This is a genomic window from Myxococcus sp. CA051A (genome assembly GCF_013336705.1).
Taxonomy (GTDB): Bacteria; Myxococcota; Myxococcia; order Myxococcales; family Myxococcaceae; genus Myxococcus; species Myxococcus llanfairpwllgwyngyllgogerychwyrndrobwllllantysiliogogogochensis.
The window spans coordinates 229177-457115 of sequence record NZ_JABUMS010000009.1 but is presented as its reverse complement, the minus strand read 5'-3'; the positions used below and the strand labels follow the sequence as shown (position 1 = coordinate 457115).

Below are 227939 nucleotides of genomic sequence, written 5' to 3'. Positions count from 1 at the left end.
GTCGGTGCTGGCGGATGGGGAAGGGCGCTTCGCGGCGCAGGTGCCCACGCCGGGCCTGTATGAACTGCACGCGCACCATTCGGAGTGGGGCGGTGGTCAGGTGAAGGTGACGGCGCCGGCTTCCGGTGTGGAGCTTCCGCTGGAGCCCCATGCCGCGCTGGAGGTGACGGTGTCATCCGGCGGTCGGCGCGTGGAAGGCGCGGACGTGGTGCTGTGGGTGGATCAGGAGGGCATCTTCCGGAGTGACCGTCCCTCCGGCCCCGATGGCGTCGTGCCCATGCGCGGGCTTCCGGAAGGGTCCTACTCGATGGTGGCCTCGCATCCGGACTACCAGCCCTCCGAGCGGCGGCAGGTGACGGTGGTGGAGGGTCAGACGCTCAAGCTGGAGGCGGAGCTGAAGCCCGGTGCGCCCCTGACGGGCGACGTGGTGGACACGCAAGGCACGCCCGTGGCGGGTGCCTCGCTGTCGGTGGTGCCGCGGGGCGCGGAGCCTGTCATCAGCGACGCGCGGGGCCACTTCGAGTTCCGCTCACTGCGCCCGGACCGGGGCTACCGCCTGGAGGTGAAGCACTCCGGTTATGACCAGACGGAGCGCGCGGAAGGCAAGGCGGGCGGGCCGCCGGTGAAGGTGGTGCTCAAGAAGCGCGATGTCTTCCGGGGGCGCGTCGTTGGCGATGACGGCGCTCCGGTGCGTCGCTTCCGGATGGACGAGCATCAGGTGGACAGCCCGGATGGCCGCTTCGAACTGGCGCTGCCCACCGCGGGCGACCGTGTCATCGTCGCGGTGGATGCCTCCGGTTACGAGCCGCTCATGGTGGACCGCCCGGTGTCACCCGAACTGGGCGACCTGGTGCTGGAGAAGCTGCCGAGCATCAGTGGCCTGGTGAGGGACGCGAGCGGAGGGCCGGTGGCGGACGCGGTGGTTTCCTGCGAGGTGTGCGACGAGTCGGTGCTCTCGGGACCGGACGGCCGCTTCACGCTGGCGAGCCCCCCTTATGTCGCGCGCTACACCGTCTCCGCGCGCAAGGGCCGGCTGAGCGGAACGCAGGCGGTGGAGCGCGGGAATCGCGCCGCGCTGGAGCTGACGCTGAAGCAGGCCACGCGCCTGAGTGGTCGCGTGTTCCGTCCGGGAGGACAGCCGGCGGCGGGCATCGAAGTCGAGGCGGTGAATGGCGACCGAGGCGAGCCGCTCACCATCGTCACCGGTCCTGACGGGGGCTACTCCGTGGACGTGGCGCCGGGCAGCTACCGGTTCATGCTGGGCTCGGGACTCGAGTACTCGGGGGAGCCCGCGCTGGTGGTCCAGGTGGGCGGCGCGGAGATGCACCTGGACCTGGGCCCCTCGCCCGGGAGCGCTTCGCTCACGGTGCAGCTCAAGCCCGAGCGGGGCAAGGCGCTCTGGGTGGTGGCCGGAGAAGTCCCGGTGTCGAGCAACCCGCCCGCACAGGAGTTGATGCGCTCGCGGTGGGCGCACCTCGTCTATCAGCCTCGCACCGAGCAGGTCATCGTGTCGGGCCTGCCTCCCGGCCGCTACACGGTGGTGTGGGGCGCGTTCCATGTGGAGACGCCCGGTGGCCCGGAGGTGCGCGTGGTGGATGTGCCCTCGCGGGGCGAATTGACGCTGGGGCGTTGACGCGTCGGTGGCTTGGGCACTGCTTCGGTTGCGAGCCGACGGGCGGGCGCATTAGGAAGCCGCATGGACGTATCGGCACTGAAGGGCCGTCGCATCGTGGTGGGCGTGGCCGGTGGCATCGCCGCGTACAAGGCTTGCGAGCTGGTGCGCGAGCTGGGTCGGGCGGGCGCCGAGGTGCGGGTGGCCATGACGGAGTCCGCTCGCCAGTTCGTCACCCCGCTCACCTTCCAGGCGCTCAGCGGGCATCCGGTGCTCACCGACTACTTCGACCCCTCGCAGGAGGGGAACTTCGGGCACCTGGACCTGGCGCGCTGGGCGGAGGCCTTCGTGGTGGCTCCCGCGACGGCGGACCTGCTGGCGCGAGTGCGCGCGGGCATGGCCAACGACGCGGTGACGACGTCGCTGCTGGCCTTCCGCGGGCCGGTGGTGCTGGCCCCGGCGATGAACGTGGCCATGTGGGACAACGCGATGACGCAGGAGAACGTGGCGGCGCTGCTGGCACATGCGCGCTTCTCCTTCGTCGGCCCTGGCGCGGGCCTGCTGGCCTGTGGCGACGTGGGTGAGGGGAGGCTGGCGGAGGTGCCGGCCATCGTCGCGGGAGTGGCCGCGCGCTTCGCCCCGGGGCCGCTCGCGGGCAAGCGGGTGTTGCTGACGGCGGGCCCCACGCGCGAGTTCCTGGACCCGGTGCGGTTCATCTCCAACCCCTCCACGGGGAAGATGGGACTGGCGCTGGCGCATGCGGCGCGTGCGCTGGGCGCCTCGGTGACGGTGGTTCTGGGGCCCGTGGGCGCGGTGGACCGCGCGGGGCTGGAAGTCGTCGACGTCGTGTCCGCCGAGGACATGGCGCGCGAGGTCCTGGGGAGGGTTGGAGAGGCGGACGTATTCATCGCCACGGCGGCGGTGAGTGACTGGCGCCCGGAGACTCGGGCCGCGCAGAAGGTGAAGAAGGGCGCCGCCTCCGGGCCGGAGACGTTGAAGCTGGTGCGCACGCCGGATGTGCTGGCGGAGGCCTCGCGGAAGGTGGCGGGGCAGGCGCGGCGTCCGGTGCTGGTGGGCTTCGCCGCGGAGACAGAGCGGGTGTTGGAGCACGCACGCGAGAAGCTGGAGCGCAAGGGCCTGGACGCGATTGTCGCCAACGACGTGACGGCGCCCGGCGCGGGCTTCGGCACCGACACCAACCGGGTGACGGTGTTGACGCGCGCCGGCTCGCCACGAGAGCTCCAGGGCACCAAGGACGCGGTGGCCCGGGGAATCCTCGAACTGCTGCTGGTGGAACAACGCCCGGCGAACGGCTGAGCGGCGGGGCCTGGAATCGACGGACAGGGCTGAATGCCGCTCCAGGACGTCCGAGCGACAGGTCTGTGACGCGATGTGTGGGCCCAGCGAGGACTTGACCCGGTGGGTGCCGGTGGGCCCGCCGTGGCGAGAGGCGTACGGTCGCGAAGGATGACCGCTTCCTTGCGCTCGGTCCCGTCGTCCGATACCGATCCACCACCGTGAACGACGACTCGCCCGATGCCTCGCAGGAACTGAGCGCCGTGCTCGAGGACGTGCGCCGTCACCTGCTCTGGCAGGAGGACGGTGCTGGCCGGTTGCTGATGATCGACGCGAAGGCGGCGGCCGAGCTTCAGCGCCTCGCCCCCTCCATGCGTTCGCGATTTGCTCGGCCCGGTGGTGCGGCCGAGCCCACGGCTGCCGCGCCCGAGCGCCGACCTGGCCCCGTGCAGGGCTCGCCCGGTGCGACGCCCCCCGTCGATTCCCCCATGGCCGAGCGCCGTCCCGGCCCCGCGCAGGTGCTGCCCGGTGCGACGCCTCCGAGCGCGCCCTCGATGGCCGAGCGTCGACCTGGCCCTCCCGCGAGTCCCCCGGATTCGAGCCGCGCGGCGCCCGTGTCGCGTCCGCTCGTCGATGCGCCCCCGCCTCCTCGTGCGGAGGCGCCCGTGGCGGCACGCGCGCCGATGTCTCGTCCCTCCGCTCCCGCGAGCGCCGGAATGCTGCTCGACGTTCCCCGGTCGTCTCCGGGCGGAACCACCGTGCTGCCGGGGAGTGTCGACGGTGAGCGGCCGACGTTGGACCAGGTGCGTCGCGAGCTGGGGGACTGCCAGCGCTGCAAGCTGTGCTCGGGCCGCAAGAACATCGTGTTCGGTACGGGCAATCCTCGCGCGGAGCTGGTGTTCGTCGGCGAGGGGCCGGGCGAGAACGAGGACCTGCAGGGCGTTCCCTTCGTGGGCGCCGCGGGAGATCTCCTGACGAAGATGATCGAGGCGATGGGCTTCCGTCGCGACGACATCTACATCTGCAACGTGGTGAAGTGCCGGCCTCCAGGCAACCGCAATCCGGAGCCGGACGAGATCGCCGCGTGTGAGCCGTTCCTCCGGGCGCAGCTCGCTGCCATCCAGCCCAAGGTCGTCGTGGCCCTGGGCAAGTTCGCGGCGCAGACGTTGCTGCGCGATTCGACGCCCATCACCCGAATGCGTGGTGCCTGGCGCGTTTATGAGGGCATTCAGCTCATGCCCACCTTCCACCCCGCGTACCTGCTCCGCAATCCAGCGGAGAAGCGCAAGGCGTGGGAGGACCTGCAAGCCGTGATGAAGATCTTCGGCAAGAACCCGGGCTCGCGCGCATAGCGGGGCCTCGGGGGGGAGACTCAGATGAGGGGATTGTTGGAAACGCGCGAGGTGCAGTCGCCCGCGTTGGAGTCCAATCCGTTGGGCGACCCGGCTCGGCGGCGGCTCACCGTGTACCTGCCGCCAGGGTATGGCGAGGGAGACCGACGCTATCCGGCCGTGTACTTCCTGCACGCGTTTGGCAGTGGCGGCGGCAGCTGGACGAATGCCTCGGGCTTCGCGCCCAGCGTGCCCGAGCGGCTGGACGCGCTCATCGAGTCTGGCGCGGTGCCGCCGGTGGTGGGCGTGTTCCCGGATGGCTGGACGTCCCTGGGCGGCAGCCAGTGGATCAACAGCGACGCCATCGGCCGTTACCGGGACTACCTGGCCAAGGACATCGTCGGCTTCGTGGACCGCACCTTCCGCACGTTGCCCAAGGCGGCGTCGCGAGCCGTGCTGGGACACAGCTCGGGCGGGTATGGCGCGCTGGTGATGGGGCGCTACCACCCCGAGATTTTCTCGCACCTGGGCGCGCACTCCGCGGACTCGTATTTCGAGTACTGCTACCTGCCGGACCTGCCGAAGGCGGCGGGCGTGCTCCTCAAGGCCGGAGGCATCGAGGCCTGGCAGGGCGAGTTCCGCCAGCGCGTGCGCGAGACGAAGATGCGCGGCGATGACTTTCCGGTGGTGAACACGCTGGCGATGGCGGCGGCGTACTCGCCGAAGAAGGGAGAGCCGCTCAACCTGGAGCTGCCCTTCGACGCGCAGACGGGCCGGTTGAAGATCGACGTGTGGAACCGGTGGCTGGTGCATGACCCGGTGCGCTTCGTGCCCAAGTTCCTGGACGCCTACCGGAAGATGAAGACCGTCTTCCTGGACTGCGGCACCCGAGACGAGTTCAACATGCGCTGGGGCACGCGGATGCTGGCGGACGACCTCAAGAACGCCGGCGTGGAGCTGGTGCACGAGGAGTTCGAGGACGGCCACTCCGGCGTGAGCTATCGCTTCGAGCGGTCGCTGTCGGTCCTCCTGCCGAAGCTCGCGCGGGAGTAGCGGACCGGGCGCGGCGTCGGTCCTGGACGGGCCTCATGGGACGTGGGGCCCCGGGACTGATTGCCGCGTGACGTCATCCCTCGGAAGCGTGACGTTGCGCTGGCCATTGCCCCAGGGGAGCGGGTAGAGGCAGAGCGCCCGCGCGCCACGGTGGCTCGGTGGCAGGTGCGGGAAGACCTTCAGGGAGATGGGAACATGAGCAACGACCTCTACGGGCTGTCTCGCGTCGTCGGTGAGAAGGGTGTGCTGCCGCAGCGTGCGCGGAAGCTGGACCCCTCGCTGCCGTGCCGCGACTCGGAGGTGCTCATCGACGTGGAGAGCCTCAACATCGACGCGGCCTCCTTCAAGCAGATCAAGGGCGAGGTGGGCGGCGACCCCGCGCGCATCGGCGAGCGCATCCAGGAGATCGTCCGGGAGCGGGGGAAGATGCAGAACCCCGTCACGGGCTCGGGCGGCATGTTGATTGGCCGCGTGAAGGAGATTGGCGCCAAGCACCCGGCGAAGGGGCAGCTCCAGATTGGAGACCGCATCGCGACGCTGGTGAGCCTGACGCTGACTCCGCTGGTGATTGAAGAGGTGAAGGCCGTCCAGGTGGACATCGACCGGCTGGACATTCGAGGGCACGCGGTGCTCTTTGCCAGCGGTATCTACGCGAAGCTCCCGTCGGACATCCCGGACACGCTGGCGCTGGCGGCGCTGGACGTGTGCGGCGCGCCCGCGCTGGTGGCGCGCTACGTGCGGCCGGGCATGACGGTGGCGGTGCTGGGCGCGGGCAAGAGCGGGGCGCTGTGTCTGGCGCAGGCGCGGCGCAACCTGGAGAGCCGGGGCAAGCTCATCGCGCTGGACGTGTCCCAGGCGGCGCTCGACATGCTGTCGTCCATCGGCCTGTGTGACGTGGCGCTGAAGGTGGATGCCACCCAGGGCGTGGACGTGATGGAGGCGGTGAGCCAGGCCACGGATGGGCAGCTCTGTGACCTGGTGGTGAACTGCGCCAGCGTGGGCAACACGGAGATGGCCACCATTCTCTCGGTGAAGGATGGCGGCACGGCCATCTTCTTCTCCATGGCCACCAGCTTCACGACGGCGGCGCTCGGCGCCGAGGGCGTGGGCAAGGACGTCACCATGCTGGTGGGCAACGGCTACGTGCCCGGTCATGCCTCGCTGACGTTGGCGCTGCTGCGCACGGAGCCGGCGCTGCTCCAGCTCTTCGCCACGCGCTACGTCTGAGCGAGCCAGCGGGGCGCAAGCCCGTCCAGAGCGGCTTGCTCCCCGCGCGTCAGGCCCCTGTCGCCGCATCCTCCGCGAGGCCATCGGTCGCGACGTGAGCGTCGTGTCGCACTACCTCGCGGCGGAGGACGCGCCATCGGTCTCGGGCGCCACGGGTGCCTGGGGCTCGGTCTGCGTCCGCGCCCAGTCGCCGACACTCCGGCCACTGGCATCGCGAGCCTCGGGAGAGGCGCCCTTCTCGCGGAGCTGGTCCACGACTTCCCGCCGCCCGAAGAGGGAGGCGAACATCAGCGCCGTCTGGCCCAGGCTGTTGGCCTGGTCCACGGCGCACGGCTGTTGGTTCAGCAGCGCGACGACGTCGCCGTAGCCCTTGAAGGCCGCGCCCATCAGCGCCGTGTTGCCGCGCTTGTCGCCCGCGCATGCATCCGCACCCGCCGAGAGCAGCGCGCGCACGGTGTCCAGATGGCCGTGGTACGCCGCGAGGATGAGCGGCGAGAAGCCCCGCGAGTCGCGAGCCTCCACGGGGGTTCCGGCCTTCAGCAACCCCGTGACAATCTCCGTGTCACCGACGCGCGCGGCGGCGAGCAGGTAGTTCTCCGCCTCGCTCGTGGCCAGCATCCGCCCCTGGGGCGCGGGCTCCGCGCGCAGGGACCACCAGGCGGCCGTCAGCACCGCGCACACCAGCACCAGGAGACCGAGGGCTCCGAGCAGCACCTTGCGAAACATGGTCGTCCTCCAGACGAAGTCGGATGAGAAGGCCGGGGCGGGGGAGGCCACCTCGCGGGGAGCGCGCCTTCCCTGGACACTCCCCGGCCGTCTCTCAAGGGGGCCCGGCGACACCCTGGCGCCGGGACCCGTGTGAATCACCGCGAGCTTCAGCGCGTGGCGAGCGGGGCCACGGCGGCGCGAGCGTCATCCACCTTCACGCCCACCGCGTTGGCCAGCTTGGTGCCGTACTCCGCGTTGGCGACGTAGAAGTGGCCGACCATGCGCGCCTTCACGCGGGCGTCACGCACCTGACCCAGGTCCGCGGCCAGGTTCTTCACCAGCCGGTCCTTCGTGGCCGCGTCGAGCGCCGTGTAGAAGGCGCCCGCCTGCGAGAAGTTGTCCGTCTTCTCGATGGGCTGCTGCTGCGTGGTGCCGGACAGCGCGGCGCGCGAGAAGAGGTCGGCGGGGGACTCCTGCGACTCACGGGCGATGCTCGGCTCGTAGTTCACGTCCGACTTCGTGTTGGCGATGTTCATGCTGCCCGCCTGGTTGTTGCTGTTCACCGCGGCGCGCGAGCGGTTGACGGCGAGGGACTGGTAGTTGGCACCCACGCGGTAGCGCTGCGTGTCCGCGTAGGAGAAGAGCCGGCCCTGGAGGAGGCGGTCCTCGGACGGCTCGATTCCGGAGGGCTGCACGCCGGGGGAGAACGCGGCCTGCTCGGTCTCCTCGAAGAAGTTGTCCGGCATCTTGTTGAGGACGAACTTGCCCAGCTTGACGGAAGGCACCTTGTCCTCCGGCCAGATCTTCGTCGGGTCCAGCGGGTTGAAGCTGAAGCTGTCCAGGTCCTTGGGGTCCAACACCTGCGCGGAGAGCTCCCACGCGGGGAACTTGCCCGCGCCAATGGACGCATACAGGTCCGTCGTCGCGTGCTGGTGGTCCTCGCCCGCGGTGCGCGCGGCCTCCTCGGAGGTCAGGCTCTTGACGCCCTGCTGCGAGGCCCAGTTGAACTTGACGTAGCGGTACTCACCCTTGGCGTTGACGAACTTGAACGCGTGGACGCCATGCCCGTTCATCTGGCGGTAGTTCGCCGGGATTCCGATGTCCGAGTACACCTGCGTCAGCATGTGCGTGGACTCGGGGATGTGGGAGAAGAAGTCGAAGAAGCGGTTCGGGTCCTGCTTGTTGTTGATGGGCGACGGCTTGAGCGAGTGCACCATGTCCGGGAACTTGATGGCGTCGCGGATGAAGAAGATGGGCAGGTTGTTGCCCACCAGGTCCCAGTTGCCCTCGTCCGTGTAGAACTTGAGCGCGAAGCCGCGTGGGTCTCGCAGCGTCTCCGGCGAGCCGGACGGATGAATGACGGTGGAGAAGCGCACGAACAGGGGCGTCTTCTTCCCCTTGCTGGAGAAGACGGACGCGCGCGTCAGGTTGGAGAAGTTGCCGTAGCTCTCGAAGACGCCATAGGCACCCGTGCCACGCGCGTGGACGACGCGCTCCGGGATGCGCTCACGGTCGAACCGGGCCAGCTTCTCGATGAGGTGGAAGTCCTCCAGCAAGATGCCGCCGCGCGGGCCGGCCGTCTTGGAGCTTTGATTGGTGCCCACGGCGGCACCGGTGTCCGTGGTGAGGGGCGGCGGATTGGCTGCGAAGGCAGGACCACTGAGCAACACGGCCGACAGCAACAGGGAGCGGGTTTTCATTCGAAGTCTCCTCTCGGGGGATGAGGCGGACCGCTCCAGAGCACGCGCCGTGCCGATTCCTGGATTCCAATAAATCCAAAGGCTTGTCACGAAGCCAACAACGCCACTCACCGGCATGTCGGTGGAAACACCGCCTGCTCGGTGCAGGGGATCATCGCTTTTTCGGTGCGTTGGCTCCAGAACCGATAATGCGGTGCGGCAGCGCGTTCGGGGTCTGCTTCGGCGCTTCCTGTAGGCGTTTGGGCGGGTAAGGTGCGCGGATGCCTGGCCCGTTCATTGACGACGCGCAGATTGCGCACGCGCGCACTCTGGCGGAAGAGATCGTCAACCCGATCTTCGACCTCATCCGCCGTAACACCACTGTATCCATCGAGCGCACCGTGTTGCGCTTCTTCGGTATTTCCGGGGCCGGCGCGCGGGGGGTTCCGCTCGCCAACCTGATGGTCGACAAGCTCAAGGCCGCCGGGGTGCTCAACCGGGGCGCAGCCTATTGGTATGGCCGGGCGCTCCAGTTGGGCGCCAAGAGCCCGCTGGAGGCCGTGGAGCGGCTGACGGCGCTGCCGACGGACAAGTTGGGTCCCCTGTCTCCGGAAGTCGAACAGAACCTCCGCGCCGAGGTGCGCGCGGAAGCCCGCTCCGCCCTGGAGGACATGAAGTCCCGCCTCGCCGCGCGCGACGCGCTCCGCCAGCAGTTCCCCATGTCGCCGGCGCCGCACAAGTATGTCATCGTCGCCACGGGCAACATCTACGACGACGTGGACCAGGCTCGGGCCGCGGCCCAGGCGGGTGCGGACGTCATCGCCGTCATCCGCTCCACCGCGCAGTCCCTGCTGGACTACGTGCCTCACGGCGCGACGACGGAGGGCTACGGCGGCACGTACGCCACCCAGGAGAACTTCCGCATCATGCGCGAGGCCCTGGATGAGGAGAGCCGCAAGCTCAAGCGCTACATCCAGCTCACCAACTACTCGTCCGGCCTGTGCATGTCGGAGATCGCCTTCTGCGCGGCCTACGAGAAGCTGGACATGCTGCTCAACGACGCGATGTACGGAATCCTCTTCCGCGACATCAACATGCGTCGCACCTTCATCGACCAGTACTTCAGCCGCCGCATCTGCGCGCTCGCCGGCATCATCATCAACACCGGCGAGGACAACTACATCACCACGGCGGACGCGTACGACGCGGCCCACACCGTCATCGCCAGCCAGTTCATCAACGAGTGCTTCGCCAAGCGCGCGGGCCTCAAGGACTGGCAGCTGGGCATCGGCCACTCGTACGAGATCGACCCGTACCGGGACGACACGCTCCTGTTGGAGCTGTCGCAGGCGATGCTGGTGCGCCGCTGCTTCCCGGACGCGCCGCTGAAGTACATGCCGCCCACCAAGCACAAGGAGACGGACATCTTCTTCAGCCACGCGTACGACGTGATGGCGGACCTGGTGGCCATCTGGACGAAGCAGGGCATCCAGCTGCTCGGCATGATGACGGAGGCCATGCACACGCCGCTGCTCGCGGACCGGTTCGTGGCGCTCAAGTCCGCCAACTACATCCACCGCGCCGCGCGGGGCATCGACGAGGAGTTCACCGTTCGCGAGGACGGGAAGATCGCCAACCGGGCCCGCGAGGTGTTCGGCCAGGCGATGAAGCTGCTCCAGGAGTGCCGCGACGAGGGCATGGTGGCGGCCATTGGCAAGGGTCACTTCGGCGACGTGAAGCGCGAGGAGACCGGCGGCAAGGGGTTGGATGGCGTGATGGAGAAGGCTCCCGATTACTTCAACCCGTTCCTGGAAATCCTGGAGGCAACATGATGCTCGGTACCATCCTGACCGTGGTGATGGCCGCGGGCGGCTCGGCGGACTCGCTGGCGCAGTTCCAGGTGAAGAACGTGGGCGTGCAGGTTCCCGCCGCGTGGAACCGCTCCGTCGAGGACGGGACGACCAAGTTCACCGCGCCCAGCGGCGACGCGTACTTCCTGGTGGACGTGGGCTCGGTGCAGACCGCGGGCATGAAAGCCCAGGTCTGCGTGGACAAGATTGTCGCCGGCATCGGCGGGGCCAACTGGGAGCGCCTCAAGGTGGGCGGGCAGCCGGCGGCCAAGCGGCTGGACTCGGACAATTCGACGAACGGCGGGGTGGTGGACACGGTGACGTACGTCGGGTGCGATGGGCGCACGACGTGGTCCGTCGTCTTCCACCTGGAGCAGCGCAAGAAGGAGCGCTTCGCCGCGCTGGCCGACAAGGTGGGCACCAGCGTGAAGATTCAGCGGGCCGGGGGGAAATGATCCGATGGTGAAGCCCAGCAAGCAGATCATCCGTCCCTACGGAGACCGTCGGGACGACGGCGTGGTGCAGCTGTCGTTCACCCTGCCGGTGCCCCTGTCGGAGAAGGCCAAGGAGGCCGCCGCCGTCTTCACGAAGAAGATGGGGTTCTCCGACGTCAAGGTCGCCGCCGCCGAGCGCGCCGCCGACAACTACACGTTCTTCATCGTGTACGCCCGCTCGGGCATGTACCTGGACTACGCCGAAATCGACGTGCCGGAAGTCGTCGTGAAGAAGATGTCCTTCGACGACCTCAACGCCTTCATCAAGGAGAAGGTCGGCCGTCGCATCGTCGTGTTCGGCGCGTGCACGGGAACGGACACTCACACGGTGGGAATCGACGCCATCCTGAACATGAAGGGCTACGCGGGCGACTACGGCCTGGAGCGCTACCCCGGGTTCGAGGCGTTCAACCTGGGCAGCCAGGTGCCCAACGAGGACCTCATCAAGAAGGCGGTGGCGAAGAAGGCCGACGCCATCCTGGTGAGCCAGGTCGTCACGCAGCGCGACGTGCACAAGGACAACTCGCGGCAGTTCATCGACGCGGCGAAGGCGGCGGGCATCCACGGCAAGGTGCAGTTGCTCCTGGGCGGCCCGCGCGTGGACCACAAGCTGGCGCTGGAGCTGGGCTTCGACGCCGGCTTCGGGCCGGGCACCAAGCCGTCCGACGTGGCCAACTACATCGTCCATGCGCTCCTGAAGAAGGAAGGCAAGGAGCCCAAGGACGCGCACTACCAGGGAGAGCCGACGTGAGCACTGGGACGAAGGCCATCATCCGCCTACGCATGAGCAGCCACGACGCGCACTACGGCGGCAACCTGGTGGACGGCGCGCGCATGCTGGGCCTGTTCGGCGACGTGGCCACGGAGCTGTGCATCCGGGCGGACGGCGACGAGGGCCTGTTCCGCGCATACGACTCGGTGGAGTTCCTGGCGCCGGTGTACGCGGGAGACTTCATCGAGGCGGAGGGCGAAATCATCAGTGCGGGCAACACGTCGCGGAAGATGCGCTTCGAGGCCCGCAAGGTCATCCGGCCTCGCACGGATGTGAATGATTCGGCGGCGGACCTGTTGCCGGAGCCTGTCGTGGTGTGCCGTGCTTCGGGCACCTGCGTGGTTCCCAAGGACAAGCAGCGAGGCCAGCGATGAGCACTCCCATGGTCATCACCGCGGCGATGGTGGGCGCGGAGACGACGCGCGAGCAGACGCCGCACCTGCCCATCACCGCCGAGGAGATCGCCGAGGACGCCTTGCGCTGTCGCGAGGCCGGCGCGGCGATGGTGCACCTGCACGTGCGCACCGCGGACGGCAAACCGTCCCAGGACGCGGAGCTGTTCCGGGCCGCCATCCGGGCCATCCGCAAGCGCACCGACGTGCTCATCCAGACGTCCACCGGAGGCGCGGTGGGCATGACGGTGGACCAGCGCTGTGGCCCGCTGACGCTCACGGGAGAGGACAGGCCGGACATGGCCACGCTCACCACGGGCACGGTGAACTTCGGCGAAGAGGTGTTCTGGAACCCGCGCCCGCTGGTGCGGGACATCGCCAAGAGAATCAAGGCGCTGGGCCTCCGGCCGGAGCTGGAGTGCTTCGACGTGGGCATGCTCGACGAGGCCCGCTATCTGGCGAAGGAGGGCCTGGTGGACCTGCCGGCGCACTTCGACTTCGTGCTCGGCGTGCCGGGCACGCTGCAGGCGCGGCCGGAGGTGCTGGACTTCATGATTGCCTCGCTGCCGGAGGGGAGCACCTGGACGGTGGCCGCGGTGGGCCGTCACCAGCTTCCCTTCGTGGACGAGGCGGCGAAGCGAGGCGGCAACGCGCGGGTGGGCCTGGAGGACAACATCTACGTGTCCAAGGGCGTGCTCGCGAAGGGCAACTGGGAGCTGGTGGCCGAGGCCGCCAAACGCGCCCGGGCCCATGGCCGCGAGCCCGCGACGCCAGAGCAGGCGCGCAAGCTTCTGCGCCTGAGCTGATGAACTCCCGCCGACGCGCCTTCCTCGCGTCGGCGGTTTTCTTTTCCATGTCAGCAACCGCGGGCCTTTTGCGTCGGCAGCAGCCGGACGCCACCCGTCTGTCCGGATTCCGGCGCGACAGGGCCCCATGTCTTCCGAGGAGCCATCTGAATGGACACGGAGCTGAGGGGCAAAGGCGTCCTGGTGACGGGCGGCGCGGGCGGTATTGGCATCGCGCTGGTCCGAGCGTTCTCCGACGAAGGCGCGAAGGTGGCGGTGCACTACCGCTCTCGCGAGGCGCAGGCGCGAAAGCTCGCCAGTGAGGTGGGCGGCGCGGCGGTGGGCGCGGACCTGACGGTGGAGGCGGAGGTGGATGCCCTCGTGCCCGCGTCGGTGGCCGCGCTGGGCCGGCTGGACGTGCTGGTGTGCAACGCGGGTGTGTGGCCCGCCCCGGATGAGCCCGTCTGGGAGATGTCGTTGGCGCGCTGGCGCCGCACGCTGGCGGAGAACCTGGACAGCGTCTTCCTGTGCTGCCGCGCGTTCCTCCGGCACGTGTCCACCACGGGCGTGGGCAACATCGTCATCGTCAGCTCCACGGCGGGTCTGTTCGGCGAGGCCGGGCACGCCGACTACGCGGCGGCGAAGGGCGCGCTCGCGAGCGGCTTCGTGCGCAGCCTGAAGAACGAGCTGGGTCGCATCGCCCCGCTGGGGCGCGTCAACGTGGTCTGCCCCGGCTGGACGGAGGTGGACCGCAACCGCGCCAAGCTGGAGGCCGAGGGTTTCGTGAAGCGGGTGACGCGCACCATGCCGTTGCGCAAGGTGGGCCAGCCCGAGGATGTTGCGCGCGTTGTGGTGACGCTCGCATCGGATCGCATCTCCGGCCATGTGACGGGTGAGGTCATCACCGTGGCGGGAGGCATGGAAGGAAGGGTGCTGCATGACGACTGAGTCCGTGGACGTGCGGAAGTACAATCGCGAGGCGTGGGACCGGCAGGTGGCCGCGGGAGACCGGTGGACGGTACCGGTGACGCCAGAGGTCATCGCCGCGGCGAAGCGAGGGGAGTGGAGCATCGTCCTCACCCCGACAAAGCCCGTGCCGCGCGAGTGGTTCGGTGATGTCACCGGCAAGCGGGTGCTGTGTCTGGCGGGCGCGGGCGGACAACAAGCGCCAGTGCTCGCGGCGGCGGGCGCGCGGGTGACGGTGTTGGACAACTCGCCCGCGCAGCTCGGTCAGGACCGCAAGGTGGCGGAGCGGGAGGGCCTGGAGCTGCGGCTGGTGGAGGGGGACATGAAGGACCTGTCCGCATTCGAGGACGGAAGCTTCGACCTCATCTTCCACCCGTGCTCCAACGCCTTCGTGGACGACGTGCGGCCCGTCTGGCGCGAGGCCTTCCGTGTGCTGCGTCCGGGCGGCGCGCTCCTGTCGGGCTTCAGCAACCCGGTCATCTTCCTGTTCGACCCGGACCTCCAGGAGCAGGGGGTGATGCAACTCAAGTACAAGATGCCGTACTCGGACTTCACCAGCCTCACGGATGCCGAGCGCAGCAGGTACACCGACAAGGGTGAGCCCCTCTGCGTGGGGCACTCGCTCCAGGACCAGATGGGCGGACAGCTCGACGCGGGCTTCCTCCTCGCTGGCTTCTTCGAGGACCGGCACGTCGCGGGCGACAAACTCTCCGAATACTTCGAGGGTTTCATCGCCACCCGCGCGGTGAAACCCGGCGCGCCCTGAGCACCCGAGCCTTCGCGACACAAAAGTGGGTTGCGCTGAGGGTCTGAAAAGACTCCCATGCGGGTTGTCCTGGAATCCCCAGGACTTCCCGCAAGGAGCGCAAATGCGTACACCCTGGCGTATCTCCTCGTTCTGTTTCGTGAGCCTCGCGCTGCTGGGCGCGGGTTGTGAGCCGGCGCCGTCGCCGGTGTCGTCCGAGTCAGGCGCGGTGTTGGAGCAGAAGAAGGACCGCGCGGTGGGTGACGTGAAGTTGTTCTGCGAAATCCCGCAGGACGGCAGCTACTTCGAGCTGAAGCAGACGGCGACGGGCTACGAGGGCGTGGTGGCGACGCAGGTCTATGACCCGTGGGACTGCCGCTGCATCTACCTGAAGCGCGAGGTGGTGGGGCAGTACACGTCCTGCCAGTTCGCCCCGTCGGACCCGCGCATCGTGAGCTGCTGGCGCCGCGAGCCCAATGGGACGATTGGGAAGATGGGCATGTTCTCCACGAAGGTGACGCGGCAGTCGCTCGTCATCGGTGGACCCACCCAGGAGGTGTCGGACCAGCTCCTGGATATCGGCGTCGTCAACCAGGACCCGGGCCAGACGTCGCGGCGCGACTTCTCCTACGCGCTCGACGACTGCACGGCGGGCTAGCGAGCACGAAGGGGGAGGGGAGGTGCTCCAGCCCGGTGCCGGAGCGTGGATTTAACCTTCTCCTCCGCGCGGGGTTCTTCCAGGCAACGAGGACGCGAGCGGGAGTGCCGCTCGCGTCCAGTTCAACCGACTGGAGAGCCTCACCATGCGTCAGAGTTTCCTGCTGCGTTCCCTTGTCACGGCTTCGCTCCTGTTCTCCGTTCCGGTGCTCGCGGAGGACACTGCGCCCGCGCCGCAATGCAAGGAGGGCCACCACGGGCGGCATGGCCACAAGGGCATGAAGGGAGAGCGGAAGCTCGCCCGGATGGAGCACCGCTTGGACCGCGCGGTGTCCGAAGGTCGCCTCACCCAGTCGCAGGCGGACCAGTTCAAGACGGAGGCCCGCCAGTTGCGAGAGGAGCTGAAGGCCCAGCGTGACGCGGCCGGCGGTCAGCTCTCCGAGGACCAGCGCCTCCAGGCGCGTGAGCGCGTCCGTGCCTTGCGCGAGAAGGTGAAGTCCGCCGTGCAGGCCACCGCGCCCACGAAGACCTGAGTCAGAAAGGCAGCGGGTTCCCATGGAGCGTGAGGCCTTCCCAAGACAGGCCAGACGCTGACCCCGGCGGGCCGTGCCGCACCCGCCTCCCGCCGTCATCACGGAACCCGCGGTTCCAAGATGGAGATCGTGGTGGAGGCCGCCTGAAGATTCTCGACGAGCGCAGAGGGGCCCTGGAAGCAAGCGGCCTCGCCGACGACGCGCACGCGCGGCGTGACGGACCTTGGGGAATCGCGCAGACTCGTGGCACGAGGTCTCGCATGCGACTGGTGGTGTCCCTGGTGGTGTTCGTGTCGCTCGTCGGATGCGGTGCGCACTCGTCGCGCGCGTTCCTCGGCGACGCCGCGGCTCCTGCTCCCTCTCGAACTCCCGTGGACGACGCGGAGTTGCTCCGGGTCCAGGCCCGCGCCCGCTACATCGTCGAGGCGGAGCGTGCCGCCATTCGCGCCACGGACGTGCTGATGGAGAGCAAGGACGTGGACCTGAGTCCCGCCCGGATGCAGATGCACGTCACCCTGCCTCACGAGGGCGCGTGGTACGGCCTCTTCGGCCGGGTGGACGACGCGGGGACCTTCATCCCGGCCTACGCGTTGAAGGCGCCGCACGAGGAGCCCGAATGGATGGAACTCATCCCCGTGGACACGCTTCCCGTCGACTTCAGTCCCGTGGCTCGGGCCGTGAAGACGGCGAAGCAGATCACCGTGGAGACCTTCGGGCGAACCAGCGTCAACCCGGTGGTCGTCCGGGAGGCGTCGGGCGACATCACCGTGTACACGCTGCAGGGCACGCGAGATCCGAAGCGCTTCTTCTACGGGGGTGACTTCCGGTTCCGCTTCGCTCCGGATGGCAGGACGCTGCGCGAGCAGGTGAAGCTGCACCCGAGCGTCATCGCGGTCGACGTCGCGCCCATCACCGAGGATGCCTCGCGGATGGATGCCCACCTGCACCAGCACTTCAAGGGGCCGCTGGAGACGGAGCTGGCCCTGCTGATGCTCTATCCGGAGCTGACCTCGCTGGCGGTGGGCCACGTGGACACGGCGGTGACCTACGTCCTGTTCCCGGATGGCAGCATCAGCGTCGTCACCGAGGACAATCCCGCGACGAGGCGAGACCTGCTGTCGGATGGCACCTTCGCGCCCGCGCCCGATGCGGCGAAGCCTCCGGAGCCGGAGGCCTCCCACGAGCAGGCGCCGTGAGCCTCAGTCGCGCAGCCGCTCGGCCCACGTGAAGTACACGGTCCGCGCCTCCACGAAGGGGTCCCTGAACAAGGCGCGGACTTCCGCCTTCGCCAGGCGCCCCTCGTCGAACGCGCGGTAGAGCCTGTCTCCGAGCAGGTAGCCCAGTGCGTGGCTGACGCCATGGAACAGGCGGTCCTTGCGCAGGGGCAGCAGCTTCACCGCCTCCTCGGGCGCCTCCAGCTCCGCGGCCTTGTGCGCCAGCACGAAGGCGGAGACCTGCCGCTCGACGCCTCGGCTCTCGCCGAAACGCTTCGCCCACTCGGCCAGCCCCAGACACGTGCGTCGCGGGTTCACCAGTCGGGAGCCGAAGAACCCCAGCGCCTCTTCCATGCACCGCGCGTAGAACGCGTCGGACGCCGTGCGAGGCGCCTCCATCGCGCTGCCCACCGCGCAGTGCCGCACGAAGTGCGCGGCTTCTTCCGCCGCGTGGTTCAAGGACAGCGAGGCAAGATAGGCCGTCCGCGCTCGGGGGATATAGCTGCTCTCCCGAGACAGGATGTGGCGGCGCAACTGGGACAGCTCCGCCTGCGTGAAGCGCCCGCGCCGCTGGATGCGCGCCAGCACGTCTCCGTCCGCCACCGTGGCGACTTCCACCGACTCCAGCGCGCGCACCACCGGCACACCCGCGAGCCGGCCGATGAGCGCCGCCATCTCCCGGAAGCGCTCCGAGGCGCCCCGGTCCATCAACGGTGAGTCTCCGGCCTCTGCTTCCAGGTAATCCAGGAAGCTTTGCTGGCAGACGACAGGGGAGGCGTTGAGCAGGCACACGGTGTCGTCCGCCAGCTCCACCGCCTCGGCCACGCCCATGCGCCCGTCGCGGGCCAGCCGCCACCAGACGCCTTCCGCGTTCTGGTAGACGACGAGGCCTCGTCGCGTGTCGTCACCGAGCGCGCGCTCCACCTGCGTGGGCAGGTGACACGGCGCCACGTGGTACTGGCCCACCAGGACGAGGACGAGCGGACGGTCCTCGGCTCGGGCGACCCGCGCGATGCGCTCCGCGGCGTAGGCATCCCTCAGCGCGAGCGAGCGTTCACCCTGGGCGCGCCGGTCGATGCCCACGACTTCCAGGCGGTGGCGCCGGGCGAAGGCGAGCAGCGTGCGCAGCGTGGTGCCCGGGCCGAAGCCCGCACCCTCCGTTTCACCGCCCAGCCGCGCCAGGAGGGAGCGCTCCGAGAGACGTCCCGTGCGCCAGGCATCGAGCGAGGCCTGGTGTCGGCCCTCGATGCACTCGAGGGCCAGGACGACGCGGCGACCCGAGGTGAGCGCGCGTTCGACGAGCTCCAGGTAGGTCTGCTGCGCCAACGGCAGCGTGTGGTAGTCGCCCACGTACACCACGTCCGAGGCGCGCACGCGCTGGTGCACCTCGGTCAGCGGCAGGACGCGCCGATAGCTGGCGGTACGCCGCCGGTAGCGGGCCTCGTAGGAGCGGAAGGCATCTGTCTGCCCGTCCACCACGCGGGCGATTTGTGCCCGCTGACGACGGAAGAGGGCAAGGTGCAGGGCGAGCGAGTCGCGCATGGAGTGCGGCGATCCCTCGCACGGCCCTGAAGGCCCGGCAAAAAATCAGCGGCGAGTGGCCCGGGGGCTCCCTTCCTTGACTCGGGGATCGGGGCAATGGACCATCCCCCTCAGCTTGAAGAACACACTCGCGCGCGCGACCCTCCTCAGCTTCGTGCTCTTCCTGGCGGTACCTGTCCGTGCCGAGGAGCCTTCTCTTCTTCACTCCGCACCGACCCGCGCCGAGCCCAAGCTGCCTCTGCGGCTGGACGGCACGCTCGTGGAAGGCGGTCGCATCCTGGAGATGTACGTCCGCTACCGCGGCCCGGGCGAGCCGTTCGCCCGCGTGCTGATGGAGCGCCAGTACGGCGACCTCTATCGCGGCGTCATCCCCGCCGAGCACATGGTGCCGCCGGGCGTCGAGTACTACGTCGAGGGCCTCACCGCCGACGGTGAGCGCATCCCCATCTTCCAGACGGCCGCGCGGCCCGCGCGCGTGTTCGTGGCGGGCGACGTGTCCGCGACCGCGAGCCGGCCCGCGACGCCGGAGCCGGCGCCTTCCAACTCCGCCGACGAGCGACCGTCCACCCGGACGCCACCTCCCGAGCGCACCCGGACGCCGCCGCCCACGAGCAGCACCTCCGACGACGATTCGATGGCGGCCCTCACCGCGGACCTGCCCTCCGATGTTCCGCCGCCGAAGGCGTCGTCGCGGGACACCCGCACCCCCTCGACGTCGCGCGAGCCTCCGCCTCCGACGCGAGGAAGCGCGACCACCTCACGCGAGCCCACTCGAGGGACGCGAGAAGCGCCCCCGCGTGAGTCGGGGACCTCCCGCGACGCGACCGCCCGCGAGGCTGGAACCTCACGTGACGCGCCCACGCGAGAGGCTGGCACTTCACGCGACGCACCCATTCGTGAGCCCGTGGCCTCGCGTGACTCCTCCCGGGAGTCCTCGACGCGCGACACGTCATCCTCGCGAGAGTCCTCCTCGCCGCGCGAGAGCGCGGTCGTCGTGCCGCCGCGCTCGGAGCTGGAAGAGGACATGGCCCTCTACAGCGCCGAGGACACCCTGGCCCTGGCCACGCGCCACGAGGAGAAGGTCCGCAAGGTGCCCGCCATCGCCGCCTCGTTCGGCCGCGAGCAGATCAGCGCGCTGGGTGCCCGCACCGTCGCCGACGTGCTGGACGTGGTGCCCGGGCTCACCATCAGCCGCGACGTGCAGGGTTTCCATCGCACGGCGGTGCGCGGCCTGCGCAATGACGCCGAGGTGCTGTTCCTGCTCAACGGCCATCGCCTCAACAACTTCTTCGACGGCAAGGCGCTGATGAACCTGCCGGTGGAGAACCTGGAGCGCATCGAGGTCATCCGCGGTCCGGGCTCCGCCCTCTACGGCGCGGGAGCCTTCCTGGGCGTGGTGAACATCGTCACCGACACCTCGGATGGTGTGCGCACGGCCGTCTCCGCCGGAGGCTTCCCGGAGAAGGACGACCGCCTGGCCATCACCGTCAACGGGCATGCGTCGGCGGGAGAGACCTTCGGCGACCTGCGCCTCTTCGCGGACGCGGACGTGTGGAACCAGACGGGTGACTCGAACGTCATCGAGCACGACGGCCTGGATGACGAGTCCACCTCCCAGGGCCTTCGCGCGGTGGAAGACCCCGCGGGCAAGACGCGGGATGACCGCTTCCTTCTCAACCTGGGCGGTGGCGCCACCTACGCCATGGGAGACGCGGGGCGCCTGGGTGCCTCGGTGCGCTTCCTCACCGAGAACCGCACCGCCCTGATGGGCCTCTTCGACACCGTGGGCGAGGACTCCGAGCTGAAGTGGAACGTCCTCATGGCGGACCTCCAATGGGAGCGCGCCATCGGGTCCTCGGTGCTGCTGCGCGCGCGGGCCGGGTTCGACCAGCAGTCCACCGACCGCCTCTTCCAGATCACCCCCCTGAACTTCCGCACGGGCCCGGACGCCAACCAGCTCTTCGACAAGGGCCTGCGGGAGCGCACGCGCATCTCCGTGCGTTCGATCACCGGCGGAGTGGACGCGGACATCTCCCTGTCGGCCAACAACCGGCTGTCGCTGGGCGCGGTGGTTGAGCAGCAGTCGCTGGGCGACTACGACTACGAGACCAACTACACGCTGGACGCGCGCGTGCGCCCGGAAGGCTTCACCGCGCCCGAGGGGCTCACGGACCTGCTGGGCCTCGCGGATGGCGCCGCGTCACGCCGGCTCATCGTGGGCTTCTTCGCGCAGGACCAGTGGACCGTCATCACCCCCCTGACGCTCACGTTCGGCGTGCGAGTGGATGCCACGCAACTGCCCACCGTGGACGGCTCGGGCACCATCACCGGCACCAGCTTCGTGCCCAGCATCAATCCCCGCGTGGGCCTGGTGTTCTCCGCCACGGACGCCCTGGTGCTCAAGGCCCTGTACGGCCGAGCGTTCCGCGCGCCCACGCTCCAGGAACTCGTGGAGCGCATCCCGGACACGACCTACAACCAGGGCCGCTTCGAGGGAAACCCGCGCCTGCAGCCCTCCACGGTGGACACCTTCGAACTGGGCGCCGACCTCATCCAGTCCGCCGGAGAGGCCCGCGTGCGGCTGCGCGCCAACGCGTACCTGGAGCTCTTCGACTCGCCCATCATCCCGGTGGACACGTCCGGCAACATCGTCCCGCTGCGCAACCGCGAGCTGGGCGTGCGCGTGTACGGCATCGAGGGTGAGGCCCGCCTGGAGGCCTCCAAGCGCGCCAACGCCTGGTTCAACGCGAGCATCTCCCGCGCGCAGGACATGGAGCTGCCCTCACAGTCCCGCCTGCTCACGGATACGCCGCAGGCCCGCTTCAACGCGGGCGTGTCCATGCCCATTGGCGCGTGGGTGAACTTCGACGTGGTGGTGCGCACGGGCGCGGAGCGACGCAACAACAGCCGCTCCGTGCTGGAGCTGGTCCGCCGCTACAAGATTCCCGCCTACAGCCTCATCACCGCGCAGATTCGCAGCGAGCCCATCGCCGACATCTGGGAGGTGTCGCTGGTGGCGCACAACGTCTTCGACCATGACCTTCGCGACGATGTTCCCCGCCCGGACCGCGTCACCGGGAGCCTCCCGCGCGAGGGCATGTCCGGCTACCTCACCGTGAGGGCCCACTTCTGATGCCGCTCCCCAAGTCCATCATCGCCGCGCTCGCGTGCGCCCTGGCGTCGCCTCTCGCCGGGTGCATCTCCTACAACGACTCGTGCCAGCCGCTCGTCGCGGACCCGGATGCCGTCGTCGGCTACCTGGGCCAGGACGTCCAGCTCGACAAGCCCTTCACCCGACATGACAACAACGCGCTGGCGCAGTTGGTCGCCGACGCGTTCCTTCATGCCGAGGACGGCTCGGTGCGGCCCGCCGTGCTGGGCGTCGTCAACGGCGGCTCGCTGCGCGCGGAGGGCCTCTGCTACACGCGCATGGCGCTGCGCAAGGGACCGCTCACCGACGGCGTACTCCACGAGGTCATCCTCTTCGAGAACCTCATCGTCACCGTGGACCTCACCGAGCGCGAGGTCGTGGGGATGATGGAGAACAGCGTGGGCGCCCTGTACGTGGAGGGACAGCTCATCGCCTCGCCCTCCGGCGCCTTCCTCCACGTGTCCGCGGGGACGTCGGTGCGCGTGGACTGCTCACGCCCCAAGGGCGAGCGGGTGCGGGCGCTGACAGTGGGGGGGCAGCAGATTCCGCTGCCGCCTCGCGACGACGCGAGCATCCGCTATCGCGTGGCCATGCCCAGCTTCCTGCTCGAGGGGGGCGACGGCTACGGCACGGTGTTCGGCAATGCCGGTCAGGACCCTGACCGGAACCCGGTGCAGGCGCGAAAGCTGGGCGGCACCGACGCGAACATCGCCTCGGCGTACATGCGGGAGAAGTACCCCACGCCCGTCCAGGCGCTCTCCGAGGAGCCTCGCGTCGTCTTCGAGAACTGCGCGCTGCCCGCGAGGCCCGCCGGCGGGTGAGTGCCGGTGGGCCGCTCGCGGGGCCCTTCAGGACTTGGGCTCGTCCGGGTTCGGAGCGGCCGCCACCATGCTCGGTGGGGTCGCGGGCGCCGCCGCCGCCGGGCTCGCCACGACAGGGGCGGGACGCGGTGGAGGAGGCGAGCTGAGCACGTCGTTGACCGACGGCATTCTCCGAATCTCCGCACGCGCGACCTTCCACGCCTGCTGGACAATCCAGGAGAGCGAGCGGTCCTGCCTCGTCGCCTCGCGCTGGATTTCCTCCAGCATGTCCTCCGGGAAGTAGAGGCTTTGTTTGCGGTGGTCGGTGGTGGCCATGCCTGCGCTACTCCTCGCGCGGGTCCTGGCGCTCGTCGCCAGTCACGTCGTTGACGGCGGGGAACGACTTGATGCGCTCGCGGGCGATCTTCCACGCCTGCTGGACAACCCAGGAGAGGGAGCGGTCCTGTCGATTCGCTTCCTCCTGAATCTCCTTCAGCATCTCCTCGGGGAAGTACAGCGACTGCTTGCGCTTGTCGGTGCCTGCCATACTTGAGTCTCCGGGGCGGATTCGAGGTGACGACCTGAACACACCGGGGCCGTTATCCGACAGACGCCCAAGAGGGTCAACGGTTTCGGAGGACTCATTCCGCGCTCGCTGGGTCCTCGCCCGGGCACGTTCAGTCAAGCCTGACGTATCCAACTGTGCGCGAAAAAGGAAACGCCCCGGCCCTCGCGACAGGAGGACCGGGGCGTCTCGGAAAGAGGGACCGCCGGGAGTGGATCTCCCAGCGGACCCGTGGGCCCAGAGGGGGAGGGGGGGGACCCCTAGGCCCAACACCTTGAAAATTCGACCGTCCCCTCAACAACTCCGGGGGCCGCGCATATTTCCTCTTCCGAGTCCGCGCCCATCCGGTGTGACGATCATAAGAACCAGCCCCCCTGCCTTCAACCGCACGCGCCTCTGTAACCCTGTTACCCGACACTCCATTCCCCCTGTCAGATGTCACGCACTGGACCCACGACACGTTTGCTGACGACGACGCTGCTCGATGCGTACGCGCGCCTCGGGTTGGAGGGCCGCTCCGTGCTGTGCGCCGTCTCTGGAGGCGCGGATTCGGTGGCCCTGCTCGTCGGCACGGCGAGCGTGCGAGAGCGCCTGGGGCTGCGCGTGGAAGTCGCCACGGTGGACCATGGCCTGCGCCCCGAGTCCCGAGCGGAGACGCGGGCCGTGGCGTCGCTCGCCGCGAGGCTGGGGCTGGAGTGTCATGTCCGCGAACTGGCGCTGAAGTCTGGAGCGGGAGTGGAGGCGCGCGCGAGGCATGCGCGGTACGCGGCGCTGGAGGAGGTGCGGCTCGCGCGAGGGTTGTCGGTGGTGGCGACAGCCCACTCGGCCACCGACCAGGCGGAGACGCTGCTGATGCGGCTGGCCCGGGGGACGTCCTCGCGAGGCGCGGTGGGCATCCACGAAGCGCGTCCCGGGCTCGTCCGGCCGCTCTTGGAGCGCACGCGCGAGGAGCTGGTGAACTTTCTGGCCGAGCAGGGCGTCGAGTATTGGACAGATGCGATGAACGCCGACCCGGCCTTCTTCCGGGTGCGGGTCCGAACGGACGCCTTGCCCGCGCTCAGCCGGGCGGCCGGCTTCCGGGTGGACGCGCGGCTGGCCTCATTCGCGCGGCTGGCCGCGGAGGACGAAGCGCTGCTGAGCGAGTTGGCGGACGCGGCCTGGCACCGCGTGCGGCTGTCGGAGGGAGGATTGGATGCGGTGGCGGTGCGCGCGCTGGAACCTCCGCTGCGGCGCAGGGTGCTCGCCCGACTGCTGGCCGAGCATGACGTGGTGACGGATGCGGGGACGGTGGAGCGCGTGCTGCGCGCGGTGGAGCAGGGCGGCTCCGCGACGGTGGGGCGCGGCTCGAGGGTGCGAGCGACGGGAGGGCGGGTGCGCTGCGTGCCCCAGGTCGCCGGCGCGCGAGCCTCGCCGACGCTGTGTCTGGAGGGGGCGGGGGCCACGGGCGTGCTGGAGGGGACGGGGTGGGCGTTCCGCGTGGCGGACCACGCACCTCCCGAGGGAGTGCATGGGCTGGCGCTGGCGGGGGATGTGAACTGGCCGCTCACCGTGCGGACACGCAAGCCGGGGGACAAGGTCCGGATGAGCGCGGGACAACGCCGGCTTCAAGATGTGTTGGTGGATCTTCGAGTGCCCGCGGAGTCGAGAGATTCGCGGCCGGTGGTGCTGGACGCCTCGGGCACGGTGGTGTGGCTTCCGGGACTCTGGATGCCTCCGCCCGGCAGGGCGGATGTTTCCGGACACTACCTGTGGGCGACACCCCCGGGTCCGAGCATTCAGCGGACCCCTTCGTTATAGAGTGGAATGAGAGTTGTCGGGGGTTGGTCGCGGCCCCTAAATAGTTGAGGGCGTTTTGCTGTTGCTGATACGGTCCGACGACAGGGGAGCTCGCCTGGTGTCGGGCAAACGACTGAAAAGGCTGGGTTTCTCCCGGCGCGGCCCTCATCCCGCCGAGTACCGAAAGGGCAGCTGACACGTGCGTTCGACTTACAAGACCATCGGGCTCTGGGTCATCCTGATCGTCCTCTTCGTCGCCTTCTACAACTTCTTCTCCCAGGGCAACGACCAGGTCCAGGAGCCCTCCTTCACCCAGCTTCTGACGAAGGTGGAGGAGAAGAAGGTCAAGGAAGTGGCGGTCAAGGGCAACACCTACTCCGGCAAGTTCGTCGACACGAGCGAGAAGTTCCGCACGACGGGCCCCGCGCCGGACGCGGCCATGCTGAACCAGCTCCGCAACAACGGAGTGGACGTCAAGTATGAGCGGGAGGAGCAGAACAGCCTCTGGCTGACCATCCTTGGTCAGTGGATGCCTGTCGTCTTCCTGTTCCTCTTCTTCATCTTCTTCATGCGCCAGCTCCAGGGGGGCAGCGGCAAGGCGATGACCTTCGGGAAGTCGAAGGCCAAGCTCCTGAGCGAGAGCCACAACAAGGTCACCTTCGCGGATGTGGCCGGTGTGGACGAGTGCAAGGAAGAGCTGGAGGAGATCGTCGCCTTCCTGAAGGACCCCAAGAAGTTCACCAAGCTGGGCGGTCGCATCCCGAAGGGCGTGCTGATGATGGGCCCCCCGGGAACGGGCAAGACGCTGCTCGCGCGGGCCGTGGCCGGCGAGGCGGGCGTGCCGTTCTTCTCCATCTCCGGCTCGGACTTCGTGGAGATGTTCGTGGGCGTCGGCGCCAGCCGAGTCCGCGACTTGTTCGAGCAGGGCAAGAAGAACGCCCCCTGCATCATCTTCATCGACGAAATCGATGCCGTGGGTCGTCACCGTGGCGCCGGCCTGGGCGGTGGGCACGACGAGCGTGAGCAGACGCTCAACCAGCTCCTCGTGGAGATGGACGGCTTCGAGTCCAACGACGGCGTCATCCTGATTGCCGCGACGAACCGTCCGGACGTTTTGGATCCCGCGCTGCAGCGTCCGGGTCGCTTCGACCGCCGCATCGTGGTTCCGCGTCCCGACCTGAAGGGCCGCCTGGGCGTGCTGAAGGTGCACACCCGCCGCGTGCCGCTGGCTCCGGAAGTGGACCTGGAGGTCATCGCTCGCGGTACGCCGGGCATGACGGGCGCGGACCTGGAGAACCTGGTGAACGAGTCGGCGCTGATGGCCGCGCGGCAGAACAAGGAGCGCGTGGACCTGAGCGACTTCGAGGCCGCCAAGGACAAGGTCTTCATGGGCCCGGAGCGCCGGTCGATGATCATGACCGAGAAGGAGAAGAAGAACACCGCGGTGCATGAGGCGGGGCACGCGCTGCTCGCCAAGCTGCTGCCGGGATGCGACCCGCTCCACAAGGTCACCATCATCCCGCGCGGTCAGGCCCTCGGCGTCACCTGGAGCCTTCCCACCGAGGACAAGGTCAACGGGTACAAGAAGCAGATGCTGGACCAGATCGCCATGGCCATGGGTGGCCGCATCGCCGAGGAACTGCTCTTCAACGAGATGAGCAGCGGCGCGGCGAACGACATCGAGCGGGCGACCGAGACGGCGCGCGCCATGGTGTGCCGCTGGGGCATGAGCGAGAAGCTGGGGCCCCTGGCGTTCGGCAAGAGCGACGGCGAGGTGTTCCTGGGCCGCGACTTCAACTCGTCCAAGGACTACTCCGAGGACACCGCGCGGGAGATCGACTCCGAGGTTCGCGCCATCGTGGTGGGCTGCTACGAGCGCGGCAAGGGCCTGCTGACGGCGAACCTGGACGCGCTCCACCGCGTCTCCGACGCCCTGGTGGAGTACGAGACGCTGGACGCCGAGGACGTGAACATCCTCCTGCAGGGTGGTCAGCTCACCCGTGAGCGCCCGCCCCCGCGCGTGAATGCGCCCCCGAAGGCGACGGAGAAGAAGGACAAGCGGAAGATCCTCGACGCCCTGGATGGGCTGCCGAAGATGGAGCCGAACAAGGCGTAGTCTCGCCGCTGTCCGAAGTGACGAAGGCCCTTCCCGCTGTCGGGGAGGGCCTTCTGCTTTGCGGGCCGCGCGCTCTCGGGTTTGCTTCCAGCGGCCAGGCGCGTGGCTCACGGGGTAGGGTGGCGCGGTGCCCTGGAGTCACTTCCCATGATTCGTGCCCGCCCCATCAGCGCCGACCGTCCAGAGGACCTGACGCTGGCCTTCCGGCGCATGGGCCTGCCCACGCCCGCGCGCGAGTACCTGCTGGAGAAGCTGCCGCACGCTCAGCTCCTGCTCACCGGCCTGACGAAGGACGTGGGCGCCTTCCTCCACTCACTCCCCGAGCGGGCCCTCGTGCCTGGACGCGAGGAGCATCCTTCGTGGGTCTCCGGTGACGTGCGCTCACGCCCCGGCGTGGGGCTGCTGTCGGGCCGTCGCGAGCAGTTCGAGCGGCTCATGGCCCTGGCGCGCGGCGAGGGCGGCGTGCTCGAGGAGTTGGCGAGCGCGCTGGCGCGCGGCCTGGATGCTGGGAAGTCGCCCGGGTCGATGGTGCTGGGGGCGCGCACGTTCGAGTGGGGCTCGCGCACCTACGTCATGGGCGTGGTCAACGTGACGCCGGACAGCTTCTCGGACGGGGGCCGCTACCTGAGCGCGGAGGCGGCCATCGCGCATGGACTCGCCCTGGCGGAGGCGGGTGCGGACCTGCTGGACGTGGGCGGTGAGTCCACGCGCCCCGGCTCCCAGGCCGTCACCGCCGAGCAGGAGGTGGCCCGCGTGCTGCCGGTCATCGAGGGCCTTCGCGCTCGCACCTTCGTGCCCCTCTCGGTGGACACCACGAAGGCCGCGGTGGCGCGCGCGGCGCTGAAGGCAGGCGTGCATCTGGTCAACGACATCACCGGCTTTCGCTCGGACCCGGAGCTGGCCCGCGCCGTGGCCGAGTCCAACGCCGCCTGTTGCCTGATGCACATCCAGGGGACACCCGACACCATGCAGCAGGCTCCGCGCTACGAGGACCTGATGGACGAGGTGCTCGACTTCCTCGACGACTCGGTGCGGCTGGCGACCTCGGCGGGCGTCGCTCGCGAGCGCATCCTGCTGGACCCTGGCATTGGCTTCGGCAAGACGTTCGACCACAACCTCTACCTGCTGCGGCGGCTGGGGGAGCTGCGCGTGTCGGGCCTGCCCCTGCTGGTGGGCACCAGTCGCAAGGGCTTCCTGGGGGCGCTGACGGGCGGCAAGCCGGCGGGCGAGCGGCTCGCGGCGACACTGGGCTCCGTGGCGGCGATGGCAGTGTTGGGTGGCGCGGATGTCGTCCGCGTCCACGACGTGGCCGAGGCGCGTGATGCGCTCGTGGTCGCCGATGCCATCCGGTCCGCCCGTGACGGAGGCACCCTGCTCGGACGGTGAGCGTGCGTGGACGAGGGGCCACGCGGCGTGGCCCTCGTGGTGTGGGCCCCGCGAGTGGGTCCTGGTATCGTTTTCGCACCGTTGTTCAGGGGTGATAGAGCCTGCAAGGCCGGGCCGTTGCCAGGGAGGCGTTGGGGCCCTACCTTCGAGCCCCGGCGGTGGGCGGGGTATAAGCCCCGACGTCGAGCGACCGGCACAGGCCCGGCGTGGGAAAGGTGGAGCGGCACCATGGCGTACAGGATGAACATGCCTCCGAAGGAGGAGCGCACGACACAGAAGCTGTTCGGTACGGACGGGGTTCGCGGAAAGGCGAACGTCTACCCGATGACAGCGGAAGTGGCGATGCAGCTCGGGCGGGCACTCGCGTTCCTCATCCGCAACGGGCCGCACCGGCACCGCGTCATCGTGGGCAAGGACACGCGGTTGTCCGGTTACATGTTGGAGCAGGCGCTCGCCGCGGGCCTGACGTCCATGGGCGTCGACGTGGAGCTCGTCGGTCCGCTGCCGACGCCGGGCATCTCCAACCTCACCACGTCCATGCGCGCCGACGCCGGCGCCGTCATCTCCGCGTCCCACAATCCGTACGAGGACAACGGCATCAAGTTCTTCTGGCGCGACGGCTTCAAGCTGCCGGACGAGACGGAGGGCAAGATTGAAGAGCTGCTCTCCACGGGCGCCATCGACTCCATCCGCCCCACCGCGACGAAGATTGGCCGGGCGTTCCGCATGGAGGACGCGCGGGGCCGCTACATCGTGTTCCTCAAGGCGACCTTCCCCCGCGAGCTGACGCTGGAGGGGCTGACCATCGTCGTCGACTGCGCCAACGGCGCGGCCTACAAGACGGCGCCCGCGGTGCTGGAGGAGCTGGGCGCCAAGGTCATCACCCTGGGCGTGTCGCCGGACGGCAAGAACATCAACCACAAGTGTGGCGCGCTGTTCCCGGAGAACCTGGCGCGCTCGGTCATCAAGCACGGCGCCCACCTGGGCATCGCGCTGGACGGCGACGCCGACCGGCTCATCGTCGTGGATGAGAAGGGCAAGGTCGTGGATGGCGACGCCATCATGGCCATCTGCACCGGCGAGCTGATGGCTCGCAAGCAGCTCAAGAAGAAGGTCCTGGTCTCCACGGTGATGAGCAACATCGGCCTGGAGCGCGCGGTGGCGCGCTGGGGCGTGAAGGTGGCTCGCACGCGCGTGGGTGACCGCTACGTCGTCGAGGAGATGCGCCGCAACGGCTACAACCTGGGCGGCGAGCAGAGCGGCCACCTCATCTTCCTGGACCACACGACGACGGGTGACGGCACGCTGGCGGCGCTCCAGCTCCTCGCGGTGATGTGCCGCGCGGGCAAGCCCCTGAGCGAGCTGGCTTCCATCTTCGAGCCGGTGCCGCAGACACTGGTCAACGTGGTGGTGAAGCAGAAGAAGGAGCTGGGCGAGATGCCGGAGGTGATGAAAATCATCAAGTCCGTGGAGCAGAAGCTCGGCAACTCCGGCCGCGTGCTCGTCCGCTTCTCCGGCACCGAGCCCAAGGTCCGGGTCCTCATTGAAGGCGAGGACGCCACGCGCAACGAGGCCTACGCGAAGGACATCGCCGAGGCCCTGTCCAAGGCGTGCAATCGCTAGTCGTCGTTCACGACGGTTGACTTCCGGACGCTGGCCGCGATTAGAGGGGCCAGCGCGTGCCGGGGCCCCCGACAATCCCGGGACCGCGCATCAAGCGAGGTGCGGTCGATGGGACAGCGACTGGGTGTCAACGTGGACCATGTGGCGACGCTGCGGCAGGCGCGGCGCACCACCTATCCGGACCCCGTGACGGCCGCGGCCATGGCGGAGCTGGCCGGCGCGCAGCAAATCACCATCCATCTGCGTGAGGACCGGCGCCACATCCAGGACCGCGACTTGCGCATCCTGCGTGAGACGACGCAGACCCTGCTGAACCTCGAGATGGCGGCCACCACGGAGATGGTGAAGATCGCCTACGAGCACAAGCCGGACGTGGTGACGCTGGTGCCGGAGCGCCGCGAGGAGCTGACGACGGAGGGCGGCCTGGAGGTCGCCGGTCAGCGCGAGCACGTCGCGAAGATCATCAAGAACCTCAAGGACGGCGAAATCACTGTCTCGCTGTTCATCGACCCGGACCTGGACCAGGTGCGCGCGTCGCACAAGGTGAACGCGGACCGCATCGAGCTGCACACGGGACGCTACTGCGAGGCGCGCAACGAGAAGGAGCGCGCGCGGGAGCTGGCGCGCATCGTCGATGCGGCCAAGGCGGGCACGAAGCTGGGGATGGGCGTGGCCGCGGGCCACGGGCTCAACTACGACAACGTGCAGCCCATCGCCCGCATCACCGAAATCGACGAGCTGAACATCGGCCATGCCATCGTCGCGCGCGCCGTGCTGGTGGGCTTCGACCGCGCGGTGCGGGAGATGCTCGACCTGATGCGCAACCCGGGATAGCGCGCCATGGGAATCCGGGGCCTGGGCCTGGACATCTGCTCCATCTCTCGCATCCAGCGCATCATGGACGGGCCTCGCGCGGAGCCGTTCCTGAACCGCGTCTACACCGAGGCGGAGCGCGCCCTGTGTGGCCAGCGCCATGATGCCGCCAGTGCCTATGCCGCGCGCTTCGCGGCGAAGGAGGCGCTGGTGAAGGCGCTGGGCGCGCCTCCGGGCATCCGCTGGAAGGACATGGAAGTGCGCCGCGACGGAGGGGCGCCGTATTTCGCCCTCTCTGGCGTGGCGCTCGAAGTGATGGAGGCGCGGGGGTTGGAGGCGTTCCTCGCGCTCACCCACGATGCCGACGTGGCCGCCGCCACGGTGGTCCTCCAGTCGAAAGGGGATTGAACCCATGTTGCGCGTCCTCACCGCCGCCCAGATGCGTCAGGCCGAAGAGGCCGCCGAGCAGCGCCACGGCATGCCCTCCGCGCTGCTGATGGAGAACGCGGGGCGGGGGCTCGCGGAGGTGGCTCGCGAGCTGGCCGGGCCTGGTGGCCGCTTCGTGGTGGTGTGCGGGCCGGGCAACAACGGTGGGGATGGCCTGGTGGCGGCGCGCTTCCTGATGGAAGGGGGCGCGAAGGTGTCGGTGTCGCTGGTGGGAGACGCCGCGAAGCTGACGCCCGAGGCGAAGCGCAACCTGGAGGCGCTGCGAGGTTTCGGCGGTGTGTCGCGCGCCCTGGAGTCGCTGGAGCCGCCGGGCGCGGGGGACGTGGTGGTGGACGCGCTCTTCGGCACGGGACTGAGTCGGGCACCCGCGGGGGCGTTCGCGGAGGCCATCTCCGCCATCCAGCGCTGGCGGCGCGCGGGTGCCAGGGTCGTCGCGGCGGATGTGCCGTCCGGCCTCCAGAGCGACACGGGCGAGTCCTTCTCGCCCTGCGTGGAGGCGGACGCCACGGTGGCCTTCGGCTTCCTCAAGCCAGGGCAGGTGCTGGAGCCCGGCGCGACGCTGTGCGGACGCGTGCGGCGGGTGGACATCGGCATGGGCGGCGCGTCCGCTCGCGAGGTATCCGGCGCCGAGCTTTTCGTGGTCGAGGAGTCCGACGCGCGCGACACCCTGCCGGTGCGCAAGGCGGACACGCACAAGGGCACGTACGGCCATGTCCTGGTCGTCGCGGGCAGTCGGGGCAAGACGGGCGCCGCGGCCCTGGTGTCGAAGGCGGCGCTGCGCAGCGGCGCGGGACTCGTCACCGTGGCCACGCGGAGCGATGCGCTGGAGGCCGTGCAGTCGCACTCGGCTGAAATCATGGGCATCCCGCTGGAGGCCGCGGGGCCTCTGGGCATGGGGGACCTGGACGCGCTGCTCGCCGCCGCCGAGGGCAAGGACGCGCTCGTGATGGGGCCGGGCATTCCACGCGGGCCGGGGACGGGCGCGCTGATTGGCGAGCTCCTGTCGCGCCTGGAGATTCCGGCGGTCCTGGATGCGGACGCCTTGAACGCCGTGGCGGATGACCTGTCCGTGCTGCGCCGCGCGAAGGGGCCGGTGGTCCTCACGCCGCATCCGGGGGAGATGGCCCGGCTGACGGGCAAGTCGACCCGGGAGGTCCAGTCGCAGCGACTGGAGGTCGTGAGTCGACTCGCTTCGGGGCTCGGCGTGACGGTGGTGCTCAAGGGTGACCGGACGTTGACGGCGCACTCGGACGGACGCGTCTTCATCAACACCACGGGCAACCCGGGCATGGCCACGGGCGGCTCCGGTGACGTGCTGTCCGGTGTGTGTGGAGCCCTGCTGGCTCAGGCGATTGCTCTGCCCAACGCCATCTGGACGGCGGTGTACGCGCATGGGCTGGCGGGAGACCTGGCCGCGGCTCGACGTGGACAGCTAGGCCTGGTGGCCGGGGACCTCATCGAGCAGGGCCTCTGCGAGCTGTGGGTGAGGTGGGGTCGATGAGTGACGGAGAGTTGGTGACGCGAACCCTGACGCTGGCTTCACCCGAGGAGACGCATCGGCTCGGCGTGCGGCTCGGCGGGCTTCTGGAGCCGGGCGACTTCGTGGGGCTGATTGGTGACCTGGGCGCGGGCAAGACGCATCTGGTGCGCGGAGTCGCCGAGGGTGCGCATGTGCCTCGCTCCGAGGTGGCCAGCCCCACGTTCGCGATTGTGTATCCGTACTCGGGAAGGATTCCGCTCTACCACGCGGACCTGTACCGCCTGACGGGCTACGACGACCTCTACGCCACGGGCTTCATGGACCTGGTCGGAGGGGAGGGCGCGGTGCTGGTGGAGTGGTTGGATCGCGTGCCGGAGGCGGCGCCCACCGAGCACCTGCGTGTCACCCTGGCCCACGCGGGCGGGGACGCGCGCTCGCTCAAGGCGGAGGCTTACGGTGTCCGCTCGGTGGCGCTGCTGACGGCGTGGTTGCCCTGAGCCCTCGCCGGGCGACGCATCGACTTCAGGCTGGTGAGGGCCTCATGTTGGAGGAGTGAGAGCATGGCGCGCAGCTACTCGGCGATACGTGAACTCAATCGCGGCCGGGCCATCGCGCCCGGAGACAGGGTGCGAGTGTGGGACGTGCCCGAGGAGTGCTGGTTCTACGACAGCGAGAACCGGCTCCAGGTGTGGACTCGGGAGACCCTGCTCGAGTTCAACGCGATGCCCGCTCCGTCCGTGGCGCGCCAGCGGCACTTCCTCGTGTTGCGGCTCGAGGGACTCTTCGTGGAGGTCGCGCTCTACGAGGACGGAGCCATCTGTACGCGCGGAATGCTGGGCGGACGCGTGACTCAATCGCGCGTGCGCTTGTCCGACGTCGACGCCCTGGTGCTCCACTATGGCCGTCTCGGCTTCCACTCCGGCCTGGGATGGAACGTGTCCTCCATCAGGCTGGTGCGGCGCGAACTGCGCGTCACGCAGCCAGGACTGCTTCGCTCCGAGACGGTGAGCGTCGACGGGGTGGTGCTCCACACGGTCTCCGTGCGCGTCGCGGGGCTGGAGAAGACCTCTCAAGAGGAGCGCACTCCGTTCGCGACGCGCGAAGAGGCGCTCGTCGCGGCGGAGCAGCGGCTCTTCAACCTGGAGCAGGAGGGCCTGTCCGCCTTCACGTGCTCGACGCCCCCCGCGCGGGAAGAGAACCCCGCGCCCCCATCTCAATCGCCGTGGGTGGAGCTGTCGTCCGTGGCCCGTCCCACGACGGCGCACGAGGCCGTGGACGCCGCAGTGGCCCTCCTCACCGAACTGCACCACAAACTGCCGGTGGGCCACTTCGTCGTCGAGCTCATCGACCCAACCCAGGACCGGGCTCGGCTCGAGCGCATGGGGTACGGCAGCGAGTTCTTCCGCTCCATGCAGGAGAAGCGCTTCGGGCGATGGACGAAGCCCGAGGCCGTCGAAGCAGCGGGTTCCTCCTTCGACTACTTCACGCGCCGCTACGGCACCGCGACGTGGGTGGCGATGGCACCGAGCAACGTGACGACGCACCTGAGCGGCAACGTCAGCGGTGGTGGGTCGTGCGTGCTCGAAATCAACGCCAACGAGTACAACGTGAAGGAGCTGGCGGAGAACCTGGACGAGCCGGTGCCAGGCCTCGCGCAGTCCCTCGTCTTCCACGGAGGCTGGCACGACGGCGCGAGCTTCCTCTTCGACCGGCGCTCCCAGACGCCTGAAGGGGAGTACGGCATCCACCGCTTCAACGAGAACGAGCCCGAGCTACCCGAGGAGCCCACGGCGCCCGAGCAGATCCAGCCCTTCGGCTTCTGGCTGTTCGAGCGCGTCGTGGCCATCCGCGAGAAGCTGGTGCCCGCGCTGCGCGAGCTTCAGCCTCCCGTGGTGCCCTGACGTTCAGGCCGCGTGGCGCGTGGGGCCCGGCGTGGGGGGCTGAAAATCCCCCGCCAGCTCCGGCACGCTCCATCGATGGAAGACGAGGCCGGCGTCCACGCCGATGACGTCCTCCTCGCCCACGGGCGTCCAGTACGGCCCGCCGCACAGCGACTCGCTCGAGACGATGAGCTGCTCCAGCCGCGTGCCCACCTCGGGCAGGGCACCCGTGGTGCAGCGAGCCCCACCGGTGGACACGAAGAGCGTCCGGTTGCGCCGCGAAGCCACCATCACCTCGCCGTCGGTGACGAGGAAGTTCATCGCCGAGCGAGGCTGCACCTGCGGCTCGTCGGTGATGGCGGACACCAGGCTCATCGTCTCCGCGAGCGCCCGGGCGACGCCCTCCACGGGGACCGGATGGGCGATGGGATGCCGGGCGGCCAGTCGGGTCAGGAAGACGTAGAAGCAGCGCTCGCTGTCCGTGGTGCCCTGGATGCCCGCGCGCAACGTGGGACAGATGAGGGCTTCGATTTCGGCGCTGTGCTTCGCGAACTCCCGCACCGTGCCGTTGTGGACGAAGGTCCACCGGCCATGCTGGAAGGGGTGGGAGTTGCGCAGCTCCACCGCGCCCACCGACGCGAGCCGGATGTGTGCCACCACCGTGTGTGAGGACACACGGCTGCTCACCCGCTCGAAGTCAGGGTCACTGTGCGCGGGCCCCACACCGTGGGCCACAAGCGGTAGCGCCTCCGCACCGTACGCGGCGATTCCCCACCCATCCTTGTGCTCGCGCGACTGGATGAGCAGCGAGTTCTTCTCCGTCACCAACGAAGGGTGGACGGCGGAAGGCACTGAAGAACGAAATCCAAAAAGTCGGCACATGGCTGCAGTTGGTACTTATAACGGCCGGCCCCGACGGGAAGCTCTCTTGCCCTCCCGTGCGACGCACGTGTCACCAGACGACGTCGCTTCACCCGCAGGAATTCAGCTCCTGCCTCACCACGACGCGCCCGGCCTTCACGACCGTGCGCGCGTGCCCTACGCCTAAATGGTAGGGCAGATGGCGGAAAGACGCACAACTGAACAGCACCAGGTCGCCTGCATCACCCACGGCCAGCCGACCATGTCGTTGCAGTCCCAATGAGAGCGCCGCGCCGCGCGTGGCGGCCCAGTAGGCCTCCGCCGCGCTCAGCCCATTCTCCAGACACGCCAGTCCCAGCGCCAAGGCCGTGTTTTCACTCATGGCCGAGCCCGGATTCACGTTGGTGCCCAAAGCGATGTTGAGGCCCGCGTCGCGGAGTCGGCGTCCAGGCGCGTAGGGGCGCATGCGCAGGAAGAGGGTGGAGGTGGGCACGAGCACGGCGGTGACGTTGGCGTCGGCGAGGGCGCGCATGCCGGCGTCGGTGACCTGCTCCAGGTGGTCGGCGGTGGCGGCGCCCAGCTCCGCGGCGAGCTCGGAGGCGCCTCGGGCGGTGAGCTGGTCGGCGTGAAGACGCGGCACGAGTCCCAGCGCGCGGCCGGTGGTGAGGATGCGGCGGGCCTCGTCCACGGTGAAGGCGCTGTCCTCGACGAAGACGTCGCAGAAGCGCGCCAGGCCCTCGCGGGCGACGGCCGGGAGAATCTCCTCGATGCAGAGGCGGACGTAGTCCTCGCGGCGCTCGCGGTATTCCTGGGGAATGGCGTGCGCGCACAGCAGCGTGGGCACCAGCTCCACGGGCGTCAGCGCGCCGAGCCTGCGCACCGCGCGCAGCATCTTCAGCTCGTTCTCCACGTCGAGCCCGTAGCCGCTCTTCACCTCGGCCACCGTCACGCCCTGCTCCAGGAGTCGCTGGACGCGGGGCAGGGCCAGGCGAACCAGCTCGTCCTCGCTGGCGGCGCGTGTGGCGCGCACGGTGCTCACGATGCCGCCGCCGGCCTTGGCGATTTCCAGGTACGTGGCGCCCTGGTTGCGCAGGTCGAACTCGGCGGAGCGCTCTCCGGCGAAGACGAGGTGCGTGTGCGGGTCCACGAAGCCGGGGCCCACGAAGCCTCCCTCGGCATCCAGCACCACCGTGCTCGAGCTCACGGCCCCCGAGGGCAGCTCCGACTCCGGGCCCACGAAGGCGATGCGGCCTTCGCGCACGCCCACGCAGGCGCCGGGCTTCGGCGTGAGCGCTGCCTCCGCGCGCTCGCGGTGCGTGCCTTCCAGGGTGAGGACCTCGGACGTGTTGCGGACCAGCAGCTCCAGCGCATCCATTGCGTCAACGACCTCCGCGTACGCCCACGATGGGGACGTTCCAGCTCGCGCTGTTGCCAACCTTCGCCCGGCCGAAACCGCCGGACAGCTCCAGCGTGTCCAACCACCTCCAGGTGAAGCGGGCGGCGACCACTCCGCCGTAATACAAGGAGCCCTGGCTCGTGCCATGCGAAGCGAGCGTGTGCACCGCGACGAAGGGCACCAGTCCCACGGACACGCCCGGCTCCGGCGAGAAGCTGAAGGCACACGTCGCCTCCGCGCCGGCCATGCTGCCTGGCCCGCCCTTGCTGGAGGTGATGCCGAAGTCGGACGCCCCTCGCAGCGCGAACGAGGGCGCCACGCCCAGTTGCTCCGAGCCGAGGTAATACGACGCGCCCGCGTACACTCCGTAGCCCGGCACGGGCAGGGGCAGGAACATCTCGCCCTGGATGCCGGTGTGCAGGTGCAGCCGCTCCGTGAGGGGCCACGTCATCGCGGCATCGAACGCGAGTCCCCACTGCTGCGTGGAGAAGCTCGCGTCGTCTCCCCGGAAGCGCTCGTCGACGCTGACGACCCCTTGCGTGCCGGCGATGGGCGCGCTGAGCCGGGGGCCGCTGCGGATGCCTGCCTGGAGGATGCGCTGCTCCGCGGCCCCCGGACCCAGGCGCATGACCATGGGTCCGATGGCCGTCGGGGCACACCCCGCGAGCACTCCGAGAGCAAGGGCCAGGGGAAGGACGACGCTCAGGCGCGCGGGGTGGGGCATGGCGACTCCGGAGGCTACACGGTGATGCCCGGAATCTTCACGCCGCGCTCCTTGGCCACCTCGATGGCCTCCGGGTAGCCAGCGTCCGCGTGGCGCAGCACGCCCATGCCGGGGTCGCTGGTGAGCACGCGCTCGATGCGGCGCGCGGCCTCCGCCGTCCCGTCCGCGACGATGACCTGTCCGGCGTGCATCGAGTACCCCATGCCCACGCCGCCGCCGTGATGGAAGGACACCCACGACGCGCCATTCACCGCGTTCACCAGCGCGTTGAGGATGGGCCAGTCCGCCACCGCGTCCGTGCCGTCCTTCATCGCCTCCGTCTCGCGATTGGGCGACGCCACCGAGCCGCAGTCCAGGTGGTCTCTCCCGATGACGATGGGCCCCTTCACCTCGCCCTTGCGCACCAGTTCGTTGAACGCGAGGCCCGCCTTCGCGCGCTCTCCGTAGCCCAGCCAGCAGATGCGCGCCGGCAGGCCCTGGAACGCCACGCGCTCTTCCGCCATGGTCAGCCAGCGCTGGAGCGACGCCTTCTGTGGGAACAGCTCGCGCACCGCGCGGTCCGTGCGGCGGATGTCCTCCGGGTCTCCGGACAGCGCCACCCAGCGGAACGGGCCCATGCCCTCGCAGAACAGCGGGCGGATGTACGCGGGCACGAAGCCGGGGAACTCGAAGGCGTTCTCCATGCCGCCGAGCTGCGCCTGTCCGCGCAGGTTGTTGCCGTAGTCGAACACGTGGCTGCCGGCGCGCTGGAAGTCGTTCATCGCCTCCACGTGCTGAATCATCGACTCGCGCGCGCGGCGCACGTAGCCCTCGGGGTCCCGGGTGCGCAGCTCGGCGGCGGCCTCCAGGGACAGGTCCGTGGGGATGTAGCCGTGGAGCGGGTCGTGCGCGCTCGTCTGGTCCGTGACGAGGTCCGGCTTGATGCCCCGGCGATACAGCTCGCGGAACACCGAGGCCGCGTTGCCGATGATGCCGATGGAGCGGCCCACGCGCTTCTGCTGCGCGTCCTTCGCGAGGGCCAGCGCCTCGTCGATGTCCCTGGCCACCACGTCCAGGTAGCGCGTCTCCACGCGACGCTGGGCGCGCCACGGGTCGATCTCCACGCCGAGGAACACGGCGTTGTTCATGGTGGCGGCCAGCGGCTGCGCGCCGCCCATGCCTCCCAGTCCTCCGGAGAGGATGAGCCGGCCGGCCAGATCCTCGGTGCCGTAGTGGAAGCGGCCTGCTGCGGCGAACGTCTCGTAGGTGCCCTGGAGGATTCCCTGGGTGCCGATGTAGATCCACGAGCCGGCCGTCATCTGGCCGTACATCATCAGGCCCTTCTTCTCCAGCTCGTGGAAGTGCTCCCAGTTGGCCCAGCGGCCCACGAGATTGGAGTTGGCGATGAGCACGCGCGGCGCATCCGGGTGCGTGCGGAAGATGCCCACGGGCTTGCCGGACTGGACGAGCAGCGTCTCCTCATCGGAGAGGCTCTGCAGGCTGGAGACGATGCGGTCGAAGGACGGCCAGTCGCGGGCGGCCTTGCCGGTGCCGCCGTAGACGACGAGGTCCTCGGGGCGCTCGGCGACATCCGGGTCGAGGTTGTTCATCAACATCCGGAGCGCGGCCTCCTGGACCCAACCCTTGCACGAGAGGGTGGAACCACGGGGGGCGCGGATGACGCGGGACATGAACAGGCTCCTGAGGTGTGGCTGGCGGAAAGGCCCGGCACACTAGCCGAACCCGCGCGGCGCGGGGACAGCACCGTGAGGCCCGACGCCACAGTGTCCGATGGAGGCCTGGAAAATCCCGTCCCGGGTGGGACGGGGCCGGATTCATGACGCGCGGGGCCGAGACTCGACTCAGGAGTGCAACGAGCCGTCCTCCTCCGGGTCCTGCGCTGGTGCGTCGAGCGGCGCCCGTGACGCGGGTGGGTGCGACGCCCCCTCGCTTCGGTGGAGGCGCAGGTGGTTGAGGACCTCCTTCACGCCGAGTACCGCTTCGGCGACGTCCTCGATGGCGCGTTTCTCGTCGCGACCTCGCACGCGGCCAAGCAGGGTCACCACGCCGGCTTCCACCTGGACGTCCACGTCGGCGGAGTCCATCCATGCGCGCATCAGGTGGTCGCAGATGTCCGCGCGGATGCGGTCGTCGCCGCGCTGGTAGCCGCGCGGGCCGCGCCCCGTGGGGCGTGACGGGGCACGAGGTCGGTAGCCACCGCCGAGGAAGCCGCCGTGGCCCATGTCGTGGTCGTCTCCGCGCGACATGCTGGTGGAGAAGCCCTGCTGGGGCGGGGCCATGTTCTCGATGCCCGGCCCATGGCCCGAAGGCTGGGTGCCGCCCTGCCGCACGTCTGCTTCCGCCGGCCGGTCGCGAGGCCCCAGCTCCCGCAGTTCATCCATCCAGGCCTCGGGCTCGTCCCATGAATCGGAGCCGCGCAGGCCGTAGCGCGAATGTCCATGCCCAACGGCGCCCTGACGATGTGCTCCAGCGGGCGCGCCGCGCGGACCCTGTCGGCCCCCTTCCTCGGAGGGGCCCCTTCGTCGGAGGCGCTCGTCGCCCCGCCCGATGCGAGGGTCACCTTCACCAAGGTCGCGGAAGACGCCGCTGGGGCTGTACCCCGGCCGCCGGGCGATCCGCTCGGGGTCGAGAAGTCGGGCACGACGGTCCAGCTCGTGCTCGCGGTCATAATCCCGGCCGTACTCCCGGGCCTTGTCCAGCTCCCGCGCGGCGTCACCGAAGTCCCGGTCGATTTCGTAGTCGAGCGTGTCGCGGTCGCCCCGCATCGTGCGGTAGCTGCTGTCGCGAGCGAAGTCCCTCGACGGGTGCTCGTAGTCTCGGCGCGCATCCCAGTCCGAGCGGTGGGAGTCCCGGCCGGGTCTCGGGTGGTGCTCGTGGTGTTCGTGGCGGGGTGGGCCTCGTGGGTCGGCCCCTTCCGTGTGCCTCCCGTGCTCGTCCGGCCCCCTGCCCGAATGGCGCCTCCCCTCATGGTCCTCGTGGGAGGCCCCCCGACCGTGTCGCTCTCCGCCTCGCCTGCCGGAGTCCTCATGGCGCCTGCTCATGTCGTGCGTCTCCTTGCGTATCGGCTCGCCCGTGGGCCCTGTCTCCAGAGGGTTTTGACCGTGTGCATCGCTGGCAACGCAGCCTCGCCCTGTCGGCCGTCCAGGCACGGGCCGGGCGGGAATGAGGACAACGAGAGGGGACGCTTCGAGCAGACATACCCGCGAGGCCCGGGAGGGGTAGACTCGCGCGCGCCACGGTCGGGCAATCGTCCGCATGGCATCTGGAGGGCGGGGCATGGCCGAAGCACAGCGGGACGACGAGGAGACGCAGGGCGCACCCGCCTCGGCGCTGACGCCGCTGCTTCCTCCCGTTCAGCCGCCCGAGGAGCCGCGGGCTCCCCTGGTGGGCCCCTTGTCCGGGGTCGCGGGCGGTATTCCCGCCGTCATCTCCACGATGAAGCATGCGTGGGGCGAGATGGGGGTCGTGCGTGGCACGCGCCTGCTGCTCAAGGTCAATCAGAAGGACGGCTTCGACTGTCCGGGATGCGCGTGGCCGGACCCGGGACATCGCTCCGTGGCGGAGTTCTGTGAGAACGGCGCCAAGGCGGTGGCGGAAGAGGGCACGACGGAGCGCGTGACGCCCGACTTCTTCCGTCAGTGGAGCGTGGCGGAGCTGTGTGCCCAATCCGATTTCTGGCTGGGCAAGCAGGGACGACTCACGCACCCGATGGTGCTGCGCGAGGGGGCCACGCACTACACGCCCATCTCGTGGGAGGACGCCTTCGCGCTCGTCGCCGAGGAACTCCACGCGCTGGAGACGCCGGACGCCGCGTGTTTCTACACGTCGGGACGCACCAGCAACGAGGCCGCGTTCCTGTACCAGTTGTTCGTGAGGCAGTTCGGCACGAACAACCTGCCGGACTGCTCGAACATGTGTCACGAGTCCAGTGGCACGGCGCTCAGCGAGACGCTCGGCATTGGCAAGGGCACCGTCACGCTGGAGGACTTCGACCAGGCGCAGGCCATCTTCGTCATCGGGCAGAACCCGGGCACCAACCACCCGCGCATGCTCACCACGCTCCAGGCCGCCGCGCGCCGGGGCTGTGAAATCGTCAGCATCAACCCGCTGCCGGAGACGGGGCTCAATCGCTTCAAGCACCCGCAGGAGGTGTTCCAGCTCCTCGGTCCGGGTACGGCGCTCAACACCCAGTTCCTCCAGGTCCGCATCAACGGGGATGTGGCGCTGCTTCAGGGACTGGGCAAGGCGCTGTTGGATTTGGAGGCGCTGAAGCCCGGCACCGTGGTGGCGCGCTCGTTCATCGAGGACAAGACGCTCGGGTTCGAGGCGTACGCGGCCCACCTCGCTGAAGTGAGCTGGGACGACGTGGTGGAGCGCAGCGGTGTTCCGCGCGCGCGGATTCTCGAGGCGGCGGAGCTGCTCGCCCGCTCCGAGCGCATCATCTTCTGCTGGGCCATGGGGCTCACCCAGCACCGCAACGCGGTCGCCAACATCCAGGAGATCGTCAACCTCACGTTGCTGCGGGGCAGCATTGGCAAGCCCGGCGCGGGTGTCTGCCCGGTGCGCGGCCACAGCAACGTGCAGGGGGACCGCACCATGGGCATCTGGGAGCGGCCGAAGGCCGAGTTCCTGGACGCGCTGGCCCGGGAACTCGACTTCGAGCCTCCGCGCCACCATGGCCTGGACGTGGTGGACACCATCCACGGCATGCACGAGGGCCGGGTCCGGGTGTTCTTCGCGATGGGCGGCAACTTCCTGTCGGCCACGCCGGACACGGAGCTCACGGCGCGGGCCTTGCGGCGCACCCGGCTCACCGTGCATGTCTCCACCAAGCTCAACCGCGCGCATCTGGTGCATGGGCGCAGGGCGCTCATCCTCCCGTGCCTGGGGCGTACCGAGTGGGACGTGCAGGCGGGTGGGGCGCAGTTCGTCACGGTGGAGAACTCGATGGGCGTGGTGCATGCCACGCGCGGCGCGGTGGCTCCGGCGTCAGAGCACCTGCTCAGTGAGCCGGACATCGTCGCGCGGCTGGCCGAGGCGGTGCTGGGCTCGCGCTCGAAGGTGCCGTGGCGGTCGATGGTGGAGGACTATGACCGCGTCCGGGACATGATCGCTCGAGTCATCCCAGGCTTCGGTGACTTCAATCGTCGCGTGCGCGAGCCCGGAGGGTTCTTCCTGCCGAATGGGCCTCGCGAGGGGCGCTTCACCACCGCGAGCGGCAAGGCGCACTTCACGGTGCACTCCATGCCTCGCGAGGAGCTGGAGCCCGGGCAGTTGCTGATGATGACGCTGCGGACGCATGACCAGTTCAACACCACGGTGTATGGATTGGATGACCGGTACCGTGGCATTCGGGGAGGTCGGCGCGTGGTGCTGATGAACCCGAAGGATATCCAGGAGCGAAGCCTCTCCGAGGGACAGGTGGTGGACTTGACGAGCCACTTCCAGGGAGAGACTCGCGTGGCCCGGAGGTTCGTGGTGGTGCCGTACAACATCCCGCGTCGGTGCGCGGCGACGTACTTCCCCGAGACGAACGTGTTGGTGCCGGTGGACAGCTTCGCTGAGAAGAGTCGCACGCCTGCTTCGAAGTCCGTGGTCATCACCGTGGCGCCGTCCGTGGACGCGCCGGCCCTGGTCGAGGGTTCGACTTCATGAGGTCCGTGAGCGCGCATGCAGCCGTCCGGTGAGGCCGCGTGGCCGGAGTCGCTCCGGCCGCTTTATGAGGGAGTCTCGCGCACGCCTGATGCCGAGGCGGTGTCGGCGTCCGCGCAATGGACGGAGTCCTTCGCGCAGTGGGTGCGTGGAGCTTCGCTGGACGAGCGCAACCAGGCGCAGCTCGCCGCGTGGGAGCGCGTGGCCGCGGGCGCGCGGGGGCTCGCGGAGTTGTTGTTCCTGGTGGGCTCGTGCAGCGAACTGCTGTGGCCGTATGCGGCGCCGCCGCCGGGATTGCTGGAGCGCCTGCTGTCGCGACAGGCACAGATGCTGGAGGTGCTTGGAGCGGCGGGAGACGCGGAGGTCACCGGGCGGGTGCGACGGGAGACCGAAGCCTCCGTGTCGACGGTGCTGACGCGCTACCTCAAGCGGCACCCGGACTCGTTGGCGACCCTCGTGGGGGACGTCTCGTGCTCGTTCGATGGGCGGGCGTTGCGGTTCCAGGACAGCGTGGAGGTGGACCTCAAGCGGGTGATGGCCACGGGAGCGAAGGCCATCGGGATGTTGGAGCAGCTTCGCGCGCTCCTGCCGGCGACCGCCGAGGCGGGACGGGACAGGCTCGCGGACTTCATCCGGACTCGGGCCTCTCGCATTCCCTGGCAGGAGGCGTCGGAGGTCCTGGCGGAGCGGCTGTTCGCCCTGGCGACTTCGCCTGACGGCCGCGGTGCGATGCGCGGCTTCCTGGCGTGTTATCCGAATGGCCGCAAGGAGCCGGAGTGGTGTGCTCGCGCGGGCTTGTTGCTGGCGCGGACCTTGGAAGTCGGCGGCCCGACGTCCGTGGTGGAGAACCTGTGCGAGCTGCTCGCGCGCTTCGATGCGCCGCCGGTGGATGGGCTGCGCGGGGCGATGGGCGCGCTGGTGGGGAGCGACTTCGAGGTGGCCGCGAGCCTGGAGCCCGTGCGGTTCGTGCTGGACCACTGTCAGGCCACGCTGCGCAAGGGTGAGCCCGGGCTCGTGCTGGCCCTGGTGTGGTTGGAGGAACGGCTGTTCCGTGCGTCGGTCCGCAAGGGCCTGACGGATGCGTTCGAGCGGCGCAAGCGGACGCGGGCGAAGCTGGAACCGCTGGCTCCTGGCTTCGTGCAGTTGTGTTGGTTGGCGGAGGAGTGCGCGGACCTGTGGCCTCGCCTGGTGGCGGTGGACGCGCGACCGGGGATGGACGAACTGGCGGCGTGGCGCGAGGACGTGGCGGAGCGGGTGGGGCGCAAGCCCATGCTGCGCAAGGCGGCCATCGAGTTCTTCCTGTGGTGCGCGCCGGATGCGGCGTCGTCCGAGGCGGAGCTGACGGTGTTGTCGCTCCTGCGCACGGAGACGGACCGACGGCAGGTGCGAAAGCTGAAGGACCACCCGTCGTCGCGAGTGCGGTTGCGGGTGCGCACGTTGCAGCGGTGGCTTCAGGGCACGGGCAAGGAAGGGCCCGGCGTGAAGCCCACGGGCGCGGTCGCTCCGGCTTCGCTGACGGAGGCACTGCGGCACTTGCATGTGACTCGCGCGGTGCCGCTGGCTGGGCGGACGTGGCTGAGAGATCGCGACCTGGAGGAGTTGCTGCTGGGCGCGGTGACTCGGGTGGAGACGGACTTTGCCACGCGTTACCCGGAGCGGTTCCGTGAGGACACGGAGGAACTGGTTGCCTCGCTGCTGGAGGGCCTGAGTGGGGAGATGGGCCGTGTGAAGGCGGACCTGTTGACCTTGCTGGCGCAAGGGCAGCCGCCGCCGCTGGACTTCGAGCTGACGGTTCGCCGCGTGGCGGACATCATGCCCGAGGAACCGCTTCCTTCGACGGAGGGACAGGTTGGCGGTGAGGCCAGCGCGCTGACGAGTGCGGACGCGCAGGCCCCCACTGCCGAGGTTGAGGGAACCGTCACAGAGGTGGCGGTCGATGTCGCGAGCGACGAGGACGCTCATCGCGGGGACCTGGCAGGGACAGAGACCGTGCGACCGTTCGCGGATGGCGCTCTCGCCGGCGAAGGGCCGGAGGATTCGAGCGCGCTAGATGCGCCTCCGGATGTTGTTGTTCCCGACGAAGAGACGCTGGGCGCGAGCCCGGAGAGCAATGACCGCGCCGAACTTCTGACCGATGCGCCCGCGGATGTTTCTGAGGCTGATGGCAGACCGGGTGATGTGAGCGCCTTGGTTCTCCAGGCCGAAGTACCGCTGTCAGAGACGCTGGCTGACGTTGGTGGTTCTGACGAAGCCGGGCCAATCGAGCTCACGCCGACGGCTGAGGTCGAATCTCCTTTGGCGGACACGCAGGGCGACGGGGTTGCTTCCGACGAAGCCACTTCAGCTGGGCGTGCGTTGAGTGTCTTGGCTGAAGCGCCTTCGGCGGATACGCGTGACGATGTGGCTGCTTCGGACGAAGGGGCTCTGGGGGCTCGTTCTGTCGCAGGCCAGAACGCAGCGCTCGTGTCCGACGAGAGGCCGCACGGTGAGCACGAAGTCGATGGAATGGACGCAGCGCAGTGGGGAGAACAGCCCGCAGAGGCCACTGCTTCCGAGGCGGTGACTCCTGGCGAGCACTCCGGCGAACTTACGGAGGTCTCAGGAACCGACGATGCACAGGGACTCGTCTCGCCCGGACACGACGTTCCTCCGGAGTCCTCCGCACCCGCCGAGAATCCACCCGACGGCACGGAACCACTGCCCCCGTTGCTCGCTCCGGTGACGACCTCCGCCGCCGAGTCACGGTGGGTCGAGGAGGCAACGCCGACGGAGGCTCCCTCTCGTCCACGAGCGCCGAAGAGGAAGCGAGCCGCGAAGGGCGCCACCTCTCGGCCCACCTCCGGACCCGAGGTCGCCTTCGTCCTCGATGCGGACGTCGACGGCTTCGTGCGCACCGAACGCGCGGTGCTCGTGCAGGTGGTGAAGCTGGAGCAACGTGGTGAAGGGCAGTGGCTGCCTCACTTCAAGCTCGGACGTGAGCAACTCGATGGAATGCTCTCGCGGACCGACGCCGCCTTTTGTCTCTTCCTCGTTCCGCCCATCCCTCGCGCCGAGTGCTGGCTGCTGCCCGCTCGTCTCGTGCGCGAGCTGATGGAAGACCAGCGCTCGCTGTCCGAAGTGTCACGGGAGACGGTGGCTCGCGCCGCGCGCTCCCTGGCCCACTGGTGGATGGGCGACTTCGTGAGCCTCTGGACCGGTGACGCTCGGCCCGCTTTGCTGGCGCACGTATCCGGTCACGCCAAGGACGGACCGGCCTTCATCGTCCGCTGGTCGGTGCGGACAGGCGCCCGCACCGAGAAGTCCTAGCCGACGGCTCAGACCGCCAACTCCAGCTCCACCTTCTCCATGTACCCAGGCACGTAGGCGTTCCAGCTCTTGGCCTGCACACGCCGCCGGAGTGCCTCCAGTGCCTCCGGCTCACCGTGGACCAGCAGCGTCTGGCGCGGCGGAGAATCGAAGCCCTCCATCCAGCGCATCGTCTCCGTCCAGTCGGCATGCGCCGAGAAGCCGCTCACCGTGTGGATCTCCGCGGCCACCGGCACACGCTGCCCGTGGATGAGGGTCTCCTTCTCGCCATCGAGCAGCCGCCGACCTCGCGAACCCACGGACTGATAGCCCACGAAGAGCACCGTGTTGCGCGGGTCCGGCAGCCGGTGCTTCAGGTGGTGCAGCACCCGTCCACCCGTGGCCATGCCGGACGCGGAGATGATGACCGCGGGCCCCTGGTGCTGGTTCAGTTGCTTGCTCTCCTTCGCGGACGTGACGAACCGAGTCCTCCGAGTCGCCAGCGGAGACGCCCCGCGCTCCACTATCGACTTCATCACCAGGTCATGTTCCTCGGGATGCATCAGGTACAGCGGCGTCGCGTCACACGCCATGGGCGAGTCGACGAACACATCCACTTCTGGAATGCGCTTCGCCTCTTCCAGATTGCGCAGGTGGAAGAGTATCTCCTGCGTGCGTCCCACCGCGAACGCGGGAATCACCACCACTCCACCCCGCTCAAAGGCGCCCGTCACCGCTTCGCACAGCGCATCCACGGGCTTCGTGTCGCGGTGTTGCCTGTCTCCATAGGTGCTCTCGACCACCAGCGTCGTGGCCGAGTCCACGCTCTGCGGGTCTCTGAGAATGGGCGCGTTGTAGCGCCCCAGGTCCCCACTGAAGACCACGCGCTGACGCGTGCTCTTCAAATCGAACACGCACACCGCCGAGCCCAGGATGTGGCCCGCCCGGTAGAAGGTGAGGGTGATACCGGGGAGGATTTCCTTCGGCCGCTCGTAGCCGAAGGTCTCCATCATCTCCACCGCGCGCTCGGCGTCGGGCACCGTGTAGAGGGGCAGGGCGGGGCGGTGCTTGGAGTAGCCCTCCTTGTTCGCATAGCGGGCCTCCTCCTCGTGCAGGTGCGCGGAGTCCGGCAGCAACAGGGCCGTCAAATCGCGCGTGCCCGGCGTGGTGTAGATGGGGCCGTCGTAGCCCTCTCGAACCACCCGGGGGATCCCACCGGTGTGGTCGATGTGGGCATGCGTGAGGACAATGGCGTCGATCTCCCGCGCGGGCAGGGGCAGTGGCTCCCAGTTGCGTTGACGCAGTTCCTTCTGGCCTTGGAAGAGCCCGCAGTCGACGAGGACCTGCTTGCCATCATGCTCGAGGAGGAACTTCGAGCCCGTCACGGTTCCGGCGGCGCCGAGAAAATGGAGGGAGGCCATGGGCGCATCCTACCGTGCTAGCGTGGGGCGCCCATGAGCATCTCCGAGCGGCCCCCCGGGGCGGACCGCACCCCCTCGAAGGGCGAGGACGCCCAGCAGACTCGGCCCACCGGCTCCGGTCGCCCTGGTTTCACCGGTGCCGTCCGTCGCTTCCGCTTCACCGTCCTGGAGGGCCCGCAGCCCGGGCAGTCCAAGGACTCCAACGCCGACACCTTCTCCATCGGCTCGCACGCCCTCAATGACTTCGTCATCGAGGAGCCCACCGTCTCGCGCTTCCACTGCGAGGTGCGGGTCGACCGCGATGGCGCGCGCGTGAGGGACCTGGACAGTCTCAACGGCACGGTGCTCGACGGCGTCCACGTGCGCGAGGCGTACCTGCGCGGTGGCAGCGTACTTCGCCTGGGCCGCGTCAGCGTGCGCTTCGACTTCAGCCCGGAGAGCAATCGCCTCCAGATTTCCGAGCGCAGCTTCTTCGGCGAACTGGTGGGCACCTCCGTCGTCTCCCGCGCGAGCTTCGCGCTCATGGAGCGCGCCTCCGCCAGTGATGCGACGGTGCTGCTCGAAGGAGAGACAGGGACGGGGAAGAGCCGCGCGGCCCTGGCCATCCATCGCGCGGGAGCCCGTGCGTCCGGCCCGTTCCTCACCGTCGACTGCGGCGCCATCCCTGGCAACCTGCTGGAGAGCGAGCTGTTTGGCCACGAGAAGGGCTCCTTCACGGGCGCGCTCCAGCGGCGCATCGGCGCCTTCGAGGAGGCCGATGGCGGCACCATCTTCCTCGACGAAGTGGGCGAGCTGCCGCCCGAGCTTCAGCCGAAGCTGCTGCGCGTGCTGGAGCAGCGCGAGATTCGTCGGCTGGGCTCGAACACGTATCAGCCCGTCAACGTGCGGGTCATCGCGGCGACCCATCGAGACTTGCGCGCGGAGGTGAACGCGGGTCGCTTTCGTCCGGACCTGTTCTTCCGGCTCGCGGTGGTGCGCATCCTCATCCCTTCGCTGCGGGAACGTCCCGAGGACATCCCCCTCATCGCCGAGCGCATCCTGGCCGCGTTCGGCGCGGAGCCCGAGCATGTCGCGGCCCTGAGCACGCCCGAGTTCATCGACCAGCTCCAGCACGCCGCATGGCCCGGCAACGTGCGCGAGCTGCGAAACCACCTGGAGCGTTGCCTCGTGTTCCAGGACGCCATGCCTCCGACGACGGAGCAGATTGGTGCGCAGGGTGTCCTCGGAAGCATGGTGGACCCCAAGCAGCCCTATGCGGAGGCCCGTCGCCGGGCGCTCGAAATCTTCGAGCGTGAGTACCTGGATGCGCTGATGCAGCTCCACGGCGGCAAGGTGTCGCAGGCCGCCACCGCCGCGGACATGGACCGCGTGTACCTGTACCGCCTGCTTCGTCGACGCGGCCTGCGGACCTGAGCCGAATCAGTCGGCGTCTCGCTCCGTCACCTCGCCGGGTGCGCCCCCGGTGGCCCACCCCTCCAACCGGGACAGGGGGCCGCTCACGAGTCGCCCGCCCTGCGAGTTCGTTGAAAGCTCGCCAGGCGCGGCGTGGAGATAGAGCCGTGTCTCGAGCGCGTCGCCAGCGAGGGCCATCGCTCGCGTGAGGATCTGCTGTGCCAGCCTCCGACACGCGGTGCGCTCGACGGTCCGCGCCGGTGCCTCCGCGGGAAGCTCGCGCCAGGCGAGGAGGGCATTGCCTCCTTCCACGGCCAGCGTCCAACCCGCGGACTCCAGCAGCTCGCGGCTCGATTCCAAGGCCGTGTCCCTCGCGTCCAGCGCATCGTCCGTGGGGTCTTCGTGTGACGCCGGGAAACGAAGGTCCAGGTAGAGCCCGGCGGCCCAGGTCGCTTCGTCCACGGGGGCGAGCGCCGCGCGCAGCGCCGAGAGGAACGTCGTGACATCCGGCCAACGCTCGTCGGGGCGCTTCGCGAGACAGCGCCGGACCAGAGCCTCCAGGGCCGGAGGAACCCGCACGCTCTCACTCAGCCGAGGTGGAGGCGCGTGCAGGTGCTGCTCCTCGATTTCGACCGCGCTCTCTCCGGTGAAGGGGAGCTTCCCCGTGAGCAGTTGATAGAGCAGCACACCGAGCGCATACAGGTCCGCGCGCACGTCCACGGGCTGGCCGAGGATCTGCTCCGGAGCCATGGCCACCGGGGTTCCCAGCACCGCGCCCGCGCTCGTCAGGCCCGCGCTGCCTTCGGCGGGTGCCACCTTGGCGATGCCGAAGTCGACGAGCTTCACGGTGAAGCCCTCCGCGCGCGGCAGGAGCATGACGTTCTGGGCCTTCAGGTCGCGGTGCAGCACGTCCTGCCCGTGGGCATGTGCCAGCGCGCTCCCCAGTTCCTCCATCACCGTGTGGGCTTCCGCGAGCGAGAAGGGTCCACGGAGCGCGAGCCATCGGTCCAGGCTCTCGCCTTCCAGCCACTCCATGGCGAGCCAGGGGCGTCCGTCGCGCAGTTCCCCGTATTCGAGCACGCGCACGATGTGTGGATGCTGAAGTGTCTGGAGCGTGTCGGCTTCTTGCTTGAAGCGCTTGAGGACTTCGCTCACGTGGTTGAAATGGGCCCGCACGACCTTCACGGCGGCGGGAGCGCGAGTGTCCACATGGGTGGCGCGATAGAGCGACGCGGTGACACCCGAGTGGGCCCGGGACTCCACCACCCACGGACCGACGAGGGCTCCCGGCTCCAACTCGTCACCATACAGGGAGACCTGCGCGTGGCTCCCCGCGCCGTCTCGCTCGTTCATCTCGGCCATCCACGCTCCCCGATTCCTGCTAGCACGGGCCGGGCTGCTCCCGCCTCCTGTCCCTGCTTGTCACGAGCGACCGGCCGAGAGCCATCCGGCCAGTGGCCCGTGCCACCGCTGCGAGCGTGGGCCCATTCCGCGTGTCTCTGGACGTCATTTGTCACGCGCCAGGCTTCTCCCGGCCGCCGAGCCCATCCGTCACGAGTCCCCGGACGCGCTCCGTCCAGAGCGGCGCCTCGTGCGCGATGTCCTCGACCTCCGTGACTCGCGCGCGCAGTGCCTCATCATCGCCTGCCGCCCGCGCCGCGCGTGCCGCCCAGATGAGGACTTCCATCCGTTCGTCCGGTGTCATCCGCGTCCTGGCGGAGTCCACCCGCTCCTCCCAGAAGGCGCGGGTATAGGGCCGTTCACCCGACGACTCATCCACTACACGTCGCACCACGGAGCTCATGAGCTGGTCCGCCGGTGACATGCTCGCGAGCGAAGTCGACTCCTCCAGCCACGTCAGCTGTCGAGCCGCCTCCGCCAGGTCACTCAGCTCGCAGCACAGGCGCGCCACGAGCAGCGCATCCTGGGCCATGGAGCGCGGAAAGAACCGCTGACTGAGCACGCCCGCGCGTCGCGCCAGTGGCAGTGCTTCCGCCGCGCGCCCCTGGTACGCCAGGAGCAACGCGAGGTTGAACGCGGAGGTCCGCTCAATCTGCACGTTGCCCAGCTCGCGCCCCAGGCTCACCGCGCGCTCCAGGTCTCCTCGCGCGCCCGCCACGTCGCGCCGCTGGACGTGCAGCACCATCCGATTGTTGAGCGCGACGCCCAGGTGCAGCGTGTCGCCCGTGGACTCGCACAGGGCGATGGCCTCGTCGAAGCGTCGCGCGGAGTCCTCGAGCTGGCCGGTCCACCCCAGCATCGCGCCGAGCATCGCCAGCGCGATGGCCTCCGTCTCCTCGTCGCGCGTGGAACGGGCCAGGGCCACCGCTTCCTCCAACGGAGTGATGGCTCCCGCGATGTCCTCACGCCTCACGAAGACCCGCGCGCGAGCCAGGGCGTGACGTGCCGCCAGGTCCGAGGGCACGGGCTCGCCCAGCAACCGCAAGGCCTGCTCCTGCAATGCGATGGCGTCCTCCGTCTCGTCCCGCCAGTCCAGCGCGGTGGCTTCCTCCAAGAGCAGGTCCGCCTCTCGCACCACGGACCCACGGGCGACGGCCACACGTCGCGCCTCGCGCAGGTCTTCCAGCGCGTCGTCGATGCGCTGGAGTCGATAGCGCACGCGGCCTCGGCCCGAGAGCAGCTCCAGCCTGAGCACGTCGTACTCGCGAGGCAGCAGCGCCAGCGCGGCTGAGTAGTGACGCTCGGCTTCCAGCAGCCGGTAGCCTCGGCGACTGGACTCCGCCATCGCATGGTGGAGCTCCAACGCCAGGAGCGTCTCCCCGGCGGCCTCCGCCCAGCGGGCCCTGCGTGGCATGGGAGCTTCGGGAAGGGCGCTCAACGCGGAACCGCAGATGCGGCGCCGCAACGCTCCCGGGAGTTGCGCGGCGAAGGCCTCGCGCAGCGTGGTGTGCTCGAAGCGCCAACGCCGGGGCCCTCGTGACTCCAGCATCCCCATGCGCGCCAGCCGCTCCAGGCCCACGCCCGGGTCCAGCGAGAGGTCCAGCGCCGCGTCGTGCTCCAGCCGCGCGAGCGTGGCGGACAGTTCATCCCAGCGCACGTCGTCGCCCAGCACCGCCGCCACTTGAAGCAGCGAGCGCAGTCCCGACGGAAGCGCCGCGAGACCGCGCACAGCCATCCGTTCATCCGGACTCGGACTGTCCAGGGCTCGCGCGTCCAGGGCCTCCGCCGCCAGATAGCCGCCACCCCCGACGCGTGCCCGGATGGCACCCGCGGCCCTCAGCGTTCGAACCAGCTCCACCAGCCGCAGCGGCGAGCCGCCACACCGCTCCGCCAGCTCCCGCAACGTCGCCTCCGCGGGCACATCCACCAGATGAAGCAGCTCGCGCAGCACCTCCAGCGCCGCATCGTCCTCCAGCGGCTCCAGCTCCCTGCTCGCGGTGTCGGCGGAGCGCTCGCCCAGGTAGGGCCGCATCTCCAGCAGGCGATGGCGCCCCGCGAGGACGATGCACAGTGGCGCCTGGACTCCCGCGAGTGTGGCCAGCTCCAGCGCATCGAGCGCGGTGGGGTCCAACGTCTCCGCGTCGTCCACGAGCAGCACGAGGGGTTGTGCCTCGGAGAGCCGCCGCAGTCGCGACGCGAGGGCTCGGGCGATGTGCTGCCGCCGCGCCGCCGGGTGCAGGGTGGCGAATTCCAACGTGAGGCCCGCGCCTTGGAGCAGGAGCTTCACGGCCTCTTCGGAGGGCGTGTTGGGGGGAAGTCCCAGGATGGTGGTGAGCAGGTTGCCCAGGCCACTCTCGGTGGCGCTGGCCTCGTCACGGTGCGCTTCCACCAGCACGCTGGAAACCGCGCCGGTGCCCAGCAGCTCCCGATGGAACTCCGCCAGCAGTCGCGTCTTGCCGAGTCCCTCTTCTCCCAGCAGCGTCAAGAGCAGGGGCGCGCGGTGCTCGCGGACTCGCGCCACGCCTTCTCGCAGCCAGCCCAGGTCACCTTCTCGACCCCGCAGGGTGACGGCACGCGGAGGGGGCAGCTCGGGTGGTGGCGTGCGTCCGGACTCGGGCTCCCGGAGCCATTCCCTCGCCTCCGGAGTCAGCAGCAGGGCGTCGGATGGCGCGGCCGACGGCGGCCACCACCGCTCCACGTGTTCGAGCGCCGCGCCTCCCAGCACCCACCGCCCACCACGCTCCCGCACGCGCAGGGACGCCCGATGCACCACGCGCGTCGAGCCGGCGGGCAGCACACTCGCGAGCGCCTCCGCGGCCTTGTGCGCGGTGCGCAAGCCCACGTCCACGCCACTGGCATGGGGAAACGCGAAGAGCGCGAGCCCGACCTCCACGCGAGCCAGCTCCGCCCCGACGCCGGAGAGCTGCGCGCGCAGAGAGGGAACATCCAATGACGTCCTGACGCCCAGCAACGCGATGTCCCGTGGGCCCGGACTTGCCACGGACCGTGGCGCGGACGTCGTGCTGTCCTCGGGACTTCCAGCATGGAGAGGAGGCACCGCGCTGGAAGGGGAGGGCCGTGCTCCCCTCGGAAGACGTTCGAGTGCCTCGACGACCTCCGAGGCCGTGGACCACCGCTCCTCGGGAGCCTTCGCCAACAGGCGCGACACGAGCGCTTCCACCGCGTCCGGCACGGGCGACGGCGAAAGCCGTGCGAGCGATGGGGGACGGCGAGAGACATGGGCTTGAAGCACGGAGGCCGTCTCTCCAACGAAGGGCGGCCGGCCGCACAGCATTTCGAAGTACACGACACCCAGGCTGTAGAGGTCGGCGCGCGCGTCGATGATGCGAGCGTCGTGACACTGCTCGGGCGACATGTATTCGTGGGTGCCCAGCCGCTGGCCCGTCCTCGTCACGCTGGGCGCGGGCGCCTCATCCCGGGTGGCGCCGACGCGGGCGAGTCCGAAGTCGACGAGCACCAGCCGTTCGCCGGCGAGCATCACGTTCTCGGGCTTCAGGTCCCGGTGCACCACCGACGCGGCATGCACGCCCGAGAGGGCCCGGGCCAGCGCCACCATCACCCCTCGCGCTTCGTCCCACGGCAGGGCGCCTTGGCCGGGAAGCTCCGCGAGGCGGCGGGCCAGGGTGACGCCTTCGATGAGCTCCATCGCGACGACGTGCTCACCAGCGGAGGTGCGCGTTTCCCCCAGCAGCTCCGGTGTGACGGGCGGGCCGATGCGGCGCAGGGCCTCCAACTCGCGAGTCAGTCGCTCGGATGCGAGCGGCTCCAGCACCTTGAGGGCCACCTGCCTGCCGTCCGCGTCGCGGCGCGCGGCGTGGACCCGGCCAAAGCCTCCCCGGCCCAGGGCGGCGCCCAACTGGTAGCCGGGCACGTCGGGCGCAGGGGCGGGAGGCGCTCGGGGCGCAAGCGCGGAGGAGGGGTGGAGGGGACAACAATCCACCACACGGCGATGGCAGGTGGGACAGCGCATCGATGGCGGCGGCGAGGGGAGTTCAGTCCGAGGTGCGTGCGGGCCCCTCGAAGCATCGCCTCTCGGCGGCGCGGACGGAAGCCTCCCCCAGAGGGACGGCCACCGCTTCCGGGGACGTCGGTGGGGCCATCAGGCCTCCTCCCGGCGCGCTCCCGGAGCGAGGCTCAGTCGCTCATCTCGGGGAGGTCCGGCAGGGTGTCCGGGTCCAGCTTCAAGATGACGCACAACCGGGTCAGGGTGGAGATGGTCGGTACCATGACTCCACGCTCCACCCTGGCGAGGACCTCCACGGGCATTTCCAGGCGCTCGGCGACTTCTTCCATGCCGAGCCCCGCCTGCTGGCGGGCGGCCTTCAGTGCCGCCCCGAGCACCTCGGCCCTTTCCGCGCGACTCGTCTTCATGGACGCGAGCATGACGCCATCCGGCCCGCTCGTCACCCAATTCACCACATGCTCCAGGTCCGAAGCATGGCCTCCAACATTGGATGGGGCCCCGAGGGATGGGACCTGGCGCCGACCGCCAACGCAGGGGCTCCCCGGGGTGGGGGTGGGCGCCTGCCTGGGCCATGCGCACGCTGGCGGAGGGGGGCCAGTGGCATTGGCGACGGGCGGGGGCCTGTGTTAGGCCGCCCCTCCCCGTTGGCCTGCCCAGGAGACAGGAGAAGCGAATGGCCCGTCGCCACGTCCGAGTCGTCGGCGCGATGCTCGAGAACGAGGAGGGACGCTACCTCATCACCCAGCGTCCCCCCACCGCATCGCTGCCCCTGCTGTGGGAGTTCCCCGGCGGCCGCGTGGAGGAGGGCGAAAGCGACTCCTCGGCCCTCGCGCGGGAAATCCAGGAGGAGATGGGCGTGGCCGTGGAGGTGCTCGACCAGGTCATGCACACCCGCCACGAGTATCCCACCTATGACATCGACTTCCGGGTGTTCCGCTGCCAGTTGGCGGAGTCGGAGCACCACATCCGCCACCTGCGCGTGCATGACCACCGCTGGGTGACGTTGGAGGAGATGTCGCACTACCGCTTCCCCGACGCGGACGCGAAGACACTGGCGAAGCTGCTGGACCTGGACACCTGACGTGGCGCCCCGCTGGACCTGGGCCCTGCTGTTGAGCGTGGGGTGGGTCGCCTGCTCGCGTCCCAAGCCCGTTCCTTCCGAGGTGGCGGTCCAGGAGGACGCCGGCACCCAGGCACCCGCGGTCGGTGTTCCCGGTTGCGTGGCCTACGGTGTCCCCCAGCAGGCGGGCGTGGTTCCGGACGAGTTGCCAGAGCTGTCCGGACTGGCCGCCAGCGTCCGCCACCCTGGCGTGTTCTGGGCCCACAACGACTCCGGCAACGACTTCGAGGTGTTCGCCATCGACGAGGCGGGCCGGGTGCGGGCCCGGTTGAAGCTCACCGGCGCCGAGCCTCGGGATGTGGAGGACGTGGCGGTGGGGCCGTGCGCGCCAGGCGAGCCCCGCACGTGCGTGTTCCTGGCGGACATCGGCGACAACTTCGAGCTGCGGGAGCAGGTGCGACTGTTCCGGGTGCCAGAGCCGGAGACGCTCGGCGACGCCACCGTGCCGGTGGAGGTGCTGCCCTTCACCTATCCGGACGGCTCGCATGACGCGGAGGCGCTGGTGATGGACGCGCGCTCGGGGCGCCTGGTCGTCCTGACCAAAACGCGCCGCTCGCTGGGCGACGTCTTCGCGTTGGACGGCCTGTCACCCGGCACCGTCATCCAGGCGACGAAGCTGGGCACGCTGGAGGTCCCCGGGGGCGTGGATCGGCTCTCGACGGCCGCGTCGTTGCATCCCTCCGGCCAGCGCCTGTTGGTGCGCACCTACTCGCGGGTGTGGGAGCTGCGACAGTCGGGGGCGACGGATGTCGAGTCGCTGTTGAAGGGCGCTCTCGTCGAGGTGCCGGCCGGGAGCCAGGCCCAGGCGGAGGCGGTGGCCTATCTGCCGGACGGTCAGGGGTATTTCCTGGGCACGGAGTTCACAGGTCAACCCTTGTGGCGGGTGGGGTGTCGCTGATCTCGCGACTCCTGAGTCGGTACGTGGCGTGAAGCCGAGCCAGCGGGTTGACGGTCAGCCGGCGGTGAACATCTTTGCCCGGCTGAGTGTGACGCCATCCGGGCACGGGGCCCGAATGCGCGGGGAGGGGGAGGGCGAGCGTGCCGACGATGAAGCCACAGGAGCTCCCGCCGGGTATGGGCCCGCGGGGAAAGAAGTCCGAGAAGCCAGGGTCGCCGGGCAAGGGGTTCAAGTTCGGCTCACCGCTGGGCTACATCCTGCTGCTCGTCCTGGGCTTCCTACTCTTCCGGAACGTCTTCCAGGACGCGGGCGTCCGGCGGGTGAGCTACAGCCAGTTCCGCGACGCGGTGGAGTCCGGCAACTTCAGCCGGGTCCAGATTTCCAACGAGTGGGTGAAGGGCTTCCTCAAGGACACCGCGCAGCCACCGCCGCCCGCGCAGGGTGAGCGCCCGCTGCGAGGCGAGCCCAGCGCGCTGCCGTGGATGGCGTATCGGGTCCAGGGTGACGAGACGCTCGTCCCCCTGTTGGAGCAGAAGGGTGTCCAGTTCGAGGCCGTGCCTCAGTCGGGGCTGGGCGAAGCGCTGTGGATCTGGCTCCTGCCCCTGGGCCTGTTCTTCCTCTTCTGGAGCTTCATGATGCGGCGGGTGGCCGGAGGCATCGGTCAGGGCCCGCAGAGCGTCATGAGCTTCGGGAAGACCCGCGCCAAGGTGCAAGCCGAGGCGGACACCGGCGTGGGCTTCAAGGACGTGGCCGGCGTGGACGAAGCGGTGGAGGAGCTGAAGGAGATTGTCGAGTTCCTCAAGACGCCGGAGAAGTTCCGCCGCCTGGGTGGGCGCATCCCCAAGGGCGTGTTGCTGGTGGGACCTCCGGGCACGGGCAAGACGCTGCTGGCGCGAGCGGTCGCGGGTGAAGCGGGCGTGCCCTTCTTCAGCCTCTCCGGCTCGGAGTTCGTGGAGATGTTCGTGGGCGTGGGCGCGGCCCGCGTGCGGGACTTGTTCGCCCAGGCCACCGCCAAGGCGCCCTGCATCATCTTCATCGACGAGCTGGATGCCATCGGCAAGAGCCGCAACTCGGGCGTCGCGGGTGGTCATGACGAACGCGAGCAGACGCTCAACCAGTTGCTCGCGGAGATGGACGGGTTCGACAGCCGCGCGGGCCTCATCATCCTGGCGGCGACCAACCGTCCGGAGATCCTGGACAGCGCGCTGATGCGGCCGGGCCGGTTCGACCGGCAGGTGCTGGTGGACCGTCCGGACAAGCGCGGCCGGGAGATGGTGCTGGAGATCCACGCCCGCGGCGTGAAGCTGGGCCCGGACGTGGACCTGAGGACCATCGCCTCGCGCACGCCAGGCTTCGCCGGCGCGGATTTGGCCAACGTGGTGAATGAGGCGGCGCTGCTCGCGGCCCGACGCAACCGCGACGCGGTGATGCGAGCGGACTTCGAGGAAGCGATTGAGCGCGTCGTCGCGGGCCTGGAGAAGAAGAACCGCCGGATGAACGAGCGCGAGAAGGAGATTGTCGCGCACCACGAGGCGGGCCACGCGGTGGTGGGTTGGATGCTGCCGCATGCCGAGCGGGTGACGAAGGTCTCCATCATTCCACGCGGGCTCGCGGCGCTCGGCTACACGATGTCGCTGCCTTTGGAGGACCGCTACCTCATGTCGCTGGACGAACTGCGCGACAAGATGGCGGGGATGATGGGCGGGCGCGCCTCGGAGGAGATCTTCATCGGAGAGATTTCCACGGGCGCCTCCAATGACATCCGTCAGGCCACGGAGGTCGCCCGGCTGATGGTGCGGGACTACGGCATGAGCACCCTGGGCCCCGTGGCCCTGAGCGCCGACCATGGCCCCAACTTCCTGCGCTCCGCGGGCATCCCCGAATCGCGCACGTACTCCGAGCAGACGGCGCGGATGATCGACGAGGAGGTCCGCAAGCTGGTGAGCGAGGCCCTGGACCGGGCCCGGGAGGTGCTCACCCATCACCGGGACAAGGTGGAGGCCCTGGCCGCGCGGCTGCTCGCCGTGGAGGTGGTGGAGGAGGACACGATGACGGGCATCCTCGGCCCCAAGGTGCTGGCCCAGCGAGGGCTCTTGCACCCCGAGGCCCGCCAGGTCATCTCCGCGCATCCGGTGAACACCAACGAGGAGGCTCCGCCCACGCAGCACGCGGAGAAGCCCCTGGACTCGTAACGGACGTCCGGGCGCCTGCCCTCCGGCCTGGCCCACGCCCCCCGCCACCGCACATTCCTGCGGTGTCCGGGGGGCGAAATTATCTTGAGACCTAAAGGAGGCGACGCCGTGGAGAACAGGATCGGCAAGAGCTATCTGGCCCGGAAGGCTCTCTTCGCGAAGGGGCTCAAGGAAGGGCGGCTCACGGTTCAGGAAATCGAGGAGGCACTGCCAGCCGGGACGTTGACGGCGGCGGAGCGCTGGCTCCTCTACTACTCGCTGCGGGCCGCTCAGGTGGAGATCATCGACGAGGTGACGGGGCAGATCGACCATGGGTTCATGGCCGAGACGCCCGCGCCCCAGGAGCACTAGCTCCCCCTCGCGTTGACACGCCCTCGCGCGCGGTTAGGTTGCGGCCAGGAAAGCCTACCCGCGCACGAGCGCCTTCACACCTCGACTTCAGGTTCGACATGTCCGGCAATTCCCACACCGACGCATCCCAGGAAGCCCAGCACGCCAACGGCGGAGGTCCGCCGGGCCCAGACGCCGGGGAGGCCGCTGCCCGCTCCGAGGAAGCCGAGGCTCGGGCCCCCGCCGATGACGTCGTGTCCGAGGCCGCCGACGCGGAGAAGGAGCGTCTGCGAGCGGACCTGGAAGCCTCCCGCCGTCGAGTGGACGAACTGGCGCGCGCCTACCAGGCGGTGAACAAGGACCGCGAGGAGTTCAAGCAGCGTCTCACCCGCGAGCGTGAGCGGATGATGGACGTGGAGCGCGGCAACGTGGCCGTGTCGCTGCTGGAGGCCATCGACGAACTGGACCGCGCCCTCTCGATGAGCGCGCAGGACTCCTCCGCGTTGGCCCAGGGGGTGCGGATGATCCGCGACTCGCTCCTGGCCAAGGCCCAGGGGATGGGCATCGAGCGCGTCACTGTCGTGGGGCAGCCGTATGACCCCAACGTGGCGGAAGCCACGGACATGGAAATCACCACCTCCCCGGACGAGGACCAGAAGGTGGTGGCGGAGTTCCGAGCGGCCTACCGGCTGAAGGACAGGGTCATCCGCCCCGCCCGGGTGAAGGTGGCCAAGTACGTGGCCCCCGCCCAGGCGTGACGGGCGGTTGCTCGAAAAACGCGGAAGACGGCGGCGGCGTGGGTTGTTCCCGCCGCTCGCCATGCGTCGCCGTATAAGCTGCCACTCCGTGTCTTCTCGACTGCTGTCCGTTCTGCTCGTCCTGGCGGTGACTCCTCTGACGGCGGGTGCCGAAGAGGAGGGTCCGGTGGGGCCCTGGCTCCAGGCGCGTGTGCGTGAGCACGCCGCCTGGTTCACCTATCAAGGCAATGGCGAGGGCCGCGCGGGCGCCATGGGGCTGTGGCGCGAGCGCCCGGCCGGTGAGCCGGGCCTTCCCAACTTCGTGCCACCCACGTCGCTGGCGCCGCTGATTCGCGCGGTGGAGGCGGGCGTCGTCAACATCACCACGGTGAGCCCCCGGGAGAGCGGGCTCGCGGGGATGAAGCGCGCCACGGGCTCGGGCTTCGTGCTGACGGCGGACGGGCTGGTCGTCACCAACAGCCACGTGGTGTCCGGGGCGAACAAGATCGCCGTGCGCCTGTCGGACGGCCGCGAGTTCTCCGCGGAGGTCGTCGGCCGGGATGCGTCCACGGACGTGGCCCTTCTGCGGCTGAGCGGCTCCGACATGGGGGATTTGCCGGCGCTGTTCCTCGGAGACTCGGACCGGCTGGAGGTGGGGGACTGGGTGGTGGCCATCGGCAACCCCTTTGGCCTGGACCACTCGGTGGCGCACGGCATGATTTCCGCCAAGGAGCGCGTGCTGGGCGTGGGCCAGTTCGACGACTTCATCCAGACGGACGCGCTCATCAACCCGGGCAACTCCGGCGGGCCGCTCTTCAACATGAAGGGCGAGGTGGTGGGGGTGAACACGGCCATCATCAGCCAGGGGCAGGGCATTGGCTTCGCGGTGCCCATCAACCTGGTGAAGGATTTGCTGCCCAACCTGCGGGAGAACGGGAAGCTGGAGCGCGGCTGGCTGGGCGTGGTCGTCAACGATGACCGGGAGAGCGGCGAGCGGCGCGCGCCCCTGGTGAAGGACGTCTTCCGGGGCAGTCCCGCTCACGCCGCGGGCATCCGCTCCGGCGACAGGTTGGTCGCGGTGAACGGGCGGACCATCGGCTCCTATCTCCAACTGCTTCGCAAGGTGGCGCTGCTGGCGCCGGGTTCGGAGGCGCGGCTGACGCTGTTGCGCCCGGGGGCGAAGCAGGAGGAGGTGACCGTGCGGCTGGTGGAGCGCCCCGCCCAGGAGGCCACGGAGGGGCTGGTCCAACGCACGTCCAGCGACGAGGACCTGGGGCTGGCGCTGCGGGATTTGACGCCGGACGTGGCCGCGCCGCTGGGGCAGGAGGCCTGGGCGGGGGCGCTCGTGTCGGCGGTGACGCCGCGCAGCCCCGCGGACGAGGCGGGCCTTCGCGTGGGCGACGTGGTGACGGAGGTCAACCGCAAGCGGGTGAAGGACGCGGCCGGGGTGCGCGCGGCGCTGTCCAGGGGCAGCTCCGGGGCGAGCATCCTGCTCCGGGTGAAGCGGGGTGACTCCCTCCAGTACGTGGCCATCGCCCGCTAGAGGGAGTCAGTCCGTGACGCGGGCCTAGCGGCTCGCGTTGGCGTCCTTGCCGTTGAGCCACAGGCCGAGCTGCGTGCCGGTGCGGCCCTCGGTGACGATGAGCCCCTCGATGCGGGCCGTCACGCCGTAGTTCTTCCCGCCGCCCTTCTTCGGCAGCGACCACACACCCTGCGGCGTGAAGACGACCTGGGCGCGCACCCCTCGCATGGAGAACATGCGGGAGAAGATCTGTCCGTTCCACCCGTCCGGCAGCGTGCCGGTGACGGTGAGGTAGGGCAGCACGGGGTTGCCGTTGCCGTCCGACTTCTTCGGGGCGCCGTGAGTCATCGCGTAGCGGCCACCGGGGAAGAACGGGGTGATGTTGATGGTGTACTCGCCCGTCACCGGAGAGTACGGGCCCGGCGACAGCATGCTGGCGTCGTCCTCCACCACAATCATGTACAGCTGCTTGCCCTGGTACTTCTTGCGGAACGCCTCCGCCTGGGACTTGCACTGCGGGTCCACCAGCGCCCCTTCACACGCGCCAATGTACTTCTCCAGGAAGGCCCCCAGGCCGCCCAGGGGCTCGGACTCGTCGCGCAGCTTGGCGAAGCGCGCGTCCACGTCGGCCAGGGCCAGGGTGGGCAGGAGGAGGGCGGCGACGGCGACCAGAAGGCGGCTCAAGACGGAGAACTCCAGGGCTTTGGGGGGAGGGGAATGGTGCCATGTCCCGCGAAATCCCGGGGATGCCTTCTCGTAGGTGGGCAGGGGTGGATGTAGGTAAATAAATTGCCTACATATGGCTACCATGTAGGGTGTGCCTGTCACCACCTGTTGCCGGGAGGCACCCCCAGTGTTCGAGCGTCCGCAAGAGCGTCGTACTCACCTGCGCTTCGACAAGGTCTTCACCGTCTACCTCACCACCCAGGACGGGATGATGAGGGGCGTCGGTCGCAACATCAGCGCTCGCGGCATGTTCGTGGAAGTCCGGGACCAGGTGGGGCTTGGAGAGAAGCTCAAGGTCACCTTCGCCGGCGAGGACGGCACGGAGATGACGTGCCTGTGCGAGGTCCGCTACCAGGTGGCGCTGGCGTTTGGCCGCAAGGACGGGCGCGAGGGCAGCAGCCGCGGCGTGGGCCTGCGAATCGTGGCGTACGAGACGCACGACGACGCGCCCCTGCTCCTGGTGGACCGCGAGCGGGTGATGCACTGAGGTGACGTGTGGGGGCCCGGAAGGGCCCGGGTGGCCCGACGCTCCCGTGACAGGGGGCCACGACGGGGCGACTTCCGAGGCACCCACCACGCATGACAAGGGCACGGTCCTCGAGGAGAGGAGCCGTGCCCTTGGTGTTTCAGGGGGGCGGAAAGCGCGCCCGGATTACTGCGAGAAACCCTCGAGGAGGTAGTGGGCCTCGATGCGCTTGAGCGCGAGGATCATCGCGGCGCAGCGGGTGTCCACGGCCTCGCCGGCGCAGTAGCCGCGGCTGTCGTGCATGTCCGTCTTGCGCGGCTGGTTGCGGGAGATGTCGCGGATGATGCGGTAGTTGCGCTTCATCGCGCGCTCCAGGCGCTGGTCGACCTCGGCCTCGCTCCAGCGCTCCATGCGCTTGTTCTGGATCCACTCGTAGTAGCTCACCGTCACGCCGCCGGCGTTGGCGATGATGTCCGGGATCATCTCGATGCCGCGCTTCTGGAGGACGCGGTCGGCTTCCGGGGTGGTGGGGCCGTTGGCGCCCTCGGCGATGAGCTTGACCTTGAGGCGCTCGGCGATTTCGGCGGTGATTTCACCACCCAGCGCGGCGGGCAGGAGGATGTCCGCCTGCACTTCCCAGAGGTCCTTCTTTTCAATCTTCTGGGCGCCGGGGAAGCCCAGCACGCTGCGCTTGAGGTTCTTCGGGTCCTGGACGTAGGCGGTGAGCGCCTGCACGTCGATGCCGTCCCCGTTGTAGATGGTGCCGTCGGAGTCATTGACGGCCAGGAGGCGCGCGCCCATGCCGCCCAGGATGATGGCGGCGTGGCTGCCCACGTTGCCGAAGCCCTGGAGGACGAAGGTCTTGCCCTTCACGCTCTCGCCACGGTCGGCGTAGTAGTCCTCGATGCAGAACGCGACGCCCTGGCCGGTGGCCTTGCCGCGGCCCTCGGAGCCGCCGATGCGGACGTCCTTGCCGGTGACGATGCCGCGCAGGTTGTGGCGCTCGCGCTCACCGTCGGAGAACTGGCGGTACAGCAGGGCCATGATCTCCGGGTTGGTGCCCACGTCCGGGGCGGGGATGTCGATGTTCGGCCCGATGAGGCTCTTGAGCCGGTACATGAAGCGCAGGGTGATGGCCTCCAGCTCCTCGCGGCCGTACTCGCGCGGGTCAATCTGGATGCCGCCCTTGCCGCCGCCGAAGGGCACTTCCGCGATGGCGGTCTTCCAGGTCATCTCCGCGGCCAGGGCCTTGAAGAGGTCCAGGGACACCTCGCGGTGGTAGCGCAGGCCGCCCTTGTAGGGGCCACGGGCCTGGTTGTGCTGGACGCGGTAGGCCTTGAAGCGCTGGGACTCACCGGGGACCAGCTGGTAGACCTTGCCGTCCGGCAGGCGCAGGTGGCCCTGGCGGATGGCGACGTCGGAGCCCAGGAGGGCGCGGCCGTTGAGGATGATGCTGCCGTTGGCGAGCAGCTCCAGGCCTTCCTTGTTGCGCACCTGCGTCTCGGGCAGGTCGGCGAACGTCTTGGCCCGCTCGGGGATGAGGGGGACGAGGCGGTCCTTCAGCTTCGCCGTGACGTAGAAGATGTGCTCGTAGTCGGGCTCTTCCAGCTCCAGGCGGACGCGCTTGTCCAGCTTGATGAGGTCCGCCGCCCGATGGAAGATCTCCATCGCCTCGGTGTAGACGGTGCGCTTCGGCGTGGGCGCGGGAGCGCGCATGAAGTTCTCTTCGCTGGCCATGATGAAAGTGGCTCCTTGTGGTCCCAGCCACATGGGGCCGGGGACGCGGGGATAGCGGGGCCCTTATGCGCATATGCGACACAGGGGGTCAACCGCCGTGGCGCCCACCTCCCGTCCCGAAAAACGGAGCGATGACGGGTACTTATGGCAACGCGCTGTGTCACCCACGGCGGATGCACTGTGTCATCGTTGTCGCGGTGCCAGCGCCGTTCGTTGGTGTTCGAAGCAGGGTGTTCAAAATCAAAAAGAAGGGGCACATCATTTCTCCTTGCCCCACTTCGAACGCGATGGTACTCAGCGCGCCGCCTTCCGCCGACATAGCTCAGTGGTAGAGCAACTGATTCGTAATCAGTAGGTCCCCAGTTCAAGCCTGGGTGTCGGCTCCAAACAGTGAAAAGGGTCGGTTGCCGCGAGGCAGCCGGCCCTTTTTGCTTTCGGGGTCATCCTCCCTTCCAGGGTGCCATCACCTCGCTATTTTCAGAGAAGATGAGGCCGTCCTTCTGGATGGCGCCGATGCACAGGAAGTCGCCGGAATCGAAGCCGACGTTGAGGACTCGCTGGGTGGCGTCCCCGAGGAGCGTCGGACCCATGCGCTGTGCGAGATGCCGGACAGCGAGCGCGGCATAGGCCAGTGCCAGGGGATATTCGGCGTCGTTGCCGAGCCCGGCTTCGTGCCCATAGGCGACTTGGTAGATGGAATCGAGGACGGTGGAGCCCGAGTCGGGCGTGCCCTTGCCCCACCGCTCCCGGAACAGCCAGTCGGGGTCGGTCGCGTCATACGGGGCCCCGATGAGATGGATGTCCGCTGTCACGCGCCCCCGCACCGTCGGATTGAAGAGGCCGAGCCAGAGGCCGGTGATGGGCGCTGGCGATGGAGTTCGCGTCTGTGCCCCAGGTCCCAGCGCCTTGTAGGAAGGCAAGCCCAGACAGACGCCAGTGTGATAGGAATTGAAGGCGTGCTGGATGAGTTCAGAGCGACAGGACTCCAGGGCTCTCATTGGATTTGTCAGACCCCAAAGTCAGGATATGGCGCCCTGATGCTCAAGGGTTCCTTTGGGGGATTCCATGAGGTTGATTGCAGTGGTTGGTCTGCTGCTGCTCGCGTCGGGGTGTGCGACCCCTCGTGTCGTCCAGATTGATGCTGGGAATGGTCAGCGAGTCATTCACAAATCGGTGGACGTTGACCCAGTCGAGGTGAACGAGGAGGAGTTCAAGTCTGCCCTCACGCAGCTCATCCTCGACTTGAGGATGGACGTTGCGTTCCGAGAGGCTGAAGCGGCAGATGAGCGAGGATGGGTGCGGTCCAGGACGCTGCTTGCCTCCTCAAACGGTCTCGCGGATTCCGGCTCGGGGAGTTCACCCGAGTCGTTGTACGCGCGCATCTGTCCCGACTCGGATGGTTGCTTGTCCCTGGTCGGAGGGACGGGGCTTACGTTCTCGAGGAAGGACCGAACGCTCATGGCCCTGTCCTTCGCGCTCGATGCTGTATGGGAGGCTGTGGAGGGAGAACTCGGCAAGATGCTCAACCCCGCGGCGCTCAAGGCCATGGTGACCTCGGCGGCGCTGAGCGTTCTTCTCACGATGACCTTGCCCGAGCCCGTCACCAAGGTCATCGCGGTGGCCCTGACGGCGGCGATGGTGGCCTATCTCGGAGTGGTGCCGGTCTGGGAGATCGGGCGAGGTTTCGTCCAGTTGTGGGATGATGCGGGCAGGGCAATGAGCGTCATCGAGCTACAGGACATCGGCCACCGCTTCGGACGGGTGTTGGGGACGAATGGCACGCGCGTCCTCGTGCTGCTCGTCACGGCGGCCCTCGGTGGAAAGAGCGCAATGGCGTCCCAGGGGCCAAGGCTTCCCGGCTTCGCCCGGGCTGCGCTTCGAGGACAGGCCGAGGCGGGATTCCAGCTCGGGGCGGCGCTGAACGGCGGCGTGTCGTCAATCGCGATGCCCGCCGCTGGTGTTCTGAACGTCGCTCTGGCGCCCGGAGCTGCTGCCGCCCTGGCGATGTACTCGGATGGGCGGATTCCCGGTGACGAGGTCGGGCCCGTTCATCACATCTGCACGAACAAGAACCCCATCGCAGACACTACCGGGGGGCCTTGGACGCCGAGGTGCGAGGAGGTCTTCAAGAAGGCCGGGATGACTCTTGAGGACGCTGCAAACAAGGTCCGGCTCAATGGGCACGAGGGGCCTCACCCCGAATTTTATCACAATGAGGTGCTTCAGCGCCTCACTCGTTCTGTTGCGCGCTGCCGAACGGCGGAGAGCTGCCGGGCCAGTTTGATGAAGGAACTCGCGAAGATTGCAGATGAGTTGCTTACACAGGGCTCAGAATTGCGCAGTTTCATCGTGAAGTAGGAGGGTAGGGTGGAACGGAACTTCTATTGGGTGAGACTTGGCGATGTGCCCCAGTGGCTTCTAAAGACGCCGATACGGGATTCTGGTGAGGCATTTGACGAGCCTTGGATGTTCGCGGATGGTCGTGTCCTTCCACACCCTGGACCCATCAAGGCGCAAGTTTCACATCCCGGGACGAAGCGCACGTTCGTGTTCGCAGGGGTAGAGGGAACTCCCATCGTCAGCGAAGCACTCGCGAATGTCTTCAGAACACTGGCTCCTGATGACGTCCAACTGTTTCCGGTGACGGTGGACGGAGCGCCCGAATTGTATTTCGTCGTCAATGCAACCAAGGTCCTTGATGCCATAGACGAGGCACGGTGCCGGGAGGTTCATCACTATGACAAGGACGACTCAGTCCCTGAATATGAAGGAGAGTACAACTGGATCTACGGACTGCGAATAGACCCCTCGAAGACTGAAGGCGCCCATGTCTTTCGGTTGAAGAAGTTCAAGATTGCGTTCGTTGTTTCAGAGGACATCAAGAACGCACTCGAAGGGGTAGGAAACCTCGGGGTGTCGTTCGAGCGCGTAGCCGGAACGCCCGAGTCGTTCTGATGGTTGATGACAAGCTCCGAGGAGAGGGGCCCCTCGGAGCGCGGCGGAACTGACCGACCCGTACTGCTATTTCACAGGGGCGCGATTCCCTCATCGGTTGCCGCGAGGCAGTCGGCCCTCTTGGATTTCGAGGTTTCGCTCGTGGCTTGGCTGCGCGCGGGTGTGTCCTCGCCGAGCGTCGGCTGATAGGAACGCCCCATGAACCACGGTCCTCCCCGCCGGGTCGCCATCGTCGCGGCCCTCCGTACTCCCTTCGCCCGCAGCAACACCGCGTACGCACGCCTCTCCAACAAGGACATGCTGACGGACGTCCTGCGGGGTCTCGTCGAGCGCACGGGCCTGGGCGGCGTCCGGCTGGGGGAGGTGGTCGGCGGCGCGGTGATGAAGCACTCGCGCGACTGGAACCTGGTGCGGGAGTGCACGCTGTCCAGCGGGCTGGACGCCGCCACGCCCGCCTATGACGTACAGCAGGCGTGCGGCACCGGCCTGGAGGCCTGCATCCTCGTGGCGAACAAGATCGCCCTCGGGCAGATCGACGCGGGCATCGCCTGCGGCACCGACACCACGTCGGACGCTCCGGTCGCGGTGAGCCGACGGATGCAGCGCGCGCTGATGGCCATCAACGGCGCGAAGACGCAGGGGGCGAAGATCGCGGCGGCCCTGAAGTTGCTCGACCCGCGCGCGTTCGTGCCGGAGATTCCCGTCAACGCCGAGCCTCGCACGGGCATGTCCATGGGCCAGCATGCCCAGCGCACGGCCGACCGGTATGGCATTACCCGCGAGGCCCAGGACGCCCTCTCGCTGGCGAGCCACCAGCACCTCTCGCGTGCCTACGACGCGGGCTTTTTCTCCGACCTGGTGATGCAGTACCAGGGCCTCGCGCGCGACAACAACCTGCGGCCGGACACCACCCTGGAGAAGATGGCGAAGCTGCCGGGCGCCTTCGACCGCGAGAAGGGCACCATCACCGCGGCCAACTCCTCCCCGTTGACCGATGGCGCCTCGGCCGTGTTGCTCGCCAGTGAGGAGTGGGCGCGTGCGCGCGGACTGCCCGTGCTCGCGTATCTGTCGGCGGGCGAGGTGGCCGCGGTCGACTTCGTCGACGAGCGCGAGGGGCTTTTGATGGGCGGCGCTTACGCCGTCCCCCGCATGCTCCAGAAGCGCGGGCTCGCGCTGGGGGACTTCGACTTCTACGAGATTCACGAGGCCTTCGCCTCCGTGGTGCTGTGCACGCTGGCTGCCTGGGAGTCGGACGCCTTCTGTCGCGAGCGGCTCGGGCTTCCGGGGGCCTTGGGGGCCATCGAGCGTGACCGGCTCAACGTGAAGGGCAGCTCCATCGCTGCCGGACATCCCTTCGCCGCCACGGGCGGTCGCATCGTGGGTACGCTGGCCAAGGCATTGTCCGAGGCGGGCTCCGGCAAGAAGGGCCTCATCTCCATCTGCGCGGCGGGCGGTCAGGCCGTCACCGCCATCCTCGAAACCTAGAGAACGACGACCTCATGGCCGACAAGCTGATGACGCTGGCGAACAACCCCGTGACGGGAGGGCTCGTGAGGGCGCTGGGGCTGCCGACCCCGCCTCCGCTGGCACGGGCCAAGGAAGGCTGGGTCGCGCAGCCCTTCGTGGACCGTGTGGTGTTGCTGGGCACGGCGCCCGGTGGCTTCGCGACGGAGGCTGCCCGGAGCGCGCTCGCGGGCGGGGGCGCGCGCGTGCTGGACGTGTTGCCGGAGCAGGAGGGCCGAGGTGTGGATGTGGCGCTCTTCGACGCCACGGGGCTCTCCACCCCGGCTGACTTGCGCTCCCTCTACGACTTCTTCCACGCGACGGTGCCGCGACTGGCGCGCAACTCGCGTGTGCTGGTCCTCGTGGGGCTTCCCGAGGAGGCACCGGGGCCCGCGGCGGCCGCCGTGGCGCGTGGTGCCGAGGGCTTTGTGCGCAGCCTGGGCAAGGAAGTGGGACGGCGCGGTGCCACGGCCAACCTCGCTTACGTCGCGCGGGGTGCCGAAGACCGGCTCGCTGGGCCCGTGCGCTTCTTCTGCGGCGTGCAGGCCACCTATGTCTCCGGACAGGCGGCCCGAGTGACGTCCTCCGTGCGCCCCGTGGTTTCGGCGCCCATGGTGGCCGCGCTGAAAGGGAAGGTGGCGTTGGTCACCGGGGCCGCGCGAGGCATCGGCGCGGCCACGGCCGAGCGCCTCGCGCAGGAGGGGGCTCGTGTGGTTCTCCTGGACGTGCCCGCGCTCCAGGATGCCCTGGAGGCCACAGCCGCCCGTGTGGGCGGAGAGGCCCTGGCGCTCGACATCACGGCCCCCGATGCGCCCGCACGCCTCGTGGCGGAATTGCAAGGGCGCCACGGGGGCGTGGACGTGGTGGTGCACAACGCGGGAATCACCCGTGACCGCACGATCGCCAAGATGACGCCCGAGGCGTGGGACCAGGTGCTGTCCGTCAACCTCGCCGCCATCATCGCCGCCGACGAAGCGCTGCTTGCCTCCGGTGCGCTGCGGGACGAAGGGCGCCTCGTGTACCTCTCCTCCATCAGTGGCGTGTCGGGCAACTTCGGGCAGACGAACTACGCGGCGACGAAGGCGGCTCTCATCGGCTACGTGGCGGCGCTCGCGCCGACGCTCGCGCCACGTGGCATCTGCGCCAACGCGGTGGCTCCGGGCTTCATCGAGACGGCCATGGTGGCGAAGATGCCTCTCATGACGCGCGAGGTGGGCCGCCGGCTCAACTCCCTGTCACAGGGCGGCCAGCCGCGCGACGTGGCGGAACTCATCACCTTCTTCGCCAGTCCCGGGGCATACGGGGTGACGGGCAATACCTTGCGTGTTTGTGGACAGGGCCTCGTCGGCGCCTGAGTGACTCGGGCGCGCTTCTCGCCGGGCGCGCTTCTCGCCGGGCGCGGTTGCATGGAGGGCGAACACCTGGGGCGACACGTCGCTCCAGATGCCGCCCTGCTCTGATGAGCGCCCGCCGACGCAAGTCACTTCGCCATCAGCCTGTCTCGCTCTAGTTGCCTTGCTCTGATGCAATACGGACACGGAAGGGCGCCACCCGTCGCGCGGTCGTGACTCCGGGTTGGCTCCGTTCATTCCCGATGTGACGAGCCCAGTCCGTGGGCCACCTTCCGGAACGCATCGCGCGCTTCCGGCGTGAAGGTCGCGCCCACGAACACATGGAATGCGCCGGGGTACTCGTACAGCCGGATGCTTCCGCCCACGGCCTCCACTTTCCCGCGGAGCTCGCGGGCGTCCAGGATGAACAAGTCATCGGTGCCCTGGAACACGTCGATGGGCGGCAATCCGCGCAGGTCGCCGTGAATCGGGCTGAGGGTGGGAAGCGAGAGGTCATCGCCCCCCGCCCACCACTGCCCCGCCTCCAGCAGGCGCGCGGTGCTCAGCATGACGTCGCGTGGCTCGATGGCGGGGATGCCCGGGTTCGTCATGGCGAGATCCAACCAGGGCGAGAACAGGATGAGTCGTCCCGGGAGTGGCAGGCCGAGGTCTCGGAAATGAAACGTCTGCCCGAGTGCCAGTCCACCGCCCGCGGAGTCCCCGCACAGTGCCACCTGTGTCGCGGGGGTCGTGGCGAGGACCTGCCGGTACACCTCGGTGAGAAAGGGATAGGCGTCGCGATGCGTGAATTCGGGCGCCAGCGGATAGATGGGGACGGTGACACTCGCACCGGTGTGCCGGATGAGTGACTCGATGATGCGCCAGTGAGGGAGGATGAACTCGTTCACGTACGCGCCGCCGTGCGCGTAGATGAGGTGCCATCCGCTGGCACGCTGGCGTGGCGTCAATTTGAACACCGCGCGTCCGGCGACCTTTCGTTCCTCCACGTTCGTGAGCGCGTGCAGTGCGCGCGGTAGCGCAGGAACGGTGGGATACGTGCGCGTCTTCGCGGTCCGCCGGAAGGCCTCGGGGTCCGAGCGGTACTTCTTTCGGAGGCCCAACCAGAACTTCGCGGCGCTCATCCTGAGACTGCTCATGCGACTCCTGAAGCCCAGGATGGAATCGCCAGGCTTCGCGTCGTCACGTTCCATCCTCGGATGCGGAGAGTCTACGCCAAGATCGACGGACTCCGCGCAACTGACATGAGGCCCAACTCATCCCCTGCCATCAGTGTGCAGGTGTCGAAGAGGGCGAGGACGCCGTGAGTCCGCACGCCCGGTTGGCGGGAACGGCCACGTCGAGCTTCTTCGGCTTGGGCAGGTCGAGGTGCTCCATGATGCGGATGAACTCCTCCCGACTCTTCCCCGCCACGCGGGGGTTGTGCCGCTTCTCCTCGGCGATGCTCGTGACGGTGCGGCCCTTGTAGTCGTGCGCGGGGTAGACGAGCGTCGTGTCCGGGAGCCCGAAGAGGACCCGCGTGACGCTGTCGTAGAGTTGGCTCGCGTCCCCGTTCTGGAAGTCGGTGCGCCCGTTGCCGCGCACCAGCAGGGCATCCCCGGTGAAGACACGGTCCCCCAGGAGGTAGCTGACGCTGTCGTCCGTGTGGCCCGGTGTCGCGAGCACCTGGAAGTCGAGCTGGCCAATCCGCAGGTGATCCCCGTGGTGGACCTGGACGTCGGCGCATGCGGCACCTCTCACGCCCCCCACCACCGTGCACCGAGTCCTCGCCCTCAAGGCACCAGATGCTGTGACGTGGTCGGCATGTACGTGGGTGTCGAAGACATGCGTCAGCGTGAGGTCCAGCTCGCGCACCAGCTGAAGATCTCGGTCGACCTGCTCCAGCACGGCGTCGATGAGGACCGCCTGACCCGTCGACTCATCTCCGAGGAGATAGGTGTAGGTCGAGGACTCGGAATCGAAGAGCTGGCGGAAGATCATGTCGAAGCCTCGTGTCCCTGTGACTCGAGGGGGAAAGGTCTCGGGCCCCTCATCCTCAGAGTGCGACCCGCGGGGGCAGGAGTGGACAGTCGAGTGACGAGGGGCCCGCTCCCCGCGCATGAGGGCTTGCCGCCAGTGTCCCCGCGTGCAAGCTCACCCTGTCTTCCATCGAAGGTGCGCTGGCGCACCTGCCTGCCTCCGGAGCCTCACCATGAAGTCCTCTCTCGTCGTCGCGACCGTGCTCGCGAGTCTCCTCCTCGGTGCTTGTGCCAGCCGGCAACGGCCGGTCCGCGACGAGGCCCACCGCTGGGTCGACGCGGGCGCCACCCTGGTGGATGTCCGCACCCCGGAGGAGTTCGCCGCCGGTCACCTGCCCGGTGCGGTGAACATCCCCGTGGACGACCTGTCCCAGCGACTCCAGGAGCTCGGCTCGCCGGAGAAGCCCCTGGTCATCTACTGCCGCAGCGGTGGACGCAGCGCTCGCGCCGAGAAGCTGCTGAAGGAGCAGGGCTTCCAGCAGATCCTCAACCTCGGCCCCATGTCGACGTGGGAGTGACCTCGGGCCGCGCGCCAGGCGCCCTCGTCTGTGTCACGGCAAATCAGGCCGAGATGCACGCCCCGAAAGCCAGTGGGTCATACAGCCAGGTCGGGCTGGAGCATTGATCACGCGGGTTGCTCTCCACGTCCTTGAGCAGCAGCGCTCAGGCCGCAGGCGTCAGACGGGAAGGCTGGCCGGGGTGCCCACGAGCCTCCAAGGCCTGGACACCCTCCTCGCGCTGCCCTTCAGCAGACAGCAGGAGCCCTGCGGCACGCCCTGCCGCCCGCCGCGGTGCAGCAGCCCTGTCAGCAGGCGCCGCTGTCCCTGAGGCAGACCGTCACTTCGAGCGCTGCTCAAGCTTCCGCAATTCTCTCTCCACATACTTGCGTTGAGCCGCAGTGCTCTTTCGCAACAGGAAGGACCGATAGGCATTGATGGCCTCAGGTCCCTTCCCCATGTCCCGAAACAGGTCTCCCCGATTCAAATAGAGCACGTCGCGCTCGTGGCCCGTCGCGGTGAGCAGCGCCAGGCAGTCGTCGAGGACGGCCTGGGCCTGGAACCACTCCTTGTGGGACCACAGCGCGAAGCCGAGGTTGTTGAGGATCTCGGCCCAGAGGTCGATGATCGCCTCCCTCTGTTGGTCCACCTGTGGCCTCAGGATGTCGCTCACCACCCGGAATCCATTGCGCAGGTCCAGGGGCGCCCCGGCGATGAGCCGGCCTTCCGCGAGCCATGTCCGGTAGATTGTGGTCCACTCACTGAGCGCCGCCTCTTGCTGCCCCGTGCTCCACTGAGTGAGCGCACTTTCGCTCACGGCAAGCAGGTCTTGGCGGATGCGATGGAGGCCCTCCAACTCCTTCAGGTCTCTGTCGGCGCTACTCTCTGTCGTCCATCCGCTCTCTTGCATCTCCTCGACCTGCGGAAGGGAGTATGTGCGCCCCATGTATGCCTCGCACGTGACGTCTGCCTCGCCCTTCTGCGCGAACGTGCAATCACAGGTAGGAAGCGCGGTGCCCCCGCCCGACCAGCTCAAGCTGTCCGCGACGCGGGACAAGGAGATGGACTCGTCGGCGTCGGGGAGGATCTCCTCGACACACGCGCAGATCTTCCGTGTCATGGCCTCGCTGGCCATGGCATCCACCTTCGAGCTGACGCTGTCGATGACCCACAGGGAGCACCCATCCCGAGGCGCGGCGAGCAGCCAGCGGGAGTTGGGCAGGTAGGCCCACGTGAGGTCGCGGGCCCCTCCGTCCCTGGGACCCAGTGCCTTCTCCAGGGCGACCGCTGCCTCCGGAAAGGCCTCCTCGGGGGAGCGTCCTTCATCCGGGAAGAGGGAGACGCCCCATACCTTCTGCTTGCGCTGGAGCCGGACCAGACATCGCTGAGGACCATTGCCGAAGCGGATGGCGGCGGAGGTCGCACTCTCGGGCTCGGGGACGAGCCGCGCCACCTCGCCCATTGTCGGACAGCCATTGAGCGGCAGGCTCGTTCGCACCAGAGCCGGGGCAACGGGCTGCCCCGTGCGTGGGTCCACCACGAAGAAAGCGTCATGGAAGAGGGGCGGTTCCACGCGGTCGCGGGTCCATGGACTGGGGACGACGAAGTAGCCCACGCGAAGTCCGACCTCTGGGAGTTCGACCCATTGCTCCTCGACGAGGAATCGTCCGCGACGCCAGTCCTGGAAGGCGGAAGTCTTCTTGAGATTCGCCGACGAAATCTCTGGGGAGGGCATGGTCCCAGCGGCGACAAGGAGTGACAAGAGGAGGGGAAGCATGGACGATCCGTGAATCTACTCCAGACGCGGCCTCGACGTGAGCTCAGGGCCCCAGGTGAGGTGCCCCCGTGTGTGCATGGTAGGGGACGGCGGCCTCACTCGCGGTTGTCGAAGCATGGCTCACGCGGGTTGCTCTCCGCGTCCTTGAGGACAGCTCAGTCGTCATCGTCGTCGCCGTCACCCGCGCCGCCGAAGATGCCTTCCGCCTCCGCCGGGGTCGGCGCGTCGAACGTGCAGGTCAGCTCGTCGCCATTCTCATAGCGGTAGATGAAGTGACCCGCGGCGCGCTTGTCGTCCACCACATCGAACGTCACGGAGCCTCCCCTCGGCAGTCCGGACGCCTCGTGGTAGCCCCTCCCGGAGCCCGACGATTTTCTCAGGGTGCCATACCAGCCGTGCACCAGCAGATTCACCTCCGGGGCGAACTCGGTCTCCTTGTTGATGAGCAGCACCGTCCGCGAGCCACTGCCCTCATCGATGCGCCTGTCCTTATCCAGGAGGATGTCCACGCCAAAGCCCGTCAGTCCCGCCTGACCGCGCGGGAGATAGGTCAAGTTCACCCAGTTGGAATCGTAGGCCTCGTCCATCAACCGGGACGCCACGCCATCGATGGGCCAGACCACGGCCTCTCCCAGATAGGTGCCTCGACATTCTCCCGTTGCGTCCCGGCCACCGCCACAAGCGGTGAGGAACAGGGCGGTGGCCATCCATGGAAGCGCCGCGCGAAGACTCAGACAGTTCATGGCTGCCATTCTAGGGGCATCCCATGTCTGATTTCCTCAACGGGCCAAAAGAACAGTCTCCCTGGAATTGCCTGACGCGGTGCATTGCCTGGCGGAATCCCTGACATGCGTCACTTCAGGCCAAGGTCGACGCCGTCGAGAGCAGCACGGGAAGAACCTGCTCCGCGGGCCCCAGGACCTCGACGTCGAAGTCCGGATGGCGGGGCTCCATGGGGGTGAGATTGACGAGGAGCGTCCACGCCCCCGCGTACTTCGCGCCCCGGACGAAGTTGGCTGCGGGTGCCACCGTCCCGGACGTTCCGATGGCGATGAAGAGGTCACAGTCGCGCAGGGCCTTCTTGGCCGCCCACTCCGCGTCCACGGGGAGGGGCTCACCGAACAAGACAAGGTGATGTCGGGGCGGAGGAAGTGACCGCACGCGGGGCACGCGGGGGCCGCATCGGGCTGTGAAGTGTCCTCGAAGGGGCTCTGCGTACACGCTGGATTGGAGCAGCAGGTGCGCAGCAGGGAGCCGTGCAGCTCGACGACCTCCGGGCTGCCCGCGCGGGTGTGGAGCCCATCCACGTTCTGTGTCAGGAGGGTGAAGGTCGAGCCCTTCCCGAGCCGCCCCGCCCATTCCGCGAGCGCGAGGTGCGCCGCGTTCGGCTGGGCGTCCCCCACGAGTTCTCGCAGCGAGCCGAAGAGCTTCCAGACGCGAGAGGGGTCTCGTGCGAGGAGCTCCACGTCTGGGACCTCTTCCATTCCAGGACGCGTCCACAGTCCACCGGGACCGCGATAGGTGGGCAGGCCCGAGGCCACGGAGATGCCCGCGCCCGTGAGCACCACGATGTGGCGCCAGGTGCTCGACTGGAGTCGATGGCGGAGCTGCCGCAGCACGTTCTCTTCGGTGAGCAGGGCGGTCATGGTGTCGCGCCAGTCTAGCGACTCTGGCTGAAGAGGTGCTTCGCCATGAAGTCCACGAAGACGCGCAGCTTGGGAGACAGGTAGCGGCTGGACGGCCACAGCATCCGGAACGTGCCTTCGTGCTGCGTGTGGTGTTCGAGCACCGTCGCCAGGGTGCCGTCCGCGAGCTGGCGGCGGATGGCGAAGTCCGGCAGGCAGGTGATGCCGAGGCCCTGCTCGGCCATGAAGATGAGCGGTTCGATGGTGCTCACGACCGCCGTCGTCGGCAGCTCCAGCTCCTTGCGCCCGCGTCGCAGGGGCCAGCGCTCCAGCTTGCCGTTGGTCGCGAAGCGGTGATGCAGGCACGCATGGGACTTGAGGTCATCGGGTTTCCGGGGCGTCCCTCTTCGCGAGAGATAGTCGGGCGAGGCGACGAGCGTGAGTCGGAAGGTGCCCAGCACCCGCGTCATCAACCGGGAGTCGCTCACCTCGCCCGCGCGCACCACCCCGTCGAAGCCTTCATCAATCACGTCGACGAGCCGGTCTGAGAAGTCGAGGTCGAGCTCGATTTCGGGATACGCGCGCATGAAGGCGCTCAGCGTCGGCATCATCAACATGCCGGCCAGGGGCATGCTGACGCGCAGCTTGCCGCGCGGCGCACCCTGCGTCTGCGCGAGCTCCAGCTCCGCGGCTTCAACCTCGCAGAAGATGCGGCGGCAGCGCTCGAGGAAGAGCGCACCCTCTGGCGTCAGGGTGATGGTGCGGGTGGAGCGGTGGAAGAGCCGCACGCCGAGCCGTTCCTCCAGTCGAGCCACGGCCTTGCCGATGGCCGATGACGACACCCCCAACTGCCGTCCGGCGAGCGTGAAGCTGCGCGCATCCGCGGCCTGCACGAAGGCATTGAGTGAGCCGAGACTGTCCATGCGCCAAACCTCGATTGCGGACATTTCTGTCCGATGTGCTCGGAACTGTAGCGCGGTGGTCGTGACCGCACCTCGAATCTATTGTTTCAGCCATCGACGTCGACGGAGGTCGCCTCGCCCCGTGGGTGGTGGCTTCGCCGTCGGCCGACGTCCTCCCTCTCCTCTGACTGGCGACACCATGACTTCGACGACCACGCCCCGCGCCCAGGCCGCGCCTGCTCCCGGACTCCGACACGCTGACGGCACGGCCGAGCGGGAGGAGCGGCTTCCCATCGCCGGGCTGCTTGCCCTGGCCATGGCCGCGTTCATCACCGTGCTGACCGAGGCGCTGCCCGCGGGGCTGCTGCCTCGGATGAGCGCGGACCTTGGTGTCTCCGAGGCACTGGTCGGCCAACTGGTCACGCTCTACGCCATCGGCACGCTGGTGACGGCGATTCCCCTGACGGCCGCGACGCAGGGCTGGCGACGTCGCCCGTTGTTGATCCTCGCCCTCCTGGGCTTCGTTGTCGTCAACACGGTGACGGCGGTGTCGACGAACTTCGTGCTGACGCTCGGCGCGCGGTTCTTCGCCGGGGTGTTCGCGGGATTGTTGTGGGCGCTTGTCGCCGGCTACGCGGCGCGCATGGTGCCGGAGCACCAGCAGGGCAGGGCGATGGCCATCGCCATGGTGGGCATCCCGCTCGCGCTCTCGCTCGGAATCCCTGCCGGGACCTTCCTGGGTGCCGCCGTCGGCTGGCGCGTCACCTTTGGCATCATGAGCATCCTCACCGTCATCCTGGTCGGCTGGGTGTTCGTCAGGCTCCCAGACTTCCCGGGCCAGACGGGGGACCGTCGCATGTCCATCCGGAAGGTGTTCATGCTGCCGGGGATCCGGTCCGTGTTGTTCGTCACGCTCGCCTTCGTGCTCTCGCACAACGTTCTCTATACGTACATCGCGCCCTTCCTCGCTCCGGCGGGCATGGCGAAGAACATCGACATCGTCCTGCTTGTCTTTGGTGTCTTCGCGCTCGTCTCCATCTGGGTCATCGGCGTCTTGATTGATCGCTGGCTGCGAGAGCTGGTGCTCGTCAGCACGGCGCTCCTCGTGTTGGTGTCGTTCGCGCTCGGTCTGTGGGGGAGTGTTCCCGCTGTCGTCTACGCGGGCGTCGCGGTCTGGGGGCTGGCCTATGGCGGAGCCGCCACGCTCTTCCAGACGGCATCCGCGAAGGCGGCGGGAGAGGCGGCGGACGTCGCCCAGTCGATGATTGTCACGGCCTGGAACATCGCCATCGCGGGGGGCGGCATCGCGGGCGGCGTGCTCCTCGAGACGCTGGGAGTCGTTTCCTTCCCGTGGATGCTCGTCATCCTGCTGGTGCCGACGCTGCTCGTCGCCTGGGGGGCGAAGCGCCACGGTTTTCCGCCCGCTGCAGGGCGGCGCTGACGGCGGGCGGACGGACGGCTTCGAGCCGTCGACCGGTACGAACGGCTAGGCACCGCCTCCCGAACCGCGCGCCCGCTCCGTCCCCTTCAGCGCGGCATCGCACAGGCGCGCGATGACCATGCCCCCATTCGCGGCGGCGACGTCGCTGTCGGGCGCGAACTCGGTGATTGTCAGGCCGACGACATCGTTGGTGGCGGCCAGCCGTTCGACCAGCGACACCGCATCGGCCACTGAAGGCCCGCCGGGCTCGCGGTAGGCGAGGTGGGGGAATTCGTCTGGATCCAGGACGTCCAGGTCGAAATGGATGTGGAGTTTCCGGCCGGACACGCGTGCTTCGTCGAGCAGCGCGAGTCCATGCTGCCTCTGGAATTCCAGGTCGCCCTCGTCCCCCACTCGCACGCCGTAATAGAAGAATCGGTCCGCGGAGATCGGGGCCGTCAGCAGCTCCCGCATCGGGCCGGGCGCGTAGCCCATGATGGCGCTGACCGGCATGCCGTGCAGGTTCCTGCTCGGCGACGTCTCGGGCGTGTTGGCGTCGTAATGCGCGTCGATCCAGACGACGGTGAGCCCGGGGTGCCGCTGTGCCAGATAGCCGATCACCGCGATGTCCACCGCGCAATCGCCGCCTGCTGTGAGCACGCGCTCGGGAGCGTGCCGCCGCAGGAGTTCGTGCGCCGCGCGGAACTGCTCGAACAAGGCGGGCCAGGCGATCACATCGAAGTCATCGCCCGTCGCGTCGCTGAGCGGAACGTCCACGCGCGGCGCGTAGCGCGCGCAGATCTCCGCCGCCGCCGCCGCGCCGCGCGGCAGATTCCGGTGGCGACCCGAACCCTGCCATTGTCCGTACGCAAGCATCAGGTCGAAACGAGTTGCCCTGCCCGCGCGACCTTCGGTCGAATGCATGAGCCCTCCGGTGGCACGTGGCCTGGGGTGCGCCACGGAGGTTACGACCGAACCCGCCCGGGAGCGAGGACTCAGCGCGGCCACTTCACCCGCATCAGCGTGTCCAGCTCCGCGCGGTCCTCCTCACCGGAGACCGCGAAGACGCACGGGGTGAGCGAGCCGACGGTCTATGTGTGGCGCCAAGCGCTTCGGGGGCATGGACGCCAACGACACGAAGCGGCTGAAGCAACTGGAGGCGGAGACTGCCCGGCGCTCGACATCGCAGTGCAACTGACGATGGCTCTGTGGACACAGCGCGAGCGGCTATGCTCCCCTCATCGCGCGGGCCCGCTCCTGGGCATGCGCTGAAAGGCCGAGGGGCGGACCATGTCGCAGCGGAGTGCCACGTCGTGGCGGTGGCTTGCGGGCGTCGCGGTGCTCGCGCTGCCAGGGCTCGCGCCAGCGCAACATCCCCTCTACACGATTCCCTGGGAGGACAAGTCGCAGGTCCTGGAGTACCGCTCGTGTGGCTGCGCGGACTCCTGCTGGGTCGCGGAGCTGCGCGCGAAGAAGGGGCGCAAGCTGCTCGCCAGGCTGCGGTGTGACTGCGAGAAGCTCTGGGTCATCCCGAGTTGGAACTCGAAGGAGGCCGAGTACCGCGCGACCTGCGACGGCTTCGACACGGAGCGGAAGCTCGACCTCATCGCGGAGGAACTCAAGAGGGTGCTGAAGGCCCACAAGCCGGCGCCCTAGGCTCACGTCAGGGGCAGGGTCTCCAGGCTCATGGGCGCATGTCCCGCCACGCGCTCGACGTCGGTCGTGACGTCCGCCAGCTCACCTGCGGCGATGGCCGTGTATGTGCTCACCCACGCATCCACCTGCCACTGCTCGGCCCCGTAGCGGGCCCGCGAGCGATACGCCTCTTCGATGCTCTCCGCCTGGTAGCGGATGGGACGCCCCAGCTTCCGACTGAGCACGGCGGCGACCTCGTCGAGCGTCAGCGACTCCGGTCCGGTCAGCGAGTACGTGCGGCCCCGATGCTCGCGGGGATTCAGCAGCACGGAGGTGGCGACATCGGCGATGTCGTCCTGTGCAACGGCCGCGACCCGTCCATGCCCCGCGGGGCCTCGGAGCACGCCGTCCTCTCCCGCCATCATGGGGAGGAAGTCCAGGTAGAGGTTGTCTCGCAACATCACCGAGGAGAAGCGCTGCTCCCGCAAGCGCTGCTCGGTGGCCCAGTGGTCCCTCGCGAAGGTGAAGGTGGCATTCGGGGCCGCGCCGTAGAACGACGTGTAGACGAGCGTCTCCACGCCCACGGCCGCCGCTGTTTCGATGAACGCGAAGTGCTCCTCCAGTCGGGTCGGCGCCTCCTTCGCGGACACGAAGAGCGCGGTCCGCACGCCCTCGAGTGCGCGGGCGAGCGCGTCGCGATTTCGATAGGTCGCGACGTGGACCTCTGCACCCGGCAGCGAAGGAGCCCGCTTCGCGTCGCGAACGATGAGTCGCTGAGCGACTCCCTGGGCCGCGAGCCGACGCGCGATGCGTCCCCCGAGTCGACCCGTGCAGCCGGTGACGGCAATCGGTGTATCCGCCATGTCGTCTCCTCCGTGGCTGGGGCGCGAGGCCCTCAGGTGGGCCGCGTCATCCGGATGATGGGCTTGAGCGTGTCACCCTTCTCCGAGTCCTTGGCCGCCTGGTTGATCTGCTCCATGGGGTAGAACCTCACCAGCTTGTCGAACGGGAATCTACCCTGGGCGTACAGGTCGATGAGCTGGGGGATGAAGACGTCCGGGACGCTGTCGCCCTCGACGATGCCGCGCACGCTCCTGCCGGGAATCATGAGGTCATTCACGTCGAAGCTCGCCTCGGTGCCGACGGGAGGCGCGCCGACGACACCGCACGTCCCCAGGATGTCGAGCGAGTCGATGGCCTGCCGCAGCACCTTCGGGTTCCCCGTGGACTCAAGGGTGTAGTCCACGCCCCGGCCTCCGGTGACGCGCTTGATGAACTCCACCGCGTCCTCGGTCTGCCCATTCACCGCATGCGTCGCGCCCAACTCCTGCGCCAGTTGCAGGCGGTTGGGTTTGGTGTCCACGGCGATGATGGTGGTGGCCCCCGCGAGCCGCGCGGCCATGATGGCGCTGAGTCCCACCGCGCCGGAGCCGAAGGCCGCGAAGCTACGCCCGGCCTTGACTCCCAGGGAGTTGAGGACCGCTCCCGCTCCCGTGGAGATGCCGCAGCCCAGCGGCCCGAGCAGCTCCAGCGGCACGTCCTTGCGCACCTTGACGATGTTGCGCTCCGTCGCGATGGCGAAGGTGCTGAACGAGGACTGGCCGAAGAAGTGGTCATGGAGGGGCTTGCCCTCCTTTTGAATCGCGGTGGACCCGTCCATCCGCCCACCGCCCATGTTCCGCGCGTAGAACTCCCGGCAGTACGCAGGATGCCCTGACTGGCACAGGTCGCACTTTCCGCAGAAGGTGAAGGCCATCACGACGTGGTCGCCCGGGGCCACCTTCGTCACCCGGTCGCCCACGCGCTCGACGACACCCGCGCCCTCGTGCCCCAGGACGATGGGCAGCGGCAACGGGTAGAACTGGTCGCGGACAATCATGTCGGTGTGACACATGCCCGTGGCGACCATCCGGACGAGCACCTCGTCCGCCCGAGGGGCTTCGACGGTGACGTCCTCGAGCTGGAAGGGGCCGCCCTTCTTCCACACGACGGCCGCCCTGGCCTGGGCTTGCTCACTCATTGGCTCTCTCTCCTTCGTGCCGGTCCTGGCTAGGGTACGGACGCCCTGCCGGGGAGAGGAGTCTTGCCCGCTGCATTCAGCGGGGACGCAGGGAGGCTCGGCTCCACGCCAGTCGCCTGGCGCCGGCCGAGCCTCCTGCCCACGTGCGCGTGGCTACCCGCCGCGCACGCTGATGCGGTACGCGGTGCCGCTGGTGCACTTGCCGACCTGCTGGACCACCGTGAGGATGTCCGTCGCCACCAGGTCGCGGCTCAAGAGGATGACGTTGCCGCTGCCGTCGCCAATCTCCTTGTTGGTGCTGTCATAGACGCGGATGCGTGCGCCGGGGACAGCCTGCGACACGATGACGAAGTTGGTGCCCGCGAGCGGCTGGAGGATGCGCGGCGCCGGCAGTTCCTTGCAGCTCCCCGCCGGCGGCGTCTGGTTCGTTGGGCCCGCATCACACAGCTTCTGCTGGGCGACCAGGACCTCTCCGGAGTTCAGGGCGCGGCCCAGGGGCGTGGCGAAGTCGTAGTCCGGGAACCAAGAGATGGGCGTGGAGAAGCCACCCGCGGAGCCCACACCCAACACGTCGATGCTCGTCCGGGCGCCGTTCGTCAGCGAGCCCAGGCTGACCAGCTGCTGACCCGCGAAGGTCTGCGGCGGGTCGAACGAGGGAGCGGGGATGTTCGCGGGCGCCTTCACGGCCTTCTGGGGCGCGGACTCCGGGCTCTTGTCGCCGCACAGGCTGATGACCGCCTTGTACTCGTCGCCCACGACGAAGGGCGTCTTGCCCGGGCGGATGGCCGTCCAGTCCGTGCTGGTCGATGACGAGACGGCCGAGCCTCCGTTCACCGTGACGGTGAGCTTCGCGCCCGGGACGTGGCGCACGGAGATGACCTCCGCGCACTCGTAGATGAGCGTCGGGTCGATGGCGGGCGCGGGCAGTCCCGTGGGGAAGTCGACCTTGTGGTCGCGGACCTTGATCTCCGGTGAAGGGCCGGACACCGCCGCACCACTCTCCTGCCGGGCGGAGACCTTGTCACCGGCGACCAGCGCCGGCACGTTGAACACCTCGTGGTTGGGACTGCGGGCGATGAGCGAGCCCACGTCGGTGCCGTTGATGGTCAGCGTCACCTTCGCGTCGAGCACCGCGCCGCGCACCGCGACCTGCGTCGCGCAGCCATACAGCGGGTCGATGACCACGGGCGGCGAGAGATAGCCCGTGTCATCCGGGATGTTGCCGGGCACCGTGGTCCCCGTCGGCTTCGGCGCCTTGCAGGCCTTGCGCAGGGCGTCGACGTGCGCGGTGAACTGTGAGCGGTCCGCGCCGTAGGGCGGCATCGTTCCAGGCAGCGGAGGGCTGACGGCGGTCTCCAGGACGATGGTGCAGTAGCCGGGCAGCTCCTTGGAGAGCGCGGGGAATCGGCGACCGGAGCCGCCCGCGCGGTGGCAGCTGTCGCAGCGACCCTCGGAGGACACGGCCTCCAGCAGATACGAGGGGCCCGGGTTCTGCGGCCAGTCCTGATGGACGATGGGCTCGTACCAGCCCGTCCCGAACAGGTCCAAGCCGATGAAGGGGGGCTTCTCCGGGTGGACGACGAAGGGGTTCTCGCCCGCGTGGCAGTCCGAGCAGGTGCCCTGGTCGTTGGCTTCAAGGGCATAGCCACCCACGAAGTCCTTGATGTCCACCTGCACGCCTCGGATGAAGGTCTTGCTCGCGGGGTTGTCCCAGAAGCACGCCTTGTTGCTGAGCGTGCCGAGGCAGATGATGCCGAGCAGGTCGATGGACTTGTCGTCGCGCAGGTAGCGGGGCAGGGCGAGGCAGACACCCGGCGGCTTGTCGCTAGTGTAGTGCATCAACTCCGCCTTCTCGGTGGTGCTGATGAACTCGTCTTCGATGACGCCTCGGTTGACCCAGCCCGCGGAGAACATGGGCGGAGGAATGGGCACCCCGGCGGCGGCGCACTCGCGGATGTAGGCTTCGCCACTGTTCTCCGTGATGGAGAAGGTCTTGATGCCCTGGGCCTCCAGCTTCCTCGCGACGTCGGCGCCCACGCCCTTCGTCTCGTGCTGCTCGTCTCGTCCCACCTTCGACGTGCTCAGGCGCTTGAGGTAGTGCATGCGCAGAGCGCCGTTGAGGGAGCGGATGCGAGTGAAGTCCTCGGGGCGCAGCGTGTCGTTCAACCAGTCGATGTACAGCGCGTTGGCGAGCACCTCGTCCTCCACCTGACTGGTGATGACCTTGCGCGGGCCGTCGATGTCGAGGCCGCCTTTCTCCAGGGCCTGACGCCGCAGGGTCTCCAGGAAGTCCTTCTGCGTGCGCTGCACCATTCCAAGGTCAGCGGTGATGACCTTGCCGCCCTCCCCGAGGAAGGCGCCGTGGCCATAGGTGATGACGCGCTCGTCCACCGGGGGCTCGGCGCTCTGGCAGCCAATGAGACTCATCGCTGTCACGACGGCGAGAAGAAGGGTCAACCGTGGAGTTTCAAGCATGGGTCGTCCAGGGGTAGGAGTTGCGACGCGGCGGTGACTGCGATTCCAAGGCCCGCGCTGGCTGAACGGCACTCCCCCCATTTCTTCCCTCAAATGCCGCGAGCGGCCTGTCGTGCGGGCGCCCGGGTTGGAGGTGTTCGGACCGGACGAGGCGTGAGGCGCTGCGCGAGCAGTACGGTATTGAACACCGCCCGGGCTACGAGGACTTCGAGCAGGGTGAGCTTGAGCTTCAGCGCAGTGCCGTGGCTCACCCCGCGGCGAGACGGCGGGGCGCGAGGCCCTCCAGGGCGGTCGCCAGGCGGTGCGCGGCCTCACTGGCCTCGCGTCTCCAGGCGATGCGCCAGGAGCGCTGCAGCGGCCCCGAGGCGAGCCGCTTCGCGACCAGGTCTCCCTTTCCGAGATGCGGTCCGGCGATCCACTCCGAGATGACGGCGACGCCCAGGCCGGCGCGCGCGAGGTCGAACATCGCCTCCGTCAGGGGGAGTCGCTCGAAGCGGAGGCGGGGGCGCTCCCGGCCGAAGACCTGGGTGAGGAACCAGTGGGACTCCGCCGGAGGTGTCTGGGACGTGAGCAGGGTGTGCTCACGCAGGTCATCCCGCGTGAGTGTCTTTCGTCCCGCGAGCGGGTGCGATGAGGACACGACGAAGACAATCTCATCGGAGAAGAGCTTGCGGGCCCCGAGCGTGGCGCGAGGGATGGTTGCCTGGGTGAGGAGCGCGACGTCGATGTCTCCCGCTTCGAGGGCCGGGATGGGGTCGCGCGTGTGTTCCACGGCGAGGGTGACCTCCAGCCCCGGCATGCTCCTGCGCAGGTCCACGAGCAGGGAGGGGAGCCAGTGGTAGGCGGTGTAGCACTCGCACACGAGGCGCAGGCGGAGGGGTGGGGCGGCGGGTGTGAGGACACAGCGCTCCAGGTCACCCAGCTCGACGAGCAGTCGCGAGGCGCCGGCGACGAGCTGTCTCCCTGCTTCGGTGGGGACGAGGCCGCGGTGGGTGCGGTCGAAGAGGCGGGTGCCGAGCTTGTCCTCCGCGAGCAGCAGGGCGCGGCTGACCGCGGGCTGCGTGAGGTGGAGCACGGAGGCGGCCTGCGCCGTCGTACCCGCCGAGGCGAGGGCCACGACGACGCGCAGGTCCTTGATGTCGAGGCGGGTGTTGGGGGGGCTGGCGATGTCACTCATGCATCGAGCCTATGCGAAGGATGCGTTGGACGCATAGGTCGGCGGGGGCCAGAGTCGTCGGCGTTCCCAGAGGGGAACGTGTTCGACGTCCTGGAGGAATGACCATGCAGCTCTACTTCTCTCCGCTGGCCTGCTCGCTGGCGACCCGTATCGCACTCTACGAGACTGGCGCGAAGGCCACGTTCGTGGAGGTGGACCCGAAGACGAAGCGCACGCAGGACGGCCAGGATTATCGGGAGATCAACCCGCTGGGCTTCGTGCCGACCATCCGGACGGATGACGGAGACATCCTCTCGGAGAACGCGGCCATCCTCCAGCACGTGGCGGAGCGTTGGCCGGAGGCGAGGCTCGCGCCGACGGAGCGCAAGGAGCGTGAGCGGCTCCAGCAATGGCTGTGTTTCATCGGCACGGAGTTGCACAAGGCGGTCTTCACGCCGCTGCTGGACCCCGCGGCGCCCGAGGGGGCGAAGGCCTATGCCCTGGGGAAGGCGACCTCACGGCTGGACCTGCTGGAGAAGCACCTGAGCGGTCGCGAGTTCTTGTTGCAGGAATTCAGCGTCGCCGACGCCTACCTGTTCGCGGTGCTGGGGTGGTGCGTGGCGACCCCCGTGGACCTGAAGAAGTGGCCCGCGTTGGTCTCCTACGTCTCGAGTCTCCGGGAGCGGCCGAGCATCGCGCAAGCGTTTCGCGAGGAGCGGACGCTCTACTCGGAGTACCAGGCCCGAAACCCGACGAAGGCGTGAGCGACTCGGAACGGCGTGACACGCTTGGTGGAGTTCGTACCTGGCGCGCATCGGTAGGGAGTCCGGTGCGTGCAGCTCGCTCCGGACTCCCTGGCCGTCCTCACCCGCGCATGCAGTCGAGCAAGACCTGCGTGCGGTAGGGCTGGTTCCGCCGAGGTGGCTCCGGCATCAAGACGGTGCGAGCGCACGGCACGACGTAGCGATGGTGCAGCAAGGCGTCCGCCGTCTCCGTGGCCCGCTCGTAGTCAGGCCACTCCAGGGTCATGACACAGGTGCGCGTCCTGCAATCGACGCCCAGCACGGAGAACGGCCGACGCGTGCGCAACGTGTCCAGGTCGGCGCGGAGTCCCGTCTCGGTGGGCACGGCCCAGCCGGGTTGAATGGGCTCCTGGTCGTGGCGGTGAAGCTCGCCCGCGTAGTCGGCGAGGACCCGCCGCTGCTCCTCGGCGGGGTCTACCGGGGCCGGCGGGGAAGGTCGCACGGTGGCTTCCTCGGGGACCACGGGCGGTGCCGCGTCGGAGAGGCTCACCGCGGAAGGGGCGCGGAGGGTGAGCGTGGCTCCCGCCGCGCCGACGGCACATGCCGCCAGCGCGAGGAGCACGCGTCCGGAAAGGAAGGGGACGGTGCGATTCTTCATGGCCGGTCCCTCACATCACGGCTTGTAGAGGGTGTAGCCCACCGCCGAGCTGAACCCGGCGTCGCCACGGCCCGGGAGCTGGATGAGGACATAGGGGTAGTCCCAATGCGCCGTCCTCCAGTAGTAAAGCGAGTCCACACCCGTGTGGTACATCGGCACGTCATAGGTGCCCGTGTTCGCGCTGCGCACCGCGCCGCCGCACCGGCCGCCCGTGGCCCAGCGCCAGGCGACGCAAGCCATCGCATAGATGTCGTGACCGCTGTGGCCGTCGTATCCATGGACGTTGACCTGGGAGATGCTGCTCAGCGGAAACGCCGTGTCCACCACGACGGGGCAGCGCAGGTCGATCCACTGCCAGTTGATGCCCTCCGAGCGGTTGCGCACGCCGTGCGTCGTCGCGTCGAAGTCGGCCTCGGGCCGGTCCTCGGTGCTCTGGAAGCAGGCGAAGGCGGAGGTCAGGCGCTCGGCGGCGACGGCCGGGGCCACGGGGGCCAGCAGGAGCGCGGGCAGCAGCGCGGAGAACAACGCGCGAAGCGAGGTCTTCTTCATGTTCAGCGGGTCCTTTTCTTCACAAGAAGCACCGTCTTGGTGCCCAGGACCGCATGTGCAACGCGAATGCCGTGCGTTTCGCCCAGGTCGCTCAAAGCCAAACATCCGAAAGGACTGAGTCACCCGGGGCCGTCGGCATCTGGCACAGGTGTGCCAGGTGTGCCATCGGATGTGCCCGCCAGCGCGGACGAACGAAGGGGTGGCCGTGAGCCCGGTCGCTCCGCGTCACATCGCGACGGAGCGGACTCCTGCCTCGTGGAACCGAACCTCGGGAGGGCCGACATGAGCGCGATTCAAATCATCCTCATAGGAATGCTGGGCAGCGCGTTGCAGGAGCTGCTGCACTGGTACGGGCTGCGAGAGCATCTAGGGACGGGGCGCTACAAGGCGCTCATGCGGTCCATTCCCTACTGGGTCATCACGGGCCTGATGATTGTCGGCTCCGGCGTGGCGGTGTGGGCGTGGTTCGCGGGGGACGGCAGTATTCCCGCGCGCCAGTACCTGGTCCTCGGCGCCGCGCTCCCGCTCATCTTCAAGAAGGCCGTGGAGGTCGTCACGGGAGCCAAGCCCGGCGTGGCGGCGAGCAGTCCCACCGCGGCCGCGAACAGCGGCAAGCTCGCCGACTACTTCCAGGGGGCGGGAGGCTCCCGGGTGGCCTGAGTGGGACCAGGAGGCGACGCAATGACAGTCGCGACGCGGTGGGCGCGGGAATCTTCTCGTGCCGCTGCTTGCGATGGTTTCGTGGGGAATGCTTCTCAGCGCGCATCGCCGACAGGCTTTGACACCGCCTGGGAGGAGGGCTAGGGAAGGGCCTCACGCGCATCTGGGGGGCCGGGACGCGCGGGAGAATGCCCATGACTTCGCGTCTTGTGTCCCTGCGCATCGTCTCTCTCTCATCCCTGTCTGTCGGACTGGCGCTGGCCTGTGTGCTCGGAGCGTGTTCCTCCAAGGAGGATCCACCCGGGCCCTCGTCACGAGCCCCCGGAGTGGCTCGCATCCAGATAGAGGACGCACTGGTGGAGCCCGGTGTGCCCGTGCGCTTCCGCTGCACGGCCGCGGACCCGGACGGAGACTCGCTGACCTATGTCTTCGATTGGGGCGCGGGCGGAACGCTTCCCCAGTCTCCGGAGGTCGATAGCGGGACGATGTCCGGCGTGGACATCCCCTTCACGCAAGAAGGCACCTTCCAGGCGCGGTGCCGCGCGGTGGACTCGGCTGGCAACGAGGGGGCGTGGTCGCCTCAGCTCACCTTCATCATCCGGGGCGTGCAGCCCGATGGGGCATGGGGGCTCCAGGTGGAGGTCGTGGGGCAGGGACGGGTGACGAGCACTCCCTCGGGCATCGACTGCCCCGGCACCTGTGGTGTGCGGCACCCCGCCGGCACTCGGGTCACCCTGGACGTGGTGCCCGCGTCGGGCTGGCAGTTGGTGGGGACCTCCGCGTGTGAGGGCACGCTCGGGCGCTGTGAGCTGCTGTTCGACGCCGACAAGGTCTTCACGGTGCGCTTCGCGCCGGTCCTCGACACGGCGCTCTCCTGGCAGCGCACGGGCGCGCGCCTGCCGACGTCACCGGAGTGGAGCCCGGATGGCACGTTGCTCGCCGCGGTGGATGGGAGCGTCTCGGCGGATGGCCTGCTGCGCATCTGGGATGCGACGAGCGGGCGCGTGACGCGGCTGATGGCGCCGGTGCCTCCCGCTCGCTTCACCACGGTGGCCTGGAAGCCCGGCGGTGGCGCGGTCGTGGCCGTCGGCATGTCGACGGGCCGCGTGTCGGTCCTGGATGTGGCGGCGGGCCGGATGCTGAATCAGTGGCCCGTGCAGGCCGGCAGCGTGCGGACACTGGCGTGGAGCCCGGATGGCACGCGGCTGGCCAGCGCGACGGACGCCAGCAAGGAGGTCCACTTCTGGAACCCCACCACCGGAGAGCGCGCGGGCGCGATGCTGGTGGCCGTGGACAAGGTGCGTCGACTGTCATGGAGCCCCGACGGTTCGCGCCTCGCGATGCTGGCGGGACAGGGCGGAGGCTTCTCACGGTGGGTCGAGTTCCACGTCGTGGGCACCCAGGGCCCCGAGGAGCTGCTGACGGGTGTGGCGGGCTTCGCATGGAGCCCGGACGGCACGCGCTTCCTGGTGGGCTTGCAGGGCGAGGTGAAGGTGTACGCCACCGACGGCTATCGCGTGGAGGCCACGTATGAGCGCGCGTGGGACCTGGCGTCCGAGGTGGATTGGAGCGCGGATGGACGCTGGCTCGGTGTCGCGGGGGCCGCGCGCGCGTTGTTCGTCCTCGACGCAGGGACGGGCGAGGTCGTGGTGGAGGCCAGCCAGCCGCCTCTGCCAGGGACGTTGATGGGCTACGACGCGTTTCGCTTCCATCCGACGAAGCCCCAGTTCCTCGTGGTGGATGACCTGCCGCCGGTCCTCGATGTCTTCACCGTGGACTCCGGCGCGGGGACCTGGTCCCGGCGCGAGGTCCTGTCGCACCACTACACCGTCGAGGCGGCGGCCTGGAGCCCGACCGGCGAGGTGCTGGCTTCCAGTGGCGACGAGGGAGAGGTGCGCCTCTGGGACCGCGTGGGCGACCCGCTGCGGACCTTGTCCGGCCATGGTGGGCTGGGAGTGCGAGCGCTGGCGTGGAACACCGACGGGACGCGGCTGTTCACGGGCGGAGACGATGGTGTCATCAATGTCTGGCGCGCGGACGACGGGACGCTCGCGCAGCTCCCCATCCGGCGGGAGCCGACATCATCCCTGGGGTTGGAAATGGTCGCGCCGAGCCCCGATGGGACGCGGGTGGCGAGCGTCCTGGGGGGCACCGTGGTCGCCTCCGAGCGCGGTGTCATCCGGATCCACCAGGTGAGCAACGGCGCGGAGCTGTTCCGCTTCCCGGATGGCTCGCGGCAGGTGTTGTCGCTCGCATGGACTCCGGAGGGCACGCTCGTGGTCGCCTACTCCGGCATGAGCTGGGATTTCTGGGACCCGAGGACCCAGGCCATCACGTCGGTGACGCCCGGCGTGGATATCGCGCCGCTGGCCGCGGCCCTGAGCCCGGATGGAACGAAGCTCGCCTTCGGTGGAAGGCCGGGCCTGTCCGTGCGCGAGGTCGCGACGGGGAAGCTGCTCGCGGAGACGCCGTTCGCATTCTCTCCGGAGGCGCTCGCCTGGAGCGCGGATGGCCGCCGTGTCGCGGGAGGTGGGCTCGGCGGTCAGGTCTTCGTGTGGGACGCGAGCGCGCCCACGCTGCCAGCCACTGTCATCGGCTTCCATGACAACAACGTCTCGGCCGTGTCCTGGAGGCCCGATGGGAGTCTGGTCACCACGGGCGGACGGGATGCCTCGTTGCGAGTCTGGCGCTTCACGCCCTGAGGGGGAGACCTCTCGGTGTCGTGGCTCAGGTGTCCTCGGGCACAGCGAGGGGCGTGAAGCGGGCCACGCCTTCTCGTGTGTCCACGCGGATGACGTCGCGGAGGTCGAAGGTCTCCGCCAGCGACTCCGACGGCGTGCAGAGCACCACCTGGGACAGGCGCGCGGCGGAGTGCGCGACCTGGGCCTGCTCCCAGATGGCGTTCGGAGGCGGGTCGCGTGAGGGCTCCACGAAGAAGCGAAGCGTCAGCGCTTCGAGAGGCGCGGCGTCGTCGAGCTGGATGCCGCGCAGGAAGCATCGCAGCCACCACAGCCAGCTCTCCAGCACGTTGCCCACGTACCAGCTTTCCTTTTCGTCCTGAGTGGCCCCTTTGGGAGTCGACCATGAGGGCTCCCGGGGCGCGAGCTCGGGCAGCGAGGCCTCCGCGCAGGGCGCATCGAGGGCAGGGTCGACGAGGAGGGCTGACAGCCCCACGTTGAGGTCCACCGACTCCCTCGTCACGTGCCACTCGCCACCAGGTTGGGGCTGGAGCTCCACGCCATAGTGGTCGTCAAAGAAGCTCAGCTCCAGCCTGACAGGCTGCGTCGCCTCGGGCCCCGCGAGCACGCCGGAGTCGCGCAGGTACGCTTGCAGTCGTCCTTCCGAAAGCGCCCGGAGCAGCGCGAGCAGCGCGGCGAAATCCCGGGTGGCTGTCTCCTCGGAGTCCACCAGCACGCACAAGGCCCGGGGACGCAGGTCCAGGGCTCGAAGCGAGCGGAAGCCGGTGACACGGAGCCGGGTGAGTTTCATCGGCCCGCAGCCTATGCCAGTCCAGCGGGCCCACGGCAGCAACTCCAACGCGCGCTCTAGACTTCCTCGAATTTTGCTCCCGTGACCTTCGCGCCCTCCAGGGCCACTTTGATGTCCTCCGAGACGATGAGCGCGACCGACCATCCCCAGGTGCGGAACACCTTGGCGGCTCCCACCTTCGCATGGTCAATCCGCATGTCGATTACGCCCCTGAAGTGGCCAACCTTCTCGGGTCGCTCATCTTCGGGCATCCAATACTGCACTTCTTTTGATGCCTTGTCGTCAATGCAGCGAACGAGCTTCGTGGCCACGAGCATGACGTACTGCTCTGGGTAGCCTTTGATGTCGACTGGGATTAGTTGCACATCATCGGGGGCCAGTTCCGCGAACATTGAAGCCACCCTGACGTGAACAATGGGCGTCACGCCGGCGCCTGCCGTGTTGAAGTCCAGCCGTCTTCCAGGCTCGATAATGGGGAGCGTCAGGCGGCCCTCCGTCTGAACGGGCCGTCCCTCAGTGAACTCCCAAATGTCTTCCAACTCCTGGCCCTGCCCGTCGAAGGGGTCTCCCAGGTACCAATTCCCGGCTTGAACACTCTCACTGAGTCGGAAGTAGCGAACGCGATGTTGCATGGTGAGGTTCCTCAATACATCACTTCCCCAGAGTCACAAGCCTGTGGAGTTCCGTTCCCTTCGTTTGTACCTCTTTGGCCAGCTTCTGGAGTTCAAGTGTCAAGGCCTTTCGGCAATCCGCAACCTTTCGGCACCCGCCTAGCGCATCCCTGAGCCGATCACGGATTATCACGTGATATCGCTCCGGATGCGGCCCCTTGTGTCCGACGATTTCAACGATGTTCTCGGTGTCCTTCAGCTCCATCCCAGCCCTCTTGAACAGTTCCTCAAACCTCGGTGTCCAAGGCCCGCCGCGCGCCGGGGAGACGTCGTTTTTGTTCGTGGCGATGTGGTGGCGCTTTCCTTTGTTGCGCATCCCCTGACTCGCCATGGCCAGGGCGTTGGGGGCGAGCGCGATGGTGAAGCCTTCAGCCGCCACCGCGACCGACTGCACACTCCCCACCGCGGCGTACTGGAAGCCTGCCTGAGACTCCACGGCAACCGCAGCCTGCGCGGAACCCGGCAGTGTCGCGGCCTTCGCGGCCAACCCGGCGGTGCTGCCGATAGCGGCCGTGGCGAGCATCACGAAGACGCGCGCCGCATTCTCTCCGAGGACTTCGCCGTATGCCTCACCCGACGCACTGAGCTTCGCGAAAGTCGTGGCCCGGTCCACTTCGCGGACCAGGGTCACCCACCCGTCGAGCAGGCGCCACACCGTGTCCACACCCAGGTATGCAATGGCGATGGCGGTCAGGGTGGCGGCCGCTCCCTTGCTCACTGGCTCGGGGAGCGCCCAGAGCAGCAGGTACATCGTCGCAGCGGCCGTGATTGTGGCCATGACCGCGCCGGGGTCCGCTATGTCCTCAAGGGCCTCCGCCGTCTCTTCCCACACTGAATCCATCGCGATGGCCAAGGCCAACGTGTACTTGCCGTCGCTGGCGAGCAGGGGGCCCTCCTCCAGCAGCCGCAAGCAGTCCCCAGGTTGGTCCTTCCGCTTGCACCACTGGCCGTAGCTGCGCGTCAGCTCGTCATCCGCGTAGGACTCCAGCAGGTGGGGGCCGTCCGCGTCCTCTCGACGCTGGGGGGTGAGGCGCGGGGGGCGGCTCTCGTATCGGTAAACCCCGCTGCGCGACGGCACGCCGAAGAAGTCTCGGGCTTCTTGTAGGGGGCTGGGGAACGGGCGCACGTCCCGAGCCAGTTCCGCGATGGCCTCCTCGAATTCGTCGTCTTCGAGTTCGGCCGCCCCCACTTCCGCGCTTGGTTCCTCGCGAGGAGTGACGACGAAGGAGTCGTGTCCGGTATCCAGCCGCACGACTCGACTCGTCGTGCAACCGGTGATGGCCGCGAGCAAGAACAGCGGCGCCGCCCAGCGAAGCAACATGGAGTGTCCCCCCAGCGAGCGGCCCGCAACAGTTCGGGCTCAGTCACGCAATACCAGAAAATACTGACATTCCGCCAAGCAAGAATGACCCGCACCGCCCGGGGGGCCGGGCCTACCTCACGCTGCTGCGACCGCGCTCAGCGTCTCCTCGAGGGGCGTCTCGGGCTCGGCCCAGTGCAGTTGGTAGAGGTCAATCCAGTCCGTGCGTAGGCTTCGCAGGGAGCGCTCGATGGCGCGACGGATGTAGCGGCGCGAGCCGCGCGCGCCCCAATTCGCACCATTCAGGTCGCTGCCGAACTTGGTGGCCAGGATGATGTCCCGGCGGCGGGTGCCCAGGGCTTCTCCGAGCAGTTCCTCCGAGGCGCCATACGAGTCGGAGGTGTCGAACAGGGTGATGCCTGCGTCGAGCGAGGCATCGACGGGCCGCCCCAAGGTGTCCTCGGGGCGGCCTTCAGGGGCCGACGGTCAGGCCGCGCCGCCCTCGACATACAGGCGCTTGTGGTCGCGAATCGCCGCGAGGCGGAACGCACCGTGCGCCGGGGCCTTGGCCTCGGGAGCGTCAGAGGGCAGCTTCATCAGCCGCTCGTACTCCTCGATGGAGACGCGCTCGCGCCGGGCCAGCACGCCGTCCAGGTCCGCGCGCGCCATCCGCTCCGCCGCCTTCTCCCCGATGACGCCGGAGAAGAACTCAGCCATGCAGCCACTGCCGTAGGACAGCAGGCCGATTCGCTGCGACGCGAGCTGCGCGCCCTCGCGATGAAGCAGGCCCGCCAGCGCCAGGTACAGCGACGCCGTGTACACGTTGCCGATGCGCGAGTTGAGCCCGAGCGACGAGGCCACCTGTGCGTCGTAGCTGGCCGCCGACTTCGCCACCTCCTCGCGAGCCTCCGGCGTGCCGGGCCCCGGACCCACCGCGTCCTCCAGGTCACAGAGGCGAAGCTGGGTGTGCGCCTTGCGCGCCATCTTGCAGAAGGGGACGTGGTAGGCGATGCGCGCGAGCTGCTCGCCGGGAAGCGTGCCCGACCAGCGCACCAGCCCGTGCTCCAGCGCCTTCTCGCGCCAGCCGCGATAGGCGCCCGACAGCGCCTCCAGGTAGCAGTTGATGGAGTAGTGCCCGTCCACCAGCGCCTCCCGTCGGCCGATGGGCCGCCAGAAGTCGTACACGTCCATGGTGCACGTGCCGTTGAGGCCTACGTCCAGCGCGAGCAGGTCCGGCTGCTCCGAGACGAGCAGCGCCACCGCGCCGCCGCCCTGGGTCGGCTCTCCCGCCGTGTTCAGGCCGTAGCGCGCGATGTCCGAGCACACGACGATGGCCACCTTGCCCGCGCCCGCGCCGGAGGCAATCCACTCCGTCGCGGCCATGAGGCCCGCGGTCCCGCCGTAACACGCGTGCTGCGTGTCATAGGTGCGCATGGTGCGCGGCAGCTTCAGCAGGCCCTGGACGTGCGACGCCACCGGCTTCGAGTGGTCGATGCCCGTCTCCGTGCCCACCACCAGCATGCCGATGCGGGACGGGTCCACACCCTGCTGATGGATGAGCCGCGCCGCCGCCGTGGCGGCCAGGGACACCGTGTCCTCGCCCGGGTCCGTGACCGCCATCTCCTTGGCGCCCAGGCCCGCGGTGAACTTCGCCGGGTCCACCCCACGCGCGCGCGCCAGGTCCTCGATGTCCACGTATCGGGACGGCACAGCCACCGCCAGCGCTTCGATTCCAACCCGTTTCTTCATGGGACTCCTCGCTTCCAATTCGTGCCTCAAACCTCGGTTCGCTGACTCGTCCGCTCAAGCCTCGGGCGGCACCAACACCAGCCGGCCCGCGACCTCGCGGTTCTCCAGCCGGAAGTGCGCCCGCGCCGCCTCCGCGAGCGGCACCGTGTCCGTGACGAACTGCCGCACGCCTCCGGTGGCCGTCAGTCGCAGCGCCTCGTCCAGCTCCGCCTGGTTCGTGGCGTAGGCGCCGATGATCTCCAGCTCCTTCACGATGACGAGCCCCGGGTTGAGCTGGACCATGCCCGACTCCAGGTTGCCCACGACGACGACCCGGCCACCCGGCGCCATCGCCTTCATCGTCTGGTCGAACGTGGCGCTGCCGACGATCTCCACCGCCAGGTCCACGCCCGCGCCCTTCGTGCGCTTTCTCACCTCCGACGCGAAGTCCAGCCCGCGCGAGAGGATGACCTCGTCCGCGCCCGCCTCGCGCAGCGGCTGCACCTTCGCCTCGCCGGAAGTGACGGCGATGACGCGCGCGCCGTCCAGCTTCGCGAGCTGCACGGCGGACATGCCCACGCCCCCGCTGGCGCCGGTGATGAGCACCGTCTCGCCCGCGCGCACCTTGCCTCGCGTGCGCAGCGTATGGACGGCCGTGCCCGTGGTGCAGCAGACCGTGGCCGCTTCCGTCCAGGGCAGCGACGAGGGGACCCGGCCCAGGCCCGCGACGGGGGCGACCATGAACTGCGAGTAGCCGCCGGGCAGCTCCTCACCGAAGAAGCGGTTGTCCGTCTTGCACAGGCTGTTGCGCCCGCTGCGGCACAGCGCGCACTCGCCACACGACAGCCGCTGGAGCGTCGCCGCGCGGTCGCCCGTCTTCCACCCCGGCGTATCGGGGCCCACCGCGACGACCTCGCCCGCGGCCTCGTGGCCGAGAATCGCGGGGACGCTGGTGCGGGGCAGGTTGCCTCGGCGGTTGATGACGTCGTGGTAGCAGACGCCACAGGCGTGCACCTTCAGCAGCACCTCGCCCCGGCCCGGGGTGGGCACCGGGACGTTCTCCATCTTGAGATTGCCCGCTTCACCGAAACTGCGCAGAACGACGGCCTTCATCTCCATACCTCCGAGAGCATTTCCAGAAACGAGTGATGTCGAGGGTCAGCGACCGACCAGCTGCTCGCGGAAGCCGCGAGGGTCCAGCGCGCGGATGGCGGCGACGGTCCGCGCATCCGGCAGCGAGGTGACGGGGAGGGCCTCATCCACCGTGAACTCGAAGCCCGTGCGCTCGGCGATGTCCTCCGCCGTCGCCCACGGGTGACGCGCCGTCAGTCTCGCGCCCGAAGCGCCCAGCTCGAAGACACCCAGGTCCGAGATGAGGCGCACCGTGCGGCGCGGGTCCTGCGTCGTCGCCACCTGGACTTCCGGCACCAGGTTGCGGCGCGACTGCCGGGGCACCAGCAACACGGGCCGATGCACCCACTGCCGCAGCGTCGCCGCGCCCGCCACGCCGGGGAACTTCGTCCGGGGTCGCTCCAGGCTCCCGCTGGCCGTCATGTTGGTGCGGCCAATGGCATCCACCTCGGCCGCGCCGAAGAAGACGGTGTCCACCCGCCCGCGCCGCGCATGGTCGAACAGGTCGGGGATGGTGATCTCCGCCGAGCGTCCCTCCAGGTAGCCCAGGTCCTCGGAGGAGGGCAGCAGCGTGGAGATGTCCGGGTCCAACGAGCCGACGCAGGCCAGATACGTCAGGTCCGGCGCATGCGTGGCGCGAGCCACCGCGATGGCGAGGATGGCCAGTGGCGAGGCGACACCGGTGGCCACCACGGCGCCGTTCTCGATTTGCAGCGCGAGCAGGGAGACCACCGTCTCCGCCGGCGTGGGGTCGACCGTGGCGCTCATGCCGCCCTCCGCGTCTTCACCGAGGCGAGGAACTCCGCCTCACGGCCCGTCTCCGCCAGCGCGAGGTAGCGCGCCAGCATGTCGTCATCGTGCGGGTACAGTCCGGCGCAGCCGGTGGGCAGCGCGCCTCCTTGCGCGAGGACGATGCGGTCCACCTGGAAGCCGGGGATGGTGGCGCGAGGCAGGCGCTTCACGCGCTCCTCCACCGTGGCAATCACCCGGCGCGCGGCGCCCGCGACGAGCAGGTCCGTGGTGGGGTCCTCGATGAAGAGGTTGCCGCGCTCGTCGGCGGCCCGCGCGTGGATGAGGGCGACGTCCGGGAAGTACGCCGGCTCCACCGGGACACTCTGGCCGGTGAACGGGTCCACCACCGTGCGCGGCGGCTCCGCCTGCGCCAGGCCAGAGACATCCGAGTCCGGCGCGGGGATGAAGGGCAGCCCCATGGAGGCCGCGCGCAGCCGCTGGACGACGCGATAGCCGTCGTGCTCGCGCCAGGAGAGGGTGTTCTGTTCAATCGCCCGCTTGATACAGGGCATGGGCCGCACGCGGCCCTCGAGGCTCAGCGCACCGAACGCGATGTCCAGGTGGGCCAGACAGCCGCCCGCGACGAGGAACTCGGCGGGCAGCGGGTTGGGCAGCGAGATGAGGCTCAGCCCGCGACGCTCCTGGGCGATGAGCTCCATCACCAGCGCCATGGGCGCGCGGCCGAGCATGAAGCCACCCATGGCCAGTGATGCGCCGTCGGGAATCGACGCGACGGCTTCTTCCAGCGAACACCAGCGAGCGGTCTTCACGGCTCCTCCGTTCCGGAGCCGGAGCCCGCGGCCGAGGCGGCGCGAGGCACCACGCGCAGCGAGGAGACCCCGGGCTGGCCGTCGACCGCGGCGGCGACGATGGGCGGGAAGAGGAGGTCCACCATGCCGTCGGCGATCTGCTCGTCCGTCAGCCGCCCGTCGGGCTTGAACCACTTGTAGACCCACAGCACCATGCCCAGGAACGAGAACGCTCCGATGGTCGGGTCGACGGGACGGATGCGCCCCTGCTGCGCGGCCTGCGAGAAGGCTTCCTCCAGGAAGTCGACGTAACGCTTCTTGCGGTTGTCGATGAACGCGCGCGCCTCACCGGTGAGCGTGGCGTGCTCGTGGAGGATGATGATGACCTCCTTGCTCCACCCGCGCGTCACCAGCAGGATGTTGTGGCGCATGCACGCGCGCAGCCGATCCACCGGGTCGACGATGTCCTGAACGCGCGAGAGGACCTGCTCCTCGAACAGGTCCATCCCGTAGTTCATGATGGCGAAGAGCAGCTGCTCCTTGTTCTGGATGTGGTGGTAGAGCCCCGCCTTCGTCATCCGGCACGCGGCGGCGATCTCCTGCATCGAGGTGCCTTCGTAACCGCGATCACAGATGAGCCGCGCCGCCGTCTCCAGGATGGCCTTGTAGCGCTCGCCCTCATCCGGCTTCCGTCCGCTCGTCGTCACATGTCCCTCGTCTCGATGGACTGTAAGTTTTTCAGATCTACGACCTACCGACCGGTAGGTAGCATGTGGCAACGCAGGGTGTCAATGCGCTCCGCGCCGCGCGCTGGCGCGGATCGGGCACGGAAGTGTCAGGAGTTTCAGGGGGTTGAGGGAGCGCTGGAGCTTCCGGGAAGCAGCGACGCGCTGGGTGCGGCGGGTGAGTCTGTTCCTCCGGATGAGGGGCGAGGCGGGCCCCCTGCACCAGGGGGCGCCGCTGTTCTCGCGCTCGAACGGCCTCAGGACCGGGGCGGATGCCGCTGTTCCAGGCCGCCCAAGAGCGTCCGCTGAATCCTGATGCGGAGCTCCGCCTCCTCGAACGCCCAGCTCGGGTAGGTGCCGTTGGTTTCGATCAGGTGGTTCGCCAGGGCCCACGTTCGCTCGTCGTGTTCCTCGTCGCTCGTGGCCCTGGCGGCGTGGTCTTCAAGCACCTCGGCCTTCCAGTCGAAGTCCAGCGTCAGGTCGATGTTCATCGTGTTCATGTTGCTCTCCTCATGCGTGGCGCCGCGGGATGCGATGCCCCACACCCAAGATTGCCGCTGAGGTTTTGGCTCCTTCGCCTCCTCGACGGAGCGCGGTGTTTCGGCCGGGCGGCATTCCGATCAAAAGGCGGCGCGGCGGTGGCACGGGTGGTCGCCCGCCGTACGGGGCCGAGGTTCCCGGGCATGCCTAGCTTGATGTCGTTCCGTGTTCGGTGTGTTCCGGGTCTGGGCGGGGCATCGGACGCGGGGGTGGGGGAGGGGGACGACAGCCATGGCTCCACGTCGACAGGCCGACATTCTCGTGGTCGGTGGAATCAACACGGACTTCCTGGTCCAGGGGCCTCGGCTCCCGCGCGCGGGCGAGAACGTGGAGGGGCATCTCTTCCTGGAGAGCCTGGGTGGAAAGGGCGCCAATGCCGCCGTGGCCGCGGCCCGACTGGGTGCTCGCTCGACGCTGGTGGGCCGCGTGGGCATGGACGCCCGGGGGCTCGCCCTGCTGGAGCAACTCGAAGGTGAAGGAGTGGAGACCCGGGGCGTGTCACGCGACCCGGGCTTCAGCACGGGCGTCGTGCTGGAGATGGTGGATGAGAGCGGCCGCAGGCAGAGCCTCTCCGCCGAGGGGGCGAACCGGCGGCTCGCTGTCGCGGACGTGATTGCCGCCGAGGCCCGCATCACCAGCTCGGATGTCTTGCTCGTCCAACTGGAGGTTCCCTTGGACGCGGTCATCGCGGCGGTCCACATCGCTCGCGCCGCCGGCATGCATGTCGTCCTGGATCCAGCACCGCCCATCACCCTCCCGGAAGAGTTGCTGGAGGCGGTTCACATCATCCGCCTCAACGACGCGGAGGCGGAGGTGCTGACGGGGCTCGAGGTGGTGGACCGAGACTCCGCGCGCCGCGCCGCGGAGAACCTGTTGCGCCGGGGCGTGGGGACGGCCGTGGTGGCCGCCCCCGAGGGAAACCTGCTCCTGGGCACCGAGGGCGAACTCTGGCTGCCGAACCTGCCCGTGGACTGGGTGGACACCACGGGCGCGGGGGATGCGTTCTCAGCCGCCCTCTGTGTTGCCCTGGGAGAGCGACGCTCGCTCGCGGACGCGGCGCGCTTCGCTCACGCGACGGCGGCGCTGGCCACGATGCGGCTGGGGGCGTTGTCGGGGCTCCCCATCCGCGAGCAGGTGGATTCCTTCATGGCCCGCGTGGACTCGCTGGCGCTGTCCCCGGAGCCTGTCACCTGGTGACACGCGGACGCTTCGCTACGGACGGGCCCGGGTGCGCCGCATTCCGAGCACGATGATGGCGAACATGCCGCCATGCTCCACCAGCAGGAACAAGCGCTCCCCGAGCGAGAACCCTGGCATGAACGGCAGTGTCAGCACGAAGACCGCGATGCTGATACCCGTCCAGATGCGCAACCCTCGTGAGAACAGTCGCTCCAGCAGGGTGAGCAGGCCCCAGGCGCTGAAGCCCGCGATGAGCGATGCGAAGAAGACAGGGCCCAGCAACAAGGGCTCTCGTTCCACGGCGCCGGGACCCGTGGGCACGGTGATTTGCACGCCGAGCAGCCCGACGACGATGAGCCACTGGACGACCACGAAGCTGGTGGCGACCATCAGCACGCGCAGCCGCGCGAGGACAGACGACGACGTTCCCGCCCGTGAGGGCAGGCTCTGTGTGGGTTGAATCATGGGGGACCCTTGACGGCGTGGGTTCAGCGAAAGGACTCGGCGTGGTCCGCCAGGAACGCATCGAGCGTCCTCGGCTCCGTCCCGGTCAGGTCCTTGACGCCCGTGGCGAGCTGCGACGCCGCGCCCTTCGCGAAGGCCTCGAACATGCCTTTGAACGAGCCGAGCATGGCCTCCGGAAACCCTTGCGCGCGCATGTTCTCGATGACCTCGGAGACCGGACGGTCGACGTAGGCGACGGGCTTGCCGAGCCGCGCCGAGAGCTTCGCGGCGAACTCGTCGAACGTGAGCGCCTCCGGCCCCGTCAGCGAGTGCGCTCCGCTGCGAGGGGACGCGTGCGTGAGCTGCGCCACGGCGCTCCTCGCGATGTCGCCACTGTCGATGAACGCGATGCGACCCGTCCCGAACGCGCCGAAGAACCGCCCGCCGTTTCGGATGCTCTCCGCATTCCGGAGCAGGTTCTGCATGAAGTACGTGGGACGCAGCGCCGTCCAGCCCAGCCCGCTGGCTTCCAGGTACGCATCCGCCTCCCCATGCCATCGTCCGACAAGGAAGTCCGTCGTCGCGCTCGCGCCTCGCGTCGAGATGCGCACGACGTGCGAGACACCCGCCTGCTTCGCCGCGTCAATCACCGCGCGGTGCTGTCGCACCAGTCCTTCGCTCGGCGTGCCGTTCAGCAGGACCCGGTCCACGCCCTGGAGCGCGGCCCGGAGTGACTCGGGTGAATCGAAGTCGCCCACCACGAAGTCACCTCCCAACGACTCCCCCTTGCTCCTGTCCCGCACGAACGCCCGAAACGACGCGTCGCGCGCACGCAACTGCTGAATGACCTGACTGCCAATGGAGCCCGTGGCTCCCGTGACGAGGATTTTCATGCGGACCTTCTCTGGTTGGAGTGTGATGAATATCTAGTGACGGAAAAGTTTCTGTCAATGTAAGTTGTGCCCAGGTTCGTTGCAGGGCCCCGGGCCCGGCGGTAGGGTCCCCGGCGGATGTCGAGTGAACTGGGGTTGCGAGAGCGCAAGAAGCTGGAGACGCGGCGGCTGCTCGCGGAGGTGGCCACGCGGCTGTTCGCGGAGCGCGGCTTCGACGCGGTGACGGTGGCGGACATCGCGGCGGCGGCCAACGTGTCGGACAAGACGGTGTTCAACTACTTCCCGACGAAGGAAGACCTGGTCCTCAACGGCCGTGAGGAGCACGAGTCCGAGCTGCTCCGCGCGGTGCGCGAGCGCTCCGTCGAGGAACCCGTGCTCGCGGTGGTCCGTCGGCACACGCTGGCCATCGCGGAGCGGCTGAACGCGCTTCCCGCCGAGCGGCGCGCCGCGTTCCGCAAGGTCATCCAGAGCACCCCGAGCGTGCACACCCGCATCCGCCAGATGTCGCTCCAGTCCGAGGAGCAGCTCGCGCAGATTCTCGCGGAGCAGACGGGTGCGTCGGCGGGAGACCCGACTCCGCGCGTGGTGGCGAGCATCATCGGGGTGCTGACGCGACTGGCCTACGGCGTCGTAAGCGGGCCCCCCGGCAAGCGCAAGAGCCACGCGGAGACAACCGAGAGCATCGTCAACGCCTTCGAACTCTGTGCGCAGGGGCTGGCGGCGTACGGAGTCCGCACCCGGCCCTGAGCCTGTCTCCTGGTGAGGGGTCGAGTCGTTCTTCCTCGACCCCTCCAGGCGCCAGGTCGCCTCTGGTTGCCTACGTCCTGCTACTGGCCCGCGATTTCATACGGTCTCAGAGACACCACCGCGTTGCCGCGTGCTCCACCATGGTTGGTGTAGAAGTGGTTCTTCTCCACGGTGTAGTACGAATCAACGTAGTCGTCGTCGTTGCTGAACCATTCACTGGGCATGCGATCCACCAGTCCGCTGCCCAGGGCCACGAGGGCGGAGATCTCCGGATGGCCCAGGGCCGTCAGGATTTGACTCGCGATGGTGAACAGGTGGCTCACCAGCTCTTGATAGTTGGTGTTGTCGTCGTGCTCCATGAGGACGACGTTCGCCGCCGCCCAGCGGTAGCGGTCCCAGAAGATCAGGACCTGGTTGGGCGAGTAGGTCCGACCGTCTTTGTCCAGATAGGGCATGTCGACGATATCCAATTGCGGCTCGTCGCGGCTGGGGTCGACTCCATTGACGATGGCGTAGACCTCCGCGTCACCGGAGATCCAGGGCTCCTCGTCGTCGTTCAGGTAGATGCGATCGAGCATCGTCACCGGCGTGCTGGTCGCCGCCGCGCTGACGGGCTGGAGCGGCATGGGACGCTGGCCGAGAGCCACGAGGCGCTCGCGCATCAGCTTGATGCCGGCGGCCAGGTCTCTCCGCGAGTCGATGTCCACCACCAACACCGGCTGTTCGGGCATGCGGTGCACGTCAAGGTGGTGCACGCCGCCAAGGCGGTCGAAGGCCTCGATGAATCGCCACTGGGAGTCATTCCCATCCGGCTCGTATGCATAGAGGGGTTCAACGCCACGCTTCAGCGCCGGCAGCATGGAAGCACTCGCGAGGCGAAGCTGCAGCAGGCTGTCGAGCTCGCGCTCCAGGCCCTTGCGCTGGCGGATGGTCAGGTCCGCTCGCCCCGCCACGGCCGTGACAGAGGAGGGGGCCGACACCGTGCTCAGCCATTGCTTCAAATCTACCGCCAGGTGCTCGCCACTCAAACGCGAGGCGAGGTCCCTTCGCAGCACCGAGTCCTGCTTCGCCAGCGTCAGCGCCAGCTCGCGTTTATCGGCGGCCAGCGACACGCTGATGCGTTCGCGCGACGCCGCTGAATTCAAGGCAGCGGCTTGAGCTTGGGAAGCTTCGCTCAGGCAGACGAGCAGCGCGACGACCATCCCTATCCGTTTCATTGGATTTTTCCGGTGGTTGAGTGGAGTGATGGGCCAGCGGCCGTATGCGCACGGCAAGTCTGTCCCAGACACAATTGAGCACGGCCCGCACTCCGAAGTCGAACGTCCTCTGGGCTTCGCCCGGTTCCGTTCTCTCCCGCACTTCGTCTGGACTTGTAGGTATAGACAGTGGTCAGCACACGACGACGCAGCAGGTCAAAGCTGGCATGGCCATACATTTCCATTCCGGCTCATCCGCGTGCGGCGGCGTCGCGCAGGCGCTCGGCTTCGAGTGAGTCGTAGACCTCGCGGACCCATCGTTCGGCCATCGTGCGGGAGGTGTTGGAGACAGTCCGGGCCTTGTCCTCGGTGTCATCCGCGAACGGCAGCACGGGGTTCTTCGCGTCGCGCGCGGCGGCGGAGGCCAGCAGCCCTGCCTCGGTGGGCGTCGGCTCCAGCCCGAAGAGGTCCACGAGCTGGGACACCGCGCTGTCCTGGAGCTGGCGGTAGTTCAACAGCCGCGCGGGCCCCTGCCGTTCTCGATAGGCCCGCAGCCCCGCATCACAGAGCCGCGCGAGCACCCGGGCCCCGTATTCCTCCAGCGACAACTCCGCGAGCTGCCCCGACTCCAGGCCGACTCGCGCGGGCTCCAGGACTCCCGGCAGCATGTGCGCGCCCCGGTGCTTCTGGTGCGAGGCCATGACCTCCACCGGGTCCCGATAGAGGAACAGCCACGGCACGCCGGGAAACGCACGCTGGAGCAACGGCAACTCCAGCACGTGCCACGCGTCCAGCTTGAGGAAGACACCGTCCTCCTCGGGATGCCGCCGCTGACCGAGCGCGGCGACCACGGCGCGCAGCCACTCGATGCGTTGCTCGTCGGTGACGTGTCGAAGACGCAGATGCAGGCGCAGGACGACATCCACGGGACTCGCCTCGGACAGCACGATGTGACGAGGCAGTGAGGCCAGGAGCTGCGCGAGCAACGTCGAGCCGCAGCGGGACATGTGGAAGACGAGCCCCTTGACGGGCAACCCCGGCCGCGCGGCTTGTCGCGCCACCAGCGTCTCCAGTGAAGTCTGATGCCGGAAGAGCAGGGCGAACGGATGGCGAAGCCCGCGCTCCAGTGTCTCGTCGAAGAACGGGTCTGTGAAGCGCCTGTCGCCCAGGTGGCACCAGTCGACACGAGGCACCTCCCCATCCACATGGAGGCGCGCGGGAATCCACCCGTCCAGTCGTGCGTCGTCCGGCGCGAGGCTCATACCCAGTCTCCGAGCCAGCTCCGACGCGCGTCCCTCATCAGGTCGCGAAGCTCCTCCGCGGTGAAGTGACAGCCATGCTCCGCGCCCAGTCGTGTCGCCAGGGCGAGGAAGGCCGGCACATCCATCCGCGCTCGCAGTGCCTCCTGGAGTGAGACGTCCTCCAGGACGCGCTGGCGGAAGCGCTCGAAGTCCTCAAGCGACACGGACGCCGCCCTCGCCACCAGGTGCCATGGCCCGAGCGAAGACCTCGCGGAGCCAGTCATCCACCACGCAGTCGAGCACCAGGTGCACGCGGTCCGTGTCCCCGAAGTTGTCCACGCGGTGGGGGAGGTTGAAGTTCAGGTACCAGCACTCGCCGGGCCGCAGGTCCACGCGCTGGCCCGCGAGCACGAAGGCCACGTCGGGATGCGTGACGATGGGGATGTGCAGCCGCACCTCGCCATCCTCGAAGCCCAGGTTGTAGTCCGTGTGCTCGCGGATGTGCGCCCGTGCGGCGAGCTTCAACAGTCGCGCGGAGCCGATGGGACACTGAAACGCCGCGAGCGCCTCGCGAAAGGCCGGGCAGCGCGCGAGCAGCGGCGTGTCCTCGTAACTCTGTCGCGCGGTGGGGTCGGGGTACAGCCGTCCCTCCATTCCGCCCACGGAACGCAGGGGCACGCCGCTCCAGTCGCCCTCGTAGTACCGGGTATTGAAGTGCGGCACCCAGGTCTCCGCTGGCAAACGTGCCAGCTCCTCCTGGAGCCGCACCGCATCGAAGGCGAGGGGCAGTCGGAGTCGGTCGGGCACAGGTGAAGGAGCCATGAGACCCGGTTCTACACCGTTCCCCTGTCCGTCAGCCCGTGCGGGTCCGGGCGCGGTGGTCGGCCTTGGCGCGGGAAAGGGCCGCATGCGCTCGGGCGAGCGTCTCCCGGGGGTCTTCTTCACCCTCGACGGCCACGGCCGCGCCATGGAACTCGAAGGACTCCAGCTCCTCGTGGAGCTGTGCGCGCAGGGCTTCCGTGGCCCGGGCATCCTGACCCGGCAGCGCCACCAGCAGCGTGCCGCCCTCCCATCGCACCGCGAAACCGGACGGCACGCCCACGTCTTCCAGGCGTCGAGCCACGTCGCGCAGCGCGTTGTCTCCCGCGTCGAAGCCGTGCCGGAGATTGAGCCGCCCCAGACCCACCAGGTCCACCAGGAGCACCCCACAGGGCACGCCGTCCCGTCGGCAGCGACCAATCTCCCGCAGCAGGCGCTCTTCGCCCACGCGCCGGGTGGCCAGCCCCGTCAGCGGGTCCACGCGCAACATCCGCTCCCGCTCGTCCTTGGGCGAGACTCCACCCAGCTCGGAGAGCGTCAGGAGCTGCGCGGTGCCGCCCGGAATGGGGAACGGGCGCGCCACCCAGCGAATCCGGCGTGGACGTGGGTGCTCCAGGGCCAGCGTCAGGTGCAGCCCTCGGGATGACTCGGACGCCAGGTCGAGCAGCAGCGAGCGGCCCGACGGGTCCGCCGTCAGCTTCGCCACGTGCTGGCGGAAGTCGTCGAACGTCAGCTTCGGAATGCCCTCCAGCGGCAGGCCGAGCATCTCCGACAGCGCGGCGTTGCCCGCGAAGGGCTGACGCCCCGGCGCCACCAGCAACGTCGCCACATCGAGCGCCTGGATGGCGTCTCGGATTTGCGCCAGCGCGGCGACCTCCGAACGCGAGGGCTCCTGTCGCGAGCGACCCAAATCCCTCGCCTCCATCCGCGCGCGGGACCGCAGCTCCAGGTCGCCCGCCACGCGCCGGGCCAGCTCCCGCAGCGCCGCCAGGTCCTCGGTGCCGAGCACCAGGGGCCGCGTGTCGATGACACACAGCGTGCCCAACACCTCGCCACCCGGCGTCACCAGCGGCGCGCCCGCGTAGCTGCCGACGATGCCGTCGCGCACCAGCGGGTTGTCCCGAAACACAGGGTGGCGCGTGGCGTCCGGAACGACCAGGGACTCGCGGCCCATCACCACGTGGTGACAGAAGGCCCAATCCCTCGGCGTTCCCCTGTCCCGCGCGAGCGCGTGCGGCAGCCCCACATGCGCCTTGAACCACTGGCGATCACCCAGCACCAGCGTCAGCAGCGCCACGGGCACGGCGAAGGCCTGGGCCACCTCGGTGACCAGCTCCTGAAGCTCCGCTTCGGGCGGGCCTTCATCCACCAGTCGCATCGCCTCGATGCGCGCCAGCCGCTGGTGCTCCTCGTCCGGGGTGTTCTCCGTGGGCGTGGAGGGCAGGGGGCGTTGTCCCGCGAGCACGCGTCGCACGGTGTCTCGCACCGTCTCCGCGGGCGCGCGGCGGCTCAGCAGCGAATGGATGCCCAGGGCGTCCTTGAGCTGCCACGCTCGCACGCGCAGCTCGTCGAAGGCGGTGACCACGACGACCTGCGTGCCCTCCGCGTCCTGGCGCTCACGCAGCCAGGTCAGCAGCGTGAACCCGTCCACTCGCGGCAGCGCCAGGTCCGTGAGGAGCAGGGCGGGCGCGCTGCGCTGGCGCACCACCTCCTGCGCCTCCGCGCCATCCCGGGCCAGCACGCCTTCGAGCCCCTCGCCAGCGACGAGGGCGAGCAGGCCAGCGGCTCGGTGGGGGTCGGGCTCGGCGATGAGGGCGTAGCGGGCCATGTCCCGTGGATGCTGCCACGGATGCACGCGGGCGGGTTACAGGGCTGAACCTGGCGGGTTGCTCGGGTGACGCTCGAGGGCAGGGCCCTACCGGGGGTCGCCCGGCGTGACGGAGGTGCCCGGGGAGGATTGGGGGTAGCGGACGAAGAGCCGGCGCAGCGCTCCCCGCTGACGCCCCAACTCCTCCGTGCGCGCCGCCGAGTCCACCAGCAACATCAGCCCCAGTCCCACGCACGCCGGTATCAGCGGCAACACCCAGCCGAAGTCCGCCGCGAGCCAGCCCACCAGCGCGACGTGCACCCCGGCGAGCCCCAGCGCCGTGCGAGCCACGGCCCCCAGCGTGCGCGCGCGTCGGCAGCGCCAGCCGAAGACCAGCAGCAACACGGCCGTCTCCAGCAGGCCCGTGAGGGCCACGATTCCCGAGGAGCGCATCAGGCGGTCCGCGCGCAGGTTGTCCAGCGCGAACGCGTGAATCTCCACGCCCGGCACCGCCACCTGACCCGGGAGCGTGCTCTGTCCGTGGAGTCCCGTCGCCGTGACTCCCACGAAGAGCGTCTTTCCGCGCAGCGCCAGGTCCAGTCCCACCGAGCGCGGATCCGCGTGGAGCACATCCGCCAGACTCACCCGGGGAAGCCAGTCCGGCGCGGGCAGGCGCATCAGCGGCGCGCCGTGGTCGAGGGTCGCCCGGCGCTGCAGGGACTCGCCCTGCTCGGGCATCAGGCGCAGCGCGGTCGCCAGGGCCAGGGAGGGCCAGACGTGCTCGCCCACGCCGACGGCGTAGGGATAGCGGCGGATGACACCATCCGCGTCCACCAGCATGTTCAACATGCCGCTGCCCTGTGCCGCCATCCGCAGCGGGGCGATGCTGCCGGCGACCTCTCGGGCCTGGAGCCGCAGCGAGCCCACGGGCAGCGGCAACGGCGAGCCGAGCGCTCCATCCGCGAGTGGCGGCATCAGCGACACGTCCTCGGTGAGTGCGGCGGCGCCCAGGATGACGCCGCCGTTCTCCGCGAGCGCCTCCGCCAGCCGGGCATCTCCGTCCTGCGCATGAAGCCGGGCTTCCAGGTCCGTCACCAGGGCCGCGCCCGCGGGCTGGTCCGCGAGGCCCGACTCTCGCAGCGCCGCCAACATGTCCTCCCCCAGCTCCAGCGCATCGCGCGAGCCGGGCTGGTCGAACACCACGTCCACCGCTACCGCCGAGGGACGCTGGGCCGCCAGCGCGCGGAAGGCTCGAGCCCACGTCACGCGCGACAGCGGCCAGCGCTCGCCCAGCGCGGACAGGGCCCGGTCATCCACCTCCACCAACACCAGGTCCGCGCTTCGAGGGACTCCCGGCAGGAGCCGGCTCACGGCCTGGTCATACAGCGCGCGTTCGAACAGCCCCGGCGCGCCACCCGTCACCGCCGTTACTCCGGCCAGCGCCAGTCCCACCACGGCCGCCAGTCCGCGCAGCAGCGGCGGGGAAGGGCGAGGCAGGCGCGGGCCTCGCGCGGGCGTCTCGGGGCTCGGGCTCATTCGAAAGTCTCAGGGCCGGAGGTCGAAGGCGAAAATCTTCGACGGGAAGCCGATGAAGCCATCCGCGTCCACCGGCAGCACGCGCCAGAACCACTTGCCCGCGAGGCCCGCCGGCACGGCGAACTCCTGGGCCGGGGACTCGAACGTGCGCACGCCCGCGGCGAAGTCCGCCGTCCGTCCCAGCTCCACGCGGTACGTCTTCGCGCCCGGCACGGTGAACCACTCCAGCTTCGGCGCCGTGGTGAAGCTCCCACCGCGCGGTCCGTTCAGCAGGGGCGCGGCGAGCAGCGGTCGGGGCGGCTCCGGCGCGGCTCCGGGCAGCACGCGAGAGCCCTGGCCTCCGGCCACCTCGACTTCGCCCTTCTCCGCGCCCAGCGCCACCTTGCCTTCGAGCGTCTCCAGGCGACTGCCGCCGTCCTCCTGCGCCGACACCCGGAACTGCGTGCCTCTCACGCCGGCCACCGCGCCTCGCGTGCGCACCTCGAACACGGAGCCGTCGCCCCCGGGCGCGGCGAGGGTCTCCACGGAGCCGCGCATCAGCTCCAGGCGCACCACCCGCTTCGCGTTGGCCCCCAGCTCGATGGCCCCCAGGCGCAGCATGCTGTCGGACAGCACGCGCACCCGGCTCGCATCGGCCAGTTCCAGCTCCGCGCTCGCGTCCTTGCTCGTGTGGAACAGCTCACCGGTGTAGAGCGAGTCACCGACGCCACGGGGGCGAAGCTCGTCGGGAGCGGCGCCCGCGGAGACCTCACCGCTGGCCGCGCGCACCCGGGCCACCCGAGGCTGCGTGGGACGCTCGACGTACGCGAGCTGGAGCTGACCCGGCTCGCCCGGTACCGCGGGAGGCGCCACCGCGGAGACGCGCGTGCGTGACACGCCCGCCGACACCAGGATGTCCGCCGCGGCCTTCGCCACCGCGAGCCCCTGACCGTCCAGCCGCTCCGAGTCGGGCAGCCGCGCGGCCACCGTCACCGCGCGAATGGCGGGACGTGCCGCGAGCGCCTCCGCGACGTGCTTCAAGCAGGCTTCCGTCGAGGGCCCCTTCGGCTCCAGCTTGCGCCCCATCTCCACGCGGCCGTTGACGAAGCGCAGGCCGCCGCAAGGAGCTTCCGCCGTGTCCTGGGCCCGGGCCTGGAAGGCCGCGAGCGCGAACACCATCAGGCAGGGAAGGGTCCGGGTCATGGCGTGGCCTCTTGTGCCGAGGGCTCGGCGGTCTTCACGATGTTGAACTCGACGCGGCGGTTGTTCTCACGACCGCGCGTCGTCGCATTGCTGTCCACTGGCTTCGTCTCGCCGTAGCCCATTGCCTCCAGGCGCTCCGGCGCGATGCCGGCCTTCAGCAGGAACTCCCGCACGTTGTTCGCGCGGCGCTGGGACAGGTCCAGGTTGCTCGTGTCCGAGCCCTGGTCGTCCGTGTGTCCCTCCACGCGCAACCGCTCCAACTGCGGGTTCGCCTTGAGCACCGAGGACACCTGCGCCAGCAGGCTGAAGGACTTGGGCAGGATGACGTCCTTGCCGGTGGCGAAGTAGACCTTCTCCAGGATGACGATGCGCGAGCCTTCCAGCCGCACGCTCGCCTTGCCCTTGTCGGGGCACCCATCCTCGTCCTTCACTCCGTTGATGGCCTCTGCCTCCAGCGGACAGGCATCCACCGCGTCCGGTACGCCGTCGCGGTCATTGTCCGCATCCGGGCAGCCGTCCGTGTCCTCGAAGCCGTCCATGTCCTCGGGCTCCGAGGGGCAGCGGTCCTCCGTGTCGATGAGGCCGTCTCCATCCGAGTCCACCGGCGCGGGCGCCAGCGTCAACGGAGCGCCAGGCGTCGCGGCGGAGGGCTCGGTCGTCGAGGGTGTGTTCGGGTCCTGCTCATCCGGGCACCCGTCCTCGTCCTGATAGCCGTTGAAGGTCTCCGGCTCACCGGGGCACACGTCCGGTCCATCGAGGATGCCGTCGCTGTCGTCGTCTGGATCCAGGCAGTCGTCGTCGTCCTGGAAGCCATCGAAGTCCTCGGGCCCCAGCGCGCACTGTCGCGAGGGCGTGGCCGCCGGTGGCGAGGCCGTCCAGGCCAGTCCTCCGAGCACGCGGAAGCCCGGCGTGCCGTAGCCCCGCGTGAGTCCCGGGCCCGCGCCCAGGTGCGCCGCCAGCTCCTCGGTGAAGCGGTACTTCACCGCGCCGAGCGCCTCCAACGGACGCTCCTCGGCGTTCGTCTCCTTCAGCCCCAGCGCGCCGGACAGGGTGGCCGCCACCGACAGCGCCTGGGTGAGCGGCACCTCCGCGCCCACGCCATACGAGAACTCGTTGCCCACGCGCAGGTTGCGCAGCTGCTGCTCGCCGCGCAGATTCACTCCCACGTTGGCCAGCAGGCGCAGCGAGTCTCCGGCCCACTCGGCCACGAGCCTCGGCTGGAAGGTCAGCCCCTTGGTGCCCAGGAAGTCGGAGCCGCCCCCCGTGGGCAGCGTCACCGGCGCGACGAGGGCCAGGTGCAGGCCGCCTTCCGTCGACAACAGCCGGACCTTCGGCACCAGTCGCAGGTCACCCACGCCCGTACCGGCGGCACCATCCGCCAGCGTGGGCGAGATGGCCGTGGCCGGCTGTGACGTCGTCGTGGAGACGGGGAGCGTCACACCCAGCTCCAGCCGGTCGAACAGCGCCACCGCGCCCATCAGGTCCAGCGTGAGCTGGCTGTCGACGATTCGGTAGACGAACTCGTCGCGGCGAGGATCCAACAGGTTGAGTGGGTTCTCCCCGTAGTTGACCGACAGCCCCACGTTCCATTCGAGGTGCTTGCCCACGCGCGCGCCATGCAGCCCCAGCACGTCGTAGGCGCCAGGGCCCGGCTTGTACTGCTGCACGTCGATGGCCTGCGAGGCCTGCGCCTGCGCCCGGGCCGTGCTCGCTGTCAGCAGCAGGGCGCCCAACAGCGCGAGGACGGTGGGCCCTCGGAGATACGCCGCGTGGCGCGCCAGGGTCCTCGAACTCCGTCCACACGACGCGGGACGAGGTGGGTGGGATTGCACTCGCATGTCCCGACGGTGCCAGAAGGGAACGGCCCACATCAACGGGCCGCCAACAATTCAGAGACGTGCCGAGCCAGCGAGGGCAGGGGCTGAGGCTTGGGCAGCACCAGGTCGACTCCCAGCTCCCGGGCCCGCGCCGTCAGCTCTGGCGACGCGAAGGCCGTGAGCAACACCACCCGGGTGTCCGGTGTGTAACGGCGCACGAAGTCCGCCAGCACCAGGCCTTCCTCGGACTGCGTTCCGCTCAGCCGCAGGTCGCTGATGACCAGGTCATAGCGGCCCGTCGTCATCAGCCCCAGCGCCTCGTCCAGCGCCTGCGCCGAGTCCACCCGGTACCCCGCGCTCGCGAAGAACTGTCCCAACACCCAGCACAGCGCGGATTCGTCGTCGACGATGAGGAGGTTCTGGGACACGCGCCGGCCGTGAGCAAGTCAGGGGCCAGGGGTCCTTCTCACCCGGGCCCCATGACTTTCCCGGCACTTGCGAGCACGGCCGCCCCGCCCTGGTGCCGGGTTTTCCAGATCATGGATCCGACTTCTGGAATCCAGATCTGTTGATTCCCAAACGTTTCAGCCGCTCATAGAGGGAGGAACGGGGGATTCCGAGCCGGAGGGCGGCGCGCTCGACGTGGCCGTTCTCCCGTCGCAGCACGCGCTCGATGTGGCGGCGCTCCAGCTCTTCCAGCGTCAGGTCGTCCTCGACGCGGGCCTCATCGGCGGAGGACTCGAAGCGCAGGTCTCCGCGTGACAGGGGGCCGCCGCCGGACAGCAGCACGGCGCGCTCCAGCACGTTGCGCAGCTCGCGGATGTTGCCGGGCCAGGGGTAGCGCGTCAGCGCGGCCTCCGCATCGGGCTGGAGGCCCACGCCGCCGCGTCCGCGTGCGCCGCCCATCTCCGCGAGGAAGTGGCGGGCGAGCACGGGGATGTCCTCGGTCCGCTCCCGCAGCGCGGGCACGTGGAGGATGAGGGTGCTGACGCGGAAGTAGAGGTCGCTGCGGAAGCGCTTCTCGCGGGTGGCGACGCCCAGGTCCTGGTGCGTGGCCGCGATGAGGCGCACGTCGACGCGCCTGTCTCGCACATCCCCGAGCCGGCGGAAGCGCTTCTCCTCCAGCACCTTGAGGAGCTTGGGCTGGACGGCCATGTCCATGTCGCCAATCTCGTCGAGGAAGAGGGTGCCCCGGTCCGCCACTTCCAGGAGGCCCTGCTTCGCGGCCACCGCGCCCGTGAAGGCGCCCTTCTCGTGACCGAACAGCTCCGAGTCCAGCAGGTCCTTCGACAGCGCGGCGCAGTTGAGGTCCACGAAGGGCGCGTCCGCGCGCGGGCCGCCCTCGTGGAGCCAGCGCGCGAGCACGCTCTTTCCGCTGCCCGTCTCGCCGGTGACGAGCACGGGGCTGTCGCTGTGCTGCATGCGCCCGGCTTCGGCGCGCAGGCCCTGGATGGCGGCGCTGGTGCCCAGGAACGGGTCCACCGTGGCGCGCGCGGTGCGGGACAGGTCGGCGCGAAGGCGCTGTCGCTCGCGGCGCTGGGCCACCAGCCGCTCCAGCACGACCTTGAGGACGGCCAGCTCCACGGGCTTGGTGAGGAACTGCTCGGCGCCTTCCTTGACGGCCTGGACGGCGAGCTCGATGGAGCCGTGCCCGGTGAGGACGACGAGCGGCACGGCGGCGTCGATCTCCTTGAGGCGGGGCAGCAGCTCCAGCGCGGTGCCGTCCGGCATCCGGTAGTCCACCACCGCGACGTCGGGGCGGTGCGTACGGAAGACTTCCTGGGCCTCGGCGAGGCTCTGGGCTTCGTCCACGTCGAAGCCGTGGGCGGTGAGGTAGCCCCTCATGCCCAGCCGGACACCGGGCTCGTCGTCCACCAGGAGGATGCGGGTACGTGTCATGAGGCGAGCGAGTCCAGGTGCAGGCTGACGGAAGGCGAGGACACCGCTGGTAGCAGCAGCGTGACTTCGGCGCCACCCTCCGGGTGATTGCGCAGGCGAATGACGCCCTGATGCTCCTCCAGGATGCGCTGGACGATGGACAGGCCCAGGCCGGTGCCGCCCCTGCGCTTGCTGAAGAAGGGCTCGAAGACGTGAGGCAGGTCCTCCTCGCGGAAGCCCGGCCCTCCGTCCGTCACGGTGCAGCGCACCCAGGCGCGGCCTTCCTCCTCCAGGGGCGAGGTGGCCACCTTCACGGTGGTGCCCGCGGGCGAGTGCTGCACGGCGTTCTCCAGCACGTTGCGGAAGACATGGAACAGTCGACGTGAGTCCATGCGCACCGCCGGCAGGGCCTCCGCGAGCGTCTGCGTCACCGTCACGCGGGACTGCTCCCCGGTGAGCGCGCACGCGGCCAGCGCTTCCTCCACCACCGGTCGCACGGGGCCTTCCACCCATTCGCCCCGGGTGGGGCGGCCGTACTCGAACAGCTCCTGCGTCAGGTGGTTGAGGCGACGCACCTCGCCGCGCAGCACGTCCAGGTACGGGGCCAGCTCCGCGCGAGCGCCGACGGTGGCCTCCACGGCGTCCACCACGGCGGAGATGGAGAAGAGGGGGTTGCGGACCTCGTGGGCCACGCCCGCGACGATGGCGCCCATCGCGGCCATCGTCTCGCTGCGGCGCAGGCTGGCTTGCAGCTCCAGCAGCCGCGTCACCTCGGTGGCGACGACGATGATGCGCGAGTCCTCTCCGCCGACCTCGTCCACCCACGCGGCGGCCAGCTCCCACGTGCGGCGTGAGCGCGGGTCCTTCACCTCTCGGATGAGGCTGCCATGCGTGCGGCGAAGCTCGTCCACCAGCGGCAATGTGCTGGACCAGGGAGGCTCGCTCGCGACGGTGGACAGGGGCTGGCCGGAGGGGTCCAGCCCGCCGAACAGGATGCACGCGGCGGCGTTGAGGCTCTGGATGGTGCCGTCCGCGCCGAGCACGACGAGCGGCGAGGTGACGGCGTCGAACGTGCGGCGCCACTCCTGGGCGGAGCGACGGAAGCTCTCATGGAGGCGCTGGCGCAGCTCGTCCGCGAGGTACCGGTCGGTGATGTCGGTGACGACGCAGCCCACGTGCAGCTCGCCCTGGTTGTCCTTCGCGGAGGCCGCCGCGCGGCTGCGGACCCAGCGCACGCGGCCGTCGGCGCAGATGAGGCGGTGCTCCAGCTCCACCTCGGAGCCGGGCGCGAGCGACTCGATGCGGGCGCGGTAGCGGGCGCGGTCCTCGGGGTGGATCATCTCCGCCCAGAGAGGCGGCGGGCCGCCACCGGGGCCGGGCTCGGCGAACGCGGACGCGGGATAGCCGGTGGTGCGCTCGATGACGGGCGTGCAGTAGAAGTCGCGCAGCGCGCCGTCGCGCAGCTTGCCGCCCCACAGGTAGTCGGGCAGCGAGCGCGTGAGCACGTCGAGGAGGCCCTCGTGTTCCTGGAGGCTCTCCTCGGCGCGCATCCGCTCGGTGAGCTCCGAGAGCGAGGCGATGACGCCCAGGACATCGCCGCCCGTGCCGCGCACGCGCGAGTAGCTGCCGAACCAGAAGCGCGGTTCGCCCGGCGCGGCGGGGGTCTCCACTTCGAGGCAGGTGTCCTGGACGGGCGCATCTGTCTCCAGCGCGCTCTTGAGTCGCGGCGCGAGGAGCCGACCCAGCTCTGGCATCACCTCCGACACGTGACGGCCGAGGTGTCCTCCCGCGGGCAGCCCGTTCATCGCCGCGAGCGCCGCGTTGACGTGGATGTAGCGCAGGTTCCGGTCGAAGAAGGCGAAGCCCACCGGGGTGACGTCCATGATGGCGTCGCGCAAGGCGCTGGAGTCACCGGCGCTGCGCAAAGCGGCGTCGCGCTCGCGGCGGGTTCGCTCCCGGGCGTGCGCGAGCAGCAACGCGGGAGTGCCGGCACAGGTCAGCACCAGGGCCGCGGTGGTGAGGACACGGGGCAGGGGGCTCGCGGCATCGGGGCTGGCCCAGGCCCACTCGATGAGAGCGGCGAGCGCGGTGGCCATGAGGACGGCCAGCAGCATCTGACGGCGGGTGGGGAACTCGTGCATGGGGGTGTGGGGAGCGCGAGCCTAACCGGAATCGAGCCCGCCACCGCGCCACCGGAGCTTGGGACAGGTGCTCCCGTTGTTCGGTGAGCAAGGGGGCGGGTCCTCGATGCTCCTGCCACATGCGGGTCTGCGAGGACCGCGAGGGCGCGCACTCACCCAGGGGAAGGGTGCGCCTCTGCCACGGACGACTCACGCGCGGCGCGCTCCAGGAGGTCCCTGACCTCCGCGTCGGAGGTCTGCTCGAACTGGCGATACCAGAGGCCCACGGCGAAGAACGGCTCCGGGGTCCGGACGCACACCGTCTCGTCCGCCAGCGTCGCGAGGTCCTCGCAGGTCTCCAGAGGTGCGACGGGCACGGCGACGACGATGCGAGCGGGCCCTTGCTTCCGGAGCGCGGCCACGGCGGCGCGCATGGAGGAGCCGGTGGCGAGCCCGTCATCGACGAGGATGACGTTGCGTCCGCGCACGTCCAGGGCGGGTCTTCCCTGTCGGTAGCTTGCCTCGCGGCGTTCGAGCTCCCGGCCTTCGCGCGCGGCGACCGCGTCGATCTGCTCCGAAGGGATGCCCACCTCCTCGATGACCTCGGGGTTGAGCACGCGCACGCCGCCGGTGGCGATGGCGCCCATGGCCAGCTCCTCGTGTCCGGGCGTCCCCAGCTTGCGAACGACGAACACGTCCAGCGGAGCACCCAGCGCGCGCGCCACCTCGTAGCCCACGGGCACTCCACCGCGCGGCAGGGCCAGCACCCGGGTTTCAGGGCGGTGGCCATGATGCGCGAGACGCTCCGCGAGGGCTCGACCCGCCGTGGAGCGGTCCTGGAACGCAGGTCCCTGCATGCGAAGCTCCTTGTCCGTGTGCCTCCTGGCGCACTTCTCCCCCTTGAAATTGGGCACGAGCGAACGAAGAGGAACGCCTCGCCACTTGTCGCCAGCCCGGAGAGAGGGCGAGGTCGTCGCGGTGTCCGCTCGCCCGTGGCCCTGGCACATCGAGTGGCCACCCAGACAGGCGGCCCCTGGCTCAAGTGTCCTGGGAGCCCGGTTCGCCCGCGATGATGGTGGGCATGCCCGGCTGCCCTGGGGGCGGCGGGTCATGGATGCCAGGCGGGGTGATGTCGGGCGGCAACGGCGGCTCGATTTCCGGCGGCTGACGCATGGGTGGGTCCTGCTCGGGAGGATTCCGCGTCGGCGGCTCGCGCTGGGGATGCTGGGGGTCGGGTTCCTTCACGGGATTGTTGGGCGTCGGCTCGCGCGTGGGAGGCAATGGCGACGGCGGTCCGGGAATCGGCGGTTGCTGCTGGGGCATGCGTGTGGAGCTCCTGAAGAGGTCTGCGACTGTCCGTCCGCTCAAGGTGTGCATGCCCGGGCAGGCGGGCACCGTCCCGCCCATCTCCCGAGCGGGGCCTCGTGCCCTCCCGGGCTCCAGGGGTGACGAGCGTCCCCTCGGGGCCTGGAGCCGTCGGCCCGTGGCTGCTGCACCGCGGCAAGAGCGCCTTCACGTTCCCCGGATGGGGCTCATCAAAAACCGAACAGGAGGCACGACATGAAGGCAGCCTTTTGGGGTCTGGGAGGTCTGGGGCTGGGTGTGGGGTTGATGTACTGGTCCGACCCGCGCAGTGGTCGCTGGCGCAGGTCCCACCTGCAGGGCAGGGCGGTGCATGCCGCCCACGAGGCCGGAAGCGCGGCGGGGGTCGTGAAGCGCGATTTGACCCAGCGCTCGCGGGGCTTGTTCCTGGAGTCCATCGGACGGTTCCGCTCGGAGACGGTGGATGACGTGACGCTCGCCGAGCGCGTCCGGTCGGCGCTGGGCCGCGTGTGCTCTCATCCCGGATCCGTGAAGGTGGCCGCGCGTGATGGCGTGGTGACGCTGGAGGGCTCCCTCCTGCTCGAGGAGTTCAAGCGCGTCATTCCGTTCATCGGTCGCGTGCGCGGCGTGCGCGGCGTGGAGAACCGGCTGTTGCCCTTCGCGGAGTCGGGCCGTCAGTCCGAGCTGCAGGGCGGCGTGGCACGGCGGGGACCCACCCGGACGTTCGGTTCGGCGCACTGGTCGCCCTCCGCGCGCTTCTTCGGCGCGCTGGGTGCCGTGTCCCTGGCTTCAGGGGCCATCCAACGCGGAGGCGTGCTGGGCGCGTTGCTCGGCGCGGGAGGCCTGGTGCTGGGGCTGCGCGCGCTCAGCAACCTGGAGCTGCGTCGGCTCACCGGCATCGGCGTGGGGGCTCGTGCCATCAACCTGCACAAGGACATCACGGTGAATGCGCCGGTGGAGGAGGTCTTCGCCTTCTGGGATGCGATGCAGAACTTCCCGCGCTTCATGACCCACGTGGACGAGATTCGCGTCGACACCGACGGGCGCTCGCACTGGAAGGTGAAGGGCCCCGCGGGCCTGCACTTCGAATGGCAGGCCGTGGTCACCCAGCGCGTGCCCAACAAGCTGCTCGCGTGGAAGAGCGTGCAGGGCACGTCGGTGGAGAACGCGGGCGTCATCCACTTCGAGCCCACGCCAAAGGGGGGCACGCGGGTGGACATCCGCCTCGCGTACAACCCGCCCGCGGGCGCCATTGGCCACGCCTTCGCGCGACTGCTGGGCGTGGACCCCAAGCGGCAGATGGACGATGACCTGCTGCGCCTGAAGTCCCTGTTGGAGCGCGGCAAGGCCACGGGGCGCGAGACGGTGACGCGCGAGTCGCTGTCGCTCGGGCGCGGGGGGCGGGAGTCGCTGATGCACTGACGCAGGTGGAGCGGCGAGCGAGCCGCCTCGGCGCCCACACGTACAACTTCGCGCAGGATTTGCGCACCCTCGGCCCCGAGTCGATGGGTGCGCATTTCTTGCGCGCTCCCGGGTCGTCCATGCCCTCGTGTGGCTGGCTCGGTGCTTGCTTCGGAGTTCCTCCTCCGATGCGGGGCGAGCGGTTAATCTGGGCCCCGACACCATGGCGGAAACCTTGTTCGAGGAGCTGAAGCGGTACGTGGGCTTTGGAGCGCGGGACGAGCAGTCACTCGTCGGCCTCCATGCCATCGCGCATCCGCATTTCCCCCGCATCGCTCGCGTCTTCTACGACCGCATCCTGGAGCACGAGGGCGCGCGTCGGGCGCTGGAGGGCGGCGAGAGCCAGGTGGGCCACCTGCGCGGTACGTTGCAGGTGTGGATGGACCAGCTCCTGCGGGGGCCGTGGGACGAGGCCTACTTCGCGCTGCGCTGCCGCATCGGCCGCATGCACGTGCGAATCTCCCTGCCGCAGCACTACATGTTCGGGGCGATGAACGTGTTGCGCCAGGAACTCAACGCCATCATCGACTCGGCGTACCTGAATCAGCCGGAGACGTTGCACGGCGCCCGCGCGGCGCTGGGGCGCATCCTGGACCTGGAGCTGGCCATCATGCTCCACACGTACCGCGAGGACCTGCTGGCGCAGCAGGCGCGCAACGAGCGACTGGCGACGTTCGGTCAGCTGGTGGGCTCCATTGGCCACGAGCTGCGCAACCCGCTGGGCGTCATCGAGACCTCGCTCTACATCCTGCGCAGCCGCGCGGGTCCGGTGGTGGATGAGCGCACGACGAAGCACCTGGACCGCATTGGCGAGCAGGTGGGCATCGCCAACCACATCGTGTCCGACCTGCTGGACATGATTCGCGACCGACCGCTGCAACGCCAGGAGGTCTGGCTGGACGAGGTCTGGCAGGAGGCCCTCAAGGCCGTGGCCTGTCCGGAGGGTGTCATCGTCAAGACGGAGGGACTCGTCTCGCTGCCACCGGTGCACGGGGACGCGGGGCAACTGCGTCAGGTGTTCGTCAACCTGTTGGAGAACGCCGTGCAGGCCTTGGAGGAATCGGGGGGCGGCGTGTCGCTGGTCGGTGCCGTGCGCGAGCCCGGCCAGGTGGAGCTGGTGCTGGAGGACACGGGCCCTGGGGTCAGCGAGGTCATCCGGGGACGGCTCTTCGAGCCGCTGATGACGACGAAGGCCCGGGGCATCGGCCTGGGCCTTCCGCTGGTCCGGCGCATCCTGGAGCGCCACGGTGGCACCATCACCTATGCGCCGCGCCCGGGAGCGGGTGCGCGCTTCGTGATGCAGCTCCCCAGCTCGCCCGAGGAGGGCCCCCATGCGACGCTACCTCCTGCTGGATGACAACCGGGCGCTGGCGGAGAACCTGGCCGAGATTCTCCGGGACGAGGGCCACCAGGCCACCGTCGTCAGCTCGGGTGACGAGGCCCTGCGCGAGGTGGGCGCCACGCGCTTCGATGCGCTGGTGACGGACATGCGCATGCCCGGCATGAGCGGCGCGGACGCGGTGCGACGCATCCGCCGCGTGGACCCGGGGCTCGCCGCCGTCGTGATGACGGCCTATCCGCGCGAGGACGATCTGGCGACAGCTCGGCGCGAGGGACTGCTCGCGGTGCTGCCCAAGCCCGTGCCCATCTCCACGCTGATGGGCCTGCTGGCCAATGCGCGGCGCGACGGACTGGTGGTGGTGGCGGAGGACGACCCGGCGCTGAGCGACAACCTCTCCGAGGTGCTGCGCGCGCGCGGCTTCTCCTGCGTGACGGTGTCGTCGGTGCTGGACGCGGACCTGCTCTCATGCGCGACGCCATTCGCGGCGCTGGTGGACCTGCGCATGCCGGGCGGGCCGGATGGAGAGACGCTCCGGCGGTTGCGGGCGCGCTACCCGAGCCTGCCCACCTTCGTCATGACGGCGTGGCCGGACCTGGCGCCGCTGGACGTGGGCGTGGATGTATTCTCCAAGCCCTTCGACACGGGGGCGCTCATCGGCGCGCTGGAGACGAGGTACGCCGCGCGCCCCGGGGCCACGCCATGAGCGAGCCCCTTCCCCAGCCTCCCGCGCGAGTGCTCGTCGTGGACGACAACGCGGCGTTCCTCGACAACCTCGACGAGCTGTTGGGAGACGCGGGCTATGCGGTGCGCGCGGCGTCGACGTGCCGCGACGCACGGGAGAAGGCGCGCGAGGGCTTCGATGTGGCGCTGGTGGACCTGCGCCTGCCGGATGGTGACGGGACGGCGCTGGCGGCGGAGCTGAAGGCGGGAGCCCCGGACTCGGAGGTCGTGCTGCTCACGGGCTTCGCCACGCTGGAGACGGCCGTGGCGGCGGTGCGCGCGGGCGCGTGTGCCTACCTGATGAAGCCGTGCGCGCCGCGAGAGCTGCTCCTCACGCTGGAGCAGGCGATGCGGCAGGTGCGGCTGCACGCGGAGAAGCGCGAGCTGGCCCGGCGCGCGCAGGTGACGGAGAAGCTGGCCGCCGTGGGGACGATGACGGCGGGGCTTTCCCACGAGATTCGCAACCCGCTCAACGCCGCTGCCTTGCAGTTGTCCGTGTTGGAGCGGCGCGTGCGCAGGCTGCCGGATGGACAGCAGGGCACGCTGCTGGAGCCCCTGCTGCTGGTGCGTGACGAGATTCGCCGGTTGGACCACATCCTGGAGGACTTCCTCCAGTTCGCCCGTCCTCGGGAGTTCCGCCCGGGCTCGGTGGACGTGAAGGTGCTGGTGCGCCGCGTGGTGGACCTGCTGAGCAGTCAGGCCGAGACGCGGAAGGTGACGCTGACGCACGGTGTGCCGGAGGCGCCGTTGCCCGCGCTGTCTGGAGAAGAGGAGCGGGTGCGGCAGGTGCTCATCAACCTGTGCCTCAACGCGCTGGAGTCCACGCCCGCGGGAGGCCGGGTGACGCTGACCGTCGGCGCGGACGAAGCGCGGGTGTGGATCACCGTGGACGACTCGGGCCCGGGCGTCCCGGAGGCCATGAGGGATCGCATCTTCGAGCCCTTCTTCACCACCAAGGCCCAGGGCTCGGGACTGGGGCTGCCCATCGTCCACGCCATCGTCACGCAGCACGGCGGGACGCTGGAGGTGGGCGCGGCGCCCGGAGGTGGGGCTCGTTTCCTGCTGCGCTTGCCGGTGGCGCGGTAGCGGACCCGCGCGCACCGGGAGCAAGCCCGTCGACGCTCAGAAGCCGACGGGCGGAGTCACAAGGGTGGTGGAGGCGGCGCTCGCGCAGAGGATGCAGGCGCTCTGGTTGGAGCCGTCCGCGCGCTGTCCCGGCTTGTCCGCGCTGGCGACCTGACGACGCTCGTCCATGCCTCCGCCGGGCTCGTTGGTGAACCAGACGTCGAACTCGTAGTGCACGGGCACGGGCTTGCCATCCAGCATCGCGGGCTCGTAGCGCCACGTGGTCAGCGTGCGGATGATGCCGTCTTCCAGGCCGGAGAGGCTCTGGAGGGACTTGCAGTCGGTGACGGTGCCCTCGGCGGTGATGGTGCAGCGGGTGACCACCGCGCCCTTGGGGACGGCGTTCACGCGCGAGCGTATGTTCTGGGTGAGGTCCGCGAAGTGCAGCCTGCGCCCCGTCAGGAAGCGGGGAGGGGTGATGCCAGGGCCGAGCGTGAAGACGCCATCCTCCTCGGGCATGGGCCTGGTGGAGGGCGGCGGAGGCGTCGGGGTGGGCTTCGCGATTTCCGGCGCCGCTTCCGCCACCTGGACGGGGGCGACAGGCACGCTGTCGATGGCGACGGCGGGGTCGGCCGGCTCCGCGTCGAGCGGATACGGCGTGCGGGACAGCTCCGTGCGGACAATCCCCTCCGTGTCCGGGATGAGCAGCGGACGCGGGCTGGGCTCGCGGGCCTTCTTCGTCGGGGCCTTGGCCGCCGCGCGGACCGGACGACTCACGGTGGAGGTGAGGTTGGCCGGGATGACTCGCGGCGTGGGCGCGACGAGGGGCCGGTGGACCCGGGGCTCCTCGATCTCGAAGGCGCGCTCGTGATTCGAGACGGGCGAGGCCTCGGTGGAGGCGGTGTTGGAGGTGGGCGGCACGGCCATCGCAGGCAGGGGGACCTGGGAGGTGCCCAGGGCAACGGCGAGCGCGGCGCCCCCCAGTCCGCTGACCAGCCGCCAGGACCTGCGCGGGGCACGGGGCTCCGGCACGGCCAGGAGCCGGCGGATGCGCGCGAGCAGCGAACCCCCATCCGCGCCGAGCGCGAGCAGGGCGGACGGCGGCGCGCGGAGCTGTTCGATGAGCGCGAGGGCGCGCGCATAGAGGAACGCGTCTCCGCAGGACTGCACGGCGAGGTCATCCGCGCAGTGCTCGCGCTCCTCGCGAATGCGGTGGGACAGCCACCAGACGGCGGGGTGGTAGAACAGGAAGGTCTCCACCAGGGCCTGGAGCAGGTTGACCAGGTAGTCGTGGCGCTGGATGTGCGCGAGCTCATGCGCGAGCACCGCTTCCAACTGCGCGGGTGTCAGGCCAACGATTGCGCCCGCGGGGACGAGGATGAGGGGGCGCCACAGGCCGATGACCTGGGGCACGTCGACGCGGGCGGACGCCAGCAGTCGGACGGGGCGCGTCAGGCTCAGCCGCGTGAGCGCCTGTGCCAGCGCGTCACGCCAGGCAGCGGCGGGCTCCTGGGTGTGCAGTCGGGACAGCCGCTGGGCCGCGTACCAGGAGATGACCATCCGCGCCGACAGCAGCAGCACGCCGCAGCACCAGGCCGGGAGCAGCCACGGGCGCACAAGCTCCAACCAGGAGGTGCTGGCCGCCACCGTCGCCGGAGACGCCACGTCCACCAGCGAGGTGCCCGGAGGCAGCGTCGCCGACAGGAGCATCTCCGCGGACAGGCCGCCCGACGTCGGAGTCACGGGGACCGACGTCCCCCACAGCGCGCCCAGGAACGTGCCGAGCGGAAGCAGCGCCATGGTCAGCAGGCCCAGACAGGCGACGACATAGCGGCCCCGCGCCGAGCGGCGCGACATCAGGGCCAGCAACCCCGCGACCACCAGCGCCACCGCCGCGCCCTGCCAGGCGAAGGCGAGCAGGGCTTGTTCCAGCGAGTCCAGCACGTCCATCACTTCCCCCGCCTCTCGTGCTCGTCGAGCAGCTTCCGGATCTCCGCCAGCTCCTCCGCGGAGGCCCGCTTCATCGAAAGCGCCTGGGCCACCACGCTGGACGCGGAGCCGCCGAAGGCCCGGTCCATCAAGTCCCGCAGCAAGTCGCGCTGCGTGCGCTTCTGGCTCAGGGCCGCTTCGTAGACATGGGTGCGCTCGCTCTCATCGCGCTGGACGAGCCCCTTCTCCGTCATGTTCTGCAGGAGCTTGAGGACCGTGGTGTAGCCGGTGTCCTTGTCCTGCGTGTCCCGGAGCGACTCATGCACCCGACGTACGGTGCTGGGCCCCAATTGCCAGAGGACACGGAGGATGGCCAGCTCGGCGCGCGTCGGCTGCGGTGGAACGGGCATCATTCGCGAAAGTATTACGACGTACGTCGTAACTGTCAACGACGGACGTCGTAGATGCCCGTCATGGAACACCGCGTCGCCCGCGCGTCGGTGTCCGGCTTCGCGTCAGGACTCGGCGGCGAGGTCTCCGGGGAGCTCGTCGGCGTCGGGCTTCGGGGGCGCGCCGTCGGCCTGGGCGCCGTACTCCTTGAGGCGGTACTGAATCTTCCGCACGCTGATGCCGAGCACCTCCGCGGCGCGCGACGTGGAGCCCTGCACCATCTCCAGGGTGCGGAGGATGGCCTCGCGTTCGATGGCCGCGAGCGTGGCGCCGGGGATGAGCGCGCCCTGGCTCGTGCCGGTGGGACGGGGGCCGCGCAGCACGGGCGGCAGGTCGTCCGTCGCCAGCTCCTGGCCCTGGGTGAGGACCACGGAGCGTTCGATGGCGTTCTCCAGCTCTCGGATGTTGCCCGGCCAGTCGTGCGCGAGCAGCGCCTGGAGCGTGCCTGGCGCCAGGCCGCGCACGTGCTTGCCGTAGGCCTCGCCGTACTTCTCCAGGAAGTGGTTCACCAGCGCGGGGATGTCGCTCTTGCGCTCCCTGAGCGGCGGCAGCGTCACGCTCACCACGTTGAGCCGGTAGTAGAGGTCCTCGCGGAAGCGGCCCGCCTTCACCTCCGCGGCGAGGTCCCGGTGCGTCGCGGCGACGATGCGCACGTCCACCTTGAGCGTCTGGGTGCCGCCCACGCGCTCCAGCTCGCGCTGCTGGAGCACGCGCAGCAGCTTCACCTGCACCGTGGGGGAGATCTCCCCGATTTCGTCCAGGAAGAGGGTGCCGCCGTCGGCCAGCTCGAAGCGGCCTTCCTTGCGCGCGAGGGCGCCGGTGAAGGAGCCCTTCTCGTGGCCGAACAGCTCGCTCTCCAGCAGGTTCTCCGACAGCGCCGCGCAGTGGACGCGGATGAAGGGCTTGTCGCGGCGGGGCGACTCCTGGTGCAGCGCCTGGGCGATGAGCTCCTTGCCGGTGCCGGACTCGCCGAGGATGAGCACCGTGGCGCGGGTGCTCGCCGCGCGGCGCACGACGTCGTAGATGCCCTGGAGCTGCGGTGACTCGCCGATGATGTCGTGGAAGCGCCGCACGCGCGTGCGGACCTGGTCTCGCAGGGCCTCCGCCTCGCGGCGCAAGCTGCGCTTCTCCAGGGCCTTGGACAGGATGACGAGCACCTGGTCGGCGTCCAGCGGCTTGAGCAGGAAGTTGTCCGCGCCGGACTTCATCGCCTCCACGGCCATCTCCACGCTGGCGAAGGCCGTCATCATGACGAACGTCGCGTCGCTGCCCTGCTCGCGCGCGGCGCGCAGCAGGGTGAGGCCGTCCATCCGGGGCATGCGCACGTCGGTGAGCACCACGGCGGGGGAGAAGTCCGACACGCGCGCCAGGGCCTCCGCGCCGTCGGCGGCCTCGGCCACGTCGTAGCCCTCCTCGTTCAGGATGGTGGCGATGGCTCTGCGGGCATTGTCCTCATCGTCGACGACCAGGATGCGCTGTGCGGACATGGAAGGGGGGCTCGAGGTGTCAGGGAAGGGTGAGGACCGGGATGGGCTTCAAGTGGGAGGCGTCGGGTTTCGCACGGGGGCTGGCGGCGCGGGCGTGCCACGTCTCCACCACCGCTTCGATGCGCGGCGCGATCTGGATGACCGAGCTGGGGAAGCAGTGGGCGGGCAGCTCGGAGAAGATGAGGCGCACCACCTCCGCGTCCAGGTCGGTGGCCACGGCCACGTGGGGACGGACGATGAGGTCGGTGAGGTGGGGTGGCTGGCCGGGACCGCTCACCACGCGGGCCACCGCGCAGCTCTGGTAGAAGAGGACAGTCACGTCCGCCTCGCGTGCGCGCTCCAGGAAGGCCAGCAGCGTGCGCCCCTCCACCGCGCCCACCAGCAAGGTCTCCGGTGCCCAGCGTCCATCGTCCGCTGGGCCCTGCTCGACGAGCGGCAAGCCGATGGGGACGGGCGGCGCACGGTCGCTCGTCAGGACGGCACCTCGCTCGCCCTGCCAATACAGACGCGTTTCGTACTCAGTGACGGTCACGGACGTCATGGGCGCTCCTTCCGCCGGGCCCTGTTCCGGCATTGCCCTTACAACCCGTGTGCCGCGAAGGTGCTTCATGGTGGACCGGGGATTCGCCCTGAAGTCCCGGACGGGCGGACGAGGGTAACTCATGGCAGGCCAAAGAGACGTAGCACCAGGGGGCCCGTCCAGCTGACCAGCAGACAACCGGCCACCATGAGGGGAAGCCCCAGTTTCAACAGCTCGGAGGTGTCGAGCCCCTCGCCCGCGGCCATCGCGTTGGGCGGGGTGCTGATGGCGAAGGGGATGCCGAACGAGCACCCCATGGCGACGAGGATGGGCGTGGACGCGGAGGGTTCCACGCTCAGGGCCAGGGGCATCAGCAGCGCGGCGGTGCCGGTGTTGCTCATCAGCGCGGACAGGCCGGCGGCGACGATGACCAGCGCCCCCAGTCTCGCCTCGCGCGGCCACGCCTCCAGCCGGGCGCCATCGAGCGCGTGGGCCACCAGGCCCGACTGCTCCAGGAGTTTTCCCAGCGCCAGCCCTCCGGCGATGAGCAGCAGGGTGGACCAGTCCAGGCGTCCCAGGTCCTCGCGTTTGAGAAGCCCGGTGCCGAACAGCAGCGCGGTGGCGCCCAGGGCGACGACCGGTGCGGGCACGCCGTGGAGCGGCTCCGACAGCCAGGCTGCCACGCAGGCGGCGCTCACCGCGAGCACGCGTCGGCCGGAGGCATCGAGCGTGCGGGCGGGCTGTGCGGGCAAGGTCAGCGCACCTCCCATGCGGAAGCGCAGGAGCACCAGGCCGAAGCCGAGCAGCAGCATCAACACCGTGAGGGGCAGGGCGAACGCCATCCAGCCCGCGAAGGTGACGTGCGCATGAGCGCTCGCGGCGGACACCGCGAGGGCATTGGGGCCGCTGCCCACGGGCGTCGCCATGCCGCCCAGGTTTGCGCCCAACGCGACTCCCGCGAGCAGGGCGGGCCGCAGCGGCGTGCCCGGAGGTGAGGCGAGCAGCACGGGCCTGAGCGCGGCGAGCATCATCGCCGCTGCGGCCACGTTGGACATCCACATGGAGAGGAAGGCCACGCCGCCCATGACGAGGAGCAGCAGGAGGCGGGGCCGGCCTCGCGACAGGCGCACGACGTGCCGCGCCACCGCCGAGTCGAGGCCGTGGCGCATGGCCGCGACTTCCAGCGTGAAGCCACCCAGGAACAGGATGAGCACCGGGTCCACGCCCCAGGTGAGCACGGAGGACAGCCGGTACTCCGGCCCCAGCGGACCGAGCACCACCGGCGTGGCGCCCAGCAGGAGCAGGGTGGGCACGAAGGGCGGCACCAGCTCCGTGAGCCACAGCACCAGGCACACGCCCGCCACCAGCACCGTGCGCGATGCCACCTCGCCGTCCACGCCGAAGCCCGCGAGCCCGGCCACCGCGACCAGGCCCACCAGCGCGAGCACGGGCCGGGTCCAGCGACGCCGTGACGACGGCGCGACGGTGGCCTCGGGAAGGCTGGTCGACAGGGCCTCGGCGTCTGCGTGTGTCGAGGCGAGTGGGGAGGTCATTGCAAGGGACGCGGGGAGGAGGGACCTACGCGTTGAATTCCCTCGCCAGCTCGCGGCGGTCCTTGTCCTCGATGAGGTGCTGCGCGTAGCGCACCAGGTCCGCCTCGGTGACGATGCCGAGCAGCGCGCCGTCCTGCCCGACGACGGGAAGGCAGCCGAACTTGTTGCGCAACATCAGCACCACGGCATCGCGCAGCGACGCCTCGGGCGTCACCGTCGTCACGTCCCGGGTCATGATGTCGGCGGCCCACAGCGGCTGCGCGGCGGGGTCCGTCGCGTGCGTGGCCGCGGCCCTCAGCAGGTCTCGGTGGGTGATGAGGCCCACGAGCTTTCCCTGTCGGACGACGGGGAGGTGCCGGATGCGGTGCAGGCGCAGCAGCTCCTCCGCCTTGCCCAGGTTCTGGGTCTCCTTGAGCGCGACCACCTCGCGCGTCATCAGCTCTCCGACGATCTGCATGTGGCGCTCTCCGGTAGATAGGTGGAACTCCCGGGGGCCGTTGCATGGAAGGGGCCAGCCCGGATTCCCTCGGGCTACGGCGATTTCGGTGCCCTGTACACGCAAGGTTTGCGCCTTCGTGTGGTGCCCCGCATTCCTTGCGCGAGCGGTGTTGACTGGAGTGCTTCCAGCCCTGGCCACCGGGCAGGTTGAAGCCGGTCCCGGCGTGCGCTAGATGCTCACCCAGTCGCTAGGGGTGCCCCTCGTAAGGGGCTGAGACGGCCGCGTGGCGCGGCCAACCCTTGGAACCTGAACCGGGTCATACCGGCGGAGGGAAGCGGCCCGGAACCCCCTGGGGGCTTCCGTCTGCCTTCCCGCCCGTCCTCGAGGAGAGAGAGATGAGCGGAGCGTCCAGAAGCCTCAAGGTCGATGGCAAGGTGCTCGAAGGCATCAGCCAGGGCCCCCTGCCAGCCTCGCGCAAGGTGTTCGTGAGTGGGGAGCTGCACCCCGACTTGCGAGTCCCCGTGCGGGAAATCAGTCAAACCCCCACGCGGCACGGACCGGGCGCGGATGCCCGGGTGACGTCGAATCCCCCCGTGCTCGTCTATGACTCCAGCGGTCCGTACACGGACCCGGAGGCGCGAATCGACCTGCGCCAGGGCCTGCCCGCCACGCGCGAGGCCTGGGTGCTGCGTCGCGATGACACGGAGGAGCTGGCGGGAATCACCTCCGACTACGGCAAGGAGCGCGAGGCGGACCCGAGGCTCGCGGGGCTGCGCTTCGGCCATCGCCGCAAGCCCCGCGTGGCACGCCAGGGCGTCAACGTCACCCAGTTGCACTACGCCCGGCGCGGCATCATCACCCCGGAGATGGAGTACGTGGCGCTGCGAGAGAACCTGCGCATGGACGCGTCGCTGTCCGCGCAGCACCCGGGCCACTCGTGGGGCGCGTCCATCCCCCGCGTCATCACCCCGGAGTTCGTGCGCGACGAGATTGCCCGGGGCCGCGCCATCATCCCCGCGAACATCAATCACCCGGAGCTGGAGCCGATGATCATCGGCCGCAACTTCCTGGTGAAGATCAACGCCAACATCGGCAACTCCGCCGTCTCGTCCTCCATCGAGGAGGAGGTGGAGAAGATGGTCTGGTCCATCCGCTGGGGCGCGGACACGGTGATGGACCTGTCCACGGGCCGGAACATCCACGAGACGCGCGAGTGGATCCTCCGCAACGCGCCGGTGCCCATCGGCACGGTGCCCATCTATCAGGCGCTGGAGAAGGTGGGTGGCAAGGCGGAGGACCTCACGTGGGAGATCTACCGCGACACGCTCATCGAGCAGGCCGAGCAGGGCGTGGACTACTTCACCATCCACGCCGGCGTGCTGCTGCGCTACGTGCCGCTCACCGCGAAGCGACTGACGGGCATCGTCAGCCGGGGCGGCTCCATCCTCGCGAAGTGGTGCCTGGCCCACCACCAGGAGAACTTCCTCTACACGCACTTCGAGGAGATCTGCGAGATCATGAAGGCGTACGACGTCAGCTTCAGTCTGGGTGACGGGCTGCGGCCGGGCTCCATCGCCGACGCGAACGACGCGGCGCAGTTCGGCGAGCTGGAGACGCTGGGCGAGCTGACGAAGATCGCCTGGAAGCACGACGTGCAGACGATGATCGAAGGCCCGGGCCACGTGCCCATGCACCTCATCCAGGAGAACATGACGAAGCAGCTGGCGGTGTGCGGCGAGGCGCCGTTCTACACGCTGGGGCCCCTCACCACGGATATCGCGCCGGGGTATGACCACTTCACCAGCGGCATTGGCGCGGCGATGATTGGTTGGTTCGGCACCGCGATGCTCTGCTACGTGACGCCGAAGGAGCACCTGGGGCTGCCGGACCGCGACGACGTGAAGGAAGGCGTCATCACGTACAAGATCGCCGCGCACGCCGCCGACCTGGCCAAGGGGCATCCGGGCGCTCAGGCTCGCGACAACGCGCTCTCCAAGGCCCGCTTCGAGTTCCGCTGGGAGGACCAGTTCAACCTCTCCCTGGACCCCGAGCGCGCCCGCGCCTTCCACGACGAGACGCTGCCCGCCGACGGCGCCAAGGTCGCCCACTTCTGCTCCATGTGCGGGCCCCAGTTCTGCTCCATGAAAATCACCCAGGATGTTCGCGACTACGCGGAGAAGCTGGGCGTCACCGACGCCACCGCGCTCGACTCGGGGATGGAACAGAAGAGTGAGGAATTCCGGAAGGCAGGCAGCGAGTTGTATCGCTGAGCCACGAAGCCAGGAATCGAGGGCGTCAAACGACCTGCTACATCACCTGTCCGAGACGTGACAATGAGAGTGGGTGCATGTCATGTTAGGCAGGCATGGGCGCGGTGCACGCGCCCTCGATTATCTGGAGGGGATACTTCATGGAGACTCCGCCGCGGGAGCAAGTGGGTTCGTACATCACCGGCACGCCGATGCCGACCCAGGATGAGAAGACGATGGGGCTCATCGCCCACATGGGAACCATCCTGGCCAACTTCGTGGGCCTGGGCTTCGCGGTTCCGCTGGTGCTGATGCTGACCAAGGGCAAGGAGTCGTCCTTTGTTCGCGAGCACTCGGTGGAGTCGCTGAACTTCCAGATCACCCTCTTCATCGCCGGCCTCGTCGGCGTCGCCACGTCGTGTATCGGCATCGGCCTGGTGTTGCTGCCCATCGTCGGCATCCTGGCGCTGGTGTTCGGCATCATCGGCGGGCTGAAGGCGAACGAGGGGCAGCTGTACCGGTACCCGTTCGCCATCCGGCTGGTGAAGTAGTCGGCACGGCGGCGGCTCCCTTCGGGGAGCCCGCGGCCACTCGGGCGGGCCAGGCGCGAGCGCGTGGGCCCGCCCGTCGTCTTTTCAGGGGACGCGCGAGCGCCAGCACTCGGGTGCATCCTCGCGACGCGGCAGCGCGGCCTCGGCCCCGCTTGGGTGGCAGCGTGGCGCCGGTGCGGGCCTTCAGCCGCCGATGCCCATCATGGACAGCCGCGTGGCGCCGGTGGGGCGGGCCTTCAGTCGCCGATGCCCATCATGGACAGCAGCATGGCGCCCGTGCGGGCCTTCAGCCGCCAATGCCCATCATGGACAGCAGCGTGGCGCCGTTGCCGGGCTCGGTGAAGCGGTGGCCCTCGGGCTTGTCGCCCAGGGCAGCGCGGATGGCCCGTGCCAGCTCCACGTCCGTGGCCCCACCCCGGATGAGCTGATGCAGCGGCGCCTGTGCGCGGCCGCCCAGGCAGCTGCGCAAGTCGCCATTCGAGGCCACGCGCACGCGGTTGCACCCGCCGCAGAAGTTCTGGGTCAGCGGCGAGATGAAGCCCACGCGGCCACCTGGCGCCTTCCAGTAGCGCGCGGGACCGGAGGTGACGGAGTCGGCGGCGGCGCCTGTCTCCTCGGGCTCGGCGGAGAGGTCCAGGCCCTCGCCGCGCAGCCGGTCCATCAGCTCGGCGGTGGGGACCGGAACGCCCTGGCCAAAGGGCATCAGCTCGATGAAGCGCGGGGTGATGCCGCGCGCGTGCGCATACTCCACCAGCGCGCGGGCCTCGCCGTCGTTCACGCCCCGCATCACCACGACGTTGAGCTTGAGCGAGGCGTAGCGGGAGGCCGCCGCCGCGTCGATGCCCCGGAGGATGGCGTCGAAGTCCCCCTGCTTGGAGATGCGGCGGAACGTCTCCGGGGACAGCGTGTCCAGGCTGAGGTTGAGCTGGTCGACACCGGCCTCGCGCAACGGGGCCGCGAGGGCCTCCAGGTGGCTGGCGTTGGTGGTGATGGCCAGGTGCCGCACGCCTGGGATGCTGGCGATGCGCCGGGCGATTTCCAGGATGTCCGGACGGATGAGCGGCTCACCGCCGGTGAGGCGCACGCGGCGGATGCCCAGCGCGGCGAAGATGCCGGCGATGCGTCCCAGCTCCTCCGCGTTCAGCAGGTCCTTCTTACCGCCCCAGGACGCGGGAGAGCAGTACGTGCAGCGGAAGTTGCAGCGGTCCGTGATGCTCAGCCGCAGGTACGTCATGCGGCGCCCCTGCGCATCCAGCAGGGGAGGGGCGAGCGGATCCGTCTGGAGTGCGGGCGTCGTCACGGGCGGCCTGACCTCATAACAGCCGCCAGGGGGACGTTCATCTCAATCCCCCCAGCGTGAGGGCTCAGCCCTCGCTGCCCGTGGCCGACCGGATGATCGGCACCTTCACTTCGACGGGCTCGCTCGGGGCGGCACGCGGGGCGACCGGCGCGGGCTCCAGGTCATCGTCCAGGTCCGTCAGACGCGCCAGCTCCGCCTCGGCCTCGTTCGCCTCCTGCTCGGCCACGGGAAGATTGAGCTTCCGCAGCGCCATCTCCTCCTTGATGCGGATGAGGCCCTCTTCACCGATGTCCAGGAACGCCCGGACGACTTCCGGGTCGAACTGGGTGTTGGCGCAGCGGCGGATCTCCTGGATGGCGTTCGCGAACGAGGTGCCCTTGCGGTACGGCCGGTCGCTCGTCATCGCGTCCAGCGTGTCCGCCACGGCGAAGATGCGCGCGCCGATGTGGATCTCCTGCCGCTGGAGGCCGCGCGGGTAGCCCGCGCCGTCCCAGCGCTCCTGGTGCGACAGGACGATGGCGGAGGGCGTGGAGAGGAACGGGATGGCCTGGATCATCTGGAAGCCAATCTCCGGATGCTTGCGCATCTCCAGCCACTCGTCCGGCGTGAGCTTGCCCGGCTTGAGCAGCACCGCGTCCGGCACGCCAATCTTGCCGATGTCGTGCAGGAGCGCACCGCGGCCAATCTCCTCCAGGTCCTTGCCGGAGATGCTCATCCGGCCGGCGATGGCGGACGTGTAGCTGACCACGCGCTGCGAGTGGTCGCTCGTCTCGTGCTCGCGCGCGTCCAGCGCGGCCACCAGCGCCAGGAGCGTGTTCTGGTAGGTGTTGGCGATGTTGTGCAGCGCGCTGCGCAACTCCGCGGTGCGATCTCTCACCTTGCGCTCCAGCTTCTTCTGGTAGCGCTTGCGGGCCATCTCGATGCGGCGCTTGGCGAGCGCGCGCTCGATGGCTCGGATGAGGTCGGTGAGCTTCGGTGGCTTGAGCAGGTAGTCCACCGCGCCCCGGCGCAGGCAGTCCACCGCGGACTCCGTGTCGCCATAGCCGGTGAGCATGATGACGGACGTGTCCGGCAGTCGCTCTCGCAGGTTCTCCAACAGCCAGAGGCCGTCCTTGCCCGGCATCTTCATGTCGCTGATGACGAGCGGGGTGTCCTCCTCGCCAGCCACGTCCAGCGCCATCTCGGCGCCGCTCGCGACGACGCAGTTGTAGCCCTCTTCACGCAGGAGGACGGAGATGACGTCTCGGACAGAGTCGTCATCGTCGACGATGAGGATTCGGGGTGGGGCAGGGGGGATGGCTTCCACGGCGGGAGATTCTAAAGGTTTCCGGGTTTCAATGGCGAATGAGTCAGGGAAATTACCACCTTCCTCCACTTGCAGGTTGACAGTCCAGTGCGCTGGTCCGGAAGACGACCCTGGGAGGGAGGGCGGCCGGGCAGGCGTGGACGGGTCCTGGGAGGAAGTCGAGCCTTCAGGCCTGGGCCCTCGTACTCGCGCGGTCATGGCGGAAAGGCGCGAGGTCCAGGGTGGTCCGCTCTCCGAGGACGGCCTCGGCCACGAGCTTCGCGGTGATGGGGGCCAGGAGGATGCCGTTGCGGAAGTGTCCGGTGGCGAGGAAGAGGCCCGGGGTGGGGCCCTCTCCGAGGTAGGGCCGCTTGTCCTCCGTCCAGGGGCGGAAGCCGGCCCACGTCTCGGTGATGGGGGCGGACCCGAGCTCCGGGCACAGCTCCAGGGCCATGTCGAGGATGCGGGCCAGGCCCGCCGCAGTCACCTGCTTGTCGAAGCCCACCAGCTCCATGGTGCTGCCGGCGATGACGCGGCCGTCCGCGCGGGGGACGACGTAGCCCTTCTCCGACGTGAGGATGCGCTGGAGCAGGGGAAGGCGCGTCTGGAGCTGAATCATCTGCCCACGCGCGGGGCGCACCGCCTTCGCCTCCACGCCCGCGCCCTGGACGAGCGAGGACCAGGAGCCCGCGGCGAGCACCACCGCGTCCGCGCGCAGCACCTCGCCATCCAGGTCCACGCCCACCGCGCGGCCCGCTTCGTGGACGATGCCGCGCACGTAGCCGCTTCGGAACTCGGCGCCCACGCGCGCGGCGGCCATCGTCAACGCGCGGACGAGGAGCCGGTTGTCCACCTGGTGGTCATCCGGGAAGTGGGCGGCGGCGACGGCTTTCGAGGAGAGGCGCGGCTCCAATGCGCGGGCCTGGGCACCGTCGAGCACGTCCGCGCGCAGGCCCATGCCGCGCTGCCACAGCACGGTGGCTTCCACGTGCTGCACCGCCGCTTCGCTGAAGGCGACCTTGAGGACGCCGCTGGGGCGGTAGGCGATGTCCACGCCGGACAGCTCGCGCAGCTCGTCGGCGAAGGCGGGATAGAGGGCGCGGCTCTTCAGGCACAGCTCGAGGAAGGGGCCGGGTCCGTCGGACTCCATCTGTGGAGCGAGCATGCCGGCGGCGGCGCTGCTGGCCTCCGCGCCGGGGATGGAGCGCTCCAGCACGGTGACGCGCGCGCCGGCTTGCCGCAGCCGCAGCGCGATGCCGCAGCCCATGATTCCCCCACCCACGATGATGACGTCCGAAACTCGCATGGACTTCTTTCCTGCTCGCCCCGTCGAGGGTTTGCAAGCGACTTGGACAGGGAGCCCAGAGGTCGGGTTGACGGCGGGGGCCTTTGCCATTACTGATGGGGCCGTGCGTTTCTCTTCCGTGCATCCCCATCATGCGCATCATCGGCTCGGCCCCGACGGGACCGTTCGCCACGCGCATGCCTGGGTGAGCCACTAGACGCACCACCCTCCCGGCACCTGCCGCAGCGAATGAAGGCCCGTCCTCCCCCGGACGGGCCTTTTTTCGTTTCCGCGCGGCCTTCGTTTCCCCCGCAGCCCCCAGCAGGTCTACCCATGTTGCTGAAGATCGCTCTTCCCAACAAAGGCCGCCTTTCCGAAGAGGTTCGTGAACTTTTCAACGATGCGGGCCTGGAGGTGCGCGGCAGAGGAGAGCGCGCACTCACCGCGTCGCTCGGCGGCGAGTTCGAGGCCATCTTCGTGCGCGCCCAGGACATCCCGGAGTTCGTCGCGGACGGCGCGGCGCATGCGGGTGTCACGGGATGGGATCTCGTGAGCGAGGCGGGGCGGGAGCTCGAGCACCTGATGGACCTGGAGTTCGGCAAGTGCCGGCTCGTCGTGGCGGCGCGCGAGGAGAGCGGCATCACCCACTCCAACGACGTGCGAGACGGCATGCGGGTGGCGTCGTGTTTCCCCCGGCTGACGCAGGACTACTTCGCGCGGCGAGGGCAGAGCATCACCGTGGTTCCCGTCTCGGGCGCGGCGGAGATTGCTCCTCACCTGGGCATCGCGGACATCGTGGTGGACCTGACGTCCACGGGCTCCACGCTGAAGATGAACGGCCTGCGCGAGGTGGCCACGGTGCTGGAGTCCAGCGCGCGACTGGTGTCGAGCAAGACGAACGTCCCGGAGGCGCGCAAGCGGTTGGATGAGCTGAAGCTGGCGCTGGGCTCGGTGCTGGCGGCGCGGGGCAAGCGCTACCTCATGGCCAATGTCCCCAGGGACTCGCTCGCGGGGGTTCGCGAGGTGCTGCCCGGACTCAATGGCCCCACGGTGGTGGATGTGCTGGACGGAGGGACGTTCGTCGCGGTGCACGCGGTGGTGGCGGCGAAGACCATCTACCGCACCGTCAACGCCCTGAAGGCCCTGGGCTGCGAGGGCATCCTCGTCACGCGCATCGAAAGGCTGGTGGCGTGATGACGCCGCTTCCTTCGTTCCTCCGCTATCGCGGACCGCTGGCCAGCCTGTCCCGCGAGGACCGGCTCCGATTGTTGCAGCGAGGCGGGGATGTGGACGCGCGCATCTCCGCCCGGGTGCGGGAGCTCATCGCCCGGGTCCGGCTGGATGGGGACTGGGCGCTCTTCGAGATGGCGCGCCAGTTCGACCGCGCGGAGTTGTCCGCACTGGAGGTCCCCCGCGCGCGTTGTGAGCAGGCGCTCGAATCATTGGACCCGTCGGTGGCGCGGGCCCTGGGACGCGCGGCGCGCAACATCGCGCGGGCGCACGAGGCGCAGCGGCCTCGCGCGGTGGAAGTGGAGACGGAGCCTGGTGTGCTGGTGGGCCGGAGGCCGGACCCCCTGGGCCGCGTCGGAGTGTACGCACCGGGAGGCCGGGCGGTGTATCCGAGCAGCGTGTTGATGGGGGTGGTGCCGGCGAAGGTCGCGGGGGTGGGCGAGGTCATCGTCTGCTCGCCTCCGGGGCCGGACGGTCTGCCACACGCGAGCGTGTTGGCGGCGGCGGTGCTGGCGGGCGCGGACCGGGTCTTCGCGCTGGGCGGAGCGGGCGCGGTGGCGGCGATGGCGTACGGCACGGAGAGTGTTCCCCGGGTGGACCGCATCGTCGGGCCGGGCAATGCCTACGTGGCGGAGGCGAAGCTCCAGGTGGTGGGGGCGGTGGCCATCGAAGCACCGGCGGGGCCGAGTGAAATCCTCGTCATCGCGGACGAGACGGCGAGTCCGGACGCGGTGGCGCGGGAGATGCTGGCGCAGGCGGAGCACGACCCGGATGCGGCCTGCGTGACGGTGGCGCGAGGCGAGGGGGTGGCGGAGGCCATCGCGGAGCAGGTGCGGCGCCTGTCACTGGGTACGAAGCGCGAGGAGATTGTCGCCGCCGCACTGCGCTCACGGGGCGCGGTGTTGAGTGTGGCGTCGCTGGAGGAGGCGTGGCCCTTCGTCGCGGACTTCGCGCCGGAGCACCTGCTGCTCGCCACCGCCGCGCCTTCGGCGGACCTGGCGCGAGTGCGCAACGCGGGCACCGTCTTCCTCGGGGAGCGCTCCTCGGTGGCCTACGGCGACTACATGACGGGCTCCAACCACGTGCTGCCCACGGCGGGGCTGGCGAGGGCCTACTCAGGACTCAACCTGCTCGACTTCTACCGATGGACCACCTACCAGCGCGTGGAGCGCGCGGCGTCCCAGGCATTGGCGGACGACGTGGGACTGCTTGCGGACAGTGAGGGCCTCTTCGCGCACGCGGACGCCGCGCGGGCCTGGAGGGCCGAATGATTCCCACGCGTGCATCCTATCGGGACATCCCGTTGTATTCGCCCGCGAAGCGACCCTGTCGCGTGGACCTGAGCGACAACACCAACCTCTTCGGGGTGCCTCCCGCCGCGGAGCGAGTGCTGCGCGAGTCCTCCCTGGAGTCGCTCTCGCGCTATCCCCGAAGCTATGCGCCCGACCTGCGCGGCGTGTTGGCCGAGCAGCTTGGCGTGACAGCCGAGTGCGTGACGACGGGCTGCGGCTCCGATGACGTCCTCGACAGCGCGCTGCGAGCGTTCTTGGAGCCGGGTGAGTTGCTCGTGTTTCAAGACCCGACGTTCGTGATGATGCCGCTGTTCGCGCAGGTGAACGGACTGCGGACGGCGGCGGTGCCCTTGCGCGCCGACTTCGACGTGGAGCCCGAGTGGCTGGTGTCCACGGGGGCGAAGGTCATCTACCTGTGCTCACCGAACAACCCCACGGGCACGGTGCTGTCGCGCGCGGCGGTGGAGCGGGTGGTGGAGCGCGCGCCGGGGCTGGTCATCATCGACGAGGCATATGCCGACTTCGCGCGCGGGCCCGGCTTCCTGGACCTGGCGCGCACGTGCTCGAACGTGCTGGTGACGCGCACGTTCTCGAAGGCCTTCGGGCTCGCGGGAATGCGCGTGGGGTGGGCGGTGGGCCACCCAAAGCTCGTGGCGGAGGTCGAGAAGGCACGGGGGCCGTACAAGCTGACGACGCTCGCGGAAGCGATGGCCGTGGCAGTGCTGCGCGAGGACGCGGGTTGGGTGCGTGCTCGGGTGGAGGAGGCGGTGGAGAACAGGGAGCGCCTGCGGGGCGCGCTGGTGGCGCTGGGGCTGAAGCCGCTGCCGTCCGAGGGCAACTTCCTGATGGTGCCGCTGCCAGGAGCGCCTGGGGTTGCGGAGCGGATGCGGGAGCGTGACGTGAACGTGAGGGCGTTCCAGGGGCTGACCGGGGTCGGAGATGCGCTCCGAATCGGCAGTGGACCGTGGCCCTTGCTGGAGGCGGCGCTCGTGGCGCTGCGGGAGTCCTTGCGATGAGAGTCACCTTGTTCGACTACGGCGCTGGCAACCTGCACTCGCTGACCAAGGCCCTTGCCACGGAGGAGGGCGTCGACGTTCGCGTGGAGGAGAGCCCGGCGCGTGCGGTCGATACGGATGTGCTCGTGCTGCCCGGTGTTGGCGCCTTTGGCTCGGCGGCGGCGCGACTGGCGCCCGGGCGGGATGCGATGCGCTCGGCATTGGAGAAGGGCCTGCCCTGCCTGGGCATCTGCCTGGGCATGCAGTTGCTGTTCGATTCGAGCGACGAGGGAGAGGGCGCGGGCCTGGGCTATTTCGCCGGACGGGTGACGCGGCTGACGTCGCGACGCGTGCCGCAGATTGGCTGGAACCAGGTGGAGGGCGACCGCACGTTGTCGGGGGCGAAGCTGGACACCGCGTACTACGCGCACAGCTTCGTCTGCCGCGTGGAGGACACGTCGGTGGTGACGGGGTGGACGACTCACGAGGAGGACCGCTTCCCCGCGGTGGTTCGACGCGGCCGGGTGGTGGGCGTGCAGTTCCATCCCGAGAAGTCTTCGTCTTCGGGTGTCGCCTTCGTGCGGGCCTTCTTGCGGGAGGTGGCGTCATGAGGGCGATTCCCGCCATCGATCTGCGCGAAGGCGCGTGCGTGCAGCTTGTCGGAGGTTCGTATGAAGACGAGCGGGTTCGGGTGAAGGACCCGCTGGAGGCGCTACTTCGTTGGCGCGCCTTCGGCTTCAGGACCTTCCACGTGGTCGACCTGGATGCGGCGCTGGGCCGGGGTTCCAATGCCGAGGCCGTGGCGCGACTTACCGCGCACGAGCCGGGGCTCACATTCACCGTGGGCGGGGGTGTGCGAGAGCTGGAGCGGGTGGAGGCGCTGCTGGAAGGGGGCGCTTCGGCCGTGGTGGTGGGGACTCGGGCCATCGAGGACGCGGCGTGGTTGGCCGACGTCGCGAGCCGCCATCCAGGCCGCGTGGTGGTTGCGGCGGACGTGCGAGGTCGCGAGGTGGTGACGCGAGGCTGGACGGCGGGCAGTGGCATGACGGTGGGCGATGTGCTCGCGGCGCTGGAGCCGTTGCCGCTCGGTGGCCTGCTGGTGACCGCGGTCCACAAGGAGGGGCAACTCGAGGGCGTCGACCTGTCGCTGATGCGCGAGGTGGTGGTTCGCAGCCGTCACCGGCTCTACGCGTCGGGCGGCGTGACGACGCTGGAAGACTTGAGGGCGCTGGCCTCGGTGGGCGCGTACGGGGCGGTCATTGGGATGGCGCTGTACACGGGGCGGCTGGATGCGCGCGACGTCGCGCTGGAGTTCGCGAAATGACCACTGTCACTCGAGAGACGAAGGAGACGCGGATCCGCGTGGAGCTGTCGGTGGGCCGGGGGAGCACGCAGGTGGACACGGGGCTCAAGTTCTTCGACCACATGCTCTCCACCTTCGCGCGCTACGCGGGGCTCGACTTGAAGTTGCACGCTCGTGGCGACCTCACGCACCACCTGATGGAGGACGTGGCGATTACGTTGGGGACGGCGGTGCAGCGGGTGATTCCGGCGACAGCGGCCCGCTTCGCGGAGCGCACGGTGCCCATGGATGACGCGCTGGTGCAGGCGTGCCTCGACGCGGGCGGACGGTTCTTCTACCAGGGGCCGCTGAAGAATCGGCTCTACGAGCACTGGATGCGCTCGTTCTGCGAGCACGCGAAGGTGACGCTTCACCTGCGGGTGCTGCGAGGGAAGGACAGTCACCACGTCACCGAGGCGGCGTTCAAGGCACTGGGGCTCGCGCTGCGGGATGCGATGGTGGACTCCGGCACCGTGTTCAGCATGAAGGGCTCCGTGGCCCTGGAGGTGCTCTGATGCTGACGCGACGACTCATCGTCTGTCTGGACGTGAAGGGCGGCCGGGTGGTGAAGGGTGTTCGCTTCGAGGGTCTCCGTGACGTGGGAGACCCGGTGGAGTTGGCCCTGCGCTATGAGCAGGAGGGCGCGGACGAGGTGACGTTCCTCGACATCTCCGCGAGCGCCGAGGAGCGTGACACGCTCTGGGATTTGGTGCGGCGCACGGCGGAGCGACTGTTCATCCCGTTGACGGTCGGGGGAGGCGTCCGCACGGTGGAGGACGTGGGCCGTGCGCTTCGGTCTGGCGCGGACAAGGTGAGCATCAACTCGGCGGCGGTGGCCCGGCCGGAGGTGCTCACGGAGTGCGCGGAGCGATTCGGAGCGCAGTGCGTGGTGGCGAGCATCGACGCTCGGAAAGAGGGTTCGCGCTGGCGTGTCCACACGCATGGTGGGCGCAAGCCCACGGAGCTGGAGGCGGTGGCCTGGGCGCGTGAGTGTGTGGCGCGAGGTGCGGGTGAAGTGCTCCTCACCAGCATCGACCAGGACGGTGCCCGCTCGGGCTACGACCTGGAGCTGACGCGCGCGGTGGCGGACGCGGTGGACGTGCCCGTCATCGCATCCGGAGGGGCGGGTAACGCGGAGCACGTGCGGGACGGACTCACGCGTGGCGGCGCGGACGCGGCGCTCGTTGCGGGCATCCTTCACGATGGGCTCACCACGGTAGGGGCCATCAAATCGCTGCTCCGAGCGAGCGGCCTTCCCATCCGGAGCACGACATGACGAGCGCACAGGGCTTGATGCAGGCCGCGGAAGTCGCACGCAATTCGGGAGACGTGGCGCCGAGCGCCTTCAGCGGCCTTCCCATCCGGAGCACGACATGACGAGTGCACAGGGCTTGATGCAGGCGGCGGCCGAAGTCGCGCGCAAGGCCGGGGACGTGGCGCTGGGCTACTTCCGCGGTGGTATCGCAGTGGATACCAAGAGCGACGGGACGCCCGTCACGGTGGCGGACCGCACGGCGGAGCAGACCGCACGCGAATGGCTGGACGCACGTTTTCCGGACGACGGCATCCTCGGGGAAGAGTTCGGAGAGACACGGCCGGGCGCGCGGCGCCGATGGATCCTGGACCCCATCGATGGAACAAAGACCTTCATCCGGGGCGTACCTCTATGGGGGACCCTGGTGGCACTGGCGGAAGGGGAGCGCATCCTCGTGGGCGCCGCGTACTTCCCCGCCGTGAGTGAGCTGCTGGTGGCTGCGCCAGGGGAAGGTTGCTTCTGGAACGACAAACGCGCGCGAGTGTCCGAGCAGGCGGACCTGTCTCGCGCGGTGGTGCTCTCCACGGACGAGCGCTTCCGTCAGCATCCCGAGCGCGGAGAAGCCTGGCGCCGCTTCACCCTCGACGCGGCCATCTCCCGCACCTGGGGCGATTGCTACGGCTACCTGCTGGTGGCCACGGGCCGAGCGGAGGTCATGGTGGACGAGCTGCTCTCGCCCTGGGATGCCGCCGCGCTCCAACCCATCATCGAAGAAGCCGGAGGCGTCTTCACCGACTGGACCGGGCGGCGGACCTCCTTCGGTGGCAACGGCATCGCCACCAACGCGGCCCTGGCCACACTCACCCGTGAGCGCCTGGGCGCGACGGAGGCCACGTGATTCTGGACCTGGACCGACTCGACTTCACCAAGGGCGGTGGCCTGGTGACGGTGGTGACTCAAGACGCGCGCACCGGTGATGTGTTGATGGTGGCGCACGCGGACCGCGAGGCACTGGAGCGCACCCTCGCCACGGGGCAGATGCACTACCGTTCGCGCTCGCGTGGCCTCTGGCACAAGGGCGCCACCAGCGGGAACACGCAGCAGGTGGTGTCCCTGCGCGCGGACTGCGACGGTGACGCGGTCCTGGCCCGCGTCGAGAAAGCCGGGCCGGCTTGTCACACCGGCGAGACCACGTGCTTCGGTCCCGGAGGGGGAGACGCGCTGGCCGCGCTGGATGCCACCCTCGCCGAGCGCGCGACCCGACCCGATGCCCCGGGCGAAAAAACCAGCTATACGCGCCGCCTGCTCGCGGACCGAAACCTGCGTCTCAAGAAACTGGGCGAGGAGGCCGCGGAGCTGGTGACGGCCTGCGCGGATGCGGACGCCGGACGCGCCGCCGAGGAGGCAGCCGACCTCCTCTACCACCTCCTCGTCGCGGTGAGGCCGCTCGGGCTCTCCCTGGAAGACGTGAAGGCCGTGCTCGCACGTCGTGCCGCGAAGCCAAAACTTCCCGGCAATGCTGGATGAGCGAGGCTCACCTCGCGTGAGAAGGACACAGGGCTATCAGGGCATTCCACGTATCAAACCCCATTTTCAGGCCGTGTCAGCGTCGACCCGGATGGATTTGTCCGTCACGGCTGCATACGGACAGCAGGATTGCGACGGTGGAGTGATCGCGTGCAGCAGTGACTCTCTTCAACGAAAGGAGTGTTCCTGCTACACATCCAGACGCGCGGCGCTGTGGAGAACGCCGGCCGGGCGCTTCTTGGCATCGAAACCGTCCGCCTCACCGGAGGCATCGTGAACGGCCCCACCACGTACAAGGCAGAGCTCATCGACCGAGTCATCTTCTCCCGCTGGCAGAATCCTCCGACCAAGGAGGACGTCGCGGCGATGCTGGCTCAGATGGAGGAGGCCTCGACGCGGCTCAACTCGCGTCTCATCTACATTGGTTCCGTGAGCCCGAAGTCCAAGGTTCCCGACGCGAACGAGCGCACCATCCTCAACAACTTCCTCGTGGATGCGAGGAAGACGTGTGTCGAGCAGGCGTGGCTCATCTACGAGGGCACGGACCTGCAACACAACCTCCAGCGCGTCATCATCTCCGGCGTGCTCATCCTCACCCGGACCTTCGACAACTTCCTCTCGGTCGCGAAGTCGGGCGAGTCCATCGTCAAGGACGTCAGCGCCGTCCTGAAGAAGGACGCGGCGCCCATCTTCCAGCTCGCAAAGGACCGTGGCCTGGTCGCCTGACGCCGTCGGCGCTCAGCGCGCGCCGAGGATCTCCAGCTCCAGGAGCTTGCCGTCCGCGCTCTCGGGGAACACGCTGACCGCGTCCACCTCGACCAGGGGCGCGGCGGGGTTGCAGGTCTCCCACTCGCCCGTGCCACGAAACTGGCACACGGTGGGATTGACGAACGAGAAGCCTCCCTCTGGATCATTCAAGCCCACGCCCTTCGGCGTGCGGACGATGGCTCGCAGGGAGCCCGGGCCTTGCGCCCGGACACGGAACCCCACCAGGTGCTTGAGCGTGGGCGCGTAGCCCGCGCGCAGCGCTCCGTCCGCCGACCAGCGCGTGCCCCGCCTCGCGTTGCTCACCGGGACTCCCGTGAGGAGGTCTCCATCGAACGCCTGGAACGCGGGCTGGGCCCCCAGGAGCTGATCCGGCTTCACCGGCGCGGTCTCCACCGGCTTCGCGCTGGCCGCCGTGAGCAGCGCCGGGGCCCGGGCGCCTTGCTGGGCGGCGGCCGCGCGCAGCACGGACAGCGGCAGCAGGTCCGCGCTCGCGCAGCGGGACACCAGTCCATCCAGGAGCGTGCGCACGGTGGGGGGCAGGTCGACGGAGGCCTGGGCGGCGGGGGCGAGCCCCAGTCGGACGATGGAATCACAGGCCGCCGGGGTGCCTGGGCCCGCGTGCTCCAGGCTCCACTGGAGCTCGGGGATGTTCGGCGGTTGACCGACGGCGGTGTCCAGCAGCGCACGGGCCACGGTCTGCGCGCAGGCGTTGACCCTGGAGGGACAGCGCTCGCAGAGGGCGGCGAGCAGCCCCCGCATGGGGGTGTCCGCCCCCTGGGTGAAGGGGGCTCGGGCGGAAAGCGCTCCGCCCAGCTCACAGGCGCGCGGGGGCGGCTTGTCACAGGCGTCCAGCCGCTTGCGGGCCTCGGCCACGACGGTGGGCTCGTCGGGGGCGCGCAGGGTGGCGTCCAGGGCCCGTTCCACCGCGCGGCACTCAGGAGAGGGGGGAAGCGGCGAGGGGGAGGCGGGGGACGTGGCGGTGGCGTCCCGGGTGGGGGAGCTCGCGGGCGAGGCCCCGGCCGTCTCATCCTGGTGCGTCACGCACCACAGGCGGGTGAAGGCGAGCAGCGCCACGAGCATCAGGAGGAGGGTTCTGAGCGGGAAACGGCGCACGAGCAATCTCCTTGATTCCGACCGGGAGCGGGGGTTATCAGCCCCACCGGGTTCCATCCGCAAATAATGACGGAGGCGTGCGTGGCTGAGACGTTCGACGTGGTGATCATCGGTTCGGGCCCTGGCGGCTACGTGGGTGCCATCCGCGCGGGGCAACTCGGGCTGAAGACGGCCATCATCGAGAAGGACAAGCGTCTGGGCGGTACCTGCCTCCACCGCGGGTGCATCCCCACCAAGTCCCTGCTGTGGACGGCGGAGTTGTTCCACCACGTCAAGGAGGCAGGGGACTTCGGCATCGACCTGTCGAGCCCGACGGTCAACTGGCCGAACGCGATGAAGCACAAGGACAAGGTCGTCACCAAGGGTGCCAACGGCATCGACTTCTTGATGAAGAAGAACAAGGTGACGGTCATCAAGGGCCACGGCCGCATCGCCGGCAAGGGCAAGGTGGAAGTCACCGCCGAGGACGGCTCCAAGCAGGTCCTGGACGCGAAGAACATCATCATCGCGACGGGCTCGGTGCCCAAGTCCCTGCCGAACGTGCCGGTGGACCACAAGCGCGTGCTCAACAGCGACTCCATCCTGCAGCTCGAGCGCATCCCCAAGAGCATCATCGTCCTGGGCGCTGGCGCGGTCGGCTGTGAGTTCGCCTCCATCTTCAACCACGTGGGCAGCAAGACCTCCATCGTGGAGTTCCTTCCCGCGCTGCTCCCCATCGAGGATGCGGACATCTCCAAGGAGCTGGAGAAGCTCTTCCGCCGTCGCGGCATCGACGTGCACACCGGCTCCGCGGTGGAGAAGGTGGAGCACACGGCGGACGGCGTGCGCGTCACCATGAAGGTTGGCAGCGAGACGAAGACGCTGGAGGCGGAGCTGCTGCTGTCCGCCGTCGGCCGCTCGCCCGTCACCGAGGACGTGGGCCTGGACAAGACGTCCATCAAGACGGAGCGCGGCTACATCAAGGTCGACGCGATGCTGCGCACCAGCGAGCCCAACGTCTACGCCGTGGGCGACGTCATCCCCACGCCGATGCTGGCCCACATGGCGAGCTCCGAGTGCGTGCTCGCGGTGGAGCACATCGCCGGGAAGAACCCGCAGCCCATCAACTACGACCTCACCCCGTCGGCCACGTACTGCTACCCCGAGGTCGCCTCGGTGGGCCTGACGGAGAAGAAGGCCAAGGAGCGCGGCTACGACGTCAAGATTGGCAACGCCCCGTTCGGCGCGGTGACGAAGTCGTCCATCACCAATGAGGCCACCGGCCTCATCAAGATCGTCTCCGACAAGAAGTACGACGAGGTGCTGGGCATCCACATCATCGGGCCCCACGCCACGGAGCTGCTGGCCGAGGCGTGCGTCGCGCTGAAGCTGGAGATCACCACCGAGGAACTGGCGGGCACCATCCACGCCCACCCGACGCTCTCGGAAATCGTCCACGAGGGCGCCGAGGCCACGCTGGGTCACCCCCGCCACTTCTAGGCCCAGGCTCGTCGAAGGTCAGGCCGTCCCGGAGCGTGGTTCCGAGGACGGCCTTTCCATGTCCGGCGTCCGCTGGGGCAGGTGGCCAGGATGCCTGCACACCAGGAGGGCCAGCGATGGACTGGCACGCCGTCGGGGCAGCGGCGCCCAAGTCGGGACATCCAGGCCCTCCGGTGCCCAGGTCCGGGGCTGCCCGGCCGGAGCGGGATCATTAGTAGGAAAGCGACGCGCGCGAAGGGCCTGCCAGAGCTGACGCCTCGCGTTAGAGGCTTCAGGCTTGAACGTCTTCCGCCCAAACCATAGAAGGCCCGCGACCCATGGCGACTCCTGATCGGTTCCCGCTGCCCCAGGTGACTGAGACCACCCGCAAGCCGGACTGGCTGAAGGTCCGGCTGCCGCACGGCGAAGGGTACGAGCGGGTCAAGGCCATCGTGAAGCGCACGAAGCTGGCCACCGTCTGCGAAGAGGCCCGCTGCCCGAACATCGCCGAGTGCTGGGGCGGTGGCACGGCCACGGTGATGTTGATGGGTGAGGTGTGCACGCGCGCGTGCCGCTTCTGCCACGTTAAGGTGGGGGCGCCCCCGCCGTTGGATCCGATGGAGCCCATCCATCTGGCCCAGGCCGTCAAGGAGATGGACCTGGAGTACATCGTCGTCACGTCGGTGAACCGGGATGACCGGCCGGACGGCGGCGCCAGCCACTTCGCCTCCGCCATCCGCGAGCTGCGCCGGGAGAGCCCGCGCACCATCGTCGAGGTGCTCATCCCCGACTTCAAGGGCGTGGAGAAGGACCTGACCACGGTGGCCGAGGCCAAGCCGCACGTCGTCGCCCACAACGTGGAGACGGTGGAGCGCCTCACGCCGACGGTGAGAGACCGCCGCGCGAAGTACGCCCAGTCGCTCAAGGTGCTCGAGTACCTGAAGAACCGTCCCGAGGGCCTCTACACCAAGACGTCCGTCATGGTGGGCCTGGGCGAGACGGACGCGGAGCTGGAGCAGACCTTCAAGGACCTGCGTGAAGTGGGCGTGGACGTGCTCACGCTGGGCCAGTACCTGCAGCCCTCGCAGTACCACCTGCGGGTGGAGCGCTTCGTCACCCCGGCGCAGTTCGAGTCGTACAAGAAGCTGGCCGAGTCCTACGGCTTCCTCTACGTGGCCTCGGGTCCGCTGGTGCGCTCCAGCTACCGCGCCGCCGAGTTCTTCATGAAGGGCCTGATGGAGCGCGAGCGCCTCAAGCGGCTCGGCTGACCGGGCCTTCATTCGTGGCTTGACGCAACCCCCGTTCCTCTCGGAAAGACACCCCCCATGGCAACCTTCGAATTCAAGCTCCCCGACCTCGGTGAAGGCGTGATGGAGGGCGAGCTGGTCAAGTGGCACGTCAAGGCCGGCGACGTCGTCAAGGAAGACCAGGTGCTCGCCGAGGTGATGACGGACAAGGCCACCGTCACCGTCCCCAGCCCGAAGGCCGGGCGCGTCGTGTCGACGCACGGCAAGGAAGGGGACATCGCGAAGGTGCACCACCCCCTCGTCACGCTGGAGATCGACGGCGCGGCTCCGGCGCAGGCGGCGGGCCATGGCGCGGCGGCTCCAGCGCAGGCGGCCGCGGCGGCTCCGGCGCAGGCGACGGCTCCCGCGGCGGGTGCTTCGGCGCAGGCGTCGAAGGTGCTGGCCACGCCGGTGACCCGGCGCATGGCGCGCGAGCATGGGTTGGACCTGGCGACCATTCCGGGCAGTGGACCGCAGGGGCGGGTGACGAAGGCGGACGTGGTGGCGGCGCTGGAGGGTGGCGGGGAGCAGAAGAACGTGGTGGCGGCTCCCTCGCAGGCGCGTCCCGCGGTGCCGGCCGTGTCGTCGGGTCGGGCGGACGAGCGCGTTCCTCTGCGGGGGCTGCGCAAGAAGATCGCCGAGAAGATGGTGCGCTCGAAGTTCACGATGCCGCACTTCGCCTTCGTGGAAGAAGTGGACGCGACGGACCTGGTGGCACTGCGCACCCGGCTCAACGCGCAGCTCGCGGCGTCGGGTGACAACACCAAGCTCAACTACCTGCCGTTCATCATCAAGGCGACCATCGCCGCGCTGAAGAAGTTCCCGCACCTGAACGCCAACTTCGATGAGGCGGCGCAGGAGCTGGTGGTGCGCGGCGAGTACAACATCGGCATGGCGGTGGCGACGCCGGATGGCCTCACCGTGGCGGTGGTGAAGGACGCGGACCGGCTGACGCTGGCGGAGATTGCTCGCGAGACGGCGCGTCTGGGAGCTGCCGCGAAGGAGCGGAAGCTGAAGCTGGAGGAGCTGACGGGCGGCACCTTCACCATCACCTCGCTGGGGCAGAGCGGTGGCCTGTTCGCCACGCCCATCATCAACCACCCCGAGGTGGGCATCATGGGCGTGCACAAGCTCAAGAAGCGCCCGGCCGTGGTGAAGGATCAGATCGTCATCCGCGACATGATGAACCTGTCGCTGTCGTGCGATCACCGCGTCATCGACGGCTCTGTGGCCGCGGACTTCGTCTACGAAGTCATCAAGTACCTGGAGAAGCCGGACCTGCTGTTCCTGGCCATGGCGTGATGTCTCGCCCAGAGGCCCGGGTGGCGTGGTCGCCCGGGTTTCGAGGCTGGGATGTCCCCTGGGCCGCCGGGGAGGGGGCTGACCGCTCGCCGGCGATTGCGTCTCGTGGAATGCGTCGAGGCCGGGCGGTGGTCCACCAAGACGGTTAGGCTCTGTCCGTATGGCCGAGAACCCTCGCGAGCTGATCCGCGCCGCGCAGTCCGCCGAGCTGCGGGGTGACGTGACTCGCGCCGTGGAGTGCCTCCAGCAAGCGGCGGCGTTCTATCGGAACGCGGGCAATGCCCCCCGAGCGCTCCAGTTGCTGCGCCATGCGCGCAGGCTGGATACGAGCCGCCTGGACATCCTCGAGGAGGTGAACCGCCTCGAAGGGATGACGGAGACGCTTCTGCCGACTCAAGGGGGCGAGGAGGAAGATGACGGCCAACTGGTGCTGTCCGTGGAGGATCTCCCGCTTCCTGAGCTTGTTCGTCGGCAACGCCTCATCCAGGACGCGCTGCGCGACGTGGAGTCGCAGCCGACAGGGAAGTCCCCCGAGCTCGCGGCCTGGGTGCTGGACACGGAAGTGAGCGAGGACCTCCAGCGACTCGAAGCCCAGCTCGCTCGGGTCGCGGCCTCCGTGGACCCAGGGGCGTCCGAGGTGCAGAAGCTTCATCCGGTGCGGAGCGCGGACTCGGTGGAGTCAAGGGCTTCAGAGGGGAAGAAGCTTCATCCGGCGCGGAGCGTGGCCTCGATGGAGTCAGGGGCTTCGGAGGGGCAGAAGCTTCATCCGGCGCGGAGCGTGGCCTCGATGGAGTCAGGGGCTTCGGAGGGGCAGAAGCTTCATCCGGCGCGGAGCGCGGCCTCGGTGGAGTCAGGGGCTTCGGAGCAGCAGAACTTTCATCCGATTCGGAGCTCGGTCTCGGCGGAGTCAGGGGCGTCCGCGGGGCAAGGCTTTCATCCGGTTCGGAGCGCGGCCTCCGCGGACCCAGGGGACTCGAAGGGGTTGGAGTTCCTGTCCGCGCAGCGCGAGGCCTCGGTGGAGTCAGGGGGCTCGAAGGGGTTGGAGTTTCTGGTCGGCCGGAGCGCAGCCTCGGCGGGGTCCACTCCGCGTGGGATGGTTCCGTCGGTGGCTCGGGATGCGTTGCCTTCTCGCGGTTCGGAGTTCGTGCGTGCGGAGCGTTCACCTGGCGCCGTGGACGAGCAGCTCTTCGAGTCACGATGGAGACCCGGCTCGCCGGAAGGTGAGGAACCGTTCGGAGATGGGCTGATCGCGCCGACGGGGCAGGCCGATGCGCGAGACTCGGATGTGGAGGCCTTCGCCGCGCACGCGTCGGAGGACGACACCACGCCGAGGCGCAGGCGCGGACCGCGAATCATCGAGCGCGGCCCCGCTCGCGCGGACGCGGCGCTGGATGCGTGGTGCTCGTTCTGCTGCCGCCCTCGCGCGGAGGTCGGAGACTTGGTCGCGGGACCGGCCGGTGCCTTCATCTGCAAGGCGTGTCTGACGGAGTCCGCATCGCTGCTCGGAGACGTGAGTCCTGTGCCGCTCCCGGCGCGTCCTCGCTCGCCGGTGCGTGCCTCGGCCGCGATGGACTTCGTGGGTCAGCCCGATGTCCGCTCGTCGATGGTGCGAGCGCTCCAGTCGGGTGCTCGCTGCATCCTGCTGGTGGGGGCCGAGGGCTGGGGCAAGAGCGTCCTGCTCCAGATGCTCCAGCGACAGGGCAGGGGGACCCTCACCCCGGTGGCTTCGCTCGCGGAGGACCTGTCGGCCTCGCCCCTGTTCGTCGAGGACGTGGATCGCCTGAGCACGGAGCACCAGACCGCGCTCTCCGTCTTCCTCGCTCGTGAGTCGCGGCCCTCCGTGGTGCTCAGCGCGCGAGGGCTCGCACCCGAGCCGGGGAAACTCATCCTGCGCGGAGGCGAGGAGCGCCTCTTGGTGCCCACGACGGAGGCCTTGTCGCGCGCGGTACGTGGCGTCATCCCCGTGAGCATCCTGGAGCACGTCCAGGTGCTGCTCAGCCTGCACCCGCCCACGCGCGAGGACTACGTGGAGATGGCCCGCGTGCGACTGGCGCTGCGTGAGCCGGCGACCTCGCTGTCCGACAGCGTCCTCTCCGCCTTCGCCGCCGAGGCCGAGCGCTCCCCCCGCGCCGGCCACGAACTCCAGGCACTCCTCCAGCGGGTTCCCCCAGGTACCTGGGAACTCGAGAACGTGACGAAGCCGACGCCCCTTCGAAAGGGCCGGCGGAAGGGAACGTCGTGAACACCATCACCGTCTACCGGCTCGGCCGGGTGGAGTACGAGGACGGCCTCAACCTGATGCGCCTCTTCGGCGACTCACGTCGGGAGGGCCTGAGCGGTGACGTGCTGCTGTTGCTGGAGCACCCGCCCGTGCTCACGCTGGGCCGGGGCGCGAAGCGGGAGAACATCACCGCCTCCGACGCGAGCCTCTCCGCGGAGGACGTGAATGTCTTCGAGACGAACCGGGGCGGCGACGTCACCTACCACGGGCCCGGCCAGATTGTCGGCTACCCCATCTTCCTGCTCCCGGAGTCGCGCCGCGACGTCCGCCGCTACGTGCGTGACGTGGAGCGCTCCATCATGCAGGTCCTGTCCGAGTGGGGCATCACCGCGGGCCCCATCGTCAAGTGGCCCGGCGTGTGGATTGGCGAGGAGGGTGCGCCCGACGCGCGGAAGATCGCCGCCATCGGTGTCCACCTGTCCAGGTGGCTCACCACGCACGGCTTCGCGCTCAACGTGAACACGAAGATGGAGCACTTCCGCTTCATCGTGCCCTGCGGAATCCGCGAGGCCGGTGTCACCTCCATGCAGCGGGAGCGCGGGCACGCAGTCCCTGTCCCGGATGTGGAAGAGGCGCTCGCCCGGAGCTTCTGCGCCGTGTTCGACAGCGAGCGCGTGGATGCCCCTGCGCCCATGCGCACCGTCAGCATCGCCGTCGTGCGAGGTCGAGGCCCGGAGGCGCGCGTGTTGCTCGTGCGACGTCGTCCCGAGCGCGGCGGCTTCTGGCAGATCCTCACCGGCCGCGTGGAGGATGGTGAGTCACCCACCCAGGCCGCGATCCGAGAGCTGGAGGAGGAGACGGGCCTTCGACTTCCCGTGGAGGACCTGGCCTACCGTCACTCCTTCGCCATCGGCGAGACGCTGCCGCCCGTGCTCGCGGAGGAGAGCGGCTTCGCCGTCCACGTCCCGCCGGACACCGAGGTCCGTCTGGGCCCCGAGCACGATGCCTTCGAGTGGGTGGACGTCCCCACCGCCATGGAGCGCCTGCCATTCGCGGGGCTGCGCGAAGCGGTGAAGCGCGCGGTGTCAGCGCGCGACGCCTGAATGAAGCCACGGCCGCGCCCGCTTCGCGCGGCTACAGCTTGATGACCATCGACTCCTTGGCGGCGATGGCCTCCGGGCGGAGCCTGCGCACCTGCCGCAGCAGCTTGTCCATGGCCGCGTCGTCGCGCGAGGGGTCATGGTGGAAGAGCACCAGCGTCTTCACCTGCGCGGCGTCCGCGGCGGCCACGGCGGCCTGCCACGTCGAGTGGCCCCAGCCCGTGCGCGCCGGCCCACAGCGGCCGTGGTACTCGTCCTCCGTGTACATGGAGTCGTAGATGAGCAGGTCCGCGCCCCGCGCGAAGTCGAACAGCCCCGAGTCCAGGTCACTGCCGTGCTCGACATCCGTGGCGTAGACCACGGAGCGCCCACCGCACTCCACGCGGTACCCCAGGTTGCCGCCCGGATGGTTCAACTCCAACCAGCGCACCTGGGCGGGGCCGAGCTGGAGCGTTCCTCCCGGGGAGAGGTCGCGGTACGTGAGCTTCGCGCGGAAGGCCCCCTCCGCCGTCACCGGGAAGTAGGGCTGCACCATCTGCCCACCCAGCAGCTCCCGGGTGGTGCGCCCGTTGCGTGACGGCCCGTTCAGGGTCAGCTCGCTCGTCGGGATGAAGATGGGCGCGAAGAAGGGAAGGCCCTGCAGGTGGTCGTAGTGGTAGTGCGAGATGAAGATGTTGCCGCGCACCGGCCCGGGGGGCCCCATGAGCAAGGAATCGCCCAGCGCACGCGCTCCCGAGCCCAGGTCGAAGATCAGCAGCTCATCCCCACACCGCACCTCCACGCACGGCGTGTTGCCGCCGTAGCGCTTCGTCTGCGGACCGGGGGAGGGGATGGAGCCGCGCACTCCCCAGAAGCGCACCTCGAAGGGCACACGGGCTTGATTGCGCACGACGGCGTTGCGCCGCCGCGCAGGCGCCTTCTCAGCCGGCCTTGGCTTCCGTGTCGTCGTCCTCGGCGAAGAGCTCAATCAGGTGCCCCGTACGCTCGCGCTTCGTCCTCAGGTAGTCGACGTTATGCGGATTGTGCTCGGTCCGGGAAGGGATTCGACGCAGGACGGGAATGCCTTCCTCCACCATTCCGGCGATCTTCAGCGGATTGTTGGTGATGAGGTCCACCGAGCGTACGTCCAGCGAGCGCAGCATCTCCGCCGCGATGTCGTAGCTGCGCAGGTCGTCCGCGAAGCCGAGCTGGCGGTTGGCCTCGTACGTGTCCAGCCCCTTGGACTGGAGGGCGTACGCCTTGATTTTGTTGCCCAGGCCGATGCCTCGGCCTTCCTGGCGCAGGTAAAGCACCACGCCCAGCTTCTGCTGGGTGATGAAGTCCAGCGCCCGGTCCAACTGCTCGCGGCAGTCGCACTTCAAGCTGCCGAAGACCTCGCTCGTCAGGCACTCGGAGTGGATTCGCACCGGCACCCCTTCCTCACCGGACACGTTGCCCGCGACGAGCGCCACGTGCTCTCGACCGTTGCGGCGATCCCTGAACACGATGGTCCGCAGGGGCCCCCGCTCCGTGGGGATGTCCGCCTCCGAGAACCGCTCCAGGTGCTGCGTCGGTTTACGGGTCGGAAGAACCTGGGGTGAGCGAATGTCCGACATGATGGTTCATTCTCCAGATGCGAGGCCCCCTGTTTGGTGCCCCCATGCGCGCAAGTCAAGGCGGACTCACCACCGCTGCCGCCTGAAATCCTCCGCAAAGATGCACGATGGACGGCTCCGGTTTCTCAAGCCCCCCAGGAGAGCGGCAACAATTCCACCGGGTCTCCATGAGACAAGCTGCTGGCTTCCCGCGCGAAGTGCAGCAGATGCGTGGCCGTCGCCGCGGAACGGAGCACGCCCGACGTCTGGGTGGCCAGGGGGCGCGCCCAGAGGTTGCCGTCCTTCCAGGCAGCCGTCACCCGGACGAAGTGCGCCAGCCCTGGAGGCTTGGACAGCCGACCATCCAGGCGCCCAGGCACTCGCGAGGGGTCCACGTCGGTGTGGCCGAGCAGCCGGCGGAGCGCCGGCCTGACGAAGAGCTCGAAGGTGACCAGCGACGAGGTGGGGTTGCCCGGCAGACCGAAGAACAGCGTGCTCCCGCGCTTGCCCACCACCAGCGGCTTGCCCGGCTTGATGGCCACGCGCCACAGATGCTGTTGCACCCCGATGGCGGCAAGGACCTCCTTCACGTAGTCGCGCTCACCCACGGACACGCCCGCGCTGGTGAGCACCACGTCGAAGCCGTGGGCGCGCGACAGGAACTCGCCCACGGAGTCCCGCGTGTCCTGGGCGATGCCCAGCAGGGACGGGTGCCCGCCCGCGCGGCGGACCGCGAGCGCCAGTGACGGAGCGTTGGTGTCGACGATGCGGCCCCTGGGGGGCTCGTCGGCGCGGCACAGTTCGTCGCCCGTGGAGAGGATGGCCACCCGGGGCGCGCGCGGCACCGGCGCCGACAGGATGCCCTGGGCCCAGAGCAACCCCAGCTCGGGGATGCCCAGCGGGGTGCCTCGGGCCAGCAAGAGCGTCCCTTCCTTCGCGTCCTCGCCGCGGGGCCGCACGTGCTGGCCTGACTCCACGGCCTCCAGGATGTCCACCTGATCCGCGCCCCCATCCGGCACGGGGCGGACCCGCTCGCGCATGACCACGGCGTCCGCGCCCACGGGGAGGGGAGCGCCCGTCATGATCCGCACGCAGGTACCCGGTCGGACCTCCTGGCGCGGCGTGCCGCCCGCGTAGACGGTCTCCAACACGGGCAGTCTCACCGGCAGCGAGCCCGCCAGGTCGTCGGCGCGCACCGCGTAGCCGTCCATCGCCGAGTTGTCCCAGGGAGGCAGCGTCCGCTGGGCAAGCACGTCCTCCGCCAGCGTCCTGCCCAGCGCATCATCGAGGGCCAGCCACTCGGCTGACAGGGGCGTGGCCAGGGCCAGCACCCGGGCTCGGGCCTCGTCTTCCGGAAGCAGCGTCGCGGCGTCGTTCATGGGCGTCATCTTCAGCCCGGTTCGCACCCAAAGTCCGAGAGAAAATCAAGTGTTAGTTTGACAGCCCATCTGATCATCGTTACAAGCTCCAATCATCGCGAAGCCTGCCAGTCCTCCTGGGGGTGGCGTGGCAACCCGTTGAAAGTACACGGGAACTCTCAAGGAGACAGCGTCGATGGCCAAGCCCAAGTCCGGGGCCAAGAAGGCGACTCCCGCTGGAAAGACTGGCGCGAAGTCCGCCGCGAAGAAGGATAAATCCGCCCGGCTGGACCTGATCAAGAACGCGTCCAAGCGGGTCGCTACCTCGACGACGAAGCTGGTGAAGGGGGTCGGGGATTCGGTGACGAAGGGCGCGAAGGCCGCAGCGAAGAAGGCGGCCGTCGAGACCGCTCCCGAGAAGGAGAAGGTCATCGAGAAGGACAAGGCTGTCGAGAAGGAGAAGGCCGCGGAGAAGGCGCCTTCCAAGAAGTCAGCGGCGAAGCCCGCTCCCGCCGCGAAGTCCGCGACGGCGAAGGCGGCGGCTCCCGCTGCGAAGACTCCCGCTGGAACGAAGGGCACGACGGGCAAGGGCGCCGGAAAGGCCGCCTCCGCTCCCGCGGTTCCCGCCGTGGAGAAGCCGCGTCCTCGCGCCACCAAGCTGCCGCCCCCGGGCGAGCCGCTCACCAAGCGTGAGATGGAGCAGTTGCTCACCGCGGGCGAGGGTCGTGGCGTGATGGGCGAGGGCAGCCTCAAGGGCCGTCTGGTCGTCCTCAACGAGATGCCCAACCTGGTGGTGGTGGGGCGCGACAAGCGAGAGCTCACGTTCCTGCTGCAGGGACCGGATCAGGAAGTCCTCCCCGCCTACGTGAACCACAAGGTCTCCGTCAGCGGGATGATCCGCAAGACGACCAACCACGGCGGCGTGGTGGACGTGCGCAAGTACTCCGCGAAGAAGCCGGAGGCCGAGGTCGTGGAGGCTCCGCCCGCGGACACCGAGCCCCGGCTGCGCTACCTGTCGCCCGGTGAAGTCTCCATGGTGACGGCGGCCGGCATGGGCGCGGGCATCAAGGGCTTCGCGGCCGTGCGCGGAAATCTGGAGATGAACGGCGAGGAGTTCATCCTCGTCGTCTCCAACGGCGGCACGCGCCAGCAGGTGTCGTTCCTCATCGAGGGCAAGGCCGCCGTCAAGAGCCTGCGCAAGAACGTGGGCCACACGCTGCAGGTCATGGGCGTGGTGGACAAGCTCTCCGGCTGGGGTGGTCGCATCACCGCGGAGAACGTGGAGCCGCGTCCGTCGGAAGCTCGCGCCGTGTCGCGCGACGAGATGGAGATGGTCCACATCGAGGGCGAGGTGCCCACGTCCGTCGACGTGAAGCTCAACCACGGCCTCACCGTGCGCCTGCCCGAGCAGCCCGGGTTCACCTGGGCCATCGAGCCGACGGCGGCCAAGCGCGTGGGTCTGCGCGAAGCCAACTTCGAACCGGGTCCCAACGGCGGCTCGGCCACGCGCGAGTTTTTCTTCACTCCCCGAAACCCGGGGACTTTCGAGGTGGAGTTCTTCCTGGCCAAGGCGCTGACGCCGGGGCTGGTGGACCGCTCCTTCAAGATCAACGTCACGGTCAAGCCCTGAACTTCGCTTCCTGGAGAAGGTTCCGGGAAGCAGTCGGTCGCCGGGGGGTTCCCGCCCGGCCGCTTCGGGCTTACCCGTTCCCGTAGCGGCCGAGCCGCGACCCCACCGTGAGTATTTCTTCCGACCTTCTCCAGCAGATCCTCTCCGACGCCGACCACCCGCTGGGCATCAAGGAGCTCCTGCGACTCGCGGGCCTGCACCCTGGCCAGCAGACTGAGCTCAAGCGCTCCCTCCGGGACCTCGTGCGTCAGGGCCACATCGTCAAGGAGGGCAAGCGCTTCCTGCGCCCCCAACCTCGGCGTGATGACGGCCTGCCTGTTCCTCCCCCCGTAGCTCCCGACGTGCCGGACGTCGTCGCCGTGCGCGGCGACCACCGACCCCGGCAGGAGAAGGGGCGCCCCTACGACGCCCCCACGCGCGAACGCCTCACGGGCCAGGGTGCCCGAGGCCAGGAGGGCGGTGGCTTCAAGGGCCGCTCACCCAACGCCCAAGGCTCGCGAGATTTCGCGCGGACCGACGGCGCGCGTGGCCGCGAGCGCCGGGACTTCAACAAGCCAGGCTCGTCGCGTCGTGACGAGGGGCGCGAGCGCTTCGGTCATCGGGGCCCTCGTCGTCCGGCGTTCGGCGAGGTGTTGGACACGGTGGAGGGCATCCTCCACGTCCACCGCGACGGCTTCGGCTTCGTGCATCCGGTGGGTGGAGAGGGCGAGAACATCTTCCTGCCTCCCGCCGAGGCGCAGCGCGCGCTCGACAATGACCGGGTGGTGGTGGAAGTGGCGGGGCGGCCCGGCCGGTACGAGGGGCGCCTGGTGCGCGTCGTCGACCGTCGCCGCGAGCTGGCGGTGGGCGTCTACACGACGCAGGGCCGCCATGCGCTGGTGCTTCCCACCGATACCAGCCTTCCCGGCCCCATCCGCGTGCCGCAGACGCAGATGGCCCAGGAAGGAGACCTGGTGAAGGTGCGCCTGGGCGTGGGCGCGAACCTGTTGGAGCCGGGACGCGGACTGTTCGGCGAGGTGGCCGGCTCGCTCGGCAAGCCGGGGACTCCCAGCTCGGAAGTGATTGGCATCGCCTACTCGCAGGGCTTCTCGGACGAGTTCCCTCCGGAGGTCATGGACGAGGCGGACCGCTACGCCGTGAAGGTGTCGGAGGAAGAGGCGAGCGGCGAGCAGCGCAAGGACCTGCGCTCGATGCAGCTCGTCACCATCGACGGTGAGGACGCGCGCGACTTCGACGACGCGGTGTACGTGGAGGACCTCGCGGGCGGGTGGCGGCTGGTGGTCGCCATCGCGGACGTGACGCACTACGTGCGCGAGCGCAGCGCGTTGGACGCGGAGGCCCTGCGTCGCGCGACGTCCGTGTACCTGCCGGACCGCGTGCTGCCCATGCTTCCGGAGCGGCTCAGCAACGGCATCTGCTCCCTGCGGCCGGACGAAGACCGGCTGTGCATGGTGGCGGACATGACGTTCGACCCCCAGGGACAGCGGCGCTCATCCACGCTCTACCCGGCGGTGATGCGCAGCGCGGCGCGCTGCACGTACAACGAGGTGCAGGACGTCCTCGACGGAAAGAGCGTGCCGCACCGCGATGCCTTCAAGCCGCACTTCGAGAAGATGATGTCGCTGGCGCGCGCGCTGATGAAGATGCGCAAGGAGCGGGGCGCCATCGACTTCGACATCCCCGAGCACAAGGTAGTGCTGGGCAAGGACGGCCTGCCCGAGCGCATGGACAAGCGCGAGCGCAAGGACAGCCACCGGCTCATCGAGGAGTGCATGCTCGCCGCCAACGAGGCGGTGGCGCGCTTCTTCCAGGACGAGGGCCTGCCCACGGTGTACCGGTTCCATGGCGAGCCGGACCCGGAGAAGCTGGCCGCCTTCGGGGCGCTGGCGCAGGCGTATGGCTTCAAGCTGGTCATCGACGACGGCGTGTCCTCGAAGGAGCTGGACGCGTTCATCAGCCAGCTCACGGGTCACCCGGAGCAGCGGGCGCTGAACCAGCTCCTGCTTCGCTCGATGATGCAGGCCGTGTACACGCCGTCGAAGGTGGGCCACTACGGCCTCGCGGCGGAGCACTACCTGCACTTCACCTCGCCCATCCGGCGGTATCCGGACCTGCTGGTGCACCGGCTGTTGAAGGCGCACTGGGCGCGGGAGGGGCGCAAGCCGTCCCTGGCGATGTTGGACCGCGAGGAGGAGAAGCTCGAGGACATGGCCATGCAGTGCTCCGACAGGGAGCGCGCGGCCATGCAGGTGGAGCGGGAGGTGGTGTCCTTCTACGCGACCCTGATGATGAAGGACCGGGTCGGCGAGGAGTTCGCGGCCACCGTGGCGGCCATCACCGACTTCGGGTTCTTCGTCGAACTGGACGCAGAGCACGTCGAGGGTCTGGTGAAGGCGGAGACGCTGGGGCCCGGCTCGAAGCTGGACAAGCAGACGCACTCGCTCGTGTATCCGAACGGGCGGCGCGTGCGCGTGGGGCAGAAGCTGCGCGTGCGGCTGCTGTCGGCGAATCCGACGGCGCGGAAGATCGACTTCGACGCGCTCCAGTTCGTGGGCGAAGCGCCGCTGTCGCGTCATGAGGGTGGCGCACCCGCGCGTCGTCGCCCCGAGCCGCGCGAGCAGCAGCTGCCGTACGGCAAGCCCAAGCCGGGCAAGCCCGGACAGTGGGAGCGCGACACGACCAAGGGGGCGCCGGCTCGCTCCTGGGCTGCGCGTGAGGAACCCTCTCGTCCTCGTGGGCGCTTCGTGCGCGAGGGGCGACGCGAGGAGGCCTCGCCTCCCCGCAGCGAGTCCACATTCAAGAAGCCCTGGCGAGACGACACGGCGAAGACGCAAGCCGGTCCTCCGGGGGCTCGGTCCCCGGGAGAAGCTCACGGGCCGAAGCGGCGGATGTTCGTGCGGCCGGAGCAGGGCGCGAGCTCGGACGTGAGCAGCGCGCCCGTGCAGGAGACGCAAGAGGTCCGCGAGGAAACCGTTCCCGAGGTGCCTGACACGACGACGTCCTGGTCGGATCCGAGCACGAGCGAGAGCATGGGGGCGTCACCGCATCCCGGCTTTGACCGGCTGCGTGCGTTGGCCTCGCAGAGCCAGCCCGTGGGGAAGGGTGGCCGGCCCTCGCAGCCGCGTCATGGGCAGGGGCAGGGACGTGGAGGCAAGCCCGCGTCGAAGGACTCTCGCTTCAACCGCCCCGCGTCCGTGTTCGTGCCTCCGAAGCCGCCCGCGGAGACGAAGCCCGAGTTCGCGCCGGAGAACTGGCAGCCTTCGGTTCCGCCCGAGCCTCCGGCGAAGCCGCCGGTTCGCGAGCAGCGAGAGCCCGCAGCGCGTTCGACGCCCGAGGTGGTGGCGGCGCGGCCCGCGGAGGTCCCCGCGAAGTCGCCTGAGCGTCTGTCGCCCCCAGCGGCGGAAGTCCGCGCTCCGCCTATGTCCGAGTCGCCTGTTGCTCGGCCCACGACGGAGGTAGCCACGCAGCCAGGGCCCAAGAGCGAGAGCGTCAAGCCCTCGCCCGAGAAGGCACCGAAGCGCACGACCGCCGTCAAGCGTGGTGCGGCCAAGGTGTCCGCGGAGGCGGCCCCGGTGGCGCGTTCTCCGACCGCGAGACCGACGGCGGTGGGCAAGAAGCCCGTCGTCACGGTGAAGAAGGCCGCTTCGGGCAAGGCTTCGGCTCCGGTGAAGAAGGCCGCGGCAAAGAAGGCTCCGGTGAAGAAGGCCGCGGCAAAGAAGGCCGCTCCTTCGAAGCCCGTCGCCAAGAAGTCGCCCAAGGCCAAGGTCGCGAAGGCCAAGGTGGCCACGGCGAAGCCGACCAGGTCCAAGGTGCCCAAGACCCAGGTGAAGTCGCCCCGGTCGAAGGCTCCCAAGGTCCAGGCGAAGAGCGCGGCGAAGCCCGGCAAGTCACCTGCGTCGGGTGGCAAGGGGCGCGGCGCGGTCAAGGGGCGGGCGAAGCGCTGAAGCCTGTCGCTGACGTGTATCGAGGACGCTGGACTGGAGATTCGCGTGCTTCACCGTCCTCGCTACATGCCGGCCGACCTGTCTTCGGCGCCGCTGTCCTTCGCTTGGAGCAACGAAATCGCTGTCTCGTTCAGCGATCCGAACGCGCAGCCTCGGCAGTTGGTCGAGAAGATCTGGTCGCTCGACTACAAAGCCAAGGCGGCTCTTGGCCTGGCTTGCCTGGAGTGGGTGCTCTTTCGGCTGGATGGCCACACGGATGTCGGAGATCCGCTCCAGCGTGTCGAGGCCGCCTGGGCATCCATCCTCGACACGGGCTATGCGAGGAGCCTGGATTTCGACGACGTCCGTGACGAGGTCAATCGCAAGGGAGATCCCGACGGGCCTCGCCAGAAGGCGCTGATCCTCCTCGATGACCTGCACTTCGCCTGGGGCAAGAGCCGCACGGCGCTCGAATGGACCGCGGTCAAATCCGCGCACCTCGCGCGCAGGGTGGTGCCCGCGTCGAGTGGGTACGAGGACTGGCTGGAACGCACCTTGGCCGCACTGAGCGCGGCCCATCCGTGCAGCGCTGCGTTCTCGCACAGCGCACGGACCTTCGACCATTCCGCCGAACCACCGATTCCGCGTGCCTGGTTCGAGTCGCTCACCGTGCCTCTCGATGAGGCGGCGGACCGCGCCGCATGGGACGCGTTCCTGCGGGGATTGGACCCGGCCGACAACCCCTACCTCGTGCTGGCGGACGAACTCCGCGCAGAGGGTTTCAGGGGCGAGCCGTATCGCCTGGCCTGAGCGCGCGCCCATGGGGGCCACTCGAGGCGCGCGACACTGCCACCTGTCCCGTGTGAATTTTTCTCCAGGGACCTCGTCCTGAGCGTGCCCATGGACATTGACGGTCCATGGTCAGTCCTCCTGCACAGTCCCCCCGGAGATGACATGTATTCGCGCGCCCTTGTCTCAGCCCTGGTTGTCTTCGCTTTCGTCGGTTGTGCCGGAATGACAGTGACCACGACCTCGACGGGGCTCGACGGTAAGACCACCGTTCGCAGCTCGGACCCGGCGGAGCAGGCACGCATCGACGCGAAGGAGCGCGACAAGGAGGCCTACGCCAAGGCCATCGCCGAAGCACCTCGGCGTTCGCCCCACGACCCCATCCAGGTCGCCGTGTTCGAGACGACGGTCGCTGAAGCGCTCTCCAAGGCGCTCGACCGGAAGCAGCTCGACGAATCTCTCCGGCGCGAACTCTCCGCCGACCCCCTGTTGCGCATCGTGCCGGTGACGGGGCTGACTGGCAGCGCGGCGCGAATCGGTGCGTCGGATGAGGATCGCATCGCCGCCGCCCGTGAGAAGGGCATCTCTCCGGATGTGTGGGTCATGCCGCATGTCATGCTGGAGGACGCGGTGGGGTCGAGCGGCGGGAGGCTTGTCTCCGTGAAGGCCTTCACGCTTCTCAGTGGCGTGGTGTCCGCGTACGGGACTGGCGCGACGCAGTCCAAGGAGCAGGGGACGGTCTTCCAGAACGCGCAGGTGGTGAGGAACGCCGCGATGAGCATTCGTGCCGCCGTCGTGGGGGGACTCGGGCCGAACCTTCCCGACCACGAAGCAGTGGCTGCGCTGCAGGAGGAGCGTCGGCGGAAGGCGGCGGACACCATCGCGGAGCAGGCTGGAATCCTCCCCGAGGACGACACCGCGACCCGGATGAGGAAGCTCATGGACCTGGCGAAGCAGCCCAAGCAGCCGGCTCAGTCGTCCGCGCAGGAGTAGGCAGGCGACGCCGTTGGGGGACGCCCATCCCCACGGCCCTCATTTCCACCGGGCGCTCTCCTGGGGCGCTATAACGCTCTCGGTTCAACTCGAGGAGTCACCGTGGGAATGATTCGGCTCGTGGGAGTGATGCTCGCCGTCGCGGGCGGCGTGTTGCTGTGGACGGGACTGAATGCGCGCGAGTCGTTGACCGAGCGCGCGACGCAGGCCCTCACGGGCAAGTACAGCGAGAACACCACGCTGTACATCGCGGGCGGCGGCGCCGCGCTGGCGGGCGGCATCCTCCTCGCACTTCTCGGCGGCGGCTCGCGCAAGCGTCGTTAGCCGCGGACCGACCCGCTCGACTCGGCCCCAGGGCTCAGGGGAACAGCCCTCCGATTCGGGTCTGGACGAAGGCCCCGGCGAGGCCCAGGACGAACACCGTGCCGAGGGCCCATCCCAATCGCACCGTGAGCGCCCGCTGCCCCGCCACTCGTGCCACCACCACGAAGCTGACGGCGGCGCTCGCGAGTGACGCGATGGTGGCGCCGACTCCCGCGGTGGTCGGTGACAGCGACCCATGCGAACTCAGTGACGCGGCCGAGGCCACCGCCGAGGCGCTCGACACCAGTCCTCCCAGCGCGCTCACCGCATAGAAGCCCGCGTGGCCCAGGAGGCTTTGCCCCACCGTGCCCACGACCTGGAACAGCAGCAGCATCGCTCCGAACTTGAGCGCGGACGTGAGCGAGAAGGGACTCTCCAGGGGCAGCGACGGCACGGCGGCCGCGCTGCTCGGAGTCTTGCGGGCCCTCACCAGCGCGAGCCCGATGCTCGACAGCAGGATGAGCGTGAGCGGCACCACGGAGTTCACCAGCGCCCGATAGGACAGGATGCCGAGCAGTGCGGCATTGCGCATCGCCATCGCCGCCGTGGCCAGCATGACGCCTCGATACGCCACGTCCTGGAGCCGTCCGTCCGTCTCCTTCACGCGATGGGCCAGCTCCGTCACCGTGACGGTGCTGTTGACGAGCCCTCCCAGGAATCCCGTCACCTCCACGCCGCGCGTGCCGAAGAGCTTGAGCAACACGTAGTTCACGAACCCCATCGCCGCGATGAGGATGACCGTCACCCACGCCACGCGGGGCACGATGAGCCCCCATGGGTCGACGGGCGCGGTCGGCAACACCGGGTAGATGGCGAAGGCGAGGATGGCCAGCAGGATGGCGGAGCGCAGCTCCTCGGCGGTGATCTTGCTGCTGAAGCCCGCCAGTCGCTCCTTCCAGGTGAGCAGCCCCGCGCTCGTCACGGCCACCGCCGCGGGTGTCACCACATGCCCCAACCCACACAGCACTCCGGTGAAGCCGGTGACGAGGAGCGCGGCGGAGGTGGTCAGCTCCGCGCCCTCGTTCGCGCGCAGCGACTGCCAGTTCAGGAAGCCCACCAGCACACCCAGCAGGGCCACGGCGGTGATGGCGAACGGAGTGCCCAGCAGCCCGCCCATCGCCCCCAGCAGCGATGCGAAGCCGAAGGTACGCAAGCCGGCCTCCTTGCCACGCCACTCGCGCTCCAACCCCACGAACAGCCCCACGCCCAAGGCCAGCGTCAAGCGCATCAACGTCTCGAGCGGCGGCCAGGAGACGGCCGGCGGAAGTCCTTCCATCAAGGGTGAGCCTCTCCTTCGTCGAGCGAAGACTTCAAGTGGTGTGACGCGGTGCCTCGTGCGCCGCGTCGCCCACGGCGTGCAGTCGCGACCATCCGCGCTCGCGCAACAATCGCTGGATGGGCTCGCGCAGTGACGCTCGGAGTCGCTGCACCTCATCCGGAGTTCCATCTTCACTCACGGGCACCCGCCAGGAAGCGCCGCCTCCCGCCAATGGAGGCGCATCCTCACCGGCCAGGACCAGCCGCACCACGAGCGGCGGCGGTCCGTTCGCATCCCCGTCACACGCGGCGCCATCCACCGTGGCCCGGGCCCGGTCCTGGGCGGAGAGGCCATTGAAGACGGTGACGGCCTGCTCGGCCACGGTTGGACGCGAGCACTGGAAGACGACACACCAGGGCCTGTGCGCGGGCTTCTCCGCGGGCATCATCAACCAGCGGAAGAGCAGCACGGCGAGCGTGGCGCCCAGCATCTGCGCGGCGACGAAGGACTCGACATCCATCGCATGCAGGGCGCTGGCGCGGGTGCTCACGGCGCGCGCGAGGATGAGCGCGGGATTGGCCAGCGAGCGCGAGTCGGTGAACCAGACAGTGGCGGCGGCATAGCCCGCGACGACCAGGGGCGTGGCGGACGGACGGCTGCGCACGCACCCACGCACCACCACCAGCAGGCCGAACGTGGCGACCAGCTCCGTGAGGAACTGCGCGGAGCTGGCCGAAGGCGCACGCGTCGCGATGAGCAGGGGCTCCCCGCACATGAGGTGGGCGACCAGCCGTCCGACCAGGCCACCGCCGAGCTGCGCGAGCACGTAGCGCGGAACGTCCCGCCACGGCGTGCCGTCCTCCAGCGCATCCGCGAAGGTGAGGGCGGGATTGAAGTGCGCCCCGGACAACGGCTGGAGCACCAGCGTGAGGCAGGCGAGGACGACGCCCGCGGCCAGGGACATGAAGAGGCGCCCGTCGGTGGCGCTCACTCCCAGGTGCTCCGCGCCGTGGTGGGCTCCTTCGAGTGCCACCACGAGCAGCCCGCAGCCGAGCGCTTCGACCGCGAGCCTCCGGGGCCGGTTCAGGCGCCCCGTGCCGGACGGTGTCGTCGTGGATGGAAGTGCACCCGTCATCGCCCGGCCCTCCAGCGGATCTCCCACCCTATGCCTCGACGAAAGGGTCGTCAAAGGCGGGCGCGAGGGCCCGCGCGAAAGCCGACGAGTGGTCGGGCTTGCTCGCTCGCGGAGGGCCCGGACGTGTCCGTCACCGGGCCCCCGCGAGGTGTCCGCGAGGCTACGCGTTCAGCGCCGCGGCGTGGTGCCGCAGGTGGTCCTCCATGAACGTGGAGATGAAGTAGTAGCCGTGGTCATACCCGTCATGGATGCGCAGCGTGAGCGGCTGCCCCGTGGCATCGCAGGCCTCTTTCAGCAGCTCCGGCTTGAGCTGCTCCTGGAGGAACTTGTCGCCCGTGCCCTGGTCCACCAGCAGCGGAGGAAGCCGCGTCTTCGCGGAGCGGATCAGCTCCGTGGCGTCGTACTCGCGCCACGTGGCAGTGTCCTCGCCCAGGTAGCCCTTGAAGGCCTTCTGGCCCCACGGCACGCGCATGGGCGCGACGATGGGCGCGAAGGCGGACACGGAGCGGTATCGCCCCGGATTGCGCAGCGCGCACACCAGCGCGCCATGGCCGCCCATGGAGTGCCCGAAGATGCCCTCGCGGTCCTCCCGGGCGGGGAAGTGCTCGGCGATGAGCGCGGGCAGCTCCCGCGTGACGTACGTGCCCATGCGGTAGCGCGCGGACCAGGGCGCCTGGGTGGCGTCCAGGTAGAACCCCGCGCCCACGCCGAAGTCCCAGGACGCGTCCTCGCCGGGATAGCCCGCGCCTCGAGGACTGGTGTCGGGTGCCACCAGCATCACCCCCAGCTCGGAGGCCACGCGCTGCGCGCCTCCCTTGATGAGGAAGGTGTCCTCCGTGCACGTGAGGCCGGCGAGGTAGTAGAGCACCGGCACCTTGCGCTCCCGCGCCTGAGGCGGAACGAAGACGCCGAAGCGCATGTCACCCCCGCACGCCTCGGACACGTGCTTGTAGAAGCCGACGGTGCCGTCGAAGCAGCGGTGCTGGCTCAGCAGTGTGGGGGCCGCCGTCATGAGTACTTCACCACGCTGCGGATGGACTCGCCCCGGTGCATCAGGTCGAAGCCCTGGTTGATGTCCTCCAGCTTCAGCGTGTGGGTGATGAGGTCGTCGACGTTGATCTTCCCGTTCATGTACCAGTCGACAATCTGGGGCACGTCCGTGCGGCCCCGTGCGCCGCCGAACGCGCTGCCCTTCCACACGCGCCCGGTGACGAGCTGGAAGGGCCGCGTCTTGATCTCCTGCCCGGCGCCCGCCACGCCGATGACGATGCTCTCGCCCCAGCCCCGGTGGCAGCACTCGAGCGCCTGGCGCATCGTGTTCACGTTGCCGATGCACTCGAAGCTGTAGTCCGCGCCGCCATTCGTCAGGTTGACGAGGTAGGGCACCAGGTCCCCCTCGACTTCCTTCGGGTTGACGAAGTGGGTGAGGCCGAACTTCTCCGCCATGGCCTTGCGCGCGGGGTTGATGTCCACGCCGACAATCTGGTCCGCGCCCACCATGCGCGCGGCCTGCACCACGTTGAGCCCGATTCCGCCCAGTCCGAACACGACGACGCGCGCGCCCGCCTCCACCTTCGCCGTGTACACCACGGCGCCGATGCCCGTCGTCACGCCGCAGCCGATGTAGCAGACCTTGTCGAACGGGGCGTCCTCGCGAATCTTCGCGACGGCGATCTCCGGCAGCACCGTGTACTGCGCGAAGGTGGACGTGCCCATGTAGTGGTGCACGCTCTGCTTGCCCAACCGGAAGCGACTGGTGCCGTCCGGCATCAGGCCCTTGCCCTGCGTCGCGCGGATGGCCGTACACAGGTTCGTCTTGCGCGACAGGCACGACTTACATTGCCGACACTCCGGCGTGTACAGCGGGATGACGTGGTCGCCCTTGCGCACCGACGTCACGCCCGGCCCCACGTCCACCACCACTCCCGCGCCCTCGTGGCCGAGAATGGCGGGGAACAAGCCCTCCGGGTCCTGCCCGGAGAGCGTGAACTCGTCCGTGTGGCAGATGCCGGTGGCCTTCAGCTCGATGAGCACCTCTCCCGCCTTGGGCCCCTCGAGGTGAACCGTCTCGATGCTCAACGGCTTTCCCGCCTCGAGCGCCACCGCCGCGCGCACGTCCATACACGAGCCTCCCTGTGAAGTTTTGAGGGGCGCAGCGTAATGCGCACGGCGCCTTCGGGGCACGACGGAATCACCCCGTGACCTCCAGGAAACGCTTCTGCCTTCGAGAAAAAACGAAGGGCCTGGAACCGGTGCGCGGTTCCAGGCCCTGGAGCTTCAGGAAGGCGAGGGGACTACTGCGCGTTCGCCGCCTGGGCCTTGGTGGCCTTCTGCGCGTCGCTGAACTTCTTGGTCATGTCCGCGAACTGGCCCTGGAACTCGTCCATCCGCTTCTGGTGCTCGGCGGCGCGGGCGTTCGCCTCGGCGACGATGGCCGGGTCCTTCGCGTTCTCGGTGGCCTCCGACAGCGCCATCTCCTTCTGCTGCCGCTCGTATTCCATGAGGCGGCCCATCACCACGCGCTTGTTGAGGTACGTGTTGGCGGAGTTGGGGTTGAGGGCGATGACCTGGTCGTAATAGTTGAGCGACTTCTCCAGGTCGGCCTTGACGATGGGCGCCGCCATGGAGCGCGCACCGCCGCGCTGGGCGTAGATTTCAGCAATCCACCCGAGGGAGGCCTCGTCCTTCGGCTCGAGCTTCAGGGCCTCGTTGAAGTACTTCTCGGCCGCTTCCGTGGCGCCGCCCTGCATGTTCATGCTGGCGAGCGTCCGGTACGTCTCGGCCTTCTCGGCCGGCGTGGTCTTCATCTCGAGGATCTTCAGGACGGCCTCGCTGGCCTTGTCCATCTCCCCGAGCTGGAGGTGGGCGAACGCCTTCTTCTCCCAGACCTTCTCCTGCTTGGGGTCCGCCTGGAGTGACAGCGCGTAGGCCGCGGCGGCCTCCTTGTACTCCTTCTTGCTCAGGTGATCGCTGCCCTTGATGCGGTGTGGCTTGGCGAGGTCCTCCTCGCCTTTACAGGCCACCGTGCCGCCCAGGGCGAGAACTCCGAACACCAGACCGACTCGTGCCAGTCGCTTCATGTGTGTGAACCTTTCGAGCGGGCCTGAGGAGTCGACCCCGGCCCCCTTCATCCTGCTGTCCGCTCATCGTGTGGGACCCGGCCTCACGGGTCCGAAAGCCCGGCAAGCATACCTGAAGTCCTGGCTCTGGCACCCGGGCCAAGCGCGCCTGCCCTCCAAGCTTTCGGGCTCCCTCCGGCCCCCGGCACCTCGACCAGCGGCCACCTGGCTCGGTCACTCGGGGTACGGGTCTCGGCGAGTCACAGCCAGGGCGCGGCGCTCGCTGCGTATGAACCGCGACAAGGCGCGGCGTCCGCACCCCGGCCGGGGGAGCACGTGGGGCACCCGTCAGGGGGAGTCAGGCGATGTGGAGCAAGAGGTGGGTGGGAGTCCTGATGATGGGGCTGATGGTGGGCAATGGGGTCGCATGCAGCCCGTTGAGGCTCGCGGTCCCGGAGACGTTGGCGCGCGAGGCCCGTCCGGTCCCCATCGAGCGGCACCAGCGGTTCCTGGGCACGGGGGGCACTCTGTCCGCCGCTGGATACTCCGCGCTGTATGCCACCGATGCGGTCGAGTTCATGAGCGGCTCGCTGCGCAACGCCACCGCGTGCGAGCGGAAGTCGGCCTATCGCTTCACGCTGGCTTCAGGGGTGCCGTCATCCCGTCCGACGAAGGTGGAGTGCCAGGAGAAGATGACGGGCGTGCAGGCGGAGCTGGAGGCGTTGAAGGGGCAGTTCACCGTGGGCCGCGGCCAGAGCCGTGTCCTCTGCGAACTGGAAGGGGGCGGGCGAGTGGAGCTCACGCAGTCCGCGGAGCGCCAGAGAGCCATCACGGAGGCACCGGTCGTACGAGGGCAGTCGCAGGTGGGCGAGGTGCGCTTGAGTGTCCTGAGCGCCAGCCAGTCCCGGCACGGATTGCCGGTGTCCTATCTCGGCTTCCACCTGCTCCGCGATGAGCGGACGGTGGCCTCCGTGCAGGTGGTGAACCCCGCGACGCTGTGGATGGCAACGGACCTGTCGGCGGAGGAGCGCGATGCCGTGGTGCTCACCGCCTTTTCGCTGATGCTCCAGCGCGCGTGGACCCCGGAGGGTCCGCTGGACTGCGACGTGTAGTGTCTCGCGGAGTGTGGGTTCCGGAGTCCCGGCGATGGGTCCACCCTTGGACCCACGCCGGGGCATCCATCGGTCCGCCTCGAGTCTCGTTACGGGGCGCTGCCGTACGAGCCGATCCGCTCGACGGGTAGCGGCTTCGGCGGCTCACCCACGGCCCAGCGGGCCACGGTGGCTTGCAGCGCTCGGGCCGCCTCGATTCCAAACAACGGGTTCTCGATGCCTTCATCCAGGTCGAGCAGCGCGATGAACTCGGTGCTGCCCGCTCGATGAAAGTATGAATAGCGCAGGCCCTTGGGCTGCTGTGCCCTCACGGCCTCGAACGCGGCCTGGACCGCTCGAGTCACCTCTTCGACACCTTGTTCCGCCACCTGGTAACGCACCATCAGTACAGGCATGACCGGCTCCTTGTTCTCGCGTCGTTCATCGCGTCTCTCGCTATGATGAATGGGGCGGATGAAAGGTGACCGATGGCGAATCACTCCGAGTTGGCCGAGCAGTTCGACCGGTCCCGCCGCCACCTGCGGGCGGTCGCGTTTCGCATGCTCGGCTCCACGGACGAGGCGGACGACGCGGTGCAGGAGACCTGGCTTCGAGCCAGCCGCTTCGATGCCCGTGCCGTCGTCAACGTGGCGGGCTGGCTGACCACGATTGTCGCGCGGGTGTGCCTGGAGTCGCTGCGCTCGCGCCAGCGACGGGGTGAGGAGTTTCTCGACGTCGCTGAACTCGACCGGGTCATCGCCCACGATGCAGAGGCGCATCCGGAGGGTGACCTGGTGATGGCGGAGTCCGTCGGGCTCGCGCTGCTCGTGGTGCTCGACGCGTTGGGGCCCGCGGAACGCATCGCCTTCGTGCTGCATGATTTGTTCGGCGTGTCTTTCGAGGAGATCGCCGGGATTGTCGAGCGCTCCCCCGTCGCCGCGAAGAAGCTGGCGAGCCGTGCCCGTCAGCGGGTGCGGGGCACGCCCACGGTTTCCGCCGCCGAGCTCCGCGAGCAGCGAGAGGTCATCGACGCCTTCCTCGCCGCTTCACGCGCGGGGGACCTGGAGGCCCTCCTCGCCGTGCTGGCGCCGGACGTCGTGCGCCGTGCGGACCGTGCCGCGCTGCGAGGTGAGGAGGAGACCGAGGTTCGTGGCGCCCGCCGCGTCGCGGAGGAGACGCTCACCAACTCCGGCCGAGCGCGCTTCGCCCGACCCGTCTTCGTGAATGGCGCCCTGGGCATCGTCGTCGCGCCGCTTGGGCGGCCGCTGCTCGTCCTCGAAGTCGAACGCCGAGGCGACCGCGTCGCGGCGTTCAACGTCATCAGCGACCGGGCCCGTCTCCGTCAGCTTCGATTCTCCGTCGTCGACCCCGTCCCCACCCAGGCATCTCCCGCGTGAACCGCCCAGGTGGGTGAGCCCACCTTCCCCTTGAACCGGGAAGGCGGAGCGCTACGGCGCCGTCGCGCGAATCCAGTCGATGTCGAACGCGATGCCCGAGCCCGACACCGGGTCCAGGCGCAGGTCGGTGATGGTCCCATTCCAACCGGGGACGCCCTGCATGTTGAACGTGAGCGTCTGGTACGTGCCGCCGCCGGAGTGGCCCACGGTCGCCACGCGCGCGCCGGAGAACCCGGGTTGGGTGTCGGTGGCGAAGAACAACTGGACGCCGGTGGGCGCGAAGGACCGCATGTGGACCCGGAGCGTCGCCACTCGGCTGGCGTCGAAGTTGTAGTCGCTGTTGATGAGTATCGCGTCGGCGCTGCTGGAGGTTCCGGTCAACACGCCACCGCTCACCGCTTGTCCCGCGATGTTGGTGCCCACCCAGCCTTCGGTGTCACCCAGCGCGTTGAACTCCACGGAGAGGTCCGAGGCGTCGAAGGCGTGCCGGTTCGCGCCAATCTCCACGGAGTCCGGCATCCTGTCTCCGTCCGTGTCGAGCGGTGGAACCACGAAGTCCGTCATCCAGGAGATGATGAACCCCTGGTAGCTGTCCGTGGCCACCGCCTTGATGCTCAGGTCTCCGCCCGGCTGCAGGTAGTACCCCGAGGCGGTGGAGGCACGGAGCGCGGCGAGGGATTCGCGAGGGGGAAAGCTCCCCTGATTGGTAAAGTACGAGAGCCCCCCAGCTTTCCGAAGTCCTTGAAGTGGGCGATGTACGAGTCACCCGGGGTGGCGTCCACCATCTGCATCAGCACTGACTTGTTCGATGGAAGCGACTCGTAGGCATAGGTGTACTCATAGCCCTCGTTGACGATGACGGGCAGTTGATGCCATTCGCGGTAGCCGTCGACGTAGTAGACGTGCTCGGTGTTGGTCCCCGCCTTCCTGCGCGTGCAGGTGAGGTTGGGGCTCAGTTGCAGGTTCTCGTCGTAGTAGAGCAGGGAGAGCACGAACCGGTGGTCGCTCCGGTATGCGTACTCCCAGTTCGGCGGCTGGTACTCGTCTCCCACGAGCATGAACGGATGGTTGGACACGATGGCCGTGTTGGGCTTGCCGGTGATGCTCCCCGTGAGGTCCCGCAGCACGGTGGACCAGACGCGCGGGTGCTTGGGGTGCCCGGCGTGGGTGCCCGGCGTGGGTTTGCCCGTGGCGTCGCACAGCGTGCCTGATTCGTCGCAATAACGGATGCGGGGTGGCCCGGCGGGGGACATCGTGTTCCGGAGGAACGTGTGGTTGGGGTGCTTGATGGCCGCGCCCGTGTTCATGAGGAAGTTGGCGTTGGCCGCGGTCCACCCGACGAAGTGGGAGTCGCGGACCTGCCCCGCGCCGTCATAGACGCGGTAGGCGGTCCGCTCGCCGCTCACGAGGTTCTCCCCTGAGTCCGCCACGAACAGGCTCTGCTCGACGATGCTGTAGCTGGCCATCATGGTGCCGACGGTGTTGTCGACCATGATGTTGTTGCGGAAGACGAGGTTGTTGGTCGAACCCCCGGCGCCAATCCCCGTGTAGAGCGCCATCGCGTTCGCGTACCACGTGCCGTCCTCGATGAGGTGGAGGTCCGGGTTCAACCAGCCGTGGTTCGGCTCGATTTCATGGTCAGGGCTCAGCCTGTCGAAGATGTCGAACGCGCTCATGGTGCTGTGGGCGCTGTTGCCCTTGAACGAAATCAACGGGAGCGTCCGGACGGGCATGTCCTGGAATCGCGAATCCCCCGCGGACTGGCCCATGGGCTTGTCGGGGAACGCGAACCAGAACCCCGTGCCCTCGGTTCCCGCCGCGACGTTGTCCTCGAAGGTGTTCTGGGGATTGGTGATCCAATAGCTGGCCGGCGTGCGGTTCTGGACGGCGTTGAATTGGTTGTCGGAGGGGGTGACCTGCTCTCCGGGCGCGGGACGGCGGGTGAGCAGCGTCACGTTGCGCTTGATGACGTTGAAGCGCTCGCTGCCGTCTTCCAGGAACACGCCGTGGCCGATGTGGTCATGGAAGAAGTTGTTCTCCACCAGCGTGCTCTCGGTGCCGTGGATGGTGATGGCGCGGTTGTAGGAGTGGTGGATGCTGGAGTTCTTGAAGTACTGCCCGGCGCCCTCGGCGCCCAGCATGTGCCAGTGGAACGGGTAGCGCCCCAGCTTCGCCTTCTGGCCCATGTTGAAGAGCTCGACGCCGCTGATGAACGCGCGCGAGCTGCCCATGATCATCACGTGCCCGCCGAACCCGTTGGCCGCGGACGTGGAATCTCCCTGCACCTTGATGTTGTGAGTGAGCAGGCCCACCTGGGCGCGCAGGTCCGCGGTCCACGTGCGTGAGCCGTTGGAATAGGACTTCTGCACGCCGCTGTGTGCGTGGGAGAGCGGGCTCGTCAGGGTGAGCCGCGTGTTGGTTGCGTCGAGGGACTGGATGACGCGCTGCTCGGCCTCGTTCCAGTTCCGGGTGCTGGACACGACGACGATGACGTCGCCCTGCCGCCAGTTGACGGGCTGCTTCAGGACCAGGCTGTTGCTTCCCGCGCTCACATTCCCCTGGAGCTGCGTCCAGCTCACCCGTTCCTCACCGTGCAGCCGGACGGTGGCGTTGGTCATGGCGCCGAGGAACTTGTCGCCCATTCCCATCACGTCGAGCGTGGGCTCGGACGCGTTGAGCGTGATGACGGCGGTGCTGGGGTAGGGCGTCAGCTCCTGGCCCAGCTCGAACAGCGAGCCTGGGCCCATCACCATCACATACCGCGTGGTGAGGGACACGGGCCGGTTCTGGACGCCGAGCACCTCGCCGTTCACCACGACGGCCCCTAGAGTGAGCGTGCCCTGGAGGCTGACCGCGCTGCCGAGGCCCACGGTGGCGGTGTCGCTCGCCGTCGGCACCGCGCCGCCCCAGACGTAGGCATCATTCCAGTCGTGGACCATCTCCATCCGGAGGTCATCCACCAGCCCCGTGTGGTCTCCCGGAGACGTGTCCTCACCGAGCACACTCACCGTGACGGGCCCGGCGTTCAGCGCGAGCACCGTGGAGAGGTGCTCGGTGTACTGGATGCTCCCGAGGCGGAAGTGGCCGACCTCCGTGCCATTGACGGTGACGCGGACGTCCTTGGCCGGGGGCTGGGTCGGGTCATTCGCGCGCAAGGCGGCCCTCAGTCGGAAGCGGTAGTAGCCCGTGCGCGGAAGGGTGACGGCGGTGGTGGCCGTGGCCCCGCCTTGGAGGAAGAGGACCTGAGCGCCCTCGGGCGCGGCGGGATTGGCGACGGTGAAGGCGCTCCCGTTTCGTGCGAGGCCCGCGCCCGCGGTGAAGCTCCAGGGGCTTCCCGTGGGCGCATAGACAAAGCCGGGGCTGGTGGGGATGGCGGGCGATTCGAAGCCGCTGATGCTGATGTCCCTCACGCGCGACGCCCTGAAGTCATCCACGAAGGCGGTGTCCCCGCCCTGGGGTTTGAGCCCGCGCAGTTCGACGGTATGGGGCCCGGAGGTGAGCAGCACCGGTCCAGCCGTGAGCCGTTGGTACGTCGCGCCGACGGGGCTCACGGTCAGGATGGCCGTGCCGTCAACGAGCAACTGGACGCTCTGGGCGCTGGTCGGGTCGTTTCCACGCTGCGCGGTGGAGAAGCTGAAGACGTAGTAGCCCGCCGTGAAGTTGAACGCGCGTGACGCCGTTCCCGCGGCCTGGAGGACGAGCACCTGCGCGCCTTCGGGCGCATTGGGATTCCCAGACGTGAACGCCGTGGCGTTCCGGGAGAGGCCCGCGCCGCCTGCCAGCGTCCAGCCAGAGCCGGCGGGGGCGTAGGCGTACCCAGGTGAGGCGGGGAGGGCAGGCACCTCGAACGTTCCGTTGGGCACCGTGAACGCGGTCGCCGACGCGGAGCTCACGGCAGCGGCACTGGCTTCAAGCGCGAAACACAGCGTCAATGAGAGGAACAGTTTTTTCGGATAAAACCAGGATGTCCGCATGGGCGGATTTATGGCTGTCATCACGGGGCGTCGTCAAATAGGTGTGGGGCGTCGTCGCGAGTGCGGGCTGCTTCGCGTCGCTGACTTGACACGTCATACGCGCGTCCGGAATTCGCGACTCTTGCCGGAGGTCTCGTTCATGCGTGGCTTTCGGGTGGCGGCGGTGGTGCTGGATGCCTGGCGGAAGTGGCCCTAGTGTGAGGGCCGGTTCCTTCCTCGGAGCGTGCCCACCATGACTGTCCTCACTCGACGAACCGTGCTCCAGGGGCTCGCCGTCACCGCCGCGGGCTGTGCCTCGACGCGCTCGGTGCGCGCGCCACGTCCCGGGCCGTCGCTGCCCCTGGGCGCGCAGATGGGAGACCTGCGCACCGGCGCCGTCACCGTCTGGGGCAAGGCGGACCGGGCCTCGCGGCTCGTGGTGGAGTGGAGCGAGGACTCCCGCCTCGTGAAGGGCGTGCATCGCGTGGAGGGCGCCGCGCTCACCGCCGCGACGGACTTCACGGGCGTGGTGGACCTCACGGGTCTGCCGGCGGGGCGCGAGGTCTTCGTGCGGGTGCTCGCGGAGGACGGCGGCGTCACCGGCGAGGAGTGGCGCGGGCGGTTCCTCACGTCACCGGACTCGGCCAAGGACGTGTGCTTCGCGTGGAGCGCGGACGTGTGTGGCCAGGGTTGGGGCATCAACCCGGAGTGGGGCGGTTATCGAGGCTACGCGGCCGTCCATGCGCTGCGCCCCGACTTCTTCCTGCACGTCGGCGACGCCATCTATGCCGACAACCCCCTGCTGCCGGAGGTCGTCCTCCCGGATGGGCGCGTGTGGCGCAACAAGGTGACTCCCGCCAAGTCGAAGGTCGCCGAGACGCTGGAGGAGCTGCGCGGGAACTTCGCCTACAACTTCCTGGACGACTCGCTGCGAGCCCTCGCTCGCGACGTGCCCATCGCGTACCAGTGGGATGACCACGAGGTGCGCAACAACTGGTATCCGGGGCGCAGCCTCGCGGACGACCCCCGGTACACGCAGGTCTCGGACGAACGGGTGCTCGGAGCGCGAGCGCGTCAGGCGTTCTTCGAGTATTCGCCCGTGGGCGGCGCCGCGCGAGCCGAGGGTCGCATCCATCGCCAGCTCTCACAGGGGCCCTTGCTGGATGTCTTCATTCCAGACGTGCGCGCGTTCCGGGCGCCGAACTCCGTCAATCGGCAGGAGCAGCAGGGACCGGAGACGACGTTCCTCGGACGCGCGCAGCTCGACGGACTCAAGCAGTCGCTGGCGGCCTCCCGGGCGACGTGGAAGGTGATTGCGACCAGCATGCCGCTGGGGCTCATCATCCCGGCGGAGAAGCTGCCAGATGGCGCCTACCTCATGGAGGCGTGGGCCAACGGTCCGGGTGCCCCGCTGGGACGCGAGCTGGAGCTGGCGGAGTTGTTGTCCTTCCTGAAGGAGCGGAAGGTGCGCAACGTGGTGTTCGTCACCGCGGACGTACACTACCCGGCGATGCACCACTATCACCCGGACCGCGCGCGCTTCCGCGACTTCGACCCGTTCTGGGAGTTCGTCGCGGGTCCGCTCAACGCGGGCACTTTCGGCCCCAGCCCGCTCGATGAGACCTTCGGCCCGGAGGTCAAGTGGCACAAGCCGGCGACGGTGATGAACGCGGCACCGTGGGAAGGACAGCAGTACTTCGGCAGCGTCCGCATCCAGGGCGACAGTGGCGTGATGACCGTCGCCATCCATGACCTGACGGGCAAGGCGCTGCACTCCGTGGAACTGGAGCCGAACCGATGATGCTCATGCTCGTCGTCCTGCTGGTGGGCTTTGTGTCGGCCGTGGTCGTCGTGCTCTCCATGAATCGTCCGGCAGGGCAGGTGGAGTCGAAGCGCTCGGAGCTGGAGGTCTGCCAGCACTGTGGTCAGGCGCGGGAACTGCTCGACGAGGAGATGGATGACCTCCATCTGAATGATGAGCAACGCCGGCAGGAGCAGAGCGGTGCCGTCGACTATCACGTCTGGTGGTGTGGCTCCTGCGAGGACGGCGTGGTGACGCGCAATTCGCGGTTCATCCAGACGGTGGGCGTGTGCCGTGCGTGCAGCGGGCGCGCGGAGCAGTCCATGCGAACCGTCGTCCCCGCCACGGCCGCCCGTGGCGGGGAGCTTCAAGTGGAGCTGGCCTGTCAGGGCTGTGGCCACCTCCAGCGGTTCTGGCGCTACACGCCCCGGGCTTCGTTGGCGAAGTGAGGGCTCACGTGCCCGCTACGTGGTGAGCACGAGCTTGACCAGCTCCGGGGGACTGCCGACGCGCATGGGGGGCCCCCAGAAGCCACAGCCCCGGCTCACGTAGATGTGGGAGTCCTGGTGCCAGTAGAGACCGGCCGCGTGCTCCCATGCGAGGCCGATGAACAGCGTCATCGGGAGGAGCTGCCCGCCGTGGGTGTGGCCTGAAATCTGGAGGTCCATCCCTCGCTCCGCGGCCACCTTGAAGTTCGCGGGCTGGTGCGCGAGCAGCACGGCCGCCCGGTCCGGCGCTCGTCCCGCGAGCGCCAGGTCCAGGTCGTAGCCCTTCTGGTTGCGCCGTCTCCATCCGCTCCAGTCGTCCACGCCGACCAGGTCCAGGGATGCCCCCGCATCGCCGATGCGGACATGGCGGTTGCGCAGAGACTGGATGTCGAGCGTCTGGAGGAACGCCGTCCACTCCGCGTCACCGGAGTAGTAGTCGTGATTGCCGGTGACGAAGTAGCTGCCATAGCGGGAGCGCAACCCTCGGAGCGCGGCGACGGCGCCTCCCAGCGTGGGCACGTCCCCGTCCACCAGGTCGCCGGTGATGGCGAAGAGGTCCGGCTTGAGGGTGTTGGCCTGACGCACCAGCTCGTCCATGAACCGGCGCTGGATGAAGGGGCCCACGTGGATGTCCGTGAGCTGGACGATGGTGAGCCCATCCAGCGCTCGCGGCAGCTTGGGAATCCTGACGGCGAGCTCCGTCACCAGCGGCGGTGCATAGGCGCGCCAGTTCCCGTACGTCGCCAGCCCTCCGCCCGCGAGCGCGGCGCCTCCCGCCAGCGCGCGCCCCAGGAACTTCCTCCGCTCCTCGTCCACCCGGAGTTCGACGTCTGGCGGAGCCTCCGGCACGGCGGCCGTGGGCGCGGGTGGTGGGGCCGCGTAGCGCCGTTGAATATGCCGTCCCAGGCCGACGAGGGCGCGGAGGAGGTCCGTCGCTCCGAGCGCAATCACCAGACAGAGCGCCACGCCCATCCACGTGTACGTGGTCACCGTCGCGATGCGTTCGAATCCCTCGGGGAGGGCATCCAGCACGGTGCGCCGCATCCCCAGGAGCAGCGTCAGGAGGCCCAGCACGACCAGGGCCACGAACCGGGCCGCGCGACCCCGCACCAGCTCACGGACCAGCCGCCGGTAGATGTACAGGTGGCCCAGCACCGCGCCGAGCCCGATGAGCATCGAGAAGGAGAAGATCCTGAACGGCATGTGCGAGCGACCCGAGGCGAGAGCGGACGAGAAGGGTAACACGGTGCCCACGCCATGGCCGTCCTGGTGACAGGCCCGCGCCCGGGTCCTCGCGATTGAACAGAGTCCTCGGCTTCATCGCCGGGAATCCGCCAGAGTCTTTTCGGGCAGGTAGATTCGGTAGGGCAGGCGAGCGTCACGAGGGGACACGCATGGACAAGGTCATCGTCATCACGGGGGCGAGTGGGGGAATCGGGGCGGAGCTGGCCCGGGTCGCGGGGGCGCGTGGAGCGAAGCTGGTGCTGGCCGCGCGGCGTCGGACGGAGCTGGAGGCTGTCGCCAACCGCTCCGGCCGTGACTCGCTCGCCGTCGTCACCGATGTGACGGCTCGCGCGGAGGTGGAACGACTTCGTGACGCGGCGCTCGAGCGCTTCGGCCGCATCGATGTCTGGGTGAACAACGCGGGACGCGGCATCACCCGCTCCGTGGCCGAGCTCACCGACGCGGACCTGGAGTCGATGTGGCGCGACAACGTGCACAGCGCGCTCTACGGGATGCAGGCCGTCCTGCCGCACTTCCAGGCGCGCAACGCCGGACAGATTCTCAACATCTCCAGCACCCTGGGACGGCTTCCCGTGGTGCCGCACCGCTCGGCGTACAGCGCGGCCAAGCACGCGTTGAATGCGCTGAGCGCCTGTCTCCGACTGGAACTGCGCCAGACGCACCCAGGCATCTCCGTCACGGTGGTGATGCCCGGGGTCGTGGCCACGGAGTTCGGCTCGAATGCGCTGGGCGGTGGGCCGGACTCGCGCGCGCTGCCCGGGGCCCAGCCCGTCGAGGAGGCCGTGGAGGCCATCCTCGACGCCATCGCCCACCCGCGTCCGGAGGTCTTCACGAAGGCGTCCACGCAGGCCGAGGTCGAGCGCTACTACCACGACGTCGCCGCGTTCGAGGCGGACCCGGGCGCGCGTCCCGGGCGCTGAGCGGAGTGTGACGCCCGGGAGCAGTCGGGTTGCTCCCGGGAGAAGGCGTCATTCGTAGCGGAGCGACTCGATGGGCGCGAGGCTCGCGGCGCGGCGCGCGGGCCAGATGCCGAAGAACACGCCCACGGTGGCGGAGAAGGCGATGGCCACCACGATGGCCTCGGGGGCCACCACCATGGTCCATCCCATGAGCTTCTGGAGCACCGCCGCGCCCCCCACGCCCAGCACCAGTCCGAGCGTGCCTCCGGCCAGACACAGGACGAGGGACTCGACGAGGAACTGGAGCAGGATGTCCGTGCCCGTGGCCCCCAGCGCCTTGCGCAGACCAATCTCGCGCGTCCGCTCCGTCACCGAGACGAGCATGATGTTCATGATGCCGATGCCTCCCACCAGCAGGGAGATGGCGGCGATGCCGGCGAGCAGCAGCGAGAAGGTCTGCGTCGTCTCCTGCACCGTCGCGAGCAGCGAGGCCTGGTCGCGGATGTTGAAGTCGGCCGGCTCCTCGGGACGCAGGCGGTGCTCCCGACGCAGCTTGAGGTCGATCTCCGCCATGGCGTCGTCCATGGTCTTCTCGCTCATGGCCTGCACGGCGATGGAGCGGATGCGGTCACTGCCCATCACCCGGAACTGCGCGGTGGACAGCGGGATGTAGAGGCTCTCGTCGGGGTTGGAGAAGCCCTGGGAGCCCTTCTCCGCCAGCACTCCAATGACCTCGAAGGGAATGCCTCGGATGCGAATCGTCTCGCCCACCAGCGAAGAGGAGTCGCGAATCCCCAGCTGCCCGCCCGCCAGCGCCCCCAGCACCACCACGCGCCGCCGACCCCGGTCCTCCGCGTCGGTGAACATCCGGCCCGCGACGACGCGGGACTCGTTGATGCCGAAGTACGCCGGCCACGTGCCCACCACCGACAGGTTCGCGTTGCCCGCGCCGTACTCCACCTGGAAGCGCGACTCGATTTCCGGCGCCACGGCCTGGATGTGTTTGGCGTTGGTGCGCAGCGCCTCCGCGTCGTCGATGGTCATCGACGCCTGACCTCGACCGAGGCCGCCCGAGAAGGACTGGCCGGGGCGCACCGTCAGGACATTCGTCCCGAGCGTCTTCAGCCGCTGCTCCACCGAGCGCTGGGCTCCTTCGCCCAACGCCACCATGGTGATGACCGCCGCGATGCCGATGACGATACCGAGCATGGTCAACAGCGACCGCAGCTTGTTGGCGAGGACCGCGTCGAACGCCACAAGGATGATTTCACCCATGACCTGCCTCCTCCTCCCGCCGACTAACGACCGCCGCGCCCACCGCCAGCACCACCACCCATGCCGGGCATCATTCCGCCGCCCGCCTGCCGCATCCGCTCGTTGCGCTGCGCCTGCTGCTGCTGGAGCTGCGCCACCGACACGAGCAACACCTGCTCGCCCGCCTCCAGCCCGCTGATGACCTCCGAGCTCTCCCAGTCACTCATGCCCAGCACCACGCGGCGCGGCTCCGGCCCCTTCGCGCCCTGCACGAAGACGAGCCCCGGTCGCGTGTCGCCCTGGGCCTGCTGGCCGTCGCGGTTGCCCCGGTTGCGCCGGCCTTCACCCGCGCCGTCCTGACCCGCGGCCGTCGCGGGAGTCGCCACGTTCACCGGCGTGGCCGTGCCCGCGCCCACGCCCACGGTGCCCTTGTCGCCGCCCGCCACGGGCGCGCCCTCGGTGCCACCCGTCGACGCCGGGCCCTGTGGAGCGGTGTCCGCGCCGCTTCCCCCCGAGCCGCCCCGGCCCCGGCCCCCCCCAGTGGAGCCCGGCGGACGCATCAGCGAGCGCACCGACTCCTCCGTGAGTCCCACCGCCAGCGCCGCCGCGCGGGCATCCCGCAGGCCCACCACGGCGGAGTTGGGGACGGTGATGGCGTCGCGGCGGCGGGAGATTTCAATGGCCACCTCCGCGTTCATCCCCGGGCGCAGCAGCCCTTCCGGATTGTCCAGGCGCACGAGCACCGGGAAGAGGGTGACGTTCTGCTCCACCAGCGCCTGGGGTTCGATCTTCACGACCTCACCGACGAACGTCTTTCCCGGGTACGCCTCCATCGTCACGCGCGCCTTGAGGCCCGCCTTGAGCTGGCCCACGTCCGTCTCGTCCACCTTGGCGCGCACCTGCATGACGGACAGGTCCGCCATCTTGAACAGCGTGCTGCCACCGGACACGTTGGACGTGGCCGACGCGATGATCTGCCCGGGCTGAATCGTCCGCTCCAGCAGCGTCCCGGCGCTGGGGGCGCGGATGGTGACGTCGCGGCTGCGCTCCTTGGCGAGCTGGAGGTTCGTCTCCGCGCGCACCTTGGCCGCCCGCGCGGTGGCGTAGGCATCCACCGTCGTCTCGTATTCCTGCTGGGTGACGTAGCCGGACTGGCGCAGCGACTCCATGCGCTGGCGCTGGGCCTCCGTCGTGTTCAGTCGCACGCGCGCGGAGTCCAGGTCCGCCTGCGCCTGGGCCAGCGCGTTCTGCACGTCGCGCGGGTCGATCTCCGCGAGCAGCGCGTCCTTCTCCACCTTGTCGCCGGTGTCGAACAGCACGCGGAGCACTTCGCCGGACGCCTTGGACTTCACCTCCACCACTCGCAGCGGCTCCACCAGGCCGGCGGACTCCGCGACGACCTCCATGTCCCGGCGCTCCACCACTGCGACGGCCGCCGAGCGCTCCGGTGTGGCGGGCTCCGTGCTCCGCTGGGTGGCGTAGACGCCCGCTCCAATCAGGACCGCCGCGACACCCGTGATGACCATCTTCTTCGCCTTGCTCACGACGTCCTCCAGGTCTCTTCGTGGCCGCGCGATGCGCGGTCCCGCTCAATTCCGCTTCAGCTCGTCCCGCTCGATGACGCCGTCCTTCAAGAACAGCACCCGCCGCGCGTACGCCGCGATGTCCGACTCGTGCGTGACGAGCATCAACGTCTGCCCCTGGGCGTGCAGCTCGCCGAAGAGGGCCATGATCTCCTCACCCGTCCGGCTGTCGAGCGCGCCCGTGGGCTCGTCCGCCAGCAGCAGCGCGGGCTGCGTCACCAGCGCGCGGGCGATGGCCACGCGTTGACGTTGACCGCCCGACAGTTCGTTGGGCCGGTGGTCCTTGCGTGCGCCCAGGCCCACCTTCTCCAGCATCGCCGCCGCGCGCTCGTGGCGGACCTTCTTGGGCACGCGCGCGTACACCAGCGGCAGCGCCACGTTGTCCAGCGCGGAGGCGCGGGGCAGCAGGTTGAAGCTCTGGAACACGAAGCCCAGCTCGCGATTGCGGATGCGCGCGAGCGCGTTCTCCGTCATTCCCGCCACGGGTTGGCCGTTGAGCCAGTACTGCCCGCCGCTCGGCACATCCAGGCAGCCGATGAGGTTCATGAAGGTGGACTTGCCGGAGCCCGACGGGCCCATGACGGCCACGTATTCGTTGCGGCGGATGGTGAGGTCCACGCCACGCAGCGCGCGCACCACCTCCGAGCCCATCGTGTAGTCCTTGCTCAAGCCCTCCACGCGGATGACCACGTCCGCGATATCCCGCGCCGTCGAACTCTCCATGGCGATGCTCACAGCGGCCTCCCGGCGAGCGCTTCCAGTTCGGCGCGTGCGATGCGGTAGTCGAAGCGAGAGGACACGAGGTTGATCTCCGCCTGGACCAGGTTCTCCTGCGACGTCAGCAGCTCCAGGATGGTCGTCGCGCCCAGACGGTAGCGCTCTTCCTGCACCTTGAGGTCCTCGCGCGCCACCTCCACGGACTGCTCGGACAGGGTGATGCGATCCGCGGAGAGGCGCAGTTGAGCCAGCGCCTGGCTGGCCCCTGACCGCACCGCGCGCCGCGTGTCCGCGAGCTGCGCCTGGGACACGACTTCCTGCGTCCTGGCCCGCTGCACCCGCTCCTCGCGCAGGAATCCGTCGAAGATGGGGTAGGAGAGGCCCAGGCGCACCGACCAGCTCGTCTTGCCTCCGTTGAAGCTCGCGTCCTGGTTGAACCAGTCGTAGCCGGCGGACAGGCGAACGGACGGCAGGTAGGTCGCCTTCGCCACGCTCACGCCCGCTTCGGAGGCGCGCAGCGTGGAGGCCGCGGCGAGCACCGCGGGGGCGTTGGATTCCAGCTCCGTGATGAGCGCGGCCTCGGTGAGCGTGAACGGCTTGGGGCCCAGGTTCCCGTCGGCCTGGGCCTGCGCCGGACCGTCCGCGCCGATGAGGCGTCCCAGCGACAGGGCCGCCGAGGTGCGCTGGGTCTCCGCCGTGCGCAGCGCCTCCAGGGCCGTGGTGTGGTCCAGCCGCGCCCGCAGCAGGTCGGAGCGCGTCGCCGAGCCCACCGCCAGTCGCCGCTCCGCCGCGTCTTCGTTCTGCCTGGCCCGCTCGATGCGCGAGCGCGCCACTTCTTCCAGGCCCGTCGCCCGGAGCACCTCGTAGAAGGCGCGCTCCACGTCGAGCACCGCGCTGGCGCGCTGCGCGGTGAGCTGTGCCCCGGCCGCACCGGACTGCGCGCGGGTCTGCTTGCGCGTGGCGCTGCGCTGGCCACCGGTGAAGACGTTCCACGACGTGGACAGGCCCGCGCTGTACGTGTCGTTGGACCCGGAGACGACGGTGCCTGTATCGGGCACGATGCGATCACTGCTGGAGAGCGAGCCCGTCGCGTTCGCCGAGAGGGAAGGGAGGTAGGCGCCCACCGCGCTGAGCTCCGCCGACGCCGCGTTGGTGACGGTGCCCTCCGCCTGCACCACCTGCGGATTCGCCTTGAGCGCCCGCGCGATGGCCTCCTCGAGCGTGACAGTCACGCCCTGGGGCTCTTCTGCCTGGGCCGTGAGGCTCTGGACCGGCGCGCTGTCTGGGGCCTGGGGAGTTCCCTGAACCGGCGCGGCTGCGTCCTTCTTCGTCGTTTCCTGGGTGGGCGCGTCCGCCGGAGCCTTCTGCGCCTGGGCGGCGCCGTTCTGCTCGGTGCCGGGAGCCTGGGTGGGCGTCTGCGCGGCGCCCAATCCTGGCGTCGCCACCAGGCCGAGGAGGCCCAGCGTCAGCGCCGTCATCCGGTGGGGCCGTCTCTTGAACCACGCTCTCTTGAGCATCGTCATCGCAGCCATGTCCCGTTGAAGGCCGGTGCGCTTCTGGCGCGTCCGGCGGTTCCGAAGCAGGGTGACTGCATGCGCCTTGCCAGTTTTCAACACATTGAAACCTCAGGGGAAACCCGCGCGAGCGCTGCGAGAAGTGCCGTCCGAGTGCGGATTCCGCATGCGGCCCGCGAGGGCCTCCATCGGTCAGGTCGCGCGGCGTGAGGGCCGCGTGGGGGCGAGGCTTCGTGGGCCCCTGGCGAGACGTGGGCCTCGTGCTTGCACACGGAGGCCGGGACGGGTGGGCGTGACGCGTGTCGCCGCCTGCTCGGACTGCGCTCCAGCGGCCCGTGCGCCGCGCCAACCCTCGGGGAGAACCGCATGGGCTCGACAGCAACCAGGCAATGGGGAGCCCGCGTGGCGCCACGCCGTGCGAGAAGGGAGTGCGGATTCCGCACCGTGCATGCAGAGTTCGCAGCGAGCGGAGGCATCTCATGGAGTGGGATTCACCCCGAGCGGGGTCATCGTCGATGAGCGGCGCGTCCCGTTGGAGGCCGCGTGGTCCGTGGATGCCGTGGGTCGCGGCGGGGCTCATGTGCGCCGTGCTTCTGTCCGCGGTGCTCTTCATCCGCAGGTCCGCGATGGAGTCGTCCTCGCTGGTGGTGCGAGGCATGGCCAACGTCCTGATGCACTCCGGGTTGGAGGCCTTCCGAGAGGGCTCGGGTCCTCCGAGCCAGCAGTCGCTCGATGCCTTCCTCGCGGCGAACCAGGAGGGCGGCCTGCGCTACGTGGCCATCATCGAGGACGGGCGGGTGCTGGAGTCGTCGGGGGAGGGCTCGCTGGGAGAGATTCAGGACGGCCCCCTGCTGCGCATCGAAGCGGGCCGGGGTCGCTTCATCCATCGACTGCGCAAGCCGAAGCCGGAGGCCCCGGTCACGACGAGCGGGGGTGCGCCCACGGTGGACCCGGCGCCGCAGGAGCCGCGCCGCAACCTGCGCATCGGCTACGAGTTCGAGCCTGTCACCGCGCTGGAGTTGACGGACCGCGCGCAGCGTCTGCTGTTCATCGCGGCGGTGTCGTGCGTGGGAATCCTGGGGCTGGCCTTCGCCTTCTCGCGCTCCCTGGCGCAGCGCGAGGCCCTGGCTGCGGAGCTGGAGCGAGGCCGTCGGCTGGCTGCGCTGGGCACCATGTCGGCGGTGCTGGCGCACGAGCTGCGCAACCCGCTGGCCTCGCTCAAGGGCCACGCACAGTTGCTCGCGGAGCGCGTGGAGCGGGACGAGGTGCTGCGCCCCAAGGCGGACCGCATCGTGGGTGAGGCGGTGCGGTTGGAGCAGCTGATGAATGACCTGCTGTCCTTCGTGCGCAGCGGAGAGCTGCGGCGCACCGGGACGGACCCCAACGAGGTGTTGCGCGCGGCGGTGGAGGCCACGGGTGAGTCCAGCGTGCAGGCGCACTACCTGCCGAGCCGCGAGCAGTGGGAGCTGGACGCTGGGCGCTTCCAGCAGGCGCTGGAGAACGTGCTGCGCAACGCGGTGCAGGTGAGTCCGGCCGGGCAGCGCGTGGAGGTGGACGTGGCCCAGGAGGGCAAGTCGCTCGTGTTCATCGTGAGGGATTACGGGCCGGGCATTCCGAAGGGAGACGAGGAGCGCATCTTCGAGCCCTTCGTCACCGGGCGGCTGCGGGGCGTGGGCCTGGGCCTGGCCATCACCCGCCGCATCGTGGAGCTGCACGGGGGCTCGGTGAGCGCGAAGACCCATTCCGGAGGTGGCGCGGAGTTCCGGCTCATCGTCCCGGCGAGGGGGACCTGAGCCATGGCGCGCATCCTGGTGGCGGATGACGAGGAGGGCGTGCGCTCGTTCATCGCGGAGGCGCTCGAGGTCGAAGGCCACGTGGTGACGACGGCGGCGGATGGTGAGGAGGCCGCGCGGCTCCTGGCGAAGCAGGGCGTGGATTTGCTGGTGACCGACCTGCGGATGCCGGGGATGGATGGGCTGACGCTGCTGCGCAAGGTGCGCGAGGAGCAGCCGGACGTGGAGGTCATCATCCTCACCGCGGTGGGCTCGGTGGAGAGCGCCGTGTCGGCGATGAAGGCCGGCGCGTTCGAGTACCTCCTCAAGCCGGTGGGAAGTCCGGCGGAGCTGCGACTGACGGTGGCTCGGGCGCTGGAGCGCCGCGCGCTGTTGAACTTCAAGGCGGAGGCGCGTCAGTCCACCAGCGAGGTGGTGCTGAGCTGGGGCGCGCCGTCGATGGGGCCCGTGGTGGAGGCGCTGCGCAAGGTGTCACCCACACAGGCCACGGTGTTGCTCGTGGGCGAGAGCGGCACGGGCAAGGAGGTCGCCGCGCGGGCGCTGCACCAGTGGGGTGAGCGCTCGGAGGGGCCCTTCGTCGCGGTCAACTGCGCGGCCCTCACGGAGACGCTGCTGGAGAGCGAGCTGTTCGGCCACGAGAAGGGCGCCTTCACCGGCGCGGTGGCGCAGCGGCGCGGACGCATCGAACTGGCCCAGGGCGGGACGTTCTTCCTGGACGAAGTGGGCGAGTTGAAGGCGGAGCTGCAGGCCAAGCTGTTGCGCGTGCTCCAGGAGCGGCGCTTCGAGCGCGTGGGTGGTACCCGGACGCTGGAGGCGGACGTGCGCTGGGTGGCGGCGACCAACCGCGACCTCAAGACGATGATGGCCCACGGCGAGTTCCGCGAGGACCTCTACCACCGGCTGGCGGTGTTCCCCATCCGGATGCCGTCGCTGCGCGAGCGTCGCGAGGACCTGCGTCCACTGGCGGAGCTGTTGCTGCGCCGCATTGGCGAGGAGCTGGGACGGCCCGGGTTGAAGCTGTCCCCGGAGGCGTCGGAGCGGCTGGAGTCCTTCTCCTGGCCGGGCAACGTGCGCGAGCTGCGCAATGCCCTGGAGCGCGCGGCCATCCTCGCCGACGGCGCGGTGGTGGAGTCGAGCCACCTGTGGCTGGACCCCACCAGTGCTCCGGCTCCCACGGCCACACCCGCGGCGGGCGTGCGCCTGCCGGACACGACGCTGGAGGAGTTGGAGCGGATGGCGATTGAACAGGCCATCGCGGACGAGGGTGGCAACCGGAAGCGCGCCGCGCAGCGGCTGGGCATCGGGTTGCGCACGCTCTACGACAAGCTGCGGCGCTACGGAATGCAGTGAGGCCAGGGGGCGCGAAGCAGCCGCGCCCCCGGGGCCACGCTCACGGAGGGCCGTAGCCCTGCACGCGGGAGTTGACCTCCACCGCGGTGGCGTAGATCTGCGCCCACGTCCGGTACTTCAGCTTGTCGCCGAAGCCCTTCTGGTCATTGGCGTAGTTGAACAGGTCCTTGCGGAAGAGCGCGTCGGCCGCCTTGCGCGCGCCATCGGCCAGGGGCGTGCCCTTGCGGTCGTAGTAGCGCAGCAGGTCATAGCCGTAGTCGTGCGTCTTCGCGGCCGGGTCGAACTCCTTGTCCGGTCCAATCTTGCCGGGCGCGGACGCGGAGCCGTGCGGGTCCTGCATGCGCTGACCGTGCTTCGTCTGGATGGCGTAGGGCTTGTAGCCCATCACCTTCTCGAAGTCGGCCGGGGGCGGGCGGGCACCCGTCAGGTACTCGTTCATCAGCTTGCCGTGGTCCCCGGCGGGCGCCGCGCCCACCTTGGCCGTCTTCTCCGTGGCGTCCGTGCCGCGGGCGAAGGTGTCCTGGGTGTTCGGCCGGACCGGCACCGCCGTGTTGGAGCGCTCGGCGGTCGGCGACTCAGCGCTGTTGGAGACCGGACGGCGGGAGGAGACGGGGGGATTGCGCACGAGCATGGAGGACCCGGGGGAAAGCTTCTCTTGGTTTGTCGCACTCTGTAGGGTGGAAGTTGCGTGAATGGGATTAACGCACCGCATTGTGAGAAGGAGAGCTTGTGGGCACGGACCTGTATCGCGACGGACTGGCGCGGCTGGAGGCGGGGGATGGGAAGGAGGCGAAGCGGCTGCTGGAGGCCGCGCTGCATGAGGCCCCGGGGGACGCGGGGGTGATGCACGCGCTGTCACGGGCGCTGGACCTGGCGGGGGAGCGCGCGAGGGCCGTGGAGTTGCTGGAGCTGGTCCACGCGAAGGCCCCATCGGAGCCGGGCCCGGCGTGTGACCTGGCGATTGCGCTGTTGGAGAAGGGGGAGGACGCGCGCGCGGCGCAGGTACTGGGGCCGGTGCTGGAGGCTCACCCCGACCACCCCCGGGCGAACCTGGACCTGGCGCTGGCGCTGGCGAAGACGGAGCCGGACCGGTCAAGGCTTCATGCCCAGCGCGCGGGCCGGAGCTCCAACGCGGACGAGCGCGAGCAGGCGGCGGCGCTGGAGCGGGTGCTGTCCGGACAGGCGCCCTGAGCCACGAGCGTCACATCTCCCGGACGCACGCCTCGATGTTGTTGCCGTCCGGGTCCAGCAGGAAGGCCGCGTAGTACTTGTAGGCGCCGACGCGCGGACCGGGCGCGCCATTGTCCCGGCCGCCCGCGGCCAGTCCGCGCTGATGGAACGCGTCCACCTCCGCGCGGTCCGTGGTGGAGAACGCCATGTGGAGGGGACTGCGCCCCGGGCCGTGCTGGTCCGTCCAGGTCTCCGGTCGAAGCGTGCCCACCCATAGGAAGGGGGACTTCGGGTCGGTGCCGAACAGCGCGAAGCCGTCGCCGCGTTCCATGAGTTTGAGCCCCAGCGGAGCGAGGCACGCCTCGTAGAAGCGCACGCACTTCTCCAGGTCCTTGGTCACGAATCCGAAGTGGTCGAGCTTGAGCATGCGGTCACGATGGGAACGGGCGCGACCCGGTGACAAGGGACCGCCCGGCGGTCCCCGCGCTCGCTCTCCCGCCTGCCTTCGAGCGGGCGGAAAGCGCACGACGGGCGGCCTCCCGAGGGAAGCCGCCCGCCGTGTGAGGTGCCGCGCGAAGCCGGTGCTACGGCGTCGTGTAGTTGATGGTCAGGTTGTACGTCGCCGCCTGGTTGCTGGCGCCGCGCACCATGACGTGGGCCGCTGTCTGCCCGGCGGGCACGGTGAGCGTGCACGTCTCGGCGGCTCCCGACAGGTTGGGGCGGCAGTCATAGGCGCTGGTGGTGGGCTGCGAGCCGAAGCGGACGTACAGATTGGGGTTGCGCGTGCCCGTCATCACCACGCTGAACGTCGTGCCCGGCACCACGGTGTAGGGGCCGTAGCGCACGTTCGTGTTGCGCGTCACCGAGCCCGACTCCGTCTCCGTGGTGGGCGTGCCGGGCCCGCCACCGCCCGAGTACGTGCCCGTCAGCGTCAGCCCGGAGTAGGCCGAGAAGGCGTTGACCATGACGTACCAGGTGCCGGCCTGCGGGTTGTTGATGGTGCACGTCTCCGCGTTGCCGCTGGTGTACGGGCGGCAGTCGTAGGTGCCGGAGTTCGGCGCGGCGCCGAAGCGCACGTACAGGTCCGCGTCACCCGTGCCACCGCTGGTGGTGACGACCAGCGAGGCGCGGCCCGCGGGGACCTCCAGCGTGTAGTACTTCTTGTTGCCGGAGCTGCCGGACAGGCCCGTCACCGGCACGCCGTTGCTCAGCGGCGTCGTCACCGGGGGCGGAGGCGGCACACCGACGGCCACCCACGCATCCGTCACGGCCTGCACCGTCGCGGCGTTGTAGCCCAGCTCCTGCGCGGCCTGGACGGTGTACGCCTTGGCCTGCTCGAACGTGGTGCTCGGGGTGAAGAGGTCCGTGTTGGCCTTGTAGAAGATGCGGCCGGCCGCTTCCGGGCCAATCGCGGCGACGGTGTTGGTCGTCTTGCCACGCGGGTGCGTGCCACCCTTGGAGAGCAGGGCGAAGACGAGGTTGCTGATGCCGGAGCTGTAGTGCACGTCCACGCCGGACGAGTAGTCGCCGTAGAAGTCCAGCGAGTCGCCATCCTTGGCCGGGTCGTCCATGTAGCGCAGGGCGTCGTTGGCGGTGCCCGGCGTCCAGATGTCCTCGCCGACCATGAACACGTCCGCGTCCGTGGCCCAGCTGCGCGTCCAGCTCTCGCACACGCCGGAGAAGATGTCGGACATGGACTCGTTGAGGCCGCCGGACTCACCCGAGTAGATGAGGTCCGACTCGGTGTCCGTCACCGCGTGGGTCAGCTCGTGGACGGTGACGTCCAGGTCCTTGCCCAGCTCGATGGAGTTCACGCCGTCGCCGTCGCCGTACACCATCTGGGTGCCGTCCCAGTACGCGTTCACGTAGTTGCTGCCGTAGTGGACGGTGCTGATGAGCGCGGCGCCCGCGTTGTCGTACGAGTCGCGGCCGAACAGCGTCTGGTAGCAGTTGTACGTGACGCCGAGCTGGTCGTAGTTCATGTCCACGTGGGCATCGCCCGTGGCCGCCTGGCCCTCGCTGCGACGGAGGGTGCCCGGCGTGGTGCTGCCATTGTTGGCGCTGTGCACCCGGCGGTTGAGCGCCTCGTGGATCTGCGGATGCGTGGCCACAACGCCGCCGCGCTGCGCGTCGACATAGACCAGGTCATCGGCCTTGAAGCCGTCGCGGGTGCCTACCAGGCGCACCTGCCACGCCAGCCGGAGCTCCTCGGTGCCCTCGGGACGCAGGTACACCAGCGTCGGAGCGCCCTCGGCCTTCGCGCCGTCGACGGACGTTCCGGCGAGCGCGGACGTGCGAGCGGCCTCCGAGGCCACCGTCGCCCGAGCGGAAGGTGCCGAGCCACCACGCGCCGAGCCGTTGGCCGCGTAGATGAGGCCCTCCGGGTCCGCGTGGAGGACCAGCTCGCTGCCCACCACGGGCAGGCCCTGCTCGAGCTGCCGGAAGCGCAGGTGCTTGCGGCCCTGCGCGTCCACCGTGGCGCGGCGGAACACCAGGTCGTCGTTGCGCAGGCGGAAGGCGGAGGCGATTTCCGCCAGGGCCTCGCGAGCCTCCTCTCCGGAGTCGGAGCGAGCGCGCTGCGCGGACACTCCGCCAGCCCCGGTCAGCCGACCCAGCTCACCGCGAATGAGGAACGGAACACCTTCCTGTTGTCCGACCACCTCGGCTCCAGGCAGTCGCGCCAACGCGGCCTGGACATCCGCGTCCTTGGCCTCCCCGTTGGGTGCTTCTCCTTCTGGCTGCACCGCACCGCAAGCCATGAGACCGGCGCCAACCCACGCCGCGCAGAACGTCCTCCAGACATTGCCTCTCAAGAGCACGACCTTTCTGTTGAAGGGGCTCTTTCATTGCACGTGGCTTATTCGTGTTTCAAGTGATTTTGATATATAAGATGGTTTTTCCTGTTTCGGGGTGGTTTTACACGCAGGCCCGCTCAGGTGTGCCCATTCGTGGGCAAGGGTATGCCGCCGCCACCCCTTCACACGTCAACGAGAGACAATCATGTCCACGCTGTCTTTCCCTGTCGCGGGGCTTCGTCCCCTGGCGCTCCTGCTGGCTCTGGGGCTCATCGTCGGTACGACTCCAGCCCTCGCGAGGGGGCGGTACTACAACCACTCCGGCGGTATCGAGACGAGTCACCCCGCGTGGATGAGCTGGGTCCCCAGCTCGACGGGCCTGGGCGCCCTGTCCATGCCTGGGACTCACGACACCATGGCCTATCAATCTTATGGTGGAGATCTGACACAGACCCAGTCGTTGGGATTGCGCCAGCAGCTCGACGCGGGGATCCGCGCGCTGGACATCCGTTGTCGGCACATCGGTGACCGTTTCACCATCCACCACGGCGTCGTCTACCTGCACGTCAACTTCGACGATGTCCTCCAGACGACCATCCAGTTCCTCAATGCGCACCCCACCGAGACAGTGGTGATGCGCGTGAAGCGGGAACACACGGAGGAGAGCAATACGCGCGGTTTCGCGCAGACCTTCGAGTGGTATCGCGACCAGCCCGCCTACAGCCCCTACCTCTGGCGGGGCTCGCATGTGCCCACGCTGGGAGAGGTTCGCGGGAAGATTGTGATTGTGGACGATTTCGCCGGAGGGACTTACGGCATCCCCTGGGGCGCGGTGAATCTCCAGGATGACTGGACGGTGTCCCAGCTCGCGGATATCGACGACAAATGGAACAAGGTCCGGGCGCACCTTGACAGGACCCTGGGCGGCTCACCGTCCACCCTGTTCATCAACTTCCTGAGTGGTTCTTCCGCCATGGCTTATCCCTTACATGTAGCGGGAGGAATCAACATCCTGGGTATCAATTACCGGGGCGTGAATGACTACGCCATCGACCACCTGGTGGGCGGGTGGGCGCAGCGCGCGGGCATCATGATGATGGATTTCCCGGGGGCGGGATTGATTGACGCCATCCTGGCCCTCAACGTCCGGCTGCTGCCGTCCTCCAGTGGGTTGCCGGCGGACTTCAGCGCCATCTTCAGGAATACGGCGTACACGCTCGGGGGCGACGCGGAGGCGCGCTGGTATGGGATGCAGGCGTTCCTCCAGAACGCGGCGCCTGGGCGCAACTGGCATGTGATGGCGCTCAAGAAGGAGTGGGGGGCGTGGATGCACCACGAGGGCGCCTTCTATCAATCCGATTCGATGGATGACTTCACGCACCTCGCCTTTCCGACCCGGACGGTGACCAGCGTGGTGGGGCCCGGGTATCTGGCCAGCTATGTGAATGGGCAGATCGGGAGCTTGTCTGGAGGCTCGGGAGACAGGTCCTCCCAGCTCCATTCGCGGCTGAGCGCGCGCTTCCCGTTCCAGCTCTGGTCCGTGGTGGTGAAGCGCGCTCCGGGAGGGCTCGGCAACTGGGCGTATTCGGATTTCGGGCGCGGCTACAAGACCTCGTCGGGCGACTACACGTATGCGGTCCAGGGCTATTCGGCCTACGACGGGGTGTATCTGCACGAGCACATCCAGCAGGAGGGCAACGTCGTCCGTCTGACGTCGAACGTCGGCTTCCTGGGGGACGTCGGCTTCGATGATTCGCTGAGCTCCGTCACCGTGCTGGGGCCCTATCAGGCGACGCTGTGCGAGCACCCGAACCAGACGGGCCGGTGTTTCACCACGTCCTCGAGCATTCGCGAGGTCAACGCGGTGCCGGGTGGGCCGTGGAATGACCAGATTTCGTCGGTGTCTGTCAGCCGGACGGGACTGCACTGAGGCTTCGGGCGAGGCCCGCGGGGTTGAATGTTCCTCGTCCCGCGGGTCCGTCCTGTCTGCCTCGCGGGGCGAGGTGCTGTCACACGTTGGATGGCGGGGCGCCTCGTTGAACATGCTTTGCCGGGAAGTCGGCAGTGTCGTGCCGGCTCCGCGCGACATTTGAAACAAGCGTGCCTTGGTTGGCCCGGGGGGCGTCATGGCCAGCGATGTGGTGAGTTCGACGAGGGGTATCGGGAGCGAACCAGGAGCGACGCGGTGCTTGAGGAATCGGCGCGGCGCGGTGGAACTCGAGCTGCGCAATTACCTGACGGACCTGCGGCTCATCGGGCTCGGCGTGGTTCGGGTGGACGGGAAGGAAGTTCCGCTCGAGCAGGTCGTGCTGATGTCGGACGAGGGCCCCGTGTGGCGTGGCGAGCGGCTGTCGCGGGAATGCCCGGTTGCCTTCGAGCAGCGCAGGACGCTGTGCCTGCGCGCCGAGATTCCGCCGCTCGGGGAGGGGGAGCACTGGGTGGAGGTGGAGCTGGAGTGTGGACTTCACGGCCCCGTGAGTCTGCATGTGACGGAGGCCATCGAGGAGGGACACCCGGAGCCCGACAGTCGCATCCCGCGCAGTCCGGAGGATGACTACATGGAGGACATCGTCCGCTCCCGGCGGGACTACGCGGAGGCGTGGACGGGGGCTCGGCTGGAGCATGTGGCGAGCCACTCGTTCGACGCCGGCCATGCGAGGAACTCGTGCGAGCACTTCACGGGTGTGGCCCAGGTTCCGCTGGGCATCGCCGGGCCCCTCACCATCCTGGGGGAGAATGCGCATGGCGCGTACCTCATCCCCCTGGCCACGACAGAGGGGGCGATGGTGGCGAGCTACAACCGCGGCATCAAGGTCCTCAACGAGGCCGGAGGGGCTGTCTGCACGGTGCTGGACGACGCCATGCAACGCTCGCCGGTCTTCGTCTTCGAGAGCGCGAAGGCCGGGCGAGAATTCACGACATGGGTGAGGACGAATCGGGCGGCCATCGCCGAGCAGGCGGAGTCGACGAGCCGTGTGGCGACGCTCCAGGACATCGAGGCCTATCAGGTGAGCCGGATGGTCTTCCTGCGCTTCAACTTCACGACGGGAGATGCGGCGGGACAGAACATGGTGGGCAAGGCCGTGTTCGCCGCGCTCCTGTGGATTCGGGAGCAGTACCCGGCCATCCGCGCCAGCTTCCTGGATGGCAACATCTCCACGGACAAGAAGTCGTCCCAGCTCAACATCCTGCGGACCCGAGGCAAGCGCGTGGTGGCGGAGGCGGTCATCGGCAAGGAGTTGCTCCTGTCACGGATGCGCACGCACGTGCGCCAGTTGGTGCAGGTGCAGCGCATCACCACGGAAGGGTCGAATCTGGCGGGCTCACACAACAACGGCTCTCAGTCCGCCAATGCACTCGCGGCGCTGTTCATCGCGACGGGACAGGACGTGGGGGCCCTGGCGGAGTCCGCCGCCGGACGCCTGTACATGGAGGAGACTTCGGACGGGGACCTCTATGCGTCCATCACCTTGCCCGCGCTCGTGCTGGCCACGCACGGTGGAGGCACGGGCCTGCCGACGCAGCGGGAGTGCCTGGAGATGATGGACTGCTACGGACGCGGCAAGGTGCGCCGGTTGGCGGAGATTGTCGCGGGAGTCGTCCTCGCGGGAGAGCTGTCGCTCGCGTGTGCCCTGTCATCCACGCTGGGCTCGGAGGAGTGGGTTGCCAGCCACGAGCACCTGGGACGCAATCGCTAGCGAGCCAGGGCCGGGCGCCTGGCTCGCTAGCCGATGTGGCCGCGAGCCAGGTCAATCCGCGCCTTTCGCTCAGGCGCGCAGGGCCACCACGGTGACGCCGTCACCACCCTCGTGGGCCTCACCCGGCCGGTACATCCGGATGTAGGGCGAGTTCGACAGGTAGTCCCGCAGCGCCTGCTTCAGCGCCCCCGTGCCGTGGCCGTGGACGATGAGCGCGGCTTCCTCTCCGCTGCGCATGCCCCGGTCCAGGAAGGACTCCACCTCCGCGAGCGCGTCGTCCGCGCGCATTCCGCGTACGTCGCACCGGAAGTTCGTCGCCTCCACCTGCGCCGGCGCCGCCGAGGCCGCACGCTTGAGCGACGCCTCCTGCTTCTGCCGCTCCGGGAACTTCGCCTGCTGCGGCTTGCGCGTGCGGGAGCCCGACAGCTCCGACGTGGGGACTCGCATCTTCATCGCCCCACCGGCGGACACCACCGCATGGCCCTCCGCCAACTCCAGGATCTCCACATCCCGGCTCAACCCCGAGTGGTGCACCCAGGCGCCCACCTTGAGGTTCACGGGCCCGGGAGCCTCCACCTGGAACAGCTCCGCCTTCGCCGCCAGGGCGCGCTTCTGGGCATCCTCCGCCCGCTGCTGGAGCTGCATCCGCGCTTCCGACAGCGCCTTCTCGTTCTGCTCGGAGCGCAGCTTCGCCAGCAGCTCTCGCACTTCCGAGGCCGCGTGCTCGCTGGCCGCGTGCACGTCCTCGTTGAACTGCATCATCTTCGCGCGGCGCTCCCGCTCGAAGGTCTGCTTCTGCTTCTCCAGCTCGGTGCGCAGCGCCTCGGCTTCCTTCGCCGCGACGCGTGCCCGCTCCAGCGCCTCGGACAGCTTGCGCCGCTCGTCCTCGGCCGCCGCCAGTGCCTGGGAGAGGGGACCGCCCGCGTTCAGCGTCAGAGAACGCGCGCGCTCGCATACCCGCTGGGGCAGGCCCACCCGGACCGCCATGTCGATGGCGGAGGACTGACCCGCCGCGCCCATCTGGAGCCGATACGTTGGCGCCATCCGCTTCGAGTCGAAGCCCACCCGTGCATTCAAGAAGCGCGGGTCCATGTGCGCCAGCGCCTTGAGCTCCTCCAGGTGCGTGGTGACGAGCGCCACTGCGCCCTTGGCCAGCATCTCCTCGAGCACCGCGATGGCGATGGCCGCGCCTTCGCGCGGGTCCGTATCCGCGGCGATTTCGTCGATCATCACCAGCGAGCCCTCGCCCGCCTCCGCGATGATGTCGCGCAGCATCACCACGTGCGCGCTGAACGTGGACAGGCCCTGCGTCAGGTCCTGTGAGTCGCCCACCGTGGAGTGCACGGAGCGATACAGGGGCATCCGCGAGCCTTCCGCCACCGGAATGGGCAGGCCCGCGCGCAGCATCAGCGCGCACAGCCCCACGCCGGTCAGCGTCACCGTCTTGCCGCCCGCGTTGGGGCCGGACACGACGAGCGCCTTCGCGCCACCATTGAGCGTCACGTCGTTGGCGATGACCTCCGTGCCCTTGAGCACCAGGCGCGGGTGGCGCAGCAACTGCAACTGGAGGTCCGATACGCCGACGAACTCCGGCGTGCTCGCGTCCAGGTCCGCGGAGAGGATGGCCACCGCCTCCGCCTCGTCCAGCTCCGCGACCGCGTCCAGTCCTTCCAGGATGCGGTCCGACTCCCGGCCGAGCTGCTGGCTCAGCTCCTGGAGCACCCGCCGCTCCTCTTCCAGCACCACCGACTGGGCAATGGCCAGGTCGTTGCCCAGGCCCACCATCGCCTGCGGCTCCATGAAGAGCGTCTGGCCCGTCTGGCTCGCGTTGTGGACGATACCGTCCACTTCCGAGCGGTAGTTCGACACCACCGGCACCACGTACCGGCCGTTGCGCAGGGTGTAGTAGTTCTCGCGCAGCTTGGAGAGGAAGCCCTCGTCGTGGAGCATCTCGTCCAGCCGAGTCTTGATGCGCCGGTGGAGGCCCCGGGCCCTGTCCCTGGCCTCGCACAGCTCCGGGCTGGCTCGGTCGGAAATCTCACCGTCCGGCTCGAAGCACTGGTCGATGCGCCGGGCCAGTGACTCCAGTATGGGCAGCCGGCGCGCCAGCTCCATCAGCCGGGGCACCCGCTCCTTGCGTTCTTCCACTGCCTCACGGGTGCGGACGAAGGCGAACAGGAGCTGCGCCGAGTCGATGAGCTGACGGGGCTCCAGGATGCCGCCCTTGGCCGCATGGCCCACGGGGATTCGCAGGTCCACCACGCCGCCAAGCGGCAGGGAGAACTGTTCCCGGGACAGGGCGCGCGCCTCGTCCACCAGGGCCAGCGCCTCCGAGACCTGCTCGGCCGAGTCGAGGAACGGCCGGGCGAGCACTCGCTCCCTGCCTGGCTCCGTCCGACACCGCTGCGTCAGCGCGCGAAGTACTTCCGCGAATCCGAGGTCTTCCAGCGTCTTTTGGGATATCTGCACGGTCATGGGTTTCATGCGCAGCCGTCCGGCCGTCAAGAGGATCTATTGAGGAGCCCCGCTCGGCTCTGCTATCTGCCGCGCATGCACTGGGTCTTCCTGGTGGCTTGCCTGGCGGGCGCCTCTGACGCCGCGGAGCCATCCACCCTGACGGTGGCGCAGTCCCGACCCGTGGCCCCGGCTTCCCCACCCATGTCCTTGACGGACGCGCTCGCGCTGGAGTCGGGCGGGGATGACACCGGCGCACTCCAGGCCGTGGAGGCCCTGGTCCTCTCCAAACCCCAGTGGGAGCTGCCCCGCCTGGAGGCCGCGCGCCTCTTGCTGAAGGTGGGCGGCTCGCTGGAGCAGGCCGAGGCCCACCTGGAAGTCGCCACGCGCATCGCTCCCACCAACCCCCGGGGTTGGTACCTGCGGGGGCTGCTCTGGGAGGAGCGGGGCAACTCCCTCCAGGCCACCCGGGCCTATGAGACGGCCGTGCAGCACCGGGCGTCGTACGAGGAGGCTCGCTTCCGGCTCGGGGGCCTGTGGGTCTCCCTGGGGGACCTGCTCAAGGCGGAGCTCCACTACCGCTACCTGGCCCGTTCGAAGCCGGAGTGGGTGCAGGTGCGCCTCCAGCTGGCGGACGTGCTGGAGAAGCAGGAGCGGCTGCTGGATGCCGAGACGGAGCTGCTGGCGGCGCGGAGCGTCCAGCCGGACAGCCCGCTGGTGCTCCGCAAGCTGGCCGACTTCTACGAGCGGACGGAGCGGCCCCAGCTCGCGGCGAAGGTGCGCAAGTCCATGGAGCCGCAAGAGAAGAAGCGCATGCGAGCGCTCAAGCCGTCGCGTCGCTGACGAATGACGTCGCGGTGCGTCGCGGCGATTGCGCCCCGGATCGTGGCGCATAGACTGCGCGCGCTTTGAAGACCGCCAACCTCGCCATTGTCTTCACCGACATCAAGGGCTTCACCGAGCGGACCAGTCGGCAGTCGCTGGAGCAGAACCAGCGCCTGCTGCGGGTCCACGGTGCCCTGCTGTCGCCGCTCATCAAGGCGTTTGACGGCCGCATCATCAAGTCCATCGGTGATGCGCTCCTGCTGACGTTCGAGTCACCCACCCAGGCGGTGCTCAGTGGCGTCGCCATCCAGGACCGGCTGTGGCACCACAACCGGGGGGTGCCGGAGTCGGAGCAGCTCCATGTCCGCTTCGCCATCAACGTGGGCGAGGTGCGGCTGGACGGCAACGATGTCTTCGGGGAGCCGGTGAACATCGCCGCGCGCGTGGAGGGGCTGGCCGAGGCGGGTGAGGTGTACTTCACCGAGGCCGTCTACCTGGCGATGAACAAGGCGGAGATTCCCTCGCGGGAGGTGGGCGCCTTCGAGCTCAAGGGCATCCCTGGGAAGATTCGAGTCTTCCAGGTGCCGCGCGCGCCGTACCGCGTGGAGGCGCCCTCCGCGGGCGCCATCGCCGAGGCGCCGGGCACGGAGTCGATGCCGCCCTACGGAAACCTGGGCCTGTCGCGTGTGCCGGAGTCGTCGCTGGAGGGCGGCGCGGTGGATGTGGCGCTGCTGGGGCAGCGGGCGGCGGAGCTGGGACAGCGGGCCGCGGCGGGCGCGGTGGTGCTGGGGCGTCAGGCGTCACATGCCGGCAGGTCGCTCTTCGCGCGGATGCGGGACGGGATGCCTCCGGGCGGAGCGGGAGCGGTGCTGCGGGTGCTGGGCGCGCACCGTCGCACGCTGCTGATCGCCGGAGCGCTGGCGGTGGTGTTGGGGGTGGGCGTGGTGGCCTTCAGCGGCAGCCCGGCGACGCGGGCCATCTCCGAGGTGGAGCGCGCGCCCAAGAGCGAGCGTGAGGCGTTGGCGAAGGAAGCGCGGAAGATCATCGGCGAGGAGAAGGACCAGGGCCGTCGCCTCTACCTCCAGGGCCAACTGGACGAGGCGATGGAGAACCCCCGACGCTCGCTGGACGACTACGCGCGCGCGGTGAGGGTTGGCAATGGCGACGCCGAGAAACGCGTCATCCAGATGCTGTCGCATCCCATGTGCAGCGTTCGCGCGGCGGCGGCGGACGCGGTGCGCTCCCTCAAGCTGCAGAGCGCGCTGGGCGAGCTGGAGGACCTGGCGGAGGATGGGGGTCCGGACGACGGCTCGGGCGGCTTCCTCGGCGTGGGGAAGTGCGACTCGAAGGTGGCCGCGCAGAACGCGCTCAAGAGCTTCAAGGACTGAGGACCGGCCCGCGAGGCCCGTTGCGAGGAAGGAAGCGCCGTGACGAAGGTGAAGACGGGACTGGACGTGTGGGTCGAGCAGGACTTCTCCGCGCTGAAGGGCAAGCGCGTGGGGGCCATCGTCAACCCCACCAGTGTGGACTCGCGCTTCCGCCACCTGGCGGACCTGCTGGCCCAGGCGCCGGGCGTGACGCTGGGCGCGCTGTTCGGCCCGGAGCACGGCGTGCGCGGCGAGGCGCAGTACATGGTGGCCGTGGGCGAGGAGAAGGACCGCCGTACCGGCGTACCCGTCCACAGCCTCTATGGCTCTACGTTCGAGTCGCTGTCCCCGCGCGTCGAGTGGCTCAAGGGCCTGGACGCGCTCGTCTTCGACATCCAGGACGTGGGCAGCCGCTACTACACCTACGTCTACACCATGGCGCTGGCCATGAAGGTGGCCGCCAAGGCGGGTGTGCCCTTCTATGTGCTGGACCGGCCCAATCCCCTCAATGGCCAGGCGATGGAAGGCAACCTGGTGGGGGAGGGGTTTCGTTCCTTCGTGGGCCTGTACGCGCTGCCCAACCGACACGGGATGACGGCAGGGGAGTTGGCCCGGCTGTTCAACGCGCAGGAGGGCTTCGGTTGCGCGCTGACGGTGGTGCCCTGCGAGGGCTGGCGCCGCGAGCACTTCTGGTCAGACACGAACCTGCCGTTCATCTCCCCGTCGCCCAACATGCCCACGCCGGACACGGCGCTGGTGTATCCGGGCATGTGCCTGGGGGAGGGGACCAACGTGTCCGAGGGGCGCGGGACGTGCCGCCCCTTCGAGCAGTTCGGCGCGCCCTGGGTGGACACGGACGCGCTGCTGGCGCGGCTGGCGAAGGAGGACCTTCCGGGCGTGGCCTTCCGCGCCGTGGGCTTCACCCCGACGTTCGACAAGTACCGGGGCGAGTCCTGCAACGGGGCCTTCATCCATGTCACGGACCGGCGGACCTTCCAGTCGCTGCGCACCGGGGTCGCCATCTTCCAGGCCCTGCACGACATTGGCCCGGGGAAGTTCGACTGGCGGGCGGACGCGTACGAGTTCGTCGAGGACGTGCCGGCGTTCGACCTGCTGTGCGGGACGGACCAGGTGCGCCGGGGAATCGAGGCCGGGTGGAGCCTGGAGCGGCTGATGGAGGGATTCTCCACCCAGACGGAGCGCTTCGCCGGACAAAGGGAGCCCTACCTGCTGTACGCTTGAGCGTGGGACTTTCCACGTGATTGGTGTCTTCTCCGACAGCCACGGCGACCTGCAAGCCTTCGACGCGGCCTATGAGCTGCTGCGCTCCCTGGGCGCGCGCCGTTTCCTCTTCACGGGCGCGCGCTACACGGACCTGGACGAGTGGCTGCTCTGGCGGCGGCAGAAGAGCCGGGGCGGCCGGGAGTACTCGGACTCGGACTTCCTGGCGGATGTGAGCCAGTGGCTCGGCAGCCAGGACTCGTTGCCTCGGACGCCCGCGCGCGGTGCGGCGCCCGCGGATGTGGCCTCCGAGGAGAACCGGCGACTGGTCATGGAGCGCTTCGTGCGCGTTCCGGAGCGCGAATCGCTCCAGTATCGAGACCCCACCATCAACAACAAGGCGATGGACCTGCTGGGCGATACGCTGTGCTGCGTGGTGCACGACAAGAACGACCTGACGCGCGAGGACCTGCTGAACGCGATGGTCTTCATCCACGGCAAGGACCCGGAGCCGAAAGTCGTTCAGATTGGCCCGCGCTACTTCCTGACGCCGGGACGACTGGTGGGCGCCGCGGAGCAGACGTGCGCGCTGCTGGAGAAGGCGGACCGCGACTTGCGCTTCTCCGCGTACCGGCTGGACGGGCACGTGGTGTTGGAGCCGCGGGTGCTGGCCCTGGACAAGAAGTCCCCGAAGCTGACCTTGAAGTGACGTGAGGCCCTGACGTGCAGGTCGCGCTCCTTGGAGGCTCGTTCAACCCGCCGCACGTGGGGCATCTGATGGCGGCCTCGTACGTGCACGCGACGCAGGGCGTGGACGAGGTGTGGTTGATGCCGTCCGCGCAACACCCGTTCGGCAAGCAGATGGAAGCGTTCGAGCACCGCGTCGCCATGTGTGACGCCATGTGCCGCGAGACGTCGGGCTGGCTGAAGACGACGCGCATCGAGAGCGAGCCTGGGTTGACGGGCCGCACGGTGGACACGCTCGCGTTGCTGGTGGAGCGCCACCCGAGCGTGCGCTGGTCCCTCATCATCGGCAGCGACATCCTGCGGGATTTGCCTCACTGGAAGGACTTCCACCGCATCCAGGAGATGTCGCGTGTCCTCGTGCTGTACCGCGCGGGCTACCCGGCGCCGGACACGGTGGGACCGCCCCTGGCCGAGGTGTCCTCCACCGTGATTCGCGAGCTGCTGGCGCGGGGCACGGAGCCCACGGACCTGGTGCCGTCCGGGGTGCTGGCGCATGCCCGCGCCGCCGGGCTGTATGGCCTGAGGCGCGGGAAGTAGCAGGGCCTAGAGGCCGATTCCCACCAGGTGCAGGTCTCCCAGCCCATCGTCGTAGCGACGGGCGAACTGGTAGAAGAGGGAGAAGGGCACGGCCTGCCCCATGGTGAACTGGATGGACATGGCCGCGCCAAACGCGCCGTGATTGTCCCGGTTGTCCGTCCGCGCCAGCGTCGCGAAGACATCCATCTCGAAGTTGCGCACGAAGAGCGACGGCAGCAGCCACAGCGTGGACGCCCAGCCGTGGTCGACGATGATGCGATACCGGTACGTCGCGCCGCCAATCAGCGCGTTCCTGGCGCGAATCGTGATGTCCTCGTAGCCGCGCACGTACTCGCTGAACGCGATGCCCGGCTGGAGCTGGAGGGGGAGGCGACTCGTCTCCGTCGAGCGCCGGCTGCTGTACCAGGTCTGGCCAGCGCTGAATCCACCGACTTCGAGCAGCCCTTCGGGTGCACCCGGCAGGTAGCGCCCCACGGCGCTGAGCTGGAGGTTGTCCTTCCCGCCGAAGAAGCCGCCGAAGAAGCCGTCCAGGCCCAGGCGGACGTCGCCCACCGTCGAGTCCAGCGCGAACGCTCCGGGATAGACGGCGCCACTCACGGAGATTCCCAGTCCACGCTGGAGACCACCGTAGGACGTGGCGTCGCCCGCGAAGTACGACATGGAGACCTCGGGTCCAATCAGCCGCGTGACGAGCCGAGGGAACTGGCCGACGGCGTCGTACTCACGATGCAGCGCCAGCACGCCAATCGTCACCGGTGTCGTCCAGAACGTGCGGGACGCGTAGGCCAGGGCCTGGAGGTCGGTGCGCTCGTTCTCGCGCACGCGCGCGACGGAGGCCTGCAAGTACCAGGGGGCGAGCTGCGCGTTGCCGTATGCGAGCGACACGTTGGGCTCTTCGTCCTGCGTGCTATACGAGAAGTTCAGCGCGTACGCGTGGAAGCCGAGCCGGTCCTGGCCCGCGAGCGACAACCCACCGCTGAACAACAAGTCGTCCGAGTCGTCGCTCTCCCTCGCGACCCACAGGTAGGGGAGGCGGAACTCGGGGATGAGGAAGCCCTCCAGCGTCGAGTAGGGCTCATCGGTGAGGACCGTCACGGGCTTGCCTGGGTCGGGTGGTGGCGCGCCGACAGGCGCTTCGAGATCGCCCGTGGTGGACGCGATGGGCTCCACCGGAAGGGCTCCCGCGAGCGGAGGAGCCACTGGAGCGGGTTCCACTGGCGTGTCCGTGGAACCTGGAGGGAAGGGCGTGAAACCTCCGGGGGGCGGCTCGGACGTCGCGGGTCCCTGCGCCTGGGCAGGTGACGAGGTCCCCGCGTCCCGGGTGCTTGCGAGCGTGTCGGGCGATGCTCCCGCATCCGGTCCACCCGAGGCACTGGTTCCAGGGCGAGCCGCGAGCGTTCCTGCATCTGGCGCGCTGGAGGGGGTCGTGCTGGGAGTGGCCGTGAGCGTGTCGCGCGATGCTCCCGCATCGGGGCTCTCGGAAGAGGTCGCTCCAGGAAAGGCCGCGAGTGCTTCGGGCGACATCCCCGCGTTCTGTCCGCCGGGATGCGCCGTGCTGGGGAAGGTCGAAAGCTCCTCGGGCGCGGGCGGCGGAGGCGTTTGCTCCGCGGGAGTCGTGACGGCGGGCGCCGCAGTGAGAGGCGGCGGGCTCATCGGCGACGTGTCCGCCAGGGGTGGCGGAGGAGTCCCGGTGCCGGAGCCAGCGGGCGCGTTCGCGGGAGGCACTCCCGGCTCGGCGCGAAGCGAAGACGCTCCATCGGGAGACGACGTGGGCGCCTGCATTCCGGATGGCAACACCGCCGCGTTCACCCGCTCCGCCATCGCGGACACGGCGGCACGGTCGATGGTGAACGAGGCCCCATCCCTGTTCAGGAAGGCCACTTCACCCGTGCCCATGGGACTTACGTCCATCACCAGGAACGGTGCATCGGTGATTCGCGCCAGCTCCCGCGTGGAGACCGTCATCACATGCGCCTGGAGTCGTCCGGTGTCCTCGCGCAGGAACACGATGCGGTCCGCGTCCAGCCAGCGCGGCGAGTAGTTGAACAGGCCATCCCGCGTCAGCCAACGCAGGCTCCCATCCGCCTCGCGCACGACCAGGTCCCAGCCCTGGTTCCCTTTCAGTGGGAACACCATCCGCGTCCCATCCGGGGACACAGCGGGCGGGCCCAGCGGAGCGCTCGCGTCGAAGTGGGTGAGTTGTTCCTGCTTGCCCGTCTCCAGCTCCAACCGCCTCAGGTTCGCCGTGTCTCCCTCGACGCGGACATAGACATACGCCGCGCCATCTGGCGTGACGCTCCCGCCCATTCCCTTCACGTCATCCCAGACGCGCACCACCTCGCCCGTGTGCGCATCCACGCGCCACAGCTTCGCGTCGTATGCGCCCACCGCGTTCAGGTCCGCCATCACCAGGTAGAGCCACTCCCCGTCCGCGCTGAAGGACATGCCGCTGACCAGCGTCGACGACCCCAGCACCCAGCGGCGGAAGGGCAGCAACTCCACCAACGGCCGCTCGAACCGCACATGTCCATCCGGCTCACGCACCGTCAATCGCGAGTACTGTTCCCGCCCCACGCTCACCAGGGCCGTCACGCCGGTAGACGGATGCGAGGCGAGGCGCGAGAAGTACCCCGCTTCGGGAATCCAGACGCGCTGCGAGTTCGGCCGCTCCCGCACGATGAGCTGCTCACGCAGGTCCTTGGTGTACTCGGCGAACAGCGAGCCGATGTCCTTGCCATAGACACCCTTGAATCGAAGCGTCACGGCGATGGGCGGAATGACGGTGGTGCCCTGGTTGTCCACCAGCTTCCACAGCTTCGCCTCGCCGTACTTCGTGGCCAGGTACTCCACGAAGTGCATGCCCGTGAGGTAGTTGCCGCCGAACGGGTCCAACGCCCGGTTCTCGGGTGACAGGAACCCCGGGTCCATCCGCCCATCCCGGGCCTGCACCACCGAGTCGAACCAGCCCCGCCACACCGGACTGTGCGGACGCCCCGTGTCCTTGCCGAAGCGGCCCTCGTAGTACGTGGCCAGGCCTTCCAGGAACCACGACTCGGTGAAGGTGTTGGGTTGGAACAGGCCACCAGTGAAGTCGTTGAGGAAGCCCCAGAGCCCGTTCGTCTGCTGGAGCTGCACGTAGTGCACGGCCTCGTGGCAGGCCACGTCGCCGATATCCACCTCGCCCAACCCGAAGAGGTGGAACAGCTCCAGCGTCACGTTCGCGGGCACCACCATCTGCTGCGGGATGCTCGCGTAGTCCGGCACCACGTACGCGTTGTTGAAGTCCGCGCTCGTCATGTAGACGAGGACTCGCGCTCGCGGCTCCTTGCGCCAGGTCTGCGCGCGCAACTGCTCCACGCAGCCCTCCAGCCGCGCCGCCATCCGCAGCGCGGGGCCTCGCAACTGCTCCGGGTAGTAGAGCTCCAGTGACGCGGTCGTCAGCTTGCGCATCGGGTCGCGCGCGAACGACGTCTGGATGTCTTGGGGAAAACGAGGTGTGACGAAAGCACACCCCCAGGATGTCAGCAGGAGACAGACGGCTACGGCATGCCAGCGCAGGCGCCAGCGGGAAGCAGGCATGCGGGCCATCCTACTGGCCACAAATCGTAGCCACGAACGCGTTTTTCACGGTAAGGGGAGGCCCACCGCTTCCCTTTCGATTTCGGATTCCTTCATGTCCCAACCGGAACCCCAGGCGCATCCTGTCCCCCAGCATGTCCACCAGGCGCAGCTCCAGGTCGCCGCGGCCCTCGAACAGGCCGAGGGCAAGCCGATCGACCTGGTCAAGGCGCCCTGGGCGGACGTGGAGAAGGCCGTCGCGAAGGTGCTGGGTGGCCCCTTCCAGGTGAACAAGCCCGAGCACCAGACGGTGGCCCTGGGTCTGGCTGGCGCGTTCGCCATGCGCCTCATCGTGGAGCACAACGCGTTCTGGTTCCCCAACCGCGACTCTCCGGAAGGCGCCACGCTGGGCTTTCCCGAGGCCATCATCATGCTGTCGCCCTTTGGCGCGGCGATGGACGCACTGGGTCAAAGCAAGCTGAGCCGGCTGGATGACCTGGCGGCGGACATCCGCCGCTCGCTGGGGCAGGCCCGCTTCGGCACCAACCCGGCCCAGGCCCTGGGCGGTCAGGCGCCGAAGCTGACGCCGGTGGACTACCAGCGCCTGTTCGACCCGGGCTTCCTCCAGTTCGTCGTCGTGGACCCGAAGAAGGCGACGACGACGCTGGAGACCAAGCCGGACGTGCTCGCCCGCGACGTGCGCAACGCGCTGGGTCGTGCGCAGGACCTTCCGGCGGAGGCTCGCCAGCAGTTCGAGGGGCAGATCGTCCAGTCCCTCCAGCGGTTGGATCCGACGAAGACGCTCATCGAGCAGGCCGAGCGCGCCCCGCGTCTGGCCGAGCTGATGGTCCACCTGTTCGCCACGGTGAATGGCACGGGCTCCGCGCCCGAGGACTTCTGGCACGACATCGTCCTGCCGCTGCTCTTCATCGGCGCGCCGACCTCCTTCCCGCCGCTGGATGACGAGGAGGTGGAGCTGTACCGCCAGGGCGCGGATGCGCTGCCCCTGTTCGTGGACGTGGTGCCGCACGCGCACCCCGCTCCGGACGAGGGTCTGCTGGGCGCGTTCGAGATGAGCGACATCGGTCTGCTGCACCCGGGCTTCGCTCGGGTGGGCGCGCTGCGACTCATCCGCATCGACCCCACGCGCATCAAGCCGCTGCTGGCCAGCTTCGACGCTGCCAAGCTCGGCGGCACCATCAAGGCGTTCGGCGAGGCCGTGGCGAAGGCCGCTGGCAAGCCGGTCAACGACACGCCGCAGGGCAAGGAGATGCTCCAGGCCTCGCTCACGCTGCTGTCGGACCTGCAGCGCGGTGTGGCGTCGGGTCAGGGCGAGCTGTGCCTGCGCCGGCTCACCGAGGCGGAGGCCGCTTCCGAGCGGGCGCTCGGCTCCGTGCGCAAGGGCCTTCAGGGCTCGCTGATCATCACCTGAGCCGCTTCTCCAGCGCGGCGCGCGACTCGGGGCGAAGACGCTCCGAGGCCAGCTTCAAGGCGCGCCGCGACAGCAGTCGGTAGATGGGGGTGACGTCGTCGGGGAGCGCCGCGAGATGCGCGGCCACCACGCCCGCGTCACCCCGGACGATGGGCCCGGTGAGGCCTCCCGCGAGGCCCCGGGCTTCCACGCCGCGAAGGGCGGAGCGCATCAGGGGCAGCAGCGCCGGCAGGGCGTCCTTTGGTGGAATGCCCGCGGCACCGAGCGCCGCGACCGCCGCGTCCGCCAGGGCCACCATGAGGCCCGCGCTCATCACCGCACCCGCGTGGTAGGCGGCGCGGTGTCCCTCTGGCACTTCCATGGCGTTCAGTCCCACGTCGACGGCCATGCGACGGAGCACGTCTCTCAGCGCGCGCGAGCGGGTGCTGATGGAGGCGGTATGTCCCGCGAGGGAATCGCGAGCGGAGGACACCGCGCACAGTGGATGGAACGAGCCCAGCGCGCGACCTCGTGGTGGGCCCAGTGCGTCCAGGGAGAGCGCGCCCGCGGTGTGCACGAGGGCGACGGAGCGGGGCAGGGTGGTGGCGAGTGTCTCCGCGACGTGGGGCACCTCCGCGTCCGGGACGCAGAGCAGGACGAGGCGCGCGCGCCTCAAGTCCTCGGGAGTCGCGGGCTTCAGGCCGAGGGCTTCGGTGCGAAGGCGTCCCTCATCGCTCCGCGAGTGCATGCGCACGGGCCATCCCGAGGCGCTCAGCGCGAGGCCCAGCGCACCGCCCAGCCTCCCCGTGCCGACGATGACGAGGGGCGGGCGCGTTTCGCGAGGTGATGCGCGGACGGCACGTTTCCGAGAGGAGCCCGTGCCTGTCCCGGGAGCGGGTTTCCCCGTCCTCTTGCCGCCGCGCGTCCGTGAGACGCGGGGGCTCATCGCACCCGCTGGAACGCGAGCTGACCGGCGAGCAGCGCGACGCGCACCTTGTCGCCCGCGCCGAATTCACCCGAGAGGATGCGCTCGGCGAGCGGTCCTTCCACGAGCCGCTGCACCATCTGCCGCATGGGTCGCGCCCCGAGCTGCGGGTCGAAGCCGCCCGACTTCAACAGGTGGCCCACCACGTCCTGGCCCGCGACGTATTCGATGCCGCGCTCGGTGGACAGCCGCTTGCTGCTCTCCTCCAGCAACAGCGTGGCGATTCGCGCGACCTCTTCCTCCTCCAGCGGACGGAAGGGAAGTCGCTCGTCGATGCGATTCCACAGCTCCGGGGGCAGCGCCTTGCGCGCCGCGGACGCCGCCAGCTCCAGCGCGTTCGTCGTCGCCGAGCCCTCCGAGCCAAAGCCCAGCGGACGACCCGTGCGAGAGAAGGCCTCCGCGCCCAGGTTGGTCGTCATCACGATGACGGTGTTGGAGAAGTCGATGTGCCGACCCTTGCCGTCCGTCAGCCGTCCCTCTTCCAGCACCTGGAGCAACAGCATCTGCACTTCGCGGTGCGCCTTCTCGATTTCGTCCAGCACCACGATGGACGAAGGGCGCCGACGCACCGGCTCGGTGAGCTGGCCACCTTCGCCGAAGCCCACGTAGCCCGCGGGAGAGCCGATGAGGCGCGAAACCCCATGCGCCTCCGACATCTCGCTCATGTCCAGCCGCACCAGCGCGTCGCGATTGCCGAACAGCACCTCCGCCAGCCCGCGCGCCATCTCCGTCTTGCCCACGCCCGTGGGGCCCAGGAAGAGGAAGCTGCCCATGGGCCGCCGCGAAGCGAAGCCCGCGTAGTTGCGGCGGATGACCCGCGCGATGCGCGCAATCGCCTCTTCATGCCCGATGACCCGCTCGCTCAGGTCCTGCTCCAGCCGCAGCAGGCGCGACGAGTCGTTCATCAACAGCCGCTCCTCCGGCACGCCCGCGAGCTTCGCCACCACCCGCGCCACGTCCGAGACCTCCACCACGTCCCGCCCCTCGCGGTGGCACCGGCTGCCCGCCAGGTCCACCACGGAGATGGCCTTGTCCGGCATGAACCGGTCCGTCACGTACCGACTGGCCAGCGACGCGGCGGCCTCCAGGGCCTCCGGCCGGTAGCGCAGCGCGTGGTGCTCCTCGTAGCGACCGATGATGCCGCGCAGGATCTCCACCGTGTCCGGCACCGACGGCTCGTGCACCACGACGGGCGTGAAGCGCCGCTCCAGCGCCGGGTCCGCGCTGATGAACTTGCGGTACTCGTCGTGCGTCGTGGCGCCGATGCAGGGGAACTCGCCCCGCGCCATGGCCGTCTTCAGCTCGTTGGCCGCGTCCTGCGGGCCGTCGCCCGTGGAGCCCGCGCCCACCAGCGTGTGAATCTCGTCGATGAAGACCATCACGCGGCCTTCCGCGCGGCGGACCTCTTCCTTCAGCGTGTTGAGCTTCTCGGAGAAGGAGCCCCGCAGCTGCGTGCCCGCGACCAGCGAGGCCATGTCCAGTTCAACGACCACCTTCTCCGCCAGGCTCCCGCGCAAGCTCAACAGCCGCTGCGCCACGCCCTCCACCACCGCCGTCTTCCCCACGCCGGCTTCACCCAGCAAGCACGGGTTGTTGGTGCGGCGCTTGCCCAGGACGTCGATGACCTCTTCGATTTCCCGCGCGCGGCCCACCACTGGATCCAACCGACCCTCGCGGGCCAGTTGGCTCAGGTTGCGGCCCAGCGACGTCAACATCGGAAACGCCTTGGGGTCCAACGCCAGCGAGGTGCCTCGGGCCGCCGGAGCAGCGGGCGCGGGCGTCGGCGCGGGGCGCGACACTGGCGCGGCGGCGAGGGGCGTCGAAGCCGGCGGCGGCACCGCGCGGGCCACCGCGGCGGGCGCGGCGGGGGGAGGAGCGGCCTTGGGCGGGGGCGCTGCCTGGGCCTCGTCGTCGTCCACGTCGATGAGGTCCCTCGGAGAGAGGGCGGGAGTGGTGACGCGTGGCGGCGGAGGCGGCAGCGGGGGAAGTGCCGGGGGCGCGCTCGGCAGCGAGCGCGGCAGGCTCACCGCCACGGCGGAAGCGGGCAGGGGAGACGGAGGTGCACCGAGCGGCCGGCTGGGGGCGGGGCGCGCGCCCAGGACGTGCGTGCGACCGGGCTGGAGCTTGCGAGGCATCCGCCCACTCACGAAGTAGGACACCGCCGTGGTCCGCAGGGTCGCCAGATCCAACCCCGTCTGCACCAGCAGCTCTTGCGCGACGCAGCGCACCCGAGTCACCGCGATGAGCAGGTGCAGGCAGTCGGCCTCCTGCGAGCCGCAGCTCGTGGCGATTTCCCGGGCTTTCTCCCGCAGCTCGCGAACCTGTCCGTCCGTCTCCGCCGGGGCCGCGGTGAGCAGGTGGAGGAGGGCATCCTCGTCCACGCCCCGCTCCTTCAGCAGGAGCTGCGCCCGGTTCTCCACCGTGAAGAGCGCCAACAGCACGTGGGCCGAAGTAATCTTCTGGGCCACGCTCCGGGCGATGTCATTCGCTTCTTGGAGGACCTGGGCCAGATCCGTGCTTTCGACCATTCGAGCTCCGGCAAGCGTGCAGCCGAGCGGAATACACCCTCTCGATCCCGACGGCAAAATTTCCGCAACAGGTTGCTACAGGTCTGCGGAATCCTTGAGGTAGAAAGCCGCGCAACCTTCCATGAGGATGGAATTCGGTTGGCCGGCTGCCCGTTCACCGCCGCGATTTTTCGACTGGCCGAGCAATTGCCTGAGGGGGAGCGCCGTACATCCCTCCGAGACCACTCACTCTATGACCTCACTCGTCCAACCCGTGCGCGTCTTCATCGACCCTGTCGAGGGAACGCCCGCCGCCGTCGAAGCCCGCCGTTGGGTCTGGCCCCTGCTCATCCTCGCGCTTTGTGTGTCCGCCTCCGGGACGCTGTTTTCCCTTCGCTGGGACGCGACCCCGGATGTCATCCGTGAACTCCAGGCGTCCGGGGAGATGGCGACCATCTCCGAGGCCGACCTGACCGACAAGATCCAGACGACGACCCGCAAGGCGCTCGTCGGAGGCATCGCCAAGGGCGTCTTCGTGATGCCGATGGTGGCGCTGCTGCTGGCCGCCATCCTCTGGGTGGTGTCCTGGCTGTTTGATCGCCCCGCCCACTTCGAGCAGCTGATGTCCGTGGCGGCGCTGGCGCTGTTGCCCATCGCGCTGTACCACGCGGTCCTCACGCTCTGCATCGCCGCTCAGCACACGCTCAGCGTCGCTCGCGTCGCGCAGTTGGTGCCGTCGCACCTGGGCGCGTTCCTGGGGACCCTCAGCCCGAAGATGGCGCGCGTTGCGTCCACCGTGGACTTCTTCAACCTCTGGAGCACGGGCCTGTTGGGCCTGGGCTTCGCCGCCGCCACCGGTATGCCCCGCGGCCGCGCGCTGATCCTGGCACTGGTGCTCTACGTGATGTTCGCGGGGGTGTTGATGGTGGGCCTTCCCGGAGCGGAGATGGCGGGAGGTGGCCGATGAACGCGCTCCTCGTCGCCGTGCTGCTCACCGCCGCTCCCGCGCCCACGCGCCTCACCCTGGACGAGGTCCGCACCCAGGGCCGCCAGAGCACCACCGCGCTCCAGGCGCTGCTCGACCTGGACATCGCCAGTGAAGACGTGCGCGTGACGCGCTCGGCGCTCCTGCCGCAGCTCTCCGTCAACGCGTCGGTCGGCAAGAACTGGTTCGGTCGCCGCAAGTCCTTCAACCTGGTGCCGGACCCGAACAACCCGGGCGAGTTCGTGCAGATCCCCGTCGAGTCGAAGCCGACCAGCACGGGCGACTACGACCTGGGCTTCATCCTCAATCAGGTCATCTACGACAGGGCGCGCTGGAAGCAGCTGGAGCAGAGCGGCGTGCTGCGCGATGCGCAGACGAGCCAGGCGCAGGAAGAGGCGGACACCTCCGAGCTGGAGGCCATCCGGCGGTTCTTCACGCTCTTCCGCTCCCAGGCCACCCGCCAGGTGCTGGAGGCCACCGTCAAGCGCAGCGAGGAGCAGCTGGACCGCGCGCGCTCCCTGTTCCAGGCCGGACGCGTGGGCAAGGTCGAGGAGATCTCCGCGCTGGTGAACCTGGGCAATGACCGCATCACCTTCGTCCAGTCCCTCACCACGTTGGTGACGGACCAGACGCAGCTGGCCGTGTGGTTGACCCGTCCCGGAACCGAGCCCCTGGAGGCGGTGGATCCGGGCGTGCTCACCTCGGAGCCCGCGCCCGCGCCCACCATCGAGCAGGCCATCGACTCGGCCCGCGAGCGGCGCCCGCTGCTCAAGGCGCTCCAGCTTCAGGTGCGCTCGGCGGAGCTGCAGCGCTCCATCGCCCGCGCGGACTATCTGCCCGTGCTGTCGGCCCGTGGCCTCTACACCCGCCAGGGCCCGGACGCGGAGCAGGTCTTCACCGAGCCTCGCCTGCAGAACAACTTCCTGGGCAGCATCAACCTCGAGTGGAACGTCTTCAACGGGTTCATCACCCCCGCCCAGACGCGGCGCGCCGAGGCCAGCATCCGCAAGGCGCAGCTCACGCTGGCGCAGTCGGCCCGGGAGATCGAGGGCCAGGTGCGCGCCGCCCACCAGTCGCTGGAGGCGCAGATGGTCGCCGCCCGGCTGTCCGCCGAGAACAAGGAGGCCGCCTTCCAGGGCCTCCGGCTGGCGGAGGAGCGCTTCAAGGCCGGTGCGGGCTCCACGCTGGAAGTCCGCGATGCCCAGCTGAACCTCACGCAAGCGGAGCTGAGCTTGTTGGAAAACAGGATTGATGTCGAAATCGCCCGCTTCAGTTTGTTGCGGGCCATGGGCGCCCTGAGCCCGGGAGAGACGAAATGAAGTGGTGGAAGGGTGCGATTGCCGGTGCGCTGTTCCTGGGTGCCGCTGCCATCACGGCTGGAGGACTGAAGGAGCGTCCGCCACCGTCCCAGGAAGTGCAGATCGCCAAGGCTCGCAAGGGCACCATCACCCGCACCATCACCGGTGCGGGAAAGGTGCAGGCTGCGACCACGGTGAAGATCTCCTCCAGCCTCTCCGGAGACCTGGTGGAACTGCTCGTCAAGGATGGCGAGCCGGTGAAGAAGGGCCAGGTGCTCGGGCGCATCGACAAGCGCATCTACGAGGCCGCGATGAAGCAGGCGATGGCGTCGCAGAACGCCGCGCGCGCCGACTCCCAGGTGGCGGAGGTGGAGGTCAGCCGCACCACGTCGGAGCTGGGACGGGTGGAGGGCCTGGTGACCAAGGGCCTGGCGTCCGGCGCGGAGCTGGACATCGCGAAGGCGAGCAAGAACACGGCGGAGGCGCGGCTCGCGTCCGCCCGCCAGCAGCTGGCGCGCAACATCGCCATCGTCGAGCAGGCGCAGGCGGACCTGTCGAGGACGACGCTGTCGTCGCCCATCGACGGCAACGTCATCGAGCTGTCGCGCGAGGTGGGTGAGCGCGTGCGTGGCTCGGAGTTGGCCGAGGACGTGGTGATGACCATCGCCGCGCTGAGCGCCATGGAGGTGAAGTTCGAGGTGGGGGAGCACGAGGTCGTGCACCTGAAGCCGGGCCAGCCCGCGGACGTGACGCTGGACGCGCTGGAGGGGCAGACGTTCCAGGGCTCGGTGGTGGAGATCGCCCAGAAGGCGCTCATCAAGAACCCGGGCACGGAGGCGGAAGTGACGAGCTTCCCCGTCACGGTGGCGCTGGACATGCGGCCGCCGGGCGTGCTGCCGGGCATGAGCGCGGAGGCTCGCATCTCCGCGGAGACGCACGATGACGTCATCCTGGTGCCCATCCAGGCGGTGACGGTGCGCGCGGAGCGCTCGCTGCCGGACTTCAAGGAGTCGGTGGAGGGCGGCGCGCTGAAGGCCAAGCGCACCGAGACGCTCGCCAAGGTGGTGTTCGTGGTGGACGCGGCGAACAAGGCGCAGGTGCGGCGGGTGCAGACGGGCATCGCCTCCGACACGGAGCTGGAGATCCTCTCCGGGCTGAGCGATGGGGACCGCGTGGTGGAAGGGCCCTACCGCACGCTGTCGAAGGAGCTGAACCACGGGGACAATGTCCAGGCGCCCGAACCGGGCGAGGGTCCTGGCGCGAAGGGCGGTCAGAAGTCGTGAGTGACGGCAGCGGCGCCGGCACAGGCCGGCTCATCCAGGTGGACGACATCACCCGCGTCTTCCATGTCGGTGGCGAGGAGGTGCGCGCGCTGCGAGGCGTCACCTTCGGCATCAGCCGAGGGGAGTGGGTGGCCATCATCGGCCAGTCCGGTTCTGGCAAGAGCACGATGATGAACGTGCTGGGCTGCCTGGATACGCCCACCAGCGGCCGCTACATGCTCAACGGCAAGGACGTGTCGCGCATGAGCGACGACGAGCTCGCCGTCATCCGCAACGTGGAGATCGGCTTCATCTTCCAGACGTTCCAGCTGCTGCCGAAGGAGACGGCGCTGGCGAACGTGGAGCTGCCCCTGGTGTACCGGGGCATGGCGGCCAAGGAGCGGCGGGAGCGGGCGAAGGCGGCGCTGGACAAGGTTCAGCTCACGCACCGCATGCACCACCGACCCAACGAGCTGTCGGGTGGTCAGCGTCAGCGCGTGGCCATTGCCCGCGCGCTGGTGTCTGAGCCCTCCATGCTCCTGGCGGACGAGCCCACGGGCAACCTGGACTCGGCCACGGGCGAGGAGATCGTCCGGCTGTTCGAGCAGCTCCACCAGGCGGGCCACACGCTGGTGCTCGTCACGCACGAGCCCAAGCTGGCGGCGCGCTGCCCCCGGGCCATCCGCCTGAGCGACGGAGAGATTGTCGCCGACGGTCCCGGGCGTGAAGTGGCCATGGGCGTCGCCGGCCCGATGGTGGCAGGCGTATGAAGAACGCGACGAGCCTGCGGGTGGACGTCCTGGAGGGGGCGCGCATCGCCGTGTTCTCCCTGCGCGCCAACCGCCTGCGCACGGTGCTGACGACGCTGGGCATCGGCATCGGCGTGGCCACGCTGCTGGCCATCGTCGGCATCATCCAGGGGCTCAACACGTCCTTCCACCGACAGCTCGCGAGCTTCGGCGCCAACACGCTCTACGTCTCCAAGTTCCCGTGGATGATCAAGGGCGATTGGTGGAAGTACCGCAATCGCAAGAACTTCACCCTGGAGCAGCTGCCCCGGCTGCGCGCCATGGCGCCGTTCATCACCGCGATGTCCCCGTCCGTCTCGCGGCTGTCGGACGTGTCGTACGGCGGCGAGCAGATGTCGTCGGTGCGCATCCAGGGCGTCAACCACGAGTACCTGGGCATCGCGGGCTTCGACATCACCGGGGGCCGCTTCATCACGGAGTCGGATGAAGAGGTGACGCGTCCGGTGGCGGTGCTGGGCGCGGACGTGGCGGAGCGGCTGTTCCCCGGCATCAGCCCGGTGGGACGGAGCATCCGCGTGGACAACCGCTCCTTCCAGGTGGTGGGAACGCTCAGTCGGAAGGGGAAGGTGGTCAACGAGAGCATGGACCTGCTCGTGCTCATCCCCTTCAAGACGTTCTACAGCAACTTCGGCAAGGGCCGGCCGTTCGAGATCGCCATGGCGGTGGCGGACGCGTCCCAGGTGCGCATGGCGGAGGACCAGCTCATCGGCATCCTGCGGCGCCTGCGCGGCACGGAGCCGGGTCAGCCCGACGACTTCAACATCAACAAGCCGGAGGCGATGGCGCAGACCTACGCGCAGCTGACCGGCGCGCTGTACGGCGTGGCGGTGGGCGTGGGGCTCATCACCTTGTTGGTGGGCGGCATCGGCATCATGAACATCATGCTGGTGTCGGTGCGCGAGCGGACGCGGGAGATTGGCGTGCGGCGCGCGCTGGGAGCGCGCAAGCGCACCATCGTCGTCCAGTTCCTCATGGAGGCGGCCAGCGTGTCCGCGGTGGGAGGCCTGCTGGGAACGACGGTGGGATTGGGCACCGCCAAGGTGGTGTCGCTGATAACGCCCCTGGCGGCGGACGTGCAGACGTCCACGGTGCTCGGCGGGGTGTTCTTCGCCGCGCTGGTGGGCCTGCTGTTCGGCATCTGGCCGGCGGCGCGCGCGGCGAACCTGGACCCCGTGGAAGCCCTTCGGTACGAGTGAGTCGATGCGAGCCTTCCTGGACAATCTGCGGCTGGCCCTGGGGACCTTCCTGGGCAACCCGCTGCGCTCCCTGCTGACGCTGTTGGGCATCGTCATCGGCGTGGCCACGGTCATCACGATGATGGGCCTCATCGAGGGCCTGCGCACCAAGGTGAACCGCGACCTGGGCCGGCTGGGGGCGCACACCTTCCAGCTCACCAAGTGGCCCGCGGGCGGCTTCGGCCGCTTCAACTGGGCGAAGTTCGCCAAGCGCCCGGACATGGGCCTGGAGGACGTGCGCGCCATCGAGATGTTCTGTCCGTCGGTGGGCGTGGTGGCCCCGTCGGACGACCAGGGCGGGCAGAAGGTGTCGACGGTGAGCGCGGAGACGCGGCCGTCGGTGCGCATCATCGGCGCGTCCACGACGTACCCGATGACGAGCGGCGTCTCGGTGCAGTCCGGCCGCTACTTCAACGAAGTGGAGGGCATGGACGGCCGCAACGTGGTGCTGCTGGGCGTGGACGTGGCGGACCTGCTCTTCCCCGGCATCGACCCGGTGGGCTTCGAGGTGCGCATCCAGAACCGGCCGTTCCGGGTGATTGGCGTGCTCCAGCGGCGCGGCAGCTTCCTGGGCATGGTGAGCATGGACAACCAGGCCCTCATCCCCCTGCGCGTGTTCCAGCAGCTCTACGGCAAGGAGCGCTCGCTGGACATCGACATCCAGGCGAAGGACCCGAGCCTGTTCCGCAAGGCGCAGGACGAGGTGACGACGCTGATGAGGCGTCGGCGCAACGTGGACCCGGACCAGCCCAACGACTTCGAAATCCACACCAACGAGTCGGTGACGGCGTCCTTCAACCAGCTCTCCCAGGTCATCACCATCGCCGGCATCGGCGTGTGCCTGCTGTCGCTGGTGGTGGGCGGCATCGGCATCCTGAACATCATGCTGGTGTCGGTGATGGAGCGGACGCGGGAGATTGGCGTGCGCAAGGCGCTGGGGGCCAAGCGGCGGCGCATCCTCGGGCAGTTCGCCACGGAGGCCGTGCTGCTGGCGCTCTTTGGCGGAGGCCTGGGCGTGGGCCTGGGCTTCGGGCTCGTCTTCCTGGGCGACTGGATGGTGGGTTTCCCCATGTCCGTGCCGCCCTGGGCGGTGGGCCTGGCCCTGTCGATGAGCTGCGGGGTAGGGCTGCTGTTCGGAATCTACCCGGCCGCCCGCGCCGCGAAGCTGGACCCCGTCGAGGCGATGCGCAACGAGTAGTGGGCGGGCCCGGTCCGTCGTCGGTTGCCTCCCTCCCCGGACTCCATTAGGGGAGGGGGATGGCGCCACGCATCGGCTCGCTGTGGGACTCGGTGGGAAACACTCCGCTGCTTCGCATTGGTTCTCTCAGCCGCATCACCGGCTGCGAGATTCTGGGCAAGGCGGAGTTCATGAACCCTGGCGGCAGCATCAAGGACCGCGCCGCCAAGGGGATGATTCGCCGCGCGGAGGAGGAGGGACTTCTCCATCCGGGCGGCACCATCGTCGAGGGCACCGCGGGCAACACCGGCATCGGCCTGGGGCTCCTGGGCCGCGAGCGCGGCTACCGCGTCGTCGTGACGATGCCGGACAACCAGGCGCGCGAGAAGTACGAGCTGCTGGAGGCCATGGGCGTGGAGGTCCGCAAGGTGCCGCCCGTGCCCTTCGCCAACCCCGGACACTTCTTCCACCAGGCGCGCGCGCTGTCCGAGCAGCACGGCTGGTTCTGGGCCAACCAGTTCGAGAACACGGCCAACGGCGACTTCCACTACGAGACGACGGGGCCCGAAATCTGGGAGCAGTGCGAGGGCCGCGTGGACGTGCTCGTCGTCTCCGTGGGCAGCGGCGGGACGATGTCCGGCGTCAGCCGTTTCCTCAAGGAGAAGAACCCCGCGCTGCGCGTGGTGCTCGTGGATCCGCCGGGCTCCGGCCTCTACTGCTTCGTGCGCGACGGGAAGCTGGAGTCGTCGGGCTCCTCCATCACCGAGGGCATCGGCATCATGCGGCTCACCGCCAACTTCAAGGCCGCGCGCGTGGACGAGGCGATGCGCCTGGGGGACGAGGACATGCTCGACACGCTCTACCACCTGGCCCGCGAGGACGCGCTCGTGGTGGGCACGTCGGCCGCTCTCAACGTGCGCGCCGCGTATGAGATTGCCCGCCAGCACCCCGGCTCGGGCCTGCGCATCGTGACGTTCCTGTGCGACCACGGCAGCCGCTACGCCTCCAAGGTCTTCAACACGGAGTTCCTCGCCTCGAAGCAGCTCCGGGTGAAGCCGCTGCCCGTCAACCTCGCCGCGCGTTGAGCGGCGCCCGTCCAGCCCGCGCCGAAAATGCGGACCCCGGCGCAAGCGCGTTCAGGGTCCTCTCAACTGTCCGACAGGACTGGATAGTCTTTCTTCGTTTTCTGGAAAAACTGTTGTTGCGGGTTTAGGGCGACGCTACAGGTGCGCGACCCATCCGTCCCCATGTCGGGGGCGGGGGCTCACCTCATGGAGTCCGCATGTCGCGCATGGTGTTGCCGTTGAGAGCCCTGGTGGTGCAAGCCGCGCTGGCGGCCGTGGTGCTGGCCTGTTCCGGGCCGCCGGACGCCGCCTCTTCCGGAGAAGAGCCGCTGGGCCGGCAAGAGGGCGCGGCGCTGGCGACCCGCGTCGTCGGCTACTTCCCGACGTGGGCGGGCGACGTCAACACCATCCCCTACGACAGGCTTACGCACATCAACTACGCCTTCGTGGTGCCCACCGCGCAGGGTGGGCTCACGGGGCCGAGCGGGACGGACGCGCGGCTTCGCTCGCTCGTCACGGCGGCGCACGCGCGAGGCGTGAAGGTGCTCATCGCCGTGGGCGGGTGGAACGACGGCAATGACAGTGGCTTCGAGTCGCTCGCGGCGAACGCGGGCACTCGCACGGCCTTCGTGAACAACCTGGTCAACTACGTCAACGCGGCGGGGCTGGACGGCGTGGACATCGACTGGGAGTACCCGGACCCGGGCGCCTCCGCGCAGAACTACGCGGCGCTCATCCGGGAGCTGGGCGCGGCGATGCGCTCGCGCGGCAAGCTGCTCACGGCCGCGGTGGTGGCCAACGGCTACTACGGCGAGGGCATCCCCACCTCGACGTTCGCCGACTTCGACTTCCTCAACATCATGGCGTACGACGGCGGGCAGCCGCATTCGACGTACGACTACGCCGTCCAGTCGCTCAACTACTGGAAGGGGCGGGGCCTGCCGGCGTCGAAGGCCGTGCTGGGCGTGCCGTTCTACGGGCGCTCGCCGTCGTCGTATGTCGGCTACGCGGACCTCGTCGCGCGCGACTCGCAGGCGCCGTACAAGGACAACGTGGGCGACGTCTATTACAACGGCATTGCCACCATCCAGGCGAAGACGCGGCTGGGGCTCCAGCAGGGCGGCGGGGTGATGATCTGGGAGCTGACCCAGGACACGCGCAATGACACGTCGCTGCTGCTCGCCATCTTCAACGCCGCGCAGGGCGGCGGTGGCGCCACCCGCTACCGCATCGTCAACAAGTCCTCCGGCCGCTGCCTGGACATCAACGGTCCCAGCACCGCGGACGGCGCGACGATTCACCAGTGGGCGTGCCACACGGGCGCCAGCCAGCAGTGGGTGCTGGAGCCCACCGACAGCGGCTACGTCCGCATCGTGTCCCAGTACAGCGGCAAGGTGCTGGACGTGCGCGACGTGAGCACCGCGGATGGCGCGGGGCTCCAGCAGTGGACCTGGTCCAACGGTGGAAACCAGCAGTTCCGCACGGTGGCGACCTCCGGCGGGTTCCATCGCATCGAGGCCCGACACAGCGGCAAGGTGCTGGATGTCACCAGCTGCGGGACGAGCGCCAACGGCACCGTCATCCAGCAGTGGACCTGGTCCAACAACGACTGCCAGCAGTTCCGGTTGGAGGCCCAGTAACGAGGGGCCTCAGTGCGGTGCCGAGAAGCGCCCGGTCTCCAGCGACGCCGCGCCCGGGCGCGTCTTGCGGAACACGTAGTAGTCGGCGGGCCGGGCCCAGTGGGAGCCGCCCGCGTCGTCGAGCGCGGCGGGGCCCCGGGGCGGTAGCTTTGGGACCAGGTACGCGGCGAGTTCCTGGTCGCTGAAGGTGTACTTCCCCCGCAGCTCCTTCACCACGGCGACCAGCTCCAGGTTCTCTTCGGCCGCGGCCTCCGCCGCGTCGCCGTGGTGGTCGTTCGTCACCAGCAGCCCGCCGACCTTCAGGTACTTGCCGCAGGCGCGGGAGATTCCTCCGGCATACAGCGCCAGCAGCAGGTCGAAGCTCTCCTCGAGCGCGGGGATGGGCTGCAGGTAGTCCTGCGAGACGAAGCGCACGTGGGCCTTCTGGGCGTACTGCTGCCGGGAGGAGATCTTCCGCAGCACGCCGTCCTTGTTGGCGAAGAAGCCCTGCGCCAGGTCGTTCCGGTCCACGTAGACGACGTGCTGGAAGAAGAACGACGGGGTGATGTGCACGAAGCACCCCGGGTACAGCACGGTGTCCACGGCAACGAACCGCTCGCGGAGCAGCTCGAAGAGGCCCGCGCGCTCGAGCTGATGATCAACCACGAAGCCCTGGTAGATCTCCTCGACTCTCTCCATTTCCTGGATTTGAGCCGGTTTCTGGGCTGCCGTACAACTTTGGACCCTCTCGGGAAAGGAGAGGCGCTGTAGCGCGGAAAGTCACAGTCCGAGTGACGGTTGTTGCCTCAAGAGACACATCCCCCTGGTGTGTGTGGGCTTCTCTCGGGGTGCTGGTCCTGGCCTGCGGGGTGCACTTGGAGGGGTCGCCGTAAATCCCCTGGAGGCGACATCCATGAAGAAGTGGTCCCCGAAGAAGGCCCTGGGCCTGAAGTGGGCTGGGTCCGGTGTGCTCGCAATCGCATTGTGCATGACGGGTTGTGGTGGAGAGGCGCTGGAGAGCCCGGCTCCCCTGGAGGAGCGGCCCCAGGCGGCGGTGGCCGAGCCGACGCCCACCAACAAGCCCGCGCCCATCATCCAGTCGCTCGACGTGGTGGCGCAGGACGACGTCCTGGGCACCGCGACCCGCAGCCTGGTCCGAGTGCGGCTCGCCCAGAGTCAGCAAGGCCTCTTCACGGAGGTCCCCGTGGTGTCCGATACGGGCAAGCCCGTGGTGCTGAGAGATCAAGGCACGGAGGGTGACGAGCAGGCCGGAGATGGTGTGTTCTCCGGCTTCGCCGAGGTCGACCTCGAGCTGCACCGCAAGACGCAGGACCGCATCACCGCGGCGCAGAACCGGCAGCCCAACGAGCCGCTGACGTTCGCCGTCTTCAACAACCGCGAGCTGGTGGAGGAGCGCCGGGTGGTGGCTCTCTCATCGGACGTCTTCCGTCCGCGCGTCCCCATCCCCGTGACGCCCGTGGGCCTGCTCGCCGACGTCAGGCCGGCCAAATCCCTCATCATCACCCATCCGAACGTCATCAACGACCCGACGCGGACGTATGACCCGTGCTCGAACTCTGGCAACCCGAACGGGGTGTGGACGTTCAACCACCTGATGACGGAGATGGCGAGCACGTTCGTGACGCCGTCGGCCCTCACCGAGCAGTGGTTGCTGCAGTGGAACGCGAACCAGACGCTCAACGGGTGGACCGTCCCGGCGCGCACGCAGGTGGTGCCGCGCATCCTGAACCCGTGGCCGAAGATCGCCGGCACGCTCGACATGACGAAGTCGGCGTTCAAGCTGGTGGCCATCTTCAACCGGTTGGACCTGGGCAAGGGCAATGGCCCGGTGGGCTACGGCGGCTCCAGCGGTGGCGGTGAGCTGCGCTTCGTCTTCGCCGCGGTGGACAAGAGCGCGGGCTGCGTCATCCGGCCGCTGCTGGTCATCTTCGAGTACGGCGTGCCCATCTCCGGCTGCCTCAACGTGAAGAGCTGGGCGCAGCAGTGGATGCAGCTGTCGAACCCGCTGATGGTGCTGGGCAGCCCGGCCTACAACGCGGCGCTGCAGGCGCTCACGGAGCAGGTCGTCGTCGCCGGCGCGGCGCCCACCAAGCCCAACGGCAACGCCATCAACCAGATTCGCACCAACGACTTCATGCTCGCCTCGCCCTGGGAGCTGCGGGAGTTCCACCTGTTCGACACGGGCGCGACGCCGAACTTCCTGTCGGAGACCACGGTGGCGTTGACGCCGGGAGACGCGCGCAACAACACCACCATCTTCCGCGACTTCGTGAACACCAACCAGGCGGCCATCCTCGCCAACACCTACGGCGTGCCGGCCACCTTCGCGAGCGTGAACTTCCTGGGCGCCAACCCGCGCGTCCCAACGCCGTCCAGCACGTTCTGGCGGGCCACCGGCATCGTGAACAACACCGCGCGGCACAAGTTCTCGTTCAACACGTGCAACGGCTGTCACGCGCGTGAGACGAACACGCCCTTCACGCACATTGGCGAGACGGGCGCGCTGTCGGCCTTCCTCTCCACGGGCATGGTGAACCCGCTCACGCCCTTCAACGTGGCGGACCCGGTGGACGGCACGGTGCGCAGCTTCTTCGAGATTCGGGACCGCGCGCAGCACCTGGACTCCACCGCGAACCAGTCCTGCCTCACCCGCGCGTTCGACGTGCGCAACCTCGCGGTGCACTGATGTGAAACCCGGGCCCGGGGGGAATCTCCCCGGGCTTGCACAAATTCCGCACGAACATTCCTCATGAAGCGCACAGGCTGGCCATCCGGGTTGCACACCGGGGGGCCAGTCTGGGCCCATGAACATCCCTGTTTCCGCGCCGCGTCCGCAGCGGACGTCCGACGGCCCCATCCGTAGGGCCTTCCGCTGGCTCGTCGCCCACCACGTCTTCGGCAGTCTCTTCATCGTCATCTTCGCCACGGCGGTGATCGCCGGCCAGGTGGCGGACCGGGCGGACTTCGCCAACTCGGAGCTGGCGGCGGGCGTGGAGGACCGGTGGGGTGCTCCCGTCGTCCAACCCGCGCCCTCGCTGCGCTTCGTGCACAGCGGCACCATCTTCACCGAGCTGAAGCCGCTGGCCTTCGACCGTCAGCACGTGGAGGTGCTGGCGAAGATGAACTACCGCAAGCGCGGCCTGCGCTACTTCTCCGGCTTCGACTTCAACCTGGGCGCGGAGTACGCGGTGGTCAACCGCGAGGGCCACGACATCGACGTGGCGTTCATCTTCCCCATGGAGATGGACAAGTCGCAGGTGCTGCTGTCGGAGCTCCAGTTCCTCGTGGATGGCCAGGAGGCCAGCCTGGACCTGGGTGATTCCGGCAACCGGCTGGTGTGGACGGGACGCATCGCGAAGGGCGCCACGGCCCGCTTCGTCATCCGCTACCGCGCCCGAGGGCTCGACTCCTTCATCTACAAGTTGGACCCGGCGCTCTCCGCGCGCGACGTCCGCCTGCACTTCGCCGTGGAGGGGGGCGACAACTACGACTATCCGGGGGGCGTGCTGTCCGCCTCGTCCGTGCAGACGGGCAGCGACACGGTGACGCTGGACTGGGCCTTCCAGTCGCTGGAGTCCGGCGTCAACCTGGGCGTCATCCTGCCCTCGGAGAAGACGTTCGACTCCATGGTGTCCCGCATGGCGAGCCGCGCGTGGGTGCCGTTCCTCGCCCTGGTGGCGCTGCTCGCGGCGCTGGGCATGCGGCACAAGCGACAGCTCGCGCTGCATGAGGCGTATCTGCTGGCCGCCGTGTACGGCTTCTTCTTCGTGCTCCTCGCGTACCTGGCCGCCTTCATGAACTTCTATGGGGCCTACGTCCTCAGCGCGCTGGGACTGGGCGCGGCGGTGGTGGCCTATGCCCGCTGGCTGTTCCCCAAGGAGCGCATGGCGGTGCTCGCGGGCCTCTGGGCGGCCACGCTGCTGGTGCCCACCGGCGCAGTCATCCTGGAGGGCTACACCGGCCTCATCTACACGCTGGAGATTCTCGCCGGCCTGCTCGGACTGATGGTCCTCTCCACCCGCGCCAGCGTGCGGGCCTTCCTCTCCGACTTGTCCCAGCCCGGCGCCGCCCCTCGCGAGGCCGCCGCCACCCCTGTCACCCCGGAAGCGAGCTGAGCCCACCATGCGGACCCTTTCTCTCCTCGTCGGATTCATGCTGCTCGCCCCGGAGGCCCTGGCCACGGGCGCCACCGCGGCCTCGACTTCTCCCGCGGGCACCGCCACCGTGCCGTTGGAGCAGCTCATTCCCCTCTACACGCAGCGCCAGTCGGATGTGCCCGAGCCTCCCACCGAGGCCCTGGTGAAGAGTGAGCTCAAGGGCCGGCTGTCGACGGACGCCCTCCAGGTGGAAGCGACCTTCCAGGTGGAGGTGCTCGCGGACGGACGGTGGACGCAGGTGCGCCTGCTCCAGCTCGACGCGGACACGTACCCCACCGCGCTGCCCACGCTGGAGGACGCCACGGTGGGAGTCGTGGACGGCTTTCTGTGCCTGCTCACGCGCAAGGCGGGGCGTCACGCCTTCGAGGTGGGCCTCACGGTGCGCTCGTCGGGCACGGGGCCTGAGCGTCGCGCGCAGCTTCGGTTCGGACCGCAGGCCTCTCCGGTGCCGCTCGAGCTGGAGGCCGACACGTCCGTCTTCACGCTGATGGAGCCGCTGCCGACCTCGGGGGAGGGCTACGCCGTCTATCCCGTGCAGGGCGTGCTGCGGGTGGGGTGGCGCGCGGCCTCGCTGGTGTCGCAGTCGATGAAGCCGCAGGTGCGCCCGCCGATGGAGCCTCGCATCGCCGAGGCCACCGCGACGTGGGTGTCCACCCTGGAGGGGCGTGCCTCGCTGCGCGTCAGCTACACGCTGAGCCTGGACCGCGAGCAGCCGCTGGAGTTGACGGTGCCGGAAGGGCACAAGTTGGAGCGTGTCACCCTCAACGCGGTGCCCGTGCCGGTGGAGGAGGCAACGGACGGCGTGCTGAAGCTGAAGGTCGCTCCGGCGCGGCTGGGTGAGACGGGCGGCGCGCTGGAAGTGGTGCTGGCGCGGGAGCTGGGCGTCTTCCACCTGTCCGGTCGGCTGAAGCTGGCGCTGCCCCGCGTCTCGTGGCCGGTGGCGGAGCTGCGGGCCCGCGCGCACTTCCCCGCGGTGTTCAACTACCGCCGCGAGGGTGGAAGCCTGGAGCAGGTGGATGAGGCCGCCGCCGTGGCGGAGAGCGCGCCCCTGCCGGGCAAGGTGCTGCACTTCCGTCAGTACCTGGTGGCCGCGTCCTCGCCCACGCTCGAGCTGGGCTACTCGGTGGACATCTCCAACAGCTACTTCCGCTGAAGCTCCAGGAGCACGTCCAACTGGGCCCTCAACGCGTTGGCCTCGTCGTGTCTGCCCAGGCTGACGTAGAGGGCCACCGCGTCCCGCCGTTCTTGAACCTCGCGTTCGATGACGGCGTTCACGGCTTCGGGCGTCAGGGCCAGGCGGGCCACTTCACCACTCCCCAGGCCACCGGCACTTCCCGCGAAGGCCCCATCCACGGCCGCTGGAGCGCCGCTTACGTCGGGAGCTTCCGCGTTGTCGAGGGCCGCCAGCACTTCACGAAGCACCGCCGAGGCAGGTGCGTTCCGAGCGCGAAGCGCCTCTTTCATCGCGGCGCGAAGCATCGCCTTCCATTCATCCACGGTTTTCATGGGCCTGCCCAACCTAGCGACGAACCAGGGGCGCCGCCACGGCGAAGGCCGCGCCCGGCTCCGCGGGTCGGGCCGGGAGCAGCTCCAGTCCCGCGCCGAACGCTCGCAGCATCGACTGGGAGATGGTGAGGCCCAGGCCCGTGCCGCCGCGCTCACGCGCCGTGGTGAAGAAGGCGTCGAAGATGAGCGCCCGGTTCGCCTCGGAGATGCCTCGGCCGGTGTCTCGCACGACGACTCGAACGGACCCCTCGGTGTTCGTCTCCACGGACAGAGACACCTGGACGTCCTCGCCCCCGTGCTGCCTCGCGTTGGTGACGAGCTGCCAGAGCACGTCATCCATCACCTCTGCGGGCAGGCTCACGGTGAGCCCCTCCGGCACGGGCCCCACGTCGACGCGCGCAAGTCCCTCCGCGCCTGCCCGGGTGGAGAGCGCCGTCAGCAAGGGCGCCAGCTCCACCTGCGCGGGGCGGGCCGTCATCGAGTCCGCGCGGGCCAGCTCCATCAGCCGTTGCACGAGCCGGGTGAGGCGCTTCGCATCGGCGTCGATGTTGGAGAGGAAGCGCGCGCGCTGCTCTGGCGTCATCACCTCGGCGCTGTCGCGCAGCAGCTCCACCGCGCCCTGGATGGAGGCCAGCGGCGTCTTGAACTCGTGCGACACGTTGGCGGCGAAGGAGCGGATGTACTGGTTCCTGTCGCGCAGGGCGGTGGCCATGCCGGCCAGGGATTCGGACAGCTCGGCCAGCTCCGCGACGACGGGGCGGGCCACGGGCTCGAAGCCCTCGGGCGCGCTCGCGGCGATGGCGCGCGTCTGCCGCACCAGCGCACGCACGGGACGGCCCAGCAGCGCGGCGGCGGCGAGCGACATCAGCGCCACCGCGCCCAGCAGCACCAGCCCCGTGGCCGTCAGGTTCCAGCGGTCCGCATACGTGGCCTTGGCGAACGTCATGGGCGTGCGCGCCAGCACCACCGCGCCCCAGACGCGCTCACCGTGGAGGACGGGCAGGGCCACGAAGACGCGGATGCCGGTGTCTCGACTGAGGGAGGCGAGGGGTGTGTCCTCGGGCTCTGCGTGGCGGCGACGCAGCACGCTGGTGGGGACGCCGTGAAGCGCCTCCTGCACTTCGAGCCGGTCACCCAGCGTCGCGCCAATCAACTCGGCGCTGCTGCTGGACACCACCACGCCCCTGACGTCGACGACGCGGATGCCCGCGAGCGTGGCCGCCCTCACGTTCTCCAACAGAGGCCGCAGTCGCTGACCCACGTCCTGGGCCAGGGGTTCTCCTGGCACGCGCGAAAGGGGTGGGCGGTCGTCCGGCGGCAAGGGCTCGTCCGAGGCCCGGAGGGAAGGGAGGACGGGCCGCAGCTGGTCGTCGCTCGGAATGGGGAAGGGCCACTTCGCGGTGCGAGGCTTTCCGTAGTCGAGCGTCCCCACCTGCTCGGCCAGCATGGACCGGTAGACCTCGGCGACCACGGCGCCCTGCGTGAGCAGCTCCGTCTCCGTCTGTCGGATGAGCTGGTTGTCGTAGACGCGCACGAAGGACAGTCCGCCCAGCGTGAGCACGAAGCCCGCCAGCCCCACCGAGGCGAAGACCATCCACAGCCGGGGCCTGGCGCGGGGCCTAGGGGATGGCGAGCCGATAGCCAAGGCCATGCACCGTCTCGATGACTTCTCCGCCGACTCCGGCGAACTTCTGGCGCACCCGACGCACGTGGCTGTCGATGGTGCGGTCACTCACCACGCCGTCGTCATAGACGCGGGTCATCACCTCGTCGCGGGTGAACACCTTGCCGGGCACGCGCAGCAGCGCCGCGAGCAGGTGGAACTCCGTCACGGTGAGCACCACTTCCTGCT

193 protein-coding genes, 1 tRNA gene, 1 pseudogene and 1 riboswitch (2 of these 196 only partly in view) are annotated in these 227939 nt (G+C 69.1%); of the genes and pseudogenes, 102 read left to right on the top strand and 93 right to left on the bottom strand.

Annotation, left to right across the window (positions count from 1 at the left end):
* The 5 genes from HUA74_RS26825 to HUA74_RS26805 all read left to right on the top strand — a co-directional run.
* Positions 1-1633: the 3' portion of a carboxypeptidase regulatory-like domain-containing protein gene (locus tag HUA74_RS26825; RefSeq protein ID WP_174456815.1), read on the top strand. It extends 1346 nt beyond the left edge of the window; the window shows 1633 of its 2979 coding nt (coding positions 1347-2979); its start codon lies beyond the left edge, outside the window; the stop codon is at positions 1631-1633.
* A 63-nt stretch (positions 1634-1696) separates the two neighbouring features.
* On the top strand, positions 1697-2929 hold the full coding sequence (coaBC, locus tag HUA74_RS26820; RefSeq protein ID WP_141649046.1) for a bifunctional phosphopantothenoylcysteine decarboxylase/phosphopantothenate--cysteine ligase CoaBC: 1233 nt from the start codon (positions 1697-1699) through the stop codon (positions 2927-2929).
* A 200-nt stretch (positions 2930-3129) separates the two neighbouring features.
* A complete protein-coding gene (locus HUA74_RS45895; RefSeq protein ID WP_174456814.1) occupies positions 3130-4260 on the top strand; it encodes a uracil-DNA glycosylase family protein in 1131 nt (376 codons plus the stop codon).
* A 24-nt stretch (positions 4261-4284) separates the two neighbouring features.
* Positions 4285-5292 (top strand): esterase family protein, encoded by a 1008-nt coding sequence (locus tag HUA74_RS26810; protein WP_174456813.1) that lies wholly within the window; start codon positions 4285-4287, stop codon positions 5290-5292.
* A gap of 195 nt (positions 5293-5487) precedes the next feature.
* Positions 5488-6519: an L-erythro-3,5-diaminohexanoate dehydrogenase gene (locus tag HUA74_RS26805; protein ID WP_141646625.1), complete on the top strand. Its 1032-nt coding sequence runs from the start codon at positions 5488-5490 to the stop codon at positions 6517-6519.
* 111 nt (positions 6520-6630) lie between these two features.
* On the opposite strand, the gene HUA74_RS26800 is transcribed toward HUA74_RS26805, so the two are convergent.
* On the bottom strand, positions 6631-7245 hold the full coding sequence (locus tag HUA74_RS26800) for an ankyrin repeat domain-containing protein (RefSeq protein ID WP_174456812.1): 615 nt from the start codon (positions 7243-7245) through the stop codon (positions 6631-6633).
* Positions 7246-7394: 149 nt separating this feature from the next.
* Positions 7395-8927: a catalase gene (locus tag HUA74_RS26795; protein ID WP_174456811.1), complete on the bottom strand. Its 1533-nt coding sequence runs from the start codon at positions 8925-8927 to the stop codon at positions 7395-7397.
* A 260-nt stretch (positions 8928-9187) separates the two neighbouring features.
* Here HUA74_RS26795 and HUA74_RS26790 point away from each other — a divergent pair, with 260 nt between their 5' ends.
* From HUA74_RS26790 to HUA74_RS26745, 10 genes are all read left to right on the top strand, one after another.
* A complete protein-coding gene (locus tag HUA74_RS26790) occupies positions 9188-10738 on the top strand; it encodes a lysine 5,6-aminomutase subunit alpha (RefSeq protein WP_141646622.1) in 1551 nt (516 codons plus the stop codon).
* On the top strand, positions 10735-11211 hold the full coding sequence (locus tag HUA74_RS26785) for a hypothetical protein (RefSeq protein WP_141646621.1): 477 nt from the start codon (positions 10735-10737) through the stop codon (positions 11209-11211). The genes HUA74_RS26790 and HUA74_RS26785 overlap by 4 nt, the downstream gene beginning before the upstream one ends.
* A 4-nt stretch (positions 11212-11215) precedes the next feature.
* Positions 11216-12001 (top strand): OAM dimerization domain-containing protein, encoded by a 786-nt coding sequence (locus HUA74_RS26780; protein WP_141646620.1) that lies wholly within the window; start codon positions 11216-11218, stop codon positions 11999-12001.
* Positions 11998-12396: a hotdog fold domain-containing protein gene (locus HUA74_RS26775; RefSeq protein ID WP_371745792.1), complete on the top strand. Its 399-nt coding sequence runs from the start codon at positions 11998-12000 to the stop codon at positions 12394-12396. Before HUA74_RS26780 ends, HUA74_RS26775 begins: the two co-directional genes overlap by 4 nt.
* On the top strand, positions 12393-13220 hold the full coding sequence (locus HUA74_RS26770) for a 3-keto-5-aminohexanoate cleavage protein (protein WP_174456810.1): 828 nt from the start codon (positions 12393-12395) through the stop codon (positions 13218-13220). The genes HUA74_RS26775 and HUA74_RS26770 overlap by 4 nt, the downstream gene beginning before the upstream one ends.
* Before the next feature lie 150 nt (positions 13221-13370).
* The gene (locus HUA74_RS26765) at positions 13371-14147 is read left to right on the top strand and encodes an SDR family NAD(P)-dependent oxidoreductase (protein WP_174456809.1); all 777 of its coding nucleotides are present in this window, start codon (positions 13371-13373) and stop codon (positions 14145-14147) included.
* A complete protein-coding gene (locus HUA74_RS26760; protein ID WP_174456808.1) occupies positions 14137-14931 on the top strand; it encodes a class I SAM-dependent methyltransferase in 795 nt (264 codons plus the stop codon). Before HUA74_RS26765 ends, HUA74_RS26760 begins: the two co-directional genes overlap by 11 nt.
* Positions 14932-15034: 103 nt before the next feature.
* The gene (locus HUA74_RS26755; protein ID WP_141646616.1) at positions 15035-15568 is read left to right on the top strand and encodes a hypothetical protein; all 534 of its coding nucleotides are present in this window, start codon (positions 15035-15037) and stop codon (positions 15566-15568) included.
* Positions 15569-15713: 145 nt separating this feature from the next.
* Positions 15714-16100 (top strand): hypothetical protein, encoded by a 387-nt coding sequence (locus HUA74_RS26750; RefSeq protein ID WP_174456807.1) that lies wholly within the window; start codon positions 15714-15716, stop codon positions 16098-16100.
* A 260-nt stretch (positions 16101-16360) separates the two neighbouring features.
* Positions 16361-17296 (top strand): hypothetical protein, encoded by a 936-nt coding sequence (locus tag HUA74_RS26745; protein ID WP_174456806.1) that lies wholly within the window; start codon positions 16361-16363, stop codon positions 17294-17296.
* A 3-nt stretch (positions 17297-17299) separates the two neighbouring features.
* Here the strand turns inward: HUA74_RS26745 and HUA74_RS26740 are convergent, their stop codons facing one another.
* Positions 17300-18856, bottom strand: a complete 1557-nt coding sequence (locus HUA74_RS26740) for a ChaN family lipoprotein (RefSeq protein ID WP_174456805.1) — start codon at positions 18854-18856, stop codon at positions 17300-17302.
* A gap of 115 nt (positions 18857-18971) precedes the next feature.
* On the opposite strand from HUA74_RS26740, the gene HUA74_RS26735 reads away from it, so the two are divergent.
* The gene (locus HUA74_RS26735; protein WP_174456804.1) at positions 18972-21989 is read left to right on the top strand and encodes a TonB-dependent siderophore receptor; all 3018 of its coding nucleotides are present in this window, start codon (positions 18972-18974) and stop codon (positions 21987-21989) included.
* Positions 21989-22828 carry a 5'-nucleotidase C-terminal domain-containing protein gene (locus tag HUA74_RS26730; RefSeq protein ID WP_141646611.1) on the top strand — a complete coding sequence of 280 codons (840 nt, stop codon included), beginning with the start codon at positions 21989-21991 and terminating at the stop codon, positions 22826-22828. The genes HUA74_RS26735 and HUA74_RS26730 overlap by 1 nt, the downstream gene beginning before the upstream one ends.
* A gap of 27 nt (positions 22829-22855) precedes the next feature.
* Here HUA74_RS26730 and HUA74_RS26725 read toward each other — a convergent pair whose 3' ends face one another.
* Positions 22856-23143, bottom strand: coding sequence for a TIGR04563 family protein (locus HUA74_RS26725; protein ID WP_141646610.1), 288 nt, complete (start codon positions 23141-23143; stop codon positions 22856-22858).
* Between the two features lie 7 nt (positions 23144-23150).
* Positions 23151-23354, bottom strand: a complete 204-nt coding sequence (locus tag HUA74_RS26720) for a TIGR04563 family protein (protein WP_015350409.1) — start codon at positions 23352-23354, stop codon at positions 23151-23153.
* 453 nt (positions 23355-23807) lie between these two features.
* On the opposite strand from HUA74_RS26720, the gene tilS reads away from it, so the two are divergent.
* The 9 genes from tilS to HUA74_RS26675 all read left to right on the top strand — a co-directional run bounded on the left by tilS (position 23808) and on the right by HUA74_RS26675 (position 34914).
* On the top strand, positions 23808-25169 hold the full coding sequence (gene tilS, locus HUA74_RS26715; RefSeq protein WP_174456803.1) for a tRNA lysidine(34) synthetase TilS: 1362 nt from the start codon (positions 23808-23810) through the stop codon (positions 25167-25169).
* Between the two features lie 178 nt (positions 25170-25347).
* Positions 25348-27264, top strand: coding sequence for an ATP-dependent zinc metalloprotease FtsH (gene ftsH, locus HUA74_RS26710; protein WP_141646199.1), 1917 nt, complete (start codon positions 25348-25350; stop codon positions 27262-27264).
* 147 nt (positions 27265-27411) lie between these two features.
* A complete protein-coding gene (gene folP / locus HUA74_RS26705) occupies positions 27412-28650 on the top strand; it encodes a dihydropteroate synthase (protein WP_174456802.1) in 1239 nt (412 codons plus the stop codon).
* Positions 28651-28878: 228 nt separating this feature from the next.
* Positions 28879-30273: a phosphoglucosamine mutase gene (gene glmM, locus HUA74_RS26700; RefSeq protein ID WP_141646197.1), complete on the top strand. Its 1395-nt coding sequence runs from the start codon at positions 28879-28881 to the stop codon at positions 30271-30273.
* Between the two features lie 108 nt (positions 30274-30381).
* Positions 30382-31107, top strand: coding sequence for a pyridoxine 5'-phosphate synthase (locus HUA74_RS26695; RefSeq protein ID WP_141646196.1), 726 nt, complete (start codon positions 30382-30384; stop codon positions 31105-31107).
* Positions 31108-31113: 6 nt separating this feature from the next.
* Positions 31114-31494, top strand: a complete 381-nt coding sequence (gene acpS / locus HUA74_RS26690; RefSeq protein WP_174456801.1) for a holo-ACP synthase — start codon at positions 31114-31116, stop codon at positions 31492-31494.
* A 4-nt stretch (positions 31495-31498) separates the two neighbouring features.
* Positions 31499-33034 carry an NAD(P)H-hydrate dehydratase gene (locus HUA74_RS26685; RefSeq protein WP_174456800.1) on the top strand — a complete coding sequence of 512 codons (1536 nt, stop codon included), beginning with the start codon at positions 31499-31501 and terminating at the stop codon, positions 33032-33034.
* Positions 33031-33510, top strand: coding sequence for a tRNA (adenosine(37)-N6)-threonylcarbamoyltransferase complex ATPase subunit type 1 TsaE (gene tsaE, locus HUA74_RS26680; protein WP_174456799.1), 480 nt, complete (start codon positions 33031-33033; stop codon positions 33508-33510). The genes HUA74_RS26685 and tsaE overlap by 4 nt, the downstream gene beginning before the upstream one ends.
* 63 nt (positions 33511-33573) lie before the next feature.
* On the top strand, positions 33574-34914 hold the full coding sequence (locus HUA74_RS26675; protein ID WP_174456798.1) for a hypothetical protein: 1341 nt from the start codon (positions 33574-33576) through the stop codon (positions 34912-34914).
* 3 nt (positions 34915-34917) lie between these two features.
* On the opposite strand, the gene HUA74_RS26670 is transcribed toward HUA74_RS26675, so the two are convergent.
* The 5 genes from HUA74_RS26670 to HUA74_RS26650 form a co-directional block, all read right to left on the bottom strand.
* Entirely contained in the window at positions 34918-35775 is an 858-nt protein-coding gene (locus tag HUA74_RS26670) for a class II glutamine amidotransferase (protein WP_174456797.1), read from the bottom strand.
* 88 nt (positions 35776-35863) lie between these two features.
* A complete protein-coding gene (gene hutI / locus HUA74_RS26665; protein ID WP_174456796.1) occupies positions 35864-37129 on the bottom strand; it encodes an imidazolonepropionase in 1266 nt (421 codons plus the stop codon).
* Between the two features lie 4 nt (positions 37130-37133).
* Positions 37134-37874, bottom strand: coding sequence for a hypothetical protein (locus HUA74_RS26660; RefSeq protein WP_174456795.1), 741 nt, complete (start codon positions 37872-37874; stop codon positions 37134-37136).
* A 14-nt stretch (positions 37875-37888) separates the two neighbouring features.
* Positions 37889-39544, bottom strand: a complete 1656-nt coding sequence (hutU, locus tag HUA74_RS26655; protein ID WP_141646188.1) for a urocanate hydratase — start codon at positions 39542-39544, stop codon at positions 37889-37891.
* Positions 39545-39715: 171 nt separating this feature from the next.
* The gene (locus HUA74_RS26650) at positions 39716-40639 is read right to left on the bottom strand and encodes a BON domain-containing protein (RefSeq protein ID WP_174456794.1); all 924 of its coding nucleotides are present in this window, start codon (positions 40637-40639) and stop codon (positions 39716-39718) included.
* Between the two features lie 511 nt (positions 40640-41150).
* Between HUA74_RS26650 and HUA74_RS26645 the strand changes: the two genes are divergently transcribed.
* Both HUA74_RS26645 and HUA74_RS45890 read left to right on the top strand, forming a co-directional pair.
* A complete protein-coding gene (locus tag HUA74_RS26645; protein WP_174456793.1) occupies positions 41151-43529 on the top strand; it encodes an FdhF/YdeP family oxidoreductase in 2379 nt (792 codons plus the stop codon).
* Positions 43530-43544: 15 nt separating this feature from the next.
* A complete protein-coding gene (locus tag HUA74_RS45890) occupies positions 43545-46832 on the top strand; it encodes a hypothetical protein (RefSeq protein ID WP_254625260.1) in 3288 nt (1095 codons plus the stop codon).
* Between the two features lie 8 nt (positions 46833-46840).
* Here HUA74_RS45890 and HUA74_RS26635 read toward each other — a convergent pair whose 3' ends face one another.
* Positions 46841-48232: an MBL fold metallo-hydrolase RNA specificity domain-containing protein gene (locus HUA74_RS26635; RefSeq protein ID WP_174456792.1), complete on the bottom strand. Its 1392-nt coding sequence runs from the start codon at positions 48230-48232 to the stop codon at positions 46841-46843.
* A gap of 33 nt (positions 48233-48265) precedes the next feature.
* Between HUA74_RS26635 and HUA74_RS26630 the strand changes: the two genes are divergently transcribed.
* Positions 48266-49645, top strand: coding sequence for a sigma 54-interacting transcriptional regulator (locus tag HUA74_RS26630; protein WP_174456791.1), 1380 nt, complete (start codon positions 48266-48268; stop codon positions 49643-49645).
* A gap of 6 nt (positions 49646-49651) precedes the next feature.
* Here the strand turns inward: HUA74_RS26630 and HUA74_RS26625 are convergent, their stop codons facing one another.
* The 3 genes from HUA74_RS26625 to HUA74_RS26615 all read right to left on the bottom strand — a co-directional run bounded on the left by HUA74_RS26625 (position 49652) and on the right by HUA74_RS26615 (position 55462).
* Positions 49652-50986, bottom strand: coding sequence for a serine/threonine-protein kinase (locus HUA74_RS26625; protein ID WP_254625259.1), 1335 nt, complete (start codon positions 50984-50986; stop codon positions 49652-49654).
* A 151-nt stretch (positions 50987-51137) separates the two neighbouring features.
* The gene (locus tag HUA74_RS26620; RefSeq protein ID WP_371817311.1) at positions 51138-54917 is read right to left on the bottom strand and encodes a protein kinase; all 3780 of its coding nucleotides are present in this window, start codon (positions 54915-54917) and stop codon (positions 51138-51140) included.
* Between the two features lie 263 nt (positions 54918-55180).
* Positions 55181-55462, bottom strand: a complete 282-nt coding sequence (locus HUA74_RS26615; RefSeq protein ID WP_246137916.1) for a helix-turn-helix transcriptional regulator — start codon at positions 55460-55462, stop codon at positions 55181-55183.
* A 221-nt stretch (positions 55463-55683) separates the two neighbouring features.
* Between HUA74_RS26615 and HUA74_RS26610 the strand changes: the two genes are divergently transcribed.
* From HUA74_RS26610 to HUA74_RS26585, 6 genes are all read left to right on the top strand, one after another.
* Entirely contained in the window at positions 55684-56091 is a 408-nt protein-coding gene (locus tag HUA74_RS26610; protein WP_141643200.1) for a (deoxy)nucleoside triphosphate pyrophosphohydrolase, read from the top strand.
* A 1-nt stretch (position 56092) separates the two neighbouring features.
* A complete protein-coding gene (locus HUA74_RS26605; RefSeq protein ID WP_174456789.1) occupies positions 56093-57028 on the top strand; it encodes a hypothetical protein in 936 nt (311 codons plus the stop codon).
* Positions 57029-57204: 176 nt separating this feature from the next.
* Entirely contained in the window at positions 57205-59220 is a 2016-nt protein-coding gene (ftsH, locus tag HUA74_RS26600; protein WP_174456788.1) for an ATP-dependent zinc metalloprotease FtsH, read from the top strand.
* Between the two features lie 108 nt (positions 59221-59328).
* The gene (locus HUA74_RS26595) at positions 59329-59571 is read left to right on the top strand and encodes an RNA polymerase sigma factor region1.1 domain-containing protein (protein WP_174456787.1); all 243 of its coding nucleotides are present in this window, start codon (positions 59329-59331) and stop codon (positions 59569-59571) included.
* 98 nt (positions 59572-59669) lie between these two features.
* Positions 59670-60308, top strand: a complete 639-nt coding sequence (locus HUA74_RS26590) for a nucleotide exchange factor GrpE (RefSeq protein WP_141643203.1) — start codon at positions 59670-59672, stop codon at positions 60306-60308.
* Between the two features lie 61 nt (positions 60309-60369).
* Complete coding sequence (locus HUA74_RS26585; protein ID WP_174456786.1) at positions 60370-61830, top strand: trypsin-like peptidase domain-containing protein; 1461 nt, start codon at positions 60370-60372, stop codon at positions 61828-61830.
* A gap of 24 nt (positions 61831-61854) precedes the next feature.
* Here HUA74_RS26585 and HUA74_RS26580 read toward each other — a convergent pair whose 3' ends face one another.
* Positions 61855-62493, bottom strand: coding sequence for a DUF6066 family protein (locus HUA74_RS26580; protein WP_141643205.1), 639 nt, complete (start codon positions 62491-62493; stop codon positions 61855-61857).
* A 169-nt stretch (positions 62494-62662) separates the two neighbouring features.
* On the opposite strand from HUA74_RS26580, the gene HUA74_RS26575 reads away from it, so the two are divergent.
* On the top strand, positions 62663-63022 hold the full coding sequence (locus HUA74_RS26575) for a PilZ domain-containing protein (protein WP_141643206.1): 360 nt from the start codon (positions 62663-62665) through the stop codon (positions 63020-63022).
* A 165-nt stretch (positions 63023-63187) separates the two neighbouring features.
* On the opposite strand, the gene HUA74_RS26570 is transcribed toward HUA74_RS26575, so the two are convergent.
* The gene (locus tag HUA74_RS26570; RefSeq protein WP_174456785.1) at positions 63188-64738 is read right to left on the bottom strand and encodes a Glu/Leu/Phe/Val dehydrogenase; all 1551 of its coding nucleotides are present in this window, start codon (positions 64736-64738) and stop codon (positions 63188-63190) included.
* Between the two features lie 311 nt (positions 64739-65049).
* On the opposite strand from HUA74_RS26570, the gene HUA74_RS26565 reads away from it, so the two are divergent.
* Positions 65050-65124: transfer RNA gene (locus tag HUA74_RS26565), tRNA-Thr, on the top strand.
* Positions 65125-65178: 54 nt separating this feature from the next.
* Here HUA74_RS26565 and HUA74_RS26560 read toward each other — a convergent pair.
* Complete coding sequence (locus tag HUA74_RS26560; RefSeq protein ID WP_254625258.1) at positions 65179-65658, bottom strand: hypothetical protein; 480 nt, start codon at positions 65656-65658, stop codon at positions 65179-65181.
* A 145-nt stretch (positions 65659-65803) separates the two neighbouring features.
* On the opposite strand from HUA74_RS26560, the gene HUA74_RS26555 reads away from it, so the two are divergent.
* The 4 genes from HUA74_RS26555 (at position 65804) to HUA74_RS26540 (ending at position 70551) form a co-directional block, all read left to right on the top strand.
* A complete protein-coding gene (locus HUA74_RS26555; protein WP_174456784.1) occupies positions 65804-67096 on the top strand; it encodes an AHH domain-containing protein in 1293 nt (430 codons plus the stop codon).
* Positions 67097-67105: 9 nt separating this feature from the next.
* Positions 67106-67693: an imm11 family protein gene (locus HUA74_RS45190; RefSeq protein WP_174456783.1), complete on the top strand. Its 588-nt coding sequence runs from the start codon at positions 67106-67108 to the stop codon at positions 67691-67693.
* Between the two features lie 198 nt (positions 67694-67891).
* A complete protein-coding gene (locus tag HUA74_RS26545; RefSeq protein WP_174456782.1) occupies positions 67892-69178 on the top strand; it encodes an acetyl-CoA C-acetyltransferase in 1287 nt (428 codons plus the stop codon).
* 14 nt (positions 69179-69192) lie between these two features.
* On the top strand, positions 69193-70551 hold the full coding sequence (locus tag HUA74_RS26540; RefSeq protein WP_174456781.1) for a 3-oxoacyl-ACP reductase: 1359 nt from the start codon (positions 69193-69195) through the stop codon (positions 70549-70551).
* Between the two features lie 230 nt (positions 70552-70781).
* Here HUA74_RS26540 and HUA74_RS26535 read toward each other — a convergent pair whose 3' ends face one another.
* Together HUA74_RS26535 and HUA74_RS26530 are read right to left on the bottom strand one after the other, a co-directional pair.
* Positions 70782-71684: an alpha/beta hydrolase gene (locus tag HUA74_RS26535; protein ID WP_174456780.1), complete on the bottom strand. Its 903-nt coding sequence runs from the start codon at positions 71682-71684 to the stop codon at positions 70782-70784.
* A gap of 130 nt (positions 71685-71814) precedes the next feature.
* A complete protein-coding gene (locus HUA74_RS26530) occupies positions 71815-72525 on the bottom strand; it encodes an MBL fold metallo-hydrolase (protein WP_174456779.1) in 711 nt (236 codons plus the stop codon).
* Between the two features lie 211 nt (positions 72526-72736).
* Here HUA74_RS26530 and HUA74_RS26525 point away from each other — a divergent pair, with 211 nt between their 5' ends.
* Entirely contained in the window at positions 72737-73081 is a 345-nt protein-coding gene (locus HUA74_RS26525; protein ID WP_174456778.1) for a rhodanese-like domain-containing protein, read from the top strand.
* A gap of 319 nt (positions 73082-73400) precedes the next feature.
* Here HUA74_RS26525 and HUA74_RS26520 read toward each other — a convergent pair whose 3' ends face one another.
* The 5 genes and pseudogenes from HUA74_RS26520 to HUA74_RS26505 form a co-directional block, all read right to left on the bottom strand.
* A complete protein-coding gene (locus HUA74_RS26520) occupies positions 73401-74837 on the bottom strand; it encodes a tetratricopeptide repeat protein (RefSeq protein ID WP_174456777.1) in 1437 nt (478 codons plus the stop codon).
* Positions 74838-74992: 155 nt separating this feature from the next.
* Positions 74993-75580, bottom strand: a complete 588-nt coding sequence (locus tag HUA74_RS26515; protein WP_174456776.1) for a hypothetical protein — start codon at positions 75578-75580, stop codon at positions 74993-74995.
* A gap of 115 nt (positions 75581-75695) precedes the next feature.
* Complete coding sequence (locus tag HUA74_RS46885; RefSeq protein WP_371817310.1) at positions 75696-75941, bottom strand: hypothetical protein; 246 nt, start codon at positions 75939-75941, stop codon at positions 75696-75698.
* Between the two features lie 101 nt (positions 75942-76042).
* A pseudogene (locus tag HUA74_RS46880) lies at positions 76043-76483 on the bottom strand (NAD-dependent deacetylase); the annotation flags it as partial.
* Positions 76484-76497: 14 nt separating this feature from the next.
* Entirely contained in the window at positions 76498-77385 is an 888-nt protein-coding gene (locus HUA74_RS26505; protein ID WP_174456775.1) for a LysR family transcriptional regulator, read from the bottom strand.
* Positions 77386-77563: 178 nt separating this feature from the next.
* Between HUA74_RS26505 and HUA74_RS26500 the strand changes: the two genes are divergently transcribed.
* Complete coding sequence (locus HUA74_RS26500; RefSeq protein WP_174456774.1) at positions 77564-78805, top strand: MFS transporter; 1242 nt, start codon at positions 77564-77566, stop codon at positions 78803-78805.
* 45 nt (positions 78806-78850) lie between these two features.
* On the opposite strand, the gene HUA74_RS26495 is transcribed toward HUA74_RS26500, so the two are convergent.
* Positions 78851-79708, bottom strand: coding sequence for an arginase family protein (locus HUA74_RS26495; RefSeq protein WP_174456773.1), 858 nt, complete (start codon positions 79706-79708; stop codon positions 78851-78853).
* A 366-nt stretch (positions 79709-80074) separates the two neighbouring features.
* Between HUA74_RS26495 and HUA74_RS26490 the strand changes: the two genes are divergently transcribed.
* Complete coding sequence (locus HUA74_RS26490; RefSeq protein ID WP_174456772.1) at positions 80075-80440, top strand: hypothetical protein; 366 nt, start codon at positions 80075-80077, stop codon at positions 80438-80440.
* Positions 80441-80442: 2 nt separating this feature from the next.
* Here HUA74_RS26490 and HUA74_RS26485 read toward each other — a convergent pair whose 3' ends face one another.
* The 4 genes from HUA74_RS26485 to HUA74_RS26470 all read right to left on the bottom strand — a co-directional run bounded on the left by HUA74_RS26485 (position 80443) and on the right by HUA74_RS26470 (position 86091).
* Positions 80443-81282 carry an SDR family oxidoreductase gene (locus HUA74_RS26485; protein ID WP_174456771.1) on the bottom strand — a complete coding sequence of 280 codons (840 nt, stop codon included), beginning with the start codon at positions 81280-81282 and terminating at the stop codon, positions 80443-80445.
* A gap of 32 nt (positions 81283-81314) precedes the next feature.
* Positions 81315-82439, bottom strand: coding sequence for an NAD(P)-dependent alcohol dehydrogenase (locus tag HUA74_RS26480; RefSeq protein ID WP_174456770.1), 1125 nt, complete (start codon positions 82437-82439; stop codon positions 81315-81317).
* A 153-nt stretch (positions 82440-82592) separates the two neighbouring features.
* Positions 82593-84866 (bottom strand): hypothetical protein, encoded by a 2274-nt coding sequence (locus HUA74_RS26475; RefSeq protein ID WP_174456769.1) that lies wholly within the window; start codon positions 84864-84866, stop codon positions 82593-82595.
* 295 nt (positions 84867-85161) lie between these two features.
* Positions 85162-86091, bottom strand: a complete 930-nt coding sequence (locus tag HUA74_RS26470) for a LysR family transcriptional regulator (protein WP_174456768.1) — start codon at positions 86089-86091, stop codon at positions 85162-85164.
* 104 nt (positions 86092-86195) lie between these two features.
* Between HUA74_RS26470 and HUA74_RS26465 the strand changes: the two genes are divergently transcribed.
* Entirely contained in the window at positions 86196-86834 is a 639-nt protein-coding gene (locus HUA74_RS26465; protein ID WP_174456767.1) for a glutathione S-transferase N-terminal domain-containing protein, read from the top strand.
* A gap of 100 nt (positions 86835-86934) precedes the next feature.
* On the opposite strand, the gene HUA74_RS26460 is transcribed toward HUA74_RS26465, so the two are convergent.
* Both HUA74_RS26460 and HUA74_RS26455 read right to left on the bottom strand, forming a co-directional pair.
* Positions 86935-87471 carry a hypothetical protein gene (locus HUA74_RS26460; protein WP_174456766.1) on the bottom strand — a complete coding sequence of 179 codons (537 nt, stop codon included), beginning with the start codon at positions 87469-87471 and terminating at the stop codon, positions 86935-86937.
* A gap of 15 nt (positions 87472-87486) precedes the next feature.
* Entirely contained in the window at positions 87487-88020 is a 534-nt protein-coding gene (locus tag HUA74_RS26455) for a hypothetical protein (protein WP_141647013.1), read from the bottom strand.
* Positions 88021-88302: 282 nt separating this feature from the next.
* On the opposite strand from HUA74_RS26455, the gene HUA74_RS26450 reads away from it, so the two are divergent.
* Together HUA74_RS26450 and HUA74_RS46665 are read left to right on the top strand one after the other, a co-directional pair.
* Positions 88303-88680: a hypothetical protein gene (locus HUA74_RS26450; RefSeq protein ID WP_174456765.1), complete on the top strand. Its 378-nt coding sequence runs from the start codon at positions 88303-88305 to the stop codon at positions 88678-88680.
* 194 nt (positions 88681-88874) lie between these two features.
* Positions 88875-91382: a WD40 repeat domain-containing protein gene (locus HUA74_RS46665; RefSeq protein ID WP_174456764.1), complete on the top strand. Its 2508-nt coding sequence runs from the start codon at positions 88875-88877 to the stop codon at positions 91380-91382.
* A gap of 25 nt (positions 91383-91407) precedes the next feature.
* On the opposite strand, the gene HUA74_RS26440 is transcribed toward HUA74_RS46665, so the two are convergent.
* The 10 genes from HUA74_RS26440 to HUA74_RS26395 form a co-directional block, all read right to left on the bottom strand.
* Positions 91408-92169 (bottom strand): hypothetical protein, encoded by a 762-nt coding sequence (locus HUA74_RS26440; protein ID WP_174456763.1) that lies wholly within the window; start codon positions 92167-92169, stop codon positions 91408-91410.
* A gap of 56 nt (positions 92170-92225) precedes the next feature.
* Positions 92226-92801 carry an imm11 family protein gene (locus HUA74_RS26435; protein WP_174456762.1) on the bottom strand — a complete coding sequence of 192 codons (576 nt, stop codon included), beginning with the start codon at positions 92799-92801 and terminating at the stop codon, positions 92226-92228.
* 19 nt (positions 92802-92820) lie between these two features.
* Complete coding sequence (locus tag HUA74_RS26430; protein ID WP_174456761.1) at positions 92821-94161, bottom strand: AHH domain-containing protein; 1341 nt, start codon at positions 94159-94161, stop codon at positions 92821-92823.
* A 117-nt stretch (positions 94162-94278) separates the two neighbouring features.
* Positions 94279-94593, bottom strand: coding sequence for an aldo/keto reductase (locus HUA74_RS26425; protein WP_174456760.1), 315 nt, complete (start codon positions 94591-94593; stop codon positions 94279-94281).
* A 33-nt stretch (positions 94594-94626) separates the two neighbouring features.
* The gene (locus tag HUA74_RS26420; RefSeq protein ID WP_174456759.1) at positions 94627-95889 is read right to left on the bottom strand and encodes a hydroxymethylglutaryl-CoA synthase family protein; all 1263 of its coding nucleotides are present in this window, start codon (positions 95887-95889) and stop codon (positions 94627-94629) included.
* Positions 95890-95943: 54 nt separating this feature from the next.
* The gene (locus HUA74_RS26415) at positions 95944-96981 is read right to left on the bottom strand and encodes an alcohol dehydrogenase catalytic domain-containing protein (protein WP_141647022.1); all 1038 of its coding nucleotides are present in this window, start codon (positions 96979-96981) and stop codon (positions 95944-95946) included.
* 45 nt (positions 96982-97026) lie between these two features.
* Positions 97027-97767 (bottom strand): CoA-transferase subunit beta, encoded by a 741-nt coding sequence (locus HUA74_RS26410; protein WP_141647023.1) that lies wholly within the window; start codon positions 97765-97767, stop codon positions 97027-97029.
* Complete coding sequence (locus tag HUA74_RS26405) at positions 97764-98561, bottom strand: malonate decarboxylase subunit alpha (protein WP_174456758.1); 798 nt, start codon at positions 98559-98561, stop codon at positions 97764-97766. The genes HUA74_RS26410 and HUA74_RS26405 overlap by 4 nt, the downstream gene beginning before the upstream one ends.
* The gene (locus HUA74_RS26400) at positions 98558-99247 is read right to left on the bottom strand and encodes a TetR family transcriptional regulator (protein WP_174456757.1); all 690 of its coding nucleotides are present in this window, start codon (positions 99245-99247) and stop codon (positions 98558-98560) included. Before HUA74_RS26400 ends, HUA74_RS26405 begins: the two co-directional genes overlap by 4 nt.
* A gap of 275 nt (positions 99248-99522) precedes the next feature.
* Positions 99523-99765 (bottom strand): hypothetical protein, encoded by a 243-nt coding sequence (locus tag HUA74_RS26395; RefSeq protein ID WP_174456756.1) that lies wholly within the window; start codon positions 99763-99765, stop codon positions 99523-99525.
* A 271-nt stretch (positions 99766-100036) separates the two neighbouring features.
* On the opposite strand from HUA74_RS26395, the gene HUA74_RS26390 reads away from it, so the two are divergent.
* Complete coding sequence (locus HUA74_RS26390; RefSeq protein WP_174456755.1) at positions 100037-101002, top strand: ribokinase; 966 nt, start codon at positions 100037-100039, stop codon at positions 101000-101002.
* Between the two features lie 15 nt (positions 101003-101017).
* Here HUA74_RS26390 and HUA74_RS26385 read toward each other — a convergent pair whose 3' ends face one another.
* Both HUA74_RS26385 and HUA74_RS26380 read right to left on the bottom strand, forming a co-directional pair.
* Positions 101018-101449, bottom strand: a complete 432-nt coding sequence (locus HUA74_RS26385) for a DUF6069 family protein (RefSeq protein WP_174456754.1) — start codon at positions 101447-101449, stop codon at positions 101018-101020.
* Between the two features lie 23 nt (positions 101450-101472).
* Positions 101473-102321, bottom strand: coding sequence for an SDR family oxidoreductase (locus tag HUA74_RS26380; RefSeq protein WP_141646138.1), 849 nt, complete (start codon positions 102319-102321; stop codon positions 101473-101475).
* A 117-nt stretch (positions 102322-102438) separates the two neighbouring features.
* Here HUA74_RS26380 and HUA74_RS26375 point away from each other — a divergent pair, with 117 nt between their 5' ends.
* On the top strand, positions 102439-103068 hold the full coding sequence (locus HUA74_RS26375; protein WP_174456753.1) for a TetR family transcriptional regulator: 630 nt from the start codon (positions 102439-102441) through the stop codon (positions 103066-103068).
* 80 nt (positions 103069-103148) lie between these two features.
* Here the strand turns inward: HUA74_RS26375 and HUA74_RS26370 are convergent, their stop codons facing one another.
* The 13 genes from HUA74_RS26370 to HUA74_RS26310 all read right to left on the bottom strand — a co-directional run bounded on the left by HUA74_RS26370 (position 103149) and on the right by HUA74_RS26310 (position 117987).
* On the bottom strand, positions 103149-104213 hold the full coding sequence (locus HUA74_RS26370) for a DUF3103 domain-containing protein (RefSeq protein ID WP_254614505.1): 1065 nt from the start codon (positions 104211-104213) through the stop codon (positions 103149-103151).
* Between the two features lie 302 nt (positions 104214-104515).
* Positions 104516-105526 (bottom strand): sulfotransferase family protein, encoded by a 1011-nt coding sequence (locus HUA74_RS26365; protein ID WP_174456751.1) that lies wholly within the window; start codon positions 105524-105526, stop codon positions 104516-104518.
* Positions 105523-105729 carry a Nif11-like leader peptide family natural product precursor gene (locus HUA74_RS45870; RefSeq protein WP_141646142.1) on the bottom strand — a complete coding sequence of 69 codons (207 nt, stop codon included), beginning with the start codon at positions 105727-105729 and terminating at the stop codon, positions 105523-105525. The genes HUA74_RS26365 and HUA74_RS45870 overlap by 4 nt, the downstream gene beginning before the upstream one ends.
* Positions 105719-106327: an aspartyl/asparaginyl beta-hydroxylase domain-containing protein gene (locus tag HUA74_RS26355; RefSeq protein WP_174456750.1), complete on the bottom strand. Its 609-nt coding sequence runs from the start codon at positions 106325-106327 to the stop codon at positions 105719-105721. Before HUA74_RS26355 ends, HUA74_RS45870 begins: the two co-directional genes overlap by 11 nt.
* 31 nt (positions 106328-106358) lie before the next feature.
* Complete coding sequence (locus HUA74_RS26350) at positions 106359-108152, bottom strand: diguanylate cyclase domain-containing protein (protein WP_174456749.1); 1794 nt, start codon at positions 108150-108152, stop codon at positions 106359-106361.
* An 87-nt stretch (positions 108153-108239) separates the two neighbouring features.
* Positions 108240-109667 (bottom strand): CHASE2 domain-containing protein, encoded by a 1428-nt coding sequence (locus HUA74_RS26345; protein WP_174456748.1) that lies wholly within the window; start codon positions 109665-109667, stop codon positions 108240-108242.
* A gap of 9 nt (positions 109668-109676) precedes the next feature.
* Entirely contained in the window at positions 109677-110849 is a 1173-nt protein-coding gene (locus tag HUA74_RS26340) for a FecR domain-containing protein (protein ID WP_174456747.1), read from the bottom strand.
* Positions 110846-112720 (bottom strand): OmpA family protein, encoded by a 1875-nt coding sequence (locus HUA74_RS26335; protein ID WP_174456746.1) that lies wholly within the window; start codon positions 112718-112720, stop codon positions 110846-110848. Before HUA74_RS26335 ends, HUA74_RS26340 begins: the two co-directional genes overlap by 4 nt.
* Entirely contained in the window at positions 112720-113094 is a 375-nt protein-coding gene (locus tag HUA74_RS26330; protein ID WP_141646148.1) for a response regulator, read from the bottom strand. Before HUA74_RS26330 ends, HUA74_RS26335 begins: the two co-directional genes overlap by 1 nt.
* A 109-nt stretch (positions 113095-113203) precedes the next feature.
* Positions 113204-114565, bottom strand: coding sequence for a sigma-54 dependent transcriptional regulator (locus HUA74_RS26325; RefSeq protein ID WP_141646149.1), 1362 nt, complete (start codon positions 114563-114565; stop codon positions 113204-113206).
* Positions 114562-116685, bottom strand: coding sequence for an ATP-binding protein (locus HUA74_RS26320; protein WP_174456745.1), 2124 nt, complete (start codon positions 116683-116685; stop codon positions 114562-114564). The genes HUA74_RS26325 and HUA74_RS26320 overlap by 4 nt, the downstream gene beginning before the upstream one ends.
* A gap of 152 nt (positions 116686-116837) precedes the next feature.
* Positions 116838-117521, bottom strand: a complete 684-nt coding sequence (locus HUA74_RS26315; protein ID WP_174456744.1) for a phosphoribosyltransferase — start codon at positions 117519-117521, stop codon at positions 116838-116840.
* A 181-nt stretch (positions 117522-117702) separates the two neighbouring features.
* Positions 117703-117987 carry a hypothetical protein gene (locus HUA74_RS26310; protein ID WP_246137533.1) on the bottom strand — a complete coding sequence of 95 codons (285 nt, stop codon included), beginning with the start codon at positions 117985-117987 and terminating at the stop codon, positions 117703-117705.
* Between the two features lie 237 nt (positions 117988-118224).
* On the opposite strand from HUA74_RS26310, the gene HUA74_RS26305 reads away from it, so the two are divergent.
* The 4 genes from HUA74_RS26305 (at position 118225) to HUA74_RS26290 (ending at position 122596) form a co-directional block, all read left to right on the top strand.
* Positions 118225-119409: an SRPBCC family protein gene (locus HUA74_RS26305; RefSeq protein WP_246137534.1), complete on the top strand. Its 1185-nt coding sequence runs from the start codon at positions 118225-118227 to the stop codon at positions 119407-119409.
* Between the two features lie 202 nt (positions 119410-119611).
* Positions 119612-120805 (top strand): sensor histidine kinase, encoded by a 1194-nt coding sequence (locus HUA74_RS26300; RefSeq protein ID WP_174456743.1) that lies wholly within the window; start codon positions 119612-119614, stop codon positions 120803-120805.
* Positions 120780-121493 (top strand): response regulator, encoded by a 714-nt coding sequence (locus tag HUA74_RS26295; RefSeq protein WP_141646154.1) that lies wholly within the window; start codon positions 120780-120782, stop codon positions 121491-121493. The genes HUA74_RS26300 and HUA74_RS26295 overlap by 26 nt, the downstream gene beginning before the upstream one ends.
* Entirely contained in the window at positions 121490-122596 is a 1107-nt protein-coding gene (locus tag HUA74_RS26290) for a sensor histidine kinase (RefSeq protein ID WP_174456742.1), read from the top strand. Before HUA74_RS26295 ends, HUA74_RS26290 begins: the two co-directional genes overlap by 4 nt.
* Positions 122597-122632: 36 nt before the next feature.
* Here the strand turns inward: HUA74_RS26290 and HUA74_RS26285 are convergent, their stop codons facing one another.
* The 6 genes from HUA74_RS26285 to HUA74_RS26260 all read right to left on the bottom strand — a co-directional run bounded on the left by HUA74_RS26285 (position 122633) and on the right by HUA74_RS26260 (position 128971).
* Positions 122633-124525: a M56 family metallopeptidase gene (locus HUA74_RS26285; protein ID WP_174456741.1), complete on the bottom strand. Its 1893-nt coding sequence runs from the start codon at positions 124523-124525 to the stop codon at positions 122633-122635.
* Entirely contained in the window at positions 124525-124914 is a 390-nt protein-coding gene (locus HUA74_RS26280) for a BlaI/MecI/CopY family transcriptional regulator (protein WP_141646159.1), read from the bottom strand. Before HUA74_RS26280 ends, HUA74_RS26285 begins: the two co-directional genes overlap by 1 nt.
* Positions 124915-125019: 105 nt before the next feature.
* Positions 125020-126441 (bottom strand): sigma-54 dependent transcriptional regulator, encoded by a 1422-nt coding sequence (locus HUA74_RS26275; RefSeq protein WP_174456740.1) that lies wholly within the window; start codon positions 126439-126441, stop codon positions 125020-125022.
* 19 nt (positions 126442-126460) lie between these two features.
* Complete coding sequence (locus HUA74_RS26270; RefSeq protein ID WP_174456739.1) at positions 126461-126982, bottom strand: OsmC family protein; 522 nt, start codon at positions 126980-126982, stop codon at positions 126461-126463.
* 119 nt (positions 126983-127101) lie between these two features.
* The gene (locus HUA74_RS26265; protein WP_174456738.1) at positions 127102-128514 is read right to left on the bottom strand and encodes an SLC13 family permease; all 1413 of its coding nucleotides are present in this window, start codon (positions 128512-128514) and stop codon (positions 127102-127104) included.
* A gap of 25 nt (positions 128515-128539) precedes the next feature.
* On the bottom strand, positions 128540-128971 hold the full coding sequence (locus HUA74_RS26260) for a CBS domain-containing protein (protein WP_174456737.1): 432 nt from the start codon (positions 128969-128971) through the stop codon (positions 128540-128542).
* Positions 128972-129192: 221 nt separating this feature from the next.
* Positions 129193-129303, top strand: a riboswitch (TPP riboswitch).
* Between the two features lie 45 nt (positions 129304-129348).
* Between HUA74_RS26260 and thiC the strand changes: the two genes are divergently transcribed.
* Together thiC and HUA74_RS26250 are read left to right on the top strand one after the other, a co-directional pair.
* On the top strand, positions 129349-131223 hold the full coding sequence (gene thiC, locus HUA74_RS26255) for a phosphomethylpyrimidine synthase ThiC (protein ID WP_141647377.1): 1875 nt from the start codon (positions 129349-129351) through the stop codon (positions 131221-131223).
* 140 nt (positions 131224-131363) lie between these two features.
* On the top strand, positions 131364-131753 hold the full coding sequence (locus HUA74_RS26250; protein ID WP_141647378.1) for a DUF4870 domain-containing protein: 390 nt from the start codon (positions 131364-131366) through the stop codon (positions 131751-131753).
* 286 nt (positions 131754-132039) lie between these two features.
* On the opposite strand, the gene moaA is transcribed toward HUA74_RS26250, so the two are convergent.
* The 3 genes from moaA to thiO form a co-directional block, all read right to left on the bottom strand.
* On the bottom strand, positions 132040-133053 hold the full coding sequence (gene moaA, locus HUA74_RS26245) for a GTP 3',8-cyclase MoaA (RefSeq protein ID WP_174456736.1): 1014 nt from the start codon (positions 133051-133053) through the stop codon (positions 132040-132042).
* Positions 133054-133117: 64 nt separating this feature from the next.
* Complete coding sequence (locus tag HUA74_RS26240) at positions 133118-134359, bottom strand: HD domain-containing phosphohydrolase (protein ID WP_174456735.1); 1242 nt, start codon at positions 134357-134359, stop codon at positions 133118-133120.
* A 166-nt stretch (positions 134360-134525) separates the two neighbouring features.
* Positions 134526-135644: a glycine oxidase ThiO gene (thiO, locus tag HUA74_RS26235; RefSeq protein ID WP_174456734.1), complete on the bottom strand. Its 1119-nt coding sequence runs from the start codon at positions 135642-135644 to the stop codon at positions 134526-134528.
* A 312-nt stretch (positions 135645-135956) separates the two neighbouring features.
* Here thiO and hisG point away from each other — a divergent pair, with 312 nt between their 5' ends.
* The 10 genes from hisG to HUA74_RS26185 all read left to right on the top strand — a co-directional run bounded on the left by hisG (position 135957) and on the right by HUA74_RS26185 (position 143990).
* On the top strand, positions 135957-136817 hold the full coding sequence (hisG, locus tag HUA74_RS26230) for an ATP phosphoribosyltransferase (RefSeq protein WP_141647382.1): 861 nt from the start codon (positions 135957-135959) through the stop codon (positions 136815-136817).
* Positions 136817-138124 (top strand): histidinol dehydrogenase, encoded by a 1308-nt coding sequence (hisD, locus tag HUA74_RS26225; protein WP_174456733.1) that lies wholly within the window; start codon positions 136817-136819, stop codon positions 138122-138124. The genes hisG and hisD overlap by 1 nt, the downstream gene beginning before the upstream one ends.
* Positions 138121-139161, top strand: a complete 1041-nt coding sequence (locus HUA74_RS26220) for a histidinol-phosphate transaminase (RefSeq protein ID WP_174456732.1) — start codon at positions 138121-138123, stop codon at positions 139159-139161. The genes hisD and HUA74_RS26220 overlap by 4 nt, the downstream gene beginning before the upstream one ends.
* Positions 139158-139751, top strand: coding sequence for an imidazole glycerol phosphate synthase subunit HisH (gene hisH, locus HUA74_RS26215; protein WP_174456731.1), 594 nt, complete (start codon positions 139158-139160; stop codon positions 139749-139751). The genes HUA74_RS26220 and hisH overlap by 4 nt, the downstream gene beginning before the upstream one ends.
* A complete protein-coding gene (locus HUA74_RS26210; protein ID WP_174456730.1) occupies positions 139748-140464 on the top strand; it encodes a HisA/HisF-related TIM barrel protein in 717 nt (238 codons plus the stop codon). The genes hisH and HUA74_RS26210 overlap by 4 nt, the downstream gene beginning before the upstream one ends.
* Positions 140461-140997: an imidazoleglycerol-phosphate dehydratase gene (locus HUA74_RS26205; protein ID WP_174456729.1), complete on the top strand. Its 537-nt coding sequence runs from the start codon at positions 140461-140463 to the stop codon at positions 140995-140997. The genes HUA74_RS26210 and HUA74_RS26205 overlap by 4 nt, the downstream gene beginning before the upstream one ends.
* Positions 140994-141758, top strand: a complete 765-nt coding sequence (hisF, locus tag HUA74_RS26200; protein WP_368773779.1) for an imidazole glycerol phosphate synthase subunit HisF — start codon at positions 140994-140996, stop codon at positions 141756-141758. Before HUA74_RS26205 ends, hisF begins: the two co-directional genes overlap by 4 nt.
* A 97-nt stretch (positions 141759-141855) precedes the next feature.
* Positions 141856-142635 carry a histidinol-phosphatase gene (gene hisN / locus HUA74_RS26195; protein WP_174456728.1) on the top strand — a complete coding sequence of 260 codons (780 nt, stop codon included), beginning with the start codon at positions 141856-141858 and terminating at the stop codon, positions 142633-142635.
* Complete coding sequence (hisIE, locus tag HUA74_RS26190) at positions 142635-143264, top strand: bifunctional phosphoribosyl-AMP cyclohydrolase/phosphoribosyl-ATP diphosphatase HisIE (protein ID WP_174456864.1); 630 nt, start codon at positions 142635-142637, stop codon at positions 143262-143264. Before hisN ends, hisIE begins: the two co-directional genes overlap by 1 nt.
* A 273-nt stretch (positions 143265-143537) precedes the next feature.
* Positions 143538-143990, top strand: coding sequence for a DofB protein (locus HUA74_RS26185; RefSeq protein ID WP_141647391.1), 453 nt, complete (start codon positions 143538-143540; stop codon positions 143988-143990).
* Between the two features lie 12 nt (positions 143991-144002).
* Here the strand turns inward: HUA74_RS26185 and HUA74_RS46460 are convergent, their stop codons facing one another.
* A complete protein-coding gene (locus HUA74_RS46460; RefSeq protein WP_371817309.1) occupies positions 144003-145145 on the bottom strand; it encodes a hypothetical protein in 1143 nt (380 codons plus the stop codon).
* An 81-nt stretch (positions 145146-145226) separates the two neighbouring features.
* Here HUA74_RS46460 and lpdA point away from each other — a divergent pair, with 81 nt between their 5' ends.
* The 5 genes from lpdA to lipB all read left to right on the top strand — a co-directional run bounded on the left by lpdA (position 145227) and on the right by lipB (position 152515).
* Positions 145227-146624 (top strand): dihydrolipoyl dehydrogenase, encoded by a 1398-nt coding sequence (gene lpdA / locus HUA74_RS26175; protein WP_174456726.1) that lies wholly within the window; start codon positions 145227-145229, stop codon positions 146622-146624.
* A gap of 317 nt (positions 146625-146941) precedes the next feature.
* Positions 146942-147871 carry a lipoyl synthase gene (lipA, locus tag HUA74_RS26170; RefSeq protein ID WP_174456725.1) on the top strand — a complete coding sequence of 310 codons (930 nt, stop codon included), beginning with the start codon at positions 146942-146944 and terminating at the stop codon, positions 147869-147871.
* A 57-nt stretch (positions 147872-147928) separates the two neighbouring features.
* Positions 147929-149191 carry a dihydrolipoamide acetyltransferase family protein gene (locus tag HUA74_RS26165; RefSeq protein ID WP_174456724.1) on the top strand — a complete coding sequence of 421 codons (1263 nt, stop codon included), beginning with the start codon at positions 147929-147931 and terminating at the stop codon, positions 149189-149191.
* A 160-nt stretch (positions 149192-149351) separates the two neighbouring features.
* A complete protein-coding gene (locus HUA74_RS46875) occupies positions 149352-151433 on the top strand; it encodes a ClpX C4-type zinc finger protein (RefSeq protein ID WP_174456723.1) in 2082 nt (693 codons plus the stop codon).
* Positions 151430-152515 (top strand): lipoyl(octanoyl) transferase LipB, encoded by a 1086-nt coding sequence (lipB, locus tag HUA74_RS26155; RefSeq protein ID WP_174456722.1) that lies wholly within the window; start codon positions 151430-151432, stop codon positions 152513-152515. The genes HUA74_RS46875 and lipB overlap by 4 nt, the downstream gene beginning before the upstream one ends.
* Before the next feature lie 31 nt (positions 152516-152546).
* Here the strand turns inward: lipB and HUA74_RS26150 are convergent, their stop codons facing one another.
* From HUA74_RS26150 to glp, 3 genes are all read right to left on the bottom strand, one after another.
* Entirely contained in the window at positions 152547-153383 is an 837-nt protein-coding gene (locus HUA74_RS26150; RefSeq protein ID WP_174456863.1) for an MBL fold metallo-hydrolase, read from the bottom strand.
* 49 nt (positions 153384-153432) lie between these two features.
* On the bottom strand, positions 153433-154107 hold the full coding sequence (gene ribA, locus HUA74_RS26145) for a GTP cyclohydrolase II (RefSeq protein ID WP_174456721.1): 675 nt from the start codon (positions 154105-154107) through the stop codon (positions 153433-153435).
* Between the two features lie 125 nt (positions 154108-154232).
* Positions 154233-155465 (bottom strand): gephyrin-like molybdotransferase Glp, encoded by a 1233-nt coding sequence (glp, locus tag HUA74_RS26140; RefSeq protein ID WP_141645322.1) that lies wholly within the window; start codon positions 155463-155465, stop codon positions 154233-154235.
* 175 nt (positions 155466-155640) lie between these two features.
* Between glp and HUA74_RS26135 the strand changes: the two genes are divergently transcribed.
* The 5 genes from HUA74_RS26135 (at position 155641) to HUA74_RS26115 (ending at position 163103) form a co-directional block, all read left to right on the top strand.
* Positions 155641-157074, top strand: coding sequence for a protease inhibitor I42 family protein (locus HUA74_RS26135; RefSeq protein ID WP_141645323.1), 1434 nt, complete (start codon positions 155641-155643; stop codon positions 157072-157074).
* 107 nt (positions 157075-157181) lie between these two features.
* Positions 157182-161018: a ribonuclease R gene (gene rnr, locus HUA74_RS26130; protein ID WP_174456720.1), complete on the top strand. Its 3837-nt coding sequence runs from the start codon at positions 157182-157184 to the stop codon at positions 161016-161018.
* 45 nt (positions 161019-161063) lie between these two features.
* Positions 161064-161807 (top strand): hypothetical protein, encoded by a 744-nt coding sequence (locus HUA74_RS26125; protein WP_174456719.1) that lies wholly within the window; start codon positions 161064-161066, stop codon positions 161805-161807.
* Positions 161808-162011: 204 nt separating this feature from the next.
* Complete coding sequence (locus HUA74_RS26120; protein WP_254625256.1) at positions 162012-162779, top strand: hypothetical protein; 768 nt, start codon at positions 162012-162014, stop codon at positions 162777-162779.
* A gap of 108 nt (positions 162780-162887) precedes the next feature.
* Entirely contained in the window at positions 162888-163103 is a 216-nt protein-coding gene (locus HUA74_RS26115; RefSeq protein WP_141645327.1) for a DUF3185 family protein, read from the top strand.
* 34 nt (positions 163104-163137) lie between these two features.
* On the opposite strand, the gene HUA74_RS26110 is transcribed toward HUA74_RS26115, so the two are convergent.
* From HUA74_RS26110 to HUA74_RS26090, 5 genes are all read right to left on the bottom strand, one after another.
* Complete coding sequence (locus tag HUA74_RS26110; protein ID WP_246137423.1) at positions 163138-164418, bottom strand: MgtC/SapB family protein; 1281 nt, start codon at positions 164416-164418, stop codon at positions 163138-163140.
* A gap of 34 nt (positions 164419-164452) precedes the next feature.
* The gene (locus HUA74_RS26105; protein WP_174456716.1) at positions 164453-165535 is read right to left on the bottom strand and encodes an aquaporin; all 1083 of its coding nucleotides are present in this window, start codon (positions 165533-165535) and stop codon (positions 164453-164455) included.
* Positions 165536-165695: 160 nt separating this feature from the next.
* Positions 165696-166547 (bottom strand): S-formylglutathione hydrolase, encoded by an 852-nt coding sequence (fghA, locus tag HUA74_RS26100; protein ID WP_174456715.1) that lies wholly within the window; start codon positions 166545-166547, stop codon positions 165696-165698.
* A complete protein-coding gene (locus HUA74_RS26095; RefSeq protein WP_141645331.1) occupies positions 166544-167656 on the bottom strand; it encodes an S-(hydroxymethyl)glutathione dehydrogenase/class III alcohol dehydrogenase in 1113 nt (370 codons plus the stop codon). Before HUA74_RS26095 ends, fghA begins: the two co-directional genes overlap by 4 nt.
* A gap of 173 nt (positions 167657-167829) precedes the next feature.
* Positions 167830-168615 (bottom strand): tetratricopeptide repeat protein, encoded by a 786-nt coding sequence (locus tag HUA74_RS26090; RefSeq protein ID WP_141645332.1) that lies wholly within the window; start codon positions 168613-168615, stop codon positions 167830-167832.
* Positions 168616-168959: 344 nt separating this feature from the next.
* On the opposite strand from HUA74_RS26090, the gene HUA74_RS26085 reads away from it, so the two are divergent.
* On the top strand, positions 168960-169706 hold the full coding sequence (locus HUA74_RS26085) for a hypothetical protein (protein WP_174456714.1): 747 nt from the start codon (positions 168960-168962) through the stop codon (positions 169704-169706).
* Between the two features lie 89 nt (positions 169707-169795).
* On the opposite strand, the gene HUA74_RS26080 is transcribed toward HUA74_RS26085, so the two are convergent.
* On the bottom strand, positions 169796-170101 hold the full coding sequence (locus HUA74_RS26080; RefSeq protein ID WP_174456713.1) for a hypothetical protein: 306 nt from the start codon (positions 170099-170101) through the stop codon (positions 169796-169798).
* A gap of 72 nt (positions 170102-170173) precedes the next feature.
* On the opposite strand from HUA74_RS26080, the gene HUA74_RS26075 reads away from it, so the two are divergent.
* Positions 170174-171082: a sigma-70 family RNA polymerase sigma factor gene (locus HUA74_RS26075; protein ID WP_174456712.1), complete on the top strand. Its 909-nt coding sequence runs from the start codon at positions 170174-170176 to the stop codon at positions 171080-171082.
* 51 nt (positions 171083-171133) lie between these two features.
* On the opposite strand, the gene HUA74_RS26070 is transcribed toward HUA74_RS26075, so the two are convergent.
* A complete protein-coding gene (locus HUA74_RS26070; RefSeq protein ID WP_174456711.1) occupies positions 171134-171685 on the bottom strand; it encodes a hypothetical protein in 552 nt (183 codons plus the stop codon).
* Positions 171686-171696: 11 nt separating this feature from the next.
* Complete coding sequence (locus HUA74_RS26065) at positions 171697-174975, bottom strand: G8 domain-containing protein (protein ID WP_174456710.1); 3279 nt, start codon at positions 174973-174975, stop codon at positions 171697-171699.
* Between the two features lie 313 nt (positions 174976-175288).
* Between HUA74_RS26065 and HUA74_RS26060 the strand changes: the two genes are divergently transcribed.
* Positions 175289-176836: an alkaline phosphatase gene (locus HUA74_RS26060; protein ID WP_174456709.1), complete on the top strand. Its 1548-nt coding sequence runs from the start codon at positions 175289-175291 to the stop codon at positions 176834-176836.
* Positions 176833-177285: a hypothetical protein gene (locus tag HUA74_RS26055; RefSeq protein WP_174456708.1), complete on the top strand. Its 453-nt coding sequence runs from the start codon at positions 176833-176835 to the stop codon at positions 177283-177285. The genes HUA74_RS26060 and HUA74_RS26055 overlap by 4 nt, the downstream gene beginning before the upstream one ends.
* Before the next feature lie 15 nt (positions 177286-177300).
* On the opposite strand, the gene HUA74_RS26050 is transcribed toward HUA74_RS26055, so the two are convergent.
* Positions 177301-178527 carry a metallophosphoesterase gene (locus HUA74_RS26050; protein WP_174456707.1) on the bottom strand — a complete coding sequence of 409 codons (1227 nt, stop codon included), beginning with the start codon at positions 178525-178527 and terminating at the stop codon, positions 177301-177303.
* Between the two features lie 191 nt (positions 178528-178718).
* Between HUA74_RS26050 and HUA74_RS26045 the strand changes: the two genes are divergently transcribed.
* Positions 178719-179489 (top strand): SDR family oxidoreductase, encoded by a 771-nt coding sequence (locus tag HUA74_RS26045; RefSeq protein WP_174456706.1) that lies wholly within the window; start codon positions 178719-178721, stop codon positions 179487-179489.
* A 48-nt stretch (positions 179490-179537) separates the two neighbouring features.
* Here the strand turns inward: HUA74_RS26045 and HUA74_RS26040 are convergent, their stop codons facing one another.
* From HUA74_RS26040 to HUA74_RS26025, 4 genes are read right to left on the bottom strand one after another with little or no spacing between them, the layout of a single operon-like run.
* Entirely contained in the window at positions 179538-180743 is a 1206-nt protein-coding gene (locus HUA74_RS26040) for an ABC transporter permease (RefSeq protein WP_141645341.1), read from the bottom strand.
* Between the two features lie 23 nt (positions 180744-180766).
* Complete coding sequence (locus HUA74_RS26035) at positions 180767-182266, bottom strand: efflux RND transporter periplasmic adaptor subunit (protein ID WP_174456705.1); 1500 nt, start codon at positions 182264-182266, stop codon at positions 180767-180769.
* A gap of 45 nt (positions 182267-182311) precedes the next feature.
* Positions 182312-183028 (bottom strand): ABC transporter ATP-binding protein, encoded by a 717-nt coding sequence (locus HUA74_RS26030; protein ID WP_141645674.1) that lies wholly within the window; start codon positions 183026-183028, stop codon positions 182312-182314.
* An 8-nt stretch (positions 183029-183036) separates the two neighbouring features.
* On the bottom strand, positions 183037-184500 hold the full coding sequence (locus HUA74_RS26025; RefSeq protein WP_174456704.1) for a TolC family protein: 1464 nt from the start codon (positions 184498-184500) through the stop codon (positions 183037-183039).
* A gap of 614 nt (positions 184501-185114) precedes the next feature.
* Here HUA74_RS26025 and HUA74_RS26020 point away from each other — a divergent pair.
* On the top strand, positions 185115-186329 hold the full coding sequence (locus HUA74_RS26020; RefSeq protein ID WP_246137460.1) for a sensor histidine kinase KdpD: 1215 nt from the start codon (positions 185115-185117) through the stop codon (positions 186327-186329).
* A gap of 3 nt (positions 186330-186332) precedes the next feature.
* Positions 186333-187679 (top strand): sigma-54 dependent transcriptional regulator, encoded by a 1347-nt coding sequence (locus HUA74_RS26015; RefSeq protein ID WP_174456703.1) that lies wholly within the window; start codon positions 186333-186335, stop codon positions 187677-187679.
* A gap of 40 nt (positions 187680-187719) precedes the next feature.
* On the opposite strand, the gene HUA74_RS26010 is transcribed toward HUA74_RS26015, so the two are convergent.
* Complete coding sequence (locus HUA74_RS26010; protein WP_174456702.1) at positions 187720-188310, bottom strand: hypothetical protein; 591 nt, start codon at positions 188308-188310, stop codon at positions 187720-187722.
* A 98-nt stretch (positions 188311-188408) separates the two neighbouring features.
* Between HUA74_RS26010 and HUA74_RS26005 the strand changes: the two genes are divergently transcribed.
* Positions 188409-188870 carry a tetratricopeptide repeat protein gene (locus tag HUA74_RS26005; protein ID WP_174456701.1) on the top strand — a complete coding sequence of 154 codons (462 nt, stop codon included), beginning with the start codon at positions 188409-188411 and terminating at the stop codon, positions 188868-188870.
* Between the two features lie 10 nt (positions 188871-188880).
* Here HUA74_RS26005 and HUA74_RS26000 read toward each other — a convergent pair whose 3' ends face one another.
* On the bottom strand, positions 188881-189276 hold the full coding sequence (locus HUA74_RS26000; RefSeq protein ID WP_174456700.1) for a VOC family protein: 396 nt from the start codon (positions 189274-189276) through the stop codon (positions 188881-188883).
* Positions 189277-189433: 157 nt separating this feature from the next.
* Positions 189434-191608: a M4 family metallopeptidase gene (locus HUA74_RS25995; RefSeq protein ID WP_174456699.1), complete on the bottom strand. Its 2175-nt coding sequence runs from the start codon at positions 191606-191608 to the stop codon at positions 189434-189436.
* Between the two features lie 241 nt (positions 191609-191849).
* On the opposite strand from HUA74_RS25995, the gene HUA74_RS25990 reads away from it, so the two are divergent.
* The gene (locus HUA74_RS25990; protein ID WP_174456698.1) at positions 191850-193574 is read left to right on the top strand and encodes a phosphatidylinositol-specific phospholipase C; all 1725 of its coding nucleotides are present in this window, start codon (positions 191850-191852) and stop codon (positions 193572-193574) included.
* Between the two features lie 259 nt (positions 193575-193833).
* Positions 193834-195342, top strand: a complete 1509-nt coding sequence (locus HUA74_RS25985) for a hydroxymethylglutaryl-CoA reductase (protein ID WP_254625255.1) — start codon at positions 193834-193836, stop codon at positions 195340-195342.
* A gap of 69 nt (positions 195343-195411) precedes the next feature.
* Here the strand turns inward: HUA74_RS25985 and HUA74_RS25980 are convergent, their stop codons facing one another.
* Positions 195412-197817, bottom strand: coding sequence for an endonuclease MutS2 (locus tag HUA74_RS25980; RefSeq protein WP_174456862.1), 2406 nt, complete (start codon positions 197815-197817; stop codon positions 195412-195414).
* 75 nt (positions 197818-197892) lie between these two features.
* On the opposite strand from HUA74_RS25980, the gene HUA74_RS25975 reads away from it, so the two are divergent.
* From HUA74_RS25975 to nadD, 5 genes are all read left to right on the top strand, one after another.
* Positions 197893-198639: a lipopolysaccharide assembly protein LapB gene (locus HUA74_RS25975; RefSeq protein ID WP_141645665.1), complete on the top strand. Its 747-nt coding sequence runs from the start codon at positions 197893-197895 to the stop codon at positions 198637-198639.
* 65 nt (positions 198640-198704) lie between these two features.
* Entirely contained in the window at positions 198705-200009 is a 1305-nt protein-coding gene (locus HUA74_RS25970; protein ID WP_174456696.1) for an adenylate/guanylate cyclase domain-containing protein, read from the top strand.
* Between the two features lie 39 nt (positions 200010-200048).
* Positions 200049-201230, top strand: a complete 1182-nt coding sequence (locus tag HUA74_RS25965; protein WP_174456695.1) for a DUF1343 domain-containing protein — start codon at positions 200049-200051, stop codon at positions 201228-201230.
* A gap of 16 nt (positions 201231-201246) precedes the next feature.
* Positions 201247-201918, top strand: a complete 672-nt coding sequence (locus tag HUA74_RS25960; RefSeq protein WP_174456694.1) for a hypothetical protein — start codon at positions 201247-201249, stop codon at positions 201916-201918.
* 14 nt (positions 201919-201932) lie between these two features.
* Positions 201933-202493, top strand: a complete 561-nt coding sequence (gene nadD, locus HUA74_RS25955; RefSeq protein WP_174456693.1) for a nicotinate (nicotinamide) nucleotide adenylyltransferase — start codon at positions 201933-201935, stop codon at positions 202491-202493.
* Between the two features lie 6 nt (positions 202494-202499).
* Here nadD and HUA74_RS25950 read toward each other — a convergent pair whose 3' ends face one another.
* Entirely contained in the window at positions 202500-206072 is a 3573-nt protein-coding gene (locus tag HUA74_RS25950; protein WP_254625254.1) for a hypothetical protein, read from the bottom strand.
* A 94-nt stretch (positions 206073-206166) separates the two neighbouring features.
* Between HUA74_RS25950 and HUA74_RS25945 the strand changes: the two genes are divergently transcribed.
* A complete protein-coding gene (locus HUA74_RS25945; protein WP_174456691.1) occupies positions 206167-207483 on the top strand; it encodes a hypothetical protein in 1317 nt (438 codons plus the stop codon).
* Here the strand turns inward: HUA74_RS25945 and HUA74_RS25940 are convergent.
* Positions 207476-208408, bottom strand: coding sequence for a Rossmann-like and DUF2520 domain-containing protein (locus HUA74_RS25940; RefSeq protein WP_174456690.1), 933 nt, complete (start codon positions 208406-208408; stop codon positions 207476-207478). The genes HUA74_RS25945 and HUA74_RS25940 overlap by 8 nt on opposite strands.
* Positions 208405-210975: an AAA family ATPase gene (locus HUA74_RS25935; RefSeq protein ID WP_174456689.1), complete on the bottom strand. Its 2571-nt coding sequence runs from the start codon at positions 210973-210975 to the stop codon at positions 208405-208407. Before HUA74_RS25935 ends, HUA74_RS25940 begins: the two co-directional genes overlap by 4 nt.
* 232 nt (positions 210976-211207) lie before the next feature.
* Here HUA74_RS25935 and HUA74_RS25930 point away from each other — a divergent pair, with 232 nt between their 5' ends.
* The 8 genes from HUA74_RS25930 (at position 211208) to HUA74_RS25895 (ending at position 220424) form a co-directional block, all read left to right on the top strand.
* Complete coding sequence (locus HUA74_RS25930; RefSeq protein ID WP_141643769.1) at positions 211208-211921, top strand: YIP1 family protein; 714 nt, start codon at positions 211208-211210, stop codon at positions 211919-211921.
* Positions 211918-213258: a TolC family protein gene (locus HUA74_RS25925; RefSeq protein WP_174456688.1), complete on the top strand. Its 1341-nt coding sequence runs from the start codon at positions 211918-211920 to the stop codon at positions 213256-213258. Before HUA74_RS25930 ends, HUA74_RS25925 begins: the two co-directional genes overlap by 4 nt.
* Positions 213255-214520 carry an efflux RND transporter periplasmic adaptor subunit gene (locus HUA74_RS25920; RefSeq protein WP_141643767.1) on the top strand — a complete coding sequence of 422 codons (1266 nt, stop codon included), beginning with the start codon at positions 213255-213257 and terminating at the stop codon, positions 214518-214520. The genes HUA74_RS25925 and HUA74_RS25920 overlap by 4 nt, the downstream gene beginning before the upstream one ends.
* Complete coding sequence (locus tag HUA74_RS25915; RefSeq protein ID WP_141643766.1) at positions 214517-215269, top strand: ABC transporter ATP-binding protein; 753 nt, start codon at positions 214517-214519, stop codon at positions 215267-215269. The genes HUA74_RS25920 and HUA74_RS25915 overlap by 4 nt, the downstream gene beginning before the upstream one ends.
* The gene (locus tag HUA74_RS25910) at positions 215266-216504 is read left to right on the top strand and encodes an ABC transporter permease (protein WP_141643765.1); all 1239 of its coding nucleotides are present in this window, start codon (positions 215266-215268) and stop codon (positions 216502-216504) included. The genes HUA74_RS25915 and HUA74_RS25910 overlap by 4 nt, the downstream gene beginning before the upstream one ends.
* 4 nt (positions 216505-216508) lie before the next feature.
* Positions 216509-217741: an ABC transporter permease gene (locus tag HUA74_RS25905; RefSeq protein ID WP_141643764.1), complete on the top strand. Its 1233-nt coding sequence runs from the start codon at positions 216509-216511 to the stop codon at positions 217739-217741.
* A 59-nt stretch (positions 217742-217800) separates the two neighbouring features.
* Complete coding sequence (locus HUA74_RS25900; protein ID WP_174456687.1) at positions 217801-218805, top strand: cysteine synthase A; 1005 nt, start codon at positions 217801-217803, stop codon at positions 218803-218805.
* 197 nt (positions 218806-219002) lie between these two features.
* Positions 219003-220424, top strand: a complete 1422-nt coding sequence (locus tag HUA74_RS25895; RefSeq protein WP_174456686.1) for an RICIN domain-containing protein — start codon at positions 219003-219005, stop codon at positions 220422-220424.
* Between the two features lie 9 nt (positions 220425-220433).
* Here the strand turns inward: HUA74_RS25895 and HUA74_RS25890 are convergent, their stop codons facing one another.
* Entirely contained in the window at positions 220434-221102 is a 669-nt protein-coding gene (locus HUA74_RS25890; RefSeq protein ID WP_141643761.1) for a hypothetical protein, read from the bottom strand.
* Between the two features lie 214 nt (positions 221103-221316).
* On the opposite strand from HUA74_RS25890, the gene HUA74_RS25885 reads away from it, so the two are divergent.
* The 3 genes from HUA74_RS25885 to HUA74_RS25875 all read left to right on the top strand — a co-directional run bounded on the left by HUA74_RS25885 (position 221317) and on the right by HUA74_RS25875 (position 225734).
* On the top strand, positions 221317-223110 hold the full coding sequence (locus HUA74_RS25885; RefSeq protein ID WP_141643760.1) for a choice-of-anchor X domain-containing protein: 1794 nt from the start codon (positions 221317-221319) through the stop codon (positions 223108-223110).
* Between the two features lie 118 nt (positions 223111-223228).
* A complete protein-coding gene (locus HUA74_RS25880; RefSeq protein ID WP_174456685.1) occupies positions 223229-224539 on the top strand; it encodes a hypothetical protein in 1311 nt (436 codons plus the stop codon).
* Between the two features lie 7 nt (positions 224540-224546).
* Positions 224547-225734: a hypothetical protein gene (locus HUA74_RS25875; RefSeq protein ID WP_174456684.1), complete on the top strand. Its 1188-nt coding sequence runs from the start codon at positions 224547-224549 to the stop codon at positions 225732-225734.
* On the opposite strand, the gene HUA74_RS25870 is transcribed toward HUA74_RS25875, so the two are convergent.
* The 3 genes in view from HUA74_RS25870 to HUA74_RS25860 are tightly spaced (at most 13 nt apart) and all read right to left on the bottom strand, a layout consistent with a single transcriptional unit that may run on beyond the window.
* Entirely contained in the window at positions 225722-226087 is a 366-nt protein-coding gene (locus tag HUA74_RS25870; protein ID WP_174456683.1) for a GatB/YqeY domain-containing protein, read from the bottom strand. The two genes, HUA74_RS25875 and HUA74_RS25870, sit on opposite strands and share 13 nt — an antisense overlap.
* A 13-nt stretch (positions 226088-226100) precedes the next feature.
* Entirely contained in the window at positions 226101-227738 is a 1638-nt protein-coding gene (locus HUA74_RS25865) for a histidine kinase dimerization/phospho-acceptor domain-containing protein (protein ID WP_174456682.1), read from the bottom strand.
* A protein-coding gene (locus HUA74_RS25860) for a response regulator transcription factor (RefSeq protein WP_174456681.1) crosses the window boundary here: on the bottom strand, positions 227707-227939 show its 3' end. It continues 466 nt past the right edge of the window; only the last 233 of its 699 coding nucleotides appear in the window; the start codon falls outside the window, past its right edge — the gene reads right to left on this strand; its stop codon occupies positions 227707-227709. Before HUA74_RS25860 ends, HUA74_RS25865 begins: the two co-directional genes overlap by 32 nt.

Bases quoted from the DNA above. Each gene is read 5' to 3' on its own strand.
- HUA74_RS26530 (WP_174456779.1), bottom strand. From the start codon at position 72,525: ATGATCTTCCGCCAGCTCTTCGATTCCGAGTCCTCGACCTACACCTAT.
- hisN (WP_174456728.1), top strand. From the start codon at position 141,856: ATGACGAGTGCACAGGGCTTGATGCAGGCGGCGGCCGAAGTCGCGCGC.
- HUA74_RS26055 (WP_174456708.1), top strand. From the start codon at position 176,833: ATGATGCTCATGCTCGTCGTCCTGCTGGTGGGCTTTGTGTCGGCCGTG.
- HUA74_RS25880 (WP_174456685.1), top strand. From the start codon at position 223,229: ATGAACATCCCTGTTTCCGCGCCGCGTCCGCAGCGGACGTCCGACGGC.
- HUA74_RS26800 (WP_174456812.1), bottom strand. From the start codon at position 7,245: ATGTTTCGCAAGGTGCTGCTCGGAGCCCTCGGTCTCCTGGTGCTGGTG.
- HUA74_RS26345 (WP_174456748.1), bottom strand. From the start codon at position 109,667: ATGAGCCCGAGCCCCGAGACGCCCGCGCGAGGCCCGCGCCTGCCTCGC.
- HUA74_RS26090 (WP_141645332.1), bottom strand. From the start codon at position 168,615: ATGAAGCGACTGGCACGAGTCGGTCTGGTGTTCGGAGTTCTCGCCCTG.
- HUA74_RS26275 (WP_174456740.1), bottom strand. From the start codon at position 126,441: ATGTCCGCACAGCGCATCCTGGTCGTCGACGATGAGGACAATGCCCGC.
- HUA74_RS26040 (WP_141645341.1), bottom strand. From the start codon at position 180,743: ATGGGTGAAATCATCCTTGTGGCGTTCGACGCGGTCCTCGCCAACAAG.
- HUA74_RS26480 (WP_174456770.1), bottom strand. From the start codon at position 82,439: ATGAGTGAGCAAGCCCAGGCCAGGGCGGCCGTCGTGTGGAAGAAGGGC.
- hisD (WP_174456733.1), top strand. From the start codon at position 136,817: ATGACGCCGCTTCCTTCGTTCCTCCGCTATCGCGGACCGCTGGCCAGC.
- HUA74_RS26780 (WP_141646620.1), top strand. From the start codon at position 11,216: ATGGTGAAGCCCAGCAAGCAGATCATCCGTCCCTACGGAGACCGTCGG.
- HUA74_RS25865 (WP_174456682.1), bottom strand. From the start codon at position 227,738: ATGGCCTTGGCTATCGGCTCGCCATCCCCTAGGCCCCGCGCCAGGCCC.
- HUA74_RS26305 (WP_246137534.1), top strand. From the start codon at position 118,225: ATGAAGGCAGCCTTTTGGGGTCTGGGAGGTCTGGGGCTGGGTGTGGGG.
- HUA74_RS26260 (WP_174456737.1), bottom strand. From the start codon at position 128,971: ATGCAGATCGTCGGAGAGCTGATGACGCGCGAGGTGGTCGCGCTCAAG.
- HUA74_RS26570 (WP_174456785.1), bottom strand. From the start codon at position 64,738: ATGGCCAGCGAAGAGAACTTCATGCGCGCTCCCGCGCCCACGCCGAAG.
- fghA (WP_174456715.1), bottom strand. From the start codon at position 166,547: ATGACGGCGGCCCCCACACTGCTGAGCCAGCACCGCTGCTTCGACGGC.
- HUA74_RS26505 (WP_174456775.1), bottom strand. From the start codon at position 77,385: ATGGACAGTCTCGGCTCACTCAATGCCTTCGTGCAGGCCGCGGATGCG.
- HUA74_RS45890 (WP_254625260.1), top strand. From the start codon at position 43,545: ATGCAGCCGTCCGGTGAGGCCGCGTGGCCGGAGTCGCTCCGGCCGCTT.
- HUA74_RS26015 (WP_174456703.1), top strand. From the start codon at position 186,333: ATGGCGCGCATCCTGGTGGCGGATGACGAGGAGGGCGTGCGCTCGTTC.
- HUA74_RS26385 (WP_174456754.1), bottom strand. From the start codon at position 101,449: ATGATTCAACCCACACAGAGCCTGCCCTCACGGGCGGGAACGTCGTCG.
- HUA74_RS25950 (WP_254625254.1), bottom strand. From the start codon at position 206,072: ATGCCTGCTTCCCGCTGGCGCCTGCGCTGGCATGCCGTAGCCGTCTGT.
- HUA74_RS26460 (WP_174456766.1), bottom strand. From the start codon at position 87,471: ATGAAGAATCGCACCGTCCCCTTCCTTTCCGGACGCGTGCTCCTCGCG.
- HUA74_RS26490 (WP_174456772.1), top strand. From the start codon at position 80,075: ATGTCGCAGCGGAGTGCCACGTCGTGGCGGTGGCTTGCGGGCGTCGCG.
- HUA74_RS26325 (WP_141646149.1), bottom strand. From the start codon at position 114,565: ATGACACGTACCCGCATCCTCCTGGTGGACGACGAGCCCGGTGTCCGG.
- HUA74_RS26355 (WP_174456750.1), bottom strand. From the start codon at position 106,327: ATGGCTCCTTCACCTGTGCCCGACCGACTCCGACTGCCCCTCGCCTTC.
- HUA74_RS26320 (WP_174456745.1), bottom strand. From the start codon at position 116,685: ATGCACGAGTTCCCCACCCGCCGTCAGATGCTGCTGGCCGTCCTCATG.
- HUA74_RS25900 (WP_174456687.1), top strand. From the start codon at position 217,801: ATGGCGCCACGCATCGGCTCGCTGTGGGACTCGGTGGGAAACACTCCG.
- HUA74_RS26635 (WP_174456792.1), bottom strand. From the start codon at position 48,232: ATGGCCTCCCTCCATTTTCTCGGCGCCGCCGGAACCGTGACGGGCTCG.
- HUA74_RS26075 (WP_174456712.1), top strand. From the start codon at position 170,174: ATGGCGAATCACTCCGAGTTGGCCGAGCAGTTCGACCGGTCCCGCCGC.
- HUA74_RS25890 (WP_141643761.1), bottom strand. From the start codon at position 221,102: ATGGAGAGAGTCGAGGAGATCTACCAGGGCTTCGTGGTTGATCATCAG.
- HUA74_RS25875 (WP_174456684.1), top strand. From the start codon at position 224,547: ATGCGGACCCTTTCTCTCCTCGTCGGATTCATGCTGCTCGCCCCGGAG.
- hutI (WP_174456796.1), bottom strand. From the start codon at position 37,129: ATGGATGCGCTGGAGCTGCTGGTCCGCAACACGTCCGAGGTCCTCACC.
- HUA74_RS26440 (WP_174456763.1), bottom strand. From the start codon at position 92,169: ATGAAACTCACCCGGCTCCGTGTCACCGGCTTCCGCTCGCTTCGAGCC.
- HUA74_RS25995 (WP_174456699.1), bottom strand. From the start codon at position 191,608: ATGGCTTGCGGTGCGGTGCAGCCAGAAGGAGAAGCACCCAACGGGGAG.
- HUA74_RS26475 (WP_174456769.1), bottom strand. From the start codon at position 84,866: ATGAGTCTCATTGGCTGCCAGAGCGCCGAGCCCCCGGTGGACGAGCGC.
- HUA74_RS26590 (WP_141643203.1), top strand. From the start codon at position 59,670: ATGTCCGGCAATTCCCACACCGACGCATCCCAGGAAGCCCAGCACGCC.
- HUA74_RS26080 (WP_174456713.1), bottom strand. From the start codon at position 170,101: ATGCCTGTACTGATGGTGCGTTACCAGGTGGCGGAACAAGGTGTCGAA.
- HUA74_RS26265 (WP_174456738.1), bottom strand. From the start codon at position 128,514: ATGACCTCCCCACTCGCCTCGACACACGCAGACGCCGAGGCCCTGTCG.
- HUA74_RS26335 (WP_174456746.1), bottom strand. From the start codon at position 112,720: ATGTGGGCCGTTCCCTTCTGGCACCGTCGGGACATGCGAGTGCAATCC.
- HUA74_RS26010 (WP_174456702.1), bottom strand. From the start codon at position 188,310: ATGCTCGTGCGCAATCCCCCCGTCTCCTCCCGCCGTCCGGTCTCCAAC.
- HUA74_RS26725 (WP_141646610.1), bottom strand. From the start codon at position 23,143: ATGGCCACCACCGACCACCGCAAACAAAGCCTCTACTTCCCGGAGGAC.
- HUA74_RS26285 (WP_174456741.1), bottom strand. From the start codon at position 124,525: ATGGACGTGCTGGACTCGCTGGAACAAGCCCTGCTCGCCTTCGCCTGG.
- HUA74_RS26165 (WP_174456724.1), top strand. From the start codon at position 147,929: ATGGCAACCTTCGAATTCAAGCTCCCCGACCTCGGTGAAGGCGTGATG.
- HUA74_RS26755 (WP_141646616.1), top strand. From the start codon at position 15,035: ATGCGTACACCCTGGCGTATCTCCTCGTTCTGTTTCGTGAGCCTCGCG.
- HUA74_RS26380 (WP_141646138.1), bottom strand. From the start codon at position 102,321: ATGAAAATCCTCGTCACGGGAGCCACGGGCTCCATTGGCAGTCAGGTC.
- thiO (WP_174456734.1), bottom strand. From the start codon at position 135,644: ATGCGAGTTTCGGACGTCATCATCGTGGGTGGGGGAATCATGGGCTGC.
- HUA74_RS26310 (WP_246137533.1), bottom strand. From the start codon at position 117,987: ATGCCCCAGCAGCAACCGCCGATTCCCGGACCGCCGTCGCCATTGCCT.
- HUA74_RS26270 (WP_174456739.1), bottom strand. From the start codon at position 126,982: ATGACGTCCGTGACCGTCACTGAGTACGAAACGCGTCTGTATTGGCAG.
- HUA74_RS25905 (WP_141643764.1), top strand. From the start codon at position 216,509: ATGCGAGCCTTCCTGGACAATCTGCGGCTGGCCCTGGGGACCTTCCTG.
- HUA74_RS26585 (WP_174456786.1), top strand. From the start codon at position 60,370: ATGCGTCGCCGTATAAGCTGCCACTCCGTGTCTTCTCGACTGCTGTCC.
- HUA74_RS26300 (WP_174456743.1), top strand. From the start codon at position 119,612: ATGGCGGAAACCTTGTTCGAGGAGCTGAAGCGGTACGTGGGCTTTGGA.
- HUA74_RS26610 (WP_141643200.1), top strand. From the start codon at position 55,684: ATGGCCCGTCGCCACGTCCGAGTCGTCGGCGCGATGCTCGAGAACGAG.
- HUA74_RS26395 (WP_174456756.1), bottom strand. From the start codon at position 99,765: ATGAACACGATGAACATCGACCTGACGCTGGACTTCGACTGGAAGGCC.
- HUA74_RS26105 (WP_174456716.1), bottom strand. From the start codon at position 165,535: ATGACGGGTGCACTTCCATCCACGACGACACCGTCCGGCACGGGGCGC.
- tsaE (WP_174456799.1), top strand. From the start codon at position 33,031: ATGAGTGACGGAGAGTTGGTGACGCGAACCCTGACGCTGGCTTCACCC.
- ribA (WP_174456721.1), bottom strand. From the start codon at position 154,107: ATGTCGGACATTCGCTCACCCCAGGTTCTTCCGACCCGTAAACCGACG.
- HUA74_RS26050 (WP_174456707.1), bottom strand. From the start codon at position 178,527: ATGCCGTTCAGGATCTTCTCCTTCTCGATGCTCATCGGGCTCGGCGCG.
- HUA74_RS26685 (WP_174456800.1), top strand. From the start codon at position 31,499: ATGTTGCGCGTCCTCACCGCCGCCCAGATGCGTCAGGCCGAAGAGGCC.
- HUA74_RS25925 (WP_174456688.1), top strand. From the start codon at position 211,918: ATGAACGCGCTCCTCGTCGCCGTGCTGCTCACCGCCGCTCCCGCGCCC.
- HUA74_RS26770 (WP_174456810.1), top strand. From the start codon at position 12,393: ATGAGCACTCCCATGGTCATCACCGCGGCGATGGTGGGCGCGGAGACG.
- HUA74_RS26495 (WP_174456773.1), bottom strand. From the start codon at position 79,708: ATGCATTCGACCGAAGGTCGCGCGGGCAGGGCAACTCGTTTCGACCTG.
- HUA74_RS26030 (WP_141645674.1), bottom strand. From the start codon at position 183,028: ATGGAGAGTTCGACGGCGCGGGATATCGCGGACGTGGTCATCCGCGTG.
- HUA74_RS26630 (WP_174456791.1), top strand. From the start codon at position 48,266: ATGAGCATCTCCGAGCGGCCCCCCGGGGCGGACCGCACCCCCTCGAAG.
- HUA74_RS25940 (WP_174456690.1), bottom strand. From the start codon at position 208,408: ATGAGCCCCCGCGTCTCACGGACGCGCGGCGGCAAGAGGACGGGGAAA.
- HUA74_RS25920 (WP_141643767.1), top strand. From the start codon at position 213,255: ATGAAGTGGTGGAAGGGTGCGATTGCCGGTGCGCTGTTCCTGGGTGCC.
- HUA74_RS26120 (WP_254625256.1), top strand. From the start codon at position 162,012: ATGACAGTGACCACGACCTCGACGGGGCTCGACGGTAAGACCACCGTT.
- HUA74_RS26670 (WP_174456797.1), bottom strand. From the start codon at position 35,775: ATGTGCCGACTTTTTGGATTTCGTTCTTCAGTGCCTTCCGCCGTCCAC.
- HUA74_RS46665 (WP_174456764.1), top strand. From the start codon at position 88,875: ATGACTTCGCGTCTTGTGTCCCTGCGCATCGTCTCTCTCTCATCCCTG.
- HUA74_RS26465 (WP_174456767.1), top strand. From the start codon at position 86,196: ATGCAGCTCTACTTCTCTCCGCTGGCCTGCTCGCTGGCGACCCGTATC.
- HUA74_RS26045 (WP_174456706.1), top strand. From the start codon at position 178,719: ATGGACAAGGTCATCGTCATCACGGGGGCGAGTGGGGGAATCGGGGCG.
- HUA74_RS25935 (WP_174456689.1), bottom strand. From the start codon at position 210,975: ATGGTCGAAAGCACGGATCTGGCCCAGGTCCTCCAAGAAGCGAATGAC.
- HUA74_RS25945 (WP_174456691.1), top strand. From the start codon at position 206,167: ATGTCCCAACCGGAACCCCAGGCGCATCCTGTCCCCCAGCATGTCCAC.
- HUA74_RS26025 (WP_174456704.1), bottom strand. From the start codon at position 184,500: ATGACGGCGCTGACGCTGGGCCTCCTCGGCCTGGTGGCGACGCCAGGA.
- HUA74_RS26210 (WP_174456730.1), top strand. From the start codon at position 139,748: ATGAGGGCGATTCCCGCCATCGATCTGCGCGAAGGCGCGTGCGTGCAG.
- HUA74_RS26110 (WP_246137423.1), bottom strand. From the start codon at position 164,418: ATGGAAGGACTTCCGCCGGCCGTCTCCTGGCCGCCGCTCGAGACGTTG.
- HUA74_RS25930 (WP_141643769.1), top strand. From the start codon at position 211,208: ATGACCTCACTCGTCCAACCCGTGCGCGTCTTCATCGACCCTGTCGAG.
- glp (WP_141645322.1), bottom strand. From the start codon at position 155,465: ATGAACGACGCCGCGACGCTGCTTCCGGAAGACGAGGCCCGAGCCCGG.
- HUA74_RS25885 (WP_141643760.1), top strand. From the start codon at position 221,317: ATGAAGAAGTGGTCCCCGAAGAAGGCCCTGGGCCTGAAGTGGGCTGGG.
- HUA74_RS26765 (WP_174456809.1), top strand. From the start codon at position 13,371: ATGGACACGGAGCTGAGGGGCAAAGGCGTCCTGGTGACGGGCGGCGCG.
- HUA74_RS26745 (WP_174456806.1), top strand. From the start codon at position 16,361: ATGCGACTGGTGGTGTCCCTGGTGGTGTTCGTGTCGCTCGTCGGATGC.
- HUA74_RS26750 (WP_174456807.1), top strand. From the start codon at position 15,714: ATGCGTCAGAGTTTCCTGCTGCGTTCCCTTGTCACGGCTTCGCTCCTG.
- glmM (WP_141646197.1), top strand. From the start codon at position 28,879: ATGGCGTACAGGATGAACATGCCTCCGAAGGAGGAGCGCACGACACAG.
- hutU (WP_141646188.1), bottom strand. From the start codon at position 39,544: ATGTCCCGCGTCATCCGCGCCCCCCGTGGTTCCACCCTCTCGTGCAAG.
- HUA74_RS26115 (WP_141645327.1), top strand. From the start codon at position 162,888: ATGATTCGGCTCGTGGGAGTGATGCTCGCCGTCGCGGGCGGCGTGTTG.
- tilS (WP_174456803.1), top strand. From the start codon at position 23,808: ATGTCACGCACTGGACCCACGACACGTTTGCTGACGACGACGCTGCTC.
- lipA (WP_174456725.1), top strand. From the start codon at position 146,942: ATGGCGACTCCTGATCGGTTCCCGCTGCCCCAGGTGACTGAGACCACC.
- HUA74_RS26205 (WP_174456729.1), top strand. From the start codon at position 140,461: ATGACCACTGTCACTCGAGAGACGAAGGAGACGCGGATCCGCGTGGAG.
- hisH (WP_174456731.1), top strand. From the start codon at position 139,158: ATGAGAGTCACCTTGTTCGACTACGGCGCTGGCAACCTGCACTCGCTG.
- HUA74_RS26430 (WP_174456761.1), bottom strand. From the start codon at position 94,161: ATGTTGCTTCGCTGGGCGGCGCCGCTGTTCTTGCTCGCGGCCATCACC.
- HUA74_RS46875 (WP_174456723.1), top strand. From the start codon at position 149,352: ATGGCCGAGAACCCTCGCGAGCTGATCCGCGCCGCGCAGTCCGCCGAG.
- HUA74_RS26420 (WP_174456759.1), bottom strand. From the start codon at position 95,889: ATGAAGAAACGGGTTGGAATCGAAGCGCTGGCGGTGGCTGTGCCGTCC.
- HUA74_RS26220 (WP_174456732.1), top strand. From the start codon at position 138,121: ATGATTCCCACGCGTGCATCCTATCGGGACATCCCGTTGTATTCGCCC.
- thiC (WP_141647377.1), top strand. From the start codon at position 129,349: ATGAGCGGAGCGTCCAGAAGCCTCAAGGTCGATGGCAAGGTGCTCGAA.
- HUA74_RS26660 (WP_174456795.1), bottom strand. From the start codon at position 37,874: ATGCCCCACCCCGCGCGCCTGAGCGTCGTCCTTCCCCTGGCCCTTGCT.
- HUA74_RS26135 (WP_141645323.1), top strand. From the start codon at position 155,641: ATGGCCAAGCCCAAGTCCGGGGCCAAGAAGGCGACTCCCGCTGGAAAG.
- HUA74_RS26470 (WP_174456768.1), bottom strand. From the start codon at position 86,091: ATGAGTGACATCGCCAGCCCCCCCAACACCCGCCTCGACATCAAGGAC.
- hisG (WP_141647382.1), top strand. From the start codon at position 135,957: ATGTTGCTGAAGATCGCTCTTCCCAACAAAGGCCGCCTTTCCGAAGAG.
- HUA74_RS26290 (WP_174456742.1), top strand. From the start codon at position 121,490: ATGAGCGAGCCCCTTCCCCAGCCTCCCGCGCGAGTGCTCGTCGTGGAC.
- HUA74_RS26625 (WP_254625259.1), bottom strand. From the start codon at position 50,986: ATGGCCGAGATGAACGAGCGAGACGGCGCGGGGAGCCACGCGCAGGTC.
- HUA74_RS26350 (WP_174456749.1), bottom strand. From the start codon at position 108,152: ATGGCCCGCTACGCCCTCATCGCCGAGCCCGACCCCCACCGAGCCGCT.
- acpS (WP_174456801.1), top strand. From the start codon at position 31,114: ATGGGAATCCGGGGCCTGGGCCTGGACATCTGCTCCATCTCTCGCATC.
- HUA74_RS26085 (WP_174456714.1), top strand. From the start codon at position 168,960: ATGTGGAGCAAGAGGTGGGTGGGAGTCCTGATGATGGGGCTGATGGTG.
- HUA74_RS26340 (WP_174456747.1), bottom strand. From the start codon at position 110,849: ATGACCCGGACCCTTCCCTGCCTGATGGTGTTCGCGCTCGCGGCCTTC.
- HUA74_RS26450 (WP_174456765.1), top strand. From the start codon at position 88,303: ATGAGCGCGATTCAAATCATCCTCATAGGAATGCTGGGCAGCGCGTTG.
- HUA74_RS26730 (WP_141646611.1), top strand. From the start codon at position 21,989: ATGCCGCTCCCCAAGTCCATCATCGCCGCGCTCGCGTGCGCCCTGGCG.
- HUA74_RS26280 (WP_141646159.1), bottom strand. From the start codon at position 124,914: ATGCCCGTTCCACCGCAGCCGACGCGCGCCGAGCTGGCCATCCTCCGT.
- HUA74_RS26740 (WP_174456805.1), bottom strand. From the start codon at position 18,856: ATGCGCGACTCGCTCGCCCTGCACCTTGCCCTCTTCCGTCGTCAGCGG.
- HUA74_RS26645 (WP_174456793.1), top strand. From the start codon at position 41,151: ATGGCCGAAGCACAGCGGGACGACGAGGAGACGCAGGGCGCACCCGCC.
- HUA74_RS26695 (WP_141646196.1), top strand. From the start codon at position 30,382: ATGGGACAGCGACTGGGTGTCAACGTGGACCATGTGGCGACGCTGCGG.
- HUA74_RS26435 (WP_174456762.1), bottom strand. From the start codon at position 92,801: ATGCAACATCGCGTTCGCTACTTCCGACTCAGTGAGAGTGTTCAAGCC.
- HUA74_RS26520 (WP_174456777.1), bottom strand. From the start codon at position 74,837: ATGCTTCCCCTCCTCTTGTCACTCCTTGTCGCCGCTGGGACCATGCCC.
- HUA74_RS26250 (WP_141647378.1), top strand. From the start codon at position 131,364: ATGGAGACTCCGCCGCGGGAGCAAGTGGGTTCGTACATCACCGGCACG.
- HUA74_RS26760 (WP_174456808.1), top strand. From the start codon at position 14,137: ATGACGACTGAGTCCGTGGACGTGCGGAAGTACAATCGCGAGGCGTGG.
- HUA74_RS26000 (WP_174456700.1), bottom strand. From the start codon at position 189,276: ATGCTCAAGCTCGACCACTTCGGATTCGTGACCAAGGACCTGGAGAAG.
- HUA74_RS26785 (WP_141646621.1), top strand. From the start codon at position 10,735: ATGATGCTCGGTACCATCCTGACCGTGGTGATGGCCGCGGGCGGCTCG.
- HUA74_RS26415 (WP_141647022.1), bottom strand. From the start codon at position 96,981: ATGAAGGCCGTCGTTCTGCGCAGTTTCGGTGAAGCGGGCAATCTCAAG.
- HUA74_RS25980 (WP_174456862.1), bottom strand. From the start codon at position 197,817: ATGACCGTGCAGATATCCCAAAAGACGCTGGAAGACCTCGGATTCGCG.
- HUA74_RS26790 (WP_141646622.1), top strand. From the start codon at position 9,188: ATGCCTGGCCCGTTCATTGACGACGCGCAGATTGCGCACGCGCGCACT.
- HUA74_RS26805 (WP_141646625.1), top strand. From the start codon at position 5,488: ATGAGCAACGACCTCTACGGGCTGTCTCGCGTCGTCGGTGAGAAGGGT.
- HUA74_RS26720 (WP_015350409.1), bottom strand. From the start codon at position 23,354: ATGGCAGGCACCGACAAGCGCAAGCAGTCGCTGTACTTCCCCGAGGAG.
- HUA74_RS26390 (WP_174456755.1), top strand. From the start codon at position 100,037: ATGGCTCCACGTCGACAGGCCGACATTCTCGTGGTCGGTGGAATCAAC.
- HUA74_RS26095 (WP_141645331.1), bottom strand. From the start codon at position 167,656: ATGGACGTGCGCGCGGCGGTGGCGCTCGAGGCGGGAAAGCCGTTGAGC.
- HUA74_RS26515 (WP_174456776.1), bottom strand. From the start codon at position 75,580: ATGAACTGTCTGAGTCTTCGCGCGGCGCTTCCATGGATGGCCACCGCC.
- HUA74_RS26540 (WP_174456781.1), top strand. From the start codon at position 69,193: ATGGCCGACAAGCTGATGACGCTGGCGAACAACCCCGTGACGGGAGGG.
- HUA74_RS25870 (WP_174456683.1), bottom strand. From the start codon at position 226,087: ATGAAAACCGTGGATGAATGGAAGGCGATGCTTCGCGCCGCGATGAAA.
- HUA74_RS26410 (WP_141647023.1), bottom strand. From the start codon at position 97,767: ATGAGCGCCACGGTCGACCCCACGCCGGCGGAGACGGTGGTCTCCCTG.
- HUA74_RS25975 (WP_141645665.1), top strand. From the start codon at position 197,893: ATGCACTGGGTCTTCCTGGTGGCTTGCCTGGCGGGCGCCTCTGACGCC.
- HUA74_RS25895 (WP_174456686.1), top strand. From the start codon at position 219,003: ATGTCGCGCATGGTGTTGCCGTTGAGAGCCCTGGTGGTGCAAGCCGCG.
- HUA74_RS26555 (WP_174456784.1), top strand. From the start codon at position 65,804: ATGAGGTTGATTGCAGTGGTTGGTCTGCTGCTGCTCGCGTCGGGGTGT.
- HUA74_RS26525 (WP_174456778.1), top strand. From the start codon at position 72,737: ATGAAGTCCTCTCTCGTCGTCGCGACCGTGCTCGCGAGTCTCCTCCTC.
- coaBC (WP_141649046.1), top strand. From the start codon at position 1,697: ATGGACGTATCGGCACTGAAGGGCCGTCGCATCGTGGTGGGCGTGGCC.
- HUA74_RS26455 (WP_141647013.1), bottom strand. From the start codon at position 88,020: ATGAAGAAGACCTCGCTTCGCGCGTTGTTCTCCGCGCTGCTGCCCGCG.
- ftsH (WP_174456788.1), top strand. From the start codon at position 57,205: ATGGGCCCGCGGGGAAAGAAGTCCGAGAAGCCAGGGTCGCCGGGCAAG.
- folP (WP_174456802.1), top strand. From the start codon at position 27,412: ATGATTCGTGCCCGCCCCATCAGCGCCGACCGTCCAGAGGACCTGACG.
- HUA74_RS26295 (WP_141646154.1), top strand. From the start codon at position 120,780: ATGCGACGCTACCTCCTGCTGGATGACAACCGGGCGCTGGCGGAGAAC.
- HUA74_RS26545 (WP_174456782.1), top strand. From the start codon at position 67,892: ATGAACCACGGTCCTCCCCGCCGGGTCGCCATCGTCGCGGCCCTCCGT.
- HUA74_RS26500 (WP_174456774.1), top strand. From the start codon at position 77,564: ATGACTTCGACGACCACGCCCCGCGCCCAGGCCGCGCCTGCTCCCGGA.
- HUA74_RS26020 (WP_246137460.1), top strand. From the start codon at position 185,115: ATGTGCGCCGTGCTTCTGTCCGCGGTGCTCTTCATCCGCAGGTCCGCG.
- HUA74_RS26315 (WP_174456744.1), bottom strand. From the start codon at position 117,521: ATGCAGGGACCTGCGTTCCAGGACCGCTCCACGGCGGGTCGAGCCCTC.
- HUA74_RS26650 (WP_174456794.1), bottom strand. From the start codon at position 40,639: ATGCGGGGCGACCGCGACACGCTCGACTACGAAATCGACCGGGACTTC.
- HUA74_RS26795 (WP_174456811.1), bottom strand. From the start codon at position 8,927: ATGAAAACCCGCTCCCTGTTGCTGTCGGCCGTGTTGCTCAGTGGTCCT.
- HUA74_RS26535 (WP_174456780.1), bottom strand. From the start codon at position 71,684: ATGAGCAGTCTCAGGATGAGCGCCGCGAAGTTCTGGTTGGGCCTCCGA.
- HUA74_RS26060 (WP_174456709.1), top strand. From the start codon at position 175,289: ATGACTGTCCTCACTCGACGAACCGTGCTCCAGGGGCTCGCCGTCACC.
- HUA74_RS26675 (WP_174456798.1), top strand. From the start codon at position 33,574: ATGGCGCGCAGCTACTCGGCGATACGTGAACTCAATCGCGGCCGGGCC.
- HUA74_RS26810 (WP_174456813.1), top strand. From the start codon at position 4,285: ATGAGGGGATTGTTGGAAACGCGCGAGGTGCAGTCGCCCGCGTTGGAG.
- HUA74_RS25990 (WP_174456698.1), top strand. From the start codon at position 191,850: ATGTCCACGCTGTCTTTCCCTGTCGCGGGGCTTCGTCCCCTGGCGCTC.
- HUA74_RS26365 (WP_174456751.1), bottom strand. From the start codon at position 105,526: ATGAGCCTCGCGCCGGACGACGCACGACTGGACGGGTGGATTCCCGCG.
- HUA74_RS26375 (WP_174456753.1), top strand. From the start codon at position 102,439: ATGTCGAGTGAACTGGGGTTGCGAGAGCGCAAGAAGCTGGAGACGCGG.
- HUA74_RS26485 (WP_174456771.1), bottom strand. From the start codon at position 81,282: ATGGCGGATACACCGATTGCCGTCACCGGCTGCACGGGTCGACTCGGG.
- HUA74_RS25910 (WP_141643765.1), top strand. From the start codon at position 215,266: ATGAAGAACGCGACGAGCCTGCGGGTGGACGTCCTGGAGGGGGCGCGC.